Below are 230,686 nucleotides of genomic sequence, written 5' to 3' on the forward strand. Positions count from 1 at the left end.
AGGCTGGGTAGATGAAGCTTTGTGGCAATTAGAACAAACCCGTAAAATACGCGTATTTACTCGCCATTACATGATTGCCAGCTTACTGTGTCAATCTGAGCAACTCATAGCTACGCTACCCCGTCGTCAAGCAAAGCTATTAACCAGTCACACTAATTTAGTGATTAGCCCAGTACCATTTCAAGTCGTCCCTATAGAAGTAAAAATGATATGGAGCCCGTTATTACACCACACACCAGCGCATCAATGGCTTAGACGTGGGTTATTAGCGTTCGCAAATACAGTGGTTGATAGGTAACACATTAAAATATTGATTAAATCAATATCAATTATTGAAAACAACAATTTCATTAATATTATACTTAGCGCTACAGTGAAGTTAAGCCAACAAACTAAGAGTAATAATTATGCAAACATCAGCAAGCTTCACACACCAAGACGGGTTATTCATTGATGCAAATTTACATCACTTCATTGAACAACAATTATGCCCAAATACGCCGCTTGAGACGGGTCACGTTTACCAGTCACTTGCCACATTAGTTGATGAATTCGGCTGTAAATGTCGTAAAAATAAACATCAAGAAAACGATACTCTTGACGTAAACACTTTATTGAGTGCCTATCAACGTAAAAGCCACCCTCATTGCCATGTTGATGCACAAACAACTGAAGCCGTATTAGATGAATACTGCTGTCAAGTACCTGCCATTATTGTAGTTGCGTTAATGGACACGCTCAGTGGCACTGTATGTGACGAGCCAAGTGCACATGAGCTTTATCACAGAGCAGCAGAGCTAACAGAGCGTCCATGTGTTCATCGTCAAGCAGCCACTAACGCTTCAGCAGCTTAACAATGCAGTCGTTTAAAAGTGCTCGATAACCTTACTAGCAAATTGTTTGCAGCTTAAGGTTGTCGAGTTATGATTTGAATGAGCCAAATCAAAAGTTACCTGCCCACTGGCAAATGTAGTTTCTAAGGCGTTTTCGATTAAACATGCCGCTTCAACCCATCCCATATACTTAAGCATTAACACTGAACTTAATATGCTACTGCTCGGGTTTGCCTTATCTTGACCAGCTATTCGCTCGAACGTGCCATGTGTCGGCTCAAAAAAAGCCACCTCTGTATTTAAATTGGCGGCAGGCATAATCCCTACCCCCCCAACCTGTGCACTGAGCATATCGGCTAAAAAGTCACCATTTTGATTTGTAGTAGCCACCACATCAAATTGCGCAGGATCCATCAAGCATTGCTGCAACATATTATCGGCAATCACTTCTTTAATAATCAAGGGGGGTAAATTGGTTCGTTGTATTTCAAGCCAACGCCCATTTTCATGTTCTTTGGCATTATATTCTTGTTTTGCGAGCGCAAAGCCCCAGCGTTTAAACGCCCCATCGGTAAATTTAAGAACATTACCTTTGTGCACTAACGTAAGTGACTCTCTCTCATTTTTAAGGGAATAATTAATGGCAAAGCGTATTAATCGCTCTGACCCTTCTTTAGATATATTTTTAATCCCTATACCACACTCTTGAGCGAAACGAAGACGGGTTACGCCCATTTCTTCACACAAAAAATCGAGCACTTTTTCACTTTCAACACTCCCCGCCTGCCATTCAATTCCTGAATAAACATCTTCACTACTATCGCGCAACACGGTAATGTTAGTGGTAAAGGGGTTTTTTAATGGCGAGGGTAAAGCACTAAAGCCTTTTATAGTACGCATATTAACAAATAAATCCATTTCATGGCGAAGCGCAACATTAAGAGAGCGAAACCCGCCACCTAAAGGTGTGGTTAGCGGCCCTTTTATAGCAATTTTGCATTCACGTACCGCATTTATGGTTTCTTGAGGGAACCAGTCGCCATCATAAAGCTTGGCCGCTTGTTCACCATTATACACCTGCATCCAATGTATCTTACGTTCCTTGCCATAACAATGCTCTATGGCAGCATCCACTACTTGACGCATTACTGGCATCACATCTAAACCAACCCCATCACCGTCAATATAGGCAATAATAGGTTGTTCGGGTATATGCCACTGTCCTTGATCATCAATGTGAATATTGTCGCCATTGTCTGGCACCTTAATATGTTGATACTGCATACGTCCTCCTACAAGAGAATATATTTAAGCATGCATAACCCTACTTGTCTTCATAACAAAGCGTATAGCGGTTATTCAACGATAAAATGTAAAATTTAAGGTGCTTTTTTAACGGTTAAAATAACGTCAATCGCATTGAGTAGAGCCTCAACTTGTTGTATGTCGAAAGCGTCAGGTGAAGACTTTAAGTTTGTTTCAAAATCAACAGCCTGTTTATACAACGCTTTGCATTCAAACATTCCAGCCGTTCCTTTGATCATATGCACGCTGCGTGCAAAACCCGTTATATCACCCTGCTTAAATTGAGACACTAACGTGTCTTTTTGTTTATTTAACCCTTTAATATATTCCTGCTTGAGTAGTGCAAACTCCTCATCGGGTAGCTTAATGTTCTCGCATATATCAATATCAAGATAACTTGCAATTTTACTACTAAAACAGCTTCTATCTATAGGTTTGGCAATATGATCAGTAAAACCTTGTTTTAAATAGCGATCAATTTCATGCTTCATCGTGTTAGCAGTGAGCGCCACAATGGGTGTTGTTACCCCTGTTGCTTGTATAATCTTAATTGCTTGCTCACCATCCATAATTGGCATTTGAATATCTAATAAAATTAAGTCGAAGCTTTCATCCATCGCTGCTTGCGCTGCATCTCGACCATTTTCAACAGCGACAACGGTTAACCCCATCCGCTCTAAAATTCGCTTAATAAGCTGACGATTTTCTGGATGGTCTTCAGCCACAAGTACTCTACCCACTAAATTTCGCTGACTATTATTTAAAAATAGCTCTTTGGTTTGTGGTTTACGTATATCGTCAAATGCGTTAACCCATTGCGTATGTTCGGTTGTATTTAACTCCATAGTAAAGCAAAACTCGCTACCCCTACCTACCACAGAAAATACAGTAATATCGCCATTTAGTTTATTTGCTAAGCTTTTTGATATATTTAAGCCAAGTCCAGTACCACCGTATTTACGAGAAATTGACGAGTCAGCTTGGTGAAAGGGAGTAAATAGGTCTTTTTGCTCGCTTTCGGTCATACCAATACCGGTGTCTTCAACTTTAATTATTAGTTGCTTTTGATTGCAACTCACCGTCAGCATTATGTAGCCCTGGGTAGTAAATTTAAGTGCATTGGTTGCTAAATTTAATAATATTTGCCTAAGTCGAGTTGGATCTGAGACTATCCAATCTGGTAATGGAAATTGATAATCAACTTTGAATTTTAAGCCTTTATCGCGGATTTGCTTTCCTAGTAATGATTCAATTTCAGCAATAGTGGCAAACAAATCCGTTTCAACTAATTCTATCTCTAAACGGTTAGCCTCAATTTTCGACATATCCAAAATATCGTTAATTAGCCCAAGTACATGACGACTGTTTTGCAAAATCACCCTGATCCCATGATTTCTTTCATGAGGCTGTATATCACCTAAAATTATCCCATCAGCATAACCAATAATGGATGTCATTGGGGTGCGGATCTCATGGCTCATGTTAGCTAAAAATCGACTTTTAGCTTCACTTGCATCACGAAGCTCTTCCGCCAATTGTTGTAACTCTTGGGTACGCAGTTCGACCTTGTGTTCCAAATTTTTAGTCAGTTCAACATTCTGATGATGCAAAATACTGAATTTATTTGCGACAGCAAAAGCAAGTAATACTGCATCGAGCGCTGTGCCAATAAGTCCAAGTAAATAGAGATCCATTTTTATTGGCTCAATAAGTCCTAGATTAGTTAAATTGCCAACCATATTAGGAATGGCCATAGCCAAATAGGCGAGAACAAAATAGCGAGCTGGTTTAAAGCCACTGATCCAGCTTCGTATACCAACAACCATACCTAGAGATAAAGTTGCCCCTGTTACTAAAGTGGCCCAAATAAAGCCAAAACCAGGCCAAACCATTGCAAAAGGTGCGCCTGCGGTGGCAACAATGCCTAAGTAGATTGATAATCGAGATAACTTAGGAGACGTGTCTTTTAATTTAAGTAAGCTGTTAAAAAATAAAATATTTGTGATTGGAATTAAAGTAAAACCTAACCAATGAAAATGGGCATTGTAAAAACCAAAAATTTGATCCGGTATATGAAAAAACTGACTCCAAGCCAACACCCAGCATGCTGTGAACATGGCGTAGTACAAATGGGTTTTATCTCTATCACCCAAGTAAATAAGAAAATTGTATAAACCTAACGCAATACCAACCCCAAAGCACAGCAACATAATCATGTTGTCTGAGGTTTTTCTTACAAAAAAATCGTCATAAGATGAAAGCACTAATTTTGGTGGAGTATAAAAATATTCACTTTGAAATTTTGCAATTAATACGTAAGAACGATTAGGCGTCAGCTTAACTTTATTCCCATAGTGAAATGCAAACTCATTTGGGTAACCCCCCCCAGTGACATACTGCTTTATTGGTTCATCAAAGTTCGATATATCATAAATCCGGGTTTCGATTTTTGAAAGTAACGTGTTATACGGATAGAGCACCAGTTCATCTAAATCTGTTTTATTTTCAAGTGCTATGACAAACCAAAAACTACCACCAAAAAACGATGTTCTTGATTGTGGTTGTTTATCTTCAAGCCACATTTCTATTTCACTGTGGTTACGGGGAAAAGTACCACTCGTTACCTGAAATACATGACCCTGACCGAGCAAATCAGTATCTTGTTGTTTTAAAGTATAAACAATAGGAGCGAGTGTATCTGCCGGCGCTAAATTGCTAAAGCACAAAAATACACAATATAAAAATAGCTTTAGAACTGCCTTCATTGGCATACTTCGCACCTTAATTTAAAGACTAAAATTAAAACTGATAACTAACATCTAAACCAAAACGCCTGCCTTCACCTTTAAAGTCTTCAAGCATGCCAAGGAAAGAGCTTAAATCAAATTTTAAGTGGCTATATTGCGTACCAAATAGGTTTTTTCCCCAAATAGCAATCGCCCAGTTATCATGTTGATACTGTATGTTTGCGTTAAAAATACTATAGCCATCTTGCATAGCATAAGGGTTTTGATTCTGATCAAAATAATAGTCGGATTGATAATCAACTAATAATTGCGTTGTTAGTGGGTGATTCGCCAACTCAAGCGTGTATTCAATGCCTGCACTGAGGTTCCATTTTGAGGTAAATGGCAAGCGATTATCAGTTAATGCGTTACCTAAAGGATCAACATATTCTTCAAACTCTGCATGGGGTATATAACCCATAGCAAACTTAACATTCAAATCATCGGTCAGCCAATACTCAAAATCAGCCTCTAGGCCATATATAGTCGAATCTGCCACATTTTCTAATAATTGAATAGGCGGGCTCTGATCAGATACTGAAGGCTGATTCATAAACACCTGTTGGTCATTATAATCATAATAAAATGCAGCCCAATTAAATCGCATGCCCAACTGTGGCCACCAAGACTTTGAGCCAATTTCATGTGAGTTCAATCGTTCTTTTTGATAATCAGCAAGCTGTGCTTGTTCAACCGATGATAAAAACCCACCGTTATAGCCTCCGCTTTTTGCGCCATTAGCAAATCGATAATAGCCATAGGTCGCATCATCCAGCTTAACGTTCACAGCCAACTGACCAGAAATGCCATTATCTGATTGCTCTCCCTGAACACGATAAAATGGCACCTTAACTCCGGTTAAATCGTTAGGGTCTAAAATAATATTAAGCTGGGATGTTGAGTCGTAATCTAAAGACTCATAAGAATAACGAAGCCCAGCGGTAATTAGCCAATCTTGGTTTAATTGATAGTCAAGTTGGGTAAACGCTGCAATGCTCTTTGTTTTTATCCTATTATCATAGAAAAAAGTAGCGGTTAAATCTGTCTCTAAAATGCCTCGATAATCTCGTAAAATATCATTTACATTGTCTTGAATAATAGACTCATCAGCATAATAAATTCCCGTTGTAAGAAAATGCTCTGCGAGCTGAGATTGCAACCGAAACTCTTGCGTTACTAAATCAGTATTTAAACCTAAATTGCCTTCACATAACCGTGCTGGAGAGCCATCACAGTTAAAGGCATGATCACGCTTTAACTTGTTATAGCTAGTTAGTGAAATAAGCTCATTGTGTGTATCCAATTGCCAATTAACATGGGCACTCCCTCCCTTACCATCGGTTTTATGTGGCGAATTATTATTAACGCTTACTGTATAAAAATCATCACTGCCATCATTAAATCCAAAGTTATCAAAACAGGTGGTTGAACCTGCTTGTGCTGGCGAGCATCGCTCTCCTGTTAATGGGTTTGCAATAACCCCAATACTGCCAACAGGCTGAACTATGCCATCCCAATCAGAAATATGCCCTTTTATCAACAACTGGACAGTGTCAAAGTCAGCTAAAAAAGATACTCGACCATTTGTTTGCCGCATGCCCGCTGTTGGTGAATCAGCAAAAATATTGTTTGTAGAATAATCATAATTTTGATGGTTTAGCGCAACACGAACGGCTGTGTTTTCTCCAATAGCTGAATTAAACATAGCATCAACACTGGTTGCATTATTATTAGCAACACCTGTACTTAAATAACCACTTTGTTCAAACTCAGGGCGTTTAGAGCGGATTAAAATAGCCCCACCAGTGGAATTACGACCAAATAAAGTTCCTTGAGGGCCGCGCAAAATGTCAATCTGCTCAATATCAAACAAGTTAACAATTTGGTTACTGGCAGAGCCCACGGCTATTTCATCAACATACATAGCCACCGGCGATGTATTAGCTGTATTGTAATCAACTAATCCAACACCACGAATATTAACCGCTGGCGGTGTACCTTCCGCTGCGTTTTGGCTAATTTTTAAATTAGGGGCAAATACAGATAACTCTGTTGAGTCTTTAACCTGTTGCGCTTTGAGATCATCCCCTGTTACTGTGCTAACAGAAATGCCGACTTCTTCAATTTTTTGCGCTCTTTTTTGCGCATAAACCTCAATGATTTCCATATTAGGCTGATCATCACTTTTACCCTCTACAACAACTTTCGCCTGCAGTGGTAGTAAAAAACCTGGTAAGCATACCAACCATATATTTTTATTCAGAAGCTTGCCTTTATTTTTCATTTCACGTGACCTTTACGCTAAATAAATGTAAACAACATGTTTAACTATATACTAATCAACCGATTAAAGCTGTGCTAGAAGGGTATTTTAATTTTTGATAACTGCAAATGCATTTTCGCCACTAATGTGTTGTGGGTAACCCACCATTGCTCTGGCTGTTTGCATACCCGCCATAACAGCCGCTTCAACACAACCGGCATTAACACCCGTTTTAATCCAGTCTCCGGTAATAAAAAGGTTTGTAAATTTTGTTTCATCTGTCGCCAGTCGATACTTACTTGAACCAGCAACTGACAAAACATAACGCTCACTTGGGTCAACGTTTACTCGCCAGTATTGAGCATTTAATCGTTCATCCCCTGATGACGATATTTCATATAATACAGACCAATCAAACTCATTATTTTGATATGCAAGCGGCCATAAAGACTGCATGTTTTTTTCTAGTATTGCTTCTAGGTTTACCTTTACTTGCGATTTAACCTGTAGAGGAAATTGATGTTCACTTTTTGGTGGATAGTGCTCACAAGGAAAAACACTGCAAAAATAAGCAATGTTTTTAGGAGGACAATCAGTAGGCCATTGCTCTTTGTCGACTAAATTCATCATTGCCGCCCACGTATCAAATGGTTCGCTAAAGCCACTTAGAATTGGGCCTTCTTTACTCTTTGGAATATATTGCCAGCCTAATTGCTCGTCTGTTTTATTAAGCCATAGTTGGGCAGCTTGGGTTGCCACCGTTTTGACTTGCTTTGCTTGTGCTGCAAATTTAGTATCCCACGCTAATAATGAAGGGCATACGTGCTCAAGTGACGCCACAGATACACCCAACACAATTCTGTCAAAATCTTCTTTGTAGTTTAATTTTTTTATTGGCAGTGGCTGCCCAAAATGGTTTTCGTATTGAGACGGCCAGTCTGACCAAAAAGATTCTAAGTTAATATCATGCTTCTTTAATAGTGCGGCTTGTTCACTATTAATTTGCGCATAAAGTGGTTCACTTGGCCAACAAGGTAGTTTTTTAACATTAACCAGTGGTTTATACTCTGCGTCTGAGAGCAAAGAAACTTGTTGCTGAAGCTCAATGCTCTCGACAAAACTCTCTCCTTGCTCACTTAGGCTGGGAGTCAGGTTTTGCAATTGATGAAAATACTCAAACTTAACCCCTCTTTTTTTAAGTAATTCGTACAAGGGAGCAAAGATGACATCGCCCATCCCCGCTTGCATTTTCCACATGACCCCTCCGCGGTAACACAGCGCGATGCGTAACATAGCCAGTGATGCGACACCAGCCTCAACATTGGGCTTACTTAGGTCACCCGCAGGGTACGCAAACACCAAATCATAAAACCCTCGTATGGGCGCCGAATTAGCACTGTATTGCTCGTTTGCCCCATTTCTTATAAGCCATTGCCTAAAATCAAATTTATTTATAACATCAAACCCATCTCGATATACTTTGTCTTTTACCAAACCAACTAGCATTGCAATAGCAAGGTCTGCGCAAATATATAATCGTCTAAGCTGCGCATTATTGTCTAACAACTCAATCATTTCGCTATTAAGCCAGCGCTTTAGTTTTCTAACTATATACCAAATAACAAGGCCATCTTTTTTCTCATGTACTTGGGGGTTTAATGTATTGTCGGCGTGTGCAAACTTATTTAACGTATTAATTAGTAAGCTTGGAGTAGAAGCAACTTCACTCGAATATTGTTTTATATCATCAGCAAATTGTTGCCAAGCATCTTCGGTATCATCAACCAAATCTGTTATTTGTTGGTGCAAATGCCGTAATAAAGATTGATCTCGTGATTTTTTTGTACTTAGTTGTATATTTTTGTTGGCTTTTTTTGCTGCTGACTGTAAATCAAATATCCACTTTTTTAGCCAAGCTATGGTCATTTTAATAAAATCCCATGGCGTTATATCTAAACTTCCATCAGCAGGGTTCCCAGGAAGTAATGGGAAATCAATTGGCCATGTTTGCCATTGGTCATCAATATATTCTTCTAAGGCTATAAAGCTATGCGGTTTTAATGCTTGCTGCCATGTAGATAAAGGTGAATCGGCTGGCCGTTGTAATTTAGTGTAAACCGTTTCTATTGTTTTAAAGCTATTTACATAAGCACCAAACCATACATGTAAGCCATGCTCTTCAATACGCTGCCCGCTGGCCGCATTACGACCACTAGCCCCTTTACCACCTAAGCGCCAACCTTGCTGGTATACAGTGATAGCTCGATGCTGTTGCCAGTCACTTTGCTCAGTCAAATACAATGCAGCAGTCATTGCTGATACACCGCCACCAATTATCACGATTTTTTCTTGGTTCATGGGAAATCCTTCTAAGCAATTTAAATTTTAGTTGCGGCTAACTGGTCAAAGTCCATTTGCACATAAAAAGGTAAATGCAACGCTTGACTACCTAACTTTAGACCAAACATGTCGGCAAGTGGGAAACTGTCTAATTTATTGAGGTGTAAAGTAAACTCTGGCTTTAAAAATTTAAAATGGTGTATTTTTTTAATCTCAGAGGGTGAGTGCATTACGCTTTGGTATACCGCTGAATCACCGCTGCCATCAGGAAATTGTTTTAACAATATTTGATCCATTTGTGGATTAACAAAGCCACTCAATAGCTGCTTTAATAATGAAAAATCAATACCTAAATGTTTGCGAGAAAACAAATTTGCTACTTGCTCGCCAAAGTCATCAATAATAGAGAAGAAATCGCTATCTTTGTGTTTAGAGTTCATAGTAATTGAAAATAACTCATGCGTTTGTAGCTTAGATTCAGGAGAAAAATATTCGAAGCACTCTAAAGATATTGAAAAATTCGATAGCTCCGATACACAGCTGGGCATGGTGTAGTCACACAAATACTTATTATAGCCCCATGTTTCGCGACCATTAATAAGTGCATAAATGTTGTTAACACAGATAAAAGCTGGATACCAATATAAGTAGGTTATATCTTCATCCTCAACCTTAGCGACAGGCAACCAAATGATAATATCTGTTTCTTGCATCCAACCATGCTGATCGAATGGCGAGGTCATTGAGGCTATTTTTTCAATATCTGTAAATGTAATAAGTGCAAACTCGCCAAGTATTTTAAAATAAATATTACCCTCACCCCCTATGTTTAACGTTGAATCAATGTACTTTTGTGCTTTCTTAGATTCTATTTCAGCAAAAAAACCATACATATTCGCATTGTGCATACGACAAGGCGGCTTTGCTATTGGATTAGATAAAAAATGTTGATATGGCGCAGATAGTGAACTCATTTGACCCCCCTCAGTTAAAAACTGAGTATAGTCAGATATATTTGAGTCTGTTGATCTTTACGAATTAATATTTATGGCTATACGTGAATTGCTCTCGATTCAAAGTATTTTAATAAATTGCTTGCAAAGAAAAATATTGTGGCGTAAGATCGATGCTTGGCTATAAAAAGCCCTAGCGGTTAACCTCTTTACCCTGATCCAGTAAGCCCCGCAAAACGTATATTCAAAAGCTAAGTTATTGTACGGCGAGAACCCCTATTAATACCTTGATGATTTATTTTAATATCATCGTAAAAGTGTCATAAAGATCGTCAACACTGTAATGAAGCTAAACACAATTAGATTATTTATCATCTGTAATGTGCTTTAAGAAAAAGCCCAGAATAAATAACAAAAATAAAGTGAGTTTTATTATGTCATACAAATATAACGGATCTATGATCCAAATAGCACATCCAGTGCAATCAATTTCGGTTAACAAACATCGTGTAATCTTCAGCGATACACAAGGTTTGAAAAATGCATTGTTTCAAAAAGCAAGTGATGCACGTCAATTTGTAAAATGGCTGAAAGCCAGTTAATTATCATTTATAAGTGTTTAACTTATAAATAAATTAAAATGCCAGCTTTATGCTGGCATTTTACTTTTTGGTGTATTACTGACTACACTTAAATCCATGTTTATTTATTTGTTGTGGTGAAAATGCGGTTTTCGTGGATAATACTGTTCGTCTGTGTATTTTTAAGCACAAAGTGTGATGCCAGAACAATAAAATGGATAACGCATGACTTTGCGCCCTATTATATTTTGAGCGGTCCGGATAAATCTCAGGGCCGTGATGAAAGTATTATTTCGCTATTAGAGCAACAACTTCCGCATATTAACTTTGAACGTATCATTATTCCCTCTGGTAAAGTTATTCAGGAACTCGCTAACCTGCAATCAAATGCATGCGCATTATCACTTTATAAAAACAAATATCGCGAAGAACGTGTTTATTTCACGCATCAAAGCTCTACAGCTGGTCTTTCTCCATCTATTGCCATGCATCAAAAGCTGAGCATTTCGCTAGGTATTGAAAGCAGTAAATCAGTGTCGTTAACTAATTTATTAGTAAATAAAAAGCTCACCTTGGGTGTATCGATGAATCGCTCATACGGCAGTGAAATTGATAAAATAATTAATACCACACCTAATACAAATATTGTCATTAGACCTACTCGCGATACCCTCAGTACATTAACCTATATGCTTAACTTAGAGCGAATTGATATTTTATTAGGCTACCCCAGTGAGCATTATTATTTAGCAAAAACGATGGGGTTTAGTGACAATTTAACGCAGCGCATGCTGACTGAGGCACCAAAAATTAGTTACGGTTACATTGGCTGTACTAAAAACGAGCAAGGCGCAGAAGATATTGCCACACTCAATCAGCAACTCAAACTAATTAAGCAAACTGAAGACTATAAACAAGTATTAACTCGGTGGTTACCAAGTCACTTAAAATCAAAATTAGAAGCGCATTTACAATAAAAAAGCTAAGCGTGATAACGCTTAGCTTTAACTATAAAACGGTATTATTGACGAATACCTTCAATAAATAAACCAATATCAACGTGCGTTGACGCTGGGCCTAAATCGTAATCAATACCGTAATCGGCTAGTTTTAAGCTGGTTTCACCTTCAAAACCAACACGGTAACCACCCCATGGATCTTTACCTTCACCAATCTTATCAATTTCAAAACTAATTGCTTTAGTAATACCATGAAGGGTAAACTCACCGGTTACTGTGGCTTCTTCACCGTCTTGATCAAACTTAATTGCTGTACTTTTAAAGCTAGCCTGTGGGTATTTGCTTACATTTAAAAAGTCACCACCGCGTAAGTGTTTATCTCGTTCAGCATGGTTTGAATCTAGGCTTGCTGTGTCGATATTTACACTAATTTGAGATGCGTTTGGATTTTTAGCGTCGTAGTTAAACTGCCCATCAAAGGTGTTAAAACGCCCGTGCAACCAGCTGTAACCTAAATGTTTAATTTTAAAATTAACAAAGGCATGTGCTCCTTTGGTATCAATAACATAGTCTGCAGCACTAGCATGGGTAGCTGTCATAAACATCGCTGCTGATAACGCTGAAGTTAATAGTAACTTTTTCATTTTAAGCTTCCTTTTGTAATTTGATCATTCTAATTAATGTTTTATCTTTATCTATAAAGTGGTGTTTTAACACACCTAAAATATGCAGCACCACAAACCCGATCAATAAGCATGCGCTGTAATAATGGATCTGCCCTGCTATATCTGCCTGAGAATCAAAGGTAAAGTCGATGGCTTTAACATAAAACAAGCCAAACACTTCGATTGGTCGCCCATCAGCAGTAGAAATTAAATACCCAGACACCATAATAATCACTAAAAACAGATACATTAAAATATGTGCGGTTTGGGCCAGCTGGTTTAATTGAGTGTTAGTCCCAATAGGGCTAGGTTTTACATTAAATCGACGCCATAACAGTCTAAAAACAAATACAGCCGCTAAACTCAGCCCTATGCTTTTATGCAAATCTAATGAGCCTTTATACCAGCTATCATAGTAAGTTAACTCAACCATGTATAAGCCTAAACCAAACAAACCAAAGACAGTCAACGCCATTAACCAGTGTAAAAATATAGCCATCAGGCCATAACCGGTTTTTGAGTTTTTAAACATTGCTTATCGCCAATCTCTAATCTAGTAATAACACTACGATATAATGGATGAGTGGCGATTAAAATAGCATATGCAAACACTTATCGTGCGTATACGCACAGTAAAGTCTATTAATTTAGTATAATTGCAAAAAACTTTATGGGAGGTTAACTTTCGGCAGGCTCATTAAGAGATACATATATTTGGCTATCAGACTCAACTTGTAAGCAAGCAATTAAGCCCTCTTTGATTAGTTCTAACATGGCAATAAAACTAACAACTACTCCACTGCGGCCCTCTTCAAAGGTAAACAGTTGGGTAAACGCAACAGGTGCTTTTGCTTGGGATAGTGTCTGTAAAATTAAACTCATACGTTCACGAGTTGACAGGGTTTCTGCACTAATTAAATGATGCTCAAATGTTTTAGCACGCGCCATTACGTCGCTTAGCGCTAACAATAGATCTTTGATTGCCAGTTCAGGTAAGGGTTGGTTTTTTTCTTCTAACTCTGGGAAAGTTGCATTGGCGATAAATATATCGCGACCAACGCGGGGCAAAGAATCGATATTTTCGGCCGCTTTTTTAAATTGTTCGTACTCTTGTAGACGTTTTATAAGTTCGGCGCGGGGATCTTCCTCTTCTTCTAATTCCTCATGCACTGGCAGTAACAACCGCGACTTAATCTGCGCCAGCAATGCTGCCATTACGAGATATTCGCCGGCGAGTTCTAACTGAAACTCACTCATCATTTCTACATATTTTACATACTGCTCAGTAATGCTAAATATAGATAATTCGAGAACATCTAACTTGTGCTTTTTAATTAAATAAAGCAACAGATCTAACGGACCTTCAAAGGTTTCTAAAATAACTTCAAGCGCATCAGGCGGAATATATAAATCTTCAGGCTTTTCAACAACGGCTTTCCCATGCAAAAATGCCAGTGGCAGCTTTTGCTGCACTGGCATATCTGTAGGTATTAACGAAACCGTGTCAGGCTGTTTCATTGCTATTCAAATGGAGCCGTATCGCCGCAGCCTACACGTAAAATTTGAATATCGTCCTCTGATAAATCAATTACCGTGGTTGCTTGCTCTGTGAGGTATCCGCCATGAATAATTAAATCGACATGCTTATCTAGACGATCCAAAATGTCATCGGGGTCCGCTTGCGTGTATTCATCACCCGGTAAAATAAGTGAGCATGACATTAATGGCTCACCCAATTCCGCAAGTAACGCACAAGCAATTGGGTGTTCAATAACACGAATGCCTATGGTTTTTTTCTTATCGTTTAATAAGCGTTTAGGTACTTCTTTTGTGCCTTTAAAAATAAACGTATAAGGCCCTGGGGTATTATTTTTGATCAGCCTGAACATTTGGTTATCTACCCGAGCATAAGTAGAAAGCTCAGATAAATCGCGGCACACTAAAGTAAAATTATGGTGTTTTTCAATACCACGAATACGCTCTATGCGCTCTTTTGCTTGTTTGTTACCTAAATTACAGCCAATCGCATATCCCGAATCTGTTGGGTACACAACTACGCCGCCCTGTTTAATAATATCAACAGCTTGAGAAATTAGTCTAGGCTGTGGGTTATCCGGATGTATATGAAATAATTGACTCATAATGCAACTCCTTCGTGCTTTTCCCATGTTTGCCAAACCCCTTGGCAATCTTTAGGTAAGTATAAATTTTTTCCAAGTTCTAAATAACTAGTCGGAAAATGAAAATCAGAGCCTTGAGAGCAAAGCAGGTCGTATTCTTGACTCAACAAGCCTAGAAACTGACGCTCACTCGGGGCCTGTTGCGGTTGGGCAACTTCCATTGCATCACCGCCCACCGATTTAAACTCTACGAGTAGTTTACGCAACCACTTATTCGACATTTTGTAGCTACTTGGGTGCGCCAAAACAGCCACCCCACCGGCGGAATGAATCGCTGAAATTGCCGTTTGCATATCACACCAGTTACTCGGTACGTAACCGGTTTTTCCTCGCCCTAAGTACTTTTTAAATACCCCAGGAAAGTTTTTAGCCACACCTCGCTCAATTAAAGCTCTGGCAAAGTGAGCGCGAGTAATTTGCGCATTTTCAGCCAGATCGCGGGCTTGTTGATAAATACCCTCAAAGCCATTTTTAGTTAATCGATGGCCTATTTCAATTGCACGGGTTTCGCGCTTTTGCTGTTGCTCGCTAAGTAATGTATGCAAAGTGCGATCATTGGTATCAATGTTAAGCCCAACAATATGTATTTCAAAACTCTCCCATTTGGTTGATATTTCAACCCCATTAATCAGTTTAAGCGGCAAGTTTTCACGTTTGATAAAAGCCTGCGCAGGCTCAATTGCGGCCACAGTATCGTGATCGGTAATGGCAAATACATCAATGTTTTTATCGACTGCTCGCGCTAATAGTTCCTCAACGGTTAAATGTCCGTCTGAGTGTGTTGTATGGCTATGTAAGTCGTATTTTATCAAATGAAAACTACTTTAATTAATGGTTTAAGGGTGTTTCACACAGTATAACAAGTTTTTTAACGAAATTGTTTTAAATAAACACTTGACACAAAAGCAGTTGATACGTTTTACTGTAGCCACTTTTAGACATTAAAGAATAAATAACAATGAAAAATACAATTCAAAACATCATCTGGTGGTGGCACTCTTAAAACAAAGGGTGATGAATTGTCGTGTCTAAACAAAAAATTCTAACCCGCTACCATGCGGGTTTTTTTATCACTAAATTTTGCAATACAAGATTAACAGGAATTAAAAACATGAATAACGTAAACACTCTTACACATCATTGGTGGTGGCGCCTGGCATAGCGGGACGGTAATGGTCTATCTATAATTTAGACATCGTTATTCAAACCCCGCACTGCTTAGCATTGCGGGGTTTTATTTTTTTAGGGGATGAGGTTTGATTTTTAGTCATATAACAACAACACCAGGTGAAGTGACCAGCATAACGCAAGTACGAGACTACATAAGTAGCCCACTTGCCTTGTATGCGGCACTTGATAAACCTAACTCACTATTGCTTGAATCTGCAGAAATAGATTCAAAAGATAGCGTAAAAAGCTTAATACTGGTTGATTGTGCATTGCGTATTGTTTGCCAAGGCAACCAAGTGAGCATCAGTGCACAATCAAACAACGGCCAACAACTACTTAACTATTTGCAGGCTAATGTACAAAACTGCGCTTCACAGTTAACCGATACCACACTCACACTTGAGTATCACCCAGTCGATGACACCATTGACCAGGCTAGCAAACTGATTGCAGATAACGCTTTTAGTGCACTACGCACGTGTTTAAATAGTATTAGAAGCACCACTGACAATCCGTTCTCAGTGTTTTTAGGCGGCGTATTTGCCTACGACATGGTGGCTAACTTTGAACAACTATCCGATGTGCCTGACGGTGAAAACACCTGCCCAGACTACGTATTTTATTTAGCCGAAACACTGGTTGTTATTGATCACCAAAAACAAACAACCGAGTTAATTGGTAATGTGTTTAATGGCCCAGATGTTCACGCTAATTGTTTTGAAGTGGGCAAACAATTAGAGCGCCTTAATACATTGTGCGACCACGCCGCAGACTTTAGTGCCCCAAGCCAAACAGGTGACTGCCCTGTAAATGTTGATATTAGTGATGAGCAATATTGTCAACAAGTGATAAAACTTAAGCAACACATAGTTGATGGCGATATTTTTCAAGTGGTGCCCTCTCGTACTTTCTCATTGCCGTGCCCTGACTCATTACATGCTTATAGCCAGCTTAAAAAGCAAAACCCAAGCCCCTACATGTTTTACATGCGTGATGAAGATTTCTCATTATTTGGCGCTTCTCCAGAGTCTGCGCTTAAGTATGAGGTTAAGTCTCAACAAGTTGAGGTTTATCCGATTGCAGGTACTCGTCCACGGGGTAAGTTTGCAACTGGACAAATTAATCCCGATTTAGATAGCCGTATTGAACTTGAGCTCAGAAACGATCAAAAAGAACGTGCCGAGCACTTAATGCTGGTTGATTTAGCACGTAACGACGTTGCTCGTATAAGCGTGCCTGGTACACGCCATGCCAAAGAGCTATTAAAAGTAGACCGCTATTCACAAGTAATGCACTTGGTATCACGTGTAGTAGGAAAATTAAAACCCGAATTAGATGCTCTGCATGCTTATCAAGCCTGTATGAACATGGGTACCTTAGTGGGTGCCCCCAAAGTACGTGCGGCAGAATTAGTACGCAAAACTGAAGGCAAACGTCGCGGTAGCTATGGTGGCGCAGTTGGCTATTTAACCGGTGACGGTGCCATGGACAGCTGTATTGTTATTCGTGCCGCCTTTGTTAAAAATAATATTGCGTATGTGCAAGCCGGTGCTGGGGTTGTATTTGATTCAGATCCAATGTCAGAGGCAAACGAAACGCGCGCTAAAGCCCAAGCGGTGATCACCGCGATTAAATCGACGTATAAGGCAGTATAAAATGAGTGAAGCACACCCTATTAAAATTTACTTTTTAGATAACTTTGACTCATTTAGCTACAACCTTGTTGATGAGCTAACAATGCTAGGTGCTGAGTTAGTAGTTTACCGAAACAACATTAGCGCAGAGATCATATTCGAAAAAATGCAGGCAGAGCGTGGACAAGTACTGCTGGTATTATCACCAGGCCCTGGTGCGCCTAGCGATGCAGGCTGCCTTATGGAGTTAATTAACCTGTGTAAGGGCCAATTTCCAATGCTAGGTATTTGTTTAGGCCAACAAGCGCTAACACAAAGCTATGGCGGAGTAATCGGTCACGCTGGTGAAACCGTACATGGTAAGTCATCAATTATTGAGTTAGACGATCACCCGGTGTTTAACGGGATGGGTAGCACTATACCAGTGGCGCGTTATCACTCATTAATGGCCACAAAAGTGCCTGATAACTTAGCGGTTATTGCCAAATACCAAGATATTCCAATGGCTATTTATCATCATCAAGACAATGCACTGGGCTATCAATTCCACCCAGAGTCAATTTTAACGCCCAACGGCGCAATGCTACTACAGCAAAGCGTTGCTTATTTAACACGTGCCAAATAAAAGGAACATTATGACTAATCAATTACACAGCCCGCTTAATGTTCAACACGCCATTGAGCACATCATCACAAAGCAGTCACTTAGTTACGTGCAAACAAAATCGCTATTTGATCAAATTATGCAAGGCAATATGAACGATATTGAACTCTCTGCGCTGCTTATTGGCCTTAAAATGAAAGGTGAAGTAAGCGATGAGATTGCCGGTGCAGCCGCTTCAATGCGTGAAAATGCCGTTGCCTTTACCACTAATAAAACGCTACTTGCTGATAGCTGTGGCACCGGTGGCGATGGTTCAAACACTATAAATATTAGTACCACGGCCGCGATTGTGGCGGCCGCGGCAGGTATTAATATGGTAAAACATGGAAATCGAAGCGTGTCGAGTAATTCTGGGTCTGCTGACTTGCTCAAAGCACTGGGGATCAATATCGATATGACCCCAGAGGTCGCTGCTCGTTGTTTAGAGAGCACAAATTTTACCTTTTTATTTGCACCGCACTACCACAGCGGGGTGCGCCATGCGATGAACGTGCGTACCAGTTTAAAAACCCGAACCATTTTTAATATTCTTGGGCCACTGGCTAATCCAGCAGCTCCTGAGGTGCAATTACTCGGCGTGTACGATGAGTCTTTATGTATGCCAATGGCACAAACGCTTAATACTCTAGGCACTAAACGCGCTATGATAGTGCACGGCTCTGGTACTGACGAAATTGCCTTACATGGCCCAACACAGGTTGTAGAGCTTAATAATGGTAAAATTACTCAGTACACACTCAGTCCAAGTGATTTTGACCTTGCAAACTATTCACTTGAACAATTAGCCGGTGAAGGCCCACAATACAATGCAAACGCCAGTCTTGCTATTTTACAAGGTAAAGGCACTGAGGCACACAACGCCGCAATTGTTGTTAATGTGGCCGCATTGCTGTACTTAACCGGCCAAGCAGAGTCGTTAAAACAAGGTGCGCAAATAACAAACTCTTTATTACGTTCAGGCAAGGCCATGGACACATTAAATGCAATTATTGAGGTAAGTCATGGCTAATGTATTAGACAAAATTATTGCCGATAAAAAAATAGAACTAATCGAGCGTAAGGCTGCACGGCCACTAGAGAGCTTTAAACACCAAGCCAAACCGACTGAGCGTAGTTTTTACAAAGCACTGGCAGCACCTGGTACGCAGTTTATTTTAGAATGCAAAAAAGCGTCGCCCTCTAAGGGGTTGATTCGTCAGCCTTTTGATTTAACAGAAATCACCCAAGCGTATAAGCAATATGCCACTTGTATGAGTGTGTTAACTGACGAAAAGTACTTTCAAGGCAGTTTTGATTACCTTGAATTTGTGCGCAGCCAAGTAGAACAGCCGCTTATTTGTAAAGACTTTTTTATTGATGAGTACCAAGTTTATATGGCACGTCTTTATGGCGGCGACGCTATTTTACTTATGCTATCTGTGCTTGACGATCAGCAATACAAAACACTGCATGAAGTGGCCGACTCATTAAATATGTCAGTATTAACTGAGGTAAGTAACGAAGAAGAAGTTCACCGTGCGCTGGCACTAAATGCACAAATAATTGGGATTAATAATCGAGATTTGCGTGATTTAAGCACCGACTTAGCCACTACAGAACGACTACGTAAACTTATTCCTGAAAATAAAGTGGTTATTTCTGAGTCAGGTATTTACACCCATCAAGATGTAAAACGCTTAGCCCCTTTATGTAATGGCTTTTTAATTGGCAGCTCATTAATGGCTGAAGCTGATCTAATACAAGCATGTCGTCGCGTTATATTAGGCGAGAACAAAGTGTGTGGCTTAACTCGCAATCAAGATGCTATTGCAGCCTATAGCAATGGCGCTGTGTATGGCGGGTTGATTTTTTACCCTAAATCCCCCCGCTTTGTTGATTTAGATTGTGCTAAAGAAATCAGTCAAAGTGCGCCTTTAAAATTTGTTGGCGTATTTGTTAATGCTGCTATACCTGATGTGGCTGAACACGCTAAACAACTTAAATTATCAGCCGTTCAATTACATGGCCAAGAAGATGAACAATACATTGCGTCATTACGTAGTGAATTACCACGTAATTGCCAAATTTGGAAAGCGCAGGCAATAAAAGATGTTTTACCACAACCCGTAGCAGGCGCAGATCGCCATTTATACGACACCCACAGTGATTCACACGCGGGTGGCACAGGTAAAACATTTGATTGGTCGGTACTGCGTGATGCGACCACCCCCTTTATGCTTGCTGGCGGCTTAAACCCAGACAATATTAGCGATGCCCTCTATCACGGAGCTTTAGGACTTGATTTAAATTCAGGTGTAGAGCAGTCTCCTGGTAAAAAGTGCGCAAAAAAATTAAATCATGCTTTTTCAAGCATCAGAAACTATTGAGGTTAAAATGCAAAATCCAGCTTATTTTGGCGAGTTTGGCGGAATGTTTGTTCCCGAGTTACTCGTACCTGCGCTAAAGCAGTTAGAAAGCGAATTTAACAAAGCGCAAAAAGATCCTGATTTTCAAGCTGAATTTACACAGCTTTTAAACGAGTATGCAGGTCGCCCTACGCCGCTTACGTTAACTCGCAACTTAGTTAAAAACCCTAAAGTTAAGCTTTACTTAAAGCGTGAAGATTTACTCCACGGTGGTGCACACAAAACTAATCAGGTGTTGGGTCAAGCATTACTGACTAAACGCATGGGAAAAAAAGAAGTTATAGCAGAAACCGGTGCAGGCCAACACGGTGTAGCCACCGCACTTGCGTGTGCATTACTTGGCTTAAAATGTCGTATTTACATGGGTGCAAAAGACGTTGAACGCCAACAGCCTAATGTATTTAGAATGAAACTTATGGGCGCTGAAGTTATTTCGGTTACAGCAGGTTCGGGCACATTAAAAGATGCGGTTAACGAAGCTCTGCGTGATTGGTCAGCAAACTATCAAGAGGCACATTACTTACTAGGTACGGCTGCGGGTCCTCATCCTTTTCCAACAATTGTACGTGAGTATCAAAAAATTATTGGCGAGGAAGCTAAACAGCAAATTCTTAAAGCGGAAGGTCGACTACCTGATGCGGTTTTAGCTTGTGTAGGTGGTGGCTCCAATGCCATTGGTATGTTTACTGATTTTATTGACGAGCCGGGTGTTAAATTAATTGGTGTAGAACCAGCAGGTAAAGGCCTTGATACCCACGAGCACGGCGCAACCATCTGCAAAGGCACTAAAGGTATTTTACACGGCACTTATACCTACATTATGCAAAATGACGATGGCCAAATTGAAGAGTCTTACTCTGTATCGGCGGGATTAGATTACCCTGCTGTAGGGCCACAACATGCATTTTTACACGAAACTGGTCGAGCTCAATATGTAGGCATTAGCGATACCGAAGCTCTTGATGCGTTTCAAGCACTGGCAAAACACGAAGGTATTATTCCGGCACTAGAATCAAGTCATGCCATTGCATATGCACTTAAATATGCGGAAGAGTTGCAAGAAGAAAGCATTTTAGTGGTTAATTTAAGTGGCCGTGGCGATAAAGATTTAGCCCACGTACACAAGGTATTATCAGAGGAAGGTCAATTATGAGCCAAGTAAAAACTGACCGTTACGGACAAATGTTTGCAGCACTAAAAGAGCAAAACCAAGGCGCGTTTGTACCATTTGTTACTATTGGCGATCCGGGGAAATCGCAAAGCATTGAAATTATTAAAAGCTTAATCGATGGCGGCGCAGATGGACTAGAGCTAGGTATTCCGTTTTCAGATCCGATTGCCGACGGCCCTGTTATTCAAAAGGCCAATATTCGTGCTTTAGATGAGCACATTAATACACAAGATTGTTTTGATATTATTAAAGAAATACGCCAGTACAATGCCGACATCCCAATTGGTTTATTACTGTATTCAAACTTAATCTTTAAACGTGGCTTAGAAAAGTTTTACACTGATGCAAAAGCAGTAGGCGTTGACTCTATTTTAGTGGCTGATGTGCCATTACACGAGTCTAAAATGTTTAGAAAAGCCGCCATGGCAAACGGTATTGACCCGATATTTATCGCTACGCCGAACGCCAGTGACGATACGTTGCGTGAGTGCGCATCGTACGGTCGCGGTTACACTTACTTACTGTCTCGTGCAGGGGTAACAGGCACCGATACTAAAGCACAAATGCCTGCAACACACGTGGTTTCGCGCTTACAAGAGTACCACAGTGCGCCTGCGTTATTAGGCTTTGGTATTTCAACACCTGATGATGTAAAAGCCGCGCTTAAAGCCGGTGCTGCGGGTGCTATTTCAGGCTCTGCAGTAGTAAAAATCATTGAAGCAAACCTAAATGATTTAAATGCAATGACCACACAATTAAAAACATTTGTAAGTGAGATGAAAGCCGCAACAGCGCTTTAATCAACGGTGTTTTTAATCACTAAAAAAGGGCATGTAACATGCCCTTTTTTATTTAAACTACAAACTTAATGCGCTTGATGCTTACCCTCAAGAATCTCTTCTATAAACTTAGCATTAAACGCGTCTAAATCTGAAGGGCTGCGACTAGTCACTAAGCCTTGATCAACACACACCTCTTGGTCGACCCAGTTAGCACCGGCATTAATTAAATCACTTTTAATACTCGGATATGAAGTGACCTTTTTGTCTCTGAGCTTGTTAATCTCCGCGAGTAACCACGGCGCATGGCAAATAGCGGCAACGGGTTTGTTTTTCTTTGCTCCAAAAAAACCATCTGCAAATGCCTTAGCATCCGAGTCTTGGCGTAAGCTATCGGGATTAAACAAGCCACCAGGCAGTAAAAGCGCATCGTAATCACCGGCATTTGCATTGGCTGCTAATTTATCAACAGCAACTTTTTCACCCCACTTGTCTTCATCCCATGCGGTGATCTGCCCTTCTTTAATAGAAACAACTTCAATATCGGCGCCCGCTTCAAGTAAAGCAGCCTGTGGCGAGAGTAACTCGCTTTGCTCAAATCCATCGGTGGCTAAAATGGCAATTTTCTTACCTTGTAAACGATTACTGTTATGTAAGTTACTCATTAAATACTCCTTATTTCATTCAATACATAACTGTATTTGCATATCACATACCAAATATAACACGCTGAATATAATAAGGTTTTATAAATATGAATAAACAAGTAATGTAAATTATTTACACTGATTGCAGATACTACAGGCAAAAGTAATAAAGCAAAGAGCCTGTAAGCTAAATAGTGGCTTTTGGGGAAGAAGCGAACTTACAGGCACTAAAGTTTTAAATTAAAGGCGCTCTTTTAACGCTTTTGCTGGTTTAAATACGGCTTTATTAGCCCCTTGTATTTCAATCGCTGCACCAGTTTGTGGATTACGACCAGTACGCGCTGGGTAGTAACTAAGTGCAAAAGTACCAAAGCCTGAAATTTGTACCTGATCGCCTTCAGACAGCGACTTTGTAATCACTTTTTGTAAGCTGGTTAACGCAGCTTGTGCGTCTTTTTTTGTTAATTCACTCGCATCCGCAATAGCTGCAACCAATTCTGCTTTATTCATTTTTTGCTCCTAAATACACGCCTAGGCTTAAACCTATTAACGTGGCAATACAATGATGTAAAAATAAAAGCAGGCAGGCTAAGGGTTGCAAGGGGGTAAGTCAACCTTAACCGGAAGCCAAGTGCCTTAGTAAGACTCATTGGGTTTAAATATAATCAGCTTGACTGTTTTATAGTCATAAAGATGACTTAATCGTTTGCTAAGGTGAAATAAAAATCACCGTGAGCAAACGTGAACGCTAATCAATACCGCTGGTTTGAATTTACCTTTATCTTTATCATTCTGCCTTTAATTGGCTTTAATATTCGCCAATATTTATCTAACTGGCTTATTCCAGCACTGATCATCCTCATGAGTGTGTGCTGTATGTTGTTATTAAACGACAGCCACTTTAAACGTTTTAGATTAACTAGCTTGGGGCAGTTTTCTGCTGTGAAGCGCCGCATGTTTAGTTTTTTCTTTATTGGCGCATTATTTTCGGGGGTATTTTACAACTTACTTTACCAAGGACACTGGTTTACTTTACCTCGTGAAAATCTCACCGACTGGCTAATGCTATTAATGCTCTACCCTTTATTGTCGGTGATCCCACAAGAATTAATATTTAGAACCTACTTTTTTCATCGTTATAAGCGCATTATGCCCAGTAAATGGCTACGCATTATTATAAGTGCGAGTGTATTTGCACTGGCACATATTGTTTACGCTAATTGGGTTGCAGTAAGTTTAGCATTTATAGGCGGATTACTATTTGCATATACCTACGCACAAAGCCGCTCAACCTTTGCCTGTGTTCTTGAGCACAGCTTATGGGGCATATGGATGTTTACCCTAGGGATGGGTGACTATTTAGACTCTGGTGCACTGAATTAACAAGCAGCAATAAAAAAGCCGCGACAGGCGCGGCTTATTTAGATTTAGTTTAAATTAAAAACCAAAAATACTGATATCAAAAAACTTCGTTGCAACGGTATTTACAAAAATGATTAATAATATCGCTGGAATAAAGGTTTGCAGTGAAAAGTTAACGTACTTTTCCATAAAGCTATTAGCATAATTAGGAGAGCCTTGTCTTAGCTCTTCGCTTAAGCGAACTTTTTTCCATTTATACATTACAAACAAACACACCATTAAACCATTTAAAGGCAATATTGTGTCGTAAAATACGTCATAAACAACATCAAAAAAGCTCTTATTACCACTACCGTAGCTAGTAAAAGTAGTTAGGCTGTCAATCATACCAAACGACATAATACACAAAATAGTTAATATACCGGTTGATAAAGTGAGTATGCCCAGCGCTTTTTTACGGCTAATGCCTTTACGATCGCTTAGTGTTGCTGTTGGTACTTCAACAATAGATACCAGTGATGTGATAGCAGCAAAAAATACTAATAAGAAGAAAATAAATGCCACGGCTGATGCGCCAAAGTAACCAATATCATTTTGTAGCGCTAATAAAATTTTTGGAAGGTAGACAAAAATCATTGAAACTGACGAGTCAGATAACTTAGCCGGATCGGTATTTGGGTCAAAGCTAAAAATAGCCGGTAACACCATTAAGCCTGCTACAAACGCAACCAGTGAGTCGGTAATAGCGACCATTTTAGCACTGCCTACAATGTCATCTTTTTTCGAGATATAAGATGCATAGGTAATTAAAATACCCATACCTAACGACAATGAGAAAAACGCTTGGCTCAATGCACCGTTAAGCACGCTGGCATTCATTTTACTAAAATCAGGAATAATGTAGTACTTAACACCGGCCATGGCGTTATCAAGAGTGAGTACGTAACCCACCAATATAATAAGCATGACAAATAAAGCTGGCATTAAAAATTTAGCTGCTTTTTCAATGCCGTCTTTTACGCCACCGACCAAAATTAGGTTAACAATAACTACTACCAGCGCCATATAACCAAACACGGTATAGCTATTTATAAACTCACCAAAGTGTCCAGGGTTTGCCAGCATATCTAAATTACCCAGCGCGGTTTGGCTCAAGTAACCAAAAATCCACACCGTGATCACCATATAAAAAACAGCAATCATAAATGGCGTTAATACCGCTAAAAAGCCAGCAAATTTCCATTTTTTGTCGTTATTAGCTAATTTTTTGTATGCACCTAGCGGGTCTTTTTGTGCATGACGACCCATGGCCATTTCAGCCATCATTACGGGTAAACAAATGAATGCGACAAACAAAGCATAGACGAGCAAAAATGCACCACCGCCATTCTTAGTCGCAGAAACTGGAAAGCCTACTAAGTTACCAATACCTACAGCAGAGCCTGCCGCTGCCAATATAAATCCTAAGCGGGAGCTAAAGTGCTCTCTATTTTCACTCATGTAATAACCTTGTTATTATTTATCTTATCCAAGGGACTCTACCAGTGTTACGCAACGCTTTTCAAGCAATTACCGTGTAAAAAAACATTCTTGCTGTAAACATCGCCATAAACACTTTTAATTCACCATTTATCAACGCTATGCTAGTATGCAGTTAATTAAATTTAACAAGTTTTGAGAGTATTTATATGTTGTATATGATTTATTCAACAGACGTCCAAAATAGTTTAGAGCACCGTAAAGCGGCTCGCCCAGCTCATTTAGCGCGCTTACAAATCCTAAAAGACGAAGGCCGACTATTAACCGCAGGTCCACTTCCGGCCATTGATAGTGAAGACCCTCAAGATTCAGGCTTTACGGGTTCTTTAGTGATTGCTCAATTTAATTCTTTAGAAGACGCCAGAGAATGGGCGGCAGATGATCCTTATGTTGCCGGTGGCGTATATGAAAACTCTATTGTTAAACCATTTAAAAAAGTGTTCCCTGCTTAATTAAACTATGACCACCCTGTTTAACTGCAACCAGCAATTCAGGGTTTGTTCACTCATTTTTAATTAAACTTTGCTTACTAAAAACTTAAATACGCCGCAAGGTATTAAAGTTTTAATGGCTTAGTTTTTAAGCTAGGCAGGTCTGTTCTAGGAGTTCCGTAATGCGTGTATTATTAATACTCAATTTAATCGCGGTAGTGTGTTTGGCTAATTTTGCCCACGCAAACAATACCAAAAGCAAAACCGATAAAGTTGAGGTAAGTAAAAAAAAAGCAGTAATACTTGCAAAACAAACTACAGACGGTACAACGTTAAAGATCTCTGAAGAAACACTTTTTTTTACTGTACGAATTTTAAAAGCTGACGGCCACGTCGTCGATTTGAAAATAAACAAGAAAACTGGCGAAGTGAAAAAGGATTAACCAATGCGAATTTTAGTAATAGAAGATGATTTACATTTGGCAGACAACCTGCGCAATGCATTAGAAAAAGAGCGTTACAGTGTTGATTTATGTCACGACGGTGAAGCGGGCCTTTTTCACATCACTGAATACCCTTTAGATATGGCTGTAGTTGATTTAGGCCTACCTAAAATAGACGGTATTGAGCTAATAAATAAAGCACGCGCCCAAGGGGTGACTATTCCTATCTTGATTTTAACCGCGCGCGATCGCTGGCAAGACAAAGTAGAAGGCCTAGATGCCGGTGCTGACGACTACCTAACTAAGCCATTTCATGTGGAAGAACTGATTGCTCGCTGTAATGCGCTTATTCGTCGCAGTGCTGGTAAAGCAAACCCAGAAATGACAGCAGGCCCTATTAAAATTCATACACGTTCACAACAAGTATGGGTAAACGATAAAGAGCTGAGCTTAACTGCGTATGAGTACAAAGTACTCGAATACTTAATGGTTAACCCACAAAAAGTAATTTCAAAGTCTGAGCTTACAGAGCATATTTACGACCAAGACTTTGACCTTGATTCGAACGTAATTGAAGTGTTTGTACTACGTTTGCGTAAAAAACTCGACCCAGATGGCGTGCTTAACCCAGTGGAAACACTGCGTGGGCGTGGCTACAGGCTTAAAAGCCAGTGGTAACACCGCAAATTTCGTTAAAAATAAGGCAAGGATTTATCCTTGTCTTTGTTTTGTTAGTCGCTCTACCTATTTTGTTTTACTCCATAGGTAAGGCGTATTATGCGTCACTTGTTGATGCCACCGAAAAAAATCTCGAAGCACACCTGTATTCACTTATTTCCGAAGTTGATTTTACCGAGCGTGGCATTATTATGCCCAGCTCTATTTTAACCCCCGAACTCAACAACCTAAACTCAGACACCTACGCCATGATTTACCGTGACGACATGCCTATTTGGCATTCTGAGTCGGCGGTTAACGTTAACTTTGTTCCCCAATATATAGAACCCAAAGCAGGCGCTGCCGATTTCAGACGTGTGGTGTATAACAACACCACCTACTGGCAATTAAGTTTAACGGTAATACTTAATAATATTGACCAATCAGAGCAAGCACGCTTTATTTTATTAAAACGTAACGATGCCCTACTGCGTTTAATGGATGGCTTTAAGCAAACCTTAGTCGATTGGATGTTTATTATGGGGATTGCCATTGCAGGGTTAATGGCCATTGGTTTTATTTGGAGTGCACGACCTCTGCAACGTCTAGATAAAGAAATAAAAGCCATTGAATCAGGCGATATTCAAGAAATTAAAGGCTTATACCCCGTTGAACTGCAAACCATTAAAGCCGACCTAAATTTACTATTAGAGTCGCAGCAACGCCAAAAAGAGCGATACCGCGCCTCTCTTAGCGATTTAGCCCATGCACTTAAAACGCCGTTAGCTGTTTTAAAATCAAGCCCATTAGCTAACGATGCTGATGCACAAGAACAACTAGACAGAATTAATGTGATGATCGAGCACCAATTAAAACGTGCAGCCACAGGTGCTTCCGATACATGGAAAAAGCAAACCCCTATCAAGCCGGTTATCGATTCTATCTTAAGTGCAATGAGTAAAGTATACCGAGATAAAGACATTATATTTAATTGCCAAGTGAGCGATAAAGATTATTTTTTAGGTGATAAAACCGATTTAATGGAGTTATTAGGCAACTTAATAGATAATGCCTGCAAAGCCTGCCGCTCCCAAGTCAGTATTAATGTTTCACAAGATAGAACGCTCAGTATAAGCATTTGTGATGACGGCCCAGGCATTAAGCCAGATAAACGTGAATCATTGTTACAACGCGGTACGCGCCTTGATACCTACGAAAGCGGACACGGTGTTGGAATGGCTATTGTATCTGACTTAGTTAAGTCGTATCACGGGCTGTTAACTATATCTCAGTCGCAACGTTTAGGCGGTGCAGAATTTATTCTCGAGTTTAATTATCATGAAAAAAAATAACTACATCCTTTGTTTTAGCTTAAGCCTTTTATTGTTTTGGACACAGCAAAGTATGGCTGCTGAGCAACAATGTACATTGCAAAGCAACGCCCTGCCAGAGCAAATTAAAGATTACACACAATGTTTAGATGCCAAATTAAATAAAGTGCAACAGCAACAAGACAGTTGGATCCAAAAGCGCACTTTTGAACTGGCCGAATTAGAAAGTGAAACTGGTAATACCATCATTTTATCACTGTTTAAACAAAGTATTAACGCCAAAGATAAGTACATACAAAAAAGCTGCCAGTGGCGTTATATGTTAAAACAACCTAATTCACTGGAAGCTGTAGTAACTTATAAAGAGTGTGAAATAGCAATGATAGAGCAATTCATTCAGCAGCTTAAAATGGGGCTTTAACCAACTCTTAATTAAACATTATTTGTTGTTTCTTGTTAATTTCGTGGTTAGTATTTTGGGAAGTGCAGCCTTAAAGGCTGCATTTTTGTAGTTATATACTTTGTAATGTGATTACTCTGACCACACCGCAAATTCATTTCCATTTGAGTCGCTAAAGTGAAATCGTCTACCACCTGGAAATGAAAATGTAGGCTTAATTATTTTGCCTCCAGCTTCCTCAATTTTATTTTGAGTCGCTTCAAGGGCATTACTATATAACACAATTAACGGGCTTCCGTTTTTAGTAGCAACAACCAAGTCAGATTTAAAGAAACCACCATCAACACCTTGCCCTGTAAAACTACAATATTCTGAGCCATAATCCTCAAATGACCAGCCAAACACGTCACTAAAAAAGGCCTTAGTAGCTTCAATATTTTGTGCAGGAATCTCAATATAGTTAATTTTATTATTTTGAGTCATTTTAGTTTTTACCCTTATTCTTGTTTATATTATTTGCGACTTGGACTAGTAATATACAAAGGTAGAAGCAATGCTCGATAATCATAAGCAAACTTCAGGTATTTGAATTGCACTACTCAACCTGTGCTTTTTCCCACCATGGTTTGGAAAAATCAACTTTATCCTCTGGAATAACCATTGGGTGTTTTCTCAAATAATACGCCCAGAAAGCTTTTTCATATTTTGGGTTATAAATTTTAAAATTCCCTTGGGCTTTATACTCTTCTAGAAGTTTACGATAGGCACCTACAGGTTCATGAGGGTTTCCTTGTTGGAAAATAACTGTGCCTCCATACGTTTCATAAAGATACTTACTAATTTTGTAAGTTTTAACGACGTCTCTATTTGCTCTAAATGAAGCTTCTTTCATTTCAGAAGTTAATATATCTGCCGATAAATCAGGATAAGAGCGCTTATATCTTTTAAAAAAGCACAATAACCATAAACTTATTTTTCATAATCTACTTCCATGCTTGGTAATACATGCTTAAGATAAAAAAGTGCTTTTCATTTTTATCTGCTTAAAGCTTTTGTTAGCCATCAACTGAAAAGTACTAATGTTAATAGGGAGATAATCGAATACGCCTCATTTAAGTTAATATCTCGAAATTTAAATAAATCGGTAAATAATCGATTCCATATATTTCGAAAAATTTCTGCAAAAACTAGCATCATTGTTATAAGCATTACAAATAACAACAGTGATTTAAACAACGAAGATTCAAAGAACAAATCAATGAAAATAGTGTTCGATTCGGAGTATGGCTCATAATAGATTAACTCGTGCACAGTTATCACTAGCAGTGCCACAAATGTTGCTACTGCGTTAAATGTTGTTGTGATTTCCTTCTTCATAAACCTTCCTTTGTTTAGTATGACTGACAATTTGATAGTCCGTAACTCGCGTATATTTATGCCAGCGCAGCTTTAGCTAATTTATTGTATAGTTTTAACAAATTAGCTAACATATTACTATCATTAAGTTTTTATTATTTTAAAGCATAATTAATTAGCACTCTGTTTCCGCTTGGCTCATTTTCCTGAATATGAGTGAACATTAAAGCTTACTCACTTAGCCCATAAAACGTTTTGACAAATTTGCATAAAAACCACAAACTACCTACCAGTAGATTGACTTAGCTAAAGTGATTTTAAAATGCGTAAACCTGTGGTTATTATTGGTGGTGGCTTAGCGGGCTTATATGCTGCTTACAACCTTAAAAAACGTGATATTCCGTTTTTATTATTAGAGGCCAAAGCCAGTTTAGGTGGCAGAATTGCGTCTCATTATTTACCGACTAGTAACACCATTAGCCACGATTTAGGCCCTACCTGGATATTTCCGCAACAGCCTAATATTCAACAATTAGTTGCTGCTTTAAACATCCCCGTGTTTGAACAATACACCCAAGGCGATGTGTTGTATCAAGCATCGCATACTGCCCCTGCACAGCAAATTGCAGGGGCTGGCGAAATGCAGTTATTTAGAATACAAAACGGTATGAGCAAGCTTATCAATTTGCTTTATCAGCAGCTTGAGCCAAACACCGTTAAATTAGAGCACGCTGTTAGCGAAGTAAAAACGCTCTCCGATGGCTGGTATATAAGCGCTAATTACCAAGGGAGTACGCAACACTATACTTGCGATCAGTTACTATTGGCGTTACCGCCTAGAATGATCAGCCAACATTTAACCCCGCATTTATGGGCTGATAATGGTTTAGCACAGCGTTTAGCGTCGGTGCCTACGTGGATGGCAGGCCAAGCAAAGTTTATTGCCACTTTTGAGCACGCTTTTTGGCGAGATAGAAATTTATCGGGACAATGTTTTAGCCGTGTAGGCCCATTGGTAGAAGTTCATGATGCGTCAGCCAGTGAGCATTCTTACCCTGCTCTGTTTGGCTTTATTGGCGTGCCTTACTTGCAGCGCAGTAAAGTGACCAGAGAACAATTAACCCAAGCTTGCCTTGATCAGCTCAGCTATTTTTACGGTGAGCAAGCCTATACAGCGAAAAAGCTGCATTATAAAGGATTGGGCTGAGGATGAATTTGTTGCCAACAGAGATGACCAAATAGGTGTATCGCAGCATCCTGAATTCAATTTTTCAGGGCTTAGCGAGCAGCTTAAACAGTTAAAAGTGCATTTTGTGGGGAGTGAATTTGCACAGCATGAGGCAGGCTATTTAGAGGGGGCTATAAACGCTGTAGATAGCGCCTTAGCTAATTTAATGAATCCTTAGCTTTTTAAAAGGCGTGCAATGTAGGCACGCCTTTATAAGGTATCAGTCTTCTGATTTGATAACGGTTTCTTCACCTGTGCCAAGCATAGTAGCTAACCAACGCCCTTCATCACTGGCTTCAAGTGCTATTTTTACAATCATGGTTAACGGCACTGATAGCAGCATACCCACAGAGCCTAATAACCAGCCCCAAAATATTAATGATAAGAACACCACCAAGGTAGAAAGCCCGAGGCCTTTACCCATGTATTTTGGCTCTACAATATTCCCCATAACGGTATTAATAGTTAAATAACCCGCGCCGACGAGCCCTGCCACTAATGGACCTTGCGTAATAAGCGCCAGTAACAGTGCTGGCACAGCCGCAATGATTGAACCAATGTTAGGAATGTAATTAAGCATAAATGCCAATACGCCCCATAGTACAAAATAATCAACATCGAGTATCCACAGGTAAAAACCAGCAATTACACCGGTAGCTAAACTCACTAAGGTTTTAATGGCTAAATAAGAGTTAATAGAGTCTAAAAAACGGTCAATTTGCTTAATTTTGCTGTCGGGATCGTCCAGTGCTAAATGAATTTTTTTGCCAAGTATCGGCCCTTCAAACAGCATAAAAACAACTGTTAAAATAATTAAAAACATATTGGCCATTACGCTACCTAAACCCGTTAGCATATTGGTGGCAACATCAACCATTTTGCCAGGATCAAACATAGACAAAATTTGTTCTTTATTAATTAAAATATTGTATTGTGAGGCTACATCAACCAACCATACAAATTCTTCTTTTAATTGTGCTTTATATTCAGGTAATTGTTTTGAAAAATCGTTAACCGACTGCCCTACTAAACCGCCTAAGCTAACCCCTAAGCCCATAATAATAAGCACCACAAGCACTACCGCTATGCCTTTTGGAATACGGTAACGAGCAAAAAAATTAATGAGTGGGCTACAAATTATGGCTATAAATGCTGCCAAAATAAACGGAATAACAATAGCGCTTGCGGCTTTAATACCCGCCAGCACAATGACCAAAGCGGCAAAAATTATTAAGCTTTTATTTACCCCAGTTAAACTTGCCAATACTATTATCCTATTACTGTTATTTGGCTTTAGTGTAAGGCAAAAGCTAATAGAATGAAATGTTTAAGGGTCTGTTGGACTTTCAAGATTAGATTTGCAGCCGTCTTTTTGGTATTAAGGCAAGACAGAGCCTATGTGGTGTGGTTGTTCCCCATAAATAGGCGATAACGTAGCATTAATGCCAAACAGGCGCTGCCCAAAGGGTTCTGCCTAGGGGCAATTAACTCTTTGTTGCTCGGTTTTGACTTAGCCCACTAGGTTACAAACCTCCCGCCGCGATTAAATTGCCCCTAGTTTGAACAAATATTAATCCGCAAAGACCAACAGACCCTAGGTGATCATAAAAATTATTGGTACGTATAAGTTTGCAAATCGTTGAGCTGGAGAGTATAAATTTTAAACATCCTGCTTTTTTTATAATTTCGGAGTTGCAATGCATATATTTTTTACTGGCGCCACAGGCTTAATTGGTAGGCACCTTTGCCCTTTCTTGTTGCACCACCACGATGTTACTGTACTGAGCAGAAACCCAACCAAAGCAAAAGTATTGTTAGGGCACCAGGTTAACGCTATTGATAGCCTTGAAGATGTTGATTTTAATACCGTTGACGTGGTTATTAACTTAGCCGGTGAACCTATTGTAAATAAACGTTGGAGTAATAAACAAAAAGCAGTCATTCGCGATAGCCGAATCATTGTTACGCAAGCGATTAGTGATGCTATTAAGCAGTGCCATACCCCGCCACATACTTTTATATCTGGCAGTGCAATTGGTTATTATGGTCGACAAGGCGACACTCTGGTTGATGAAAACAATACAGAGCCTCATGATGAATTTAGCCACCAACTGTGCAAAGATTGGGAGCAAGCAGCTTTAAAGGCTGAGTCTGACGAAACTCGAGTGTGCTTATTACGTACCGGTATTGTATTGGCTAAAAAAGGCGGCGCGCTTGGTAAAATGTTACCAGCATTTAAGCTTTGCGTAGGTGGTCCAATTGGCAATGGTGAGCAAGGTATGTCGTGGATCCATATAGATGATATGGTTCAGCTCATTTTATTTTTAATTCGCAATAAACAAATATCTGGTGCTATCAACGCTACAGCCCCTGAGCCGGTAAGTAACAAGCAGTTTAGTAAATCATTAGGAAAAGCATTATCTCGCCCTGCGTTTATGCCTATGCCTGCTGGGGTGCTTAATATATTAATGGGTGAAATGGCCGACTTACTTACTACCGGCCAGTATGTGGTACCTAAAAAAGCATTAGACCATAACTATCGTTTTCACTTTACTAAAATTGACGCTGCATTAGAAAGTTTAGTCTAGCTACTGGCCTTAACGGGTTAAGTTTGTAGTAGGGGGTAAAGTTAATACTTTTTACCCTCTTGCTATTTTTGTGTTACTACCTAATACTTATAGCTGTATAAACGCCTTCAATTAGCTAAAAGAGCCCCTTAAACATGCTTCATTTACCTACATTAATTAGCCTCTGTTTTATTCTTAACTTGTTTATTGCTGTGTTCTTTTTTTCTGTTTATAGATACAAAAAACAACCTTGCTATTTATTTTTTGCGACCGCCTGTTGCTCGTTTATTACCGCAATTGCACTAATTGGTTTAAGAGATTTTATTGAGTTTCCATTATTAACCCATTTTTTTGCTTACGTTTTTATTATTTTAAGCCCATTACTCATTATTTTAGGGTTAATACCACAAAGCCAAGCGCCCGCGATAAAATTAACGCCTTTATACTATGCAAGCGCCATGTGCTGCACGCTTTTACTTGCAGTGTACCTTATTGATGCAGGGCAAATTATTACCAGTATTATTGCTTCTGTATTATTTAGCTACGCTGCGTATTTAATGATTAAAACTCCAAGTGTTGCTGTAGTCCAACAACGCTTACTCGTTGCCTGTTTTGCAATACACAGTGTGGTGATGCTGTTGCAAGTTGTACTCCTTGTTTTGCTCTATTCAAGCCAAATAAGTCAAGCCAGCTTAGCTTTTGGATTACAGTTGTTATTGGTAACGCATTTATTTTTAACTACCGCTACTGCGCTAATTTTACCGTTTATTAAGTTTGCTAATGCTGAGTCTAAACTAATAAATTTAGCGAATCACGATCCTTTAACACAGCTTTTAAACAGGCGTGGATTTTTCCGTTTATGTAAAAAAATAACTAAAACCGCGCCTCTTAACAGCAGAGTATCGTTGATCATGCTCGATATTGACCTGTTTAAACAAGTGAACGACCAATACGGCCATGAAACTGGCGATGAAGCGATAAAGTGGATTGCACAACATATTAACGAATTGTTTTTTGAGCTTGGAGTTACTGCTCGGATTGGCGGAGAAGAGTTTGCTATTTTTCTTAATCAACAGAACTTAGCGCAAGCTAGGCTGTTAGCTCAAAAGCTTTGTAGTAGCATTAATGAATACCCGTTTTATTTTAATGGTAATAGCATTGCACTGTCTGTAAGTGCTGGGGTAAGTAGCATGTTAGTGCGCGAACTAAATATGCAAGAACTGTTGTTGCAAGCCGATAAACGGCTTTATCTTGCTAAAGAAACAGGCCGAAATAGAGTGGTCACCCACGATGAAAAAAGCTTGTTAGCAAAAGCCCCCTCTGCCATCATTTAATTTAGTCATAAAAAAACGACATCATAGTTGATGCCGCTTTTATACGTTTACCATTTTTATGGTTACTTACTGATCCAAGGCGTTACTTTAACAACCTCGTTAATATCAGCTAATATGGTTGTGTTATCTTCCCAGCTATCGGTTACTTCAAAATAACACACTGACTTTTCGCATGTTATAAGCTCATCATCAAATTGCTTTGGAGTTTTAAAGGTAACAACCACGCCTTTTTGTTCAGGCAATAAAAACCACATTAGTTTGCTAACAAAAAAGCCAGATAGGTCTGTTAATAGCTCTTCAAGCTCATTATTAATAACTAATAACGATTGCTTTGATAACGCCAGTCCATCTAGTTCATTAGCTTCTATTTGTAACTTTAACTGACAGTCGTGAACCGGATTTTTTGGCTGAACTACAATCACCGCTTTATCGGTATCTAGCTGTTTATCGAACGGTAATAGCAATTGCGCTTTGTCGGTATAATTAAGCGGGTACTCATTTTTTTCAGTTAAAATAGTACCACTCTTAATACTACATACTTCGTTAGTACCAATATCGCTAATATAAAAGTTTACGCGGGCGTACTGAAAGTCCCCTTTGTTTACCACTTTTAAACGGTCGTAAAAACCGTCGTACGACATTACAAACTCTTTAGCAACCGCACTACTAGCGGCTATTGCAAAAAAGCTGGCTGTAACTAATTTTAATACCATTTTATTCATTAAAGTACGCTCGGTTTTGATTTATCATTGTATTTAATTCTTCAATGTACGCTTCACCACGTTCAGAGTAAGACATTAAACCATACGTTAATTTAGTCGCTAAAATAGGTTTTTGTTGTGCGCGTAAGTCTTCGCGTATAGTACGTAACTCTTTGTAAGCATTGTGGGTATTAATATTTTTAAAATAAGAGCTTACTGCTGCACGTACCGATTTAAATGCAGCCACTTCATGCTCGGCTTCACTATTACGTCTTCTTGGCACCATGCCACAGCCTTTTTTGTAGCACCATTGGCCAAAAAAGTTTAAGCCAATTCGTGCAAAACGCGAAGTACCCCATGCAGACTCATTGGCTGCCTGCATTAAGGCCATTTCTTTAGGAATGATGTCTACGCGGCGCAGTGCTTGGCTTAAAGTAATGGTATCTAAGGTTTCAGATAATCCGTACGACTTAAGTATTTTTTTAATATCACCCGTTTGTTTTTTACTGAGCGGTTCACTGTGCTCTATCATCATGCGTGCAATTTCAAGGTTTGCACGTTGTTGTAAAATCTTTTTGTTTTCGGCTTCTACATGAGGCTTAATAAAGTTAAAAAACGCATGTTTTTTCTCTTTCACATCAGTGAATTCTGAGAACTTTGGCAACTTAACGTTGTGCAATGGTTTTTCTTTCTTCTTCTGTTTTTTAATATCGTTAGTGCTGGTTTGCTCGTCTGATACTAGTTCATCAGCATCAATAAACGGAAGGGTCAACGCCCAAATAACAACGGCGGCTAACAACAACTGAAAAATAGTTTTTAACATGTATTATCTCAATTTAACTCTAAGTTATGTATGGTGTAGTCACATACATACGAAACATCATTATACCTAAGCCACTTTATAAACGCGAATACTGAACAACCGAATAAAATTCATACACCTATTGCTTACAATTTATAATATACTAAGTGCTAAAGCCGAAGACGAATTGATAGGTTGAGACATGGATAAACAGTGGCAAAATAGAATAATTGAACAATATAAGCACCGCCCTAACGATAACCGCTCTCCTTGGCAAATAGACCGCTCACGAATCATTCATGCTGCTGCATTTAGGCGTCTTCAAGCTAAAACCCAAATAATGGGTATTGGCTTAAACGACTTTTACCGTACACGCCTTACCCATTCATTAGAAGTCTCGCAAATAGGCACCGGCATATTACGCCATTTAAAGGCCCAACATCCAAGCTTTGAACATTTTCCATCTACTGGATTGCTCGAAACCCTATGTTTAGCGCACGATATAGGTCATCCACCGTTTGGGCATGGTGGCGAAATTGCACTTAACTATATGATGCGTGATCATGGTGGTTTTGAGGGTAACGCACAAACACTGCGCATTGTGGCAAAGCTAGAGCCCTATAGTAACGGCTACGGCATGAACTTAACTAGACGCACCTTGTTAGGATTTATTAAGTACCCAGCTTTTATTGATAACCTTTGGCATAACATCCCACAAGAAACTAAACAGCGTGCGTTTATAAAAGCCGATGACTGGCGACCAGCCAAAGGTATTTACAATGACGATGCCGCGATATTTAATTGGATTATTGAGCCTCTTAGCGCAAGTGATAAAGCGTTATTATCTAGCCAAGAACACGCAGATGCTTACCGCGCTAAAACCCGTTATAAATCACTCGACAGTGCCATTATGGAACTGGCTGATGACATTGCTTATGCCGTTCACGATCTTGAGGATGCAATAGCTACCGATGTTCTTAGTTTAGACGATTGGCTAACCCATGCATTGCCGCATTTACAAGCACTTGACTATGACTGGTTAAACACTTTGCTGGAGTCACTCTCCAAGCGGTTATTTTCAAAGTATGAACATGAGCGAAAAGACGCCATAGGCGAACTGGTGAATACCTTTATTATTCATATTCATTTAGATACCCAAAACGATGAATTTGAGTGCCCTATTTTAAAGCACACCGCAAAATTAGATCAGCAATACGAAAATGTGCTACAGATCCTCAAACACTTTGTATTTCAGCGTTTAATACGCGACCCGCAAATGCAGCAAATAGAATTTAAAGGGCAAAATCTACTCATAGAATTATTTACTGCGTTTGCCAGTGATCCGCTGCGCTTATTACCCGAAACCACGCAAGCACTGTACCTTGAAGCTGAGAAACATAATCAAGGCATGCGTATTATTTGTGACTATTTAAGCGGTATGAGCGACGAATACGCTTATAAAACCTATCAACGGTTGTTCTCTCCTATACAATAAGTTAGCTAATCTGAACTCAGGTTAGTCAACATAAAAAGCCGAGTCACACACGTAACTCGGCTTTTCGTTAGTTTATAAAATCACACTACAGTGATTTAATACCCATGTTGTAAAGCGTAAAACCGTACATGTCGGCATAAAGGTCAATAATTTTACTGGTTGGTGTACCTGCACCATGGCCTGCATTGGTTTCAATACGGATAAGCGTTGGGTTAGTACCTGCTTGATTCGCTTGAAGTTCAGCTGCAAATTTGAATGAATGCGACGGTACAACGCGGTCATCATGATCGCCTGTAGTGATCATAGTCGCCGGATATTCAACCCCTGCTTTTACGTTATGAATTGGCGAGTAACCTTTTAAGTAATCAAACATTTCTTTACTTTGGTCGCTAGTACCGTAATCGTATGCCCAACCAGCGCCAGCTGTAAATGTATGATAACGAAGCATATCCAATACGCCTACCGCAGGTAACGCAACTTGAAACAAGTCAGGTCGCTGAGTCATTACAGCACCCACTAATAACCCACCGTTTGAACCACCACGCAGTGCTAAGCGTTTTTTAGAGGTGTATTTTTTATCTTGTAAGTATTCAGCTGCAGCAATAAAGTCGTCAAATACGTTTTGCTTTTGCAATTGTGTACCTGCTTTATGCCACTCTTTACCGTATTCACCACCACCACGAATATTAGCAACTGCGTATACGCCGCCTTGCTCAAGCCAAGCCGCTGTTGTAGGGCTAAAGCGAGGTGTTAAGCTTATATTAAAGCCACCATAGCCATATAAAATAGTTGGGTTGCTGCCATCTAATTTAATATCACTTTTATAAGTGATAATCATCGGTACTTTAGTGCCATCTTTAGAGGTATAAAATACTTGCTCAGAGGTATAGTTATCGCTATTAAAATCTATCCCTGACTTACGGTATACTTTTGACTCACCGCTTTGCGCGTCAAAGCTGTAAGTCGTGCCTGGCGTTTTGTAGTTAGTAAACGAGTAATAGAGCGTAGTTTGCTCTTTTTTACCGCCAAAACCACTCGCTGTACCAACACCTGGTAAGCTAATTTCGCGGATCAATTCGCCTTTATTGTTGTACTGCTTCACTTTTGAAATAGCATCAACCATGTAGTTGGCAAAAAACGTATTTCCGCCAAGCGTTACATTAAGTACATTTTCAGTCTCTGGGATAAAATCTTGCCAATTTTCAGGCTCTGGATTGCTTGCATCAACCGTCACTACTTTTTTATTTGGTGCATTTAAGTTAGTAACCAAAAATAGCTTGCTGCCTTCGTTATCAATTACGCTGGTATCAGAGTCGGTATTACCCACTACGGTCACAAATTCGCTATCTGGCTTGGTTAAATCTTTAATAAATAACTTATTACCAGAGGTCGATACGCTGGCACTAATAAACAAGTAACGACCATCTTTGGTTGCTTTAGCGCCCACATAGCGGTGTTTTTGTTCTGCTGTATCGCCAAATACTAAAGTATCTTCGCCTTGATCTTGGCCTAACTTATGGTAATACACTTTATGTTGATCAGTTTTTGCAGAAAGCTCACTGCCCTCTGGCTTATCGTAGCTTGAATAGTAAAAACCGTCATTTGCTAGCCAGCTAACGCCACTAAATTTAACATCAACTAGTGCTTGTTCTACCTGCTCTTTGGTTTCAGTGTCTATAACAATGATTTTACGCCAATCACTACCACCTTCTGAAATTTGGTACGCTAACAATGAACCATCTTCTGAAAATGATAAACCCGACATTGAAGTGGTGCCATCTTCACTAAAAGTATTAGGATCTAAGAACACTTCAGCTTCACCGCCGTCTTTGCTGCGGTATAAAACGTACTGGTTTTGCAGGCCATCATTTTTATAAAAATAAGTATAATCACCTTCAGTAAACGGGGCGCTGATTTTTTCGTAGTTCATGAGTTTTTCAAGGCGCTGTTTGAGTGTGTCTCTGTAAGGCACTTGCTCTAAATACGAAAAGGTAAGCTTGTTTTGAGTTTTAACCCATTGAGCCGTTTCATCACTCATATCATCTTCTAACCAGCGATACGGATCAGCCACGGTTTCACCAAAGTAAGTGTCAACCACAGTGCCTTTTTTAGTTTCAGGGTAATCTAGTGAGTTAACTGCTTTCATAGCTGTTTTTACTTCATTTTGAGTGGTGTTTTCTGCAGGTTGTGAACAACCCGCAAGTGCGATTACAACCGCACAGGTCAGTGTTTTTTTAAGCATTGCTTTATCATTATTTTATCTATAGTGAACCTAACCTATTAACTTTTACTGCTTTTGTCTATTGAGATGCGGTAAACGTCATTTATCGCTGTTAACCTACGCTAAATTGCGCTTAAATAAACGAACGACTTTTAAGCACTCGCAGGTTGAGTAATGACAGAAACTAAATCCTTTTCTAGCTTTAAACGCTTTTACCCTTTCTATTTAAAAGAGCATCGGAATAAAACCTGTCGCAGACTGCATTTTATTGGCAGTAGTTTAGTGTTGTTACTAGTCGGCTATGCGCTTATTAGCTCGCAATTCGTATTGTTATGGTTATTACCGGTGATTGGTTATGGCTTTGCATGGGTTGGGCATTTCTTTTTTGAAAAAAACCGCCCCGCCACATTTAAGCACCCGTTTTACAGTTTATTGGGTGATTGGGTCATGTTTAAAGATATGTTGATTGGCAGAATTAAATGGTAAATGGCTACTTACGCCTCGGTATTATAAACACCTCACCTTACTTGCTGTAAATAAATTGTAGATTGAATGTAATTCAATTGACCTCGATTATAAAAATAGTCTAATTTGGCAACAGTAATTTCAATTAGTTCATTATTCTAACAAACACTATATTGAAACCACCTGAAGAGCATCGAATGAGGGAAATTAGTTATGCAAATTACACCGCTATTTACAGCAAAAAAGACCATCACTTTAAGTATCGCCGCTGCACTTGTAGGCTCATGGACGGCTAACGCTGCTGAGCAAGAGACTCAGGCGCAAGAAAACATTGAACAAATTAGTGTAATTGGCTCTCGCCGACTAGGCCGCACAGTTGAAGATAGCCCTGTTCCTATTGATATTATTAGTAATGATGCCTTAAAAAGTTCGGGGCAAACAGAAACCAATGCACTATTAAGTACGTTATTACCAAGTTTTAATTTCCCCCAACCATCAATTACCGATGGCAGCGATCATGTACGCCCCGCTCAACTGCGTGGCTTAGCCCCTGATCACACCCTAGTGCTCGTAAATGGTAAACGTCGCCACAGTAACGCGCTACTTAATTTAAACGGCTCAACGGGTCGAGGCTCGTCATCGGTTGATTTAAACGCCATACCTGCAAACGCGATTGAACGTATTGAAGTATTACGCGACGGCGCCGCAGCTCAATATGGCTCAGACGCTATTGCCGGGGTGATTAATATCGTCCTTAAAAGCAATAGCAGTGGCGGTAGTTTGGGTGCCGTATATGGTGCAAATATTACCGATATGGACGGTGTCGCGCAGTTACAATCGGTTTCTGAGGACGCAAATGGTGACTTAGCTTTTACTGAGGGCAGCGACCGCTCGCTTACCGACGGCCAAACCTTAACTCTGCAAGGTAATATGGGGTTTGAATTAGGCGATAACGGCTTTTTGAGTATTTCTAGTGAATATCGCGATCGCAGCTCTACCAACCGCTCTGATTACGACCAACGCGAAAACTACGCTCGTTTACCTGATGGCTCTCTCGACCCACGCGAATTCACATGGGATCGTTACAACCATAACTTTGGTAACGGCACTGTTGAAGACTTTGCGCTGTTTTACAACGCAGGTTATCAGCTAACTAACGATGCTGAGCTCTACTCGTTTGGCTCTTACAGCAAGCGTGAAGGCGAAGGCGGTGGTTTTTATCGTCGCGCCCAAGACAGCCGTAACGTTACAGAAATATACCCTGATGGCTTTTTGCCGGTGATCACCTCAGACATTGATGACTTTTCATTGGCTTTAGGAGTGAAAGGCTTTGCTAATGAATGGAACTACGATGCTTCTGCTGTATATGGCCAAGATGCCTTTAACTTTGGTGTTATTAATAGTTTAAACACTTCATATGGGCCAAGTAGCCAAACCAGTTTTGATGCCGGCACGCTAACTTACGATCAGCTGACTATTAATCTTGATTTTAGCCGTGAGATTGATGCTGACTTTTTAGCCAGCGGAATTAACGTGGCAGTGGGCGCTGAGTATCGCCGCGAAGGGTATGAAATTCAAGCAGGTGAAGAAGCCTCTTATGCGCGTGGTAATTTTGGCCCAGGTGGTGCCGTGACCGATCCGGTTAATGGCCCATTCGGCTCTGCAGGTTCACAAGTGTTCCCGGGGTTCACACCTGAATCTGCGGGTGATAACAGCCGCCACAATGTTAGCCTTTACGTTGACTTAGAAGCCTTTATTACAGATAACTGGAATGTTGCCGTAGCCGCCCGTTACGAAGACTACTCTGATTTTGGCGACACGCTTAATGGTAAAATTGCCACTCGCTATACACTTACAGAAGACTTAGCACTGCGTGGCTCTGTATCAACTGGGTTTAGAGCACCATCTCTACAACAGCAATACTTTACCTCGGTAGCGACTGTATTTGTGGATGGCGAACCAACACAGACAGGTACCTTTGCGCCAAGCAGCGATGTTGCCGTTGCATTGGGTTCACCGGGTTTAGACGCAGAAGAAGCTACTAACTATGGGGTAGGCTTTACGTGGTCAACCGACTTCAACTTCAGCTTATCGGTGGATTACTACCAAATATTAATTGATGACCGTATTGTGTTATCAAATAACCTATCAGGCGCAGGCGTTGCAAGCTTACTTGAGGGCACAGGCGCTAACCAAGGGCGATTTTTCTTAAACGCGATCGATAGCAAAACCCGTGGCGTTGACGTCGTCGCTTCTTATAATTTAATCACCGACAATTACGGTGATGTAGCGTTTAATTTAGGTTACAACTACGGTAAAAACCAAGTCACCGACATTATTGACCCACCAGCACAATTACAAAGTGTCGGGGTTGAGCAAGATAATTTGTTCTCGGGTAACGAGCTACGTCGTTTTGAAGTGAGCACGCCGCGCAATAAATACAACCTTAGCGCAACATGGACACTTAACGAATGGCGCACCACACTTCGCAGTACTCGTTATGGTGAAACACAAGACCCGTCTGAAAATCCAGAGCGTAACGAAGTGTTAGAACCTAAATGGATCACCGATTTAGATGTTGCCTATGCACTTAATAATAACCTTACTCTGAGCTTAGGCGCTAATAATGTGTTTGATGTATACCCAGATCCAACTCGAGAGCTGGTGAGCGATGTAACCACTTTCTCTCGCTTGTTCTCGTACTCGGGCTTTTCACCATTTGGTTTTAATGGCCGTTATGTATACGGCAAAATTGAAATGAAATTTTAAGCTGTAGCTTAAACCAAAAAGCCACACTAAATAGTGTGGCTTTTTAATAGATTAGGGTCTGTTGATCTTTCAAGGTTAAATTTGCAGCAGTCTGTTTGGTATTTAGGCAAGGCAGAGCCTATGTGGTGTGGTTATTCCCCATAAATAGGCGATAACGCAGCATCAATGCCAAACAGGCGCTGCCCGAAGGGTTCTGCCTAGGGACGATTTACTCTTTGTTGCTCGGTTTTTACTTAGCCCACTAGGTTACAAACCTCGCGCCGCGATTAAACCGCCCCTAGTTTGAACAAATTTTAATCCGCAAAGGTCAACAGACCCTAGAACCCGATTAGATTTTAGTTAACCAACCGTGTTTGTCTTCGCTCTTGCCCCATTGAATATCGTTCAATGCTTGACGTAAGCGTGCCGTTGTTGGCCCTGGTTCACCGTTACCTACTTTGTATTCTTTATCGTTATGGATAAACGTACCTACTGGAGTCAATACTGCCGCAGTGCCTGAAAGTGCTGCCTCAGTACCTGGCTTTGCTGCACGCTCTAAAAGCTCAGTGACTGTAAAATTGCGCTCGCTAACCGTCATACCTAAATCTTTAGCTATGGTTAAAATACTATTACGGGTTACACCGTGTAAAAATGTGCTGTCGAGTGCTTTAGTAATGATTTCATTGCCATCAATTAAAATAAAGTTTGCGGCACCGGTTTCTTGTACATCGCCGCCTGGGCAAAATAAAATTTGGTCGGCTTTATATTTAGTGCGTGCTGCTGAAATTGGCCCTAGTGCGCTGGCATAGTTACCACCGCTTTTAATCATACCCATGTGCGGGGCACAGCGCATACCATCTTCTTCAAGTAAAACACGTAACGCAGTTGCACCACCTGAAAAATAATCACCCACTGGCGATAATAACGTATAAAGCAATGAACTCATTGACGGTGCAGCCGCTTTACCAATGGCAGCTTCTGTACCAATGTGGGTTGGGCGAATATACATAGAACCAGGAGGAAGCGGCGTTTCATCGGCGTATTCACGAACAATATCGATGATCATTGTTTTTAGCATTTCGCCATCAACAGCAGGTAAACTCAGCAATTCAGAACTTTGCTGCATACGCGCAATATTAGCGTCCATTCTAAAAATATTAACCGAGCCATCTTCGTGACGAAAGGCTTTTAAGCCTTCAAAACATGTACTTGAATAATGAAGAACGTGTGCACCTGCATGCAACTCAAGCTTATCGCAAGGAACAATTGAGCTTTCGCCCCACTGATTGTCAGAAAACTTAGCTTGAATCATCTGCGGCATAAACACAGTACCAAATGCTGCCATTTTTATTCTCTCTTGTGTGGTCTATTTTTCTCCATTGTATGACAACCAGCTACTATTTAACCATAGCAAAACGAGCTGTTTTTAAATTAATTAGAAGAATTTTTTGCATGTACTGATGATTATTTAATCAACAAAGCACTTACCAACCTTTTAATGCAATAATCAGCTAACATTTTATAGTTAGCTGATTAATTAATGCGTACATTATGATGGCGGCTATTTTATTAGCCTCTATTTAAACGAATAACGTAATATACGCTTTAATACTGAGGTGTATTGCTGAAAAAATCCGCCAGTATTATAAGCAATCCCCTGCTTTTGTAATGCGGCTTGCACTTTAGGCGCAATTTCTTGATAACGCGACGACGGCATATCAGGAAATAAATGATGCTCTATTTGAAAGCTTAAATGCCCAGTTAAAATATGAAACCAACGCGCCCCTTTAATGTTTGACGAACCCAGCGCTTGGCGATAATACCACTGCCCTTGGCTTTCGTTTTTGCAGTCTTGCTCATAAAAGGTATGGGTTTGCTCGGTAAAATGACCACAAAAAATAATGGTTGAGGTCCATAGGTTACGAATTAAGTTTGCCAAAAAATTACCGCTTAATACCCATAAAAACAGTGGTCCCGCCAAAACTGGAAATAACACATAGTCTTTAATTAGTTGGCGCGCCCCTTTACTAAAAAAGCGCTTTTTTAAAGTGCTATGCGCTACAGCGCCTTTACGGTTTGGTTTCTTTTTACCTATAAAGACTCGCTCGCCTGCGAGCTCATGATACGACACGCCCCACTGAAACAGCACGCTTAAATTTAAATAGGTAATAAACTGCCATGTATTTTTTAGCCGCCATTTAAAGTCATTGCTCAACCTTAATAAGCCATAACCAAAGTCACGATCTTTTCCGATAATGTTAGTGTAAGTATGATGTTCAAAGTTATGAACGCGGTTCCAGCTTTGGCCATCGCAGGCTATATCCCACTCGTAGCTTTTAGAGTTAAGTTGTTTGTCGTTCATCCAATCGTATTGACCATGCATTACGTTGTGGCCAATTTCCATGTTGTCGAGAATTTTAGCCAAACCAAGTAATAAAACACCCGCTACCCACAATAATGGCTGTACAAAACCAAGCATAAATAAAATCCGTCCGCCTATTTCGCAAAACCGCTGCTTACGCACAATAGAACGAATATAGTTTGCATCCTTTTGCCCAACTGTAGCTAATGTCGACATTTTAATTTCATCTAAATCATCGGCTAACTGTTGATAATTTATAGTTGTCATAGCTGTAACTCCAAATCGCTAACGGCTTGGCTCACGCACAGTTGAATTAACTGCTCGCCAGTATCTGATAATTGATTAGTTTTTAAATTACGCACCACTCCCGACTTTTTAATGCACTGGCATTGATGGCAAATACCAATGCCGCAACCACGCTGCACAGGGAGTTTTTTTGCTTCAAACTGGTTTAATAGCACCTCATTACTAGTCACTACATGCGTGTCTTTATTTATTATTACTGAAAAATGATTGTCGTCAGTCAATTTAGGCATGGATAGAGCAAACGATTCTTGGTAATAGGTTAAATTAAGTAGACGAGTAAAATCTGCAACTTCTTGCATAAAGCCAGCAGGACCACAGCAATATATATCAGGATTATCGTCCGTATTTATATGAGTAGTTAAATATGGGCTTCGATCCCGTGTAAGCATTACGTAAGAAAAATGATTATATTGCTGTGTCAGCATTTTTAACTCATTAGTGCATTGATGCTCACCTGCTTTAGCAAAGTAAATTAATTTTATCTGATGCTCAGTATTACTTAGCTGCTGATCAAGCATTGCAAGCATAGGCGTGATTCCCGAACCACCAGCAATAAACGTGCTGGGTTTGTGCCAGCTTTTAAATACAAAGTCGCCACTTGGTAAAGAAATATTACACCATGGCTGCACCGCTAATGCATTTTGCAATTGGCTTGTAAAATGACCTTGCTGATCTGTTTTTACTAATAAACGAAGTAAACCTGTCGCCTTAAATTGTGCGGGGCTGCATGCCAAAGTAAACACTCGAGTAAGCAAACGTCCATTAGCTTCCACCGTTAAGCTAATGTGTTGACCAGCAATATGTATAGGCCACTTTTTACTTGGTTTAAGTGAAATACTTAAAAATTGCCCGCTTAGCGCTTGAACATCAACAACCTTGGCTCGAAAAAGGTCAGCGCGCCACCCAGGTTTAAACACTTGCATTATCGGCTCAATATAAGCTGCAAAGCTTTGATGGTGTAAAAACCATTTTGAAAATTGATCTAATACCGGAGTTAACATGGTTATAAATTCTCTATTTAAATCGACTACCCATTAGTTTCTGCTGGGCTTTATATTTGAGCATACACGTGTAAGCCCAAACTTCAGCGCACAAGTGTACGCTCGAATTTTTAAATTTCAACCCCATTAGAGTAATTATTCAATTTTTCTAGAGCGATATTTAAAGGTTAACAACGCTCAAGTACCCAATGGACAACGATTAAATTGCGTGCACTTGTACTTATCCCAAATACTTAACACCATGATAAATAGCGTGCTAAGGTAGTTAAAATTTAGTTAATTTTGGAAGCCATTATGAACAAAGTAACAACGCGTAAAAAATTTTCTACACTTGCCAAAATCAGTTGTGCATTTGCACTTTCGGGGCTCACCAGCCTCAGTACTTATGCAGTTGATTTTAAAGAATTGGATAAATTAGCGCTTAATGTAAAACCGGTAACTGTTGCCCAAGGAATTTCAATTCCGTGGGCTATTGAGGCTCTGCCAAACGGTGACTTATTAATAACCGAGCGCAGCGGTATCCTTTATTTACTTCGTAATAACTCCACCAGCTTAACTAAAATCACTGGGCTACCAAAAATAGATGCCAACGGCCAAGGCGGGCTTCTTGATTTAGAGCTACACCCTGATTTTGCTAATAATCAATGGCTATATATTACTTATTCAAGCAGTGAAGGCGATGGCGCAGGTAGTAACACCGCACTTATGCGTGCAAAGCTAAGTAACGATCACAGCCAACTACTTGAGTCACAACAATTATACAAAGGTGAGCATAACTCTAAAAAAGGTCAGCATTACGGCAGCCGTATTGTGTTTGATAACCAAAACTATGTGTATTTTTCGATTGGCGACCGCGGCTCGCGAGATATTAATCCACAAGATTTAGGCCGTGATGGCGGTAAAATTTATCGTTTACACGACGATGGTAAAATTCCATCCGACAACCCCTTCGTAAACCAAAAAGGTGCAAAACCAGCGGTTTGGTCTTATGGGCATCGTAACCCACAAGGTATGTGGTTCGATGGTGACAATAGTGTATTTTGGGCACACGAACACGGCCCCCGTGGTGGCGATGAGCTTAATATGATTAAACCTAAAACTAACTACGGCTGGCCCGTGGTGAGTTACGGTATTAACTACAGCGGCACCTCGTTTACCGATTTAACAGAAAAACCGGGCATGCAAGCGCCCATATTACAGTGGACACCGTCTATCGCTCCTTCAGACATGTTGCTAGTAAAAGGTGATAAATACCCTGAACTTAAAGGTAAATTTTTACTCGCTTCAATGAAATACGCCTTTGTTAGCGTATTAGAAATAGTAGATGGCAAGGTCGTTAAACAAAGTAAATTACTTGAAGGTATTGGCCGTATTCGCAGCCTAGCCCAAGGTGATGATGGTACTATTTACCTTGGATTAGATGGCCAGGGCATTGTGCGACTAGGTCCTAAGTAGTCATTTAATACATCTAATTACAGTAACAGCAAACTTTTTGCAGCTTAACTGCGTACTGTTACTGTAATTAGCTAATAAACAACGAGGGTGTTGATGTTTTCATTTTTAAAGCCAGATCCAATCAAAAAATTGCGTAAAGAGTACGATGCAAAATTAGAGCAAGGCATGCAAGCACAAAGAAAAGGCGATATTAAAAGCTATGCGATGTTAACTGACGAGGCTGAAAAAATCTGGAATGAAATAGAAGCACTCGAAGCAAAAAAAGCCAAGTAAACATATAGCCTACCAATTCAAACCAATCCCGCGTTAAAAACGCGGGGTTTTAATACTTACAAACATCCTTTTTTAAATTCACTTAAGCCCAACCAGATAATTCCCCAACTTAACCTCCATCGTAACCAGCTTTTAATTGAGCACAGCTCATTATACTCATAGCATTATTGCCTTCTCTTACTTATGCTCATAACCTACCTAAAAACTCGCATAAACAATTATTTACATTAACGTTAATTAGTGGAATTATTAATCTAGTCCAAAAGAGTTGATGCATTGTTTGAAGTAGCAGAATATCAAAGCGCTGATGATTTTGTGAGTGCGAGGAAAGCATTTTTAGTAAAGTGTGTAATTAAGCCATAAAGCATCAAAAATTTACTGGAAAAAATGCAATATAATGAAAAAATTATAATTAAATCAAGGAATACAGATGTACACAGGTAGTTGTTTATGCGGCTCAATCAACTTTTCAATTAATGGTAAAGTTACTGATATTATTCATTGTCATTGTTCGCTTTGTCGTAAGGCCAGTGGCAGTGCTTTTGCTACTAATGGATTTATTAATGTCAGCGATCTGACATTAACTGACTACAACGGCACACTTACTTTTTACCAAAGTAGTGAAGGTAAACGTAAGTACTTTTGTAAAACCTGCGGTGCTCCAATTTATAGTGCTAACGCTCAATCTCCTCAAAGATATCGCCTTCGATTAGGCGCGTTGACCTGCGATATAACAGAGCGACCCATATCGCATAATTTCATCACCTCAAAAGCTAATTGGGAAGACTTAGATGCTCAGCTTCCTCGTTATGAGGGACATGAGCCAGGGCGAGAGTAAATCCATATAAATTTATCTATTTTTTTGAAGTGGGAGTTTGAATGAATCTGAATCAAGTAACTTTGCCAGTCAAAGATATGAATGAAGCGGTGAGTTTTTATCGCACACTTGGCTTTACCCAAATCGTTGATACACCTCATTATGCACGTTTTAGTTGCCCTGAAGGTGATTCTACATTTTCATTGTCTTTAGAAAGTGAATTTTTTGAAAATCATTCTGTAATTTATTTTGAGAACGATGACCTTGAACAATTGTGCCAGCAGTTAATCAAAAAAGGGATCGTATTCGAACAGCAACCCACAGAGCAAAGATATCTATGGAAGGAAGCGGTTTTAAAAGACCCTTCAGGAAATAAAATTAAGCTCTACAAAGCTGGAGAAAATCGATTAAACCCACCTTGGAAGGTACAAAAACAGCCATAAAGCTGAACACGAACCAGCATTGCGCTAAACAGCTAAATGCTGGCGTTTAAGTACTGTACTTAGTTATTTATATTCCACCTTAGCGGTTAAGCGATTAAATAATCCTGGGAAAAACCGTTTTATAAACGGTGCCCAACCACTTAACCCTTGGCCTATTACAACTTCGTCTTTTTTATTGTAGATTGCGGTGAGCATTTTTGATGCGGCTACATTTACGTTCATACCATTTTCTATTGAAGGCTCAGATTTGTTTTGCGCTTCCCCTTGCTCGTTTAATGAGTTATGGGCAATCGCCGTTTTAATTGAGCCAGGGCAAATAGTTAAACAATGTATATTGTGCTCTGCCACTTCGGCGCGTAAGCAATCCATAAAGCCTACTACAGCGTATTTACTGCCTGAATATCCGGTTCTGAACTTAGATCCTACTTTGCCTGCCACGCTACTAATAGCCACTACTGAACCGCTTTTACGTGCCACCATTGAAGGTAGTACCGCTTTAGTGAGTGCAATTAAGCCAAAGTAATTTACTTCCATAAGTTGCCGGTACACTTTAAAGTCGTTTTCTAAAAATAAGCTACGTTGTGATACACCGCCGTTATTAATTAAAATATCAATGGGGCCTAAGCTATCTATTTGCGCCGATACATCCTGCAGTAGGGTTTCGGGCTTTGATAAATCAAGCGGGATAACGCGGTGCCCCTCGCCTTTTAACTCGCCTTTTACTTGGTTGAGTTTATCGATATTTCGCGCTGATAAAATAACCTTTGCACCTTGCTCTGCAAATTGTTTTGCAAGTTCTTCACCAATACCTGATGATGCGCCGGTGATCCAGACTGTTTTATTATTATAATCCATGGTTTACCTTATATTCTTTGACTGGTTATGCTTTAGTTGGACCCGCTATTTCATTCACTTGCTGTTCTAAGTTTTTGTAAAAGCCCATTAAAAATAGTAGCTCAACAGTGACATACAAAGGGCCAATAATTAAGCCTACTAAATCATCAACAAAAGCGGGCTTTTTACCTTCAAAATAATGACCAATAAACTGTAATATCCAGCCAAACACGAATACCCCAACTCCAATTACCAACCAAGGTATTAATGCCATTGCGGCAATTGGCTGGGCAGCTACCAGTAACAAAGTGAAAATAATTCCCATGATCAAACCAAGCGAAAAGCTCAACATAAAATAGTAAACCACAGAGGCTAATACAAAAATTTGCGCGCCATCAATGCTAAAATTAGCAATAGGAATTTCAATTCGGGCGAGTAAGCATAAAGCGGCAAACACAATGAGTGGAATACCAAAAAAATGGGTTAATACATTTCGTTTAGAGCGATGGTACAAACCATACTGGCCGAGCTGTTGTTCAAGGGTTTTCATGACGGCGTTCCTATTGTTATTTTTATAAGCAAAGTTCACCTTATAAAAAATGACACATAATAACAACTGATAACGATAGTTAATCTGTAAAAATGGTGAGCAGCACCTTATGCGTTATAGCTATAAATTAGGTAAGGTCATCGTTAATAATTAACATGATCAGCACCAGGAGGTTTACATGCTTTAAAAAACACGCGCCGTTGGCCTATTACTCGCTTTAGCTGAGATAATTAATGGCAATATTAGAGTAAGGATTTTACATCGATTTTACGCTCTAAAACGCGCTAAAACACTCAGCTTACTTTTGGGCACTGCGATTATTTATGCCATTACTTGGCTGACCTTGCCATGGGTTAACCCTATTTCGTACTTAGATTGTTTAAATGTGGGTTTTGTTTGGCTAACAATAATGCTTAGTTTAGATATTGTTGTGGGCAGATATTTATTTAAGTATAAGTTGCACAAAATACTTGATGATTTTAACCTTTTTAGAGGTAACTTACTGAGTATGGGCATGCTATTACTTTTTATAAGCCCCTGTTTGGTTTTTTGGTTACAGATGAAAGTTATGGTTTAGAGCACTCCTCTAATAGCGAAGCGTCTCTTCGCCCTCTTTGTGCATAATTGACTAAACCCTATTTGAACACAGTGAAGCGAATGAGGAGTAAATGAGAAGCCATAAAAAGTTATCGTGTAGTACACTCCTCTAAAAGCGCAGCGCCTCTTTGCCCTCTTTGTGCATAATTCACTAAACCCTATTTGAACACAGAGAAGCGAATGAGGAGTAAATGAGAAGCCATAAAAAGTTATCGTGTAGTACACTCCTCTAAAAGCGCAGCGCCTCTTTGCCCTCTTTGTGCATAATTCACTAAACCCTATTTGAACACAGAGAAGCGAATGAGGAGTAAATGAGAAGCCATAAAAAGTTATCGTGTAGTACACTCCTCTAAAAGCGCAGCGCCTCTTTGCCCTCTTTGTGCATAATTCATTAAACCCTATTTGAACACAGAGAAGCGAATGAGGAGTAAATGAGAAGCCATATAAGTTTTGGTTTAATTTACTTCTCTAAAAGCGTAGCGCCTCTTCACCCTCTTTGTGCGTTAATCACTTAAAACCTGCTTAAAGACAGGAGTCAATAACCTTTCAACATGCCGTTATCTAAGCTAATGCGGTTACTAGCTTGCCTTTTTCATGTGTTGGTTGCATTGCCATTCGCTCCGTGCCTTTTTCGAATTCTTGCTCTAACATTTTTTGTAATTCAGCAATCTGCTCTTTTATGGCATCTACATCAACCCCTTCCTCTCCTAGTTCTTCTGCCAAGGCTTCTATTGCTGCTTTTAACTCAGCTATAGTTTCTTTATCGACACCTAAACGTTGATAAATTAATGCCTCTTGGGCATTTTCTAAAAAGCTTTTGTCTTCTGGTTTAGCGATAAAATTAGGGGTTGCTTGGTTTTCAGCGGTACTGGTTGTTGCCGCAGCGGCAGATGTTGGCAGAGCGTCACTCGTTTTTGCCACTTTGTTAACGAGATTATTGTAACTACTATATTGATTTTTAAAGGTTATTGAAGTCATTGGCTCAAATCCATTTTTGCTTTAATCGTTATATTCTTTAGCTGAAATAACTTAAGCAACTTTGATACCAGTTAATATTTGATTGTCTCTAAGGCTTATTTTTATTTCAAATTAAGCCCGCTTAACTCATTTCGCACCCACTTCTCATCTAAATACAGCTCTAAGTGTTGCTCAGCAAACTTTAAAAAGCTGCGTGCAGCGTGTGATATATGTCGGTCTGTACGCACCACAAAATACCAATGGCTAGCTAAAGTGGTGTCGGTAACATTAAGCACTTTAAAACTATTATCACCTTTAGGCAGCACATGCTGAGAAAGCACCGCAATCCCCATACCTGAAGCTACCGCCACTCTAATGGCTTCATTACTGGCCATTTGCACACTGTCACTTAATACCAACCCTCTACTTTGCAGCTCGCTTTCAAATAACATGCGAGTGGCGGAGCCTGTTTCACGCAATAAAAAACGATACGGAACTAAATCAGCCAGTTTAAGTGCGGTTTTATCGGCTAATGGATGATTTAGTGGCACTATAAACACTAAAGGGTTATGTAGAAACCTAGCAGCCTGGGCATGCTCTAAAGATGGCGGGTGACTAAATACATAAATATCGTCTTCTCCGCGTTCAAAGCGTGCTAAAACGGCTGAACGATTACCTATTTCAAGTGGTAGCTCTACATGCGGATGTTCATTACTGTATGGGCCTAACAATTTAGGTAAAATATATTGGGCAGTATTAACCATAGCAATTTTACATCGTCCACGTTCACCCCCTTTTAGCTCCGCTAAGTAATCTTGGTAATCTTCAAAATGACCAAAAACCTGTTGGCAAGTCCTAAATAAGGCCATACCAGCTTCGGTTATTTGCAACTTTTGTTGCTGCATAATTATTAACGGTTCATCTACCGCTTCTTGTAAGCGTTTAATTTGTAAAGAAACCGTAGGCTGAGTCAAATGAAGCCTCCGTGCGGTTTCGCTTATAGAGCCGGTTTTTACTACACTCATAAATACTTCAAGAAGTCGGAAGGAAAGTTGTCTTATATTCATACACACCTCATAGGTTTTTATCTATAGGATGTTAGCATTCATTTTATTATTTACTATATAAAGATTTGCCTATAATAGCGCCGCTTAACAAATTAAATTAGTAATAAAGAGGAGAACAGCGTGCCTGATATTGTAGTAATGTTTTTTATTTTAGGATTAGCAGCGGGTATCCTTCGCTCTGATTTAGCTATCCCCAAAGCGACGTATGACACTCTCAGCTTACTACTCATGCTTACCATAGGTCTAAAAGGTGGCATGGTTCTGCATGGCAATTTAAGTTGGCAATTACTCCCAGAAATGGCCTCGGTTATGTTACTTGGTGGGCTTATTCCACTCACTTTATACCCTATTTTAAAACACGTTGTTAAGCTAAGCGTAGCGAATAGCGCCAGCATTGCTGCCCACTATGGTTCGGTTAGTGCTGGTACATTTGCGGTAGCATTAGCGTATGCCGAATCGGCTAAATTAGAAGTGGGCGCAGAAGTTACCTTGTACCTAGTTATGCTTGAGTTACCAGCAATTATTGTAGGTTTACTGTTGTATCGTAAGCTCGACAAAGCACACAGCGAAAACACCAACTTATCGTTAAAAGCACTGTGGCACGAAACGCTTACCAATAAGAGTGTGATTTTGCTCGTTGGCGGTGTAATTATCGGTATGATGTATGGCACCCAACAGGGTAGCCAAGTTACGAGTTTACTTACCAGTAGCTTTAAAGTAGTGCTGGCGCTATTTTTACTCGAAATGGGCTTGGTTGCTGCACAAACGCTTCGCCCTTTTCCTTGGCAGCAATGGAAACTGGCTTCCTTCGCCATTATTACGCCGTTATTTTTAGGCACCATTGGCGTTATGGTTGGCACCTTGCTAAATTTAGAATTAGGTTCAGTGGTTATTCTGGGGAGCTTAGTGGCGAGTGCTTCTTACATTGCCGCACCTGCTGCTATAAAAGCCGCTATTCCCAAAGCGGACATTGGTCTTGCCATGCTTAGCTCGTTAGGTGTCACCTTTCCATTTAATGTTATTGTTGGGATTGGTTTGTATCATCAACTTGCCGTTGCCATAAGTTAAATATAACGTATTAAAAAAGCCCAAAGTGGGCTTCTTTAATACGTATGAACCACATAATTGGGCACTCTGACGCTTACTTGAGCAACAGTATCAAGCAGTTTTTGTAACACCTTTAAAGACCGCTTTATTTTTTAACTCAAATACTTCGATTTTATGCTCGTTTATAAGTTCATCAACAAAGCAGCTGGGGTTGTTATCATCAGTTATTATGTAGACCTTATGTTTAGCGCGAGTAAGCGCTACATAAAATAAGCGACGCTCTTCACTATGTGCGAAATTATCTTTTGCGGGTAATAATACCTCTAAAATTTGAGGCATTGGCTTAGTGCTCGGGAATCCAAACGCTCCGCCATTCATTGCTAATATAATGACATAATCGGCTTCTTTGCCTTTTGAGCCATGAAACGTATCACACTCAATATGCAATGCTGAAAACTCTTGCTGTAAAGCACTTATATCGGCTTGTGAAGGTAACTGAAATCGAAACCGTGCAAGTAAATACACAGTAACAGGCTTGCCTGAATGACCCTTAATCCCCTGTAGTAAATACTTAATTGCGCCATTATTTAGCTCCGCTATTTTGGTGTTTTTAGCTGAGCCACTTTTCAATGTTTTTAGCACGCTAACGGCGGGCTTAGTTACCTTTGCAACTGAGTGAATGTCTTTAGCTAACTGCGCTGGGTTTTTCATAATAAAACCTGCGGCAACCTCGCCAATTTTATTATTAAAGCGAAAGGTCCTATCTAATAGAGTTTGTGTTGTAAAACCAAAATGTGCGGCAAACTCGGTAGTAAGTCGCATATCTGCACCACTAAAACGGTAAATAGCTTGCCAATCGTCCCCTACTGCAAACAGTGAACTATTAGACTTACTATCGCGCAGTGCTTTTACAAGTGTAGCTCGCAGCGGTGATATATCTTGAAATTCATCTACCATGATATAACGCCAAGGCGATGTAAACTTTTTAGTGTTTACATAATCGAGGGCTTTAATAATCATATCGTCGAAGTCTATTTCGCCCTGCGTGCGTAAATAATGGTTATAGTTGGCTAACAACGGCTTTAATAATTTCCAGGCTTGCTGTATCTGTTTTGAATCGCTCTCAAGTGTTATATTTGCGGTTTTATACACGCTGATTAATTGGCTAAACACAGTCGCTAATTTAGTTAAATGACCGCTAGTTTTTATTTCTTTTAAAAGCGCAATATGATTAGGCTTTGCAGCACTAAATTTAAATTCGCCTTTAACGTCATTAAGAGTGTTATTTATATAATTTACCAGTGCTTTAGCATATTGTGGTTTAGCATTGGCAAGCGATTCAAAACATCCTTCAACCCATTTTATTTTAGCTTTTTCGTTTTCAGCAAGTTTAGATATTTTAGGTCGCTTGCCCTCAACCTCGCTAATAATAGTCAAGCCGACGCTGTGAAACGTGGCCGCTTTAATGGACTCAGTGCCCAGCTTTTGTTTAATTCGTTCATCCATTTCGCAAGCAGCTTGCTTACCATAGGCGAGTAATAAAATATCGTTGTAATTAGCTTGTTCACTGTTAACCAAGTAGCCCGCTCTGGCCACCAACACACTGGTTTTTCCTGTTCCTGCCCCTGCTAGCACTAAGTTATTGTCGTCATCTATTATACAAGCTCGGCGTTGTTGCTCTGTGAGTGGATTTGCTTCAACACAATTAAAAAAATCGTTATAGCGCTCTAATTGAGACTGGGTATATTTATGCTGAAAAAAACGAGTGAGTGCATCACTCCACTGGCTGTATTGTTCAAGCAATTTTATTTGTGTGCTTACTGGTGTTAAAACATCGCTGCTTTTTATCCAAGGTAGCCAACGTTTACATTGCTCATCTACCTGTTTTTTTATATCAGTCACATATGATTGGCGCAAAAACTGAGTGTGAGCAAAGTGGTTTATTTTACTTAACATCTCGTTGAGCACTGCAATATTGCTTTTAACCCATAGCATATCGGTATGCGCTTTAAATGCCCTATTGCTGCCATAGGCTCTCATCCAAATACGATAATGCTTAGAGTCTGTATTAAAGCGCAGTGTTTGCCCAAGCACACCATACTCATAGCTAATGGGCGACGTTAAATCACACCAACTCAATGAGGTTATTTGTGTTTTATTGCTGATCACTAAACCTTGTTGGTTTATATCGACAAAGCGATGCGGGGTAAAGATACGGCCAAATATACTAGGCTGAATTGAATTCATTAACAGCAGAATTCCTTTATAAAAATGAACCAATTAGCCGTATTTTAAGCGAATATGCCGTACAAGGATAATAAAACCAATAAAAAATAACAGTAATGTTATACGGACTTGCAGCGTATAAAAAACACCCAATTAATTTACCCAACTGCTTGGCATAAGTCCCACTATATGACTAACATTTACTCTAGATACAGTAAGATAACAAGGATTGAAACATGCGAATAAATTCAATTAGAACTAAAGTCATTTTACCAATCGCTTTTTTAGCACTGATCCTTGCAGGCTTGCTAGTTGCCATAGCTTCGATTACTTACATACAAGACAACGCTATGAAAAGGCAAACAGAAACCTTTTTTGAAGCTGTTACTGTTATTCTCAATGCCGACAGAGACATATATCAAGCACGTATTGCACTCGAAAATTTACTCAGCGCAACTGGCGATAGTGAGACGAATAAAACAGAGTTTTTAGAAAACGCAGAGCAAGTAAAGGATCGCTTTAACAAATACTTAATCTATTTAAAAGATGAAGAAGCGTTACTCGCAAAGCATGATTCATTTTCCAGCTTTATGCCTTTGTATAATGAATGGGTCAATCATAGTAAAACACTCATTAATACCAATCACTCGCAAGGTAAAATGCAAAGTGATTTAAATAAATCTGAACCTGAATTTATAAAAATACGCGAAATGATGGATCAGGCAGGCGAAGAGCTTCGCGCTTATACTAATGAACAACAGCAAGATAAAGTGGGGGCTGAGCGTTTAGGGCGTTATGTAGAAGCCATTTCAGAGGTACTAAATGCCGATAGAGATATATACCAAGCCCGGCTTGCAAAACAAAAAATAGTAAACCAGCATGGTGATTTAGAACAAAATCAAAAATTATTTGAAGAAAACGCAGCCCAAGTTATACGTCGCTTTAATAGTTATCGTAGCTATTTAATTGACGAGCCTCAGCTAACACAAAAATATGCCAACTTCGATCAGCTTTATCAGCAATGGTATGAGCAAAGTAAAACCTTGATTTACTCAACTCCTGCAAAGCAAGTCGCTTTAATTGATAATAATTTAGCAAAAGCTGATAAAAGCTTTAACGAATTAAGAAATATACTTGATGTTGCGGGCGAAGAGGCACGCACACATGCCAGAGCGGTAAAACAAGACGTACAACATAGCATTCAACTTTTTGAAAAAATTGTTTTTATTGTGATTATTATTGCCTTTATTGTCGCTTTAGGTGTGGGCTATTACATTCCGAAAAAGCTAACCGATAATATCAATAATATTACCCTTCGTATTAAAGAAATAGCCGCTGGCGATGGCGATTTAACCCAGCGTATTAACACTACATCACACGACGAATTAGCTGATTTAAGCAATGAATTTGATAACTTCTTGAGCCATTTACAAACAATAATAAAAAATATTCAGCAGCAATCAAGCCAACTTGGTGCAGTAACGGGTGATTTAAATGATGTATCTGATACCGCGATGGAAGTAACCCAAAAACTTGCTAATGCCTCTGAGTCAATAGTTAGTGCGGGCCATGAGATGGACATGGCCAATCAACAAATGGCAGATCTTGCAAAAAATACTGCGCAGGAAGCCGATATATCTAGCGAGCAGGTTAAGCAAGGTGTTCAAGCTATTGATGTGTCAGGCAAAGCGATTGAAGATTTAGCTAACGATATTGAGTCAGCATTAGCGAATTCGGTTGAACTAGAAAGTAGCTCTACAGATATAACCTCTGTTCTTGAAGTGATACGTAATATTGCAGAGCAAACAAACTTATTAGCTTTAAATGCAGCGATTGAAGCCGCTAGAGCCGGCGAGCAAGGCCGTGGATTTGCTGTAGTAGCTGATGAGGTAAGAACGCTTGCCACACGAACTCAACAAAGCACAGACGAAATTGATACCATGATCCAACGCTTAAATGACAACGTTAAAGCGTCGTCTGATTCGATTAAAAATAGCCAAACTAATGCCAATACCACTTTAACCAACTTTGACTCAGTAATTACCATTTTTAATAGCCTGACTCACGCATTTGAAAAAGTACAGCAAATGTCGACTGAAACCGCACAAGCTACACAAGAGCAGTCACATGTGGCTAACGAAATAAATCGAAATTTAGTGTCATTAAAAGAGCAATCTGCACAAATGAAACAAATTTCCACGCAAACCACGCAACAATCTAAAAATGTATCGGCCTTATATGAGCAAATGAAATCGCAAGTGGAAAGCTTTAAAGTATGAGCAAGTAACAATTATAAAGTTAAGCGCACGTAAATTGCGCTTAACTTTTGCTATCGATAATAATCAATTCACACTCAGTGTTTGCTGTTAAGGTGATGGTTTTAGTCTGTGTAACTTCTGCGCCGTCACCCTTATTCATGCTAACTGAGGCTGACTCATCATTAATACTAAACTCCCCTGCCGATGCCAATACGTAGGCTTGATGATCAATCGGCTGTGTTATTGACGTGCCTTTTGCCAGCTTACCACCGTAAATACGCGCCTGCTGATTAATAAAAAGTGCACTATCGGCATCTTTTGGATAACCCGAAACCAGTAAGCTAAGGGTGCTTGTGGCTTGTGTAGGAAACTTCTTGCTTTCCCAGCGCGGCTCAACATTATGTTGATTACTCTGAATCCAAATTTGATAAAACGTTAGTGGTTCATCTGTTAGGTTATATTCTGAGTGGGTAATGCCGGTGCCTGCACTCATTACCTGCACCTCACCTTGCTCGGTGATCCCCTTGTTGCCCATACTATCTTGGTGAGTAATGGCACCACTGCGGATAAAACTAATAATTTCCATATTTCTATGCGGGTGCGCACCAAACCCCATACCTGGGGCTACCCAGTCATCATTAACTACACGCAAAGTGCCAAACCCCATACGCGCAGGATTATAGTAATTCGCAAAACTAAAGTGGTGCTTTGACTTAAGCCAACCATGATCAGCATGTCCTAAGCTATTTTTTGGGTAATGGGTAAGCATATTTTTTCCTATACGTTATCTCTGCGTCATTTAGTATTGACGGTCTCGATCATGGGCTGCGTCAAAGGTGTGTTTAGCACCTAAAGGCACAATTTGCGTTGGGTTAATGGTTACGTGACTTACGTAGTAATGCACCTTTGTGTATTCTAAATCGACCGTTTCCTTTATCCCAGGTACTTGGTAAAGCTCATTAATGTAGTTACTAAGATGATGAAACTCAGTTAACTTTTCTCGATTACACTTAAAGTGCCCGTGATACACAGCATCAAAGCGGATAAGTGTGGTAAATAATCGCCAATCGGCTTCAGTGAGTGTATCGCCCACTAAGTAACGCTGTTTTGCTAATCGAGCTTCTAACCAATCTAAGCTATCAAACAAGGCTGTGTAAGCTTCGTTGTAAGCTTCTTGAGTTGTAGCAAAACCGGCTTTATACACCCCATTATTAATGGTGTTATAGACACGGTTATTCACTGTTTCTATTTCTTCACGTAGCGCATCTGGATAATAATCGTCGTTGTTACCAGTAAGCTCATTAAACGCACTATTAAACATGCGAATTATTTCTATTGATTCGTTGTTTACAATAGTCTGCGTTTTTTTATCCCATAAAATAGGTACGGTAACACGCCCTTCATAGCTAGGGTCGGCTTTTAAATACAATTGATAAGCGTAATCTAAGTTATAAAGTGGATCGCCCTGCTCGCCAAATTCCCAACCGTTTTCCATCATGGGTGCTTCAACAATACTCATAGAAATAATGTCTTCGAGCTGCTTTAATTTACGAAATATAATGGTGCGGTGCGCCCAAGGGCAAGCCAAGGATACATATAAATGATAGCGACCTGCTTCTGGTTTAAATTTACTGTTTTGCGCTGATGAAATCGTATCTCTAAACCGGCTATCTTGGCGTACAAATTTACCGTCGCTTTTTTCGGTGTCGTACCATTTATCGACCCATTCACCGTTAACAAGTAACCCCATGTCCGTCTCCTTAGTTTATAGAATGTGCCTACCTTACGCAGGTTGGCAGCTTAAAGTTTAATCACTTATGTGATCCGCTTATTAATTTAATTTGTTATGAATTTTTCCATCAACAGATAGCTTTCCAGCTCCTTGGATCAGTAAAGCTAAGGTAATAGCTAACAGCGATAACGCAAATTCATAACCGTTGTTGCTCATAAATAAACCGTTATCTATGTGCGTGGTAAAAATAGCAACCACCATAGTGATAGCCAGTACAAAACTCGCAGGACGCACCAGCAAACCAACGATGAGTAGTAACCCACCAAAAAATTCGGCGCCACCGGCCATTAATGCCATTAAATAGCCCGGTGCTAAGCCAATCGACTCCATCCATTGCCCTGTGCCTTCCAAGCCATAGCCGCCAAACCACGCAAACAGTTTTTGTGCACCATGAGCACTAAACACTAATCCCGCAATAAGCCTTAATGGTAATGTTGCAAAAGACTGTTCAGTTTTTGTGATGGCGGCTGTAATATTTTTAATCGTCATAGTTTTAACCTGTATTGTTCCAATTGAGTATGCAGCTATTGTATAAGTTGAATTAAAATTAAATAACTCCTATTATTTGCTCTATATGTTCAAATATTTTGAACAGTTGATATTTGGTATGATAATGAATACACCTCCTATAAGCATAGAAGCTTTATTGGTATTAGACGCCATTGAGCATCGTGGCAGTTACGCAGCCGCTGCAGAGCAACTTAATAAAGTACCCTCAGCCTTGTCGTATATTGTTAATAAACTTGAAGAGCAATTAAATGTAACCTTGTTTCAACGTCAAGGTCGGAGAGCGGTTTTGACCCCCGCAGGTAAACATTTACTAAGCGAGGGGCGTAAGGTACTCAATGCTATAAATAATTTATCTGAGCAAACACAAACCATAGCTAATGGCTGGGAGCCACGGATACGTATTGCCTATGACTCTATTTTTGACATAAGTGACGTATTCAAAAATCTACAGCTATTTTTAAATGAGCATAAAAATATCGAGATAGACATTAAAGAGGAAGTACTTAATGGCACTTGGGAGGCTTTAATTGAGGATGACGTTGACTTAGTGATTGGCGCACCGGCCCCTGTACCTAATCAAAAGGGGATCAGAGCGGTAAAAATAGCTGATATTCAAAATGTTCTGGTGGTTCACCCTAGCCACCCGTTAGCGCTACTAAAAACCCCCATTGAGCCCAGCGAACTCGGTCAATACACCACGGTTATAGTGCATGACTCAGCAAAGCAAGGTATTCCGTGGTCAGCTAACTTAATCGAAGGTAATCAACGTTTTTATGTAAATTCTGTAAGCCAAAAAATGACCGCTATTTTATCCGCTATTGGCATTGGTTATTTACCTGAGAACCTTATTGCTGAGTATGTTAAAGCTAACAAACTGCATGTTGTGGAGCTTACCGAACCACGTCCACCTCAAGACTTATACCTTGCATGGAAAATAACTAACAAAGGTAAAGGGCTAAAACAGTTGACCCAAATTATGCTAAATAATCCTAACTAGTGTTTAACCCTAAAAACGCAAAAGCCCATGCTAAAACAGCATGGGCTTTTTGAATCGGTAATAGATATTACAGTGCGAGGTCTTGCTTAGCGCGCGTTAAGTTGTGCGACACTAACTCGTTACCAGACATTTGTTGTGCTTCGTAAAAGTCTGATAATGCAGCTGTTTCATTTTTAGCCATTAAACGTCCTACACCACGGTTACTTAAAGCAAATGACGTAAGCTCACGTACTTTAAAGCGAGGGCCAGTGCTTTGTTGTAATAAAGTAATTGCTTTTGAGCAGATTTCTTCAGCTTGGCTATAATTTTTTGATTTTACATTTAATGCACAATCGTTAAATGCAACTTCGAATTCTTGAGGGGCTGTTTTAGCCTCTTCAATAACCATTAACTTATAATCACTTTGATCAGCCATTACAGCAGCTGAGCAAGTTAATAAAGAGCCAAGAGCGATGGTTTTGATAAGTGAGCGTTTCATGATTAATTTCCTATTTGGTTAGTCGTGCTTGTTGCCGACAACTAAACTTTAGAGTGTTTACTTAATCCCGACAAACGATTAAAAACAAACCAATAAGTGAAAAAAACTAACCTATAGACTTTAAGCTGCTAAAAACGTCTAACAGTTCAAAAAATCAATCACCTCTTCTTGCACATCAATATAATCGTCTTCTGACATATTTAATGTTGCTAAAACTTGTTTTTCTATGTCATCCCAATCTTTAGTGGTGTCACCGCGTAAAACACTATTAACCAAATTTTCAGACATTTTTAAAACGCTGTAACACAATTGTTGATTACTTCCAGTTATATCACTTAGCATACTCAAATCGTGATGACGTAAAATAAGCTGGCAAATATCTACAGGTAAATGCCAGCTGGTCGCTAAATAGTAACCCACAGTGGCATGATTAGTTCCATATAAGCGCTCTTCTATATCTATTAAGCTTTCTTTATGGGTATTATTTGAAGTATGTAAAGCACTCACGTAATTATCGAATTTAATTGCCATCGGCACAATGCCACAATCATGAAATAAACCCAGCGTATACAAGTACTCAACGGGAACATTGTTTTTTATACGTTGCCCAATAATCATATTTACATCAGCAATTTCTGATGCGGTATCCCAAAAACGCTCCAAACTAATGCAACATTCTTTTTGGGCGAACATTTGCTTTAGCTTTAAGCTAGGTACTAAAGCTTCAATGCCATTCCACCCTAAAAACATAATAGCCTGTTTAATATTTGACACACTACGAACTAAGCCATAAGCAGGTGAATTAACTATCTTTAGAATAGCTGATGCAATAGCAACATCTTTAGCGATGATTTCTGCGGCGTCTGAGAGCGAGGGCTCCTGTGCAGATGCTAATATTTCAAGATCATTTAAGATTTGTGGTTTTGGTGGGATAACAAAGTTTTTGTTTACATCAGATAACACCTGCTCATTAACTACAATCATCGATGTCTAGCCTCCAGCTAAGCTATATGGATTATTTATTTTATTCCATTTGAACTTTTATACTAGAAGTTGATTAAAGATTTATCAATTTGTAGGTGCTAAATAGGTAGAGCAAAAATATTTTTTTAAACAACATAAGCACACGCCAATGTCTAGGCGTGTGCTTTGAATATTGATTTAGAAGTAATAGCCAATATTAATGTTGAAGCGACGCTCAGTTTCGCTGCTATCGCCCGCTAATGAACCACCAACAAATGGCATATTTTTACCATGAACTAAGTCAAAGTAAGTAAATAAACCACCAGCAGCTACCGAGAAACCGGTTACGTTCATCCACGTATCTCTGCTGTTGTCTGATTTGTCGTAAATTGCACTATAGTCGTTGTAAAACTGTAAGTTTGTTACCGCGCCCCATTGTACCGGTACACTGTATGCTACGTTTGCACTCGACATTGTTGCCTCTGCCGCCATGCTGTCGTAAAACGAGTAAGCGCCCACAGCAATACGGTTTACGTTATCAATATCGTAGTTATATTCACCGTGTTGAAGTTGTAAGTTCCAAGGGCCCATATTACTGTTTAAATGTAATGCCCACGCGTTGTAGTCACCTGCGCGGTCAACACCGTCATGCAAGCCACCAGCAAGTGCCGACACACCTATTTCAGTTTTACCACCTTCATGTTCTAGGTGGTAGCCGTAACGGCCTGAGAACGTATTATACTCGCCTATAGCATTAGTAGGCTCAGCATAAACACCATCTCCAGCTTCTCTAAAGCCAACAATGTCGTAAGAATAGCGATCGCTGCGGTTATCTACATAACCATCAACACCACCTAATTCATCATTTTTGAAAAAACCCAAATCAAGCTGCCAGTTATCAGCAATATTACGCTTAAATAACACCCCTAAATCGTGGTCGTCTTCAAGGCCAACATAATAGTTAGTGCTGAAAAAGTAGTTATGTGAGTTGTATGGCCAGTTACCAAAAGGAACCTTGGTAATACCTGCTTGAACTTGCCAATCATCAGCAAAATCGTAAGCTGCATAAGCGTATTTAACAGCGGTCATATAATCAAAAAAGCGAATTTCAGCGTTTAACTTTACATCACCAACGTCGCCTGAGAAATTTAAGCGAAAAATATCAAAGTCAAAATCGCCGCCGCGATTTTTATTATCGTCATCATACGAAGTATGGCTGTAGTTGGTTCGAACAGCACCGCCAATTTTAATTCCCTGAGGCTTGTGTTCATGTTTAGCTACTTTAACTTCAGCTATATCTTCTTTCTCTTCAATGGTGCGCTCGATTGATTTTTCACTTTTTTGCTCTGCTTTTGCAAGTTGCTTTTGCAGCATTTCCACTTGTTTTTGTAAGCTGCTTAATTGCTGCTTAACTTTATCAAGATCTGTATCTGCATGTGCCTGATGTGAAAAAACAACCATAGCCACTGCCAGTGCTAAAGGTTTCATAGGTGTCATAATTTGTCCTTGCTTGCCTTGTTGATATTATTAACTCGAACTTGGTCAGCGTGAGCTAAGTACCTGCTTGATTTTACATGTTGTTTTACAATGATAACGTATTTTTACAACTCTTCAATTACACTTTATGATTTTGCGCAACACACCAGCAACACACAAACTACTTTTAAGCAGGATAAGTATGACAATTGCTCATCACTTTTATAAATGAAAGCAGTAGCTTGCAAAATTAAAGCTTAAAAAAGCAGAGTCATCACGCACCTATTTTAATGTGTTATTATTTGAAAAATCATATTTAAATCAGCCAGTTTACTGCTGCACATATAAATTAAGGCTCTGAAAAATGAAAAATAACGATACCTTTAACACGATTGCTACGTTAATTTTTAAGCATCTTTATAATAACTTTCCAACTCCAAGCCAGTTAGATCCTGAACAATTAATTAGCGATGCCTCAGATCATCAAGGTGAGCAAATAAAAGGAACTATCGCGTTTCTTCTTCATGAGGAATATATATTTTCAACGCCTAGCGCCGCTTTTTTGCTAACAGAAAAAGGCTTTAGCCACGCTTTGTGCCCTAAATTTTAAACTCACCGTTTAAAAAGCGATACCACAAAAAAAGCCCTAGCAATTAAAGCTAGGGCTTGATAATGATTTTTAAAGGTTATTTTTTCTCTTTTTCTAAACGCTTTTTAAGACTCAATGCCGCATCTGCAGCCAACAAACGCATAAATTCAGAGCCGTTGTTTTGTTCGCCTTGACCCGCACCTATAACAATTTCAGGCACTAAGCGGCTGTTACCTAGGCTATTAAATAAAGCAGTTTGAATTTTAACTTCCGCTTTAAGTGTTTCATCAAAAACATATTTAGGATCAAGTGCTGCTGACTTTGCGCGTAAACGTGCTTCAGCTAATACATCCATGCCTAATGCCTCTAAGCGTTGCTGTTTTAAGATTTCTTCTTGCTCTTTTGCAAGCTCAGCCTTTACTGCAACACGCTGTTGTGCAGAAATAATTGCATTGGCTTTTATTCGCTCTGCATCAATTTGCTCTTTAATTTTTAGCTTTTCAGACTCAGCTCTTTGCTTTGCAATCGCTTGTTCGCCTAATGCAACTTCTGTACGTGCTTGTTGCTCTGCCTTTTTAAGGTTTTGTCTTGCAAGGGCTTCATCTGCTGCAGCTTGCTTTTGCGCCTCTAAGCGCGCATTTACCTTATTTTCGTAATCAATATCAATAATACTCGCATCAACCACCGTTATACCGTAAGAGCCTAAAATAGGTGCATTACGCAGCGGCTTTCCTTCAGCATCTTTCTTTATATTAATCGTAACGCGTTGTTGCTTACTTAAATTGCTTAAATCGTCAGACTTGTCACGCTCGCCAGTACTAATAATTTGCTCAGTAACAAAAATGCCATTAGTTAGTTGATCAGAAAAATCTTGGCTTAATTGACCATTACCACCTGAATAATGTTGCTCAACCGACATCATACGTGCAGACGCTTTTACATTTTCTGTAGTGGCACGCATTAAAAGGTTAGAGATGAGAGTCTCTTGGGAACCAAATTCTTCATGAATTTTTAATAATCCACGTAAAGCACCCGACTCACTTGCAGGTACATTACCTGGTAATCTAAAACGTGATACTCCTCTGGCGCCACCAGTTGTCGTATCCAAAAATCGAATAGGAATGAGTGGTACAATGGCACTGGCTGTTGCACTGCTATCACCGGTAAAGTTAATCGAGATAACTTTTTTATAGGCTGATGTGGTGCCAAATGCTTTTAAGTAAGGACCAGCTTGGTTTATTACCGTTAAATTACCAGTAAAAGCTGATTGGTGAACAAGCCGTTCATCGGCTTCATTCCATGAAATAACCTGCGATGTTAATGTTGCAATCACTGCTAACACCACAACAACTGACGTTAATAAAATTACATTACGACGGCCAAAACGTGCCATAAATGATGTATTTTTTGCCTCTGCGACGGCTTGTTGCTCGCTATCCATTTTTAGTACTCTCCATGTTTAATTTCTTTTTAACAAAATAAGTAATTTCTTGTTCGCTTAAGTGCGCACAAAAGCTACCCGATCGATGCAAATCTATAAATGTTGCAAGGATCTCTTGTTTGCCTTTAATTGTTTTTTCCTGGTTTTCTTGGGTTTGGTTTTTCTCGCTAAGTTGAGCAATAAGATCATCAATGATGGTGTCTTTATCAAATAACACATTATATTCTTTTGACTTTCTTACTCGGCTCTTACGTACATTGCTGTAAATCACATAAAGCGCCACACACAAAATAATAACAAGCGTACTTAACCCAATAATATAAAAAATCATAACGTCTGCTTATATTAATTGAATAATTAACCCTAACAACAAATGTAACGGTTAAATCACAAATGTTAAGCCGATAATTTTACAGAATAACGCCCCAAATAACAGAATTAATACTTGGCTCTTGTATATTTTTGTAAAAATTAAAATAGAAAAGTTTAATATCTGAAGTCTCAACATCAACAATGTTACTTTTAATGAGTGTGGGTGACAGCCGCTTAGAGTCAACGGTAAACATATTCTGCTCAAACTTTTATATTGAATATTAAGCCATTTATCCTTTTTAAAATAAGCTGATTTCAAAGTGAAAAATGCAATAATTTCCGAGTAAAGTTAAAAATATTTTAATTTTTTCTGGCGAAGATCAAAATGCGGCCTACCCTTAGTATGTGAATTAGGTACTGATTATTTGCTCAAAATTAAATCATATGGGCATGCAGTTGATCATTTACGTTACATCAAACCACTTGTTAGTGAAAAAGGATATAAAGATGAAAAAATGTAAATACGCAGCATTGCTCGCTTCAGCTATCTATGCACAATACAGTTTTGCTGCAATCGATGAGCTCACTATTTTACAACACACTCAAGAAGCAAAAAAAACCACAATTGCCAAACACGCTAATACCCATGTAAATCTTTCTAGGCAATTTACAATCGAAACAACACAAGGTCCTGTAATTACTCAAACTGTATCGCACCCTAATGCTGATTATATAAAGCTACATTTTAGCCAAGTAGATCTAAATGGTGACGCAAAGTTAATCGTTAGAAGCGAAGACAACTCAGAGCGATATGAATATAGTAGGAATAATATGGACGCTGCAACAATCGATAGCTTAAACGGAGATGATGGTGTGCATTCATTTTCTTCTATGTCGGTTTCAAATGACAGCGTTATCATTGAATATTACCCTGATCCAAAAAACAGTAAGCAGCAACACCAGTTTGGTGTTATTGATAGCTATTTTTACGGCACTGAAAGTGCCAATATAAATATCAATGAACAAAATAAACCTGCCCCTTTGTCTACCTGCGGTATTAATGAGCGCAAAGATGTGCAGTGTTGGGCTAATTCCAACCCAACAGAGTTTGACCGCAGCCGCCCCGTAGCACGCCTAGTAATTGGTGGCCGCAGCTTATGTACCGGTTGGCGCGTTGGCAGCGATAATAAATTATTTACCAATAACCACTGTATAGAGACTGCATCTGAGCTTGCCTCTACAGAAGTGTGGTTTAACTACCAAAATAAAAGTTGTAATGGGACAACCAGAGAAACCACTGTAAAAGTAACAGGTAAAGAGTTTTTTAAAACTGATTACACGTTAGATTACACCCTATTTAGTGTTAATGACTTTGCCAATATTGAACAGTTTGGTTACTTAGGGCTTGATGTGCGAAACGCACAGCAAAGTGAACGTATTTATATTCCGCAACATGGTTCAGGTAATCCTAAGGAGCTGTCGATTGAATCTGATCAAGACACCAATGGTTTGTGCCAAGTTAATGCCCCCTCAACGAATGGGCGTGGAAGTAATACTGATATTGGATACTATTGTGACACTATAGGCGGCTCTTCTGGTTCTCCTGTTGTTGCAGCATCAAGTAATCGTGTTATTGCACTTCATCATTTAGGCGGATGCTACAATAAAGGCGCCAAAATAAGTAAGATTTGGCCCCAAGTCGCAACTTACTTTAATAACACAGTGCCTGTTGGCGATAACGACGGTAATACACCACTGCCACCTACCGCACGTTTTGAATACAGCTGTGAGCAATTACAGTGTAATTTTGATGCAACAAGCTCCAGCTCAGCAGGTACTATCAATAGCTATAGTTGGAACTTTGGCGATAATCAAACCGATACAGGTGCAACTGTAGTGCATAATTTTGTATCTGAGGGTGATTACGACGTCTCTGTTACGGTGCAAGATAGTAACAATAATACAAACACGCTAACCCAAACGATTAGTGTTTCAAATGGCTCACCAACAGAAGTTGAATTAACTAAAGGGCAAGCATTAACAGGCCAAAGTGCAGCATTAAATCAAGAGACTATTTACTATATTGATGTACCTGCAAATAGCACTAACATCTCAATCGACATAACGGGTGGTTCAGGTGATGCAGACCTCTATGTTAAAAAGAGTAGAGTGCCAAGCACAAATAATTACGACTGCCGCCCATTTAGAAATGGTAACAATGAAAGCTGTAATATAAGTCAAGGAGAAGGTCGTTTTTACATTATGCTTAAAGCGTATAACAGCTATCAAAACGTAACTATCGTGGCTAATTATGAAAATAGCGCACCACCTACAGATAATGACACTCGCGTATTAACGTCTCGTGCTTATGGATTTCCAGATTTTTGGCAGCGCTATAGTTATGTAGTACCTACAGGCGCAACCACTGTAAACATAAAAACATTGGGTGGCGAGGGAAATACTAACCTCTATGTTCGAGCGGATGCAGCGGTAACAAAAACACAATATGATTGCTTATCGAACAACAAAGACAACAATGAAAGTTGTATCTTAGAAGTGAGTTCAGGCCAGACATTACAAATCGGCTTGTTAGGTGTCACTAATTACGATTGGGTTAAGCTTGTTGCAACTGCAAAATAAATAATATCATTCCCCTAAAAAAGCACTGTAGTGAACCTGCAGTGCTTTTTATTTGGTTTTAATATACTCTTTTAATGCAGGCGTAATAAACATCACAATAAATAAAAAATACCACCTATTACAAAAAGAACTCATAGTTAGTCGTTATTAAAAAACATAATCCGATCTCGCTATTGAGTGCGTGATAATAGCTTCAAAACTTGTTTAACTACCATTTCTGGCTCATCATTTTGTGGATAGTGGTAACTTTTACTGGTTAGCACTATCTCACCTTGAGGAAAAGCATTAGCCCAGTTTGAATGCAGTTCTCCCCACATTTCACGCCCTTTTTCAGTAAAAAATAACACCGATGGATTTTCATATTTTTTAACTGAGGCAATAACCGTCACGGGAATATCTGCTATTTGTGGATAATCGGGCAGAGGTCGCTTCGACCAAAAGTCTAAATACTGATTCGACATGCCGCTTTTCATATCATCACGTTTTATAGCGGCAATTTCTTTTTCAGCGCGCGGTAAATCAATCTTACGCATAATATCAACATCATGCTCTGAGGCGGGTTCAATTAACATTAACGCTTTAATGTTATTGGGGTAGCTTGCTGCAAATACCCTTGCGATATAAGCACCATAAGAATGCGCCATATAAACTACCGGTTCATCAATTTTTAGCGCTTTGAGTAATAATAAAGCCTCAGCAGCATACTCTTCTGAGCTATAGTTTTTCTTTATTTGCGCTGAGCCGCCATTGCCAATTCGAGAATAGCGAATTACTTTTGCATGCTTGGTAAGCGAGTTATAAATGGGATCCCAATCACTAAGCCCTGCAGAGCCACCCGCCTCGAGTAAAATAGTGTGTTTGCCACTACCCGCCATTTCATATTCAATATCAAAGCCATTTACTTTAACTTTAGCAAGCTCAGCAAACACAGCGGTTGAGGTGATTAATACCCAAAATAGAATCGTTTTTATTATTAGTTTCATATTGTTAAAATAGATTAGTAGTTAGTTTAAGTTTATAACATTATAAATAGAGCGAAAAAACCTTAATGGATGAATTAATCATTCTACTCTTTTTGGAGTTTTTCACCTGACATCTTATACAGCCATGTAACCGTTTATGGAAAAAGGTTGGTAGACTATGGGTTATAAAGTCGCGCCCTGGTACTTTGAATTTGTGATAGTAGGCATTGCCGTTTCAACAATTGGGCTAATGCGATTGTTTAGAGCATTTTGGGGTGTCGGGATAAAAAGAAAGCGCTAGTTAGGAGCTAGAGCTTTTACTTTATAGTTCATGGCATATAGATATTTTTAGCTATTAACTAGAATCCTATATTTAACTAAATCGACATGACTATATAGATTTTTGACACCTTTACCCTCTTCAATGAATCCTACTTCATCGAGGTGTATGCCTGCTGTATTACCTTCTATTACGCGCCCTTTAGCAACCAATACATCATTCTTCATTAGAGATATGATTTTATTATTAAGTTCACCATTCTTATATTCCATTACATTTTCCTTTTTTGATTGAAGATGCAACATATCAGATTAGTCGACATTATAAAAAATAAGATACTTACGTAACCTTAGAAACTTGCGCTGTGCTAATAAGAAGTATGACACCTAATAATAGTTATTTGTTATGCACAAAATGACAGTGTATTTTATTAACGATTAGTGGTTATTATAGCGCGGGTTACTTGTCCAAATTGCGAAGCTAAAGCAACAATTACGTCACGCAAAAAGCAAAGCGCCCATGTGGTTAATTTATATTGCTCGTGTACTAACACTAAAGAGTGCGGGGCTACGTTCCGTATTACCCAATCGTTTGATCACTTCTTAAACCCGCCTTGTAAAACCACTGCGCAATTAGCAGCATCGCTTATTAAAAACCTACCGCGTGAAGAACAATTAGAATTAATTGGTCTATAAACTAAATTCCACACCTGATTACCGTTCAAAATTTCCAATTTTTCAAGTATGTATAAAAAAATAGCAATCAATGATGATTAAAAAAGCAACTAGATTTATTTTTTAAAAGCGTAAATTTAATCTTTCCTTAGTTGATTTTCATTATTATAAATGCTAACCAACAGTATCAGGTTAATACCTACTAACACAAATACGATATCCCAAAGTTATCCACAATGAGAGCGTTTTCTGTCCCTTGCAAAAGATCCTTAATCACATTATCTTGGTGTTGAAGCTGAGATTATCACTACATCTTGTGGTGTTCTTCAGTGGAGGGACTAACACCATACGCCAATATGGTGTTAGTAAAGTCACTTGCTGAGATTCCAGCAAACGCTTATTTGTACGAAAACAGCGTAACGTATTCTGAAATTATCGGCAAGTTAGTTTTATATTTTTTGGAGGGTAAAAAGTTGAAATTCAGCTTATCCTTAGAAATTTCGGAACGAGCAATTATTAATGTTACACACCTAATAATTGCAATCTGTAGCTTGCTAGCAATGTAATTATAAAGGGCTAAAGAAATTTAGCCCTTTATGTTTTCCTTATCTTTATATGATCTTTTCTCTGGAACTGGTGGTTTTTTTAGGTTTAACAACTGAGTTATACACCCGGTTGCGGCGTTTAACGTTTGTGTTTTTTCTTTTAGGTCGGGTACCTTTTTAGCTAACCACTTTGCTGCAATATCTGCCATTGTGGGTAAGCCCTTGGCATTGTTTCGCATGAGTTTAAGTTCTAGGCGTGGGTCTTTATCTTGGCTTAACCAATTTTGAAATAATGGGATATAGTCTTGCACTTCTTTAATGCTAAGCCTCGGATAACGCCCTAGCGTAATAATTACCTGTTTACCACCTACACGACAACGGTAGTGCTAAGTGATAGTCCCCTTAGCAGATACCCTTACACTTAAACTATCTCTATGCGATAATACACACGGTGTTTGATTTTTGCCTAGCAGCTTTATTATTTTCGTTTAACTGGTTGCCATTTAATTTTTTATACACAGTTAGCAAAAAATTTATACGCGAATTTATACACACCATGCAAATATTAAAGTGCTTTCTAAAATAGACAATAAATAACAAAAGCAAATAAAACCCACGAATATATAGGGCTTAAAGAAAGAATGAGCGAACCAACATACTACGAAAACCAAGCAACAATCTATTGGCACGACTACGAAACTTGGGGAGCAAGCCCGCAAAAGGATAAGCCGAGTCAGTTTGCCGGTGTACGCACCGATCTTGATTTAAATATTATTGGCGAGCCGCTTATTGAGTACTGTAAGCCACAAGCGGATTATTTACCGCATCCTGAAGCGTGTTTAATTACCGGTATTACCCCACAAGTGGCGATGCAAAAAGGCTTAGTTGAGGCTGAATTTATTGCTAAAATTCATGCAGAATTTAGCGTACCCAATACCTGTGTAGCTGGTTATAACAGTATTCGCTTTGATGATGAAGTAAGCCGATATAGCTTTTATCGTAACTTTTACGACCCGTACGAGCGTGAATATAAAAACAATAACAGCCGTTGGGATATCATAGATTTAGTGCGTGCCTGCTATGCGCTGCGCCCTGAGGGTATTGAATGGCCATTAAAAGAAGATGGCAGCCCTAGCTTTAAGCTTGAGCATTTAACCGTCGCTAATGGTATTGAACATGCCGCTGCGCACGACGCACTAAGTGATGTAACGGCCACCATTGCACTGGCAAAGCTAATTAAAGAGAAGCAGCCTAAACTGTACCAATTCTTTTTTAGTCTTCGCGGTAAAAAAGCACTCGCTGAAATGGTTGATGTGTTTAATATGACCCCATTAGTGCACACCTCGTCTCGTATTCCAGCAACACAAGGTTGTACCACTTGGGTAGCACCTATGAGTTTTCACCCGGTAAATAAAAACGCGGTTATTTGTTTTGATTTAACCCAAAACCCACAGGTATTACTTGATTTAAATGTAGAGCAATTACGCAAGCGTTTATACACCAAACGTATAGATTTAGCAGAGGGTGATTTACCGGTAGGTTTAAAATTAGTGCATTTAAACAAGTGCCCTATTTTAGCACCTGCTAAAACGCTACTGCCTGAAAACGCTGCTCGCTTGGGTATTGACCGTGAACAATGCTTGGCTAATTTAGCCATTTTAAAAGCCAATACCGAGCTACGTGATAAAGTCACTGAGGTATTTAATGAGCAAGGCGATTACAGCGCGACCACGAACGTAGATTACTTATTATATGATGGCTTTACTAGCCATGCTGATAAAGCTAAATTTGCGATTATTCGTGATGCAAAACCTGAAGACTTGGCAAGTTTAAAGCTTGAATTTGAAGATCCTAAATTTAATACTTTGTTGTTTAGATACCGCGCCCGTAACTGGCCACAAACGCTAAACCAACAAGAGCTTGATCAATGGCGTCAATATTGTCAAAGCAAGTTAATGCATGGCGAAGATCAACCCTCAATCAGCGCACAAGATTTTATGATCACCCTTGAAAACCTAGCGCACGAGCATGATGACAGCGAAAAAAATCTTACAATTTTAAAAGCCTTATACAATTACGCGCAAAGCATGTAATTTGCTTTAGTGTATATAACCCATGAAAAACGCGACCCTTTAGCAAAAAGTGTCGCGTTTTTTGTTACTAGGTAAAAAACCAAAAAACTATCCCAACAAGAGAGGTAAATGAGAAAACATAAAACCAACATTCTTTTTTTAGGTGTATCACTTTCTCTAAAAGCGCAGCGCCTCTTAGCCTCTTTGTGAACAGTTTACTTTTACCAATTACATTACTTTTTATGTAGTGCTTCAATACGCGCTAATAAGCTTGAGGTATCGTATCGACCGCCACCAAGAGCCTGCACATCGGCGTAGTATTGATCGACCGTTGCAGTCATTGGCAGCGTTGCACCATTATTTTTAGCTTCATCAAGGGCAATGCCTAAATCTTTACGCATCCAATCTACAGCAAAACCAAACTCGTACTCGCCTGCCCACATTGTTTTGTAGCGGTTTTCCATTTGCCACGAACCAGCTGCGCCTTTAGAAATGGTTTCTATTACTTTTTCGCCATCAAGCCCTGCTTGTTTAGCAAAATGTAAGCCCTCAGCTAATCCTTGCACTACACCTGCAATACAAATTTGGTTAACCATTTTACATAATTGCCCTGAGCCCGCTTCGCCTAAAAGCTGACTAAAACGGCTAAATGCACTCATGATAGGTTGTGCTTTAGCAAATACCGCTTCGTTACCACCCGCCATTACGGTTAATACCCCATTTTCAGCGCCAGCTTGACCGCCCGATACTGGCGCATCAATAAAGTCGATATGCTGTAAAGCTGCTTTTGCCGCTACTTCACGTGCCACTTCTGCTGAGGTAGTTGTGTGGTCAATTAAAATTGTGTTTTCGTGCATACCTGCTAGCACACCGTCATTGCCGTATACTACTGAACGTAAATCGTCGTCATTACCTACACACATAAATACCATATCGGCATCGCTTGCTGCCTCACGCGGAGTAGGTGCAAAGCTGCCGTCAAAATCTTCGACCCATTTTTGTGCTTTAGCCACCGTGCGGTTATAAACACATACGTTGTGCCCTGCTTTTGCTAAATGCCCTGCCATTGGGTAACCCATTACGCCTAAACCTATAAATGCAATTTTAACTGACATAAAAATGACCTATTTAACTGATAACTTAGAAACATAAGCTCGATTATGTCAATCGGCCGCTAAAAAAGCGAATGAAAGTCTTTTAAAATTTCCCGCATAAGGAAATTAGGTAGGTAACCTATGGATAGCATTTATCAATTTAACGCACAACTTTGTAATAACAGTGATTTTCCTTTGAGCCAGTTAAAAGGAAAAACGGTTCTTATTGTAAATACAGCAAGCAAATGTCATTTTTCGGCGCAATTATGTGCGCTTGAAAAGCTATACCAACAATACAAAAGCGATGGGTTTACTATTTTAGCCTTTCCATGCAATCAGTTTGATAAAAACGAACCATTAGAGGGCATGGCAATAAAAGACTACTATCAAAAACACTTTGCAATTAATTTTGAAGTCTTTGATAAGGTTATGGTGAATGGCCCAGATACACACCCCTTGTTTAGTTATTTAAAATCACATACGCGTGGAATTGCACAAAACCGTGCCATAAAGTGGAACTTCACTAAGTTTTTAATTAATGCTCAAGGACAACTAATTGCGCGCTATGCGCCGCGCACTAAACCAGAGTCATTACACAGCGTAATAACAAGCAGTTTAGGGTCAACGCAGATTATAAAAACAGCAAACACTCGTTTTGGTTAGGCATCTATAATAAAAATGGTTTATGGTAGATGTAACTAGGCTTGGTTTTCACTTAGCCCACTAAGTTAGTAGGATAGTAATAAATGAAAATTGCTTTTTTTAGTGCTCAAAAATACGAGCGGCCTTTTTTTGAACAAAGCTTAACTGGCTTTTCTAACATCGCTATTACCTATTTTGAGCAAAGTTTATCGGCGCACACTGCGGTTTTAGCTAAAGAATTTGATGCGGTATGCGTATTTGTAAACGATTCGGTAGATAAAGCGGTTATTGAGCAACTGGCTATATTTGGGGTTAACACCATTTTACTGCGCTGTGCGGGTTTTAATAATGTAGATTTAGCCGCTGCTAAACAGCATGGTATGCGTGTTCTGCGCGTTCCGGCTTACAGCCCTGAGGCAGTCGCAGAGCATTGTATTGCACTTATGCTTACGCTTAGCCGTAAAACCCATAAAGCTTATAACCGCGTACGTGAAGACAATTTTGACTTAAACGGCTTACTTGGATTTAACTTACATAATAAAACGGTGGGTATTATTGGCTGCGGTAAAATTGGCCAAGCATTGTGTAATATATTAACCGGTTTCGGCGCTCACATTTTAGTGTGCGATCCTAATGCACAAGCTGGTAATTACACAATTACTGATTTAAACACCTTGCTTACACAAAGCGATATCATTTCTTTGCATTGCCCGTTAAACGAGCACACCCATCATTTAATTGACGATGACGCATTTGCAGCGATGAAAACAGGAGTTATGCTAATAAACACCTCGCGCGGTGCATTGGTTAATAGTAAAGCGTGTATTAAGGCACTTAAATCACAAAAACTAGGTTATTTAGGGCTTGATGTGTACGAGCAAGAATCAGAGCTGTTTTTTAAAAACCACAGCGACGATATAAACCAAGACGATATTTTCTCTCGCTTGGTAAGCTTTAAAAATGTATTGATCACCGGCCATCAAGGCTTTTTTACTCAAGAAGCGCTTACAGAAATTGCCAATATCACCTTACAAAATGCATTTGAGGTTACTCAAGGAAATAGCTTAACAAACGAAGTGCTATAGCGCGGCTAAACAAAAAGCAAAAAAGCGAACAAAATATAGTGTTCGCTTTTTTTGTTATCAATAACACATGAGTTGTTGTATTCTAGCCAAACGCAACGTTTGCAAATACTAAGGTCATTAGCACTGGGCAGACAAAACGAATGTACTGAGCAAACCAATAATGTGCACCAGAACTTGCTTGATGAAGCTTATTACCACGCTGCCATAACCAGCCCACTGTAATAAAATAAAACAGTCCCATCAACGGGAGTTGGTATTGGGTAAATACCATAATAACCAAACCAAATAGCCAATCAAAATTAACAATAATAGTACTGGCACAAACAAATACAATGGCGCTAACGGCCCATGTAGCTTTGGTTCTATCAACACGGTGGTTTTCTACTAAAAAAGCCACCGGAATTTCAGTCGATGAAATGGTTGATGTAACTGAAGCAATCGACATCAACACAAAAAATAGTAAGCCAACCAATAAACCAATTTCACCCATGGTGCCAAATAACTCAGGTAATATGGCAAAAATAAGCTGCCCTTCACCAATTAGCTTGCCGTTGCTAAATACTTCAACGCCATTGAACTGCGCCACATATATAGCCGGTATAATTAATAGTCCAGCTAAAAATGCCACGCTGGTGTCGAGTAACGCAACACTTGCAGTCAATTTTGGTAAGTTAGCACCGGGCTTTAAATAAGAGCCATAAATCATCATACAGCCCACACCCAGTGATAATGAGAAAAACGCTTGCCCCATTGCGGCAATAATTAAATCGGGGTCGAGTATTTTACTAAAGTCAGGCACTAAATAGGCCGCAAACCCTTCGCTGGCACCCTCTAAGGTAGCAATGTAAGCAATTAGGCCAACGAGTAAAACAAGTAATAATGGCATTAAACGGCGCGACCAGGTTTCAATTCCTGATTTAACACCTTTTAAAATAATGCTAGCGGTTAAAATAAGCATCAGCGGCGTAAATATAAAATTACGTAGCATAGAGTCGCTATGTAAAAACTCACTCAAGCTCTGCACACCTAAAAAGGTGGTTATAGGCTCTATGGCGTAAGAAAGCATCCAACCTGCCACTATTGAATAAAAGCTTAACATGACAATTGCGCCAGCTAAGCCTATATAACCTGCAGCAGCGCCTACTTTAGGCGCATGGTCTTGCCATGCTTGGCCTAAGGCTTTAACCGGATTAGCTTGGGCTTTGTAGCCTAAATACAGCTCGGTGTATAACGCGGGAAGCGCTAGCAAAAAAATAACAATAAAGTACACCAATAAAAATGCGCCGCCACCATGATTAGCAGCCTGTGTAGGAAAACCCCATATATTGCCTAAACCTACCGCAGCACCGGCTGCTGCCAATACAAAACCAAGTCGACTTTGAAAACCATCACGCACTTGTGTCATACACCTACAAATCTGTTATTATTTTATCGAATGTGAATTAAACCATATTTAAGGGCGACTGAGTAATAAAAATGTACTTAGCGCGCATAACAGCAAACAACCGCTCACAAACTATCCAGCTTATAACGATAACTATGTAATCGGTATTCACTTTTAACGAGCAATAATGAGTTCAGCTTACTTCGACAATCAGTTATTACAAACCCCGCTTGCTGAGAATAATAACCACACCATTTTATTATTTGATGCCAGCCAATTGCAGGTTGATGAGCTAACACTTACACAGTTTTTAAGCCCATTTGAATTAAGTGTCATCGCGCGTCGTAAAACGCCCCAAGCAAAGCAAGAATATGTAGCAACGCGGCTGTTACTAAAATATTTAGTCAAAAGTGTATTACCTAGCAGCAGTAATATAACGCTTGATAAAATCAGCTCTGAATTTAATCAACAAACCAGTAAGCTTGAGCTAAATATAAATAACAACCAGGTGTATAGTTGCTGTGTGTCACACTCTCATGGTTTGGTAGGCGTGGCGCTAAATATTGATCATTCGCTATTTGGTTTTGATATAGAAAAAATCAGTTTAAAACGGCCATTTGAAAAACTCGCAAAGCACTTTTATGATGCTGCAGAAGTGGCTCTTATAACTAAGCAACCATGCACAGCTTCTAAAGCGGCGACATTTTTTAGACTTTGGACTTTAAAAGAGGCGTTAGCAAAAGCAACCAGCCGCCCTATTGCCCAGCTATTAAGCCCCAATGTATTTTGTGAGCTTGGCAACTCGCAATTAAGTGCAACTAGTACCGCATTAACAAATGATGTAAACGAGCAGTTTGATATTAGCGTTGTGGCAAAAAAAAGCACCGACTGGCAGTGCTCATTTATCTCATTTGCAGCGTTAAGCAGCAAGCTCGCCTTCAAGTAGTCGGCTATGAATAGCTTGGACCACAGCATCAGACTCACTTTGCTCGACTAAAAAGCACAGGTTGTGTTTACTCGCACCATGGCAAATAAGACGAATGTTAAATTCGCTCAACACCTGCATTAAATTCATTTCGTGCTGACGCAATACAATTTCAGACCCAATAAGTGCTACTAGGGTTAAATTGTTCTCAACCGATACATGGCAAAACTCAGCGAGTTTATCTAAGCATTCTTGATCTAGCTCTGGGCGTGATGCATTAGGCGCGTTATCAAGGGTAATAGCTACACTAATTTCAGAGGTAGTAACCAAGTCTACCGAAATATTACATTCACTTAAAATAGTAAAAATACGCGCTAAAAAACCACTCGCTAATAGCATTTCAGGGCTTTTAAGGGTTAATAATATTTGATTTTTACGTTGCGTGACCGCACGAATACCAGGTAGCTGAGATTTTTCTCGTTCAATCCAAGTGCCACCACGCTCTGGCTCTGTGCTTGAGCCAACAAACACATTTATATGGCTGCGACTGGCTGGCAAAATTGTAGCCGGATGCAGCACTTTAGCGCCAAAAGTGGCCATTTCTGCCGCTTCATCAAAGCTTAAACGCGCAATAGGTGTGGCTTTTACACACAAACGCGGATCGGTGCTAAAAATACCCACTACGTCGGTCCAAATATGCACACTTTTAGCGTTAATTGCTTCAGCTAACAAGGCGGCACTGTAATCAGAGCCACCGCGACCTAGTGTGGTAGTTACATTGTTTTCATCGCTGCCAATAAAGCCCTGAGTAACAATTACATTGTTCTCTAGTAAAGGAATTAAATGCTCTTTAGCTGCAAGCGCTGTGGCGGCTACATTAGGCGTGGCTTTACCAAATTGGCTATCGGTTTTAAGCACCTGGCGAACATCAAAACGCTGCGAATTTAAGCCCTTTAAGCGCAATACTTGAGTAAATAAATACGACGATAAACGCTCGCCAAAGCTGAGTAACTCATCGTGTTGCTTCTCTGTTGTCAGTATTTGATGTGCCAGTGTTTGGAAGTCATCGAGGGTGTTATTAAAACCAAGCGCTAAATCATCATCTAGGGTCAGATCAGTTAAAATTGCCTGCTGAATAGCAAGTACACCGTCAACATGCTGTTGACGTTCAGCGGCATCAATATCGGCTTTGCAAAGTGCCACCAAGTGATTAGTTACACCGGCGCTGGCGCTCACTGCAACAATTCGAACGCTGTTATCGTTTACAATGATTTCGCTACAACGGCTCATCGCCTCAAAGTTAGCAACGCTGGTGCCACCAAATTTGGCAACAATGTAATCTGATTTTGTGCACTGTGAACTTTGTGGCACTGATTGGGTAGTCATTTCGTCTCCTTTCGCGGCATCCAAACCGCAATAAAACAAGAAGAACTTGGCAGGAAATAAAGATAAGAAAAATCTACTGCCAGAAGCTCTCCACCTAAATTGGTGACAGTTTTGAGGATTCAGCCCCATAAACCGAAAAACAATGGTAACGACCCATTATTTTCCTCGGCGAGTACTTCCCTCCTTAATGGTCGCAGGCTGTCGTTGCCTCACATTAAGTACCTAAGTATCGCACCTCTTCTGAATGTATTATTAACCTGTGGCTAATAAAACAAAACCGCACTAAGAGTGCGGCTTTGAAAGTTATCGTTTAGACGTCTAGCTGTCAAGTCGTTTTATTATAAAATCAAATAAAACTACCCATAAAGTAAGAGCCAGCATAACCAAAGGTGTAACACACTAACAAATACAACGACAAACGAAGGTAACTTGCAAAAGTAAGTTCTTTAACCTTACTCATAGCAATAATACCAGCCGCCGAACCAATGATCAGCATTGAACCACCCACACCGGTTGCATACGTAAACGACAACCAATGCTGTTGACTCATTACAATGTCGGCTTTTAGTAACGCAGCCGTTAGTGGCACGTTATCAACACCGGCCGATAAAATACCCATTAAGTAGTTAGCGTACTCTGGCGCCATCACTGTATACAGGTTTGTAAATTGGCTTAGCACGCCCACTTCTTTTAATGCGCCAACAAGTAATAACACACCTACGAAAAACAGTAAGGTGTCGTACTCTATGTCACGTATAAAGTCGATCATATCTTTATTGATGTCTTTTTTGCGCATTAAAAATTGCGCGACTAAAAACATAATAGACAGGCCGAGTAAAAAGGTAAGTAACGGCGGCACACTATATAAAACACTTAAAGTAAGGGTAGAAATAACGGTAGTGAAGAAAATGACAGCGATAGTAATGTCGGTTTTTTCAATGCGTTTAAATTTAGTCTTTTTAAACTCTAACTGCTTGTTCATACCAATTGATAACAAGGTAGCCAGTAATAATACGCTTAATAATGCAGGCACAATTAACAATAATAAGTGACTAATAGTCACTTTACCATCAAGGAAAATCATTAACGTGGTTACATCACCTGTGATAAGTGAAACACCACCGGAGTTCACTGCAAATACAATTAAGGTGGCGTACTTAACTAGTTTTTTGGCTTCAAGCTTTAATGACATGATAACAGCCAAGGAGATCAGTGTAGCTGTTACATTGTCGGAGATAGACGAAAATACAAATGCAAAACACCCTACCAAAAACATTAGCTTTCGTTCACTAATACTGGTTGGCATTATCCGGTTCACAACATTTTCAATAAGTCCCTTGGAGTTTAAATAGGCAACAAAGGTCATTGCGGCCATTAAAAACAGCCATAAGGAAGCAATTTCTAAAATATTGTGGTCAAGGAGGGTTTGAATCGTTTCAGGGCTTTGCCCATTAAGAGGAAAAATAAAGGAGATAATCCAACAAAGTGTACCAAAAAATAATGTCGTTTTGGCTTTGTTTACGTGAATCACATCCTCAATAACGATAAGCAAGAATGCAATCGCTATCAGCGTCAGGATAATCGAGGAAACCATGATATTAAACAACCTTCGGGTTTAAGTAAAAATTGAAACCATGTAAAAAATAGAGGTACACACTCTATGTGCCTATATTCGGCGCGGATACTATCACTAAGCGAGTGTAAAAACTATTATTAAATCGTCGCAAAAACGAATACCATATAAGTTCAAGAAATATAAAATAACGAATACTAGGATGTTGTAACGCCTTATGATCCCAGCTAAAAAGCTACTTAATACCCTCACTGAGCATTGGGGTGTATTAGAGCTATTATTTAAACGCTTTAAAATGGCCGACTTTAGTATTAAAGATTTACAAAATGCCATAAAACAAAAGCAACCGACGTGGAATAATGAGCGTATTTATAAAGAAACCAATCGGTTATTAAATCAAGAAATCATTATTCCCTTGGCTAAATCGTCACAACTAGAAATTAACCGTGCCATTGCGGACTTTGCTACCTTTTTACTTCAAGAAGAACATTTAGGCTTAGCACAAGAAATTAGTGTATTGGTTGATGATTTAGCTCGCTTAGGTAACCGGCTATCTAATGCCGGTGAAATGGAAGATTTTGATGATTTACGTCGCTTTAGCCGCATTATGGATGATCGGGTTCGTAAAATAATTAAGCTGTTTTTACATAACGAAAACGCCATTTTAAATATTGTTGAGCAAGCCAAATCAAATAACGCGGTGCAATCGCTGCAAAAGCGCTACAAAGCCGTCATAGAAGCGTTTGATGAATATATAGAACCCATGCTAGAAATGGTCGATATTAGAGGCGACTTTCATGCCTGTTTTACTCTAATTGAGCAACAAATTAGCACCCAAATAGAACATATTGAACGCTCAGGCAAGGCGTACAGTGATAAACGTATGCTTGAGCAATTACGTACTCGTATTCTCGAAATGCATCTAGTTGGCCGGACAAGCTTACGTAAAAGTGCCGATATGCTAATGCCACTGCGTGAAGAGTTGCGCCGTAATAACCTTATTACCCGCCAAGCGGCAAAAGTATTAGGGCTAATTCGTAAAAACGGGGTGGATAATATGCTCAGCGCCGTGCAACCCCATTTTGTAAGCGATGCGCAAAAGTATTCATTGGGTCAACAGCGTCATATTGTTGCCTATATGGCAAGCTTAGCTGAGTTTGAACACCACGAATATCAGCTACCAGAACAAAATGATGTGCCCGCGTTTGTCACGCCAAACATTCCTGACTATCACGATGTAAAAGCGCAATTTACCAAACGCTTTAAAAAGCAGCGTAAAAAACCACAGCCTTTGCTGCAATTTTTAGATGAAAGCTATCCTGAGCTTGAAGCCGATGAAATGCTGTTTTTGTATCAAAAGTTGGTAAGCGATAGCACCCTAGAAATTAGCCAAAGCGATAAAAAAGCCCGCGTTAACATTGCAGGCCAGCACTTTAATTTATATCCCTTTAATTCAGAGCCTCAGGCTGATAAAGCCGAGCACGAGTAATCACCATGACCCATATAAACTTAGATGAGCTTTCTCACTTACAAGCCATTAATAAAAAATTAGTCGCCGGTTACCACATTTGCGAACAAGACACCGTAATGTGGCAAGAGCTTGACCAACAAATAGACGCTTATACTGCCTTATTTACAGCACTAGGCCACGAGTTAAAACACGATAGCCGTGGTTTTTATTATTTTGCCAGCGATGAAAGCACCCCAAACATGGGTAAGATTTCCCGCGCTGTAGCGCTCACTATTTACATTTTAATAGAGCATTTTGCCAATACAGGTAAAGACCCAATGCGCGCATTATTTGACGAGCCAAACGATTTAGAGCTCATGCAAACCTTGGTGCAACTTAATAAACATTTATTTGATCAGCTTGAGATATTTTCGGGTTCTGACTTACGAAAAGATGTGTATTTACGCATGGTACGTTTAGGCCTTGCCCGCGAAGTAGAAGGTGGCTTTATGTTGCAAGCCCCTATTCACCGCTATATTGATGCCTTAATGGAAGTAAACGAAGAGACCTTTATTAGTGAGGACGAGCAATGAAAAATTTATACGGACTGAGTAAACTCGCCCTACTAAATACCGCAGGCTATGCAAAATGTGTGATCCCACTGGATAAAAGTAGCTCGATTTGTGCCCCTAACAACACAGGTAAAAGCTCAGTAATTAATGCACTGCAATTTCCGCTAATTAACGATTTACGCCTAACCGAGTGGGATGGCCACGATTTAGATGAAACCCGTAAGTTTTATTTTTCATCAGATCAATCGTACATTTTATTGCAAGCCGATTTGCCCCATGGCTCAGTCGTCATTGGCGTAGCCGGCTTAGGTAAAATTGCCGGTTATGCACACCAATACTTTTGCTATCAAGGTAAGCTTGATTTAGCCCAGTACACCCAAGGCAATACCATTATTAAGTTTACCAAGCTGTTTAATCACTTAAAGCAGCAAGGTTACAACCCAATAGAGCTTAAAGCACAAGAGTTAAACGCCCTACTGACAGGCGGAGCAACGCAATTTGACGGTGAGATCAATTTAAAAATGATCCCCCTTAACAACGTTCAAGACTCTGCAATATACAAAGAAATATTTCGTCGTATTCTTAATTTACATAAATTAGGCGCAAACGACGTTAAGCGCTTTATGCTCCGTGTGTTTGAACGCCATATGTCAAATTCTAAGGTCGACTTTTACGAGGTTTGGCGCCGTTCGTTTGATAAAGTAAACCGCGCAAAACGTGAATTAAAAGCCCTTGAGTCAATGCAAGAGCCCATAGCCGCCCTTGAATCTATGCTTGAAAACCAAACCGTTCTTAAAGGTAAACTGGCCGCTTATGCACCAAAAATTGACCAAGCACTGATTGATTTTGATGCTTACCAAGAAGAGCAACTAAGCGAGCTCAACATCGCCCTTGAAGACATTGAGCACGAAAAGCACGAGTTCGAACAAAAGCAAGGGCTATACGTGCAACAATCGCGCGATATAGAGCGCAAGCAAACTCAAATTGAACAATGGTTTTTAGATTTCAACGCCCTTAAAAGTGAATTTGAGCTGGTTAATAAAGCCACTATCAAAAGCAACCTAACGCAGTTAAAAAATGACTACGAGTCGTTGTCACACTCTATTACGAGTGCTCAAGGGCAAAGTCTGCACACCCTTGATTACCGTATTGGTGAAACACAAAAACAAATTAAGAGCTTAAAGTTACAACTTAAAAACTTAGAATTTAATTTATTCACCCGTATGCGTGAAGACTTATCACTTAAAGAAGTAGAAGAAATATCGCGGCTATTGAACCCCGATCTTCTCTCCTTTGCCACCACCAGTAATGGCGATATAACCATTGATGACGAAGACGCCTTTGGTGAATTTTTATCACAGCTGAGCGAAAATGTTAAAGGCGGTATACTCACCCTACCTGGTGCCAGTATTAAACTTAAAAAGCTCTCACCAGTACAAATGCAAAGCGGCGAAAATAAAGAGCAACTGAGCGCTCAGTTAACCGCGCTTGAGCAATCATTAAAAGAGTTTAAACAACAGCGCGAAGTGGCCGCCAATGTTGCTGATAAACAAAAAGAAAAAGACGCGCTATACGAGGAGCTTATGAGTGCAGAAAGTGCACTTAAACGCTTAGAGCAATTTGAAGTGATGCAACAGTCAGTTGACGCCCAAGCAATGCTAAAAGAGCAGCTTTTAGCCGAGCGCGAACAAGTTGACGATTACCTACAAGATATTCAAAAAAACAGTGGCTCAATTGCTGATAGACGCTCGTTAATCAAATCAAAACAAGCGCAAATTAATCGTCAAACAGAGCGCTTACGCCAAGTTAAAACTGAGCGTATTGACCACACTTTAGATTTATACAGTGGTAAAGTAACGCCTTACATGATTGATATAAAAATCGATTTTGATAATTTAAGCGATTTAATTCATCACTTTAATAAGGACTGCCAAGAGCTACGTAATTTCGATATAAATGTACGTAATACCTATATGCATATTTATAATGCCGGTATCACTAAGTTTGATAACGAAAACGATGAGTTTAGTAAATATCAAAAGCTTATTAGCGCGTTTCATAACATTGATAACGAGCGCGATGCAGTTGAGCGCCAAGGTCGCGTTGCCCTCACCGAAGTAGCCGCTACAATTAAAGGACTGCGCGAAGATTTAGACCGCTTACGCCGTGAAATGAATAGCTTTAATAAAGGCATTAGCCAGCACCGCATCTCAAACCTGCAAGCGTTTAAAATTAATATTATCCCGCGCAAAATGTTGGTAGATAGTATTGATACCATTATCAGTACCTCTAACCAATTTGAACAAGGCGATACCCTAGATTTACTCAGCCAAGAACCTTATAGCGAGAGCGCGGTAAACGAGGCAAAAGATCATTTAATTAAACTCGCCTCAGACAAAGCAGGTCTGACCCTCACCGATTTGTTTGATATTCGTTTTGAAGTGGTTAACCGTGCAGGTGAAACCGAGCACTTTGAAAAGATAGACTCGGCTGGCTCAAATGGTACACGTATCACCATTAAGCTATTATGTGGCATGTTGTTTATTCGTTATTTATTAAGCGATCAGGAACAAAACTTATACCGTATACCTATTTATATAGATGAAGCGGCTGATATCGACCCGCAAAATCAAAAGGCAATTATAGAAACTGCCCTGAGCTTTGGCTTTGTGCCAATATTTGCCTCGGTTAAACCGCAAATAAGTTGTGATTATATTGTGCCAATTCGTTCAGTAAAAGACGGCGCACAAAACTGGGTAGATGAAAAAGATTGGATTGAGGTTGAACATAAATCACCTCAGCTAGACTAAGAATTAATTGGCTATTCATCTTAGCCAGTTACACTTATTTTATAGATTTTAAATTACCCTCGCCCATGGTAGTTTAAACAAACGCACTTTATTGGAGCAAACGGAATGAAACACATATTTATTGTCGCAGCACTGGCATTACTAACCGCCTGTACACAAACGCCCGATTGGGATTACGATAAATCAGCAAACTTTAGTAACTACAAAACGTTTGCTTGGGTAGAAAACGCGAGTCTAACCAAAGACACGAATAACTACCAAATCAGTGGGCTTATGGAAAAACGCGTTCGCAATGCGGTAAACAACCAACTAAGCCAACAATTAGGTATGCAATTGGTTGATGTAGCGCAAGCTGATGTACTTGTTAATTACCATGCAAGTGTAGATAAAGAGCTTGAAGTTGACAGCTTTAACGTAGGCTACGGTGCGCGTTGGGGTTACTGGGGCACAGGCTTTAACCACGATGTAAGCGCACGCGAATATGAAGTAGGCACATTAGTTATCGATATTATTGATCGTGAGTCAAACCAATTAATTTGGCGTGGTGCTAAAGATGGTCGTTTAAAGAAAAAACAAACCCCATCACAACGTGAAGCCGCTATTAAGGAAACGGTTGCCAATATTTTAAGTAACTTTCCGCCTAAAGCGCAGCAATAAACTTTAATTGATATTTAAAAGCCCGCATGTTTGCGGGCTTTTTTATGGCTTAAAGACTGTTTACCTATAAAGTAATAAGTTACACATTAACAAGGTGATAGCTCAATGCTATAGTAATCATGTTACAAGGATAAAGCTTAATCAATAAGACGTTTAGTAAACGTTGTGTTTAAAGTTGTGAGATAAATTAAAGGATTAAAATGAAAGAAACGTGCCCAAATTGTAAAAGTAATTTTGCAGCTAAAGATATAAAAAATATTAACAAAAATAGTATTTTTATTGAAAAACAATGCCCTTCTTGTCAAACATGGTTTTGTTCGAATAAAACACTCACGATTATAAAAATTATTGGTATTTTTTTATTGTTAATAACCAGCCTATTAAATATCTTCAATATTAAAAGCCAATACAGTCTAATGTTTTCAAGCATTGGCTTGGTAGGAATACTGGTAGCAATCATTATTACTTTTTTTGGCCAAAATGAAGCAATCAAAAAATAAGAAACCAAAAGTAAAATATGTAGATATCAGTAATACGAGAATGCTATTGAATCAAATCTCATTCTCTTTAGTCTTTTGGGCTTTGGGGTTATTACTTATAATAATCGCAGGAAAATCTATATACGACGGTTATGTTCATACACCAACAGATTATCGAGTGGAGTCTGAGGTTTATTTTTTCTCGACCTCTCCATTTGCTTATCTTTTTAACCTTCTTTTTTACTTAGGAACTGGGATCTACTTTTTAGCTGTGCCCTACCTTTCTAGAGATAAGTTTCCTCGAAAAAAGAAAAAGCCTAATAAATCTAAAAAAAAAGCATAAACGAGGTAACAGCTAATTTTAGCTTTATTAGTTACCAGTCTTTTTTATTCAAATACTCCCCAATGAAGTTGTTATTTATACTTGTGTAATAAATCAAGTGGGATATGGCAATAATCATCAGGGTGATTGGTTAAACGGTCTTGATGCTCAGGATCGCTAGGGACATAATTAGTCAATGGCGCTACTTGTACCGCTATTTTTTCAGCATCATCACGCTGGCTAATATAGTCTTTGGCGATGTTTAAATGATTGCTGTCTTGGCTAAAAATGGCGGTGCGGTATTTTTCGCCTACATCGTCACCTTGTTTATTGATACTGTATGGGTCAATAATCTCAAAAAAATAGCCAATTAATTCATTTAAGGTTACTTCTTGGGCATCAAAGGTTATTTTCACGCATTCGGCATAGCCATCGTATTCACCTTGTGTTGTGTTACTCGTGCCGTTGGCACGCCCCGCCTCAGTAGTCACTACTCCAGGTAAATACCTCATAAACTCTTGCACGCCCCATAAGCAACCACCAGCAAAATAAAGTGTGTGCTGATTTAATGAATGACTCGATTGTTGTGTTTGCATAATAAAGTGACCAATGTAAATAATTTATAGGTTGCAGAGTTACTATTTTGTAACGCTAGGTTTGATTATCAAATGCAGTTTTTTATCATTAATGTACAATAGCGCCCAAAATCACCCTAGCTTAGTGAGCTTACCTTATCATGTGATAAAAATGATAAGGTATTTAATTTTTAGCGTCATTGCATAAAATGAGAATAATGATATGAATCGTGCCCCGCACCTTATAATACCGGCCGTACTAGCCAGTATTTCAACTGTTGCTTATGCAGAGCAGAGTAAAGAAACAGCAACCATAGAAAAAATAACAATTGAAGCGTCACCCACTGCCAATACCTTACCAGTAGGCACTTTTGATTCACCTATTTCAAATTTAGAATACGACCCGCGTGTTGACTTGCAATCACGCAATATGGCTGAAGCACAAGCTGATGTAACGATACGCGGTGGTATTTTTGAAAATACCGGCTTTAGAGTCGGTAGTGCAACCCTACTTGACCCGCAGTCTGGTCACTACTTTGCAGAAATTCCTATTGCACCACAAATGCTAACGGGTGCCAGCGTATTAACCGGAGCCGATAACGCACTTTATGGCATGAATAGCTCTGTGGGTACTGTGTCGTTTGCTTGGAAACCAATAACAACCGGTGGCAGTGTCTCTTTGGGCGCAGGCTCAAATGACTTTAACTTACAAACAATTCATGCAGGTTTGAGTTCTCCACTTGAAGCAAACGCTAATTGGCATATTGGTTTTGAAGGTGAATATTCGCACTCACAAAGTGATGGTTCAATTGATTTTGGCGACCATGATTTTACCCGTACTTCTGGCAGAGTGCAGTTAACTGGGAGCGATTCACAAACTGATTTATTTTACGGCTTACAAGAAAAGTTTTTTGGTTGGCCAAACCTTTATACCCCATTTGGTGTCAATGAAACCGAAGACTTAGAAACTCAATTATGGATGCTCAACCATAAACAAGCCTATGCTACCAACAGTGAATTTGAAGTATCCGCTTATTACCGCGAGCATAACGATCATTATGTTTATTCAAGAGAAAACCCAAGCGCGTTCCAAGCATTTCATGAAACACAAGTAAAATCATTGGCTATTTCAGGTCGTCATGCGCAAACAAAGTCAGTTGCGGTTAATTACTCGGCGCAATATATAGAAGATAGTATTGACTCCACCACCCTTGAAAATAACTTTACTTCACGTAACTACTTTAAGATTAGTTTATTACCAGAATACAAAACATCCCTTGCAAGTGATCAGCAACTAACTGTACGTTTAGGGGCTACATTTGATAACACCAGTCGTGATGATTCCGAGCTATCGCTAATTGGTGATGTTAGTTTCAATACCCAAAATAACGATGGCACTGAGCGAACATTGTATTTATCGTATGCCGAGGCAAGCCAAGTAGCAGGCTACACCGCCATTGGTGGCAGTGAATCAGGTGGTTTGTTTAGAAGTAACGCTAACCTTGAGCGTGAAACCACCAAAAGCTTAGAGCTGGGCTTATTGCTTGAGCAACAAAGCTGGCAACTCAATTCAGCGCTTTTTTATCGTAAAGATAACAACCTAACCGATTGGACATTTAACTTTGATTCAAGCTCTGCACGATTTGCACAGCCTGTTGATATTGATACTACAGGCCTTGAGTTTTTAGCCACTAAACAATTTGATAACGCAGAAATTATTGCCAGCTATGCGTACTTACATAAAACAGAAACCTACGGCGCTGAAAATATTGACGCTAGCTTTTATGCCTTAAATTTTCCTGATCATCGTGTAACACTCGGTGCGATTTGGAACCCAATGGATATATTAGAGTTTCGTGTAGATAATGAGTGGCGTAAACAGCATAACAATGCGCTGCGCCGTTCAGGCGACGAAGCGCTATTTACTCAGCTGACGGTAAAAATAACTCCGCCAGCTGTGCCTAACTTCTTTATTAGTCTTGCGGCTGATAACTTGTGGGATGAGTCGTTTGAAGAAATTCCAGGTACGCCAGGGCGCGGCGAGCAATATACACTAAGTGCCACGTATAGCTGGTAACTTTATCGCTCAGCGAGGGCTTACTCCACGCTGAGCTTATCTTTTAAGTTAAAATAAGACACAGACCAGTAGAAAGCTGAATTAGAAATTTCATTTCGCAGCCCTCCCTAAGTACTCTAAAAGCGCAGAATCCCCTCCTCTGTGTACATGCATAATTGAAATAGTATGAGCAAAGAGAAGTGAATGAGAAATCACTAGTAACTAAGCCAAATAACTTTATGTCTAAGTCACTCACTCTTAAAGCGCAGCGCCTCTTCGCCCTCTTTGTGCATTTATAATTAAAAAATTATGAACTGAGAGAATTAAATGAGAAATAAATGAGGTAACACTAGCGACAATGTAAAGTAGATACGTAATTTTCTTCTCTGAGTATGGGTTTTAGAAACACAAAGTAAGTGTCTACACTTTTCAAACGTATTAATTGTAAATATATGTGTATTTAATACAATAAATTAGGTTAATTGCTCTAATTCGGTAATTAACGTTAATGCTTGCTCATTGGTTGTCCCGCATACATCTAACGTGGCACTAAAGTCACTGCACACTTTTGGGCGCGACTCATCACCAAATAGCTTGCATAAATTACGTTCATCCAGCTGAATACAACGTTCTCCGGCCTTTTTACCGTTTGGCATACCTGGAATTGGCGAGCTAATACTCGGCGCAATACAACATGCTCCACAGCCTAAACGGCACGCCATTGATTGTGTTTTCATTCTAACCTCAGTAATAAATTTCAATTGTTTTGTTGCTGCTTTGTACATAAATAGCGTGTTTCGTTCTATTTGTAACCGCTTTGTGCAATGACTTGTTACATCTTCAAACACACTGTAAACACTTTATTGCGTATCATTAGCCCATCAGCACAATTTATGAAGGAATGCCCTGTGGCGACTAAAAAACAAATAATACTTCCGATCGCGGTCCTTGTTGGTGGCATTGGCCTCGCAGCAGGCTTTTCTGCAATGAAAAAGCCACCAGAAGAAAAGCCCCCCCAAGACATGCGCCCTTTGGTTGCAGCACAACCAGTCCACCTTGATGCAATTACCCTCGATGTAAAATCGTACGGTATTGTGCAACCAAAAGACCGCACTGAATTGATTGCTCAGGTGAGTGGCCAAGTTATTTCAGTTGCAGGACAATTTGTTGAAGGTGCCTTTGTAAAGCAAGGCGACATTTTAGCACGAATTGATCCAAATGATTATGAAGCTGATTTAATTGAAGCAGAGGCAGGCCTTGCCCAAGCAAGCTCAGCACTCGAAATTGAACGCGCACAAGCGCATGTTGCTAAAGCCGAATGGGAACGCATTAAAGCAGACTCAAGCGATGTTACTGCATCAGCACTGTATTTACGTAAACCGCAATTAGCAGAAAAAATGGCGCGATATCGCTCAGCCCAAGCAAGTGTAAAACGTGCTAAACGTAATTTAGAACGCACATATATTAAAGCTCCCTACGATGCGATTATAAACGAGCGCAGCATTAGTTTAGGCTCTGTAGTTAATCCTGGTAATAGCTTTGGCTCTCTTAGTTCAACTGAGGTCGCCGAGGTGCGTTTACCTGTTGCCGATAAAGAGCTGCAATACCTTAATAATAGTGGCATAGGCGCAACAGTTGAATTTAATGCACAATACGCAGGTAAAGAAACTACATGGCAGGCTAAAGTGGTACGAAGTGAAGGTGTGATTGATCAAAAAAGCCGAATGAGTTATTTGGTTGCCCAACTTCAAACCCCATATGAAGGGGTTCAGCCACTTCGTTTTGGCTCATATATAAACGCTACAATTGAAGGTCGCGCCGTTAATGGCGCTATTGTTGTTCCTCATCATCTGGTTAAAAATAATAAAATTGCAGTGTTAAACGATGATTTAACTTTGTCATTTAAAACACTCAATATTATTCGCGAACAAGATGGCATGGTCATCGCAAATCAAGGCTTAGCAGAGGGAGAACAACTGATAACTTCTGCTCTTGAATACCCTAGCGAAGGAATGGCAGTAAAAATTGAAGACACTGTGACCAAACCAGACGTTACTCAACTTGCATTAAAAGGAGAGTAAACGATGACCACAACTGATGAAAAAGGGTTAATTGCGTGGTTTGCGCGTAACCCCGTTGCAGCTAACCTAATCATGATTTTTATCTTGATTGGTGGGTTGTTAACCGCGCTAACCATTCGTAAGCAAGCATTCCCTCAATTTGAAAGTAACTGGGTAAGTATTCAAGCTGTTTACCCTGGTGCCGCACCACAAGAAGTGGAAGAAGGCATTACTATAAAAATTGAAGAAAACCTTGAAGGAACCGAAGGTATAAAGCGTTTAATCACTTATTCTAATCGAGGCTATGCACAAGCCTGGGTTGAGATTGAAGAAAAATATGACGCCAAAGAAGCGCTAGATGAAATAAAAGCGCAAGTAGATTCAATTAATACGTTTCCTGCGGGTATGGAACGCCCTGTTGTTCAGCGTGAAAAATTTCAGCAAGAAGTAATGATACTCGCGCTTTATGGTGATATGAGTTATTACCAATTAAAAGAACTTGGCAATGATATTAAAGATGAATTGCAAAACCTTCCTCATGTAAACCTAGTTGATTTTTACAGTGGCTTAGACTACGAAATTGGTATTGAAATTAGCCCTGATAAACTTCGCGAATATGGACTCACATTTAGAGATGTATCTAATGCGGTACAAAGCTTTTCTACTAATATGTCGGCGGGGCAAATTCGCTCTGATACTGGCTACATTTCGATGCGTGTCGAAAAGCAAGCCTATCGTGGCGGTGAATTTGAAAAATTACCGCTAATTACATTACCAGACGGTGCTCAAATTAAATTAGGCGATGTAGCCACCATTAATGATGGCTTTGAAGAAGGCTTACTATATTCTAAATACAACGGCAAAAATTCACTGTCGTTTGAAATTGATGCCTCAAAAGATCAAGACATTACCGTTGTTGCTAAAGTCCTTAAAAAGTACCTAGCAGACAAAGCAAATCAACTTCCTGCAGGCGTTAAGTTATCACCCATCGTTGATTTAACATACTACCTTGAAGGTCGCCTCGACATGATGGTCGATAATATGGTGTGGGGCGGTATTTTAGTTATGCTGGTATTAGCGCTGTTTTTACCACTTAGATTAGCGTTTTGGGTAATGATGGGCCTCCCAGTGTCTTTCTTAGGGGCATTCTTATTTATGCCTATCGGCTTTTTAGACATTACTATTAATATGGTGTCTTTGTTTGCCTTTATTATTGTTTTAGGGATTGTGGTTGATGATGCCATTGTTGTAGGTGAGTCGGCCAGTGCTGAAATTGAAAAACATGGGCACTCACTTAACAACGTTATTCGTGGTGTAAAACGTGTAGCCATGCCAGCAACCTTTGGTGTACTAACCACTATTGCTGCATTTTTACCTCAAGCAATGGCTTCAGGGCCGAGCGCTGCGTTTTCGAAAGCAATTGGTGTAGTGATTATTTTATGCTTAATTTTTTCACTGATTGAATCAAAACTAATTTTACCTGCACACATCGCAGCAATGAACCCGCGTAAGCCTAATCCTAAAAACCCATTACATAAATTACGTAATGCAGTTGATAGTGGCTTAAAGCATTTTGTTGAACATTATTACACTCCATTTATCGGTCGTTGTATCCATTATCGCTATACCGTGATTATTGGCTTTTTATGTATTTTAATTGTCAGTGCAGGACTCTTTGCCGGTGGAATGGTTAAATTTGTACCAAATCCTAAAATTCCGCATGATTTTCCGCGTATATCGCTAGAAATGAACCTTGCCTCTTCTGAGCAAGCCACGCTTGAAACAGCGCGTAAAATAGAAAATGTATTACTGAGCGTCGATAAAGAACTAGAGCAGCAGTATGGCCAATCTATGATCCGTGATTTGTCTGTTAGTCTGCGTGGTCGTACTAATGCGAGTATTATGGCCATTTTAGTAGAGCCTCACTTACGCCCAATCGATACCTTTGAGCTAAGCACTATGTGGCGTGAAAAAATGCCACCGCTACCGGGGCTTAAAACACTCACCATTCAAGATAGTATTTTTGGTGGTGGTCGTGATGATGGCGACGTTAGCTTTAGACTCGAAGGAAAAAATGCCGACGAGTTAAAAGAGGTATCTAGCAAACTAAAAGCTAAGTTACAAAGTATGGAAGGTGTAGGTGATGTAAATGACTCACTGCAAAGTGCCACCGACGAAGTGCAACTTGATTTAAAACCACTTGCTTACAGTATGGGCTTAACCCTTGCTGATGTGGCCTCTCAAGTAAGCTTTAGCTATTACGGCCTTGAAGCACAGCGTATTCTGCGTGAAGGTGAAGAAATCAAAGTAATGATTCGTTACCCGCAAAGCGAGCGTAACTCAATAAGCAACATTCAAGATACGCGTATTATCACTCCTGCGGGCGCTGAAGTTTCTTTGAGTGAAATAGCTATAGTCAAGCTAGTTGACGGCGTAAGCAGTATCAGACGTGAAAACTCAAATCGTACTGTTAATGTGTGGGCTGCGGTTAATAGTGACGAAGTAGAGCCATTTGCCATTGCACAAGAAATTCGTGATGTTTACTTACCGGCACTGCTTAAAAACTACCCTGGTGTAAAAAGTAATGTTGCTGGGCGTATTCAAGAAGAGATGGAAAGTGCTAATGAACAACTACGTGATTTTGCAATCTCATTAATGATTATTTTTGCGCTACTGGCCATCCCGCTTCGCTCATATTCTCAGCCACTGATCATTATGTCGGTGATCCCATTTGGTGTTGTGGGTGCTATGTTCGGTCATATGGCTTTAGGTATGACCATGAGCGGGCTATCAATGTTCGGCATTATCGCTGTAGCCGGTATAGTGGTTAATGATTCGCTTGTTATGGTGGATTTTGTAAACAAAGCCCGTGCAGAAGGTGTGGCAATAAAAGAAGCGGTAATGCAAGCCGGAGCGCGTCGCTTTAGAGCCATATTACTAACCTCAGTCACTACTTTTATTGGCGTAATGCCGATTATTATGGAAACCAGTTTACAAGCAAAAATTGTAATACCTATGGCAGTATCACTCGCCTTTGGTGTGCTGTTTGCCACAGTAATTACGCTTATTCTTATACCGTGTCAGTACGTTGCGCTTGAAGATACAAAACGCATAATTCGAAAGTGGCGCGGTAAAGACCCTATTGTCGATGGCCAACCAGCAACGACCAATAGTTAATTCAGTAAAATCCCAACCAAAAAAGCTCGGCATAATTATGCCGAGCTTTTTATTTATAAATTAAACTGCTCGTTTTTTATGCCTTTTACGTTATGGTATTAAATAATCATAATAAAATAAGGCACTACTATGACCTCCCCTCAGTCTGAACACATTCCTCAAGAAGCATTTGATTGGTATGACGAATACGCTCATGGTTTAATTGATAGACGCACGTTTATGAAAAAACTCGGTGGCTTAGCCGCATTGGGCTTTTCAATGACAGTACTTACAGGTGCATTATTACCTAATTACGCTCAAGCTGAGCAGGTCTCATTTAACGACGATGACATAAAAGCCACTTACCAAGAATTTGATTCGCCTGATGGTCATGGTTCGGGTAAAGGCTATTTAGTGGTTCCAAAAAATACACAAGGCAAGCTACCTGTTGTATTAGTAGTACACGAGAATCGCGGCTTAAATCCGTATGTAAAAGATGTTGCAAGGCGACTGGCTAAAGCCGGCTTTATTGCCTTTGCCCCTGATGCGTTGCACCCACTGGGTGGCTACCCAGGCAACGACGATGAAGGTCGAGCCATGCAACGTACCCTTGAGCACTAAAATACAAAATGATTTTGTAGCCGCTGCTCACTTTTTAAAAGCACAGCCAAATAGTAATGGTAAATTAGGCGCGGTTGGTTTTTGTTTTGGTGGCTATATTGTTAATTATTTAGGCTCAGTAGACAGTAACTTATTGAGCGCGGGCGTGCCCTTTTATGGCACACCTGCAAGTGAAAGCTTACACAAAAATATAAAAGCGCCGTTAATGATTCAATTAGGTGAACTTGATAAACGGGTTAACGCTACATGGCCTGAGTATGAGCAAAGCTTAAATGCTAACAATGTTGAGTTCATCATGCATAAGTATGAAGGTGCAAACCATGGTTTCCACAATGACTCAACTGGCCGTTACGATGAAAAGAGTGCCGAACTTGCTTGGCAGCGAACCTTGGCGTTTTTTAAAAACTATTTAAGTTAACGTTACTAAACGTGTATTTGTTACTCGTTAATTAATATGCGTTTATCAACAATCCCCTGCTTTACTAGCTGATTCAATAAGTGAGCGGTTTTTTCTCTGCACACATCACGCAATAGTCGTACAGCGGGAGTAATCGATTGCCTGCTTGGGCAAATGAGCCACAGCTCACCACAGGTATGCTGGTAATTATTCATCACAGTAACAACGCGTTTATTTAATAAGTCATCGGCAATATCTAACGCTGATTTAACCGCTAAACCTTTACCTGCAACACACCAACGCCTAACTAAATCGCCATCATTTGAGGCACGTTTGCCCTGCATTTTTACTTTGTATTTTTTCCCGCCGTCGGTAAATTCCCACACATTATTGATAATATCTTGCAGCTGGTAAAATAATCCGTGATGCTGCGCTAAATCATCTGGGTGCTCTGGCTCACCATATTTAGCTAAATAGGTAGGTGTAGCACAAAGTAGTCGCGGTACGTTGCAAATTTTAAATCCATATACACTGCTATCACTGGGTGAGCCATAACGTAGTGCTATATCAACCGAATCACGAAAAAAATCAATATTGCTATCGCTAATGTGCGTACGCAAGCTCACACTTGGGTACTTATCCATGATTTCATCAATCCAAGGGATCACTAAGTTGCGCCCTAAATCAGATGAGGTAGCTACCCGTAACTCCCCTTCAATGGCATCATGTTCTCCTTTAAGGTTTTGCCTTGCCGTTTCAAGCACGGCCAGAGCTTGTTCGCATTGGGGAATGTATCGCTCCCCTGCACTAGATAAACGCAAATGCCGAGTGGTTCTAATAAATAATTCACAGCCAAGTGCCAACTCTACACGCTTAATAGCAGCACTGGCCGTTGCTGTGCGCATATCTAACTTGGCTGCTGCTAGCGTAATGCTTCGACACTCCGCTACTTTTAAAATCAGTTTTAAGTCATCAACCTGCATATTATCTATTTTTATTTGATAATGATTCAATAATTATGCTGTTTATTTTAAATAAAGCAAATTGTATTATGCTGCTCATACACTCAATGAACACTATTTATCAGCCCTTTTTTATTATGGAGAGACTATGACTCACCCTATTATTCGCGATCTTGAAAGCCGCCACACCGCTAAACGTTATGATGCTACAAAGCGCATTTCTCAAGACGATTTAGCGGTATTGTATGATGCTATGCGTCTTTCTCCTTCGTCTATTAATTCACAGCCTTGGAAATTTATTGTGATTGAATCTGATGCCGCAAAAGAGCGTATGCACAGTACCTTTGCTAATAAGTTTCAATTTAATCAGCCACACATTAAAGCGGCGTCACACATTATTTTATTTGCTCATAATCCACAATACACACGTGAAAATTATGGCCAAGTGATTGATGCTGATATAAAAAATGGCCGAACTCAAAAAGAAAACCGCGAGCAAGCTTTTGGCGCCTTTGCGTTTGTGGATTTAAATACCGATGAGCAGGGTAATAATGCCGCCTGGACTAAAGCACAAACCTACATTGCTTTAGGCAATACTATGCATGCAGCAGCACGCTTAGGGATTGATACCACACCGATGGAAGGCGTTGATGCACAACTGATTGGCGAAGAGTTCGCAAGCGAATTAGACGGCTACATCTGTGATGTCGCACTTGCGCTGGGCTACCATGACGCAGAAGAAGACTACAATGCTAAGCTGCCAAAATCACGTTTAAGCAAAGAACAAATTATTCAGGTTTTATAAGTCATAACTGCTCACTTTAAATAGTAAGTGAGCAGTTTATTATTACTAGGCTAGTTTTGTAACCACAGATGCACTGAGCACTTTGCCTTGTTCAACATCTGCGGTAACAGTGCATAATGCACCATTAACTAAGTTTAAATTAGGAGGAATGTGGCCAATATCAGCATCAATGATCACCGGAAATAAACACCCACCAAAAGCGGCATTTAAGCCTTGGCGATAATCAAACCCTGGGTCTTGCCCTTGTAAGGTCACATGACGACCAATAATCACCCCATTTATATCATCAAACATGCCCGCTAATTTAAGTGACAATAAAAATCGTGCAACGGTCGCTGGCGTGAGCTCTGCGCTTTCTAAATAAAGTACAATACCTTGCGAGGCATTGTGCTTTTTAAACTCATGCAGAGCTAAAAAAGGCGAATCAAGTAACAGCCCAACCGTATCAAGACACCCACCAAACAACCGCCCTGACATTTCAATACTGCGCTTATCGGTGTAATTTAAACATTGCCATTGGGTGGGAACGCTGTGATCAAATAATGCATTCGGGTTTTGTGCGTAATCAGGCTTGCTATGTTGATGGTAAGTCGAGGGGGCTTGCTCAAACTCACTGCTAGCCTCATAGCTTAGGCTTTCAAAAATTTGTAAACAATACGGGTCTTTTTCATCAGGGTGTAATTGAATTAAATTAGCGCTATGCAGTGTTGCCCAATTACATTTTGCTGTCAGTGCACAAGCAATCGTACTGACATCTGAATAGCCCACTAACCATTTAGGTTTAGCGTTTTTAATTGCGCTAAAATCAAGCAGAGGCAATATTTCCATTGCCAGCTCTCCGCCCATTGGCGGCATGATCGCATCTATTTCATCATCTAATAAAAAGTCCATTAATTGCTTGGCATGCTGCTTAGCTGTAACTTGAGTTCGCGGCTCGTTTTGACGTAAAAACTCCCCCTCAACAATCTGATAACCTCGATGTTTTAAGCCATTAATGACAATATCTAACCGTGGATGATATTTTGATTTGATCCCCGCTGATAAAGAACACACGGCGATTTTAGATCCCACTGTTAAAGGTGCCGGATACAGTATATTTGCCATATTATTTCCTTATTGAAGAATAGGTTACTACCATAACAACATAGCCTACATTTACAAACAATGAATAATATTCAACCGATTCTAAACCAAATATAAAAACCAAGCATAAAAAAACCAGTGCTTATTACTAAGCACTGGTTTTTATAAAACGTTAAAGTGAGTTAACTAATTAAATATACTCAACCTCAATGATTTCGTACTCTACATCACCTTTTGGCGTTTTGATAATCACAGCGTCATCCGCTTGTTTACCAATTAAGCCGCGAGCAATTGGTGAATTAACAGAAATTAAATTACTTTTAATATCTGCTTCATCATCGCCAACAATCTGATATTTAACTTCAGCGTCGGTTTCAACATTAACGATGGTTACTGTAGTACCAAAAATCACTTTACCTGTATTAGGCATCTTTGTTACGTCAATCATCTGCATGTTTGAAAGTTTTGCTTCAATTTCTTGAATACGGCCTTCACAAAAACCCTGTTGCTCACGCGCAGCGTGATACTCAGCATTTTCTTTTAAGTCACCGTGTTCACGTGCATCAGCAATATCAGATACAATTTTTGGACGGGTAACAGTTTTTAATTCGTTAAGCTCATCGCGCAATAATTTTGCGCCACGAACTGTCATTGGAATTGATTGCATACTTTTCTCACTTAATCCCAAGGCCGTGGTTACGGCCTTGGCACATTTCCTTAGTTCAATCGCAGGTGTAGTTCTTGAACAGACGTCACTTTACTGCGGTCATCTGCTTGGTTAGCAGTACAGTTAGCAAATGCCGCATTCAATGTCGTAGTATAATTGGTTTTGTGTTGCAATGCACCACGACGTAACACCTTCGAATCTTCAATCGCTTGGCGACCTTCGGTGGTATTAACGATATAGCTATACTCGCCATTTTTGATTCTATCAAGAATGTGCGGACGACCTTCGTATACTTTATTTACACGGCGAACCGTAATTCCAGCATCTTCAAGTGCAGCAGCTGTTCCACCTGTTGCATCTAGCTCAAAACCAAGTTCTGTCATGGTTTTAGCTAGTTCTACAATACGTGGCTTATCGCTATTACGTACAGATAGTAACGCGCGACCACCACGTGGTAAAGTGTTGCTTGCACCTAATTGTGCTTTTGCAAACGCTTCGGCGAAAGTATCACCAACACCCATTACTTCACCCGTTGAGCGCATTTCAGGTCCACGGATAGGATCCACACCTTGGAACTTAGCAAATGGCAATACCACTTCTTTTACGCTGTAGTAAGGTGGAATCACTTCTTTAGTAATGCCTTGGCTTGCTAAAGATTGACCCGCCATACAACGTGCCGCTACTTTTGCAAGTGCTACACCCGTTGCTTTAGATACAAATGGAACTGTACGTGCTGCACGTGGGTTTACTTCGATTAGATACACTTTGCCATCTTTAACCGCAAACTGTGTATTCATCAAACCAACTACGCCAAGTTCAAGTGCCATATCAGTTACTTGCTTACGCATCACATCTTGCACTTCTTGCGTTAGCGAGTGAGCTGGTAATGAACATGCTGAGTCACCAGAGTGAACGCCCGCTTGTTCAATATGCTCCATGATACCGCCAATAATCACTTGCTCGCCGTCGCAAATTGCGTCAACGTCAACTTCTATCGCGTTATCTAAGAAACGGTCTAGTAATACTGGCGCTTCATTTGATGCAGATACCGCTTCGGTCATGTAACGACGTAAGTCTTGCTCATCGTATACAATTTCCATCGCACGACCACCTAATACGTACGAAGGACGCACTACCAGTGGGAAACCAATTTCAACTGATTTAAGTAGTGCTTCTTCAGTAGAGGTAACCGTCGCATTTTCTGGTTGCAGTAAGTCTAAACGCTCAACAAGTTGTTGGAAACGCTCACGGTCTTCTGCACGGTCAATGGCATCAGGTGAAGTACCAATTACAGGCACGCCGTTAGCTTCAAGCTCACGCGCTAGTTTAAGTGGTGTTTGACCACCGTACTGCACGATAACGCCTTTTGGCTTTTCAACACGTACAATTTCTAGTACGTCTTCAAGCGTAATTGGCTCAAAGTATAAACGATCAGATGTGTCGTAATCGGTAGAAACCGTTTCAGGGTTACAGTTAACCATGATGGTCTCGTAGCCGTCTTCGCGAAGCGCAAGGGCTGCGTGTACACAACAGTAATCAAATTCAATACCTTGGCCGATACGGTTAGGACCGCCACCAATTACCATGATTTTATCACGGTCAGATGCGTTAGCTTCACATTCTTCATCGTAAGATGAGTACATGTAAGCAGTGTCTGAGCTAAATTCTGCGGCGCACGTATCAACGCGTTTGTATACAGGTACAATATTGAGTTGATGGCGCTTTTTACGAATTTCAGCTTCTGACACACCAGCAATTTCTGCAATACGCGGATCAGCAAACCCTTTGCGTTTAAGTTTACGCAAGAAGTCTGCATTTAAGCCGGCCATACCGACTTCTGAAATTTTAGCTTCATCTTTTAGGATGTCTTCAATTTGTACTAAGTACCAAGGGTCAATCTTAGTCAATTCGAACACATCTTCAACGCTCATTCCATGGCGCATCGCATCGGCAATGTACCAAATACGCTCTGCACCAGGCTCACGTAATTCACGAATGATTTTTTCTTTTGCTTTCGGGTCGTCAAGCGCCACAATTGGGTTAAAGCCCGTTGCGCCTACTTCTAAACCACGTAATGCTTTTTGTAATGACTCTTGTTGGTTACGACCAATCGCCATTACTTCGCCTACTGATTTCATTTGCGTTGTTAAACGGTCGTTTGCACCGGCAAATTTTTCAAAGTTAAAGCGAGGAATTTTTGTTACAACATAATCGATTGAAGGCTCAAACGATGCTGGGGTTTTACCGCCAGTAATATCATTCTGTAACTCGTCTAACGTGTAACCTACAGCAAGCTTAGCTGCGATTTTAGCAATCGGGAAGCCTGTTGCTTTAGATGCAAGCGCTGATGAACGTGATACACGCGGGTTCATCTCGATGATAACCATACGGCCATCAACTGGATTTACACCAAATTGTACGTTTGAACCGCCGGTTTCAACACCAATTTCACGCAATACGGCCATAGAGGCATTACGCATAATTTGGTATTCTTTGTCGGTTAATGTTTGTGCTGGTGCAACCGTGATTGAGTCACCTGTGTGCACACCCATTGGGTCAAAGTTTTCAATAGAACAGACGATAATACAGTTGTCTTTTTTGTCACGAACAACTTCCATTTCGTATTCTTTCCAACCAATTAACGATTCATCAATTAATAACTCGCTGGTTGGTGAAAGGTCTAAACCGCGCTCACAAATTTCTTCAAACTCTTCCATGTTGTAAGCCACACCGCCACCGGTGCCGCCCATTGTGAAAGAAGGACGAATAATACACGGTAAGCCGATTCGGGTCATGGTATCGCGCGCTTCATCCATTGAATGGGCAATTTCAGCACGTGGACATTCAAGGCCGATGTTACGCATAGCAACATCAAAACGCTCACGGTTTTCTGCTTTATCGATTGCATCGGCTGTTGCGCCAATAAGCTCAACGCCATGCTTTGCCAATACACCGTGCTTATCTAAATCAAGCGCACAGTTTAATGCCGTTTGACCACCCATTGTAGGCAGTACAGCATCTGGCTTTTCTTTTTCAATAATTTTTTCTACCACTTCCCAGTGAATTGGTTCGATGTATGTTGCATCGGCCATTTCTGGATCAGTCATGATAGTGGCTGGGTTTGAGTTAACTAATATAACTCTATAGCCTTCTTCTCTTAGTGCTTTACACGCTTGAGCACCAGAGTAGTCAAATTCACAAGCTTGACCAATTACAATTGGGCCTGCGCCTAAGATAAGAATGCTTTTTATATCGGTACGTTTTGGCATTATTACTCCGGTTAAATTAGTGGTTACGCGCTTGCATCAAGTCGATGAAGTGGTCAAATAATGGGGCTGCATCGTGCGGACCAGGACTTGCTTCAGGATGACCTTGGAAGCTAAACGCTGGTTTATCTGTACGGTGAATACCTTGTAATGTACCGTCAAATAACGATTTGTGCGTAGCACGTAAGTTATCTGGTAATGTGGCTTCATCTGCAGCAAAACCGTGGTTTTGTGCAGTGATCATTACAACATCGCGGTCAAGATCTTTAACTGGGTGGTTACCACCATGGTGGCCAAACTTCATTTTTACTGTTTTAGCACCTGAGGCAAGTGCTAGTAGTTGATGCCCTAAACAAATACCAAAAATTGGCGTGTCGGTTTCTAAAAAGGTTTTAATTGCATCAATGGCATAAGTACATGGCTCAGGATCGCCAGGGCCGTTTGATAAGAAAATACCATCTGGGTTTAAGGCTAGTACGTCAGCGGCAGAGGTTTGTGCTGGGACAACGGTCAGTTTACAACCACGATCAACAAGCATACGTAAAATGTTACGTTTAACACCGAAGTCGTAGGCAACAACATGAAACTTTTCATCATCAGCGTGTAAGGTTTTAAACCCCTCGCCTAATGTCCAGCTTGATTCGCGCCACTCAAAATTTTCCTTGGTTGAGACAACTTTTGCTAAATCCATACCTTTTAAGCCTGGGAAGGCTTGCGCGGCTTCGAGCGCTTTTTTCTCGTCTAGTTCGTCACCAGCAACAATACAGCCATTTTGTGCGCCTTTGTCACGCAAAATACGGGTTAGTTTTCTGGTGTCGATGTCCGCAATACCTAAAATATTACGTTCTTTTAAGTAATCATCTAACGATTGCTCGTTACGAAAATTACTTGCTAGCAGTGGCAAATCACGGATCACTAGGCCTTTAGCCCAAATGTGACTCGCTTCTTCGTCTTCGCTGTTGGTACCCGTATTACCGATATGTGGGTACGTCAAAGTTACGATTTGTTCCGCGTACGATGGATCAGTCAAAATTTCTTGATAACCAGTCATAGACGTATTGAATACTACTTCACCGACTGACATGCCGTCAGCGCCGATTGCAGTACCGCGAAACACTGTGCCGTCTTCTAGGACTAACAGAGCGGATTTAGTCAAGTTAAACCTCCTAACAGTAAAAAACGGGAGTAAACAAATTGCTTAACACCCCGCCAATACCCAAATAATTGGTCAAAACCTGATTTCTGTGAGCTTAAATTGTTTTACGCAGTCTTAAATGATGCCGATGTAAACCACTAAACCTTCATTCATTTTTCTTGCCTAAAACTCTTTTTATTCCCACACAAACCCCGGTTTTGCTAACCATATGAGTATAATTGGAAACACGCATTTAGTAATTTTTGGCAAATTGGCTGTATTCTACATGAAGTTGGCTTTTAGGTCTAACGCTAATTAGTAAATTGTAATAAATAAGTGGTTATACCAAAAAACCACCTCAAAGCGTTAAAAAAGGAACTTAACTACTTTAAATCTAGCACATCTTGCATATCATAAAGTCCTGCAGGTTTATTTTTCAACCACTGCGCAGCTCTTATAGCACCTAGCGCGAAGGTCATTCGCGAACTTGCTTTATGGGTTAATTCAAGTCTTTCGCCCATTGTAGCGAAGTAGGCTGTGTGTTCACCTACTATATCGCCGCCTCTTAGCACCGAATAGCCAATTTCATTTTGTGATTTGGCCTGCTCTATGTTGTTACGATCATAAACAGCAACCTCATCATGATCCCACCCTTTAGCCTGTGCAATCGACTCGCCAATAGCTAATGCTGTACCCGATGGCGCATCGATTTTATGGCGATGATGCGCTTCAAAAATTTCAATATCTAAATCATCGCCTAATTTTGTCGCTGCTGTTTGCACTAAGTTAAGCAGTAAATTTACGCCCACGCTATAATTACGCGCAAATACGATCGGGATATGTTTAGCGGCATCGGTTAATAGAGCCATATCATCATGAGTTAAGCCAGTGGTGCCAATTACCATAGGTGTTTTTTTCTCAACAGCTGTTTTTAAGTGATTTCTCATGCCTTGTGGAAGGGTAAAGTCTATAAGCACATCTACATTTTCAACCTGCTGTTCACTGCTAAAGTGAATGCCTTTAGCCGCTGCACTATTAAGTTGATTAACCGATAGACCGACTAACTCAGACTCACTGCGTACATAGGCCGCCGCTAATTGTGAATTTTTATTGATTGTTGCTGCTTCTAAAAGTGCCAGGCCCATACGGCCATTCGCACCAAACACACCTACTCGATTCATCTTTTTACAACCTATGTATTTTTTAGTTAGCTAGATTTTATCTAAAACTCATGTAATAGTCAGGAAAGCTTATAAAAAAGCTTCGATTATTTTAGGGTCTGTTGACCTTTGCGGATTAAAATTTGTTTAAACTAGGAGCGGTTTAATCGTGGCGCGAGGTTTGTAACCTAGTGGGCTATGTAAAAACCGAGCAACAAAGAGTAAATCGCTCCTAGGCAGAACCCTTCGGGCAGCGCCTGTTTGGCATTGATGCTGCGTTATCGCCTATTTATGGGGAATAACCACACCACATAGGCTCTGCCTTGCCTAAATACCAAACAGACTGCTGCAAATTTAACCTTGAAAGATCAACAGACCCTCATAATAATAACAGATAGTCTTTGCATTTAGCCATCTATACATTTAAACTTCTTTTTTGCGCCGATTTGGTCTTTGGCTTGCGGGCGCTGTTGAGTTACTTATCTGGTTAGATAGTAAAACAAACAACTAAATTCAGCTAAAAGAGGGATGCTTTGGCTGTTAAGTATATCAATCGGTTTCGATTGCTATGAATAATTAATGAGGATTATGATGCAGCCATCATTTGATAAAAATAAAGCAAGATTTTCTTTGCTACCCCTACTCACCTTTGTTGCTATTTTTTTAGGCTCAGGCTTATATTTGCAATCTCAAGGGGTTGATTATGCATTTTATCAACTCCCAGCACCGGTCGCTATTTTACCTGCGATTGTTTTAGCCTTTATCTTAAACAAAGCCAGTATTAATCAGAGTGTAGAAACCTTTATTAAAGGCGTGGGTAATAACAATATTATTACCATGTGCCTTATCTATTTATTAGCAGGTGCTTTTTCTGCGGTTGCAGGGGCAACCGGTGGCGTTGACGCGGTTGTTAATGCTGGTCTCTCTCTTATTCCCCCTTCATTACTTCTGCCTGGTTTGTTTTTAATTGCAGCGGTTATCTCTACTGCGATGGGCACGTCAATGGGAACTATCGGTGCTATTGGCCCAATTGCTTATGCAGTATCAATGAAAACAGGGATTGATCCCGCATTAATGGCCGGTACCATTGTATCTGGCGCCATGTTTGGTGATAACCTATCAATAATTTCCGACACTACGATTGCAGCTACCCGCACGCAAGGCTGTGAAATGAAAGATAAGTTTAAAGAAAATCTTAAAATTGCTGTTCCGGCCGCTATCCTTACTATTGCATTACTATTGTTTTTAACGCCTGCAGCACAAGTAGTTGATACCAAAGACTACGATATTTTATTAGTACTTCCTTATGCCTTTATTTTAGTACTGGCAGTAATGGGCTTTAATGTATTTGTAGTACTGTTAAGCGGTATTGTTTTCGCCGCATTGATGGGCTTTACTGGAAGCTATGAAGGCGCCAGCTTTGTAAAAGATGTTTACCAAGGTTTTAGCGACATGCAGGAAATATTTTTGCTCTCTATGTTTATTGGTGGCCTCTCTGAGTTTATTCGTATTAATGGCGGCCTCGACTACATCGCGCAAAAAATTCAAGCAATCACTAAGGTCATTGCAAAATGGCATCGCAAGGTAGCGGATCAGTTAGGGATAGCTGCATTAGTGCTAACCAGCAATATGTGTATTGCTAACAACACAGTGTCTATTATTGTGACTGGCCCTATTGCTAAAAAGCTAGCTGACGATGGCGAAATTAGTGGTAAACGTTCTGCCAGTTTATTAGATATTTTTGCCTGTGTTACCCAAGGGTCTTTACCTTACGGCGCACAAGCACTTCTGCTTGGTGCTACATTTAAAATTAGCCCGTGGGAAGTATCAACCTCATCTTACTACTGCTTTATTTTAGCTTTTACCGCTATTGCGGTTATTTGTTTACGTCGTAATAAAGCTTAAATCTTCTTTAAACAGTGTATTAGCCACATGCTAGTACACTGTTTATGACAATAAATAATTAACAAATTAACCGTCTTTGCTATAATGTGGTATTCAGCGTGTCACATAAAATATGGTTATGAAAATTAAAAACTTACTTCCTCTCGTTGCACTTAGTGCGTGTGCCTTAAGTTCAACAGCTACTGCTGCTAATTGGAGCAGTACTGCGCTTCATATTAACAACGGTAATCATAAAAACCCGTTCACTGAACAAAAATCAAGCACCACGGTTTATTCATTGCAACATGCTTCAGGCCATGACTATGGGGATAACTTTTTCTTTATTGATTACAGCACTGATGGCAATGACGATAACTACCAAGATCAAGACTTTTACTTTGAAGGTTATTCTACGCTTAGCTTATCGGCCGTTATGGACGAAAAAGTAGCGTCAGGTGCGCTCGTTGATGTTGGCCTAACCATGGGTATTAATGCCGCAGGCGATGCTAAAGTTGTTAAATACTTACCGGGTGTAAAATTAAGCTGGGATGTACCTGGTTTTAATTTCTTCTCAACCCTTGTGACTGCCTACATTGATGATAGTGAAGGTGTTGCGAAAGGCGGTGCGCCAATTGAAACCAACAGCTGGATGTTTGACGTTGCTTTTGAATATCCATTTATGATTGGCTCACAAAAATTTAGTGTTAAGGGTCATGCGGAATATATTGCTGAGCGTGAAGATGAGTTTGGTAATGACGTACGCGCTTGGTTTTTAGCTCAACCTATTATTGTATGGGATATGGGGCATGCGCTAGAAATGAAAGAAAACACCTTACTGTTAGGTATGGAGTGGCAGTACTGGCATAACAAACTTGGTACAGATGTTACAGAGTCAGTTCCACAAGTACACATAGAGTGGACTTTTTAATAATTAAATACTTAACTATTAAAAAATAAAACCTGTCATTAGACAGGTTTTTTTATGGTTGATTACAACTTACACTGCGGATTTTTACCTTGTGCTTTAGCTGTTTTTTGCTCACTAAGCGCTTTACTCATTTGCGATTGTAAATTTGCAATACGGCTTGTTGGTGCTGGGTGAGTTGATAAAAACTCTGGCGTTGCCCCACTGCCCGCTTGACTCATATTTTGCCAGAGCGTAACAGACTCTTTAGGGTTGAAACCTGCTTGCGCCATTAAATCTAAACCAATAACGTCAGCTTCTGTCTCATGTGAACGACTAAACGGTAAAACCACACCATATTGAGCGCCAAGACCAAGCCCTTGCATAATTTCATTGCGGTATTGCACGTTACCCATTTCAAGCGCCGCACTGCCCACTTTCATTCCGGTTTGTAAAATAGAGCTTTGTGAAACACGTTCATTTGAGTGCTCTGCAATCACATGACCGACTTCATGACCTAAAACAGTTGCAAGCTGATCTTGATTTGTAGCAATTTTTAATAATCCAGTGTGCACGCCAATATAACCACCTGGCAATGCAAAAGCGTTTGCAGATTCATCTTCAAAGACCACCACTTCCCAATTTTGAGATGCATAATCTGTAGGAAGCACGGCTACTACTTTGTCAGCAATACAATTGACGTAACTGTTAACTTTTGGGTCTTTATTTACCGGCTGCGTTTTTTTCATTTGGGCAAAACTCGCAGTGCCCATTTGACTCATTTGTTGATCTGAGTAAAGCGCAATCTGTGTGCGTCCAGTTGGTGATGTTTTACAACCTACTAATACTGCACTGGCAAGTACTGCCAAAACCAATTTCTTCATTATAATGCCCTAAAAAAGTTTGTTACTGAGTATAGAATACCAAACGCAGTGTTAGTTTAAAATCTTTGCTTTTTGCGATTAAACAATTAAGTTAGCAGGCAAACTAAGTTTATCCAACGCCATTGCCCTGCTATACTGCCCAACCTATATTCGTTGTTTTGAGTTTTTAAATGAGCGCTTCGGCTTCTTCTTTTAATACCCGTATTTTATTGCCTTTATTAGCCAGTATTGTAGCAATCACGCCTTTAGCCATTGATATGTATTTACCGGCTATGCTGGTAATTGCCAACGATCTCAATACTAGCATGCCAAATGTTCAAATCTCGTTGAGTATCTATTTAGCAGGTTATGCATTGGGCATGTTATTTTTTGGCCCCATAGCCGATCAAATTGGCAGGCGTAAACTGGCACGAATAGGGCTCAGTTTATTTGGCTTGAGTTCACTCGCTTTAGCATTTACCACTGAAGTGCATACTTTTTGGCTGTTAAGAGCAGTACAGGCATTTACAGGGGCGGCAGCTACGGTTGTGGTTCCAGGGATTATTAGACACATATATCAAAAAAATACTGCTAAGGGTATGTCGTACGTGTCTATGATTATGATGATAGCGCCTTTACTTGCCCCCTCTATCGGCTCAGTTATTTTAGGCTTTTCGCTTTGGTCGACTATTTTTATTGTTTTAGCGGCTTATAGCTTTGTAATTTTACTTTTTGTGCAGCGTTATTTAATCGATATCCCGATATTTAAAAATGATCGAAAAGGGTTATCGCTATTCTTTTCGAGTTACAAAGTGGTATTAAGCAACCCGCACGCCCGCGCTGATATTTTAAGCTCGATGTTTGTGTCGTTTGGCTTTTTTTGCTTTTTAACCTCGGTTCCATATATTTACCTCGACTTTTTTAAAGTATCGGAACAATTGTTTGGCCTGCTATTCGCTTTTAATGTAATGGCGCTGATGTTTGGTAACTTTTTAAATACTCGCGTAGTGCCACGTATTGGCTCACGAAAAATGCTTTATTACGGGCTAATGTGTGGTTTTTTATCTGGCACAGCATTACTCAGCTTTAGTGTGTTGCATTTATCGCTTTACTTTATTGTTGCGGCTATTGCCCCGTTAATGATGAGCTTAGGCATAATAGCAAGTAATGCAGATTCATTAATTTTGATGAAGTTTGAACAAAATACCGGAACTGCTACGGCGGTTATCGGCACCTTGCGTTTTGGTAGTGGCGCATTAGTAGGCCCTATATTAGCGGTAATGCATGCACAAAGTGCGGTTCCATTTTCTAGTTTAATGTTTAGTGCGGTGGTACTGACAATACTGGTGCAGTTAATACATTATTTGAAAGACAAAAAATATGCCTCATAATGAGGCATTTTTAAATTGTATACTTAATTAAGCGTCAGCGGCTTTAGATACCATGACCATTGCAGGGCGTAATAAACGACCGTTTAATGTGTAGCCTTTTTGCATTACTGCTAAAACAGTATTTGGGGTTACATCGTTGCTTGGTTGGATTGACATTGCTTGATGAAAGTCTGGGTTAAACTGCTCACCTTGAGGGTTTACAATTTCAACACCAAATTTAGCTACCGCGTCGTTAAAGCTTTTCACTGTCATATCAATGCCTTCAAGTAAAGGCTTAAGCGTTTCATTTTCTTTATCAGAAAACTCAATAGCACGCTCTAAGTTATCTATAACAGGGAGTAATTCATTAGCAAACTTTTCTAGTGCAAATTTGTGTGCTTTTTCTACATCTTGTGCAGCGCGACGACGCATATTGTCCACATCTGCAGCAGCGCGAACTACGCTATCTTTTTGATCTGCAATAGTTTGCTTTGCAGTTTCAAGCTCGGCATATAACATAGCAATTTCTGCTTCAGGGCTTTGCTCTTGCTCGGCATGTTGCTCAGCTGCTTCAACTGCCGCCTCAACATCGGCTTCGATTTGCGTCACTTCTTCGTTCAGTTCTACTTCTTGCTCTGGGTTTTGTGTCTGCTCAGACATAAAATATACGCTCCAATTCTTTACAACTGCGGTAATTATGGGGATTGAATAAAAAGATTCAAGAGCTCAATGGCTCTAATAATTTAAATTCTTGGATTATTTTCTCTAATTGCGCTGATTTTGGACAAATAACACAAAAGCGACTCTGATATTCTTGATTTTGAAAATACGGCACACTAATCACAATGAGTTCATCGCAGCTACTGAACGGTAAGTTTTCAGTATTGAGAATAGAGACCCCATTTTTAAAAGCGAGTTTATCTTCAACAAAATTTAAAAATGATACACCAATATTAAGGCTTTGCTCACAATCTATTTTTTTATAAAGGTAGTTTTCGCCAACAACGATACTGTTATCTGAGCCTAATTTTTGGCTTAGCTCACGGGTCCATTGAGTTAAAGAGTCATGACAATTACGCGGAGCCGTATTGGCCATTGCCTGCATTCGGTAGAGGCCTTCAATTAAAGATTGTTGACTAAAAACCGTATTGAGCCAAGTAGCAAATTCATAGCGTTGGCTATCGCTAGGGTCATTAGGCTTATTAATACAAATATTGTGGCTCTGCCCTGCTCTATCTAAGAGTAAAATAAGCCAGTTGTTTGCATCAAAGTCGAGCACTTCTACCCTAAATACCTGCTGTGTTCTAACCTGCGGTAGCCCCACACAACAGCATACTTGGTAACGTTGACTCAAGCCATGCGCTAGCTCAACCAATTGTGCCTGCTCAGGTTGCCAATAATTAGCAATATCATTGAGCGTAAAAAACTCATCAAACCAATAGTCAAACCCATCATTGGTTGGCACTCGGCCAGCCGATGTATGTGGTGAATACAACAAGCCTATTTTTTCAAGGCGCGCCATCGCGTTACGCACAGTGGCAGAGCATACCGCCATACCTTTTTGCTTTGCAATTTTTGTTGACGGCACAGGTAAGCCATCGCCATTACAGTACATACTCATAACAGCGGCAAATATTTGCTGATCTCGTGGGTTTAGTTTCATGTTATCTACATCTTTATGCATAGCTGTTATATCGGGGCTAAGTATTATTATTTCAAGTATAAAAAATACAATAAATCTAAATTTTACAGTGAATTAATTAAATCCGCTGGTTATTACTAAGATCTGTGTTTTCAAACACTTCTGTTTTAGGTTACTCTACAAATATTAGAACTCTCAGTGTATTTATTATGGACTCTCCCTTTAACACTATCGGCTTGATTGGTAAGCCAAATCATCCTAATGCTGCCGCTACTTTACAACGATTACATACGTTTTTATTAGCTTTAGGCTTTGAGGTGATTGTTGAAAAACGTACAGGGAGTCAACTTAGTGATGTACCGAGTGACAAACTCGTAAAGCTCGTTGATTTAGGCGAGCGTGCCGACTTGGCGATTGTGGTTGGAGGCGATGGCAACATGCTGGGTGCTGCACGGGTACTTGCTCGCTTTGATATAGCCGTAATTGGTGTAAATAGAGGTAATTTAGGCTTTTTAACTGATTTGAATCCAGAAGGGTTTGAGGGTAGCTTAGAACAGGTACTCAGCGGTGATTACATTGAAGAAAAACGTTTTTTATTAGAAGTTGAAGTGTATCGTCATAACGAACTTAAAAGCGCTAATTCTGCAGTAAACGAAGCAGTGCTTCATGCTGATAAAGTAGCACATATGATTGAGTTTGAAGCCTTTATAAACGATGACTTTGTATTTTCTCAACGCTCCGATGGTTTGATTGTGTCGACTCCAACAGGCTCAACGGCATACTCTTTATCGGGCGGTGGGCCTATTTTAACACCAGAGCTTAATGCAATGTCACTGGTTCCGATGTTTCCACATACTTTATCAAGTCGCCCTTTAGTGGTGGATGCTGATAATGAAGTGCGTTTAAAGCTTAGTTTAGAAAATACTGATAGCTTACAAGTAAGCTGTGACAGCCATGTTGTACTCGCCGTATTACCGGGTGATGAGGTAGTTATACGTAAAGCTGACAAAAAATTACGCTTAATCCACCCAAAAAATTATTCTTATTATAATGTGCTACGTAAAAAGCTTAATTGGGGTAGTCGTCTATACTAGTTTGAACGAATTTTAATCTGAAAAAATCATTAGCCCCTAATTTTATTGCCAAAGATGCAACTTTAGCGCAAAATATTGGACTAGAAATTTTAAATATCATCAGGAAAAAGTAGTAATGAATTATGTAGTATTTCTTGCTTTATTATTATTAATTACCCTACTTGGCAGTTACATGCTAATTGAGAGTAATCGAAAAAAAACCATTGAAGCAAAGAAAAAGCTGTTTAACGAGCGCGTAGCAAGTACTCAATCACGTTTAAAAATAAAACTAAACGAGTTACTTGATGCAAAAGTAATCAGTGCTAAGCACCTTCCTAGAATTCAAGCCGTTGTTAGTAACTTTTTTGTGGTACAGCCTCACACCGATGAAAATTTAGTTAAGTTGGAATCGTTATGTAACCAACTTATTAATATACTTAATGAAGAACTTATAAAAACCTATAAAAGTAACAATAGCCAAGCATTTGCCGACAGCACTCAATATTTTATAGCAGAGTTGCCAGCTCAAGGTATTTTATACAATAAAAATTTTTACCAAGAAGTCCTTCCTACGTTAATCTTAAAGTTGAAAACTGAAGAAAACATACAACCAGTTGATAATATTGATCTTAACGATGAAACCCTCCCTATTGATGAAGAAAAAAAAACACTAATTGAGCCCAGCCTTGCTTAAAATATAGAAATTTAATTTGCAATAAACCAAAACACTGTATAAATTAACAGTTAATTCACTGGATGGATGAACAGTATGTTAATTGGTTTAGAAATTAAAAATTTTGCAATTGTAAGTAATTTAAGCACTGAATGGCATTCGGGCATGACCGCTATTACCGGTGAAACGGGTGCGGGTAAATCAATCGCTATTGATGCGTTATCACTGTGCCTTGGAGAAAGAGCAGAAGCATCTGCTGTGCGCCCGGGCACTGATAAAGCCGAGGTAAGTGCGCAATTTGATTTAAGCAATTTGCCACACGCCCATGCATTTCTAGAAGAGAACATGCTTAATAATGACGATAACGAATGTCTACTTCGTAGAGTTGTTTGCAAGAATGGCCGCAGCAAAAGCTACATTAATGGTAGCCCTGTCACCGCTGCACAGCTAAAAGAGCTAGGCCAATATTTAATTTCTATACATGGTCAACATGCACACCAGCATCTATTAAAAGCAGAGCATCAATTACAGCTACTGGATGCTTACGCCGGGCACCAAAATCTAGTTAATGCTGTAAGCCAACGCTATAAACGTTATGCTGATTTACAAAAAGAATTTAAACAACTAGAACATCAACAGCAACAACAAGCTGCGCAGAAACAGTTATTAGAATACCAAGTAGCTGAACTTGATGAATTTGCCTTGCAAACAGGTGAATTTGAACAAATAGAAGCAGAGCATTATAAGCTCAGTAATAGCCAAACTATTTTGCAATCTTGTCAGCGCGAGCTACAACACTTATACGAAAGTGATGAGCAAAATGCGTGCTCTCTTATACAACATAGCGCGCAACAATTTAATGAACTTGCACATTATGATGAAACCCTGGCCAATGTAGCAGCATTACTGACAGAAGCGGCGGTTCAAGTTGAAGAAGCAAGCAGAGAAATACGCAATTATACTGAACAAGCTGACTTAGATCCTACTCGCTTAACGGAAGTAGAAAACAGGCTCAGCGGCGCTATGGATTTAGCAAGAAAACACCATATAAAGCCACAAGAGCTCGTTGAGTTTCATCAAAATGTAACACAAGAGCTAGACTCTATAAGCAGTAATAGTTCGCGCCTCGAACAGCTTGAAGGTGAAATTACAGCAGCTCTTGAAGATTATCAAACGGCTAGTGAGGAATTAAGTGCTAGCCGTCATCAATACGCTAATACACTTAATGGCTTGATCAGCGAAAGCATGGCTAATTTATCTATGGAAAATGGCGTTTTTGAAATAGCCCTTACAGCACATACCGATCGCTCTCCAAACAGCTTAGGTTTTGATAATGTATCGTTTTTAGTATCAACAAACCCAGGGCAACCATTGCAACCTTTAGCAAAAGTAGCCTCTGGTGGTGAGCTATCACGCATTAGTTTGGCTATTCAGGTTATTATTGCCCAAAAAGTCACGACTCCTACGCTTATATTTGATGAAGTTGATGTCGGTATTTCTGGCCCAACGGCTGCTGCCGTTGGTAAACTGCTGCGCCAATTAGGTAAATCGACACAAGTAATTTGTGTAACTCATTTACCGCAAGTGGCCAGTAGTGCTCATCAGCAATTTTTTGTTGCCAAAGAAATCGCTAATGGTGAAACATTTACGCATATGCTGGCATTGAATAAAGATGGCAGGGTTAATGAAATTGCGCGCTTGCTGGGTGGTGATAACATTAGCAAAACAGCTAAAGCAAATGCGAAAGAGCTTATAAAAGCGCACGGATAAAATTATACATTTATAGTGCGTTACCTTGATACGGTGAGGATACCTTGATGCAAACAACGGTCATTTATTTTGGCTTAGCAATTAACTGGCTACTACTTATAGTTAGTGTACTTTTAGCCATGTTTAGCAAGTTTAAACATACACAATTTAAACAAGGCTTATATCGTTTTTTAAATATGGCATTGATTGTACATATTGTTATTGCTGTTATGTTAGTTTTTAGCAGCACAACTATTAGTGGCTTAATAACACTTAGTTGGTTGGTTATTAGCCTACAGCTTGTTTGTAACATTATCTGCTATAAAAGTGTGAAACGTCGACAAGCCAGAGTGAAATCGAGCCTTGATCACTTCTCGATGGATTAACTAACATAGCGTTTAAAAATGCCCGCAACCTGTGTATTGCGGGCATTTTTATTTGTAAAACTGAGGGAATAAAAAAGCAAACCCGAAGGTTTGCTTTTGACTCCATTCTAACAAAAGAATTATTTACACTTTTAAATAATCCATAATGCCTTCTGCAGCATTACGCCCCTCAAATATAGCAGTAACCACTAAGTCTGAACCACGAACAATATCACCACCAGCAAATATTTTAGGGTTGGTAGTTTGATGAGTAAATTCACCTTGTTCAGGTGCATTAATACCGCCCCAGTGGTTAATTTCTACATCGTACTGTTCTAACCAGTCCATTTTATGAGGCTTAAAGCCAAATGCCATAATCACTTGTGTAGCTTCAATAATGTGCTCTGATCCGGGTACTTCCTCAGCGCGACGACGGCCATTTTCATCTGCCTCGCCAAGCTGAGTTTTTACCATTTTAACGCCGGCTACAGCACCTTTGTCATCAAGTACAATCCCTTTAGGCTGAACGTTATAAGTAAAAATTACGCCCTCTTCTTTTGCATTTTTTACTTCGCGTTTTGAACCAGGCATGTTCTCTTCATCACGACGATAAGCACACGTTACTTTTAACGCGTTATGACGAATGGAGGTACGCACACAGTCCATTGCTGTATCACCACCACCTAGTACCACTACTTTTTGGTTTGCCATATCAATGCAAGCTTGTTTAGACTCATCGTAACCCATAACACGATTAGTGTTACCAATTAAGAATGGCAGGGCATCATGCACACCCGGAGCATCTTCGTTTTCAAGCCCCGCACGCATACTCTGATAAGTCCCCACTCCCAAAAATACGGCGTCATACTCATTAAGTATTTCATCCATGCTAATGTCTTTACCCACTTCAACATTAAGCTTAAATTCAACACCCATTTCAGTAAATATTTCGCGACGTTTTTGCATGACTTCTTTTTCTAATTTAAAAGAAGGTATACCAAAAGTTAACAGTCCACCAATTTCTGGGTGACGGTCAAAGACCACAGGCTTAACGCCGTTGCGTACTAAAATATCAGCACAGCCTAACCCTGCGGGTCCTGCGCCGATAATGGCAACTTTTTTATCAGTCCATGTCACATAGGACATGTCTGGCTTCCAGCCCATTTTGAACGCGGTATCGGTGATGTACTTTTCAATATTACCAATTGTTACCGCACCAAATTCTTCATCTAATGTACATGAGCCTTCACATAAGCGATCTTGCGGGCATACTCGACCACACACTTCAGGCAAACTGTTAGTACGGTGCGAAAGCTCAGCCGCCTCTAAAATGCGCCCTGTACGGATCAGTTTTAACCATTGTGGAATATAGTTATGTACTGGACATTTCCACTCACAATAAGGATTACCGCAATCAAGACAACGATCTGCCTGTGAATTAACCTGATTTTCTGAAAAGGGTTCATAAATTTCTACGAACGATTTTTTACGTGACGAGATTGGTTTTTTGCGTGGGTCTACACGCTGCACGTCTATAAATTGATATACATTTTCGCTCATACTGCCCCCTTATTGCGCCTGAACACGAAGTTCGGCGCTACTGCGAGCACGATGCCCGAGTAAACTTTTTACGTCACTTGATTTAGGTTTTACTAATTTGAACATCGGTAAATAAAGTTCAAAATTAGCTAAAATAGTTTCTGCTCTACATGAGCCTGTTAGTTCTAAATGATCAGCAATTAAGCCGCGTAAATGCTCTTGATGTGAACTCAAATCATCTAAAGTAACCACTTCAACCAACTCTGGGTTAATGCGTTTCTCAAAATCACCTCGTTCATCTAAAATATAAGCAAAACCACCGGTCATACCTGCACCAAAGTTAACCCCTACATTACCAAGTACACATACCACACCACCGGTCATATATTCACAACCATTATCACCAACACCTTCAACAACAGCTTGCACACCCGAATTACGCACAGCAAAACGCTCACCAGCACATCCGGCTGCAAACAATTTACCGCCAGTGGCACCATATAAACAGGTATTACCTACGATGGTTGCTTTGTGACTTTCAAATGACGAACCCAGTGGTGGGCGAACGACTAGCTTACCGCCCGCCATTCCTTTACCAACGTAATCGTTGGCATCACCAACTAAAGTCATTTCAAGGCCGCCAGCGTTCCATACCCCGAATGACTGGCCAGCGGTACCATGAAGCTCAATCACTACGGGATCTGCTGCCATACCTTGATTACCGTGCTTATCAGCAATATAACCAGAAAGCATTGCGCCAACAGATCTATCGGTATTACATATACGGCTCACTAATGAAATGCCGCTTGAGTTATCAATTGCCTCTTGTGCCTTGCCGAGTAAGCTCTCATTTAACTCACCTAAATAGTGCGAGCTATTTGGTGTACTGCAAAACAATGTTTCACCCGTAGGGTTGTTTGGCTGAGCGATAACCGCTGATAAATCTATTTTTTGCTGCTTGGCTGTTTTGCCTTCAATGGCTTCGAGTAAATCTAAGCGACCAATCAAATCGGTTAGGTTTGCAACACCTAAACTTGCCATAATTTCACGCGCTTCTTGAGCTATAAACTTAAAGTAGTTCATCGCCATTTCTGGTAAGCCATGATAGTGCTTTTGACGCAATGTATCGTCTTGAGTTGCTACACCGGTAGCACAGTTATTTAAGTGACAAATTCGTAAGTATTTACAGCCTAACGCCACCATAGGCCCGGTACCAAAACCAAAACTTTCAGCGCCTAAAATGGCTGCTTTGATGATATCAAGCCCGGTTTTTAACCCCCCATCTGTTTGCAGGCGAATACGATGACGAAGGCCATTTTCGACAAGTGCTTGTTGCGTTTCTGCAAGGCCAAGCTCCCATGGGCTGCCTGCATATTTAACCGAGGTTAAGGGACTTGCACCTGTGCCACCATCGTAGCCTGAGATAGTAATTAGATCGGCATACGCTTTTGCAACACCGGTTGCAATTGTTCCTACGCCCGGTTCAGACACCAGTTTTACCGAAATCAGTGCCTTTGGATTTACTTGCTTTAAATCAAAAATAAGCTGGGCTAAATCTTCAATAGAGTAAATATCGTGATGCGGCGGCGGTGAAATTAGTGTCACGCCTGGTACAGAGTAACGAAGCTTAGCAATATAAGGCGTTACTTTTTCACCCGGTAACTGCCCGCCTTCTCCTGGCTTAGCGCCTTGAGCCACTTTTATTTGAATGACATCCGCACTGCGTAAATAATGAGGTGTTACACCAAATCGACCTGAGGCCACTTGTTTAATCCGTGAATTTTTTTCTGTACCGTAACGAAGTTTATCTTCGCCACCTTCGCCAGAATTTGAGCAACCACCTAAACGATTCATGGCAATGGCTAGTGCTTCATGCGCCTCTGGTGATAATGCACCAATACTCATCGCTGCAGAATCAAAACGTTTATAAAGCTCAGTGGCAGGCTCTACCTCATCAATGCTTATACCCTTTTCTGGCAGTTTTAAAGCCAACATATCGCGCAAAGTCGCGACTGGACGGTGATTAACTAGCTTTGCGTATTCGCTGTAATCACTGTACTGACCGCTTCGTACTGCTTTTTGTAACGTTTGAATCACATCAGGGTTGTAAGCATGATACTCGCCGCCGTGTACGTACTTAAATAAGCCACCATGGCTTAGTAATTTACGTTTACTAAGCGCTAGTTTGTGCAAGCTTTGCTGATCGTCATCAAAGTCGCTAAAACACGCCCCTTTTATGCGACTTGCAACGCCCTTAAAACACATCTCAACAATCGCGTCAGATAGACCAACCGCTTCAAACAACATCGAACAACGATATGAAGCCACGGTGCTAATACCCATTTTCGACATGATTTTGTACAAGCCTTTATTAATTGCTTGACGATAAGCCAGTGTCACTTCGCAGTATGACTTATTAATTACCTTGCTATCGCTCATGGCCACAAGTGACTCATACGCTAAATACGGGTAGATTGCGGTTGCACCGAAGCCAAGTAGAACAGCAAATTGATGCGCGTCACGAACGCTACCGGTTTCAATAATGATGTTAGACTCACAGCGTAAGTTATTATCTACCAAGCGTTTTTGTACCGCACCCACCGCCATAGCTGCAGGAATAGGTAATTGATTGTCATCAAAGTTACGATCCGTTAATACCAGCATAATGCAGCCTGATGCTGCTTTTTCTTGTGCTTCATCACAAACACGCTTAACGGCGTTTTCAAGTCCTTCTTCTATGGTGTAAGTAATGTCAATCTTACAGTAACTGTAGTGTGCTTCATCGGCATTGAGTAGCTGCTGCATGTCAGCATACATTAAAATAGGGGTATCAAATTGCAGGCGTTTAGCATGCCCTGTCGTTTCATTAAATACGTTTTGTTCACTGCCAATACACGTTGCCAACGACATTACATGGTTTTCACGTAACGGATCGATTGGCGGATTAGTCACTTGGGCAAACTTCTGGCGGAAATAATCGTAAAGTGAACGATGCCCTTCGCTTAGGACGGCAAACGGCGTATCGTCACCCATTGAACCGGTAGCTTCTTGACCATTTTCACCCATAACACGAATAACACTGTCTAGCTCTTCATTAGTATAGCCAAACATCTTTTGATATTTGGCTAGAGTTGCATCATCGAATGAGCGATTACCTGCATCTTGCTCAGTCAGTGCTTCAAAAGGTGTTAAGCGTTTAACGTTTTCTTCTAACCACGATTTATAAGGGTGGCGTGATTTTAAATCTTGGTCAATTTCATCTGAATGCCAAATTTTTCCGAGTTTGGTATCAATAACCAGTAGCTCGCCTGGGCCAACACGTCCTTTTTCTACCACCTCATCAGCGGTGTAATCCCAAATTCCCACCTCAGAAGCTAAAGTAATAAAGCCATCTTGAGTAATAATATAACGCGCAGGGCGCAGACCATTACGGTCTAGGTTACAGGCTGCAAAGCGCCCATCAGACATAACGATGCCTGCAGGGCCATCCCACGGTTCCATATGCATAGAGTTAAAATCATAGAACGCACGTAAGTCGTCATCCATAGCTCGATTTTTTTGCCATGCTGGCGGCACTAGCATGCGCATCGCACGGAATAAATCCATACCACCAGCTAAAAATAGCTCCAGCATATTATCGAGGCTAGATGAGTCAGACCCTGTCTCATTAACAAACGGCGCTGCGCTTTGTAAATCAGGAATAAGTGGCGAAGCAAATTTATAAGAACGGGCACGTGCCCATTGGCGGTTACCTTCAATAGTATTAATTTCACCATTATGTGCTAAATAACGAAATGGTTGCGCTAAAGGCCAGCGAGGCTGTGTGTTTGTAGAGAAGCGTTGATGAAAAACACAAATAGCACTGGTCATGCGAATATCCGCAAGATCAAGGTAAAAATTAGGCAAGTCAGCAGGCATCATTAAGCCTTTATATATTGTGACTAACCCAGATAAGCTCGCAATATAAAATGATTCATCGTCCATTAGACGCTTTTCTGCACGACGACGTGCAACATACAAGCGGCGTTCTAAATCTTTAGAACGCCAACCTTCTGGCGCACTAATAAAAATTTGTTCAAAACCTGGCAATTGTTTTAGAGCAATAGGTCCTAACATTGATGGATCAGTTGGAACCACACGCCAGCCCAAAATATTTAGCGTTTCTTTTTCTAGTTCTTCGCTTAAAACATCTTTGGCTGCTTGTGCTAGTACCGGATCAGCATTGAGGAAAATCATCCCAACGGCGTAATTTTTACCTAAATGCCAATTATTCTCGGCAGCAATAGCCCGAAAGAAGCTGTCTGGTTTTTGTAATAACAAGCCACAACCATCACCCGTTTTACCATCAGCAGAAATACCACCGCGGTGCTGCATGCGATCTAAACCGGTGATCGCCGTACGAATGAGTCGGTGACTCGCTTGGTTATTAACTTGGGCTATTAAGCCAAAGCCACAATTATCTTTTTCTAGTTTTGAGTCATATAACATGGACCCCTCCCCTTGCTGCGCTGTTAACGTGGATGAACGGCTCGACGATTTGCTAACAGACGAACAAAATTAGCGTTATTCCACCCTTGAGTCAATATTTTTATGAATACATATTCATTATATTGAATATATTTCAACTTAATTAAAAATCATAAAATAATGCCACCCATTAACATTTGCATAGATATCGAATCGAAAAATAGATTGACACCGGTGTTATTTTTAAAAACTTGTAAACAAAAAGCATGTGCGACTAGCAGTTTACGTAAACGTAAGGTGAGCCCAAAATGAATAACTATTCATTATGGGCTATTTCCTCTTTTGTGCTGTATTAGTAATTCATCTGAACACGACATTTAATTACAGCGGCTTCTATTAGCGCATAGTTTATTCAATAGATTTAAACGCTCCCCTCATGTTATGCATTAATTAACAACTTGCTTTGCTTTACGTTGAGATAACCTCATCCCATAGACAAATCAAAAAAGTGCCCGCAGCGGACACTTTTTATGTCCGCGGACATGTAAAACAACAAGGGTAAAGTTAAAAACCGAATAAATTCAATAAGATAAAAAATGGCATGCTATTCGAATACAGCATAACTATATAAATTTTGAGGATGTTCGAATGTTTACTATTGGCTTATTTTTAATTTCACCAATTATTCTATTTATTGCCTCGCTAATGATTACTGTGTTTGAAAAACACTAAGAGAATGAATAATGATTAAAGACACTAGCGGGCAAGACACGCAAATCTCACGACCTATAAATTTTAAAAAATACATCAGGCTGTTTATATTTATTGTGGGCCTAGTTGCTCTATGTGTATATGCACTATTAAATGCTGATCAAGAAGGTACTATCTCGGTTGATAGAGTAAGCCTACAAATAGCCACGGTGGTGCGCCAATCGCTAATACGCGATGTTGCAGCCAGCGGTAAAATTGTGGCCGCCAGAGCACCAAAAGTTTACAGCCCTGAACGAGGCTTTGTTTCATTGAAGGTTAATGCTGGTGACTCAGTAAAACTGCATGATGTAATAGCCATGGTTGATAGTCCTGAGCTCACAAACGAATTAAAGCAGCAACAGTCTGTTTTAGCTCGTCTTGAGGGCGAGCTACAACGTAAACACCTTGAGGCACGCCGCCAATCATTAAGCTTAAATAAAGCACTTGATCTAGCACAAGTAGAGTTAAACGCTGCCGATAGAGAAAATCGCAGAGCGGCCTTATCAATGCAAAAAAATGTGATCAGTCAAATTGATCACGAAAAAGCCATTGATGAGCTTGCCCGTGCAAAACTCTCTTATAAACATGCAGAGCAAGAAGTTGAATTGTCCAAAGATACACTTGCTTTTGAACTACAGGCCGCTAAACGAGATGTCACTCGTCAACAACTGATTGTCGATGATCTACTTCGTAAAGTTAATAACTTAACAATTAAAGCCACTGTGTCAGGGATTGTAGGTAACTTACTAGTTCAACAAAGAGAAGCGGTAACACAAAGCCAACCATTAATGACTTTAGTTGATTTGAGTAATTTTGAAGCAGAGCTACAAGTCCCTGAAAGTTATGCAAATGAGCTTGGTTTAGGTATGGACGTAGAGATAACAATGGGCGCTAGCAAAGTGATGGGCGCCCTCTCTGCCATTTCACCAGAAGTAAATAATAGAGAAGTCACAACGCGTGTACGTTTTGACAAAGACATGACGGGTATCAGACAAAACCAACGATTAACAGCCCGTATTTTATTAGAAAATCGTGACGATGTTTTACAAGTTAAGCGTGGGGCATTTTTACAACAAGGCGGTACACAGGTTTATAAAATTACCGGTGATACAGCTCAGCTCATTGATATTTCAATTGGTGCAACCAGCATTGATGCGGTTGAGTTAATTTCAGGGGTTCAAGCTGGCGATGAATTGATTATTTCAAGCTATAACAGTTTCAAACACACACACACATTATTACTTCGCTAACAATCGCGTAGAACCAAACAACAAAAGGAAAAAGCATGTTAAAGATGAATAATATAAGTAAAGTATATCAAACAGAAATGGTTCAAACCCATGCATTACGTGATTTTAATCTACACGTTGATGAAGGCGAATTTATTGCTGTTACAGGCCCTAGCGGGTCAGGAAAAACGACCTTTTTAAATATAGCTGGAATGTTAGAACCCTTCTCTGCAGGTGAATATTTACTTGATGGAATTGATGTAGGTAAGTTAAACGATAACCAGCGCGCAGATTGTCGAAATCAAAAAATAGGCTTTATCTTCCAAGGGTTCAATTTAATACCTGACTTAAACTTATATGAAAATATTGAAGTACCGCTACGTTATAGAGGTATTAAAGCCGCAGAGCGTAAACGTCGCATTGAAAAATGTTTAGAACAAGTTGGTCTTGCCTCTCGGGCAAAACATTTGCCACAGCAACTCTCTGGCGGACAGCAACAACGAGTGGCCATAGCACGCGCGCTTGCTGGCGAGCCACGATTTTTATTAGCCGATGAACCTACCGGTAATCTCGACAGCCTTATGGCTCGTCAAGTAATGGAGCTGCTTGAACAAATCAATCGCGATGGCGCAACCATTGTCATGGTCACCCATGATGCAGAACTTGCTCGGCGTGCCCCTCGAAACATTCAAGTTGTCGACGGTCAACTTGCTGATTTCACCTTGTACCAAGGTGCACAAAACCTTAAAAATGTTGCTGGAGCGTAAGCCATGCTATTACATTACCTAGATTTAAGTTGGCGTAGCTTTAAGCGCACTCCTCTGGTGAGTTTCTTAATGGTGCTGGCGATTGCCATTGGGATTGGTGTAACCATGACCAGTTTAAGCGTTTATCATATGATGTCGGCAGACCCTATCCCACATAAGAGCAGTCAATTGTATAACGTACAATTACAAACCATGGATGAAGGTCACACGTGGTGGACGGGTGACGATATCCCCATGCAATTGACTTATCAAGATGCCGTAAATTTACATAATGCGCCTACTCCAGATAAAAAAGTGGCCATGATGCGCACTGGCTTCTCGGTGTATTTAGACTCAGATAAAGTTAAGCCGTTTACTGGTGAAGCACGCATGACCACACCCGATTTTTTTAGCATGTTTGATGTGCCATTTATTTATGGCGGTGTGTGGAGTGTACAACAAGAGCAATCTGCAGCCCCTGTTTTGGTGATTTCAAAAGAGCTGAACGATAAGTTGTTTGCGGGTGAAAACTCCATCGGCAAACTAGTCTATTTGGATGACGATAGCTACCAAATTGTCGGTGTTATTGATGACTGGCCCCTCAACCTTAAATATTACGATTTAAATAACGGCGCTTTTGATAAAATAGCAGACCTATTTTTACCCTTTAGTTTAATTAAAGCAAAAGAGCTCACCAGCTGGGGCAATAGCAATGGCTGGAAACATGAAAATATAAATACCTATGCCGATAGATTGCAATCGGAAATAGTGTGGATCCAATTTTGGGCTCAGCTTGATACACCAGAGCAAAAAACCGCTTACGGTGATTACCTCACCTCTTACATTGAAGAGCAAAAAAAACGTGGCCGCTTCACGCGAGAGAAACCTGAATATAGCCTACGTGATGTAAACCAATGGATGGAATACAACAATGTCGTTAGTGAAGATAACAAAATACTGGTTAGTTTAAGCTTTATGTTTTTAGCGGTGTGTTTAGCTAATATTTTAGGATTATTACTAGCAAAGTTTTTACGCCGTGCTCCAGAAGTCGGCGTGCGTCGAGCACTCGGGGCAAGTAAGCGACAAGTCTTTCTACAGCATTTAGTAGAAGTAGCCATGCTTGGTTTTATCGGCGGGTTGCTCGGTATTGTACTTGCACAAATTGGCCTTCTCGGGGTAAGGCAAAGTTACGAATATTACAAAAACATAGCCACGATGGATTTAGCCATGTTATTAAGTGCCCCAGTTATCGCAATAACTACTTGCATTATTGCTGGGCTTTACCCTGCTTGGCTAGTGTGTAAAACCAACCCTGCCATTTACCTGAAGAGCCAATGAGGAGCTAATCATGTTAGAAATAAAACCGATATTTCATGCCCTTTGCCGCTCAAAGGTAGGCGCAATATTACTTTTAATTCAAATTGCAATTACGACAGCCATTGTCAGCAATGCGGCGTTTATCATTCAAGATAGAATCGCTTTTTTAAACCAAGAAACCGGCTATCCAGAGCAAGACTTGTTTAAGTTCAATGTGATGACCTTTGGGAAAGACGTTGATGCTAGCCAGCAGTTTGAACTAGATGAAGCCATGTTAAGAGCCCTACCAGGGGTTGAGAGTGCAGCGCAAAGTAGCAGTATTCCGTTATCTGGTAGTGGCAGCGCTTCCGGCTTTAATTTAAAACCTGCACCACAAGAAAGCAAAAATGTGCGCACTGCTTACTTTTTTATTGATGAGCACGGCCTAGACACATATGGCGTAAAATTAATTGCTGGGCGTAATTTTACTGAGGCTGAAGTACTCATTACAAATTCACCGACAGATAGAACAACTAATGTCACTGTCGTTACTGAGGCGTTAGCCAATGAGCTTTTCCCTGAGGGCAATGGCCTTGGTAAGACCGTTTATTTTGGTGACTTACCCCTACAAATTATTGGGATCACAGCGCCAATGAAAGGCCCTTGGCTAAAAGATAGTCACCCCAATAATGTCGCGCTTATTCCGTATATTCAAGGCAAAACTTACGCACAATTTGCTGTAAGAACAAAGCCAGGACAACGCGCAGCTGTAATGAAACAAATCGAAAATGCGATGCTAAATAATTATAGCAAGCGGGTGATCAACAATATTAAAGGTCTTGATGAACTTAAAGATCAATATATGGCTGCAGATAAACTTATGATGCGTATGTTAATTGTGCTCATAACCATACTGGTATTGGTAACCGCACTGGGCATTTTTGGTTTGACGCTATTTAATATAAACAAACGTACCAAGCAAATTGGAACCCGTCGTGCTTTAGGCGCTCGTAAATCTGCAATTGTTAATTATTTTTTAGTTGAAAATGCGCTGATTTGCATTGCTGGCTTATTTTTAGGTGCTATTTCAGCACTTTTACTCGGTCAGTTATTAATGCAACATTTTTCAATAGCGGCATTACCATCAAGTTATATTGCTGTCACGGCAGTCATGGTGTTTACAATGAGTCTTTTGGCTGTATTTGGCCCAGCTAAACGCGCGGCAAATATTTCGCCGAGTATCGCAACCCGAACCATATAGCACAGCTCCCAACCTATGCTACACTGGCTAAACGCGGTGTAGCATTTTCAATATTTAAATAATAATAAACAGCGATTAAATTAACATGGAAAAAATACTTATCGTTGATGATAATCCTGCAATTTTAGATGCTTTGTCATTATTGCTAGAGATTCACGACTATAAAGTGGTTACTGCAAATAGCCCATTTGAAGCTATTCAAATTGTGCAATACCAGCGTATTGCACTTGTACTTCAAGATATGAACTTTAGTAACGACACAACTTCAGGAGAAGAGGGAAAGTTACTCTTTTATCAACTTAGAGAGCTAAATCCCCATCTGCCCATTATTCTGATCACTGCATGGACTGAGCTTGAAACAGCCGTTGAACTTGTCAAAGCCGGTGCGGCTGATTATTTACCAAAACCATGGGATGATGCCAAGCTTCTTACCTGTGTTAATAACCTAATTGAACTAGGAAAGACAAAAAAACAAAATCAAACCTTATTGCGCCACCAGCAAGAGCGTGAGGCATCTATAGAAAATGCTAATTTAGTAGGTTTAATTTATCGCAGTACGGCGATGGAGCAATTAGTTAAAATGGCATTACAAGTCGCCAAATCTGATGTCTCTGTATTAATAACAGGCCCAAATGGCAGTGGTAAAGAGCGCATAGCACAAATTATTCAAGCAAACTCACCTCGCCAAAATGCTGCGTTTATTACGGTCAATGCAGGTGCCCTTCCCCATCAACTAATAGAAGCAGAATTATTTGGTGCAGAAGCAGGTGCTTTTACAGGGATCACAAAACAAAGGATTGGTCGATTTGAAGCGGCTGATGGTGGCACATTATTTTTAGATGAAATAGGTAATCTCCCTTTATCAGGACAAATGAAGCTCCTACGGATTTTACAAACGGGAGAATTCGAGCGCTTAGGTTCAACCCAGACCCGAAAAGTTAATGTCCGTGTAATATCAGCGACCAATGAAAACCTAACAGATGCAATCAGCAAAGGGCTGTTTAGAGAAGACTTATACTACCGCTTAAATGTAATTGAACTTAACCTGCCAAGTCTTAATCAGCGACCGGATGACATACTTCCTCTTATTCATCATTTTTTAGTAGAACGTGAGCTGGACTTACAATGCGAAAACCTACTTTTAGCCCATTCATGGCCCGGTAATGTTCGTGAACTTGAAAATGCATGTAAACGTGTCAGTGTGCTCAAACCCAGCGGTGAGATAAGCATCGACGACTTTGGTTTAACTCCTATTACGCCTCAAACACACACTCAAAAAGTAGAGCCTAACAAACAACAAATTGAGGATGCCATGCGTTTACATAAAGGGGTGATTGCCAAAGTAGCACGTGAGTTTGGCCTCAGCCGACAAGCACTCTACCGTCGTCTTGATAAGTTTGAGATTGCCTACTGATGAAAAAATCAAGATACCGCTTCTCTTTAACTTCTAAAGTGATTTTAGTATGTGTATTTTCCTCTGTGATCCCTGTTTTTATCTGTTGTTGGCTGCTGGGTGTTGACGCTATAAAAACAACAGTAAGTGTCATTTTCACAGCCGCGCTAAGTAGCTTATTGGCTCATCGACTCAGCGGTAAACTGGTCCAAGGTATTACTTCATTAGAAACTGGCTTATTAAATTTTAAAGATGGGGAACTATCGACTTTACTGGCCTATAACCATAATGATGAATTAGGTCATTTGTGCCAGCTTTACAACAAAACTGCAAAGCAATTAAGACAAGAAAAACAATGGGTTTACCAACGAGAGTTGATGCTTGATAAGGTATTACAAAACGCCCCTCAAGCTGTATTATTGGTAAATGACAATGATTTTATTGTTTATAGTAACCATAGTGCGAGAGATTTTTTTAATGCAAGTACAGCCCTAGAAGGCGAAAAAATATCACCATTATTGTCTAAAGCCCCACAGCAAATAATTAATGCCGTTAATAAAGGCGTAGATGGTTTATTTATTCTCGATAAAGCAGAACAAGAACCGCAAACATGGCATCTTTCAATGGGTCGCTTATTGCTTAACAACCAACACCACAGGTTGTTTGTATTTAAACAATTGACCCGCGAATTGAGCCGCCAAGAAGTTGAAGTTTGGAAAAAGGTTATTAGGATCATTAGCCATGAACTCAATAACTCACTAGGTCCAATGTCATCCATGTTACATAGTGCACAGCTGTTAACGCAAAAAGTGGATGAACCTCGTTTACAACGCGTTTTCACTACCATTGAAGAGCGAATAAAGCATTTAAACGAGTTCGTTCAAGGCTATGGAAAGTTTGCTAAACTACCACCACCTAAAATAACAACGGTTGATTGGCATTCATTACTCGATCAATTACAAAGCCAATGGCAATTTAATTTCGACCTTCAAAAAGATATCATCACACGAGCCGATCAAACCCAAATAGAACAATTGCTCATTAACCTGTTGAAAAACGCACATGAATCAGAGTCGCTAGCAGAGCATATTAGTTTAAAAATAACACAAGATAACCTCGGCACTCATATTAATGTGAGCGATCAAGGAAAAGGCATGAGTGAAACGGTTATGGCCAGTGCTCTCATCCCTTTTTATTCTACCAAGGCAGCTGGAAGTGGATTAGGGTTGGCACTGTGTCGAGAAATTGTTGAAGCCCATCATGGGCAAATTAGCCTGCATAATCGTGAAATCGGCGGGATCAGTGTTTTTGTAAGTTTACCCTGATAACTGCTTATTTAAGAATGAAAACTTGTCCAATTTATGGGCGATTAAATCGCGCTCTGAAGTTTGCGGCTTTGTAAGCTACGAAAAAACGAGTAACTTGTCTATAGATATAAAAAAAGCTGCAAATTGCAGCTTTTTTTTACCTAAACACTTATTCAGCGTCTGCAGGTTTATGCTTTGCAGCTGTTTCAGTGATCAGTGGTTGTAATTCACCACGTTGAAACATTTCAATGATAATGTCACAGCCACCAATTAACTCACCTTCAACCCAAAGTTGTGGGAAAGTAGGCCAGTTAGCATACGCAGGAAGCTCTGCACGAATGTCTGGATTAAGTAAAATATCTACATAAGCAAACGGTTCACCACACGACATTAACGCTTGTGATGCTTGTGAAGAAAAACCACAATTAGGCAGTTTTGGTGATCCTTTCATGTATAAGATGATTGGGTTTTCAGCAATTTGCTGTTTAATTTTATCGATGGTTTCCATTTACAACCTCAAAATGACGATAGCGAACACATTAGGCCTTGAAAAAGTTTCACTGTGGCCTCAGATATATAGATTAAAATAGGCAATTAAAGCCTCAATCTTAATTAGCTTTAGCAAGAGCATTGCTGTTTGCTAAAACTTGAGTAAAATACTCAACAATTATAGTAACACTATATTCCTGTTTGGTATAGATAAGTGCCCTGTTTGCGCAGGCATTACGTATTACTAAATAGACTATCAACCAAAAGAAGATGGAGATAAAAAATGGCATTTGAACTACCGTCACTACCGTATGCAATTGATGCACTTGAGCCACATATTTCACAAGAAACGCTAGAGTTTCACCATGGTAAACACCACAACACTTATGTGACTAAACTTAACGGTTTAATCCCAGGCACTGAGTTTGAAGGTAAGTCACTTGAAGAAATCGTATGTTCTTCAGAAGGCGGTGTATTTAATAACGCTGCTCAAATCTGGAACCACACTTTCTACTGGAACAGCCTATCTCCAAATGGCGGTGGCGCTCCAACAGGTGCAATTGCTGATGCAATTAACGCGAAATGGGGCTCATTTGACGCATTTAAAGACGCGTTAAACGACAAAGCAGTAAATAACTTTGGTTCAAGCTGGACTTGGTTAGTTAAACTAGCTGATGGTTCACTAGACATCGTTAATACATCTAACGCTGCTACACCACTAACAGATGCAGGTGTTACTCCAATCCTAACTGTGGATTTATGGGAACACGCATACTACATTGATTACCGTAACGTGCGTCCAGATTACCTTAAAGGTTTCTGGTCACTAGTTAACTGGGAATTCGCGAACGCTAACTTCGCATAATTAGTTTAATATTAGTTTTAAAAAGACGCTTAGGCGTCTTTTTTTATGCCCGCTACTTTATTTGATTATGGTTGTACGTAGGTTGTTTTATAAAAGCGCATCTTGATCATTTTTCATATAAATTTTTAATTTTATTGCACAAAAAATGAAATTCGTGACTAGACTTTAAATAGTGAATACATCTTCAAAGTAGGTTTCGGAGGTCATTATGACTATTTTTGATCACTACCAAGCACGTTATGAATCAACACAAGAAGAAGAGTACAGTGTTGCTGAATTCCTCGAAATTTGTAAAACCGATAAGTCTGCTTATGCCAGTGCACCTGAAAGGTTACTGATGGCCATTGGCGAGCCTAAAATGGTAGATACTGCTACCGATACTCGCCTAAGTCGCTTATTTTCAAATCGTGTTGTTGCACGTTACCCAGCATTTGCTGACTTTTATGGCATGGAAGACGCTATTGAACAAATTGTGTCTTATCTAAAACATGCAGCACAAGGCTTAGAGGAGTGTAAACAAGTACTTTATTTACTCGGCCCTGTGGGTGGTGGTAAGTCATCAATTGCCGAAAAATTAAAGTATTTAATGCAACAAGTGCCTATCTACTCCATTAAAGGCTCACCAGTTAATGACCATCCGCTGGCATTATTTGACCCCATTGAAGATGCAAACCTGCTCGAAAAAGAATATGGAATTAAGTCACGCTACCTTAAAACAGTGATGTCGCCATGGGCCGCAAAACGCTTACAAGAATTTAATGGTGATATTAGCCAATTTAGAGTGGTTAAACGCTTCCCATCAATTTTAAATCAAGTAGCGATTGCTAAAACAGAGCCCGGCGATGAAAACAACCAAGATATTTCGGCTCTTGTAGGTAAAGTAGATATCCGCCAGCTTGAACACTTTGCGCAAAATGATCCTGATGCGTACGCTTATTCAGGCGCATTATGTTTAGCTAACCAAGGCTTAATGGAGTTTGTGGAAATGTTCAAAGCACCGATAAAAGTGCTACACCCGCTTTTAACAGCCACACAAGAAGGCAACTATAACGGCACAGAAGGCATAAGCGCCCTGCCATTTAACGGTATGATACTCGCCCACTCCAACGAGTCAGAATGGCAAACCTTTAAAAACAATAAAAACAACGAAGCTTTTTTAGACCGTGTTTATATTGTTAAAGTCCCCTATTGCTTAAGAGTGACCGAAGAAATTAAAATTTACGATAAGCTGATTGAACACAGTGAGCTTTATAATGCTCCATGTGCGCCAGGAACACTTAAAATTTTAGCTCAATTTACCACTCTCTCGCGCTTAAAAGAGCCAGAAAACTCTAGCATTTACTCTAAAATGCGGGTCTACGATGGTGAAACACTCAAAGATACCGATCCAAAAGCTAAGTCATACCAAGAATATCGTGATTACGCTGGTGTCGATGAGGGCATGAACGGTCTTTCAACTCGTTTTGCGTTTAAAATTTTATCTCGCGTATTCAACTTTGATACCACCGAAGTGGCCGCCAACCCAGTACATTTGTTTTATGTACTTGAGCAACAAATTGAACGAGAACAATTTAGTGCCGAGGTTGAAGAGCGTTATTTAAGCTTTTTAAAAGGCTATTTAATTCCACAATATGTTGAGTTTATAGGTAAAGAGCTGCAAACCGCCTATCTAGAATCGTACTCGGAATACGGACAAAATATTTTTGACCGCTACGTTATTTATGCTGATTTTTGGATTCAAGATCAAGAATATCGCGACCCTGATACAGGGCAATTGTTTGACCGTGATGCGCTTAATGCTGAGCTCGAAAAAATTGAGAAACCGGCAGGTATTTCAAATCCTAAAGATTTCAGAAATGAAATTGTTAACTTTGTACTACGTGCTCGCGCTCACAATAATGGCAAGAATCCGCTATGGACGAGTTATGAGAAACTACGCACTGTTATTGAGAAAAAAATGTTCTCAAACACCGAAGACTTACTCCCTGTCATTTCATTCAATGCTAAAACATCGGCTGAGGATCAGCAAAAGCATGAGGACTTTGTTAACCGTATGGTTGAAAAAGGCTACACGAAAAAACAAGTGCGTTTGCTATCTGAGTGGTATTTACGGGTTAGAAAATCGCAATAACCTTCATAATTGCAGTTTTTAGGAGGTCATTATGGCGCATTTTATCGACAGGCGTTTAAATGGCAAAAACAAAAGCACAGTTAACCGCCAGCGTTTTATTAGGCGTTATAAAAAGCAGATAAAAGAAGCGGTGTCTGATGCGATAAATAAACGCAGCGTCACCGACTCTAGCTCTGGAGAGAGTATATCTATTCCACAGCGTGATATTAGTGAACCTACTTTTCATCAAGGTAGAGGCGGTAATAGAGAGCAAATACATCCAGGGAACGATCAGTTCTCTACTGGTGATAAAATTGAGCGACCTAAAGGTGGACAAGGCGGTGGCGCGGGCGAAGGTAAAGCGAGTGATTCTGGCGAAGGCCAAGATGATTTTGTTTTCTCAATTTCTAAAGACGAATATCTTGATTTGTTATTTGAAGATTTAGAACTCCCTAATTTACAAGAAAACCAGCTCGATAAGCTCGTACAAATGAAAACCCATCGCGCTGGGTTTTGCAGCGACGGTATGCCCAGTAATATTGACGTAGTGCGCTCATTACAAGGCTCTTTAGCTCGTAGAATTGCAATGACCGCAGGAAAAAAGCGCCGCCTTAGTGAACTTGAGGGTCAACTCGCGCTACTGCTTGAACAACCACACTGCGACAAAGCCGCTGTGACATTGTTGCAACAAGAAATCGACATTCTAAAGCAGCAAATTAAATCGGTACCCTTTATTGATAACTACGATTTGCGTTTTCGTAACTACAATAAACAACCGCACCCAACCAGCAAAGCAGTAATGTTTTGTATAATGGATGTATCCGGTTCAATGGATCAAGCCACCAAAGACATGGCAAAACGCTTTTATATTTTGCTTTATCAGTTTTTAACTCGCAGCTATAAAGACATTGAGGTTGTGTATATTCGTCATCATACTCAAGCTAAAGAAGTTGATGAACAAGAGTTTTTTTACTCCCAAGAAACGGGCGGTACTATCGTTTCAAGTGCGCTTAAGCTGATGAATGAAATAATAGCAGAGCGCTATAATGCTGATGAATGGAATATATACGCAGCACAAGCCTCTGATGGTGATAACTGGGCAGATGATACCCCGCAATGTGGGCATATTTTACGTAACAAACTGTTAAGCGCAGTGCGATATTTTGCCTATATAGAAATTACTACCCGCGCCCACCAAAGTTTATGGCGCGAGTACCAAAGCATAAGCCAAACTCACAGTAATTTTGCCATCCAACATATTCAAGGTGTTGAAGACATTTACCCTATATTTAGGGAGCTATTTAAAAAAGGCCGTCAACAGCAAGGGGCTGCATAGCCAAAGCGAGGTAGCAATATGAATAACGAGCGAATCAGTGATGGGCCCGATTGGACCTTTGAGTTACTTCAGCAATATCAAGATGAAATTGCACGTGTTGCTGAGCATTATAAACTAGACACATACCCTAACCAAATTGAAGTGATCACTGCTGAGCAAATGATGGATGCTTACTCCAGTGTAGGCATGCCTATTGGCTATACTCACTGGTCTTACGGTAAAAAGTTTATCCAAACAGAACAAAATTATAAACGAGGTCAAATGGGCCTTGCATATGAAATTGTGATTAACTCCAATCCATGTATAGCTTATTTAATGGAAGAAAATACGCTGCCGATGCAGGCATTGGTTATGGCACATGCGTGTTACGGGCATAACTCTTTTTTTAAGGGGAATTATTTATTTAAAACATGGACTGATGCCGGTTCTATAATTGACTATTTATTGTTTGCTAAAAATTATATTAGCCGCTGTGAAGAGAAATACGGTATTTCTGAAGTAGAAAGCATACTCGACTCTTGCCATGCGTTAATGAGTTATGGTGTTGACAGGTATAAACGTCCGCAGCGTATTTCGTTATTTGAAGAACAAAAACGCCAGCAAGAACGGGCTGAGTACTTACAATCACAAGTTAATGAACTATGGCGTACCATTCCCTCTCAGCAGCAAGAATCGAAAAAGCCTGAGCGCCACTTTCCGCAAGAGCCGCAGGAAAACATTCTGTATTTTATTGAAAAAAATGCTCCTTTACTTGAGCCATGGCAACGAGAAATCGTGCGTATTGTGCGAAAAATATCGCAGTACTTTTATCCGCAAAAACAAACACAGGTTATGAATGAAGGTTGGGCCACTTTTTGGCACTACACTATTTTGAACCACTTATATGATGAGGGAAAACTAACCGACTCATTTATGTTAGAGTTTTTACAAAGCCATACAAATGTTGTGTATCAACCCCCTTATAATAGCGATTATTACTCAGGTATTAACCCCTATGCGCTGGGTTTTAATATGATGGTAGATATACGCCGAATTTGTGAAAACCCGACAGAAGAAGATAAACGCTGGTTTCCTGAACATGCTGGTAGTGACTGGCTTGAAACTCTTCACTTTGCAATGCAAAACTTTAAAGATGAAAGTTTTATTAGCCAATTTTTATCACCTAAACTAATTAGAGACTTTAAATTGTTCACTATCGTCGACCACACCAGCAACCCACATTTAGAAATAGGCGCTATTCATGACGATAATGGCTACAAAGCGGTTAGAGAGGCACTTTCTGCACAATATAACCTTAGTAATCATGAACCTAACATACAAGTTTACGATGTAGACTTACGTGGCGATCGCTCATTAACCTTGCGATATATTCCTCACAACGCCATTCCACTGGCCAACTCCCATGAGGAGGTATTAAAACACCTTTACAGACTATGGGGCTTTAGGGTAAAACTTGAACAGGAGTCAAATTCTGGTGATATTTCAACCATTGGTCAATGCCCAATGGATGATTCACGCCATACAACAGAGTAAAAAAATGCAGAGCGAACCGATTGTGAGTTTTATGTAAGTTACACTGTCTATATTTCTCCAATATTAAGAGATTTAGGCTTGGTTTTTTCTAAGGAACAGCTCGTTAATGCGTTTGAGAAACGACCACAATAGCAGCAGGCCCTTATAACTGATAATAACTTACGCGATAAGCTTCATATTAAAGCGGGGGTTACCCGAGGAGGTGATCTCAAGCTTAGCGGCTAAGATTAATGCTGATTTAGTGATTATAGGCTCTGTAGGAAATATAGGGATTAAAGCTAAGCTCATTGGTAATACTGCAGAAAAAATAATGCGTTTGTTCAACGTTGATTTAGTTATTTTAACTCCCAATTAAAAAATGATGCTTACGCATCATTTTTTATATCAGCATATACCGACACTTTATTTCGACCGGTTTCTTTTGAATGGTAAAGTGCTTTATCGGCAGCTTCAATCCAACGCTCATGATCTTTAAATTCGTTGTCAAAGCAGGCAATACCCACACTAATGGCCATATGCATAGTGTGCTCTTTGTATTTCGCTGGTGAGGTTTCGATTAATTGGCGTAAGCGCTCAGCAAATACGATAGCCCCTTGTTTATCGGTATCTAATAAAGTAACAACAAACTCTTCACCGCCGTATCGCCCAGCAATATCAGTTTCACGCAATGCAGTTTTAAGTAAACTCGCTATATGACGAAGAGCTTCATCTCCCGCACTATGACCAAAGTCATCGTTTACCTTTTTAAAGTGGTCGATATCAAAAATTAATAACGAGCAACAACCTTCACTACGCTTAGTGCGTAAAAATTCTTGATGTAGTAAATGCTCCCAATGTCCTCGGTTTGCAAGCTGGGTAAGGCTGTCAGTTTGGCTTACTTGCTCTAATTTTTTGTTTAACTCTTCAAGCTCTTTTTTGTTAACTGCAATATCTGTTACATCGTAGATAATAATACAAATATGCTCAACTTCGCCTCGTACATTCGTAAGTGGAATAAACGTGGCGTTTTGATACATATAATCAGCTTTACCTGTTATCGGCCGATAATTTTTAAAACGAAAAATATACGGCTGCTGTTCCCAGATAGTAAATGAGCGATTTTTTAATACAAACACTGACTCAGCTTTACTTCTAAACCATTTTTCATCTATGGCTGGGAATAGATCAAACAAGTCTTTATCTTTTACTGCACTAGGTAATAACCCAGAATGGTTTTCCATAAAACCATTCCAAACGCACACCTTGTAGTCTCTATCAAGCACCACAAGGCCTACATCAACAGTATTGAACATGTCCATTAACCAATGGATTTCATTTAAATCTAAATCAGCTGGCATAAATATTTAATCTTCCAGTAGATAAGCAACTTTATATTTCAAAGTTTTAAGTGAATCTTCAGTAAAGAGCAACATTAAATCACAACTAATATCATGATTTTCAATACCGTAACTAATTTCTATGGCAAGTGTTCGTTGCCAACGCGACTTATTAGACTGAACAAGTTCAGAAACATCACGATGCTGGCCCAATACAATGGGGTGGCCTTGACTAAAGGTCATATCGAGCTGTTTGGACAAGCCTGTTAATATAGCGCCAATTAAGATGTTACTCACATCCATTAGCAACTCTAACTCCACCTTGTCGTTTAATTCACCTTCGTAATTCATTAGTGAGGCTATTTCTTTAAAACTAGAATCATTTAAAAGTAATAACGCCTCACCAGATACCCCGCCGCCTATAAAGCCTTGGCAAATACCTGATGTAGTGTCATTGGTATCAACAGAGCTTAAGGCCATGTTAAGCTCACTGACTTCTAAAACATTAACATTAGGAATGGGTAACTTAACAAATACATTAAGCAGTCTTGCGAGTAGATCCCCAGCTTGGCCCATAGCGACATTAGTCAACTCTTGATATATATCACGAACATCAGGGTCAACTTGTTCACCTAAAGAATGAGATAAGCGTTCACGCAGTGCTCTATCTCGTATACCATGGTGTTCTATAATGGCAGCGAGCTTTTCGGGGGAACATGGTTTTTGAATAAAATCGATGGCGCCAAGCTCAAGTACACGCTGATGTGCGCTAGGTTGAATATCGCCCGATACCACCACAGTAAGTACGTCTAGCCCCTGATCTTTCATTGCTGCCAGTACGCCATAACCGTCCATCTCTGGCATATTTAAATCAAGAAAAAGAATTTCAGGTTGGGCTTTGGTTATTTGTTTTATGCAGTCTACACCGTCACATGCAAATTCAATTTTAATATCCCAATCATCGGGCAAGGAGCGAGCTAACTGGCGTCGTGCTAATTTTGAATCATCACATATTAAAACCGATGTTGACATACAATCTCACTATTTTAAAACGGGGTGCAATTTTAAGCGTTTAGAACAAGCCACAGGTACATAAAAAAACAATACCTATTTCCTATACGTATATAGTAATCAATGTATCGCCTATTTACAATTTTAGGCAAAAATAAAGCTATGGATTATTCTGCTTGGTAACTTATCTACATTATAATACACTCACAATTATTACGTTAATTTAAAAGGAAAAAATTCCATGCGTCGTACATTAGCTTTTGCATTAAGCCTATTTTGCTGTGCAAGTTTTGCCGCAGATTTACCCGAAAACAAACTCGATGCAGGAAGAGTAACCGCACAAGGTAAGCCAGTGACCTTATTAGGGAAAGGCCTTACTGTCGGTGAAGATGCCCCTAATTTTAAAGTAGTTGATGAGCGTTTCACTGCAGTTACATTAGAAAACTATAAAGGCCAAGCTGTATTAATTAGTGTTGTACCGAGCTTAGATACCGGTATTTGTAGCTTACAAACTAAGCACTTTAATGAAAAAGTCGCCCAACAATTTCCAGGCGTGGCCATGCTCACCATTAGTGCCGATTTACCGTTTGCGCAAAAACGTTTTTGCAAGGCCGAAAATATCGATAAAGTGACGACGCTTTCTGATTCTGTATGGCGTGATTTTGGCCAAAAGTATGGCTTAATAATTAAAGATATGGGCTTACTTACCCGCGCGGTATTTATTTTAGATAAAAGCCATAAAGTTATTTATAAGCAATTAGTTAGTAGTTTATCAACTGAGCCTGAATACGATAGCGTTATTGAAAAGCTTAAAACGCTTTAAGGGTCGAATTTCAAATAATAAAAAACCGCTATAAAGCGGTTTTTTTAATTATGCTTTTAGTTTTAGCTACAAGTTAACCTAAAAGCTCAGCTAGTTGCTTGCTTACTGCTTCAACCGCTTGTGTACCGTCTAGTTTATGGTACTGCGTGTTACCCGCTTTCGCTTCTGCTTGGTAGTAGTCAACCAATGGCATTGTTTGCTCATGGTAAATGCCTAAGCGCTTACGAACTGTCTCTTCGGTATCATCTGCACGAATAATAAGTTCTTCACCTGTTTCGTTGTCTTTACCTTCCTCTTTTGGTGGATTGTAAACAACATGGTAAACGCGACCAGAACCTGGATGAACACGACGTCCGCCCATACGCTCAACAATAACTTCATCAGCAACATCAAATTCAATAACGTGATCAACCACTACGCCATTTTCTTTCATAGCATCTGCTTGTGGAATTGTACGTGGGAAACCATCGAGTAAGAAGCCTTTCTCACAATCTGGTTTTGCAATACGCTCTTTAACAAGGCCAATAATAATATCGTCTGAAATAAGCTGACCTGCGTCCATTACTTTTTTTGCTTCTAGGCCAAGTGGTGTGCCCTCTTTAATTGCAGCTCGTAGCATATCACCGGTAGAAATTTGTGGAATACCGTATCTATCCATTAAAAACTGAGCTTGAGTACCTTTACCTGCACCCGGTGCGCCCAAAAGAATAATGCGCATATCATTGTCCCCTAATATGAGAGTTTATTTTAAAGTCTGAATTCTTCCATAAGCGCTGCAGATACTCAAGTAACTTATACTAATTGTCTATACAGCAGCGCATAAAAAAGGGAACAAACGTTCCCTTTTGACTCAATCATTGATTTTTAATACTTATTTGCTTAAATCAAGCATAAGTTTATTTAAGCGAGTTACAAATCCAGTCGGATCTTTAAGCGTACCGCGCTCTGCAAGTAAGGCTTGGTCTAGTAGTACATGTGACCACTGTGCAAACTTATCTTCGTCTTGCTCATCATTTAAGTGCTTAACCAGTTGGTGCTCTGGGTTTAATTCAAACACAGGCTTAGCCTCTGGAACAGCTTGACCTACTGACTCCATTAGCTTTTGCATTTGCGAGCTCATGTCGTTGTCATCGCTCACTACACACGCTGGTGAGTCAGTTAAGCGGTGAGTGAAGCGTACATCTTTAACATCATCACCTAATGAAGTTTTAATGCGCTCAACTAAACCTGCAACTTCTTTTTCAGACTCTTCTTGTGCTTTTTTAGTTTCTTCGTCATCTAATTTACCTAAGTCTAAATCACCACGGGTAATTGACTGAAATTGCTTTTCGCCAAATTCCGTTAAATGGCTCATCATCCACTCATCAACACGGTCACTTAGTAGTAAAACTTCAATGCCTTTTTTGCGGAAAATTTCTAAATGCGGTGAGTTTTTAGCTGCAATAAATGAGTCAGCAACAACATAGTAAATTTTATCTTGGCTGTCTTTCATACGCTCAATGTATTGTTCAAGCGATACATCTTGAGTGTCTGAATCGGTATGCGTTGAAGCAAAACGTAATAGCTTAGCAATGCTCTCTTTGTTAGCCGCATCTTCTGCTGGGCCTTCTTTCATTACTTGACCAAATTCATTCCAAAACGTTTGGTAATCATCGGCTTTGTTTTTCGCCATACGCTCAAGCATTTTAATAATACGCGACGTACACCCCTTGCGGATAGCTTGGGTCACTTTGTTATCTTGAAGTATTTCACGCGATACGTTTAGTGGTAAATCATTTGAATCTAATAAACCTTTAACGAAACGCAGGTAGCTTGGCATAAACTGTTCAGCGTCATCCATAATAAACACGCGTTGAACATAAAGTTTTAAACCACTTTGGCGCTCACGGTTCCATAAATCAAAGGGTGCTTTTTTAGGAATGTATAACAAACTGGTGTATTCAGTTTTACCTTCAACTTTATTGTGTCCCCAGCTAAGCGGATCTTCCCAGTCGTGGCTTACATGCTTATAAAACTCTTTGTATTCGTCCTCAGAGATTTCTGATTTGTCACGTGTCCACAATGCTGTTGCACGGTTAATGCTTTCCCATTCACCAGGAACAGCTGGAATTTTTTCACCATCTTCACCTTCAGACTCAGGTACTTCTGCCTTGTACATCTGTACTGGTGTAGAAATATGATCAGAGTATTTAGTTACGATACTGCGAAGACGCCACTCATCTGCATATTCACTTTCTTCTTCACGAAGATGTAAAATAATGTCTGTACCACGGCCTTCTTTTTCGATTTCTTGTAGCGTGTACTCGCCTTCACCTTTTGACTGCCATTCAACCGCTGTAGTCTCTCCTGCTTTACGAGTACGAACAGTCACTTCATCAGCAACAATAAATGCTGAGTAAAAACCAACACCAAATTGACCAATAAGCTGTGAGTCTTTACTTTGATCACCAGTTAAGTTTTTGAAAAATTCAGCCGTACCCGACTTAGCAATTGTGCCTAATGAGCTGATCACTTCATCACGCCTCATACCAATACCATTATCAGAAATGGTCACTGTGTTAGCGTCTTTATCTGCGCTTATACGTACGCGTAAATCTGCATCACCTTGATAAAGGTCACCGTTTGAAAGGGCTAAAAAGCGTAGTTTATCGGCTGCGTCAGATGCATTTGATACAAGCTCGCGTAAAAAGATTTCTTTATTTGAATAAAGCGAGTGAATCATTAAGTTTAATAGTTGTTTTACTTCTGTTTGAAAGCCTAATGTTTCTTTTTGTGCTGCAGTCATTTATGTATCTCCAATTTGCAAAGTGTCTGCGTTATGCACTTAATATGGGGGGAGGTGTCAGAACTTCAAGGGAAAAAAGTAAAAAAAGCTGCCAGCAAAAAACAACAATATTATAAAAAACAATATCTGTTCAAAATGGGCTAGCACAGTGTAAATGCATCGGCTTTTGAGTGCTTGGATGATGAAAGTATATATCGCTGGCATGTAACTGCAAACGCGACGCCATCTGCTCACTCTGTTCACTTTTATACAAATCGCAGCCTAAAATAGGATGCCCAATTGCATGACTATGAATACGTAATTGATGCGTTCGACCAGTAACGGGGGTAAATTGCACTAACGTCTTTATTGGTTGAATAAAACGCTTAAGTACTGTGTAGTGTGTTAAGGCCGCTTTGCCTGTGGTGTTACATAACTTAACACGAGGAAAATAGAGTTTGTCTTTAGCAATCGGGTAATTTATTTGTCCGTGGTTATCGCACACTTTTCCTTGTAACATAGCGACATAGCGTTTGCTTATGGTGTGACTTTGAAATTGTTGATTGAGGTTTTTTGCCGAGTCACTATTGAGTGCCACCAGCATAATCCCTGAGGTACCAAAATCTAATCGATGAGGTAACTTTGCTTCTGCAAAGGCAGCTGTTTTACCCTGTTGACCATTGACTAAGCGATAATGAACGGAATCCCAATTTAGTGGGTTTTTACCCGACAAACTCAATAAACCGCTAGGTTTATTGATCACTAAAAGCGCCTCATCTTGATAAATAATTTTTATGTGTTCATGGCAAACAGGTGCGATAAAGTCATCAACAATCACATTAGCACTTTGGGTTATTGCAGCCATACCATCCTTAAACTTTTGTTTATATTGCAATTAAAGCCAACAAAAAAGCCTACAGCATGTATGTAGGCTTTTAAAGTAAGTTCAAATAGTTAAGCTTAAAATAAACTATTCATGGCTGACTAAGCGCCTACCGCTAAATGCATGCATAAGCGTCATTCCATCGACTAAATCAAGCTCACCACCAACAGGAATACCATGAGCAATACGCGATGCACCCACATTGTTTTTGTGGCAAAGCTGAGCAATATAATGCGCCGTTGTTTCGCCTTCAACCGAAGGATTTGTGGCCAAAATGACTTCATTAATACCGCCTTGCGCGAGCTTTTGCTCGAGTACATCAAGGCCAATTTCTTTAGGCCCTATGCCATCAATCGGTGATAAATGCCCCATTAATACAAAGTAAAGCCCTTTGTATTGACCTGTTTGCTCAATGGCCAGTACATCCGTTGGCGATTCAACAACACATAAAATACCACTGTCTTGGCGTTTAGTGCTTAAGCAAATATCACACTGCGCCTGCTCGGTAAATGTGCGGCACGATTGGCAATGACCTACAGCGCTCATTGCTTTAGTCAAGGCATTACCAAGTTGAGCACCGCCTTTACGGTCGCGCTCTAATAAATGAAATGCAATACGCTGGGCAGACTTCGGGCCAATACCTGGCTGACAACGAAGTGCTTCTATCAGCGATGTTAAACTATCTGAAAGTTGCATAGTTGCTTAGAACGGCATTTTCATACCAGGTGGTAACTGCATACCGCCTGTCACTTTACCCATGCGTTCTTGCGTTTCATCGGCAACACGGCGCACAGCATCGTTACATGCTGCAGCTAATAAATCTTCAATCATGTCTTTGTCGTCTTCCATTAAGCTTTCATCAAGCTCAACACGGCGCACGTTGTGGTTACCAAGCATGGTTACTTTAACTAAACCGGCACCAGCTTCACCAACGACTTCCATTGTTGCGATTTCTTCTTGGGCTTTTTGCATGCGCTCTTGCATTTGCTGCGCTTGCTTCATCATGTTACCCATTCCACCTTTAAACATAATCGTCTCTCTTTCTTTTAATACATTAACTGGAGTATAAATAAGGGCACTGGTCGTTAATTACAATGCCTGAATACTGTTTTCGTCAATTTCAGCGCTAAATAGCTGTTGAAATTGTACTATATTTTCATCGCTGGTGATCACATCAATCGCTTGCTGGTGACGACCTGCATCAATTTTTTGTTGAATCAAATAAGGTGAGTCAATCACCCCGCTAGCAAAATCAATATTAAGCTCAACGTTGTGTCCATAAATACTTGATAACGCCACATTTAACTTTTGACGTAACATTGGCGTATCTAAGTGCTTTTGCGATTCATCCACTTCAATATGGAAATGATTGTCTTGTTTGGTAAAAATTGAATGCAATGCAAACTGGCGCATGCGTCCGCCAAGTCCCATACGCTTTATTAAATAGGCCCACTCGTCTTGTTGATGAGCAAATCTAATTTCACTAATTGGGCTTTGAAAATCATCTGGTACGGGAATACTAGGCTCTTGCTCAACAACAGGTGCTGGTTTTTGCGGGTTAATTTGCTCTAATAGCTCCGGTGCTAAATTTTCAGTAATCGTTTGATGCTTTGCTTTAAAGTCAACTTTACTCGCTGGCTTATTTGCTACCTGAGCTCGGCTCCCCTGTGCTGGGAGCTGAGGCTTTTTTTGCAGGTCATCGCTCACCTCATTATCCCATGGCGGTGGCTGCTGCGATACAGTTTGCGCTTCATTGCTCACCGGGCGACTAAATTCGGATTTTGTCGGTACTGGTTTTTCTTCAGTTGGCTTTTCAATAGCGGCACTTGAAAGCTTACCGGCACCCGAAATGTTTCTATCGCGTAAAATACGCGCTATTGCTGACTGTGCTCGCGCTTCTTGCTCACCCATTGATGACGCAGACTGTTCTGCGTTACTAGTGGCATTTGCTAACTCAGGATTAAACCCTTGATCAACAGCGCTACTCATTACATCATCGTATTGTGCGGCAATGGTTTGTTCTACATCACTGTGCTGCATGTAAGCATCATCTTCGCTTTGACGCTGCGCTTGTTCATCACTTATTACGGGGGTATCGACAATTTGAGGCTGACTTTGTACCGAACTTTGCTCAAGTTGTGTTTGGCTATTATCAGGCTGTGAAACCTCAGGCTCAGCGGCTTTTGTTGGCTGCGTTTGAGGTGTATTACTCTGCGCTGGTTTATTTTTATTTAAAATATCACGCAGTGCATTAGCACGCCCAGCACTATTTTGCTCTGGCGCAGCTTGTGAGCTAGGTTCAGGTTGATTGGTTTGCAACTGCGTAGGTTCAAATGCCAATAACCTGAGCATAATCATTTCGAACCCTAAACGAGGCTCAGGTGCCCATTGTAAATCTTTTTTGCCGTTAAGTAATAGCTGGTAATACACTTGCATTTGTTGAGCATGGGTATGCGCTGCAACATGCTCAATGTAATCGGCGTTATTGCTATCAAGCGCTGCTGCTTCAGGGACTAATTGACTCAATTGAATCACATGCGTTAGCGCAATTAAGTCATCAAGCAGCGCAATGTAATTTGGATTTCGGCTAGCGACTTGTGCAACTTCATTCATCAGTGCTGTGCCATCTTGCGCTAATAATGCCGCAAGTAAGCTCTGACTGTAATGGGTGTCCATTAAACCAAGCATGTCTTGTACAGCTTGATTTTTAATATCACCATTTGTTTGAGCAATCGCCTGATCGGTCAGACTTAATGCATCTCGCATACTACCATCGGCCGCTTTGGCAATAATACTTAGCGCATCATTATCGAAGTTAAGCTGCTCATGGGTAAGCACATGCTCAAGCTGTTGCTTAATCTCAGCTTGCGACAATGCGTTCAGATTAAACTGTAAACAGCGAGATAAAATAGTCACTGGTAATTTTTGAGGATCAGTGGTTGCGAGCAAAAATTTCACATGCTCAGGCGGCTCTTCAAGCGTTTTTAATAACGCATTAAAGCTGTGCTTTGACAACATGTGTACTTCATCGATTAGATATACTTTGTAACGTCCGCGCGTTGGCGCATATTGAACGTTATCAAGTATCTCACGCGTATCCTCAACCTTAGTGCGTGAGGCCGCATCTATTTCGAGTAAATCAATGTAGCGCCCTGCCTCTATATCAACACAGCTACTACATTGACCACATGGTGTGGCAGATATACCTTCATCACAATTTAAGCTTTTAGCAAAAATACGGGCAATGGTGGTTTTACCTACACCACGGGTTCCAGTGAATAAATAAGCGTGATGCAGTCTATTTTGAGTCAGCGCGTTTACCAACGCCTGTTTTACATGAGACTGCCCAACCAATTCATGAAAGGTTTGAGGACGCCATTTTCTCGCTAGAACCTGATAACTCATCGATTATTCGCCTTCGAATTCAACCAATTTTAAAATATTGATGCCCATTTTCTCAATGCGTTGCTCACCACCAAGCTCTGGAAGTGATACAACAAAGGCAGCATCTGTGGCGTTTCCGCCTAATTTTGCAACCAACTTGGCTGTTGCTTCAATTGTACCACCGGTCGCCAACAAGTCGTCAACTAACAAGACTTTATCACCGGCTACAATCGCATCAGTATGAAGCTCTAATGTATCTTCGCCATATTCGAGTTGGTAATCTTGGCGAATAACTTCGCGCGGTAATTTACCTGGTTTACGAACAGGGATAAAAGGAATTCCCAAAGCATAAGATAGCGGAGCACCAAAAATAAAGCCACGCGATTCAGTGCCGATAATTTTAGTAAAACCTTGGTCTTTATAAGCGTCAATAAATGCATCTATGGTTGCTTTAAACGCTTCAGGGTTTGCCATTAGGGTTGTTACATCGCGAAACATAATGCCCGCTTTAGGATAATCAGCAATTGTAGTAATGCTGTTTTTGATAATTGCTGGTGTTACTTGAGTCATAATTTTAACTGCTCAATGATTAATATTACAAAGCAGGTGATTATAACCTTAAGTGGTCGTAAATTGCGAGTTTGCGATAATTATAAAGTGTCGGGAGAGGGAAGTGATAAAAATGTAAGGCTGATGAAAAACAACAGCCTTAAAATAAAACCTGATTAAGTTAAGCTGGTGATCCAACCTAAAATGGCATTTAAACACCCTATTCCAGCAAATACGGCTAAGAATGCAAAAAAGTAAGCCGCATTGAACGGGTCTTTAAAGTCTTTATCATCTGACATGGGTACAACCTTTTATTAAGCACAACAAATAAAGGCGCTATAATAGACGATGTGAAATAATCAATAAAGAGCTTAGTCTTGATTTTTTGTCACTATAATTTGCCGCTGTGCCATAGCTGTTAAGGTACTCAGTGCCCCTTGTGTTATTTGCTCAAGATTAAATTGTGGTGCATTTTCACTAACCTGTTGGCAAACCTGCTCAAACGTACTTCCCGCTTCATTTTCAATAATAGACAGTAGCATGGCGGTCATGGCATTTGTGGCCAAAAATTGCACCTCATCACTCTCATCGCGGTAAACAACAAAGAAATACGGCTGCTCTGAAGGCTGTTGAGGTTGAAACTCTTCACTAATATGTTGCACTGGATAGTCGTAGCTTAAGTTACGCGCTGTTTTAGATAAATACAAAGGAGAGTGAGTAAGCTTATTAGCGCTTAGAGGGAGCTCACGGGGGTCAGCCTTCATTACAGACACGTCAAGCTCAATCCATTCATAATGGGCTAGCGCCAGCATAAATATCGGATCAGACTCTCTAGGTACATAGCTTGTCATTAAATAGGTAATAAATTCTTCACCTATATCTAAAAAATAAGGAGATTGGCAATCATGCTCACTAAAAAATTGACGAACCAGTAATAGCCACTGTTGATCACTATAGAGTGTTTTTAAAACTGGAAATGCCGATGAAACAAAGCCATTAATATTATTAAAAAACAGATCTCGGTAAATAGCCATTCGTCTGTCTTCAACATCGGTTGGACACGGCTGCTTATTAGGCTCTCGAATATGGGCCATAAACTCATTTTGCACATCGATAAAACTCATAATAACGACTCTTATAAAACCCTAAAATAGCAAGTACTTATTAAATTCAAACAGCTAAGCACTTTGTGCTGTTGATAACAACTTAAGGTGCTTTGCCTGTAATTGATGGATTATATCCAGCTCTTTGGTTAACACATTAATAGGCGGAATATTAAAATCTCGCTCTAGCAGTGTGGGAAAAACACCATGTGCTTGATATGCGCTATCGAGCAATTGCCAGACAGGGTCGATAACATCAGCACCATGAGTATCAATAATTAGGTCATCAGCTTCATTGTAGTGACCTGCAACATGGCAATAGGCAATTTTATTAGTTGGTAGCCCACTTAAAAACGCTTGTGCATCATAACCATGATTAATCGAGTTCACATAGATATTATTAACATCTAATAGCAGCTGGCAGTCTGCGTCTTCTAAAATAGCATTGGTAAATTCAAGCTCTGATAGCTGCTGACCAGGGGCACCATAATAAGACACATTTTCCAGCACAAGTGGTCGCTCTAATATATCTTGTACCTGCTTAACCCGAGAAACGACATGTTTTATCGCTTCTTCAGTAAAAGGAATTGGCATTAAGTCATACATATGGCCTTTACCTGAGCAATAGCTTAAATGTTCGCTATAAGCTTTAATATCGTGGTTATCAAAGAAAGATTTTAACGACTTTATAAATTCAATATCAAGCGGCTCAGGCGATCCAATAGAAAGTGACAAACCATGACAAACAAAGTGATTATTATTAGTTAACTGTTTAAATTGCTTTTCAAAGCGCCCACCTAGCTTTAACCAGTTCTCTGGAGCCACTTCCATAAACTCAATTTGTTTTGGTATAGCATGCTCAAGCTCATCTAGCATTTCTCTTCGCAAGCCTAAACCGACCATGCCAAAGTTAGGCGTTTGATTTTGAGCCATAATAAAACCTCATATTAAATAAAAAGGGCCTAATGGCCCTCTCGCTTATCTGAAAAAGAAAAGTTTAGTGGCTACCACCACATTTACCTTCGCCGCACTTGCCTTCTTTTTTGGCCTTAGCATCACCACCACATTTACCTTCGCCGCACTTGCCTTCTTTTTTGGCCTTAGCATCACCGCCGCATTTACCTTCGCCGCATTTGCCTTCTTTTTTGGCCTTAGCATCGCCACCACATTTACCTTCGCCGCACTTGCCTTCTTTTTTGGCCTTAGCATCACCGCCGCATTTACCTTCGCCGCACTTGCCTTCTTTTTTCGCTTTAGCGTCGCCGCCACACTTGCCTTCTTTTTTCGCTTTAGCGTCGCCGCCACATTTTCCTTCGCCGCACTTGCCTTCACCAGCGTCTAATTGATAACCAGCTACCATTTGTTGAAACTCAAATGGATTAGCTTGAACATCAGTACTCGCCATACTTGCGCTGCCAACAACCACTGCGCCTAATGTTAATGCAATTGAGTTTTTCTTTATTGTATTCATTTTTAATTACCTTTTAAACTTGTTGAACATCATTATAAAAGTAGACCGGTATTAAACTAAAAACTTTCAAATTTTCTATTTTTTTTGCAAATAAGTTATTTAACTCTCTATGAACGCTAATAAGCGTTTTATGAATTTATGATTTACAGGTAAACTGGCGCTCCTTTTTTAGTAATACATTAATCACACTATGAAACTTATTTTAGCACCCATGGAAGGTGTCGTTGACTTTAAAATGCGGCAACTCCTCACCGACATAGGCGGCTTCGATCTTTGTGTGACCGAATTTATCCGTGTTGTAGATACTTGCCTTCCAGATAAAGTATTCCACCGTTATTGCCCTGAACTTAAAAATGCGGGACTCACTCGTAGCGGTACTCCGGTTCGTATTCAGTTATTAGGCCAAGTAGCCGACGTGTTAGCAGAAAATGCTGTAAAAGCAATTGGCTTAGGCTCTCATGGCGTTGATTTAAACTTTGGTTGCCCCGCAAAAACAGTCAATAAAAGCAAAGGCGGTGCTGTATTACTCAAAGATCCAGAACATATGTACTCGATTATAAAAACGGTAAGGGATGCCGTTGATGATGAGTATGAGGTAAGTGCTAAAATTCGCTTAGGTTTTGATGATGATAGTAATAGCCAAGAAATTGTCGATGCCGTTGTTAGCGCTGGTGCTAACAGCATTGCAATACATGCAAGAACTAAACGCGATGGCTACAATCCACCCGCCTATTGGGAAAAAATTCCCCCTTTGGTCAAAGATAAAAAAATTGCAGTGGTCGCCAATGGCGAAATTTGGCAAATAGAAGATGCTCTTTTATGCCAAAAACGCAGTGGTTGTCGTGATTTGATGATTGGTCGTGGCGCCCTTTCACATCCTGATCTCGCAAGAAAAATTAAAGCGCAAGTTAATAACGAAAGCTACAACGAGCTCACTTGGGAGAATATTTTACACCATATTATTCATTCATCTATGCACCAAACAGCTAGCAAAGATAATAAATATTTTGCATCTCGAACAAAGCAATGGCTTGGTTATTTAAAACGCCAATATCCACAAGCTGGGCTATTATTTGATGAAATTCGTCGTTTAAAAGCAAAGGATGAGGTAGCCGAAGTATTAAAGAAATATGCGAAAGCGCCACAATTTGATGCAAATCATAACACCTAAACAAATCTAAATAGATAATAGCAGTATCACTACAAATTAACTTAAGGGTTATACTGCTAATGCATCATCAGCAACGACTAAACGATGAAATAGAAAGTGTTAAAGCAACGATATTAGGTTTGTTGTCACAATCAACTCACCCTACACATCAAAACTTGTTCTGCATCCTAACCCAAACATCTAATGAAGAGTGGCTTGATTTAGCAGCTCAACAATTAGGTAATGAGTATAATCCGTTAATTGAACGAATGAACAAGCTTGAAGCAGCAATTAGTCAAATAGATATTGGTCAATATGGCTACTGCTGTGACTGTGAAGAGAAAATATCAGAGCAGCGCTTAGAAAGAGACCCTGCTGCTCAGCGGTGTGATAAGTGCGCTAAGTAGTAGCGCACTTAAGTTTAATTGAGTAATTGCGGTGCAAAACTAAATGATTGCCCTGGATAAAAAATAATATCCTCAACTAATATCCTCGCATCTTCTTCACTAATATTTAAACGTTTTAGTAAATTTAAGCGCGCTTGCGATAATGTCCACGCGTGGTAATGCACCCCAAGATCAGTTTCCATCATCGCTAAATAGAGCCGCTTATTTGCAGCCGTTAATTGCTTATTGTTAGCACGTTGAGGTAATAGCATGTAACCCGTTGACCAATCTAAACCTAATACTTGCGTTTTTTTTAAAAATGTTTCGCTAAGCTGCGATACATCAGAGATACCCACCGTTATTAGCTCGGTTGAGCTTTGCATTGTTTTAAATTTACTATCTATAAGGCTTAGCCACTCAAGCGGCGAAAGTACATCATTTGCAAAATAATTTAGTTTACTTTGGTACCACTGGCTGCCATTTGCAAGACCAGACAACCCAATGCTGCCTCTGGGCTTATACTGCGTTAAGTAATTATTTAATACACTCAGAGACTCATTAAGCTCAATAGGTGTGTCAGTACTATTAATTGCTTGCTGCACATAGTGCTTTAAATAATTATGCTCTATTTTATTAAGCTTTAAGTTACTTTGCTCAGCGGCTTGTAGCTGTGATTTAACAAATATCAGCCACTGCTCAATGTTTTTATACTGAGCATCATTTTTAACTATCGAAAGCATGTTTGATAACACATCAGTGTGTGCAGGCCATGCAAAATAACGCTCTGGAAACCGCTCAGCAATCACCAAATAATTTACTTGATGGGTTTGCGCAGAAGATAACTTCATTTGCATTAGCTGCTGGTAAATAGCGTGGCGACGCGCTAAATATGAATCAGTAAAAGGCAGTTGTTCGTTACTGAGCCCTGTACTGTTTAAGTTCTTTTGTGCACTTAAAGCCGTATTAAGTGATATTAACGCGCTTTGTGCCTCTTCATAAGATGAAAACAAATCAGCTGGCTTTGAGCATGATGCTAAAAGCAAACAAAAGAGCAATGAAATAATAGGCGTTCTGTTCATGTTAATTCCAATAAAAAAAGCCCCAATGGGGCTTTTTAAAAATACTAGAGTACATTAAATATTAAATTTTAACACCGTTGCGAGCGGCTTTATCTTTAATATATGTAGCCCAACCTTTTGCAAATCTACGTGTGGTTGGATCGTCCATAGCTTTAGTAATAGCGGCATGTGCTTGCTTATACTTGCCTTGGTAGTAAAACGCTTCAGCTAGATCTGAATATATAGTACCTTTTTTGTCAGAGCCAAGCTCTAACGCTTTGTTCAAACGAACAACGGCAGCACTAAATTTTTCAGATTGTAGAAGTAATGAACCGGCTTTGCGATAAAGCTCAGCGTCATTATCAAATTTAGCAGCTTCTTCGTAGTACTTAGCAGCCTTCTCTATATCTTTCGAACGATGGTAGTTACTAGCAATCGCACTCATGTTTTGCTTAGTGCGTTTAACTTTTTCTTCTTTAACGGCCTTTTCAAGCGTTACAGCTGCTTTATAAGGAATTTCATTTAAAGAATAGAAATTAGCTAGAACTTTGTATTCAACTTCGTTTTCAAAGTAACCGTTCTTGTAAGCAACTTCCATAGTTGCTAGGCCTTTTTTGTATTCTTCGGTTTGTAAATAATACTTACCTAAGCCTACCCAAGACTTTTTGTCTTCAGGCCATACACGAACGATTTCTTCAGCGACTTTAACCATATTTTGATATTGCTTTTGCTCAAAATAGGCAGCTAATTTAAGTTGATAAGGAGCTTTATTAGGCTCTTTTGCTAACTTAATTGCTTTGTTTGCCGGCTCGAGAACCTCATTAAACTGTTTAAGCTCATAGCTTGCTTGCGCAATACGAGTGTAAACTTTTGGGTCTTCTTCGCCTGTAAAGTCCATCCAATCAGAATATGCTTGCTTTGCGGCATTGTACTGTTCAGTACCTGCATACATGTCACCTAAGGTTTTTAAACCTTGAGCCTGATCGGCAAAGTTTAATACATCTGGTGCAATCGCTGCTTTCATATACTTAATAGCGACTTTGTACTGCTCTTTTTGAGCATACATGCTGCCTAAGTAACGATTAACAGTTGCTTTGTCAAAGTCGTTAGACGGATCTAACTCTTTTAATAAAGCAATTGCACCATCAACATCATCTTCATTATACAAATCAAACGCTTTAATTACTTTTTTACCAGTACGTTCGCCCATGATTTTAGTTTTTGCTTTCTTACGCTCTTCAATTTTCGCGTAATCTGGCGCCGCTAAAACAGGTGCAGTTAATGCTGCACCTGACACAGACATAAGAATTGCAAGTGCAGTTACTTTAGAAAAATTTCTCATTACTCGCCTCCTTAGTTGCCTTGGTTAAGTTTAAAGTCTAGTTGAACTTGTAAACCAACTTGCTTTTGTGGTTTGCCGTCAATGATCTTAGGACGGTATTTCCACTTGCGCAATGCACGTTTAGCTTCACGGTCAAAGATACGTTTTGGATCTGCGTCGATTACATCAACGTCAGTCACACCACCTAACTCATCAATTGTGAATGAAAGTTGAACCCAACCTTCTTTACCATCACGTGCTGCTTGTGTTGGATATTTTGGTTCAATACGAACGATCGGTGTCGCATCACCATCTCGTCCAAATGCACCTGGACCACTCAGTCCACCAGCCGTGCTTCCCACATCGATGCTTGGCATATTAAACGACAAACTCGTACTTGGGTTGCTATTTTCCGGCTGTGGCGGCTGCGGTTTAGGCGGCTGCTTTGGCGGTGGCGGAGGCGGAGGCGGTACACGCTTCCTCTCCTGCACCTTAGATTCAGGCGGATTCGTCATAATTTCGACTATGATCTGCTCTTTTTGTTCCGTATTACGGTCAGCCCCACCAGAGATGAGGTATGCCATGAAGTAGAACAAGCCGAAAGTAACTGCCCCACCTGCAATCAGTGAAAACAGAAAACGAATCATTACTGATCTCCAGCTATTGAAATTCTCAGGTTATCACCTGTCGCTTTAATCTGGTCCATAACTTTAACCACTGTGCCATGTTTTGCTTCTTTGTCAGCTTGCAAAATTACAACATCTGTAGGTTGTTCTGCTAATAAACTTTCAATTTTTGCTGAAACACGTTCAACATCAACTTGCTGTTTATCAATCCAGATTGCACCGTCATTACGAATAGCAATAAAAATATTAGCATTTTTTTGCTTCGTAGCTTGGGCAGCTTTTGGTTTATTGACCTCGATACCAGCCTCTTTAACGAACGATGTAGTTACGATAAAGAAAATAAGCATGATAAATACGATGTCAAGCATTGGCGTCATATCTACCGCTGCTTCTTCTTCTTCACGAAAACGTTGTTTACGTGCCATATTTAATTCTCTCTCTAGTGATGAGGCATACTATCTACAAGTTTGGCTTTCACCATTCTCGCTCTTGCCTCAAGGCGTGAGCTAAAGAATACCCCAGATAGTGCCGCAACCATTCCAGCCATTGTTGGGATTGTTGCCATTGATATGCCTGATGCCATTAAACGTGCATTACCTGTACCTTGGGTTGCCATGGTTTCAAAAACCGCGATCATACCCGTAACAGTGCCAAGTAAGCCTATTAAAGGACATACAGCTACTAATGTTTTAATCAACAACATACGCTGATCTAATTTTTCAGACGCTTCAGAAATCCATGCTTCACGGATTCTGTGTGCGTACCAAGACGTAGTGTCTTGGCGGGCATCCCACTTGGCTACAATATCCTTCGTTAAACGAGGAAATTCAGCAAGTAGGAACCAATAGCGCTCAATCATTAAAACCCACATAAGAAAGAGTGCTATCGCGACCACGTATAAAACCTGGCCGCCTGTGCCAACAAAATCCCTGATAGATTCCCAGATCTCCATCAGGACTAGCATTAGGCTTTCTCCTTCTCCGCGTGAGTCGCGATGATACCCGCGCTTTGCTCATCAAGGATGTGTAATACCGACTTACTACGACCTGCAACAATAGAATGAAGTAGGATAAGTGGTAGAGCTGCAATTAGACCTAGCGCTGTAGTTACAAGTGCTAGAGAGATGTTACCAGCCATGATCTTCGGATCGCCCGTACCGAACAATGTGATTGTTTGGAACGTTAGGATCATACCGATTACCGTACCTAGTAGACCTAGTAATGGTGCGATAGCAGCAAGGATCTTGATGATGTTAATACCCGCTTCGATGCGTGGCGTTTCACGAAGAATCGCTTCATCCAGTTTAAGCTCAAGGTTTTCAACATCTTGGTTTTTGTTGTCAGAGTACACTTTAAGAATACGACCCAGTGGGTTATTTGTATTCGGTGTAGACAAGTTCTTAAGCTGACCTTTGATCTTAGAAGTAGTAAGCGCTAAATCAACGAAACGTACTAAGAAGATTAAAAGACCTACAACAAGTAATACTGTGATGATGTAACCAACTTCAGCACCTTGCTCGTAGTACTCCATAAGAGACTTTTTCTGAGTGTTAATACGTAAAATTGCACCACGTGTAGGATCCACGTACACGCCAGCATAGTTATCAGCTGAAGTACCTTCTAAATCAGAAATACCTTTAAGGATATAGCTGTCAGGTTGCTTACCTAGAGGCTGAATAGATTTAGTCTCTGGTGAGTAGATTAAGTATCCGTCGTCTGTAACTAAGTTGAAGTTACCGATACGTGTTACTTTTTTCATAGACGGGTTACCGTCAAGACCAGCAACTTCAGTTTCAAACGTTGAAACTTTTGCTGATTCAGTCATTTCTGTTTGAAGTGAAATCCAAAGTTCTTCTAGTTCACGAACAGTTGGAAGTTCTTTAGCTGCTGCTAATGAACGAAGTACTTCAGCACGACCTGGTTTTTCAGCACTTACTAAAGATGCTTCAATTGAACCAATCGCGTCAGCTGCTGCACGACGAACAACACCAAACATTTCACCTAACGTACCTTGAGCGTTTTGAAGAGCTTGCTCTTTTTCCGCTAGAGTATTTTCGTTTTGTGCATATTCTTTGCTAAGACGATCACCACGTGCTTTTTCAGCAGCTAGTTGGCTTTTCGCTTTGTTAAGTAACGCTTGCTTATCAGCACGATCTGACAAGAACTCTTGTTCACGTTGCTTATTGATTTTTCCTTCAGAGATACGCTCTTGCTTTACTTGCTCAAGAATTTTATCTAAAGCGTCAGTATTTGCATGTGCATTAAGCGCGGTACCGGCAGAAACAGACAGTACTGCTGCAACAGCAAAACCTTTAAATAGTTTCTTCATTATTGATTACTCCGCGCCAAAAATTGGTAGTTTAACAAGTTCTAGTGTCGCTTGCTTACGTGCCATACGGATCACTTCTTTAACAGGTTTTAGGTATTCTTCACCTAATTCTTTCCACTGTTTAGTGTTGTTATCCCACACCCAAGCGTGTTTTAGATCGAATGATTGCGCTACGTAAGTAATACGACCTAAACGACCGATATCTACGTTAATGCTACGACCATCAACATCTAAAGTACCTTGAGAAGCAGTTACAGCTGAGCTGTATGCTGTTTCAACAGTGTACGCTTCAAGAACCTGACGGAACTTTTCAGACGTTGTTACAGATGCAGATGCCATGATCTCACGTAATCTTTCAACGCGTCCAAGACGAGTTTCAAGGTTAAATGGAACGTCCGCTTTGATGAATTGCTCAAGCGTATCGATCATGCGATACATCAAAGGCACAACGTTTTGTTTAGTGTTATCGATAGTCGCGATTTGACGATCGAACGATGCGATAGACGCGTTTTGGTCTGCGACCAAACGTGCTACGTGATCGTTGTACACTTTCATAAGTTCAGTCTCATCAACGATGCTACGGTACTCAGCGATTAGCTCCTGAGTTTGACCATATACATTGTCAATTTTAGTTTGAGACTTAACCGCAGCCTTTTGAATTGTTTGACCTGCTTTTTGCACGTCATTCAAAGGATCTGCAATCACATTGCTGCTTGCAAATGCAAAAGCGCCAACCAACGCAGTTGCTACAAGACTCTTTCTGATTTTAACAGACATAGTTCCCAACCAATTAAGTAATGTTACTTTTATAATTTAATTATCAACCCGCTAAGGGGAAGACAACCCTGATATCTTTTAATAGATATCAACTTACCAATAATGCTAAATGCATCATGTCATGTCAACTTCATGTTTAGCATAACCTATAAATAAATCAGCTTGTTTGTAAGATATTTACTGGGCTTGAACAAAAAAATTAACATTATTATAACTAACGTGATAAACACAATTTCTGCAAGCCCTGATATAGTAAGAATAACGATAACCACCACTGTTAATGTAAACAAAAATATAACATTTAAAATTAACTTAATCGTTGCTGAAAAAAAATTAAAAATAAGCTAATTTTCTGTCCCGAATATTCATTTCGAAGGTTTTTTAACGCTTTTTACACAAAAAATACAGCTAATCGTTATTATTAGGTTATTCATCGCATAATAATAATGACGTGCAGATTTAATAAAAAGCAATACAAAGGAGGGGAAGGTGATTACAAAAAATCATTTTTATTAACACCTGTGTTTTTTATCTTTATTAGCCTAAAGGCCTTATCCATTTTTAATATTTTTCCAAGCCCCAACCTCAACCTTAAGCAGTTATATCATCTCTGAAGGATTAGAGTCAGATAGACTAATCGTAAGATTAAATAAAGAATCTTTAATGCCCGATAGAATATTTAAATCATCAAGGTTTAAATTAATTAGATAGATAGATAGATAGATAGATAGATAGATAGATAGATAGATAGATAGATAGAAGTTTGACTGAAGAAAGATATAAAAAGGAATGGTTTAGAAAGTTCAAAAAGTTTTGCACATTTTAATGAATTATGGTGAAACAGGTTAGTGCTTCACCACGATGAACTTAGGTTCACATAATAAATTATGCTACTTCTACGTTCTCAGCTTCTGGGCCTTTTTGACCTTGCTTGATGCTGAAAGTCACTGCTTGACCTTCGCTAAGAGTGCGAAAACCAGAACCAGTGATTGCGCTGAAATGTACAAACACGTCAGGACCATTTTCTTGTTCAATGAAACCAAAGCCTTTAGCTTCGTTGAAAAATTTTACTTTACCAGTAACCGACATACTAAATTTTCCTGTAAGTCAATAATTAAAATTCAGCCATATTATTATGGCAATATCCTCCCTGAGTCAATGCCCAAAAAACTGGAGGTGATAGTACAGGAAGAAGTAATAACCAAACCGGTAACCTTAAACGCAGCACAATACCGTAATTCAATACGCAAAAACTCAAAGCCAATTAAGGTTAACACATTAATATTTTTTTAGCTCTATTAATTGGGATTTATTTTTGAAGATTCATCGATTTATTACTTTCTTTGTAAGTTTCTAATTTTTAACGGGATAAACAGTTCATAATTTGTGTTTTTTATAAACAGAGTGTATTTTTTTAAAATATTGCCGATCTGCACAGCTTTTTGCTAACTTAAAATAAAAAAACCACCTTAGTTTTAGGTGGTTTTAAATTCTAATTATTTAACTTGCCAGTCAATAACACTATCTGCTTTGATTGGTACAACTTCTGAGTCCCCTAGCGAATAACTTGCTGGCACTGTCCAAGGTGCTTTCTCTAAGGTAATAGTGTCTTTATTACGCGCTAGACCATAAAAATCTGGGCCGAAGTGACTTGCAAAGCCCTCTAACTTATCAAGCGCCCCTGCCTCTTCAAAAGCTTCAGCATAAAGTTCAATAGCTGCGTGCGCAGTATAAGCACCCGCACAGCCACATGCTGCCTCTTTTTTGTCTTTGTAATGCGGGGCTGAATCCGTGCCTAAAAAGAATTTTTTACTACCACTTGTAGCTGCCGCCATGAGCGCTTGTTGATGAATATTACGCTTTAATATAGGTAAGCAATAATAATGTGGGCGTATACCCCCTGCTAGCATATGGTTGCGGTTATATAACAAATGATGAGCAGTAATTGTAGCTGCTACATTAGCCGAAGCATTTTCAACAAACTCTACCGCATCTTTTGTTGTTATATGTTCAAGGACAATTTTAAGCTCAGGAAAATCTGCGACAACGTCGCCTAAAATAGTATCTAAAAACACTTTTTCACGATCGAATATATCAATAGAAGAGTCAGTAACTTCACCATGTACGAGTAAAAGCATGCCAACTTCTTGCATTGCTTTTAATACTGGATAAATATTTTTTACTGATGTTACACCAGAATCTGAGTTAGTTGTTGCGCCCGCTGGGTAGAGTTTAGCTGCAAAAATTTTACCTGTCGCTTTTGCTTTTTTTATTTCATCAGGCGTCGTTTTGTCGGTAAGGTAAAGCACCATTAAAGGTTCAAACTGCCCTTGAGGTTTTGCAGCCATAATTCGCTCTCGATACGATAATGCGGTTTCTGTACACGTTGCTGGCGGAACTAAATTTGGCATAATAATCGCGCGGCCCATATAGCGGCTAATATCACGCACCGTATCTTTTAACTGATCTCCATCACGTAAATGAACATGCCAATCATCGGGTCTAGTAATCGTTAAAGTTGTCATTTTGCTCGTCATCGTAAAGTCCTAATGCTTAAGTTAACTGATCATAGGCATATGGTGATTTCGAGTAAAGGGCTTATTAGAAATAATCCTTAGATACTACATTTAAAGTTAACTTTACACTTCATGATTCTCATTTAACGTTTTATTTTGTAGAAACGTTAATATTAGGTTAACGTATGTACCTTTAATAATTATAAGGCCTCCCAAAGCTGCCTATGTCGAATACTATCGATACCACTAAAGCGCTCGAAACTAAAACGGATCAGTTGAGTATAATCAATCAGTTCTCATCAAGTTTATTGCAACTGAATACGTTAGAAGCGCTTTTTAGTTACGTCACCACACAAGTTGTTAATCGACTTGGGTTTGTAGATTGTGTTATCTACTTAGCAGATGACAGTCAGTCTTTGCTAAATCAAGTAGCTTCTATGGGTATTAAAAACGGGCATATCAGTTATCAATCTGAGCGAAAAATCATTCGCTTTAGCGAAGGCATTACAGGTTATGCAGCATCTACAGGCCAAGCTTTAATAATTGGCGATGTAACTAAAGACAACCGTTACATAGCTGATGAGCGCCCGGCTCAATCAGAAATATGCGTACCCTTGATATACAAAGATCGTGTCCTAGGGGTTATAGATTGTGAGCACCCAATAAAAAATTACTTTACTAGTTCACATTTAGAGATTTTAACCACCGTAGCTCACTTACTAAGTGCAAAAATCAATCAAGTGAATACCGTTAATAGCTTGCAAGACACTGTTATGCAGCTAAACAATGCACAAAAATTAGAAAGCAGCCTATTGCAAATAGCTAATTTAACTTATAAAGCACAAAATTTAGACACCTTCTTTCAATCTTTGCATGCGATTATTGACAGCTTATTGACTGCGAGTAACTTTTTTATTGCGCTGTACGACAAAAAAGAAGACGCGCTCGACTTTGTTTATACTGTTGAAGGCGGTGTACAAACAAATACCCACAAAGTTATTTCAAAAGAGCAACTAAAAGAAACAGCCTCTTACTATTTGCTGATTAATGAACGCCCACTGTTACTCAATAAACAGCAATACTTTGAACATATTGCACAAGGCCATTTTAAGCTAGTAGGTGAACAAGCGGATTCATGGCTAGGCGTGCCTTTTAAAGTTAATGAGCGCATGAGTGGCGTTATTGTCGTGCAAAGCTATGACAATCAACATTATTACAATGAACATGATAGCTCGTTGCTAACCTATGTAAGTCGACAAATAAGCATGGTTATAGATCGGCATTTAGCTCGTCAAGAGCTTGAGCACAAAGCGCTGCACGATGAGCTAACTGGGCTTGCAAACCGGTCGCTATTAATAGAAAGGATGAAGCATGCAATTTTACGCCTAAATCGCGCAAAAAAAGGCACTTTTCATGCCCTGCTCTATCTGGATTTTGACCGCTTTAAAAGTATTAATGATTCATTAGGCCATGAAGTAGGCGATCACTTTTTAATTGCTATATGTAAGCTTATTACTAAAACCGTTCGCAATACCGATACTTTCTCTCGCTTAGGTGGCGATGAGTTTGCTATTTTCATGGAAAATCTTAGTCATCGTGATCAAGTAAACGTTGCCCTGACTCGTATTAAAACGGCACTATCTGAACCCGTTAATATTGATGGCCATTTACTGCAACCGTCCACCAGCATTGGCGTAGCATTTAGTGACAACGTAAATGATGAAGCATTTGTATTATTACAACAATCCGATGCGGCTATGTATGAGGCAAAATCATCAGGACGTGGTCAAGTTAAGTTTTTTAATAATGTGATGCGTAATAAGCTAAAAACGCGTGCAGATCTTGAAAACGACTTACAGCACGGTATTGAGCATAATGAATTTGAACTGTATTTTCAGCCTATATTTACTATTAACAGTAGTGAAGTTATAGGGTTTGAAGCTCTTGTACGTTGGCATCATCCAAAGAAAGGGTTTGTATCACCGAGCGACTTTATTCCAATTGCAGAAAAGACCGGGCAAATTACTAACTTAGACTTGCATTTACTCGACCTCGCAGCGCAACATATTGCTTTGTGGCAACAACAAGGTCATCGCTTTTTACGTGTCACGGTTAATGTATCGTCTCGACACTTTGCCAGCTTAGAGTTTCTAGAGCAGCTCCATGAAATTTATAAAAAATACCAACTACCATTAGGCTCATTGTGTCTTGAAATAACAGAGTCGGGGTTAATTGAAAATTTAGAATTAGCGACGCAAATTATACAGGGATTATCGCCTTTAAAAGTATTGCTTTGCCTAGACGATTTTGGCACTGGCTACTCTGCCTTAGGTTACTTGCATCAACTGCCTATTCATGTGCTAAAAATTGATAAAAGCTTTATTGATAATTTAAAAGCTACTGCTAACCCGTTAATAGATGCTATTTTAACCTTGGCTATTTCTTTAGATCTTATTGTTATAGCCGAGGGAATAGAAACCGCTGAACAACTTACTATTTTACAAAAAACCCAATGTGATTATGGGCAAGGCTTTTTAAAATCAAAACCGGTTACAGCAAAAGAGGCTATTTCACTAATACACACCCCTCTTTAATAGGCTAAGCACAGCTGGAATTTACAATCTCAAGTATTCAGGATTAAACTGACCGCTGTGCTTACTCGCTCTAATACTCTTAAATAATTTAACCCGGTTTGTAAGAGCGTACCAATTAAGCCTTGATGCTAACCTTAACAAAATGTTTTACAACAACACAGTAATTGTTAAACACATAACTTATTCCATAACCAAACTCACCCTACTCTGTTTTTAATTTCTGTTTAACTATTCAACCTAATTTATATAATTCACCGATATAAAAATTCATTACAAATTTTTAGATAATATTAGGGCCTATTGATTTCACAATCATCGACAAGCACCCATTTAACACCTTAATTTAACATGAGCTAAATTCAACAACAAACAAATAACAAAACATCATCTGACTGTGTAAAGTTAATAAATTTAATGTTTGCAGTAAAAAACACACCAAATCTAATTGTTATAGCCATCTAGACGTTGAAACGATTTTTAGATAGGCGTAGTATGTAGTTAATCTAAGCAATACTCACCACAGCCATGAGATTTATTAAAGATGATTGACATTAAACACCTAAAAACTATAGCGACCCTCAAAGAAACGGGATCGTTAGTTAATACAGCCCGCGAGCTATTTTTAACTCAGTCAGCTTTATCGCATCAGATTAAAGATTTAGAAAATAAATTAGATTGCCAGTTGTTCGAACGAAAAACTCAACCAGTCCGATTTACACCTCAAGGTATGTTATTACTTGAATTGGCACACGAAATATTACCTAAGTTAGAAGCAACTAAATGCCGATTAAAGGAAAGTTTAAATCAGCCAATCTCACAACTGCGTCTAAGTGTTGAATGCCATGCATGCTTTCACTGGTTATTGCCTACTATTAAAGAATTTAATAATTTCTGGCCTGACATAAAGATTGATTACGAGCGTGGTTTTAGTTACGACGCCATCCCAGATTTATTAAATGATGAATTAGACCTAGTGCTTACATCAGATGTGCGTGAACCCGACAAACTAGAATACGCCCACCTATTTGACTTTAAACTTAAGCTAATAGTGGCGCCGGATCATGACTTAGCTAAAAAAGCCTACGTAACTGCGCTTGATTTAAAAAACGAAACTATTATTTCTTACCCTATTCCGCGTGAGCGCCAAGATATATTTAAGCATTTTATTCAAAATGCACGTTTTGACGGCACGCTTAAAACAGTTGATCAAGGCTTACTTATATTTCAATTAGTCAGTGCAGGTATGGGGGTAGCGGCCCTACCCGACTGGCTAGTTACCCCTTATGAAAGCCAGGGGTTAATTAAGTCAATTCCATTGGGCGCACTGGGTTTAACCCGCCCGATGTACTTAGCGATGAAAAAAGAGATGAAAGACAATCCAGTTTACCGTCACTTTTTAAACACCTGTAAATTAAATAACGGTCGATAAATCTTAAGCTTATGAGTAACATATTGGTAAATATATTCAACTGTGTTACTCATTATGTTTGAACTTAAAAAAATACTGGGCGGCTTACTTATGCCGTTACCTTTACTGGGCTTGCTTAGTCTGATACTACTTATTTTTGCACTCAAACAACGAAAGCGTGTTATTACCTTATCTTTTTTGAGTCTCGCAACCTTATTACTTGCCAGCACGCCTTGGTTTGCCAACTTATTGATTAAACATAATCAACCTACTTCATTGGCTTTTAATTTCCTTAAGCACCCCAAAATAGACAAAATTGTGGTGCTTGGCTGTGATATAAACCCTAACCCGGCACTCAGCGCTAACAGTCAGCTAGGAAATTGTGCATTAACACGTTTAGTGGAAGGCATTAGGCTCGCAAATATATATCCGCGAGCTCAGCTAATTGTATCGGGTGGGGGTTATGAAAAAATCACCAACAGCGCACTCATGTATAAAACGGCAATTAGCTTGGGTATTAATAAAAATCGTATTGTACAAAATCCAAACGCAATGGACACAGCGCAAGAAGCCGCATTTTTAGCCTCAAAACTTGTCGACTATAATACCGCTTTAGTTACCTCTGTAAGTCATATGCCCAGAGCAATAAATTTATTCAATGCACAAGGTGTCGCAGCAATCCCAGCAGCAACTGACTACCACAACTTTGCCGCTTACCCGCGGTACAAGCAACTCATACCCAACGCAAAAGCATTATTAGTGGTAACTCAATTTGCCCATGAAGTTGTCGGTGATGCATGGATAAAAATACGTCGTACAATAAATCCGGAAGCTCTTTGATTTATTAAATCTTTATTTAGCTAAATATATTATCCCCCTGAAAAACTGCGGTAATTAGTTTATTAACAGGGGGTATTAAAAAATAAAAAACACGATTAGCTATAAACAAGCCTATATTTGTTATTGTTGATGGGTTTTAACCTCTGCAGCCTGGTTCCAAAGACGATACAGTGTGAGCAAGAATACACAAAGAAATAATAAACTGAGGGCTGTTAGGTTCTCAACCCCTAAAGAATCAAAGGTAGCGCCAAAAGTAAAGCCTCCACCAACTAAAACAACGACCCAAACCAGTGCAGAGCATGCGTTTAATAGGCTAAAACGGCGCCAACTAATCGAGGTGAGCCCAATCGGTAGAGCACCAATAGTACGAAGCCCTTTTGGATACCGATATAAAAAAATGTAGGCAGTGCCATAACGATTTGCAAGCTCAGTGGCTCTTTTAAATAACCGACCTAGTCGGTTTGGCTTTTCAAGCCATGTAGTGCCATATGTTCTTGCGAGAGCAAATCGTAATTCATCCCCCAAATATCCGCCCGTAAAAGCTACCAGAGCAACATAACCAACATCAAGTGCACCGGTATGTGCAGCATAGCCTGCAAATAAGGGTAACCACCCACTTTTTAAAGCACAATAACCAAAAAGTAACAAATAAACCAACAACCCATATTGCTGTATTAAATCCAACATGCCTTCCATTTTATACCTTTATGTTGAATTGCCTGGCGGCGAGAAAATAACATTTTAATTTAAACGGGATAATTGCAGCGAAAGATCTGTTATGTACCAATGCAATAGAAGCTTCCTTTGGCTTGATAAAGTAGTTAGTTTTTTTTGAATATTTTAAATAACCTACTCAGGATAAATGATGAGTAGGTTATATTAATGACATTGCTTTTACAGCAAGCGTTTACACTGGGTTATCTATATCAATAAATGTTACGTCAAAACTATATTGCTCTGCGAGAAGCTCTCCCAGCGCTTTAATACCGTATCGCTCAGTGGCATGGTGGCCTGCAGCAAAAAAGTCGATATTTTGTTCACGTGAACTGTGAATAGTTTGCTCTGATGCCTCACCGGTTAAGTAAGCATCTAACCCCTGCTCGGCTGCTAAGTCAATATACCCTTGCCCACCACCAGTGCACAGCGCAATGGTTTCAATTTTATCATTACGCACTAAACTTGTCAGTGGCTCGCGATTGAGTACTTGGCCTATTTTTTTAGCAAATTCGCACCCCGTTATCGGCGTTTTTAACCGTCCTCTCATTGCGACACTGTTGTTAATTGGCTCTAAACCCACCTCAATTTCAATATCCAGTAATTGCGCTAGTTGAGCGTTATTGCCAATTTCAGGGTGAATATCTAATGGCAAATGATAAGCAAATAAATTAATGTCGTTAGCTAAAAGCGCAGCCACACGACGTTTTTTCATGCCAGTAATTGGTTGCGACTCACCTTTCCAAAAATAGCCATGGTGTACCAAAATAGCATCGGCATTTTTTTCAATGGCGGCATCAATAAGTGCTTGGCTTGCTGTAACACCGGTTACTATGGTGCGTATCTCATCTTTACCTTCTACCTGAAGCCCGTTTGGACAAAAATCGTTAATGGTTTCTGGTTTCAATAACGTGTTTAACAGTTGATTAAATTCTCTACGTTGCATACTACTTACCTTACTTTGCACTGAATTTTGTACAAATTTTGGCGGTTATGCGCTAAAAATGAAAGGAAAATCGCAAAAAATTGAAAAACAGTTCTAAAATAGGTATAAATACCTCTTCTTTATCTGTGAAAACAACGTATAGGGTCTCTGATGAGCAAACTAGACAAAACAGAAGTGTTATCTGCCTTTGAAGCTGCATATGAAGCTGCCAACGGTAAAAAACCTGAAATAACAACTAAACCTGGCTGGTACAGCGTTGATGGTGGCAAGAATATGCGCCTAGCTGATGTAGCAGAGCTGACTAAAGAATTAAGCTCTGGAAAGTCTACAAAAAAAGCTGCAGTAAAAGCACCCGCTAAAAAAACTAAAAAAGCTGCTCCTGTAAAAGCACAGAAAAAAGCGCCTTTCACCGTGATCACTGAGAACGAAGAAGGTTACACAGCAGAAGAGCTTTGGATAGTAGAGCTTGCTCGTAAAGATCACGACTGTCGCCTACCGCGCGGTGTAGTGTAATTTACTGAGTGCTCAGTTTAAAAGAAACCGCGTTAAGCGGTTTTTTTTATGCCCGTCACTTGTTATTAACTACATAATAATTAATCTGAGCTCTAGCTGTTTAGATAAATACAGCATAAAAAAAGCGACCGACTAGCCGCTTTTTTATCAGTAAGCCTATACATTATTCAAAAAATAATGGGGCACGTTGTTTTTTACCAACTTCGTTCATCGTTGCTGCGTCGAACAAGCGGCCGTTGATCATGGTGTAATCAATTTTGTCTGAATCGCGGATGTTTTTCAGTGGGTCGCCATCAATAACCATTAAATCTGCCAGTTTACCGACTTCTAATGAGCCTACGTTTTTATCTAAACCTAGGTATTTAGCAGGATCGAGCGTTGATGCTCGAATAGCCTCAAGCGGCGTCATACCACCTTGAGCAAACATCCACATTTCCCAGTGCGCACCTAAACCTTCACGCTGACCATGTGCACCTAAATTAACCAGTACACCTAAATCTTGTAGTTCAGCTGCCACACGTGCATTGTTAAAGTGGTTATAGTGATGATCAGGCGCTTTAACACGACGCATTGAACGTGGTAATAATTGATTTTTTGGCACAAACTTGCTCAATCGAGGATGATTCCACACATCAGTTTTATCGTACCAGTAGTTTTCACCCCAAATACCGCCATAGGCAACCACCAATGTAGGCGTATAACCTACATCACTTTGTGACCACAACTGCTTAATATCATCATAAATATGTTCAACCGGAATGGAATGCTCAATCCCTGTATGCCCATCAACCACCATACTCAAGTTATGTTGTAATAATGAGCCCCCTTCTGGCACTACCATCATTTCAAGTTCACGACCAGCCTCAATCACTTGCTGACGCTGCTCTCTGCGAGGTTGGTTATAAGACTTAACACTAAACGCCCCTACTTTTTTCAAGCGTTCTAAATGAAATTTAGCATCATCTAATGAATCAATATGCGAAGTATAACCAGGCATATTCGCGCCATATAAAATAGTACCAGTAGAAAAAATACGCGGGCCGACAATCATACCGGCTTTTTGCATTTCACTGGCAGTGAATATTTCAGTGGTGTCGTTTGATGGATCGTGGATGGTGGTAACACCTAGCGCAAGGCCTGCAAAGTTTTTCCAGTTTTGTTGTGGGATAATTTCATCGCTTGCTTGTGAGCCATGTGCATGTGCATCAACCATACCAGGCATAATTGTTTTGCCTGTTACATCAACAATCTCAGCATTTTTTGGAATGCTAATATCTGCAGCAGAGCCAATAGCTTTAATATGTTTACCATCGGTAACAATAACGCCATTTTCAATGACTTTTTCGCCGTCCATGGTAATAATTTTTGCGCCAGTTAAGGCAATCATGCCTTCTGGTTCAGCCATTTTTTTGCTAAAACCAATGTTAGTCCCGCTTTTGACTTTAACCCCTTGGTCATCGGCTTTATTAATAGCAAACATTCCCTCTAAACTGGCATGGTATAGCTCAGGGCCAAGTGTCCAATAGAGTTTATTGCTGTTGGCACTCCAGCTAATATTTTCACCAGCACGAACAGATAATTGCTCAATTGGAAATTGGCTGTCTTTAGGCCCAATATTAATGGTCTTACCACGCTCAACAAACGGTGTTACAAACACTTTAAAGCGCTCTGCAAATGCTAAGTACTCACCATCAGGCGATACCCTAAATTCAGTGGCATGCTCTGATTCATAGAGTTTGCGCACTTTTTTACTTTCAAGCTCAACCACACTTAACGTTGGTTTAGGCCATGGGCTCATAATATAAACACGGTCATTGGCACTACCAAACTGCGGTTGATAACCACTTTTAGAAATTAGTTCACTCTTACCGCCTTTAGCACTGACACTGTAAACCCCAGGGTGCAGTGACCATTTAGGATTTAAAATACTGCCACCACTGGCTTTACGATAAACTACAGTTTTGCCATCAGGGCTAAAGGTAGGCTCTACATATTTACCCGGTTCATCGGTAATCGTATCGCCGCGACCACTTCGTGCAGAGACAACGCGCACTGTGCCTTGTTCGTTATCGTCCCACGTGGTGTAGACAATTTTTTTACCATCACGCGAGTACTGTGGAAATAACTCATAATGATCGGTTTGCTTGGTTAAACGTTTGATTTTTCCTGAGTCTAAATCGCGTTTATAAATATGACCCAGTGCTTCAAACAATGCCGTTTCACCATCTGGGCTAATTTGTACATTTCGCAGCATTTTTACATCAAATTCTTCAGTATCGATATTTTGAGTAAAGCGCACCGCTTTTTGAATTTTTTTCGTGGTGTCTATTTTGAATGCAATATCGCTGACAGATTTATCATCGACATTGAGTTTATGAATGGTGCCACCAGCCCAAAATACTAACTCTTCATTATCTGGTGTCCACGCAATTGTTGGGTATACCCCATGAATAGCCCATGTTTCTTGCATATCGCGCTCTAGCTTGTCATATAGCTTGGTATGCTCACCGCTGGTTAAATCGTATAAGTACAAGCTAGTTTGAAAGTCATCACGCTTTACATAGGCAAGTTTTTTACCATCAGGTGACGGAGTTGGTCTGATTGCCCCACCCATACCACTAATAATCGTTTCTATTTCACCGGTTTCACGATCATAGCGCTTAATTTTATAAATACCCGCAACCGAATCTTTTGAGTAATGAAAGGTTTTACCTGGGGTGGCATCATGAGAAAAATAAACATAACGGCCATCAGGTGAAAACATCGGCTCACCTAAATCTTTTTGATCGTTTTCACGTTTAGTCAGTTGTACCCCTTTACCACCCGCTTTGTGATAAAGCCAAACTTCACCCGCGCCCAAAGAACGACTGGCGGTAAAGTGCTTACGTGCAACTAAATAATCGCCATCAGGGCTCCATGCCGGGCTATTAAGTAAACGAAACGTTTCGTCCGTTACTGCAGTTTGATTCTCGCCATTAACGTCCATAACCCAAATATTATCACCGCCCCCCTGATCTGAGGTAAATGCGATATGTTTACCATCTGGGCTAAAACGCGGCTGCATTTGCCATGCGATATCTGAGGTTATTTGAGTGGCTTTACCACCACTCATTGGCATAGTGTAAATATCGCCCAGTAAGTCAAATACTAAGGTTTCTCCATCAGGGCTTATATCTACATTCATCCATGTGCCTTGCTCTACACTAATAGAAGCATCTACAAATTGCCCTTTTGGTGAATCAACTTGCCATTTTTTTTCATCTGTTTGCTCTGCGTGTACTTGACCCAATGCCAATGAAACTGATAACGCAAGCGCTGTTTGCAGCATTTTCTTCATGCTTATCTCACTTATTATTGTTGCTGTGTGTTGCTCTATTACATGATTGCAACAAAAACGCTAGCAAGTTACCAGCGTAATAGGATGAAGTGCATAAAATTAATGCCAAACAATAGGATCAAATTGATAAAAATCTACCAGCAAACGGTAAATTTCAGGGTCATCGCGGCGTAAATCTGCGGGTTTTTCTAAGAACGTTTCGGTGATCACCGCAAAAAATTCTGCCTCATTTGTGGCTCCGTAGCTATGAATAACATGCGGCATGTTATAAGCAACGTGTGTTTTTAACTGCGAAAACGCTCGGCTAAATACCTTGCCCCATTGTTGATAGTGAGTCTGTGATGTAAGTAATGGCGTGCCGGTGGTTTTACCGGTCTCTTGATCAAGTTGATGCGCAAACTCATGAAACACTAAATTATGCCCGTCACTGGGTAAGCGGTTACCCTCAAGCACATCATGCCAGCTCAGCACCAGTGTGCCTCCTGGCCATGACTCACCTTGCCTTACGGTATTATGAAAACTAACAAGTCCTGCGTTATCGCGACTTGATTGAGGCGCATAATAGGCGCTGGGATAGAGTAAAATTTCCTTCACGTTTTTATACAAAGGCCAAGGTTTATTTAGTACCAGCAGGCAAGCATCGGCGGCAATAATGAGTTTCATTGCTTCAGTTAGTTGCAACCCATCACAGCCAACAAAGCGCTTTTCATTTAAAAACCACACAATATGACGAGCCAACTTGGCTCGATCTGCATCAGTCATTTTGTTATAAATTGGCATAGCCCGCAGCAACAGCGCATGCTGTTGTGGGCTTAATGATAAATGACTGTATTTACGGCGCCACAGAGTATTTTGAATATCAGGCCAACGCCAAAAAATAACGACAAACGCAAAAAGTAAGAAAATCAATAATCCGTTTACCATTTAATAGCCCTATAATTATCTATACAGTATTAATTGGTCCATAAAACTAGAATTCAATTATTTAACACTAAATAAAAAGCCACACATCTGTTAGAGCGTGGCCTTTTCTTTAACAAGTGAACTGTTTATTTATATCATTCTAGCGATACAAAGGCTGCCATGCACATGTACGATAGCCATATCGTTCAAAATAGAAACGATTACAGTTGGTGTCATAATTACTTGAGCCAACATCAATGCGATGCTCACTTATATATTTATTATGCAGAGAAACCTGTTGCCCATTATACAATAAAGTAAAGTGGACATGAGGACCTGATGATTGGCCGCCCTCACACAATGCTTGATTATAATTATTTGCATAGCGACCTAACCATGCACCAGGTTGAACATAATCACCACTGCTATATTGAAGGTTTGACATGTGGTAGTAGTTGGTTGAATAGCCACTGGCGTGTGTTACTCGAATATTGCAGGAAGAAAAGCGAGTTACCGTTCCGCCATGCGCAGCTTGAACAAACGGAGTATTAGCGCCCCAGCCACCAGAGCCATTGTTAAAATCAAGTGATGAGTATGGGTAGCCAGAACCTGTATTTGAGTGAGCGCCACCACTGTACCAATAGCCAGACGGCCACGGTAAATTCATTTCAAAACTAGCGGCTAAAAGTTGCTTTTCATTATTTTGATCTACACTATTCAATGAACGTTGCAATTGACTAGTGTTACTAGGAAATACACGGTCAAACGTAGCTAAAAACTCAGTCAAAGTCTGTTGATTATTTTTAGAGTTTGATGCCAGTCTATCGCTATCTGCAAACAGACTTACTAGAGCCGCAGTTGCAGCTGTGCTACTCGTAGTTTGGGTTGCCTGATTGCGTTTTTTTAACTTATCTTGTGACTCTTGCCACTGCTTATATGCATAAAAGCGTTGACTTAATTTCATCACTACGTCTTTTACTTGCGCATCAAAACCATGCTTGTCTGTTATACCAGCTAAAGGGTTCTCAATATCAGCATTTGGGTTTGAAAGTAAGCCACTTTGTTGCTCTATCAGCGCTAAAATTACTTTTGGATTAATACTGGTATAACCTGCCCAGTGTAAAATGAGCTCTTTTTTATCTTCAATTGCTGACGCATGCAAAGAAAAAAAGTTATCCCAATCTTCGTTTAATAATGAGTCATTAAACACAAATTGCGTATCATCAATAGTCAGTAAAGAGTTAAGCTTGAGTGATGCTAAAGCCTGTTTAGTAAACAAAAAGTCATCATGCTTATCGCCTTCTGCTAATACCACGGGTGAGGCCCCTAGAAGACTTGCGAATGTAATATTAATTATCTTGTTTTTCATCTTATATTCCTTAAGTAAAAAGCAAAAAAACCCCTAATGGGTACACAAGGTATAGCACCCAAATTAAAATAAAGTTAATTAATATTACTTATGCTTACATATAATTACTTAATGAATTAACTTAACCTACACAAATAATAAAGAAGTTGAAATTCTCTATATGATAAAAGCTGTCGGAAAAAACGATTTAACGCATTAAAGCAGCTCTTTTTAGGAAGCTATGCACTCAACCCTATTTCGGCCATTGTTTTTTGCCTTGTATAAAGCTTGATCAGCACGAGATAATAACCGATCATAATCATCGACGTTATCTGAGTCAGAAACACCAAAGCTCACGGTTACGCTAAGCCCTTGGGCAATAGACGAAAAGTCTTTATTTTCAATTTCTTTGCGTAATTGTTCACATAATTTCTGTGCTTGCACAGTATTCATGTCAGGAAATACAAATGTGAATTCTTCACCGCCCCAACGAGCCACTTCTTGCTCGCCTTCACAATGCGCTTTAAGAATATTGGCGACTTCACATATAACCTGATCGCCAATCAAATGAGACCAACCATCATTAATGCGTTTAAAGTGGTCAATATCCATAATGGCAATCGCAAGCGGAGTATTACGCGCTTTAAAATCTGTAAAGTTGTCGGCCAGCCAACCATCAAATGCACGGCGATTCGGTAAGTCGGTGAGCTGATCATGGGTAGCTTGATAAGCAAAGGCACTAGCTTGCTCTTGCAGTGCTTGGGTTTGCTTCACCACTCGGCTAGTTAGCTCTTTTTCTACTTGCTTATAGCGATACAAGCGATAACGATATGCACTATATATGACAACCACAAAAATAAAAAACACCACTAGCTTAAAGCTGGTTTTTTGCCAAAAATGCGATTGAATTTCAAAATGAATCACTTTGTCATTTTGCTGCCAATCGGTATTAGGATAGGCAGAACGCACTGCAAATGAATATTTACCCGCGGGTAAATTAGTATATTCAGCTGTTGCAATATGAAAACGATCAACCCATTCATCGTTAAAGCCTTTCATTTTTGTTTGAAAGTTTAATCGCTGCGGCATGATAAAACTTAAGCCCGCATAATGGAACGACAGTCGTGTAACTCCAGGTGGCAAAACAAGTGTGTCACCATCAACAGGCAATAACATGGGTTTACCATCTACAGAAAAACTTTCTACAATAGTTGGTAACGGTATCTCGGTGGCTTCTTTTAATCGTGCGGGTTTAACCGTACTCACCCCTTTTGCGGTGGCAAACCAAATAGTACCATCTGAATGCGCTGTAGCCGAAGGCGTTGACCCTCCATTGGCTTGCGCACTGAGCATGCCATCGCCCTCATCGTATAATTGAAAAGCTAGCGTCTGACTACCTTTTGTAGCTGAATCTAGCAGCTGATTAACCTGCTTATAATTAACTTCAATAATGCCACGGTTACTTGATAGCCAAAGTGAATCTTTAAAGGGCACAATTTGAAAAAGCTTATCAACCGGTAATCCTAACTCCCTCCCTAAAATAGTCATATGGCCATTTGAATGTTGATAACGCAATAAACCTCTATCGGTCGCCATCCAGGTATATTTATCGTCAATATAAAAGCCAAACGCATATTTAGCCAAAAACGCTTCAGGGAACTGAATTGGTTGAAATTTCTCCGTATTGGTATTATAAACTACTACGCCATTGCCAGTTCCTATCCAAATATTTGCCCTCTTATCTTCACTCAAAGCTAGAATAAAGCCACTCGGCAACTCTTTCTCATTAGTAAATTGGTCTAAGCTGCCGTCGGTATTAACTCGCGTTAACCCCATGGCTGAACCTACCCATAAACGATTTTTTGAATCAAAAAGTAACGATCGTACTTCATTACTACCAAGGCCATTATCACGATTTAAGTAAGGTACAAGCTCGTTATTAACCACCTTCAACACACCTGAAGTGTATGTACCGACCCAAACATCACCTTGGCTTTGTTCAAGTAAGCTCAATACTGAATAAGGAGAGCCTTGCTTAGTACCTTTAAGATGGGTAATTTTATTGTTTTGCAGCCGATCTAAGCCTGTACTCCCGCCTATCCATAAACTGCCATCAGAATGTGACAGTACCGTGCGTACATAATCGCTAGATAAGCCTCGCTTTTTTCCCCACGATGAAAACGGGGCTTCTCTTAACCTAAATACACCCGCGTTGGTCCCTACCCAAATACTGTTTTCTCTGTCTTGTAATAACGACAATATGCGGTTTGCAGGTAAGCCATTTTTAGCATCTAATTGCTCTATGCCATCAACACTGAGTCTAAATACCCCTTTATTAATAGTGCCAAACCACAAATCACCATGGTTATCTTCTAATAAACTAGAAATAGACTCTGCATTAAGCTGTGGATGGGGTGACTCAAACACATTGCCATTTAATACTCGCGCACCTCTTTCACTTCCAATAACAAGGCGTCCTTCACGGGTAATCAATAGAGTATATACAGGTGCATCTGGCAAACCATGATGTGGAGTCATCAATGTAGGCGTGTAATTAACTATTTTATACAGCCCATCACTGGTTGCCGCCCATATAATGCCCTGCTTATCTTCAATTATTCTGTAAGCACTGACGTTTTGTATTATTGGGATATCTTGAGTGCTTTTGGCAGGTCGATAAAACACACCATCATTTTCAAGTGCTAACCACAAATCCTCGTTTTTACTCTTAAATACGTGATTAACCATTGCTTGGGCGTTAGGTTGAGTGTCCCATTGTCGGTGCTGATATAAACTAATACCGCCGCGCGCTCCGGCTATGAGTAAGCCGCCATCGGATGTAGGAGTAAGCGCACGTACGCCTGAATCGGGCAAATCAGTAATTTCTGAGCGGGTAAATAGTTTAAATTCTTGACCGTTAAAGCGGGCAAGCCCTTCCCAAGTAGCCACCCATAAATAGCCATCTTGTGTTTGTGCAAGGCTATTAATGCTATTGTGAGGAAGGCCCGAACGGGTATTCCACGTTTCAAAAAAATAATCGCGCAACGGCAGCCGAGTCTGTTGCTGAGCATTAACAGTAAAAATCACCAACAAGAAACATAAAATCACCAAGCGATTCATCAGACACTGCCTTTATAATTATTAGTTTTTATATTTGAGTAAATTCAAGGTGAAAATTTAATTAGAAAACATCACCAACAAATAATAACATAAGATTTACAACTTTTTCATTAAGTATTATCACTCAAACTATCAAATGTATGTTGCAATCGTTGGATGAACTTAGCCACATGTAGTCCATCTAATAACGCATGATGGACATCAATTGATAGTGGCATTTCGCCTGTATCGGGGTTGTATTGACCAAACACAAATTTAGGGATGCCACAGCTTTGGCCCTGGGTAAACGCATGCGAAAAGCTGCTAAAGTTTAACCAAGGTAAAACAGAAACGTGAATTAAATCAGCTTGTCCTTCAGTTGCTGCAAAGGCATCAGAAAACAGCGGGTTTAACCTTGCTTCATGACTAATCGCTTTTGCTTTATTAGCAAACTCATTTAACGAGTTTTGCTGTTTAAAATAACTAAAGCGAAACGAGTCATCATCGGCAAGCTCAACCACACTCGCGCGCGTGGTGTTTAAATAATAAGGTTTTTGATTAACAATACGCAGCATCATCGGCTCATACTCATGACATGCTTTTAATAAGCAATAAACATAACCATGAAAAAAAGCACGATTAGTTTGTTTACACGCGGTATATAACTTTTTAGCACTGAGCTTTACACAAACATTAAAATAAGGCTGAGTGAAGTTTTGAAACAATTCAAAATGTTGTTTGCGCGGCCACTGATCAAAATCAATAGCCCGAAGAGATAAATCGGCAGAAGACATAAAGTATACACAGAGCAAAAGTAAAATTTTACCTCGCTTTGCCTGTATTCGCATTAATTAAAATGATGCTTTGGGTGTAGTTATACCAAAGTCTTATATAGGCATAAAAAAAGGAGCGATAGTCGCTCCTTAGTTGAACTAAATAAAAAACTTAAAGTCCGTTTTCAATAATTTCTTGAGCAAGTTCATCAGCAATTAAATGCGTTGATTTTTGTTCTTTTTCACTACGGGTAAATATTTCGCTTAATGTATCGAAAATTTTCTCTACGTGTTTATTAGACGCCTCTTTACTGTAACCTTCAGGCGCTGTTTCGTAATACACGTTAATAATACCGCCTGCATTTATTACATAATCTGGTGCGTATAAAATACCTTTTTCACGTATAATTTCACCATGGCGTGATTCTGCAAGCTGATTATTTGCACAACCTGCAACAATAGTCGCTTTTAAGCGAGGGATTGTTGTGTCATTAATAGTGGCACCTAACGCACAAGGCGCATATACATCAACATCTAAGTCGTATATTTCATCAATACCAACCGCTGTTGCACCAAAATCGTTGACTACACGCTCAACTGCAGCTTGGTTAATATCAGTAACAAATAATTGTGCACCAGCTTCAGCCAAATGCTTACATAATCCATAAGCTACTGCACCTAATCCTTGCACAGCTACTTTAATGCCTGAAAAATCTTGAATGCCGCGTTGGTGATGAAGTGCTGCTTTCATACCTAAAAATGTGCCGTAAGCTGTAAATGGCGATGGGTTACCACTTTTGCCTTCAAGGCCTAGCACGTAATTTGTTTCTTTGTTCATCAAAGCAACATCATCACAGGTGATGTTTACGTCTTCTGCTGAGTAGTAACTGCCATTTAAACGCTCTAATTGACGACCAAATGCACGGAATAACTGTTCAGACTTGATCTCTTTTGCATTGCCAATAATAACTGACTTACCACCACCAAATGGCAAGCGTGCCACAGCATTTTTATAGGTCATCCCTTTTGATAAGCGCAATACGTCGTAAACTGCATCCTCATCGTTGGAATAATCCCACATTCTACAACCACCTACAGCTGGGCCTAAATTTGTGTTATGTACCGCAATAATAGCCTTTAAACCAGACGCTTTGTCTGAACAAAAAACCACTTGTTCATGGTTATCAAATTCAACTTGATTAAATACAACCACTTTAAATACTCCGAAAATAATGGGCCCTTTTGGGCAAGCACGCTACAAATTGACGAGACTTTATCACTTCAGTTGATGGTTCGCCACACTATGAGTAGATAAACCAAATAAACCGCACTCAATAGAAAAATAAAACGGTTTATCGCGATAAATAAGCATAAAAAATTTAATAATAATTATATTATTAAGTATAAAAGCTAAAAACGTCATCGCGATTAAAGTTTACGCTTACGTGAACGTCACTTTGAATTTATATGTAAACTTAATAGTACATCTTGAAAAAGAACACTACATCATAAAATACAATGGGTTATATAATATCTGTCTGCGCAGTATAAACTGGTCTGAGGTGTTTAAGTATCTGCAAATTTTAAAAATAAAAAAACGAGCACGGGGTGCTCGCTTTTATGATTGCTGTTTATACAGAAAACTTACTTCATTTTACTGTCTAGTTCTTCAATTTTTGCTTTCCAAATTGCAGGACCTTGGGTGTGAGCATTTTCACCTTCGCTGTCAACGGCTACCGTTACTGGCATATCTTCTACTTCAAATTCGTAGATAGCTTCCATACCTAAATCTTCAAAGGCAACAACACGTGCTTTTTTAATTGCTTTAGATACTAGATAAGCCGCACCGCCTACAGCCATTAAATACACTGACTGATGCTTTTTAATAGACTCAACCGTTGCAGGGCCACGTTCAGCTTTACCAATCATTCCCACGATGCCTGTTTTTTCTAACATCATGTCAGTAAATTTGTCCATACGAGTAGCCGTTGTCGGGCCTGCAGGACCTACTGCTTCATCGCCTACTGCATCCACAGGACCAACGTAGTAAATAAACTTGTTATCAAAATCAACACCTTCAGGTAAACCTTCCCCTGAGTTGATCATATCTTGCAGACGCTTATGAGCAGCATCTCGACCCGTTAAAATAGTACCTGAGAGTAAAACGGTTTCACCCATTTTCCATTCTTTAGTGTCTTCTTTAGTCAGGGTATCTAAATTAACACGGCGTGTGCCCTCACCGACTTCGAAAGTCACTTCTGGCCAGTCTTCTAATTTAGGTGCTTTTAAATTCGCAGGGCCTGAACCATCAAGCGTAAAGTGAACGTGGCGCGTAGCAGCACAATTTGGGATCATAACCACTGGCTTTGAAGCCGCGTGAGTTGGCGCCGTTTTAATTTTAATATCAACAACCGTGGTTAAACCGCCAAGACCTTGCGCACCAATACCTAATTTATTCGCACGTTCAAAAATTTCTAAACGCAGCTTTTCTTCTGTTGTTTCTGCGCCGCGCTCAATGAGTTCATGAATATCAACCGGATCCATTAATGATTCTTTCGCCATTACCGCTGCTTTTTCTGCAGTGCCACCAATACCTATGCCTAGCATACCTGGTGGACACCAACCCGCCCCCATTGTTGGTAACGTTTTTTCTACCCACTCGGCCACATCGTCAGATGGGTTTAACATCACCATTTTACTTTTGTTCTCTGAGCCACCACCCTTAGCAGCCACCATCACCTCAACTTTATCGCCTGCAACTAAGTCAATGTGTACAACTGATGGCGTATTATCTTTAGTATTTTTACGTGTTCCCGCAGGGTCGGCAACAATCGATGCACGCAATGGGTTATCTGGATTTAAGTACGCACGACGCGTCCCCTCATCTACCATTTGTTGTACTGTTAAGTCGGTTTTATCCCAATTAACATCCATACCTACTTTTACGAAACAGGTGATGATCCCAGTATCCTGACACAGCGGGCGCTTACCTTCTGCCGACATACGCGAGTTAATTAAGATTTGTGCAATCGCATCTTTAGCGGCTTTGCTTTGCTCTTTGTTATACGCTTTTTCTAGCGCTTGAACAAAATCAAGAGGATGATAAAACGAGATGTATTGCAAGGCATCTTCAATGCTATCAATAAAGTCTTGCTGACGAATTGTACTCATAGTGGTTCCTTAAGTTGTTGTTACGCACGCTGCACGTAAGCGATATCAAACCCGTGACGGTGGTTCGAACTGTTTTCAACCACAGCGCTCACTAAACGCTGCCAAATAAATTTGACTTATGATACCCTCCCAGCCCGTTTCGAGCCAGTTCTTAAAGGGATACTAAATGCTAAACAATAAAAAAAATTGTGTTGAATTAGCCATATCACAAAATTGTATAGAGGTATTTTCGCATTTTGCTCATTTGCCCTACGCCATTTTGCTAGATTCGGGTGATAGCGATCACATTAACAGTCGTTTTGACATAATTGCTATTGAGCCTCAAAGCACTCTGGAAGTTAAAAATAATCTAACCGTTTTTAATAACCAAGCGAGTGCTAAAAGCTGCTTTGAAATAATGAACGATGAATTAGCTAAGCTTGATACAACAAAAGCCGCCCACAATTTACCCTTTAACGGTGGCTGGCTTGGTTATTTTGGTTATGACTTAGGGCGTACCATAGAGCAACTGCCAAGCAGTGCTTTAAACGATATTGATTTACCACAAATGGCCGTTGGACTTTACCTTGATGCACTGATTTACGATAAACAACTGGATACTTGGTTTTATGTTTCGCAGCCCAATGTAAATCGTCTCTGGTTGTATCAGCAATATTTAACGCAACCACCTAAGCACGAAAGCTTTTCGCTTACATCACAGTGGCAGTCAAATATGAGTCAGAGGAGTTATAGCGAAAAGTTTGCAGCGATTGAAGAATACTTAAAAAGTGGTGATTGTTATCAAATTAACCTAGCGCAGCGTTTTAGCGCACATTACCAAGGGTCTCCTTGGGCGGCTTATGTTAAATTAACGCAGGCCAATAAAGCGCCTTTTTCTAGTTTTATAAATCATCCGCAAGGCGCTATTTTATCAATATCACCCGAGCGTTTTATTGCAGTGCACGACAACAAGGTAGAAACAAAACCTATTAAAGGCACGCTACCACGTAAAGCCGATGCTTTAGAAGATGCAAAACAAGCCACACTTCTGGAAAATTCCAGTAAAGACCGCGCTGAAAATGTAATGATAGTAGACCTGCTACGAAATGATTTAGGTAAAGTCGCAAAACCGGGCTCTGTTGTTGTACCTTCTTTATTTGCTATTGAAAGCTTTCCGGCAGTACACCATTTGGTAAGTACAGTTACATCCATCCTTGATGAAGGAAAAACAGCAGTCGATCAACTTGAAGCTGCATTCCCTGGAGGGTCTATTACCGGGGCACCAAAAGTGCGCGCAATGGAAATAATAGAAGAGCTGGAGCCACACAGACGCAGTATTTATTGTGGCTCTATTGGCTATATTAGCGCCTGCGGTAATATGGATACCAGTATTACCATTCGAACTTTAGTTACTCATCATCAGCAAATACATTGTTGGGCTGGCGGTGGCATTGTTGCTGATTCAAAAGTCGAATTGGAATATCAAGAAACATACGATAAAGTAAATAAAATACTCCCTATATTAAATGAAGGTCGCTTTGAATAGTGAAACCATTTCGGCTCGTTTTCAATTAAACCGCAGTTTAGCCGTGGATCAGCTCAAAGATAATAAAAAAAAGCGCGCCAGTGCAGTGATGCTACCTTTGATTGATATAGATAACGAAGCACATGTTTTATTGTGTAAGCGGCCAACCTATTTACATCACCACCCTGGGGAGATTTGTTTACCGGGTGGTAAATTTGAAATTAATGATGTTAACCTGCGCACTACGGCACTGCGTGAATTACATGAGGAGCTAAACATTCCCCCGCATAATGTTCAAGTTTTAGGCCAGCTGCCGGAATACTCTACCCTTACTGGATTTACTATACGTCCTTTTGTGGGCTTAATTAAAAAAGAAACGGTATGGGAGAACGATCATAACGAAGTACAAGCCAGCTTTTTACTCTCTATAAAAGCACTGAACAACGAAGCTAATTGGCAACCAATCCCCTTTGAACGTAATGGAAAAGCCCTAACTTTAAATGGCTTTATCACTCCTCACGGGCTTTTGTGGGGTGCCACAGCCAGCATTATTAAAAACTTTACAAAACAACTCGCCATACCAGTTTAAATCTTTGCTAATAAGGGTTACACACCTGCATTTCCACGTTATTATAGTCGACCGTTCAAAGAACAGCTTAATGCTGAGAAAACTAAGTAGAGACACACATTATGATCAGTGCATTTGACATGTTTAGCATTGGTATTGGCCCCTCATCGTCACATACCGTCGGCCCAATGCGTGCATCACGCTTATTTGTTAATGACCTAGATGAGCAACAACTATTAGCAAATGTAACCGATGTAAAAGTAGAGCTTTACGGCTCACTGGGGCAAACAGGTGTTGGTCATGGTTCGGGAAAAGCAGTGATCCTTGGCCTAGCCGGTTATGACCCTGAAACCATTGATGCCGATTTAGTGGACGATATTTTAGCAAAAATAGAAAATGAGCAGGTTATTTATCTAAACCAAACTCATAAAGCTAAATTCCCTAAACAAGGCGCTATTGTTTTTCATCGTAGAAAAACACTCCCTAAACATTCCAACGCAATGGAAATTATTGCCTATAACAATGGCGAAAAAGTATATAGCAAAGTTTACTACTCTATTGGTGGCGGGTTTATTGTTACAGATGAAGAGTTTGAAAAAGAAAAACAAGCGGCCTTAGATATTCGCGAAGAAAACCCTGCCCCGTTCCCGTTTGGAACGGCTAAAGAATTACTCGAAATGTGTAAAGAGTCGGGTTACAGCGTATCAACGTTAATGATGAAAAACGAAAAAACCTTACGCAGTGAAGAAGCCATAAAAGATGAATTATTTAATATTTGGCAAGTAATGAAAGCCTGTATTGAACGTGGTATGCGTACCGAAGGTATTTTACCTGGTGGTTTGAAAGTAAAACGCCGTGCACCAAGCTTATATTTAAAGCTCAATGTAGAAGTGAGTAACGATCCACTTCGTGCTATGGATTGGGTTGATTTATTCGCATTAGCAGTGAATGAAGAAAATGCAGCAGGCGGTCGTGTGGTTACTGCACCAACAAATGGTGCAGCTGGTATCCTACCAGCCGTATTAATGTACTATCATACTTTTATCAAAGAAGTTGATCGCGACATTGCTACTCGGTATTTATTAACCGCGGCCGCTATTGGTATTTTATACAAAAAAAATGCCTCTATTTCAGGTGCTGAAGTGGGTTGCCAAGGTGAAGTTGGTGTTGCCTGTTCAATGGCTGCTGGTGCGCTGACTGAAATTGTTGGTGGTAACGTGGTACACGTAGAAAATGCCGCTGAAATTGGCATGGAACATAACTTAGGATTGACCTGCGATCCAGTGGGCGGCTTAGTGCAGGTACCTTGTATTGAGCGTAATGCAATGGGCGCTATTAAAGCAATTAATGCTTCTCGTCTTGCTATTCGCGGTAGTGGAGAACAAAAAGTATCGCTTGATAAAGTAATTAAAACCATGCTCGATACCGGTAACGATATGAAAACAAAATACAAAGAAACCGCTCGCGGTGGATTAGCGGTTAACATTATCGAGTGCTAATTAGATAGCATAAAAAAAGCCGCTTAGTTGCAAAACTAAGCGGCTTTTTCATTACTGTTTATGGCGGTTATTTAACTGGCAATTCGATATCAGCAAATAATTTATCAACATCGTCTTGATTACGCAGCAAACTTGCTCGCTCTACTCGCTCTTTGGTTAAATGCGGTGCAAAACGTTCGATAAAGTCATACATGTAGGTACGTAAAAAGCTACCTTTTCTAAAACCAATCTTAGTGGTGCTTGCTTCAAATAAATGGCTAGCATCAATGCACACTAAGTCGCTGTCGTTTACCTGGTCAATTGCCATAGATGCAACCACACCGACACCTAATCCCAGGCGCACATACGTTTTAATAACATCGGCATCGGTGGCGGTAAATACAATATGCGGCTCAAGCCCATAGGCGTTAAATGCTTTATCAAGCTCTGAGCGACCAGTAAAACCAAATACATAAGTGATCAAAGGATACTGCGCTATATCTGCCACCGTTAAGTTATCGACTTTTTTCGCAAGGGGGTGATCTTTAGCAACCACAATACTGCGATTCCAGTGATAACAAGGCAACATAACTAAATCTGAATATAAGTGCAGTGCTTCAGTAGCAATCGCAAAATCTGCATCACCGCGCGCAGCTGCATCCGATATTTGCTGCGGCGTACCTTGGTGCATATGCAGTGACACTGCTGGGTATTTTTGGGTAAAGCCTTGAATTACGCTTGGTAACGCATAACGTGCTTGGGTGTGCGTAGTCGCAATATTAAGTTTACCTTGATCGGGCAGCGTATGTTCATTAGCAACCGCTTTAATGCCCTCAACTTTTGAGAGTATTTCTCGCGATATGTTAATGATTTCTTCGCCAGCACCTGTAACGTGAGTTAAATGTTTACCACTACGGCCAAAAATTTGTACACCTAGTTCATCTTCTAACATACGTACTTGCTTAGAAATACCAGGCTGGGAGGTAAATAAACTCTCAGCGGTAGCTGAAACATTTAATTTATGATTTTGAACTTCTACGATATATCTAAGTTGTTGTAATTTCATGGCTATGTAGTTTCGTTATAATTCACATTGACAGATAAAAGCGCACCCTAATTAATAGGTAACTATATAAAGGCTGATTAAGGTTACACAATGTAACAATTAATTTATTGAAATTTCAGGTTAACACAATAAATAAAGTTGAGATAGCAATGATTATCAGCAAACAAAACATAACACATTAAGATTTAAACGCTTTATGCATGGTGTTTTTTTTAGTTAATCGGCGCAAAGTTTCCCACCTTTTATATATTTAATGTAAGATTAGATAATAAGGTTAAGAATTTGAGAATTATAACATGATCGTTTCCATTATAATTGTATTAATTGTTGCGCTTATCGTCATTGCACTGTGGGTTAGTGCTGTTCAACAACACAAAGAAAAACAAGAAGCTGAACGACGTAAAGAGCTAACAAAACAAAAAGCTATCATTGAAGAAACTGAAGAGGCGTTAATGAATAGCGCAAATATCCCTCTTTCAGAAGCAACTCAGCGAATATTACAACGTCGTATTCATGATGCGCTAAGTAATATGGTGTCTATTTCAAGCGGTGGTAGCGGACTAAAAAACCGCTTAAAAGAAGCAAAAGAGCGACTACAAAATCCGATTCAAGACGGCTCGGATGGTTTTGTTTTGCCAGGTAATGACAAGCAACTGATATCACTAATACAGGGTATAAAAAAGCTCCGTACTATTATCCGTTCTGAGCACAACAAGGGGAAAGTTGACAGCCAAGCGTTTATTGCAGAAGACAAACGCCTTGAGAAGCTACAACTAAGAATCAACATTGAAAGCCAGATAAAACGTGGTCTAGCAGCTCAAACAGCCGGTATGGTTGGCTCTGCTAGGCAGTACTTTGAAAAAGCATCGACGACGCTAAACAGTGTGTCATTTAATGATGATTACATTACTGCAAAACGAGTTGAAGTTGAAGGCTATCTAGAAACAATAAGCACTGAATTAAAGGCATCAAACGCTACATCATTGAAGAAAAAGAACGAACAAGAGCAAGATGATTTAGACGTACTGTTTGCACCGAAAAAGAAATGGTAATTCATTATCTAATAAAAAAGCCCATACAACTGTATGGGCTTTTTTATAACTGAAATTTAGTCACTATATAAATTTACATACCCAAACTAAATCTAGCTATTTAACAAAAGCATTAAGATAAAAATGCAAACTTAATAATAAACAGTGCCGTTAAAATCCAAACACTAATACTTACCTGATCTTTTTTACCACACAGTACTTTAACTGCTGTATAAGAAATAAAACCCAGTGCAATACCGTGTGCAATTGAAAAGGTCAATGGAGTCATTAACAATACAACACTCACTGGAATTGCATCGGTCATATCATCCCAGTTTACAAACTTTAAGTTTTGTAGCATTAGAACAGATACATATAAGATTGCCCCTGCTGTTGCGTATGCTGGTACCATTTGTGCCAAAGGTGCAAAAAACATCATTAATAAAAAGCAGCAACCTACAACTACAGCCGTTAAGCCCGTTCGCCCCCCCACTGATACCCCTGCTACAGATTCTATGTAAGACGTTGTTGTTGAAGTACCTAGCATTGCACCGGCAATGGTTGCAGTGCTGTCAGCGCTTAATGCGCGACCCAAGCGCGGCATATTGCCGTTTTTATCTGCTAGGCCCGCTTTTTGAGTAACCGCTACCAACGTACCTGAGGTATCAAATAAATCAACAAATAGAAACGCAAAAATAACACTCAACATAGACAGTTCAAAAGCAGCACTAAAATCAAGTTGCATAAAAGTTGGCATTATTGAAGGTGGCATTGCAACAACACCATGATATTCAACTAACCCCATCGACACTGCAATCGCGGTAACGAGTAAAATACTAATTAATACACCGCTTTTAAAATCGCGATAAAGTAATGCCGCAATAATAAAAAAACTAAAAATAGCTAATAGCGGACCCGGTGACGTTATATCGCCTAGCTGCACAAGTGTTGCTGGGCTTGATACAATAATACCAGCACTTTTTAGTGCAATAAGCGCTAAAAATGCACCAATACCGGTTGCTATTGCTTGTTTGAGCACCAGGGGGATTGCATTAATAATCCACTCTCGCACCTTAAATAAGCTTAATATTAAAAATATACACCCTGACATAAACACCGCGCCCAGCGCTGCTTGCCAGCTATAGCCCATACCTAACACCACGCCATAGGTAAAAAATGCATTTAATCCCATACCCGGTGCCAATGCCAATGGATAATTGGCCCACAACCCCATAATAAAACACCCTATTGCAGCGGCAATACAGGTTGCAACAAAGGCAGCACCTTGGTCCATGCCTGCTTCTGCAAGCATAGCTGGGTTAACGAATACGATATAAACCATCGTAATAAATGTAGTCATACCGGCAATACATTCACGGCGAACCGAAGAATCATTTGCACGGATTTTGAATAAGGCTTCGAGCATAATAAACTTGTGGTTGTAAAAAGTGGCGAGATTTTAGCATAAAAATAACTTTTTACAGGACATTTTACCTTGCTATATACTAAACTAGCTAAGTGATTAAAATAACAAACGAAGTAGCATGATCAAAACGACACCAAGTGGCCAAGACTTAGAGCAACAATTAGACAACATTCTTTCTTTTGTAACGCAACCAAGCGATGCAAATCCCCCTGCGAGCTCTAAAAACACCGATCAAGACACATTAAATAAAGCTCTTTATTACCTTAAAAATGAACAAGGCGCCTTAGCCGCAAAATGGATGCGTTTAGCAGCAATGGCAGGAAACTATCGTGCACAGTTTTACTTAGGGCTATTTTTCATTAAAGGCCAAGGTGTGCCACAAAGTGTATTTCATGGGGCTGCGTGGCTCAGCTTAGCTAGTAGCCAAGGATATGAGCCAGCAATAGAGGCAATGAGCGATATACGCAAACACATTAGTACCAAACGACTTAAAGACGCCCAGTGTTATGCCGCCAGCTTATATGAACAAATTCATCAGTTACAATTTTCACATTTGATCCCTATAAGTCACGAAAAATAGTTTTACTACCTAGTAACTCATTCCATCTGTAAATTAATTAAGCGTTTTATAAGTTAAATGCAACAACGCTTAATTTTTTAAACTACTGTATACCTCATGCATTTCAAGATTTATTTAGTTATAGATTAAAAAGCTACCGTCAAAAGTATTCATCCCCAAAAATTATAATCTATTGTTATATATGAACTATTTATTTTTAAATAGTTTCATTATCGTGCTCAGCTGAATAACTGTACAAAAAAATAGCAAAAAACACTTGCACCAAACAACTGTATAAACTACTGTATACATGTACTGTATAAAAACCCAGTGAGTGAGACGATTATGTTACAGCCTATTACCGTAAGAACAGTTAAGAGCTACCAACAAGATGACCAATCTGATTGTGTTAACGTTGTACAAATTGAAGATGAGATTTCAGCGACGTTTGAATTATTAAAAGTATTACACCAATACAATAGCTTAAATGCATGGACACTTTTAATTGCGCCAGACCATGTACCTAGTAAAGCGTTACTTGATTCATGTTCAATTGATACCAGTAAATTATTAGTTATACGCCAAAAACATTTAGTTAATATAGAGTATGTTTTAAGTTCTGCACTTCACAATGGAAATTTTGCAGCGGTGATCACCTGGACCGACATAATAAATAATCAGCAACTATCACAGTTATCATTAAACCTGAGCCATACACGCACTAAGCTGTATTGCTTTAGCAAAAAAAGCGCTCAAGCTGAGATTTCACTAACGCAATAAGCTTGGTAAACTAGCGTTTTAATACACAGTACATTTATTATGACCTCTAACGCCCTACTATGTTTTTGTGGCAGTCAGCAACTTTATGCTGATTGCTGTGAACCTTTTCATTTAAAAACCAAACAGCCACAAACACCTGAGCAACTTATGCGTGCTCGCTACAGTGCATATGCGGTTAAAAAAGCGGCTTTTGTTCGTGAAAGTTACGCAAAAGAAAAGCAAGCTGAAAACTCACTATCAGAAATTAAGGACTTTGCAACTAGTTGCCGCTTTATAAACTTAACCGTATTAGATTCTGGTTATAATGATGAAACAGGGTTTGTAAAGTTTAAAGCCCATTACTTTTACCAAGACTTGTATTGCGAGCTGGCTGAGCATTCAAGATTTATTAAAGAAGATGAACAGTGGCGATACCTTGATGGTGAGATCACACCGGTTGCTGATATCAAAGTGAAACGCAATGATACTTGTCCTTGCGGCAGTAATAAAAAGTATAAAAAGTGTCATAGTGTATAAGTAACAACCACAAAAAATGGGCCACTTGGCCCATTTTCAAAAACTACACTAAACGCAACTTAGCGCTTTATTCGTCATCATCTTCATCGAAGTCTTGACGCTGTGCAGGTCTTGCTAAAATCTCTAAGTAGAAAGAGGTTAAACCTTGCTTTTCAATTTCACTGATGTGATTGTTAATTTCAGCAACGTGAACAACTTGGGCTTCTTCAGCCGTGTTACCAAACTTACAATCGAATGCCCAGTAGTCGGCATCAACAGGTAAAGTTTTATTACGTTCTCTTTTCAAATATTTTTTCACTTCATGCTTTGCAGCATCAACCATACGAGGGTATTTGATTTTCTCATGATTCAGCGTGAATGTTTTCTTCATTACGTTCCTAATTACCTTGGTTTAATGATAATGGCATTTAATGTCATACCATTTGCGCCATTATAGCAATTGCATTTAAATTTTGGATGCTTTTTTTATATTAAATCTGTTATTAACATAAAGCACCTATAAAACCACTAATATAAACACGGTTTATTACAATCCAATGGCGCCTAAAAAATAGCATTTAATAAAATTCAATTAGGCACTAAACAAATGTAATGGCTGGTGGAGGGCATCATTTTGTAAATCATCATAAAATGCCACCGCATCCATTTGAGGGTTTGATAGCTCGGTGTTGGTATTTTGAATTCGTCGACGTACCGCTAATTCACAGTTATCAATTACGTTAAGTGGAATGTGGTTTTTATCATCACGAATATTAAATGGCTCAGGTTTTAAGCACTGAGTTAACTTTATCTCACTCATCCCTTCGGCGCTTCCCATTTTTGCTAAAAGTTCCGTGTTATTTTTGCCAATTAACATATTAAAACTCTCAGGCGCCAATGGCTGCTTTGGGCCCGCACCTAAGTGTTTACGCAAGGTCTCTTCATCAGCTTGATAACCACTTGCATCACTTTTAGGTAAGTGAAACTCACTAAAATCGAGCGCATCATGAGATAGCATTGCTAATAAAAGAGCAAATTCACCCCGACGGCTTTCATGCACACTTTTATTGAGTCGTGTTTTTAATTGACTCTCTGTGATTAACAAATCACCAATCTGCATAGACTTTAGCCTATTTAACTAATTAATAAGTATTTATCGGCTAAATTTGAATTTTCTTTAGCTTTTTTCTTTACTTAAATAAGAAGTTTGCTATTATCTGCCGCGTTGCATTGGAGGGGTTCCCGAGCGGCCAAAGGGATCAGACTGTAAATCTGACGGCTCAGCCTTCGCTGGTTCGAATCCAGCTCCCTCCACCACTTTTCTTAGGCTAAGTTAAGTGGGGCCAAATGCAATAAAAATTAGTGTGGAGGGGTTCCCGAGCGGCCAAAGGGATCAGACTGTAAATCTGACGGCTCAGCCTTCGCTGGTTCGAATCCAGCTCCCTCCACCACTTCTCTTTACTACCTCGTTTTATGTTCTAATTATTCAAAAACCCATTGTAAACTCATCCCATGCTTATTTAACCAAGCGCTTGCTTTTTTGTATTCTGAATAAAATAAACCTACACGATGCCAAAATTGTGCACTGTGATTTAAATACTTTAAATGCGCTAACTCATGCACAATCACGTAGTCAATTACCCAGGTGGGTGCGCTTGCAAGGTGTAAATTAAAGGTAAGCTCACGCCTGCGGTTACAACTGCCCCAGCGACGCTTATACAATTGAATACGAATATTACTCGGTAGCTTTTCACCCATCAGCTGACAATAGTAGTTAACTCGCATTTCAATATAGCTTTCTAATTTCTCATGCAAAAACTGCTCTAGCAAACTTTGATACATTTGCGTTCGATGCTTCACACGTGAAGAAAGACTCAGTAACAGTGTTTGGCTTTCATTGTGCTGCTGCCATTGAGTGCGTGCTGCGTTTTCAAATTGCACATTAACAGCTTCATTAAATAATTTAATGCTATTGGTTTTAAGTGGAAACTGTCGTGTATCGGCTTGAATTTGTTGCTTATGTAACTGAGCATCAATCCAGCCCTGTTTACTCAACAGCCATTCGTTAATTTGTGTTTTCGTTACAAAATGGGGCGCATACACAGTAAGTTCTCGTTGTGCGACTTTAATAGCCACTGTTTTTCGCCGACGGCTTCTTCTTAACGTATAATCTAACAATCTAAAGTGCCTATAAGTTATTATAAAATAAAACTTTCTCTATTAGCTTAATAAGTTAATTCGTAGGAGAAAAAACCAGTTAGTAGGTATCGTTTTAATATTGCTCGATACTAAATAGGCTAAACGATGGATCATAAATCTACCCTTGGCTATTTTAACTGTTGAAGTTTTACTAAACAAAGCCGCTAGCTCTCGAGTTGCACTTTTATGACATTATAATCATGAGAAGTGATTTCATGGCTATTACCACTATTGTCTTTAAAATACATAGAAAAAGTCACGCCATGATCAGCCAATATGGTTTTCACTTGATGCTGCTTAAGATGCTTAAGCCAAATAACAAATTGCTCCCCAGTTGCAGCAAAAGCGATTCCTTTACTACGCCCATCGCCTTCAAATAAAGCCAATCGTGTAGTAGCGCTTTCATCTTCAAGTGTTAAAGGACCTTTTCCCTCTTCATTCCAAAAGGCTAACTCCTCTACTACGGTAAAACCAAGCACCTTTTCATACCACTCAATAGCTTGGTTGAGGCTTTGAACATTTAAATGACAATGATCAATTCCCGAAAGTTTAGGTGTCATCGCGTTGTTCACCAATTTCAGACTTAAGCTGAGCTAAAAAGTCGTGCATGTATGCAGTGCGTCTTTGTGCTTCGGCTTTTGCAGAAGGAGTATTCATACTCTGGGCAATATGCAGTAATTTAATAAAAAAATGATCTAGGGTGTACTTTTTATCGTCAGCTTCTCGGTTTAAACAAAATGGATCATCGGGGTTGTATAATAATCGACTAATAGAGCCGCCTACTTTCATACAACGGCTTACGCCAATAGCACCCAAGGCATCCATTCTGTCAGCATCTTGTACAATCTGTGCTTCAACCGTTTTAATAGCAATATTGGCGCTAAAACTATGTGCGGCAATGGCATGGTGAATATCATCAAATAGCGCGTCATCATAGCCAATAGACGCTAAAAAGTTAATCGCTTTATCCGCGGCCATTGTTGATGCCCTTGCTCTATCTGGGTGATTTTTAGCCACTGCAACACAATCATGCAACCAAGCTGCAGGCAATACAATCGCCATATCAGCCTGCTCTGCTATACATAGCTGCACAGCAACACGCACTACCCGTTCAATATGGGTAATATCATGGGCAACATCCGCATGTACTAAGGATGTAATAAAGTCTCTGCATTGCTGATTAAGTTGCTGTAATGAGGGGCTAAGAGCTGAATTGTCCACCGAATTTCCAAAAATCTATTTAAACGAGTTAATAATGGCTACTTTACCGCGATTTATAAGCCCCTTGCAAAACATTCATTGTATGTTGCGCGAGCCTTGACTAAAATACAGCGCTTATTTATTACTACAGAGAAGCCTTATGTCATCTGCCGTTTACCTGCAAGCTGGTCGCGATAAATCATTAAAAAGAAAACACCCTTGGTTATTTTCTAAAGCCATCAAAAAAATTAAAGGTAAACCTGGATTAGGTGACACGGTAACCATACACGACAGTGAGGGTAAATTTTTAGCCACCGCAGCTTACAGTCCTCATTCACAAATACGTGCTCGTGTTTGGAGCTTTGACGAAAAAGAAGTGATTGATCAACATTTTTTTGAGCGTCGTCTTCGCCGTGCTTTAGAAGCTCGCAGCCATGCAATTGAAGAAGGTGGACTTACCGGCTTTAGGTTATGTGCAGCAGAATCAGACTACTTACCCGGTATTACCATAGATAAGTTTGATAATGTAATTGTGTGTCAATTACTAAGCGCAGGCGCAGAACGTCATAAAGGTGAGATTGTTGGTGCTTTAATGGCTATTTTCCCAGGCTCTACTATTTATGAGCGCTCAGATGTAGATGTTCGAACCAAAGAAGGGCTAGAGCCTATTAAGGGCGTACTTTGGGGGAGTGAACCCACTGCACCTGTCATAATTGAAGAAAATGGTTTAAAAATTGAAGTTGATATTCTAGAAGGCCATAAAACTGGTTTTTATTTAGATCAACGAGATAGCCGTGCTGCACTGGAGCGTTTTTCAAAAGATAAAACCGTATTAAATTGCTTTAGTTATACGGGAACGTTTTCTCTTTATGCCCTGCGCGGTGGCTGTAAACATGTAACCAATGTTGATGTTTCACAACCAGCACTTGATACAGCGAAGCGCAATGTTGAGCATAACAACCTTGATTTAAATAAAGTCGACTTTGTAAAACAAGATGTCTTTAAATTATTACGCCAATACCGTGAAGACGGGGTGATGTTTGATACGATCGTTATGGACCCGCCTAAATTTGCCGATAACAAGGCGCAGTTAACTGGGGCGTGTCGCGGTTACAAGGACATCAATATGATTGCGATGCAAATTTTAAAGCCCGGCGGCACTTTGCTAACATTCTCATGCTCTGGTTTAATGGAACAAAACTTGTTTCAAAAAGTAGTCGCAGATGCAGCCCTTGATGCAGGTAAGGATTTACTGATCATGGAGCGCTTAAATCAAGCAGCTGACCACCCTATTGCAGGCAGCTATCCTGAAGGTTTTTACCTTAAAGGGCTTATTTGTAAGGTTTACTAAAAACTAATTAAGTAGTTAGTTAAACTCTACAATTTCAAGCCCTGCGGTTATCGTGCCATCCTCTTCTGTGCTGGCACGTATTACCTTAACGGTGGCTTTTAACGGTGCAATGCTCGGATGTGTTGATGCAATATCAACCGATAAAATTGAGTTAAGCTCTAACAAATCATCGAGTTGTAATGAAAGACCCGTTGCACTTAAATCAAGGCAGGTGCCAGTGTAACTGAGCCCAGCAACAGGCTCTATTGAGGTTAACTTCGCTGGCGTGTTAACCTGCATACGTCTATAGTTTCGCTTATCTTCAGTAAACATAATTCCCTCTACACAATATTATTAATTTTTTCTCGTAGTACAGCGATAGAAAAAGGTTTTACAACGTAAGCATCACACCCTGCGTCAAAGCCAGCTTGTTGTTCAAGCTCCGACTCAAGTCCAGATATCATAACCACCGGAATGTTTTTTGTCTCTGGCGTGTGTTTAAGTATGCGACACGTATCATAACCATCGAGTCCTGGCATACACACATCAAGCAAAATAATATCGGGCGGATTTGCAATCGCAGATGCTAAACAACTTTTACCTGAGTCAGCATAGCTCAAATCAAATATTGATGCTAACCCTGCTTTGAGTATTTCAAAATTGAAATACTCATCATCAACCACTAACAACTGTCGCGCTTTGTGTTTTATTAATGAGGACATAGGTATGTCATTTCCTTCTCAAGTTAGTCCCTCTGTTAACTTACTTAGCTTAATAGAGAATAAAGAGATTATTCAATTTCTTTTATCGCATTTAACACACGTTTTGCTGAAATTGGATAAGGCGTACCTAAGGTTTGTGCGAATAAGGATACGCGTAATTCTTGCTGCATCCAAAAAATAGCCTCAACATCAGTAGGCAATGGCATTCCTTTAGGTGTTTTATTCGTTAGTTTTTTATATTCTTGCGCTACTTTTTCAAGCTCTAACACACATAATCTATCACGATTTGGGTCAACAGGTAGTTTTTCTAGGCGTTTTTGAATCGCTTTTAAATAACGAATTAAATCGCCGAGTTTGTCTGCCCCATGTTGACTGACAAAGCCTTTAAAAATAAGTGATTCTAGCTGAGACTTAATATCCCCATGAGCGGTGATCATGGTTAAATCTACACGCCCTTTCATTTTTTTATGCAGTGCATGCGCAATACTCAGCACTTGCTCAACCTGTGTAGCAATGGCCACAACGGTATCGCCTAACTCGCCGCGAATATGCTCTTTAACCGTTTCAAATGCCTCACTTGTACGAATGTCACCATATTTAACTAATAGGCTGTCAACGCCTGATGCAATGCAGTCATCAATTAAATCGGCAATTTTACCAAAAGGATTAAAGTACAATCCTAATTTAGCTTTGTTTGGTAGGTTTTGCTGCAGGTATTTAATTGGTGATGGCACGTTTAAAAGTACTAAACGACGTAAACCTTGCTGGTGCGCTAATTGCGCTTTTATTTCGTTATCGAATAGCTCTACTGCGGCCGTTGATTTTTTATCCACTAGTGCTGGGTAGGCTTTAATTTCGTATTGACCTTGCTTTTTCACATACGATGTTGGTAACTCACCAAAATCCCACTGGATTAAATCGGTTTTTTCTATGCCTTTGTCGGCCACTTTAGATAAGGTGTCTGTCACTTTGCCTTGAAGCTGCGCTTTAAGCTTAGCTAAATCGAGCCCACGGGCAAGAAGTTGGTCGTTTTCATCACGTACTTCAAACTGCAATCTTAAATGAGGAGCAAGGGCTGTTAAATCCCACGCCTCAGGGTCGACTCGCACGCCAGTCATGCGCAATAACCGATTACTTAGTGAGTCGATTAACGAGCCTTGTAGAGGCTCTATGGCCGCTAAAACCGCGTCGGCATAATTAGGCGCAGGGACAAAGTTACGGCGAAGTGACTTTGGCAATGACTTGATTAACCCACAAATTAGCTCATGACGAAATGCCGGTATATGCCAATCAAAACCACTTTCTTGAACTTGGTTTAATAGCGCAACCGGTATTTGTACAGCAACACCATCAACTGCTTGGCCTGGATCAAAATGATAAGTAAGCGGCAGCATTAAGTTATCTTGTTGCCATGTATCTGGATAATCAAATTCAGTAATGCTACTTGCACCATGCTGCATGAGCTCTTCTCGCGTCATGTGCAGGTAGTGTTTGTCTTGCTGTTTTTGTGTTTTATACCACTTAATAAACGCAGCACGATTATTAATATCGTTCGGTATTTTTTTCTCGTAAAACTCAAATAAGGTTTGTTCATCAACTAAAATATCGCGCCTACGAGATTTGTTCTCGAGCACTTGAATATCTTCAATTAATTCGCGGTTATATTGTAAAAATCCTTCATTGAGCCCCAGCTCTTGTTCAACCAGCGCTGTGCGAATAAATAACTCACGGCTTACTTTTGGGTCAATATTGCTGTAAACACAGCGGCGCTTATTAACAATTAATAAGCCATACAAAGTTTGTTGCTCAAAGGCAATGACCGCACCGGGTTTTTTCTCCCAATGAGGCTCTGTGTAGCTGCGTTTTACTAAATGCTGAGCGAATGGTTCTACCCAGTTCACATCAATTTTGGCATTAATACGAGCATAGAGTTTACTGGTTTCCACCAACTCAGCCGACATCATCCATTTTGGACTCTTTTTAAATAATCCTGAGCCTGGGAAAATATGAAATTGGCTATTACGCGCACCTTTATATAGCTGCTTTTCGTCTTTAAAACCGATGTGACTGAGCATGCCACTTAAAAGTGCTTTGTGAATAAGCTCGCTGTCTGCAACATTAGTGGTGGCTTTCATTTTCATTTCATTGCACACAGTGCTGATTTGATAAACGATATCTTGCCATTCACGAATACGCATATAGGCTAAAAAGTCTTTTTGACATAACTTTCTAAACTGGCTGTTAGTCAGCTCACTTTGCTGCTCTTCTAAATAATTCCACAGGTTTAAAAAGGCGATAAAGTCAGAATCAGGATCGTCAAAGCGACCATGTTTTTCATTTGCGGCTTGGCGTTTTTCTTGTGGTCGCTCGCGGGGATCTTGAATTGAGAGCGCGGCAACAATAACTATCACCTCACGCAATGCACCCAGTTTATGCGCAGTTAACACCATTTTTGCTAAACGCGGGTCAACCGGCAAACGACTTAGCTCCCGCCCAGATTGTGTTAGGCTGGTTTTTTGATGACGCTTAGCCGCTTTTACTGCTTGTAGCTCTTCAAGCAATGTTAAACCATCATTAATATTTCGGCTATCTGGAGCTTGCACAAAAGGAAATTGCGCCATATCACCCAGCCCAAGGGCTAACATTTGCAAAATAACTGATGCTAAATTAGTACGTAATATTTCAGGGTCAGTAAATTCAGGACGCGATAAAAAGTCATCTTCTGAATATAAACGAATACAAATACCCGCTTCAACACGTCCACAACGCCCCATTCGCTGATTAGCACTGGCTTGCGAAATAGGCTCTATAGGTAAACGTTGCACTTTTGTGCGATAACTATAACGACTAATTCGCGCTGTACCCGGGTCAATAACATAACGAATACCAGGTACTGTTAGCGATGTTTCAGCGACGTTGGTAGAGAGTATAATATGGCGGCGCGAATGCGGCGCAAAAATGCGGTTTTGCTCAGCGTTCGATAGCCTTGAATACAAAGGTAATACATCAGTGTGTTTTAAATTACGCTTGCTTAGTGCATCAGCGGTATCGCGTATTTCTCGCTCACCATTCAAAAAGATCAGTATATCGCCAGGACCTTCGGCGCAAAGTTCATCTACCGCATCAAAAATCCCCTGAAGTTGGTCGCCTTCGGCTTCCATATCTTCTTTTTGAATATCACTAATTGGGTTATAGCGTACATCAACTGGAAACGTTCTTCCTGATACTTCAATAATAGGTGCATCATCAAAATGCTTAGAAAAGCGCTCAGGGTCGATAGTTGCTGAGGTAATAATAACTTTTAAATCGGGGCGCTTAGGGAGTAAATTTTTAAGATAACCTAAAATAAAATCAATGTTTAAGCTACGTTCATGCGCTTCATCAATAATAATAGTGTCGTATTGATTTAAAAATCGGTCTTGTTGTATTTCAGCTAATAAAATACCGTCGGTCATCAGTTTGATGTAACTGTTATTAGATACCTGATCGCTAAAACGAATTTTAAAACCGACCTGCTGGCCAAGCTCGCATTGCATTTCTTCTGCGATACGGTTGGCAACACTGCGTGCTGCTAAACGCCTTGGTTGTGTATGGCCAATGTAGCCCTCAACGCCTCGGCCTAGCTCTAAACACATTTTAGGTATTTGTGTGGTTTTGCCTGAGCCAGTTTCACCAGCAATGATCACCACTTGATTATTAGCAATGGCCTCTTTAATGGTGTCTTTTTTTTGACTAACCGGTAACTGCTCAGGGTAAGTAACTTTAGGTAGCCCAGCTAAGCGCTGCTCTCGCAGCGTTTGACTACGACTGATATCAGTCGCAATTTTTTCAAGCGCACTGGTAAGCTTTGCCTCGTCGGTGATTTTTTTAACGCCGTGAAGACGTTTTTTAAAACTGAATTGATCTTTTTTTAAGCACGTTTTTAGCTCGCCAAACAACTGACCTAGGTTTACCACCTGCATACCTTATAAAAATTAGTCAAAGAGCCCCGATTGTAGCAAATTAAATGGCTGGGGTTAATCCTGTAAAGAATATAACAATCAGCGGATTATTATATAAACCACCAGCCACTAACTAATAGTGTTTATTCGTCACTAAAAATACCTACGTAGGTTGCTTGCGTATTCGATTTACTCGCACGATACATGCCTGAAGTATTAAACGGCAGACTAATACTGCCTTTTGTATCAATAATAATAACACCGCCTGTGCCCCCTATCGGTTTAAGCACCTCGTTTATTACTTCATTACCTGCTTGGTCTATGGTTTTACCTTGGTACTTTACTCGCGCACAAATATCACTTGCCACATTATAACGAATAAAATATTCGCCGTGCCCAGTTGCCGAAACCGCACATGAGGCATTTTCAGCAAAAGTGCCTGCGCCAATAACCGGTGCATCGCCAATACGACCAAAACGTTTTGCGGTCATTCCGCCGGTTGACGTGCCCGCCGCTAAATTACCTTGTTTATCCAGTGCCACCGCTCCGACTGTGCCCACTTTATAATTTACTGGTAACGCTTTATGCGCTGCCTGATAATCTTTACTGGTATTTTTGCTCGCCTCGAGTTTCTTTTTGGCTTTTAATAAAGCCTCATAACGATGCTCAGTATCAAATATATTGTTCTCTACTAGGCTCACGCCTTGCTCTTTGGCAAACTCTTCTGCACCTTGACCACTTAACATCACATGCACTGATTTTTCCATTACTAACCGGGCAAGTTTAATTGGACTTTCGATATGTTTAATACCTGACACAGCGCCTGCTTGACGATTGCGACCATCCATTATAGAGGCATCTAATTCGTGACTACCATCATAGGTATATACCGCACCACGCCCGGCATTAAAATAAGGCGATTGTTCAAGTACTTCAATGGCAGTAGTCACTGCATCAAGGCTTTCTCCGCCTTGTTCAAGTACCTTATATCCGGCCTCAACAGCTTCTGCTAATTTATTGCGATAAGCTTGCTCTTGATCTGCCGTAAATTTACTTTTTTCAATCGTGCCTGCACCGCCATGAATCGCAATGGCAAACGGCGTATTTGTGTTTTCACTCAATGCCTGCGTGCTCAACCCCATCAAACTTGTTGCAATGAGCCCTAATAATAGTGATTTTTTCATTGTGTGTTCTTTTATAAATACAGGATTAAAACCAATGTGAATGGTTATGAAGAGTTTTTCAAGTGAACTGAGTTTAATGGCACAAAAAAAGCGCCCTAAGGCGCTTTTTTAATTTCGTTTAAAGTTACGCTTGTTGCGCTTTTAAACGTGCTAAACGTGCTACTTGGTGTGTAGACGTTAAGAAAGAATAGATTGGTGCTAAATAACCGCGCTTACGAAGCTCAAGAAAGTCTGCATCGCTTAGCTCATTTAGTTTCTTCTCATCGATAAGGTAAATACCGTTGATGTCTTTTTTCTCACCTTTAATATCAACTGTTAGCGTTTGTGCTACCAGTAGTTCTTTATCAGCAAGGAATTTAGTGAACGCATCGGTTACTTGAGAAAACTCAATGAACGATACTAACGCTTCTTTACGACGCTTAAGGTAATCAGTTTCTTCACCGTTTTCGAATAATGCATTACCCTCTTCTTCACCAACTAATGAGCTCGCTTCGTCAATTACGATACCAAATTGATCTTGCTCTGGGTGCTTTACTAAACCTAATGGGTAACGCGTTGTTGCCATAGGCGCAAATGATGCTGTCCATTTGTCGCCATCAATAAATAAATTTTCGCCTGGCTCTAGGCCAAACATTGCAACCGCTTGAAAAGTACCTGTTTCGTTATTTTTAACAAAAGACATTGGGAATTCATTGGCGATACGCGCAAACTCATGTGCAACCACTGGCACTAAGTGTTGAGTTTTCATAAATTCGATGTTGATGCCATTTTTAATTTTAGTGTTGGCATGTTTTTCGTTGTGTAAAGGCTGTACTTGTTGCTCCGCCATGTTACTGCTCCGTTATTTTATAAATTTGATTTATTACTGTTAGTGGCCTAAGGCTAATGGTTTTGGTGACAAAAAGGAAGTGAAAATTTTGTGTCATTTTGTACGTTATTAATTAACAAATAAAGAAGGTAATTATTTGTACAATATGTAGTGTAAAAAACACTCTGCTGAGTGTTGTTTTTTGTTTCATAATTATGGACTTTTGTTAGTATATTCAACAATGTTGCGATTAATATCAGTTGAATTAAAATGGAACACTACGAGTTAAACCCCGATTTTAGGGTTGAAATAGTTCATCTTGAAACTGAAAACGAAGATGTGATCATCATCGATAATTTTCTAAAAAGTATTGAACCTGTGGTTAATTTTGCTGCGCATGTAGCGTATTTAGAGCCCGTTGGCAGCGATGGTACTTTATTTCCCGGTAAGCGTGATGTAATGCCTGAACCTTATTACCGTGCTTTTAGGCAGCTATTACTATCTCTTCAAGCACGAGGTGTTTTTAACCGCGAGCATAAAGCACTCTATGTTCATCGTTGCAAATTATCATTAGTTACCCAAAAAGCCTGTGAGCTTAAGTTATTACAACGTATACCTCATATAGATTCGACCGATGATAATACCTTTGCAGCAGTGCATTATATAGCTGGTAAAGAGTCTAACGGCACATCAATTTATCGCTATATTCCTGAAAACCTAATTAAAATAACGCCACGAAACCAACACCTTTTTAGCGATGTAATAGAACAAACCAAAAATAATGAATCAGAACATCAAGGGTATTTAAACAGTAATACCGCCTTATTCGAGCAAGTCATTAATATTAAAGCAAAGCAAAACCGCGTGGTGTTATATAAAAGCAATTTACTTCATTGTGCTAACTTAGATAATGACTATGAATTCACAGGCGATATAAAAAATGGCCGTTTATCAATCTCTTCTTTTTTTAGAATTGACTAGGGTCTGTTGACCTTTGCGGATTAAAATTTGTTCAAACTAGGGACGATTTAATCGCGGCGCGAGGTTTGTAACCTAGTGGGCTCGATAACTGCTCCTGCGTTATTCTACTGGCTTACATCCATGTAAGAATAAGTAAAAGCCGAGCAAAGCTTCCGCGTCCTGCTCACGCCCCTTACCTACATCCATGTAGGCAACAAAGAGTAAATCGCCCCTAGGCAGAACCCTTCGGGCAGCGCCTGTTTGGCATTGATGCTGCGTTATCGCCTATTTATGGGGAATAACCACAACACATAGGCTCTGCCTTGCCTAAATACCAAACAGACTGCTGTAAATTTAACCTTGAAAGATCAACAGACCCTAGACAACAGCCCAATAATCTAAATGTTAGTTTTTAATGGCGCATCAATTTTAATTTTTTTGTAAGCCGAACTGATGTATTTTATTAATAAGCTCTCTGTGTTTTGGCAATTCTGCTAATAACTGTTTTATCCGTTTGTTTTTAAAAGTACATTGCTTATCAGCTAGGGCTGTCACTTGCTCAGTCACAGCTTTTTTGCGAGGTAAAAAATTCATACCATAAAGCACGTAAAGATAATTTTCTAAATCAAATAAATCAAACTTACTGCTGAAGTCTTCTCGCAATGGCGCAAAGCTTTTCCATCGCGCTAAATTACTTGTAAGCTTACTTGAAACCCCTGACGCCTTGCGATTATCCTGCCAAAACAAAGAGTCACTTCTATCTGAAATACAATAATGCATTTTAATAAAATCAAAGGTACTTTCCCAGACATGCGCGACATGCTTATTAAAGTCAGGTGCTATATACTCTATATCTGCCTTATACCGAGGAAAACGCTTTGATAATAAACCTGCTGAGAAATCGGTTATCAAAATAGCTGTCGCCTCAAGAGGCTCTACAAAACCCTGAGATAAACCAATAGCAACACAATTTTTATGCCAAAATAATTCTCTACGTCCTATCTTCATAGGAATTTTACGTGGCTGTAAATCGGTAAATTTATTACCAAGATAATGATGTAACTTTTTTACCGCTTGCTCTTCATCCATGTGTTTAGACGAATAAACAAAACCAACACCACGACGTTTGGTAAGTGCTATATCCCATATCCAGCCAGCTTGGTGCGCTGTGGCAATAGTATAAGGAAGGATTTCATCATCTAATGAGGTGGGTACTTGCAATGTAAGTGCTGTGTCTGTAAGTAATTCATCAGAGCGTTCTATAAAATCAACATTTAATTTTTCACCAATAATGGCAGCGCTAAATCCGGAACAATCAATAATAAAGTCATAAGCTAGATGTTTATTATTGCTATCTATTAAGTGACTAATAAAGCCATCATCGTCAATGGCAATATCTATAATGTCAGCATATAAATGCTTAATAGCAAACGCATCTTGGGCATGCTTCATTAAAAACGCAGCAAATTTTTTAGCATCAAAATGATAGGCGTAACCATTAATTCCGACATACTCTGGAGTAGATATTGTTTTTGGCGCATATTTTTCTTCACAGCAAATTTCTTGCTTAGACACCGCATTGGCATAACGGTTTTGTGATTCACCAGCTAGCCATTGTTGAGTCATTTCTTCGCCAAATATATGTGGATTATCGAATAAATGATGATAGTAATTTTCACCATGCTTCGTTTTATCTAACCAATTTACAAATTTAATAGATTGCTTAAAGGTTACATCACACTCACGAATAAAATCAGTTTCACGAATACCAAACTTTTGAAGCGAATTACGAATTGAAGGCACCGTTCCCTCTCCTACCCCAATGGTGGGAATTGTCGGAGACTCTATCAATGTAATTTCAGTATTTGTTTCTAATAATGAGTGACCTAAATGATTGGCTGCTAACCAACCGGCTGTCCCCCCACCAACAATTGCTATTTTTCTTATCATAGTTAAACCACTTTATTGATTAGCTCATAAAAAAGCCCAGTATTAACTGGGCTTTCATTTTGTCATCTAAACCGAGTTAGAAACGAAGAGCAATACCCACTCTATAGCGTGCTTCACCTTCAAAACTCCACGCTGGATAGCCATTACGAAGCTCAGGTTTAACTTCTGCATCACCTGTTGCTGTACCTACCTGAATACTATCTTCTTCTGTTATATTAACAGCTTCAAACGTTAGGTCTAAGTAGTCAGTTACAGCGTAGTTTGCAGTTAAATCAAGTGTACCGTAGTCTTGGTGTTCACGGTTACCGTAGAAATAAGGTGCTTCACGAACCATATACTCTGAACGCCAGTTATACGCTAAACGAACACTGTAGTTATCAGCTTCATAGTAACCTACCAAATTCACTGTATGTTCAGATGAATCTGAAAATAACTCGATACGGTCTGGGAAGTTTTCTGCAGGTGCTTCTGAGTCAACCCACGTATAATTTGCTTGATAACCAAAGCCACTATCAAAACCATCTTGGATTTGAAGTTCAATACCTTGAATTTCACCACCTGAACCTGTGCCTTTGGTAGCCACTGTCCAGTTATCTACACCTGAATCAGGGTCAACGATCCCAATACTTTGATTAAGGATTTGATCAACTTTGGTAAATGATGAAATATTCTTAATAAAGTAAGTCGCACTTACCATGCCGTCGCCATCAAAGTAGTATTCAACACCTAAGTCTGACTGTGTTGCTTTAAATGGTTCAAGGCCGATATTACCGGTAGAAATAACTTCATTTCCTACAGTGCCATCTTCGTAACCTGATAGTGATGATGCAGCAAACATGTCAGTGTAGTTAGCACGCGAAATAACTTGCGCCGCAGAGAAACGTAAAATAACGTCTTCGGTTAAATCAAATGCAACATTTACACTTGGTAACACTTCATTATAATCTGCTTTCTCTGTGCTTAAACCATTGCCATAACTACCCGTAGCGTCTAGGGCATAGTAATCAGACTCCGCATCGGTTGACACATAGCGAATACCGAAGTTACCACGAATGCCCTCTGCTGAGAAATTAGCCATCGCGTACAAAGAAATATTTTCTTCTTGGATCGTACCGTAACCAGACTTGTATGCAATTGAGGTGTTATCGAAGCTTGTAATTGCTGCATAGCCATCACTGATCATTTGTCCTAAATTAGGCTCTGGTAACACGTAACCAGCACCTGATGTCACTGTACCCGAATAATATCGTGAGGCATCATAAGCTGAAATAGAGTCAACTAAGTTTGCCGTATACGTTTCTTGTTTTACTTCATGATCAGCCCAACGAAAGCCGGTTTTAATTGATGTGATAGCACCAAAATCTACAGGGAAAGTAAAATCAAGCTGTGCATAGGTTTCTTCATCCGTATTTGGCTGCTTTTTGAGTGCCCAGCCCGCAGATGATAATTCACCTTGAAAGTCATCGGGTGTGAAAGATTTATTCGCAACATCAATTTTTATTTCATCGCCAGTTGCATCATAGGTACCCGCGTAATCTGCTGCAGTACCTAACCAAAAACCATAGTTAGCTGTTAAATCTGTACCGCCATCTGATTGCGTGTTACCAATTCGGCCTTCAACCTCAAAACTTTCGCCTACATACTTAAAGTCTAAATCAACAGTTTCTGACGTCATTGAACCCGCACGAGCCCAAGTTTGAGCCCAACCAGGGTTGGCACCGTTACCAGAACGACGATAAAAAGTACATGTACCATCTACATTGACTTGCTCACACGCTGCATCTTTGTCATCTGGAAACATAACAAATAACGACGTATTTGCATTATCTGCCGACAAATCTAGACTCATGATATTTAAACCAATTTCTAACTCATCACTGGGTCTGTATTGGAATGTTGCATTAATAGCTGTACGCTCTCGCTCTTGTTGGAATGTTGAAGGAACAATGTCACCCCAACCAACTAGCGATTCAATACCGTTACGCTGATAATTAGTTTCTGAGAATGCTGCTGACACAAGCGCACCAAAGGTTTCATCATCATTTTTCCAGCTATAAAGGCCAGAAATCTCTGGATCAATCTCTTCTGATATTGAACCGTAATCACCTTTAATGCTTGCAAATACTGTATTTGAATCTAAATCTAATGGTTTGCGCGTATTAACGATAACCGTACCACCAATGCCACCTTCAACAATATCTGCTTGTGATGATTTGTATACTTCGATACTACCAACCATCTCAGGCGGCAATAATGTATAGTTAAAACTACGATCAATGTTTTGTTGATCGTACCAGCCAGTTGAAGCCACAGAATGGCCATTTAGTAATGTACGAGTTAGTTGCGCTGATGCACCGCGGATAGATACTTGTTGACCTTGGCCAAATGCTCTATTTACAGCAACACCAGAAATACGACCTAATGCTTCGCCTACATCGCTGTCAGGAAACTTACCGACATCTTCAGATGATAACGCGTCTACCACAGAATCTGAAAAGCGCTTAGTATTTAATGATGCTTCTAAAGAGCCACGAATACCGCGTACTTCAATAACCTCAACATCATTTTGAACTTTAACTTCATCGGCTGCGAATGCAGCACCAGTAAACCCAGCTCCCACAACTAAGCCGATATTTACTGCTAATAAGCTTTTTTTAAAATTTTTAGCTAACACAGGATTCCCCTCGAATCATTTTATTGGTTTTGTTTATCATTTTGCCTAACCGCCATGACAGCGCTGTCATAGTAGTAACAAACCATACATGCTAAATTACAATTTTGCTACATTTTTCCGCTCTTTTTGTATGAAATTTAACTTAATTATTATTAAGTCATTGATTTTAAATTGATTAATTATTTCATAAAAAAGCAGAGTTCGCCCAAGAATTACTCTCTATACTAGGTATGTAAATAATGACATGTTTATACTTAATGTATTTAAAATAAGAGAGATTGCGAATAGCAGATAAGATTAATGGGTTATATAACTCCGCGCCGAACCAAAATTAACCTACTGTTTTTATTGATAAATATAAGTTTAGTTAGTGACTTTTAAAAATATAAGAGCATTAAAAAGGTACTTAGCTTAAGGGAAATATTTAAACTTCAAATGTTTACAGCACTTTGTTATTAATTGATTAATGACAAAAACATGTCGCAATAAAAAAGGCCAGTAGCAAAAGCAACTGACCTTTCATTAAACCATCAATACAACATGGTTTTAAAGCACCTAGTTTAGACTAAATTAAGGTGCCCAATACACTTCAATGTTGATCTCAGGGTGATTTAGAACTGCACGTAACGGCATATCATTAACATTACCACCCGCTAAAGCTTGCTTATAAACAGCCAGCTTTTCATCGCCACTAATAAGTAATTTAACTACTTTAGACTGTAAAATTGCATTCAGCGTTAAGCTCATTCGTTCGGTAATACTACCTGTTACATCACTCTCAATTGCGTTAATGGCACACACAAGTTGGTTTGAATCTAAGCCGTTTTCCAGCCCTTGAGCATGTGGAAATAACGAAGCAGTATGTCCATCAGGGCCCATCCCTAAAATAGTGACATCAAACGGGCGCTTTAATGCTTGAAACTGCGCTTCACACGAATCAACACCTTGCTCTGCAGTGGCTGCTGCATTTTTCATGCTAATAAAATTAGCGGCTGCACCATGGTTTTGTAGCAAAGTACGCTTAATGAATGCTTCATTACTCTTTTCGTGACTTGCCTCAACCCAACGTTCATCAACCATAGCAACATCAACATGAGCCCAGTTTAAATCAAGGGTTGATAAATGCTTGTACGCAGGTTCAGGTGAAGATCCGCCTGAAACCATTAGCACTGCACGGCCATCAGCTTCAATCCCATTACGTAAGGCCTGCTCTAATGACTGAGATAATTCATCAGTTAAAGCGGCTTTATCGTCAAAAAACTTTTCTACTATTTTTGCCATTACTTATGCCTTATCACCGGTGTTAAACCAAACATGGTTATTCTCTGCTAATAAATCATCAGCGTCTTCAGGACCCCAACTACCCGCTCGGTACAATGAAGGTTTACCCTTCTCTTGCCAACGTTCAATAATTGGATCAATCCACTTCCAAGCTTGGCGTACTTCGTCGCGGTGAATAAATAACGAAGGATTATTAGCGGCTGCATCAAGCATTAAACGTTTATAAGCATCTGAATGGAAACCGTTACTATACGCTTGTGACAATTCAATATTCATCGTTACAGGTTCAAGTTGCATATCTAAGTTATCAAGACGCTTTGACATCAGCGTTAACTGAATGCTTTCTTGTGGCTGTAAGCGAATAATCAAACGGTTTGGTTCAATATTGCCTACGCTGTCTTCATAAACGTTATGTGATACTTTTTTATATTGCACTACAATTTCAGCGCAGCGCTTCGCCATGCGTTTACCGGTTCGCAGATAAAAAGGAACGCCCGCCCAACGCCAGTTATCAATATGCGCACGAATAGCAACGAAAGTTTCGGTTTTACTCGCCCCTTCGTTTAGCTCTTCAAGGTAACCTGGGACTATTTTACCGTTTAAATCACCGGGTACGTACTGACCACGAATAATATTATTATCAACATCTGTATCTTCAAGTGGACGTAATGCTTCTAATACTTTTAATTTTTCATTACGGATGCTGTTAGCGTTTAACTTATGCGGTGACTCCATAGCCACTAAACAAAGTAGTTGTAACAAGTGGTTTTGCACCATGTCACGCAAGGCACCCGCTTTGTCATAAAAACCAGCACGGCTTTCAAGTCCTACTGTTTCTGACAAGCTAATTTGAATATTATCAATCGATTTAGCATCCCACATGTTCTCAAATAATGAATTTGAAAAACGCAGAGCCATTAAGTTTTGAACCGTTTCTTTACCTAAGTAGTGGTCAATACGGAAAATTTGTTCTTCGTTAAAATACTGTGCAATTTTCGCATTAATTACTTCTGCTGACTCACCGCAGTAACCAATTGGTTTTTCTACTACAACACGCGAGTTCGCAGTAATTAGTTTTTTCGTTGATAATATTTCACAACAGGTGCCATAAACAGCAGGTGGAAGAGATAAGTAAAATACTCGTGATTTATCGCTATCATCTTCATCTAGAATTTTTTTCAGTACATCCCAGTTATCATCCGCTTCGGTGACATTGCTCACTACGGGTACTAAAAAGTCTGAGAACGATTTCCAATCTTTTGCGTTATATTCGCCTTCGCTTAAAAATTCTTGTAAAGCTTTGTGTGCTGTATCGATGTATTCATCGCATTTACTTTGTTCGCGCACGGTAGGCAAAATACGTGAGCCTTGTGGTAAGTTACCTTCTTGATATGCTCGATACATTGCAGGAAGTAATTTGCGTAACGCAAGATCACCACCGCCCCCAAAAATTATAATATCAAAAGGATTAAGCATAGTTACTCTCTACGTTTATGCTACCTGCCACTACCGTATTGGTAATCAGTTATAGCGGTTTATTATCTGGATAATGTAGGCCTCAGCACAAAGCCTACTAATGTTGTTCGTATATGCGCGATTAAAATGGGTCTAGGGACACTGTAATTCCTCTCACAAAAATACAGGCCCTAGGACTCCAGCGCTACCCGTTCAAAGGTATTTGGTTACTTATTATGTAATAAGTGAATATGTTACTGCGTACGGTATTGTTTGTAGTACGCCATTAAGCCTTGTGTTGAGCTGTCGTGCTCATTCACCACGTTATCATCGGTTAATTCAGCTTCAATTTTAGATGCTAAGCCTTTACCAAGTTCTACGCCCCACTGATCAAATGAGCATATTTGTAAAATAATACCGTGACAAAAAATCTTGTGCTCATACAGTGCAATTAATCGACCGACCGCTTTTGCATCAATCGTGTCTAATAATATAGACGTTGTTGGGCGGTTTCCTTGGTGAATTTTATGCTTTAGCAGCATTTCAATTTGTGCAGGCGTTTTGCCTTTGGCTGTTAAATCAGCCGTTATCTGCTGTGCATCGACCCCGTTCATTAGTGCTTCGGTTTGTGCAAAAAAGTTCGATAATAAAATATCGTGATGCTTATCTACGTTAACCTGAGGCTTTACAGAGCCAATAAAGTCCGCAGGGACAATTACATTGCCTTGGTGCAAACATTGATAAAACGCATGCTGACCGTTTATCCCTGTCATACCCCAAATGATTGGCACGGTAGTGTATGGCACTGTCTGTCCATCAAAGGTTACATGTTTACCATTACTTTCCATTTCACCTTGTTGCAAATATGCTGGCAACATATGCAGGGCTTGGTCGTATGGCAAAATAGCTTGCGAATCAAACCCTAAAAAGCTGGTATTCCAAACACTGAGTAGCGCCATAATTAAAGGAATATTCTGTTCTAGCGGCGCCGATTTAAAGTGCTCATCAACTTCAAACGCTCCCTCTAAAATGGCCTCAAATGCTTCAAACCCAGCATAAAGTGCAATAGGTAAACCAATGGCACTCCAAAGTGAAAAACGACCGCCAACCCAATCCCACATGGTAAATACGTTTTCGTCACTTATACCAAATGCAGCAGTTTTTTCTAAATTAGTGCTTACTGCAACAAAATGCTTTGCTATAGCGCTGTCATCCTTTGCACTGTCTAAAAACCAATCAACCGCTGTTTTTGAGTTAGTCATGGTTTCTGAGGTAGTAAATGTCTTTGACGAAATTACAAATAACGTGGTTTCAGGATCTACTTTATCTAATACTGACGCAATTTGTACGCCATCTGCGTTTGAAACATAGTGAACGTTCAATGGCTTATCAACCACTGCTTTAAGTGCTTCAGTTGCCGTTTGCGGCCCTAAGTTTGAACCACCAACACCAATGCTAACCACATCTTTTACCGCTTTTCCGGTGTAACCTAGCCATTGACCACTTCGCACTTTTTCAACAAAGGTCTTAATTTTGGCAAGTTCGCTATCGACCGCTTCTGTAATATTTTCGCCGTCAACAATAAGCGGTGTATGAGCGCGATTTCTAAGCGCAGTATGTAAAACCGCACGGTCTTCGGTGATATTAATTTTTTCACCGGTAAACATTTTCTCACGCCATGCTTCAATATCGCATTCTTTCGCTAATGAAATTAATTGACCAAATACGTTTTCATCTATGCGTTGTTTTGAGTAATCAAACAACACACCTGGGATTTGAGTAGAGAATTGAGAAAAACGAGAATCGTCTTGTGCAAATAAAGTTTTCAGATGTGTGTGTGTCATCTTTTGTGCACTATTTTCTAGTGCTTGCCAACTTACTAACTCAGAACGGCTCGCCATGTAAACATCCCCTAATTAATTAATCTATTGATTTTAAGCATTTTATTTTATTTTTTACGACACTGAACAAGCGATTTTTGTAAAAAGCAAAGCCCAACATTATAGCTTAAATGGTCTAAATTGCGTTATTTTTATAAGCTTTGATGCAGATAATAGCGCAATTTTTTGCTTTTGACACCGGTATCATAAAATTAAAAATTGAATTTAACAACTGTTCACCCCCTCTGCACAATGAACATTTTATTAATCTTCGATTAAAGCAGGCAAAAAAAAGACCGACACATGTCGGCCTTTTTCTTTTATTAAACTATTAGCTGGTCAATGCTAAACCACCCGATAAGTTAAAAACGCGGTTATAACCAAGTTCAATTAAGTTTGCCGCCGCAATTTTTGAACGATTTCCACTGCGACACACCAATATGTATTGATTGTTTTTATCTAGTTGCCCTTGGGTGAGTGCATAGGCCATTCGGCTTAAAGGAATATTTAAAGTTTTAGCCTCAGGCACATTAAGCAATCCACTGATATTGTTAGCGCCATGCTCATAAGGCTCTCGGGTATCAATTAAATATACACTGTTATGTGAAAGCATTTCCTTCGCTTGATTAAAACTAAGCTGCGAAGTTTCGACTTTAGGCTTTGCATTAACATAACCACAAAGCGAATTTGCTAATGTGTGTTGTTGTGAGTCTGCTTGTTGTTTTTGCATGGCAAATTCAGTATGGCTGATATCACCTTCAATAAGCGCTTTTAATAAAGGTGTTTGCTGCTTTTGCACAGCCCAATTCATGGCAAAACACTGTTGATAATCATGCCCAGAGCACACCACACTTTGCGGATTAAGCTCTGCAGTTAACTTAGTCAAAGAGTCTGCCATCTGCATCGCATCTCCCCCATCAAGTACTGTATTACCAAGCCCCGCAGGTAAAATTAAATCACCACAAAAACAGTACTGTACATCGCCGTTATTAGCCTTTAATAAATAACTCACGCTATCTTGGCTGTGTCCAGGCGTCGCTAGCTTTTCAAGTACTTGTTCGGTTAGTTGCAATTGTTCACAATTAACAGGCCAGCCTAATTGATCAACTTCACCAGCAACTAAATTTGTTTTGAGTGCGCTGCGCATTAAATCAAGAGCACAGTGACGATCTTGGTGCTCATGCGTGTTTAAAATAGCAGTAATAGTTAAATTTTGTGTATTCACTATTTTTTCAAATCGAGGGATCAGTTCAATAATTGGGTCAATAATAATTGCCTGTTGATCATCAGCTACATACAACCAACTGCAAGCACCTTGGTGTCTAAATTGGGTAAGCCCCAAGGCACATACTTCTTGTGCTACTAAGCTACTATCAGAAATAACCAAACAATTTGCTTGTAACACTGTTTTAAGTGCGCGAATTTGTTCACATGCATAGTCTATTTGCGCCATAGTGGCAGCAGGCCCAAACGATAAACGAATCGCATTTTCACTTTGCCACTGTGACACTCCCATCGCATCAAGTACAAAGCTTTGAGTTGCGCCCGTACTACAGGCTGAGCCACCGCTGACTCTAATACCTGCAGCGTCAAATAAATCAATAACTTCTTTACTGGTTAAATCATTAACTGCAAAGTTTAGTGTTGTGGGCACTGAGCAGGCAAAATCATGATTAAAGGTAATACTTCCAAAGGTGTCAACTAAAGCGCTATGCAGTTTATCGCGATACAAATTAAGTACATCAGCTGATTTAAAAGTATCGTCTTGCTTATCAAGCAGCAAACTAAACAGCTTATTAAGCCCAGCAATACCGGGCAGGTTTTCTGTACCTGAACGCATGCCACTTTCTTGGCCTCCACCAGCTATAAACGGCGTGTATGGGCTTCCTTTACGAATATACAATAATCCGATGCCTTTAGGTGCATAGAGCTTATGTCCTGAAAATGGCGCATAATCAATCGTGGTTTTGCTTAGGTTGAGTTGTTGTTTACCCAGTGCCTGCACACAGTCAACCATCCAAGTCACATCGTTATTACGACTGCGGATCACCTTTTCTATAGCACTTAAATCTTGGTATACACCGGTTTCATTATTAACAGCCATAGTACAAATCATCAGGGCATTATCAATATGCTGAGCAATAAAGTCTAAGTCTAAAATACCGTCTCGGTTAACCGGAATAGCAATAATTTCAGCATTAATTTCAAGCACGGCATTCCAATGTTTTAATGTATTAGGCACCGCTTTATGCTCAGTTGCTCCATACAATAAAACCGGTTTAGATTTTGTGTGCTGTTTGGCATTAATTAAGGTTGATACGATAGCAGTTTGAATACCTTCGGTCGCACCTGAGGTAAATAATATATCGCCCTGTTGCGCACCAATCACGCTGCGCGCTTTTTGCCTCGTTTGTTCTAATAAGTGTTTGGCTTGAATACCGGTTATATGGGGACTTGAGGGATTACCAAAACAAATTTGCATCGCATGGCACACCACCTCTGCAATACAAGGCAATACAGGTGTGGTCGCATTTGCATCAAGATAAACTTGGCTGTTAGGTTCATCTGGCAATAAAAACTCTGACATTAAAAACGCACCTTATTACTAAAAAATATATCTTATTCCCAATAGTACATAGTTTTAATAGGAATGAGTAATAATCTTTAGTAATTAAAGTGCGTTTACTATACTTTTTAGTTACCGAGCTCTTCTGCGAGCTCTTCATGTGTGGATGACCACGCCTTAATCAGCGCTTTTACCAATGATGCTAATGGAATAGCAAAAAATACGCCCCAAAAACCCCACAGCCCACCAAAAAATAGTACGGCGACAATAATAAACACCGGGTTTAAATCAACCGCTTCAGAGAACAATAAAGGGACTAACACATTGCCATCAAGCGCTTGAATAATGCCGTAAATAATTAAAATGGTCCAAAACTGGGTTTCTAAACCAAACTGAAACAGCGCCACCGCCGCCACAGGTATAGTCACCAGCGCAGCACCAACAAATGGAATGAGCACCGAAAAGCCAACTAACACACCAAGCAGCGCCGCATAACGTAAATCCAATACCGTAAAGGCAATAAAGGACACCGAGCCAATAATTAAAATTTCGAATACTTTACCTCGAATATAATTCATTATTTGCTGATTCATTTCATGCCACACTTGCAAAATTAAGCGTCGTTGGCGCGGGATCAGTTTAGCAATGCTGGCACTGAGCTCTACTTTGTCTTTAAGCATAAAAAATACCAGTAGCGGTACTAAAATAAGATAAATTAACCACGCAACAGCATCTTTTAATGAATTGAGCGATGCCGACAGCACCACTTGGCCAAATTCGAGCACTTTGGTTTCTACCGTTACCACAATAGACTGTACTTGCTCTGCACTAATAAGGCTGGGGTATTTAGCTGGTAGGTCGAGTAAAAACGATTTACCTTGCTCTACCATATGCGGGGTTTCTTGCACTAAGTTACTACTTTGCTGCCAAAGTACCGGGCCTATAACCAATATTAAGGTGAGCATAATGCCAATAAATATCAACATAACTATGCTAGTGGCAGTAAAACGCTTTAAGCCAACTCGCTCTAGGTGAACCACGGGCCAATCTAATAAATAAGCAATGATCAGTGCCACTAACACAGGCACAATTAATGGGCCAAAAAAGTACAACATGGCAACCAGTGCCAATAACAAAAAAAGTAAAGTAACTGAATTAGGATCAGAAAACTTTTTTTCATACCATGCTTTTACATATTCAAACACGCAACGGCTCCACTAATAACAACGCTTGTTGTTTATTTAACTTGTAATAATACATTTTTTTTTGCAAATATCGTTCAATATCATCTGTATTTTGCTCGCTTGAGATATTAAAGGTAATTGTTTGATTTAACGATATTGCCTCACGCAACCCTAATTTAAACTGAATAAATTGCTGAGGGCATTTATAAGCGCGCAAATCTAGCTCTAGCATACTCGTTTCACTACCTGTTCACATTAATAATAAGTCCTATACCAAGGCTAATTAAGATTAACCACAGTTAAATTTAACTTTTTCTTAAAACAACCTCTGCAATGGTTTATCCTTATAGCATAGTTAGCTAAAAGGATACGTTAATGCCTAATTCGCATAATAAAGCGCAATTGCCTAGCAATCCAACTCTCAAAGAAATAAATTGGTTTAAAAAGCAAATTAATTGGGGAGAGCTGCCGCATTTTTATCATTTAGTAGCCTCATCGGTAAGTGAGTGTGAAAGCATTTTAGATCACGGGTTTGATAATGCTATAAAGCGTATCATCGACAAACGCAATTGGAACCTAGAGTCCTTGGGTATCGACCCAAACGAGCTTTTTGAGAAAGAGAGTAATAACAAGCCACGAATTTCGTTGCATCAAGTATTTACCGAACGCGGTTTTGAACTACAAGCGTTTCCTTATTCTAATGATACTACCATCGATAGATACGCTCGACATGATGAGTCAATGGAATTTATATTATGGGATCCATTAACCATGAAAACTGTGATTCGCATTAATCAACTACATAAATTCATAGGTTTTTATTTAGAACAAGGCGATGAAGCAGACAAAGCGCTTATATTGCATTCACATAAAGTAGTTCATAAGATTATTGCTTTTTTACAAACTCAATTGAACATTGTTAAGGTTGATGGGGTCACAATAAAGTCGTTTTATCAATTATGTGAAAAGGACAGCCGTTTATATACAGATGATCCAACAAGTGCCCCTGATAAAAAATAAACAAGGAATATAATGCAACTAAAATCCGCCTTTATCACTTTATGCAGTGCAGTGCTTACATTTAGCCTACTAATGAGTGAGCCGTTAAAGGCACAAACAAATCTTCAACTGCCCGACTTAGGCACGTCTGCGCTGCAGGCATTACCACTGGAGAAAGAAAGAGCGATTGGTGAAGTGATGATGATGCAGATCAGAGGGTCTTCACCATTAATTAACGATCCAGTGCTTGATGAGTACCTAACAACCTTAGGCCGAAAATTAGTTGCGAACGCCAATGATGTACGCTTCGGTTTTTCATTTTTTTGGTTAAATAACCCAGAAATTAACGCATTTGCATTTTATGGCGGTCATGTAGGTGTTCACACAGGCTTAATTGCTCAAGCCGATAACGAAAGTCAGTTTGCCTCAGTACTTGGTCATGAAATCGCGCACGTAACACAACGCCACTTAGCAAGGCGTATTCAGCAACAACAAGACAATAGCGGTCTCACCATTGCCGGTATGATAGCCGGTATTTTAGCAACCGTTGTAGCCCCAGATGCAGGCATAGCAATTATTTCAGCCAGCCAAACACAGTCGGCATTTAGCCAACTCACCCATAGCCGCTCTGCCGAACAAGAAGCCGATAGAATTGGCATGCAAACCCTTAGCAATGCAGGATTTGATGCAAGAGCTTCTAGTGAATTTTTAACTAAACTGGCAGCGCAAATTCGTTATAAATATAAACCCCCGGCGTTTTTACTCACTCACCCGCTACCAGAAAGCCGCGTGTCGGATGTACGCTTGCGTGCCGAGCAATATCCAAAACGCCAAATAGGTTCAAGCCTTGATTTTAATTTAGCTAAAAGCCGTGTACTAGCACGCTACGATAACGAGCCAGAAAATGCAGAGGCCTTATTTAGAAAGTTAATGCGCGAAAATACCTATAACAACGTAGCACTACAGTATGGTTTAGCAATTAGCTTAGTTGATCAAAAGAAAACGGATGAAGCGCAGCCTATCCTAGATGAGCTATTGGCAAGTGATCCTAAAAATTTATTTTATATTGATACAAAAACAGATTTGCTAATTGCACAAAAAAAAGCAGCTGAAGCAGTTAGTTATTTAAGTGAGTTAAATAACTACCGGCCAAACAACCAAGTAATTACTTTAAATTTTGCAAACGCCGCGTTGGAAGCTGAGCAATATGAGTTAGCCGAAAATGTACTAAAGTCATTTTTATTAGAGAAGCCAGATCATAGTTTAGGTAAGCAGCTTTTAACCGATGCCTATAAAAAGCAAGAAAAATTAGCCGCGTATCACGAAGCAAACGCCGATGTGTTGTCGCAATATGGCGCATATTTAAAAGCGGCTGACGAAATACAAAAAGCACTTAATTTTGTTGAGCCAACTGAAAATGTGAAACAACAGCGTTTAAAAGCGTTACTCACACAATATCGGTTATTACAAAAAGAGCTTGCAAGGCTTTAAGTATTTGGCGAGTTCACCTAAAATAGCCACAATTTATACTTTGGATTTATTTTTATGTCAGTTACTATTTACCATAATCCGCGCTGTTCAAAATCACGCGAAACACTTAACCTATTACAAAGTAAAAACATTGAACCGAGTGTTGTTGAATACTTAAAAACACCGCTTTCTCATGAGCAAATTAGTACCTTAGTTTCACAACTGGGGCTTAATTCTGCCCGAGATTTAATGCGTACCAAAGAAGAGCAGTACAAAGCCCTTAATTTAAAAGATGAAAATGATGAGTCGGCACTAATTGCTGCCATGGTCGAACATCCAAAATTAATTGAACGCCCCATTGTTGTTAGCAACAACAAAGCAGCCTTGGGTCGCCCGCCTGAAAACGTATTAAGCGTTCTATAATGAGCACAACCATTGTGGTGCTGTACCACTCAAGCCATGGCTCTGTAGAAGCCATGGCGCATGAAATTGCAGAATCGATAGAACAACAAGGCGCAACCGCCTTGCTGCGCACGTTTGTGGCTAAAAACCCGCACGACATTGTGATAAATAAAGACGATTTAGTTGCTTGTGATGGGCTTGCATTTGGCACACCTACCCGCTTTGGCATGATGGCCGCACAGGCAAAGACATTTTGGGAAACCACCAGTGATCTGTGGCTTAAAGGCCAACTTATAGATAAGCCTGCCTGTGTGTTTTCATCATCGAGTAGTATGCATGGGGGAAATGAAGCAACCCTACTTAACTTGTCACTGCCGTTATTGCATCACGGGATGATGTTAATGGGGGTACCTTACGATGTACCAGAACTTCTTGGCACTGAAACTGGAGGCACACCTTACGGCGCTTCCCACGTTGCTGGCAGCAGCAACAGCTCTACCCTAAGTAAAGATGAAATTAAAATATGTCAAAGCGTAGGCAAACGCTTGACGCAAGTAGCGAGTAAACTTAAATGACCCAAAAGAGCGAGTCTGCTAAAAAGCCAGTGACCGTAAAATTTCAGCGCCTAGCCTTATTTGGTTATTTTGGCCTGCTGATTTTAATGCCACTATGGATGTTTGTATTAGCCCCCAGAGAAGGCCACAGTAACGCATTTCTTTTTTTAGTCTATGTACTACCACTGTTATTACCTTTAAAAGGCATACTGCAAGATAAAACCTACACTTATGCGTGGGCTAATTTTATCGTTATGTTTTATTTTATCCATGGCTTTACATTGCTATGGGTTGCTCAAGATGAACTCGTATGGGTATTACTAGAGTTACTTTTCGCCTCGTCTATGTTTATTGGCTGCACTTACTATGCACGCCATAGAGGACAAGAGCTTGGACTTAAGATTCGCAAGCTTAAAGATGAACTTGCTGAAGAAAAAGCAGCGCATGAACACAATAAAAACAACTCATAGCTAGCAGCTCAAAACATAAAAAACGCGCTTTATTAGCGCGTTTTTTTGTAATTAAATAAATGGTTAAACTAACTCGCTTAAAGCAGCTAACCCCACTATGCAAGCTAAACCTAGCTGGGCTATAAGGCTAAAAGCCGATACCACTCTTAATAAAAACAATCCCCAAGGATGTTTAATATGCGGGTACAACGAACAACGCTTTAAATTTGTCGCAAAGAAAAAACACACCACCGCCGTCATGGTCATAAAAAGAGTAAGCTCACTTTTTATAGTGATGTTTTCATCAAAAAAGAAAAACAACTGAAGTGGTAGCAATAACGCCACAACCGCGTGTAATACATGTACCTTTTTAATTCGCTCTAACTGCCCTTCAGGGGATAACTCTTTAATTCCAAAATCACGTTCAAGGCACTTAACTAAATTACTGGCTTTGATACTTACCGCTAAACGATAACAACTTAATCCATCGTTATTACGCGCTCTAAAGTCATAGCCCGCTTTAAGCAGTAAAATCATTAACGATTCATTTTTACTCATTACTGCGTAATGCAGCGCCGTATTACCTTTATTGTCGACGGCTTTTTTATCTTGGTACTGCAGGAGTGTTTCAACTACATTTACATAGCCTTTTTCTGCTGCCCACATAAATGCTGTTTTGTTATCTTCATCGGTTAAAGCACCTGTAGCGCCCTGCTCAATAAAGCGCATCGCCATTGTTTGCTTAGCTTTTTTCTTGTTTAGGTGGGCAAGTAAAGCATTTTCTAACAACACAATAGAATCAACATCAGGCGAAACCTGAGTTAATAAAGTAAAGTAATCTTTGCCTGCAGCTACCTTTTCGCTGGTGAGCTCTGCTAAATAGTCAATGTCTGCAATCGACTGAGGAATATACGCACTTAAGCGTTCTCTAAAGTCGACCTCTTGCCAAATAGATAGGGTGTCTGCTGCCGACAACTTGGCACCCTGTTCTAGGGCATGCTCTATTAGAGTGAAAAAGCGTTTACTAAAAAATAGGCTAATCAATGAAAGCGGCGTTTCAATATTATTTTGTGCCGATACACTTGCGTATTTTTCAAGTCGCTGACACAGCATTAACACAATATTTTCTATGTTGTAGTCATTAGCAAAATAGTGCTCTTTAAGTGCTGCAATATAGACTTGTGCATCCTCATCATATTCACAAATATGCTGAAAGTAACATTCTTCAAACGGCTCTATGGGGGTTAACCAGGTTAAATAATAAATTGGGGGCAAAACCGTGGTGCAAACACCATCATCTTCTTCAGTAGAACGACAGGCAGGCCAAGCTTCTAAAGCATCTAAAATGAAGGCACCGTTTTGTTCAACCAGCCCTTTGACCAGTAACGGGTATTCCTTTGGCCAAATTAGTACATTTTCCATTAAAACAACACAACTCCAGTGTAGCTCGGGTGAGTGGTCAGTTATAACAGTTTTTAGCTGACACCACGCTTAATCAAAGAAGCCGATATTCTAACACAGCTAGGTTGCCAAGCTAGCGTAAACTCGTGCAATATAGGCCAAAATACAAAAGCAACTAACGACATGCGCCATTAGCTGCTTTTACGGTTGGAGCTTTTAATTACAAAGGAACTAACTTTGCTGAAGTTCTGCTGTGACTTGATCTAAACCCACATCAGAAATACGTTGAATGATCTCTTTTTGCTTAGCACTAAGTAACGAAATCCCCTCAGCAACAATATCGTATACTTTCCATTGCTGATCGTTCCCCAAACGAAGTTTAAAGTGTAAATCTATGGTGGGTTTATTAGCTTCAATAATTTGCGTTTTAACTGTGGCAAATTTAGAGTCGCTTGCAGCAGCGTCTTGCTCAAAAATTACATCTTGCCCTGTGTACTTCACAAGCGCACTAGCATAAGTGCCCGTTAAGTAATGCTCTACCGCATCTATAAACGCAACGCCTTGTTCACGGTTAATGCCTTTAATATGTTTACCTAATAATTTAAACGACACAAACTTAATATCAATATGTGGCATCAAACGCTGCTCAACAATTAATGACATCGCTTCTTTGCTGGCATTACCTTGCGCATTTACCTGCCCAATATCGTTAAATAATGATTCGGCTACAGTTTGCAATAATTGTTTAGGTGACGGCTGCGTTTGTGCAGTGAGTGCGCTACTAAAAAAAACAGCAATAACCACTAAAAGCTTTATAAGTTTCATAATAAATGCATAGTTTAAATAATTAAGTTTAGTGTAATCTACGCAAATAACAGGCAACAAAAAAGGCATAAATAAGCAACTTATTAATGCCCAATTAGCACCAATAAAATTAATTAAATAAATTCAATTAGTTAAAAACTTTAGTTAACAAGCCATCTACAAGCGGATTTTTGTCCTCATTGAAAACAGTAATTCACCGCCCTTATCATTTAATTACTATTTAAATTTACCTACCAGTAGGTCGTTATGAAAACCTCATTTGAGATGATTTCAATTATTGTTTTTTGTTTATTTTTACTGCCAACAAATGCAGCCTATGCATCCTCAAGCCATGGCTACGCTGTGGACTTATTAAAAGGCGAAGGTAATGTGACTGGGGTAAAGCTTGCGTATCAATATCATCCCAAGGGTGCACAAAACTTTGTTGGCGATGCCCGTTTTTATCTAGAAAGCAGCCTCAATCTGTGGCATTACCACCATGATCAACAGTCACAATCCAACCTAGTATTCGCTGTTTCACCAGTTGTGCAGTTTCCTGCATTTAGCGTATACAATACGCCATTCTATGTGGAGGCTGGTATTGGCTTTTCCCTACTTGATGAGCACCATTTTGCAGGTAAAAACCTAAGTACTCACTATCAGTTTGAAGATAGAATAGGCCTAGTGGCCGATTTTGGAGAAACCAACGTAGCACTGCGTATTATTCACTATTCAAACGCAGGATTTAAAGCACCTAATCCAGGAATAAACTTTTTAACATTGTCGGTAGCACAACGGTTTTAAACACCCGTAATAAACACTCAAAATGTTGCGGCTTATATTGAAAGCGGTCATAATTACTGCTTAAAAAACAATAAGGTCAACAACATGCAAATTTGGCAAATCGTACTCGTTATCTCGATTGTACTGGCTATTGTTATCGGTAATTTAGCACTGCTGCGTTTAAGTGCAAAAAGCGAGTTTAAAGCCTCTCCCTCTATTATTCATAAAAAAGACATAAAAAAGCCCTGAATATTCAGGGCTTTTTTCGTTTAATTATTACTTAACCAACTAACCAGTGTGCCATTAAGGCAATAACAGGCAATGTAACTAATGTTCTGAGAATGAAAATAACAAACAACTCAAAAATATTAACTGGTATTTTACTTCCTAATAAAAGTGCGCCCACTTCAGACATATAAATAAGTTGCGTCACACTCATGGCTGCAATAATAAAACGTGTTACATCACTTTCAATTGAACCTGCAGCTAAAATAGAAGGAATAAACATATCTGCAAAACCGACCATAATAGTTTGTGCAGCCATTTCAGCTTCTGGTACTTGTAAAAGCTCCAAGAACGGAATAAACGGCATACCTAAATACTGAAATATCGGGGTATATTCAGCAATAATAAGTGCAAATGTACCCACAGCCATGACTACTGGTAATACTGCAAACACCATATCAAATGCATTGTGTATACCTTCTTCTAAGGTGCCCTTCAAGCCTGGCGCTTTTTCTGCTTTAGTTAATGCAACATCAAGTGAATGCTTAAATAATGTTTTGCCTTCAGGAACCAATTCAGCGTTTCCATCGGGCTCTTCACCATCAATAAGCACGTCCTTTTTAAAACGCAGTGGTGGTAAACGCGGAACAATTATCGCAGCCACTACACCGGCTAAACACACGGTTAGGTAGAAAGGTGCAAATAAGTATTCAAGCTTTACTTGGCCAATAACAACTAAACAAAAGGTAATTGATACAGCAGAGAAAGTGGTACCAATAATCGCAGCTTCACGTTGAGTATAATATTTATCTTCATACTGACGCGCAGTCATTAAAATACCTACGCTACCATCACCTAACCATGAAGCAACACAATTAACTGCACTGCGCCCTGGCACCCCAAACAATGGACGCATTACTTTAGTAAGTAAGGTACCCACCAGCTCAAGTAAACCAAAATTAAGTAATAACGGCAGTAATAAGCCCGCTAAAATAAACACCGAAAACAGCACCGGTAATAAATCTTTTAATACTAGCAAGCCAGTATTTTCTGAGGTAATAGCATGCGGTCCAACTTGAAAATAAGTTAAAAGCACAAACGCCATACCAAACAACCGTGTTACTAACCAAATCCAACTCACATTAAACAAATGATTTAATAAGCGAAATTTGGTTAAGCTTTTCGGTTTAAAGACACTAAGCACCAGCGACATTACACCAGTAATACAAATAATGGTAGCTATTAGCCCTAGTGCTATCTCACTGAATGAGGCTTGAATTGCCTTGGCCATTACCGCGATAGGTATCGTCATTATTTCGCCAGACGGTACTGGCGTCATGAACAAAAAAACGCCGATTAAAGAAGGAATTAAAAAAACCAACCATACTTTCAAATCATAACTTTTTTGAACGGATGCTGGGCGTGATGAATCTAACTGAGACATATTTTCAACCTGTAAAAACCACAAAAAGAGCTAAGTGCTCTTTTTGTGGTAAGTATTTATAATTATTAAATTTTAATACCGCGCTTAATTAACGCCGCTTCTAATGCTTGCTGTAAACCATTCATTGTACCTGGTTCAAGCGTTTCGCCTTTGTCATCCATCCACGTAAGACTGGTGCCACCTTGCTTGGTTTTGCTAACCAAAATTTGGTATTGGCCTTCATCAATTGGTAATTCTGTTGGTTCATCGCCCCAAATAGAATCCCATACGCTACTTTCTACTTTGGCGTAATCTGCTGTAATTAAACCTGTCTCTTGGTTTATTTCAACAATGGTGAAAGATAAGCGCTCTAAGAATCCAGAAAAGCGATCGAATACTGTATCGTAGGCTTGCTCAGTAACAAGTGCTGCATTGCCTTTGTTATCAAACCCAAGCTCTAATGAAATTACCCCTTTACGCTTACGCATATCAACTTCAAGTTGACGATAGCGGTAATCAAACTCACTTACTACTTGGTTAAGTGCACGTACTTCTAGCTGCTGTTTTAATAAATCAGTCAAAGGCTTATCGCCTTTAAAATCAATAAGCTCCGCAGTTAAAGACGCTGTACGTTGATGCTCTTTTTCTTCAATAGTAAATTTAAAACGTTCTAAATCAACACTTTCATCATCGCCCCATAACCAGCTTTCCTCTGGCTTAACAATAGCGTACCAATCTGTTTCAAGTGTTCCTTGCATTTTGTTTTGTTGTGTCGCACTAATGTTGTTGTCAGCAAGCACTGCTTGAATCGAGTCCCAAATGAATACATCTAAATCGTCAATGCCATCATTTTTATCAAAATAAATACGTGCTTGTTTATCTGCTTCCTCAACCCAACTGCCTTTAGCAACCGTTAATACTTGCGCCGGCGGACGATAGTTTGTTGCCTCCGGATTATTATCATATTGACCCACATCCATCTTATAAACAGGATCTTGAGCGGGTTGTGATAACGAAGCAGGTGCTTTAACCGGCTCATGGGCGCGGTAGTTACGCTCATTATGGGCATCACTTGTAAATACACTACACCCTGACAAACTTACCAATACACTTACTGCAAGTGCTTTTGGGATCCAATACTGCACAGATAATTCTCCTTAGCATACCCTTAATTGTTTTAACAAATATATGAGTGGGTAATACCGATTTGGTTCAGTGTAAAATCAATATTAACTTTACATTTATAATTTGCTTATCTAACTGCATTAAGCCAACAAGATGACCGACAGACTAAGCTACAAATAGACACATTTTTGCTATGGTACTTTCACAAGCTTGTAAAAACAAGAAACACTGCACTATTAACCGCCTAAAATTAACCGTCGCTGTAGTTTAACGCGGGTTTTGTGTTAAACTTTGCTGCCGTGCAACGCTACGTGTTTATTTTTTGTTGCCAAGTCGGTTGTTATCATCCAAGTAACTTAGGTACTTTAAAACCCATGACTGCATTTTCAAATCATCAAATTGTTTTAACCGCAATTGGCGAAGATAGATCGGGCATCGTTAGTGAGCTTACGCAACTCGTCAGTGATTGCCACTGTAATATTATAGATAGCCGCATTGCTATTTTAGGCAACGAACTTACTTTTATTATGCTACTTAGCGGTGATATGTCAGCCATTAGCCGTATTGAGCACACCCTGCCTACCAAAGGTATGGAGCTTGGCCTGCTTACTATGATGAAACGCACTTCAAGCCATAATCAAAGCGAGTTTTGTGCAGGTTACACCCTAGAATATACTGGCATAGACACCCCTGGCACCTTGAGTAAAGTAACGCGCTTTTTTGCAGACAGTAATATTAATATTTGCTCATTAAAATCAGATACCTACGAAGAAGATACTGAACTTAAAATGCGCTGTGAACTTGAATTTAATATTCCCGTTGACGTTGACATTGACCAATTTAAAATTAGTTTTGAAAACCTTTCGCACGTTTTAAACGTAGATTACATCTTTCGACGTATTCGCTAAGGAGTTTAGCATGAACAAAATTACCCCATTACAAAGTGGCGACACAGCACCGGCTTTTAGCTTACAAAACCAAAATGACGAAACCGTCGTGCTCAACGAGTTATTAAAAGAAAAACAAGTATTGGTATACTTTTACCCTAAAGCGTCAACGCCAGGCTGTACCATACAAGCCGAGAATCTGCGTGACCAACAAGCCGAGCTTGCAAAATTCAACACTCACGTGGTTGGTATAAGCCCAGATCCAATTAAGCGCCTTAAAAACTTTGAAACTAAAAAAGAGCTTAACTTTGACCTACTTTCTGACGAAGATCATGCCATTGCTGAGGCATTTGGCGTGTGGGGATACAAAAAGTTTATGGGCAAAGAATATGATGGTATCCACCGCCTCACTTTCTTAGTCGGTCAAGACGGTAAAATTAAACACTTGTTTGATAAATTTAAAACCAAAGATCATCACCAAGTGGTATTGGATTATTTAGCTGCTGAATAAAGGCTAAAGGCTAAAGGCTAAAGGCTAAAGGCTAAACAAGATAAAATAAAAGCGTTGCTCAAGGGCAACGCTTTTTTGTATTTATCGCTTTAGTACTTTAGCATTCCTGCCGATAGCTAAATTGGTAACGAATAACATTATGGATAATTAACCGTGATACAGCTAAATAAACACTCAGCCTTTGACGTTAAAATTGCAGCAGAAAAAATAAATGTTGCACAACAAACAAAAGAAACAACTAAAAATAAGGACAACGCTGATTATCAATTATCAGACAGAGAGCGTAATAAACTCTCGGGAAAAGAGGCTGAGCAAAACGTTGAAAAAACCACAAATTCAGAAATACCTGAATATATTGCAAAAATGATAGAGCAACTTAAAGAGCTCAAACAGCTGCTTGAAGAACAAAAAGAACAACTCACTCAATTACAAGCTCAATCGGACCAAGAAGACGAGGCTATACAAGCACAAATTGAAGCACAAGCAAACATCGTTTCATCAACACAATCTCAAGTAGTCGCGCTGGTGCAAATGATTAGCCAAGCCATGAAAGATGCAGGTATTACAGACGCTGGCGCACTTGTCAGTGCCATTGTTTGAATTTTCAGAAACAGCGATTCAGCTTCATATAAATTTACTTTATAGTAGCGTTTTTGTGTTTACCTTCGACTTAATATTTCAATAGTAAATACGCCTACCCTAGCGATTAAAAATTACGTTATGCACTAAGTTTTAAGTTTTAAGTTTTAAGCTGTTCAAGAAGATTATTATTGTTGTTGTGACAGTACATTTAAAAGTTAGTAATTTACTTAACCCCTGAAACGTATTTTATTTTTATATTGCACATTAATTTGATTACCTAGTCAGGCACACTAGCCAGTTGAACTCACAGCGAGAACCTGTCATCCAGATGAATCGTCATTAATTTAGTAATAATGAGAGGAAACTTTCCTCTTTTTTACGTGTTTATATAAGCTACAGAAATTATAATATTTATAGCCGGCAATAACTTAAGCTATTTGCTATTAATGCAAGTTCACAAAATAAGGACGTTTTTGCGCTAAAATGGGGAAAGTGTCCTCTGATAAAGCTGTTAGCCAACTAGAGATAATTTGGAGTATCAAGTTAGATACAACCCACATTCAGACCTTGCGAATTTAGCTCAATATCAACTTGATTGCATTGAGACAAAAAATAGTTCTGGTCACTCCAATGGTATTAGTATGGATATGCAAGCATGTTTAATCTCACATGTATTTCTGGCGGAGGTGTTAATAAATATGGCGGGTTTTGGCTTACTCCAAGAAAGCTTCAAAGAAAAGAAACCGTATCATTGGAAACGAAAAATGTTTTCTCGATTTTAAATGTCGAGCATATCGAAGGATTACATGAAGTCCTTGATGCACTTCGTGGTGCAAGAAATAGTTTGGCACATGCAAAGCCCGATAGATATGAATACGATCTGGGTGACAGTGAAGTCGAATTTGCAGTTTTTAAGCGACCTTATAATGAACTCTTGACGATTGAATTTCTTAAGCATGCAAACTCAGCTCTCAATGAGCTTTCGTATGTAATGGGAAATAACGAGGACATAGAGGACTACGGGTTAATTACTTCTGCGGTTGAAGTTGGCTAGCAAATTCTTCAAGAACGATTCGCACGCGTGGCATTTTTACTATGCGTTGGTTTTAGTGGTTAAGGTAGTGTGCGGAAGCATTGGTATAGCAGTGAAAATGCTCTCTTTTGGCGAAGAGGCAAGAAAATTTCAGAGAACGATGTTAAAATTTCTAATGAGTCGTTCAAAAGGACAAAAAACCGATAACTTTTAACGAGGCGTTATATACTTAGGAGACCCAATGTCAGCTATCGCTAATACACCTAAACCTCCATATTTTGCTGTGATTTTCACTTCTACGCGAACTGAAGATGATAATGGCTACGGTGAAACGGCAAATAGGATGGTTGAGCTTGCTGAGCAACAACCTGGTTTTTTAGGCATAGAATCAGCTAGAGAAAATGTTGGTATAACTGTCTCCTACTGGGCAGATCTAGATTCAATTAAAAATTGGAAAGCTAACTCTGAGCACTTAGAAGCTCAAAAAACTGGTCGTAAGTCTTGGTACGATTCATTTAAAGTTCGTATCTCAAAAGTAGAGCGAGATTACGGCCTATAACAAGCGTATCAAATCTGACTCCGCAAGCTGTCGTTTTTGCAAAATACAAAAGGCGAAGAAGTGCGCTAACTCGCTCCACAGTTTATACAGGCGCTATGTTCCTAAAAGAGTTTAAAATTAATGTTTAATAATAAAAAGATGATTGCACTTTTCCTCTTTGTGGGGCTTATTAACACCGATGCATCTTATGCTAGTGGTATAGAAGATCTTCAGCTCATCCAAGTACTAAAAGATGACGTTAACGACTTTGATGGCTTAGGTAACCCTAGGAGTGTTAAGGTTATTTCGGATAATTCAAAGGTTTTTGTTTCTAGTGGAGACGATAATGCTCTCGCTGTTTTTAATTTAGACGAAAATTTTAAGCTAACTTTTAGCCAAGTGTTCAAAAATACCGCCACCAACATAAACGGTTTAGAAGGCGCCTCTGGTGTTACCTATTTTGATCTCGGTAATGAAATAGTCGTTACTGGATTCTATGATGGCGCCTTAACCAAATTCTCTAGAAATAATAATAGTTACCGTTTTAATCAATTTATCAGTGACGGTCTAAGCTATGAAAGAGTGTTTGATAGTAATGTGCCAATAGGCAAACTTGATAGCCTTGGTCTTTTAGGCGCTTGG

At 39.7% G+C, this 230,686-nt stretch carries 203 protein-coding genes, 2 tRNA genes, 2 pseudogenes and 1 riboswitch (2 of these 208 running past the window's edge); of the genes and pseudogenes, 96 read left to right on the plus strand and 111 right to left on the minus strand.

The features are described from left to right. Both FLM47_RS08580 and FLM47_RS08585 read left to right on the plus strand, forming a co-directional pair. Window positions 1-298, plus strand: partial view of a LysR family transcriptional regulator gene (locus FLM47_RS08580; RefSeq protein WP_178956155.1) — the end only. 650 nt of this gene lie to the left of the window's left edge; only the last 298 of its 948 coding nucleotides appear in the window; its start codon lies off the left edge, out of view; it ends in the stop codon at window positions 296-298. Between the two features lie 109 nt (window positions 299-407). Next, complete coding sequence (locus FLM47_RS08585) at window positions 408-854, plus strand: hypothetical protein (RefSeq protein WP_178956156.1); 447 nt, start codon at window positions 408-410, stop codon at window positions 852-854. Between the two features lie 12 nt (window positions 855-866). Here FLM47_RS08585 and icd read toward each other — a convergent pair whose 3' ends face one another. From icd to FLM47_RS08610, 5 genes are all read right to left on the minus strand, one after another. Then, entirely contained in the window at window positions 867-2,117 is a 1,251-nt protein-coding gene (gene icd, locus FLM47_RS08590) for an NADP-dependent isocitrate dehydrogenase (RefSeq protein WP_178956157.1), read from the minus strand. A gap of 95 nt (window positions 2,118-2,212) precedes the next feature. Beyond that, window positions 2,213-4,909 (minus strand): 7TM diverse intracellular signaling domain-containing protein, encoded by a 2,697-nt coding sequence (locus FLM47_RS08595; protein WP_178956158.1) that lies wholly within the window; start codon window positions 4,907-4,909, stop codon window positions 2,213-2,215. Between the two features lie 28 nt (window positions 4,910-4,937). After that, complete coding sequence (locus tag FLM47_RS08600) at window positions 4,938-7,208, minus strand: TonB-dependent receptor (RefSeq protein WP_178956159.1); 2,271 nt, start codon at window positions 7,206-7,208, stop codon at window positions 4,938-4,940. An 87-nt stretch (window positions 7,209-7,295) separates the two neighbouring features. Continuing rightward, window positions 7,296-9,545 (minus strand): NAD(P)-binding protein, encoded by a 2,250-nt coding sequence (locus FLM47_RS08605; protein ID WP_178956160.1) that lies wholly within the window; start codon window positions 9,543-9,545, stop codon window positions 7,296-7,298. A 20-nt stretch (window positions 9,546-9,565) separates the two neighbouring features. Next, window positions 9,566-10,501: an acetoacetate decarboxylase family protein gene (locus FLM47_RS08610; protein WP_178956161.1), complete on the minus strand. Its 936-nt coding sequence runs from the start codon at window positions 10,499-10,501 to the stop codon at window positions 9,566-9,568. A gap of 413 nt (window positions 10,502-10,914) precedes the next feature. Here FLM47_RS08610 and FLM47_RS08615 point away from each other — a divergent pair, with 413 nt between their 5' ends. Continuing rightward, window positions 10,915-11,082 (plus strand): hypothetical protein, encoded by a 168-nt coding sequence (locus FLM47_RS08615; RefSeq protein ID WP_007375427.1) that lies wholly within the window; start codon window positions 10,915-10,917, stop codon window positions 11,080-11,082. A gap of 122 nt (window positions 11,083-11,204) precedes the next feature. Continuing rightward, entirely contained in the window at window positions 11,205-12,038 is an 834-nt protein-coding gene (locus tag FLM47_RS08620; protein WP_178956162.1) for a transporter substrate-binding domain-containing protein, read from the plus strand. A gap of 44 nt (window positions 12,039-12,082) precedes the next feature. On the opposite strand, the gene FLM47_RS08625 is transcribed toward FLM47_RS08620, so the two are convergent. From FLM47_RS08625 to FLM47_RS08645, 5 genes are all read right to left on the minus strand, one after another. Beyond that, a complete protein-coding gene (locus FLM47_RS08625) occupies window positions 12,083-12,664 on the minus strand; it encodes a YceI family protein (protein WP_178956163.1) in 582 nt (193 codons plus the stop codon). Between the two features lies 1 nt (window position 12,665). Further along, on the minus strand, window positions 12,666-13,217 hold the full coding sequence (locus tag FLM47_RS08630; RefSeq protein WP_178956164.1) for a cytochrome b: 552 nt from the start codon (window positions 13,215-13,217) through the stop codon (window positions 12,666-12,668). 146 nt (window positions 13,218-13,363) lie between these two features. Continuing rightward, the gene (locus FLM47_RS08635; RefSeq protein WP_178956165.1) at window positions 13,364-14,203 is read right to left on the minus strand and encodes a ScpA family protein; all 840 of its coding nucleotides are present in this window, start codon (window positions 14,201-14,203) and stop codon (window positions 13,364-13,366) included. A 2-nt stretch (window positions 14,204-14,205) separates the two neighbouring features. Then, window positions 14,206-14,826 carry an L-threonylcarbamoyladenylate synthase gene (locus tag FLM47_RS08640; RefSeq protein WP_010390225.1) on the minus strand — a complete coding sequence of 207 codons (621 nt, stop codon included), beginning with the start codon at window positions 14,824-14,826 and terminating at the stop codon, window positions 14,206-14,208. Next, window positions 14,823-15,677 (minus strand): PHP domain-containing protein, encoded by an 855-nt coding sequence (locus FLM47_RS08645; protein WP_178956166.1) that lies wholly within the window; start codon window positions 15,675-15,677, stop codon window positions 14,823-14,825. The genes FLM47_RS08640 and FLM47_RS08645 overlap by 4 nt, the downstream gene beginning before the upstream one ends. Before the next feature lie 444 nt (window positions 15,678-16,121). Here FLM47_RS08645 and FLM47_RS08650 point away from each other — a divergent pair, with 444 nt between their 5' ends. Genes FLM47_RS08650 through trpA form a run of 6 tightly spaced genes read left to right on the plus strand, consistent with a single transcriptional unit; the run spans window position 16,122 to window position 22,709 of the window. Beyond that, on the plus strand, window positions 16,122-17,690 hold the full coding sequence (locus FLM47_RS08650) for an anthranilate synthase component 1 (protein WP_178956167.1): 1,569 nt from the start codon (window positions 16,122-16,124) through the stop codon (window positions 17,688-17,690). 1 nt (window position 17,691) lies between these two features. Beyond that, entirely contained in the window at window positions 17,692-18,294 is a 603-nt protein-coding gene (locus tag FLM47_RS08655) for an aminodeoxychorismate/anthranilate synthase component II (protein ID WP_178956168.1), read from the plus strand. 10 nt (window positions 18,295-18,304) lie between these two features. Beyond that, window positions 18,305-19,342, plus strand: coding sequence for an anthranilate phosphoribosyltransferase (gene trpD / locus FLM47_RS08660; RefSeq protein WP_178956169.1), 1,038 nt, complete (start codon window positions 18,305-18,307; stop codon window positions 19,340-19,342). After that, window positions 19,335-20,699 carry a bifunctional indole-3-glycerol-phosphate synthase TrpC/phosphoribosylanthranilate isomerase TrpF gene (gene trpCF / locus FLM47_RS08665; RefSeq protein ID WP_138605982.1) on the plus strand — a complete coding sequence of 455 codons (1,365 nt, stop codon included), beginning with the start codon at window positions 19,335-19,337 and terminating at the stop codon, window positions 20,697-20,699. Before trpD ends, trpCF begins: the two co-directional genes overlap by 8 nt. A 7-nt stretch (window positions 20,700-20,706) precedes the next feature. Next, window positions 20,707-21,891 (plus strand): tryptophan synthase subunit beta, encoded by a 1,185-nt coding sequence (gene trpB / locus FLM47_RS08670; protein WP_138605980.1) that lies wholly within the window; start codon window positions 20,707-20,709, stop codon window positions 21,889-21,891. Beyond that, on the plus strand, window positions 21,888-22,709 hold the full coding sequence (gene trpA, locus FLM47_RS08675; protein ID WP_138605979.1) for a tryptophan synthase subunit alpha: 822 nt from the start codon (window positions 21,888-21,890) through the stop codon (window positions 22,707-22,709). Before trpB ends, trpA begins: the two co-directional genes overlap by 4 nt. A 65-nt stretch (window positions 22,710-22,774) precedes the next feature. Here trpA and FLM47_RS08680 read toward each other — a convergent pair whose 3' ends face one another. Then, the gene (locus FLM47_RS08680) at window positions 22,775-23,353 is read right to left on the minus strand and encodes a type 1 glutamine amidotransferase domain-containing protein (RefSeq protein ID WP_138605977.1); all 579 of its coding nucleotides are present in this window, start codon (window positions 23,351-23,353) and stop codon (window positions 22,775-22,777) included. Between the two features lie 222 nt (window positions 23,354-23,575). Continuing rightward, window positions 23,576-23,845 (minus strand): HU family DNA-binding protein, encoded by a 270-nt coding sequence (locus tag FLM47_RS08685; RefSeq protein WP_010390237.1) that lies wholly within the window; start codon window positions 23,843-23,845, stop codon window positions 23,576-23,578. 231 nt (window positions 23,846-24,076) lie between these two features. Between FLM47_RS08685 and FLM47_RS08690 the strand changes: the two genes are divergently transcribed. After that, entirely contained in the window at window positions 24,077-24,718 is a 642-nt protein-coding gene (locus FLM47_RS08690; RefSeq protein WP_138605975.1) for a CPBP family intramembrane glutamic endopeptidase, read from the plus strand. 54 nt (window positions 24,719-24,772) lie between these two features. On the opposite strand, the gene FLM47_RS08695 is transcribed toward FLM47_RS08690, so the two are convergent. Continuing rightward, the gene (locus FLM47_RS08695; RefSeq protein WP_010390240.1) at window positions 24,773-26,197 is read right to left on the minus strand and encodes a sodium-dependent transporter; all 1,425 of its coding nucleotides are present in this window, start codon (window positions 26,195-26,197) and stop codon (window positions 24,773-24,775) included. A gap of 188 nt (window positions 26,198-26,385) precedes the next feature. Here FLM47_RS08695 and FLM47_RS08700 point away from each other — a divergent pair, with 188 nt between their 5' ends. The 5 genes from FLM47_RS08700 to FLM47_RS08720 all read left to right on the plus strand — a co-directional run bounded on the left by FLM47_RS08700 (window position 26,386) and on the right by FLM47_RS08720 (window position 29,519). After that, a complete protein-coding gene (locus FLM47_RS08700) occupies window positions 26,386-26,688 on the plus strand; it encodes a YciI family protein (protein WP_178956170.1) in 303 nt (100 codons plus the stop codon). A gap of 161 nt (window positions 26,689-26,849) precedes the next feature. Next, a complete protein-coding gene (locus FLM47_RS08705) occupies window positions 26,850-27,110 on the plus strand; it encodes a PepSY domain-containing protein (RefSeq protein ID WP_010390245.1) in 261 nt (86 codons plus the stop codon). Window positions 27,111-27,113: 3 nt separating this feature from the next. Further along, complete coding sequence (locus FLM47_RS08710) at window positions 27,114-27,788, plus strand: response regulator transcription factor (RefSeq protein ID WP_010390247.1); 675 nt, start codon at window positions 27,114-27,116, stop codon at window positions 27,786-27,788. After that, window positions 27,782-29,119 (plus strand): ATP-binding protein, encoded by a 1,338-nt coding sequence (locus FLM47_RS08715; protein WP_178956171.1) that lies wholly within the window; start codon window positions 27,782-27,784, stop codon window positions 29,117-29,119. Before FLM47_RS08710 ends, FLM47_RS08715 begins: the two co-directional genes overlap by 7 nt. Then, window positions 29,106-29,519, plus strand: a complete 414-nt coding sequence (locus tag FLM47_RS08720) for a hypothetical protein (protein WP_178956172.1) — start codon at window positions 29,106-29,108, stop codon at window positions 29,517-29,519. Before FLM47_RS08715 ends, FLM47_RS08720 begins: the two co-directional genes overlap by 14 nt. Window positions 29,520-29,630: 111 nt before the next feature. Here the strand turns inward: FLM47_RS08720 and FLM47_RS08725 are convergent, their stop codons facing one another. Together FLM47_RS08725 and FLM47_RS08730 are read right to left on the minus strand one after the other, a co-directional pair. Further along, the gene (locus FLM47_RS08725; protein WP_178956173.1) at window positions 29,631-29,981 is read right to left on the minus strand and encodes a VOC family protein; all 351 of its coding nucleotides are present in this window, start codon (window positions 29,979-29,981) and stop codon (window positions 29,631-29,633) included. Window positions 29,982-30,093: 112 nt separating this feature from the next. Further along, window positions 30,094-30,390, minus strand: coding sequence for a hypothetical protein (locus FLM47_RS08730; RefSeq protein ID WP_178956174.1), 297 nt, complete (start codon window positions 30,388-30,390; stop codon window positions 30,094-30,096). A gap of 786 nt (window positions 30,391-31,176) precedes the next feature. Here FLM47_RS08730 and FLM47_RS08735 point away from each other — a divergent pair. Continuing rightward, window positions 31,177-32,260 (plus strand): annotated as a pseudogene (locus FLM47_RS08735) (flavin monoamine oxidase family protein). A 42-nt stretch (window positions 32,261-32,302) separates the two neighbouring features. Here the strand turns inward: FLM47_RS08735 and FLM47_RS08740 are convergent. Further along, window positions 32,303-33,346 carry an AI-2E family transporter gene (locus FLM47_RS08740; RefSeq protein WP_010390257.1) on the minus strand — a complete coding sequence of 348 codons (1,044 nt, stop codon included), beginning with the start codon at window positions 33,344-33,346 and terminating at the stop codon, window positions 32,303-32,305. A 433-nt stretch (window positions 33,347-33,779) separates the two neighbouring features. Between FLM47_RS08740 and FLM47_RS08745 the strand changes: the two genes are divergently transcribed. Then, window positions 33,780-34,670 carry a TIGR01777 family oxidoreductase gene (locus tag FLM47_RS08745; RefSeq protein ID WP_178956175.1) on the plus strand — a complete coding sequence of 297 codons (891 nt, stop codon included), beginning with the start codon at window positions 33,780-33,782 and terminating at the stop codon, window positions 34,668-34,670. A gap of 134 nt (window positions 34,671-34,804) precedes the next feature. Beyond that, complete coding sequence (locus tag FLM47_RS08750; protein ID WP_178956176.1) at window positions 34,805-35,983, plus strand: GGDEF domain-containing protein; 1,179 nt, start codon at window positions 34,805-34,807, stop codon at window positions 35,981-35,983. A 62-nt stretch (window positions 35,984-36,045) separates the two neighbouring features. On the opposite strand, the gene FLM47_RS08755 is transcribed toward FLM47_RS08750, so the two are convergent. Together FLM47_RS08755 and FLM47_RS08760 are read right to left on the minus strand one after the other, a co-directional pair. Next, window positions 36,046-36,705 (minus strand): DUF2987 domain-containing protein, encoded by a 660-nt coding sequence (locus FLM47_RS08755; protein ID WP_256729707.1) that lies wholly within the window; start codon window positions 36,703-36,705, stop codon window positions 36,046-36,048. Beyond that, entirely contained in the window at window positions 36,698-37,507 is an 810-nt protein-coding gene (locus FLM47_RS08760) for a glucosaminidase domain-containing protein (protein WP_138609487.1), read from the minus strand. Before FLM47_RS08760 ends, FLM47_RS08755 begins: the two co-directional genes overlap by 8 nt. Before the next feature lie 181 nt (window positions 37,508-37,688). Between FLM47_RS08760 and FLM47_RS08765 the strand changes: the two genes are divergently transcribed. Beyond that, a complete protein-coding gene (locus FLM47_RS08765; RefSeq protein ID WP_178956177.1) occupies window positions 37,689-38,981 on the plus strand; it encodes an anti-phage deoxyguanosine triphosphatase in 1,293 nt (430 codons plus the stop codon). 85 nt (window positions 38,982-39,066) lie between these two features. Here FLM47_RS08765 and FLM47_RS08770 read toward each other — a convergent pair whose 3' ends face one another. Then, entirely contained in the window at window positions 39,067-41,223 is a 2,157-nt protein-coding gene (locus tag FLM47_RS08770; protein WP_178956178.1) for a prolyl oligopeptidase family protein, read from the minus strand. A gap of 153 nt (window positions 41,224-41,376) precedes the next feature. On the opposite strand from FLM47_RS08770, the gene FLM47_RS08775 reads away from it, so the two are divergent. Further along, complete coding sequence (locus FLM47_RS08775) at window positions 41,377-41,688, plus strand: DUF962 domain-containing protein (RefSeq protein ID WP_178956179.1); 312 nt, start codon at window positions 41,377-41,379, stop codon at window positions 41,686-41,688. A 192-nt stretch (window positions 41,689-41,880) separates the two neighbouring features. Then, window positions 41,881-44,436 carry a TonB-dependent siderophore receptor gene (locus FLM47_RS08780; RefSeq protein WP_178956180.1) on the plus strand — a complete coding sequence of 852 codons (2,556 nt, stop codon included), beginning with the start codon at window positions 41,881-41,883 and terminating at the stop codon, window positions 44,434-44,436. 328 nt (window positions 44,437-44,764) lie between these two features. Here the strand turns inward: FLM47_RS08780 and FLM47_RS08785 are convergent, their stop codons facing one another. The 3 genes from FLM47_RS08785 to FLM47_RS08795 all read right to left on the minus strand — a co-directional run bounded on the left by FLM47_RS08785 (window position 44,765) and on the right by FLM47_RS08795 (window position 48,084). After that, window positions 44,765-45,766, minus strand: a complete 1,002-nt coding sequence (locus FLM47_RS08785) for a branched-chain amino acid aminotransferase (protein WP_304644689.1) — start codon at window positions 45,764-45,766, stop codon at window positions 44,765-44,767. A 225-nt stretch (window positions 45,767-45,991) separates the two neighbouring features. After that, window positions 45,992-47,044, minus strand: a complete 1,053-nt coding sequence (locus FLM47_RS08790; RefSeq protein WP_178956181.1) for an acyl-CoA desaturase — start codon at window positions 47,042-47,044, stop codon at window positions 45,992-45,994. Next, window positions 47,041-48,084, minus strand: coding sequence for a flavin reductase family protein (locus FLM47_RS08795; protein ID WP_178956182.1), 1,044 nt, complete (start codon window positions 48,082-48,084; stop codon window positions 47,041-47,043). Before FLM47_RS08795 ends, FLM47_RS08790 begins: the two co-directional genes overlap by 4 nt. Before the next feature lie 294 nt (window positions 48,085-48,378). On the opposite strand from FLM47_RS08795, the gene FLM47_RS08800 reads away from it, so the two are divergent. The 4 genes from FLM47_RS08800 to FLM47_RS08815 all read left to right on the plus strand — a co-directional run bounded on the left by FLM47_RS08800 (window position 48,379) and on the right by FLM47_RS08815 (window position 51,072). Beyond that, the gene (locus FLM47_RS08800) at window positions 48,379-49,539 is read left to right on the plus strand and encodes a PQQ-dependent sugar dehydrogenase (protein WP_178956183.1); all 1,161 of its coding nucleotides are present in this window, start codon (window positions 48,379-48,381) and stop codon (window positions 49,537-49,539) included. A gap of 93 nt (window positions 49,540-49,632) precedes the next feature. Next, complete coding sequence (locus FLM47_RS08805) at window positions 49,633-49,812, plus strand: DUF6435 family protein (RefSeq protein ID WP_010390276.1); 180 nt, start codon at window positions 49,633-49,635, stop codon at window positions 49,810-49,812. 430 nt (window positions 49,813-50,242) lie between these two features. Then, window positions 50,243-50,650 (plus strand): GFA family protein, encoded by a 408-nt coding sequence (locus FLM47_RS08810; RefSeq protein WP_178956184.1) that lies wholly within the window; start codon window positions 50,243-50,245, stop codon window positions 50,648-50,650. A gap of 41 nt (window positions 50,651-50,691) precedes the next feature. Further along, on the plus strand, window positions 50,692-51,072 hold the full coding sequence (locus tag FLM47_RS08815) for a VOC family protein (RefSeq protein WP_178956185.1): 381 nt from the start codon (window positions 50,692-50,694) through the stop codon (window positions 51,070-51,072). A 63-nt stretch (window positions 51,073-51,135) separates the two neighbouring features. On the opposite strand, the gene FLM47_RS08820 is transcribed toward FLM47_RS08815, so the two are convergent. The 4 genes from FLM47_RS08820 to FLM47_RS08835 all read right to left on the minus strand — a co-directional run bounded on the left by FLM47_RS08820 (window position 51,136) and on the right by FLM47_RS08835 (window position 55,077). After that, window positions 51,136-51,927, minus strand: a complete 792-nt coding sequence (locus tag FLM47_RS08820) for an SDR family oxidoreductase (RefSeq protein ID WP_178956186.1) — start codon at window positions 51,925-51,927, stop codon at window positions 51,136-51,138. Window positions 51,928-51,952: 25 nt separating this feature from the next. After that, window positions 51,953-52,456 (minus strand): DUF962 domain-containing protein, encoded by a 504-nt coding sequence (locus FLM47_RS08825; protein WP_054201066.1) that lies wholly within the window; start codon window positions 52,454-52,456, stop codon window positions 51,953-51,955. Window positions 52,457-53,614: 1,158 nt separating this feature from the next. Further along, entirely contained in the window at window positions 53,615-54,031 is a 417-nt protein-coding gene (locus FLM47_RS08830; RefSeq protein ID WP_178956187.1) for a hypothetical protein, read from the minus strand. A 101-nt stretch (window positions 54,032-54,132) separates the two neighbouring features. Then, on the minus strand, window positions 54,133-55,077 hold the full coding sequence (locus FLM47_RS08835) for a LysR family transcriptional regulator (RefSeq protein ID WP_178956188.1): 945 nt from the start codon (window positions 55,075-55,077) through the stop codon (window positions 54,133-54,135). Between the two features lie 120 nt (window positions 55,078-55,197). Here FLM47_RS08835 and FLM47_RS08840 point away from each other — a divergent pair, with 120 nt between their 5' ends. Continuing rightward, on the plus strand, window positions 55,198-56,145 hold the full coding sequence (locus tag FLM47_RS08840) for a sodium-dependent bicarbonate transport family permease (protein ID WP_178956189.1): 948 nt from the start codon (window positions 55,198-55,200) through the stop codon (window positions 56,143-56,145). A 90-nt stretch (window positions 56,146-56,235) separates the two neighbouring features. Here FLM47_RS08840 and helD read toward each other — a convergent pair whose 3' ends face one another. Beyond that, window positions 56,236-58,371 carry a DNA helicase IV gene (gene helD / locus FLM47_RS08845; RefSeq protein ID WP_178956190.1) on the minus strand — a complete coding sequence of 712 codons (2,136 nt, stop codon included), beginning with the start codon at window positions 58,369-58,371 and terminating at the stop codon, window positions 56,236-56,238. A gap of 215 nt (window positions 58,372-58,586) precedes the next feature. Here helD and FLM47_RS08850 point away from each other — a divergent pair, with 215 nt between their 5' ends. Next, complete coding sequence (locus FLM47_RS08850) at window positions 58,587-60,629, plus strand: methyl-accepting chemotaxis protein (RefSeq protein ID WP_178956191.1); 2,043 nt, start codon at window positions 58,587-58,589, stop codon at window positions 60,627-60,629. Between the two features lie 40 nt (window positions 60,630-60,669). Here FLM47_RS08850 and FLM47_RS08855 read toward each other — a convergent pair whose 3' ends face one another. The 3 genes from FLM47_RS08855 to FLM47_RS08865 all read right to left on the minus strand — a co-directional run bounded on the left by FLM47_RS08855 (window position 60,670) and on the right by FLM47_RS08865 (window position 62,889). After that, entirely contained in the window at window positions 60,670-61,377 is a 708-nt protein-coding gene (locus tag FLM47_RS08855) for a pirin family protein (RefSeq protein WP_178956192.1), read from the minus strand. 30 nt (window positions 61,378-61,407) lie between these two features. Then, window positions 61,408-62,358, minus strand: coding sequence for a glutathione S-transferase family protein (locus tag FLM47_RS08860; RefSeq protein ID WP_178956193.1), 951 nt, complete (start codon window positions 62,356-62,358; stop codon window positions 61,408-61,410). A gap of 81 nt (window positions 62,359-62,439) precedes the next feature. Next, window positions 62,440-62,889 (minus strand): DoxX family protein, encoded by a 450-nt coding sequence (locus FLM47_RS08865; protein ID WP_008109247.1) that lies wholly within the window; start codon window positions 62,887-62,889, stop codon window positions 62,440-62,442. 124 nt (window positions 62,890-63,013) lie between these two features. On the opposite strand from FLM47_RS08865, the gene FLM47_RS08870 reads away from it, so the two are divergent. Next, window positions 63,014-63,907 carry a LysR substrate-binding domain-containing protein gene (locus FLM47_RS08870; RefSeq protein WP_178956194.1) on the plus strand — a complete coding sequence of 298 codons (894 nt, stop codon included), beginning with the start codon at window positions 63,014-63,016 and terminating at the stop codon, window positions 63,905-63,907. 67 nt (window positions 63,908-63,974) lie between these two features. Here FLM47_RS08870 and FLM47_RS08875 read toward each other — a convergent pair whose 3' ends face one another. From FLM47_RS08875 to FLM47_RS08885, 3 genes are all read right to left on the minus strand, one after another. Further along, window positions 63,975-64,385 (minus strand): hypothetical protein, encoded by a 411-nt coding sequence (locus tag FLM47_RS08875; RefSeq protein WP_010390302.1) that lies wholly within the window; start codon window positions 64,383-64,385, stop codon window positions 63,975-63,977. 138 nt (window positions 64,386-64,523) lie between these two features. Next, a complete protein-coding gene (locus tag FLM47_RS08880; protein ID WP_178956195.1) occupies window positions 64,524-65,369 on the minus strand; it encodes an HDOD domain-containing protein in 846 nt (281 codons plus the stop codon). 177 nt (window positions 65,370-65,546) lie between these two features. Next, window positions 65,547-66,845, minus strand: coding sequence for a porin (locus FLM47_RS08885; protein ID WP_178956196.1), 1,299 nt, complete (start codon window positions 66,843-66,845; stop codon window positions 65,547-65,549). A 343-nt stretch (window positions 66,846-67,188) separates the two neighbouring features. Here FLM47_RS08885 and FLM47_RS08890 point away from each other — a divergent pair, with 343 nt between their 5' ends. Then, a complete protein-coding gene (locus FLM47_RS08890; RefSeq protein ID WP_054201077.1) occupies window positions 67,189-67,434 on the plus strand; it encodes a hypothetical protein in 246 nt (81 codons plus the stop codon). Window positions 67,435-67,510: 76 nt separating this feature from the next. On the opposite strand, the gene FLM47_RS08895 is transcribed toward FLM47_RS08890, so the two are convergent. Continuing rightward, window positions 67,511-68,854: an SPFH domain-containing protein gene (locus tag FLM47_RS08895; RefSeq protein ID WP_138607424.1), complete on the minus strand. Its 1,344-nt coding sequence runs from the start codon at window positions 68,852-68,854 to the stop codon at window positions 67,511-67,513. Continuing rightward, window positions 68,847-69,185 (minus strand): hypothetical protein, encoded by a 339-nt coding sequence (locus FLM47_RS08900; RefSeq protein ID WP_010390319.1) that lies wholly within the window; start codon window positions 69,183-69,185, stop codon window positions 68,847-68,849. The genes FLM47_RS08895 and FLM47_RS08900 overlap by 8 nt, the downstream gene beginning before the upstream one ends. A gap of 488 nt (window positions 69,186-69,673) precedes the next feature. Here FLM47_RS08900 and FLM47_RS08905 point away from each other — a divergent pair, with 488 nt between their 5' ends. After that, a complete protein-coding gene (locus FLM47_RS08905; RefSeq protein WP_178956197.1) occupies window positions 69,674-71,806 on the plus strand; it encodes a pre-peptidase C-terminal domain-containing protein in 2,133 nt (710 codons plus the stop codon). A gap of 170 nt (window positions 71,807-71,976) precedes the next feature. Here the strand turns inward: FLM47_RS08905 and FLM47_RS08910 are convergent, their stop codons facing one another. Both FLM47_RS08910 and FLM47_RS08915 read right to left on the minus strand, forming a co-directional pair. After that, window positions 71,977-72,789, minus strand: a complete 813-nt coding sequence (locus FLM47_RS08910) for an alpha/beta fold hydrolase (RefSeq protein ID WP_178956198.1) — start codon at window positions 72,787-72,789, stop codon at window positions 71,977-71,979. Window positions 72,790-73,116: 327 nt separating this feature from the next. Next, a complete protein-coding gene (locus FLM47_RS08915) occupies window positions 73,117-73,320 on the minus strand; it encodes a hypothetical protein (protein ID WP_138764970.1) in 204 nt (67 codons plus the stop codon). 168 nt (window positions 73,321-73,488) lie between these two features. On the opposite strand from FLM47_RS08915, the gene FLM47_RS08920 reads away from it, so the two are divergent. Then, a complete protein-coding gene (locus tag FLM47_RS08920; protein WP_256872082.1) occupies window positions 73,489-73,743 on the plus strand; it encodes an ogr/Delta-like zinc finger family protein in 255 nt (84 codons plus the stop codon). A gap of 565 nt (window positions 73,744-74,308) precedes the next feature. Here the strand turns inward: FLM47_RS08920 and FLM47_RS18860 are convergent. Beyond that, entirely contained in the window at window positions 74,309-74,476 is a 168-nt protein-coding gene (locus FLM47_RS18860; RefSeq protein ID WP_249365171.1) for a hypothetical protein, read from the minus strand. A gap of 432 nt (window positions 74,477-74,908) precedes the next feature. Here FLM47_RS18860 and sbcB point away from each other — a divergent pair, with 432 nt between their 5' ends. Further along, window positions 74,909-76,360, plus strand: a complete 1,452-nt coding sequence (gene sbcB, locus FLM47_RS08930; protein WP_178956199.1) for an exodeoxyribonuclease I — start codon at window positions 74,909-74,911, stop codon at window positions 76,358-76,360. 212 nt (window positions 76,361-76,572) lie between these two features. Here the strand turns inward: sbcB and FLM47_RS08935 are convergent, their stop codons facing one another. After that, on the minus strand, window positions 76,573-77,454 hold the full coding sequence (locus FLM47_RS08935) for an NAD(P)-dependent oxidoreductase (RefSeq protein WP_178956200.1): 882 nt from the start codon (window positions 77,452-77,454) through the stop codon (window positions 76,573-76,575). A 120-nt stretch (window positions 77,455-77,574) separates the two neighbouring features. Here FLM47_RS08935 and FLM47_RS08940 point away from each other — a divergent pair, with 120 nt between their 5' ends. Then, window positions 77,575-78,096: a glutathione peroxidase gene (locus FLM47_RS08940; protein WP_178956201.1), complete on the plus strand. Its 522-nt coding sequence runs from the start codon at window positions 77,575-77,577 to the stop codon at window positions 78,094-78,096. A gap of 83 nt (window positions 78,097-78,179) precedes the next feature. Then, a complete protein-coding gene (locus tag FLM47_RS08945) occupies window positions 78,180-79,160 on the plus strand; it encodes a 2-hydroxyacid dehydrogenase (RefSeq protein WP_178956202.1) in 981 nt (326 codons plus the stop codon). 82 nt (window positions 79,161-79,242) lie between these two features. Here the strand turns inward: FLM47_RS08945 and FLM47_RS08950 are convergent, their stop codons facing one another. Beyond that, window positions 79,243-80,565 carry a sodium-dependent transporter gene (locus FLM47_RS08950; RefSeq protein WP_178956203.1) on the minus strand — a complete coding sequence of 441 codons (1,323 nt, stop codon included), beginning with the start codon at window positions 80,563-80,565 and terminating at the stop codon, window positions 79,243-79,245. A gap of 166 nt (window positions 80,566-80,731) precedes the next feature. On the opposite strand from FLM47_RS08950, the gene FLM47_RS08955 reads away from it, so the two are divergent. Continuing rightward, window positions 80,732-81,490 (plus strand): 4'-phosphopantetheinyl transferase superfamily protein, encoded by a 759-nt coding sequence (locus FLM47_RS08955; RefSeq protein ID WP_178956204.1) that lies wholly within the window; start codon window positions 80,732-80,734, stop codon window positions 81,488-81,490. On the opposite strand, the gene lysC is transcribed toward FLM47_RS08955, so the two are convergent. Beyond that, window positions 81,464-82,855: a lysine-sensitive aspartokinase 3 gene (lysC, locus tag FLM47_RS08960; protein ID WP_178956205.1), complete on the minus strand. Its 1,392-nt coding sequence runs from the start codon at window positions 82,853-82,855 to the stop codon at window positions 81,464-81,466. The two genes, FLM47_RS08955 and lysC, sit on opposite strands and share 27 nt — an antisense overlap. A gap of 75 nt (window positions 82,856-82,930) precedes the next feature. Next, window positions 82,931-83,103: riboswitch (Lysine riboswitch) on the minus strand. Between the two features lie 98 nt (window positions 83,104-83,201). Then, window positions 83,202-84,449: a sodium:proton antiporter NhaD gene (nhaD, locus tag FLM47_RS08965; RefSeq protein WP_109874512.1), complete on the minus strand. Its 1,248-nt coding sequence runs from the start codon at window positions 84,447-84,449 to the stop codon at window positions 83,202-83,204. Between the two features lie 196 nt (window positions 84,450-84,645). Here nhaD and FLM47_RS08970 point away from each other — a divergent pair, with 196 nt between their 5' ends. From FLM47_RS08970 to FLM47_RS08995, 6 genes are all read left to right on the plus strand, one after another. Further along, entirely contained in the window at window positions 84,646-85,917 is a 1,272-nt protein-coding gene (locus FLM47_RS08970; protein ID WP_010388660.1) for a hypothetical protein, read from the plus strand. 5 nt (window positions 85,918-85,922) lie between these two features. Beyond that, window positions 85,923-86,471: a hypothetical protein gene (locus FLM47_RS08975; protein WP_010388659.1), complete on the plus strand. Its 549-nt coding sequence runs from the start codon at window positions 85,923-85,925 to the stop codon at window positions 86,469-86,471. After that, window positions 86,468-89,260, plus strand: a complete 2,793-nt coding sequence (locus tag FLM47_RS08980; protein WP_178956206.1) for an ATPase — start codon at window positions 86,468-86,470, stop codon at window positions 89,258-89,260. The genes FLM47_RS08975 and FLM47_RS08980 overlap by 4 nt, the downstream gene beginning before the upstream one ends. A gap of 105 nt (window positions 89,261-89,365) precedes the next feature. After that, window positions 89,366-89,917 (plus strand): DUF4136 domain-containing protein, encoded by a 552-nt coding sequence (locus FLM47_RS08985; protein WP_008109277.1) that lies wholly within the window; start codon window positions 89,366-89,368, stop codon window positions 89,915-89,917. 200 nt (window positions 89,918-90,117) lie between these two features. Beyond that, complete coding sequence (locus FLM47_RS08990; RefSeq protein ID WP_178956207.1) at window positions 90,118-90,417, plus strand: hypothetical protein; 300 nt, start codon at window positions 90,118-90,120, stop codon at window positions 90,415-90,417. Next, complete coding sequence (locus FLM47_RS08995; protein WP_178956208.1) at window positions 90,398-90,739, plus strand: hypothetical protein; 342 nt, start codon at window positions 90,398-90,400, stop codon at window positions 90,737-90,739. Before FLM47_RS08990 ends, FLM47_RS08995 begins: the two co-directional genes overlap by 20 nt. Window positions 90,740-90,810: 71 nt before the next feature. Here the strand turns inward: FLM47_RS08995 and FLM47_RS09000 are convergent, their stop codons facing one another. Further along, window positions 90,811-91,314: a peptide-methionine (S)-S-oxide reductase gene (locus FLM47_RS09000; protein WP_178956209.1), complete on the minus strand. Its 504-nt coding sequence runs from the start codon at window positions 91,312-91,314 to the stop codon at window positions 90,811-90,813. Window positions 91,315-91,516: 202 nt separating this feature from the next. On the opposite strand from FLM47_RS09000, the gene FLM47_RS09005 reads away from it, so the two are divergent. Further along, window positions 91,517-93,370 carry a TonB-dependent siderophore receptor gene (locus tag FLM47_RS09005; protein WP_178956210.1) on the plus strand — a complete coding sequence of 618 codons (1,854 nt, stop codon included), beginning with the start codon at window positions 91,517-91,519 and terminating at the stop codon, window positions 93,368-93,370. 452 nt (window positions 93,371-93,822) lie between these two features. On the opposite strand, the gene FLM47_RS09010 is transcribed toward FLM47_RS09005, so the two are convergent. Continuing rightward, the gene (locus tag FLM47_RS09010; protein ID WP_041708812.1) at window positions 93,823-94,086 is read right to left on the minus strand and encodes a YkgJ family cysteine cluster protein; all 264 of its coding nucleotides are present in this window, start codon (window positions 94,084-94,086) and stop codon (window positions 93,823-93,825) included. 171 nt (window positions 94,087-94,257) lie between these two features. Here FLM47_RS09010 and FLM47_RS09015 point away from each other — a divergent pair, with 171 nt between their 5' ends. The 3 genes and pseudogenes from FLM47_RS09015 (at window position 94,258) to FLM47_RS09025 (ending at window position 99,604) form a co-directional block, all read left to right on the plus strand. After that, complete coding sequence (locus FLM47_RS09015) at window positions 94,258-95,430, plus strand: efflux RND transporter periplasmic adaptor subunit (RefSeq protein WP_178956211.1); 1,173 nt, start codon at window positions 94,258-94,260, stop codon at window positions 95,428-95,430. 3 nt (window positions 95,431-95,433) lie between these two features. Continuing rightward, window positions 95,434-98,586 (plus strand): efflux RND transporter permease subunit, encoded by a 3,153-nt coding sequence (locus tag FLM47_RS09020; protein WP_178956212.1) that lies wholly within the window; start codon window positions 95,434-95,436, stop codon window positions 98,584-98,586. A 129-nt stretch (window positions 98,587-98,715) separates the two neighbouring features. Then, window positions 98,716-99,604, plus strand: a pseudogene (locus FLM47_RS09025) (dienelactone hydrolase family protein). 20 nt (window positions 99,605-99,624) lie between these two features. Here the strand turns inward: FLM47_RS09025 and FLM47_RS09030 are convergent. Further along, a complete protein-coding gene (locus tag FLM47_RS09030; RefSeq protein ID WP_178956861.1) occupies window positions 99,625-100,566 on the minus strand; it encodes a LysR family transcriptional regulator in 942 nt (313 codons plus the stop codon). Between the two features lie 127 nt (window positions 100,567-100,693). On the opposite strand from FLM47_RS09030, the gene FLM47_RS09035 reads away from it, so the two are divergent. Next, window positions 100,694-101,350: a nitroreductase family protein gene (locus tag FLM47_RS09035; RefSeq protein ID WP_178956213.1), complete on the plus strand. Its 657-nt coding sequence runs from the start codon at window positions 100,694-100,696 to the stop codon at window positions 101,348-101,350. A gap of 45 nt (window positions 101,351-101,395) precedes the next feature. Here the strand turns inward: FLM47_RS09035 and FLM47_RS09040 are convergent, their stop codons facing one another. The 5 genes from FLM47_RS09040 to dapB all read right to left on the minus strand — a co-directional run bounded on the left by FLM47_RS09040 (window position 101,396) and on the right by dapB (window position 108,682). Continuing rightward, a complete protein-coding gene (locus FLM47_RS09040) occupies window positions 101,396-102,454 on the minus strand; it encodes a S66 peptidase family protein (RefSeq protein ID WP_178956214.1) in 1,059 nt (352 codons plus the stop codon). A 169-nt stretch (window positions 102,455-102,623) separates the two neighbouring features. Next, window positions 102,624-103,100 carry a transcription elongation factor GreA gene (gene greA, locus FLM47_RS09045; protein WP_010388635.1) on the minus strand — a complete coding sequence of 159 codons (477 nt, stop codon included), beginning with the start codon at window positions 103,098-103,100 and terminating at the stop codon, window positions 102,624-102,626. Between the two features lie 50 nt (window positions 103,101-103,150). Beyond that, window positions 103,151-106,369 carry a carbamoyl-phosphate synthase large subunit gene (gene carB, locus FLM47_RS09050; RefSeq protein ID WP_178956215.1) on the minus strand — a complete coding sequence of 1,073 codons (3,219 nt, stop codon included), beginning with the start codon at window positions 106,367-106,369 and terminating at the stop codon, window positions 103,151-103,153. Between the two features lie 16 nt (window positions 106,370-106,385). Continuing rightward, a complete protein-coding gene (gene carA / locus FLM47_RS09055) occupies window positions 106,386-107,522 on the minus strand; it encodes a glutamine-hydrolyzing carbamoyl-phosphate synthase small subunit (RefSeq protein ID WP_008113125.1) in 1,137 nt (378 codons plus the stop codon). A gap of 362 nt (window positions 107,523-107,884) precedes the next feature. Then, window positions 107,885-108,682 (minus strand): 4-hydroxy-tetrahydrodipicolinate reductase, encoded by a 798-nt coding sequence (dapB, locus tag FLM47_RS09060; RefSeq protein ID WP_178956216.1) that lies wholly within the window; start codon window positions 108,680-108,682, stop codon window positions 107,885-107,887. A gap of 570 nt (window positions 108,683-109,252) precedes the next feature. On the opposite strand from dapB, the gene FLM47_RS09065 reads away from it, so the two are divergent. Then, window positions 109,253-110,566, plus strand: coding sequence for a Na+/H+ antiporter NhaC family protein (locus FLM47_RS09065; protein WP_178956862.1), 1,314 nt, complete (start codon window positions 109,253-109,255; stop codon window positions 110,564-110,566). Window positions 110,567-110,684: 118 nt separating this feature from the next. Then, on the plus strand, window positions 110,685-111,473 hold the full coding sequence (locus FLM47_RS09070; RefSeq protein WP_055012946.1) for a hypothetical protein: 789 nt from the start codon (window positions 110,685-110,687) through the stop codon (window positions 111,471-111,473). A 62-nt stretch (window positions 111,474-111,535) separates the two neighbouring features. On the opposite strand, the gene FLM47_RS09075 is transcribed toward FLM47_RS09070, so the two are convergent. After that, window positions 111,536-112,333: a M48 family metallopeptidase gene (locus tag FLM47_RS09075; RefSeq protein ID WP_138571377.1), complete on the minus strand. Its 798-nt coding sequence runs from the start codon at window positions 112,331-112,333 to the stop codon at window positions 111,536-111,538. 170 nt (window positions 112,334-112,503) lie between these two features. Between FLM47_RS09075 and FLM47_RS09080 the strand changes: the two genes are divergently transcribed. Continuing rightward, window positions 112,504-113,703 (plus strand): Bcr/CflA family efflux MFS transporter, encoded by a 1,200-nt coding sequence (locus tag FLM47_RS09080; protein WP_178956217.1) that lies wholly within the window; start codon window positions 112,504-112,506, stop codon window positions 113,701-113,703. A 27-nt stretch (window positions 113,704-113,730) separates the two neighbouring features. On the opposite strand, the gene grpE is transcribed toward FLM47_RS09080, so the two are convergent. Both grpE and FLM47_RS09090 read right to left on the minus strand, forming a co-directional pair. Then, window positions 113,731-114,342: a nucleotide exchange factor GrpE gene (grpE, locus tag FLM47_RS09085; RefSeq protein WP_178956218.1), complete on the minus strand. Its 612-nt coding sequence runs from the start codon at window positions 114,340-114,342 to the stop codon at window positions 113,731-113,733. Between the two features lie 58 nt (window positions 114,343-114,400). Further along, entirely contained in the window at window positions 114,401-115,366 is a 966-nt protein-coding gene (locus FLM47_RS09090; RefSeq protein WP_054201107.1) for an HrcA family transcriptional regulator, read from the minus strand. A 167-nt stretch (window positions 115,367-115,533) separates the two neighbouring features. Between FLM47_RS09090 and nadK the strand changes: the two genes are divergently transcribed. The 4 genes from nadK (at window position 115,534) to FLM47_RS09110 (ending at window position 119,205) form a co-directional block, all read left to right on the plus strand. Then, on the plus strand, window positions 115,534-116,418 hold the full coding sequence (gene nadK, locus FLM47_RS09095; protein WP_008464501.1) for an NAD(+) kinase: 885 nt from the start codon (window positions 115,534-115,536) through the stop codon (window positions 116,416-116,418). Window positions 116,419-116,533: 115 nt separating this feature from the next. Beyond that, window positions 116,534-117,091: a hypothetical protein gene (locus tag FLM47_RS09100; protein ID WP_178956219.1), complete on the plus strand. Its 558-nt coding sequence runs from the start codon at window positions 116,534-116,536 to the stop codon at window positions 117,089-117,091. A gap of 75 nt (window positions 117,092-117,166) precedes the next feature. After that, the gene (recN, locus tag FLM47_RS09105) at window positions 117,167-118,840 is read left to right on the plus strand and encodes a DNA repair protein RecN (RefSeq protein WP_178956220.1); all 1,674 of its coding nucleotides are present in this window, start codon (window positions 117,167-117,169) and stop codon (window positions 118,838-118,840) included. 47 nt (window positions 118,841-118,887) lie between these two features. Beyond that, a complete protein-coding gene (locus FLM47_RS09110) occupies window positions 118,888-119,205 on the plus strand; it encodes a hypothetical protein (protein WP_138607357.1) in 318 nt (105 codons plus the stop codon). Between the two features lie 123 nt (window positions 119,206-119,328). Here FLM47_RS09110 and FLM47_RS09115 read toward each other — a convergent pair whose 3' ends face one another. Both FLM47_RS09115 and gltB read right to left on the minus strand, forming a co-directional pair. Further along, window positions 119,329-120,744: an FAD-dependent oxidoreductase gene (locus FLM47_RS09115; protein WP_013465171.1), complete on the minus strand. Its 1,416-nt coding sequence runs from the start codon at window positions 120,742-120,744 to the stop codon at window positions 119,329-119,331. A gap of 9 nt (window positions 120,745-120,753) precedes the next feature. Beyond that, window positions 120,754-125,211, minus strand: coding sequence for a glutamate synthase large subunit (gltB, locus tag FLM47_RS09120; protein WP_178956221.1), 4,458 nt, complete (start codon window positions 125,209-125,211; stop codon window positions 120,754-120,756). A 722-nt stretch (window positions 125,212-125,933) separates the two neighbouring features. Between gltB and FLM47_RS09125 the strand changes: the two genes are divergently transcribed. The 6 genes from FLM47_RS09125 (at window position 125,934) to FLM47_RS09150 (ending at window position 133,190) form a co-directional block, all read left to right on the plus strand. Beyond that, window positions 125,934-127,190 (plus strand): efflux RND transporter periplasmic adaptor subunit, encoded by a 1,257-nt coding sequence (locus tag FLM47_RS09125; protein WP_138607361.1) that lies wholly within the window; start codon window positions 125,934-125,936, stop codon window positions 127,188-127,190. Between the two features lie 35 nt (window positions 127,191-127,225). Next, window positions 127,226-127,936, plus strand: coding sequence for an ABC transporter ATP-binding protein (locus FLM47_RS09130; protein ID WP_013465175.1), 711 nt, complete (start codon window positions 127,226-127,228; stop codon window positions 127,934-127,936). A gap of 3 nt (window positions 127,937-127,939) precedes the next feature. Further along, window positions 127,940-129,253: an ABC transporter permease gene (locus tag FLM47_RS09135; protein ID WP_010388609.1), complete on the plus strand. Its 1,314-nt coding sequence runs from the start codon at window positions 127,940-127,942 to the stop codon at window positions 129,251-129,253. A 10-nt stretch (window positions 129,254-129,263) separates the two neighbouring features. Continuing rightward, on the plus strand, window positions 129,264-130,472 hold the full coding sequence (locus FLM47_RS09140) for an ABC transporter permease (protein ID WP_138607367.1): 1,209 nt from the start codon (window positions 129,264-129,266) through the stop codon (window positions 130,470-130,472). 85 nt (window positions 130,473-130,557) lie between these two features. Next, window positions 130,558-131,886: a sigma-54 dependent transcriptional regulator gene (locus FLM47_RS09145; protein WP_178956222.1), complete on the plus strand. Its 1,329-nt coding sequence runs from the start codon at window positions 130,558-130,560 to the stop codon at window positions 131,884-131,886. Further along, window positions 131,886-133,190 carry a PAS domain-containing sensor histidine kinase gene (locus FLM47_RS09150; RefSeq protein ID WP_178956223.1) on the plus strand — a complete coding sequence of 435 codons (1,305 nt, stop codon included), beginning with the start codon at window positions 131,886-131,888 and terminating at the stop codon, window positions 133,188-133,190. Before FLM47_RS09145 ends, FLM47_RS09150 begins: the two co-directional genes overlap by 1 nt. Before the next feature lie 151 nt (window positions 133,191-133,341). Here FLM47_RS09150 and FLM47_RS09155 read toward each other — a convergent pair whose 3' ends face one another. Next, the gene (locus FLM47_RS09155) at window positions 133,342-133,680 is read right to left on the minus strand and encodes a Grx4 family monothiol glutaredoxin (RefSeq protein WP_008113155.1); all 339 of its coding nucleotides are present in this window, start codon (window positions 133,678-133,680) and stop codon (window positions 133,342-133,344) included. A gap of 264 nt (window positions 133,681-133,944) precedes the next feature. Between FLM47_RS09155 and FLM47_RS09160 the strand changes: the two genes are divergently transcribed. The 5 genes from FLM47_RS09160 (at window position 133,945) to FLM47_RS18865 (ending at window position 139,860) form a co-directional block, all read left to right on the plus strand. Further along, on the plus strand, window positions 133,945-134,526 hold the full coding sequence (locus tag FLM47_RS09160) for a superoxide dismutase (protein ID WP_010388603.1): 582 nt from the start codon (window positions 133,945-133,947) through the stop codon (window positions 134,524-134,526). A 208-nt stretch (window positions 134,527-134,734) separates the two neighbouring features. Next, a complete protein-coding gene (locus tag FLM47_RS09165) occupies window positions 134,735-136,657 on the plus strand; it encodes a PrkA family serine protein kinase (RefSeq protein WP_178956224.1) in 1,923 nt (640 codons plus the stop codon). Between the two features lie 31 nt (window positions 136,658-136,688). After that, on the plus strand, window positions 136,689-137,972 hold the full coding sequence (locus FLM47_RS09170) for a YeaH/YhbH family protein (protein ID WP_178956225.1): 1,284 nt from the start codon (window positions 136,689-136,691) through the stop codon (window positions 137,970-137,972). Between the two features lie 18 nt (window positions 137,973-137,990). Then, the gene (locus FLM47_RS09175) at window positions 137,991-139,505 is read left to right on the plus strand and encodes a SpoVR family protein (RefSeq protein ID WP_138607375.1); all 1,515 of its coding nucleotides are present in this window, start codon (window positions 137,991-137,993) and stop codon (window positions 139,503-139,505) included. Window positions 139,506-139,707: 202 nt separating this feature from the next. Continuing rightward, window positions 139,708-139,860, plus strand: coding sequence for a universal stress protein (locus FLM47_RS18865; protein ID WP_256872085.1), 153 nt, complete (start codon window positions 139,708-139,710; stop codon window positions 139,858-139,860). A gap of 10 nt (window positions 139,861-139,870) precedes the next feature. Here FLM47_RS18865 and FLM47_RS09185 read toward each other — a convergent pair whose 3' ends face one another. After that, on the minus strand, window positions 139,871-140,842 hold the full coding sequence (locus tag FLM47_RS09185) for a diguanylate cyclase (protein WP_010388598.1): 972 nt from the start codon (window positions 140,840-140,842) through the stop codon (window positions 139,871-139,873). A 6-nt stretch (window positions 140,843-140,848) separates the two neighbouring features. After that, window positions 140,849-141,853, minus strand: a complete 1,005-nt coding sequence (locus tag FLM47_RS09190) for a response regulator (protein WP_178956226.1) — start codon at window positions 141,851-141,853, stop codon at window positions 140,849-140,851. A 220-nt stretch (window positions 141,854-142,073) separates the two neighbouring features. Here FLM47_RS09190 and tpx point away from each other — a divergent pair, with 220 nt between their 5' ends. After that, a complete protein-coding gene (tpx, locus tag FLM47_RS09195) occupies window positions 142,074-142,655 on the plus strand; it encodes a thiol peroxidase (protein WP_138607379.1) in 582 nt (193 codons plus the stop codon). A 73-nt stretch (window positions 142,656-142,728) separates the two neighbouring features. Here tpx and adk read toward each other — a convergent pair whose 3' ends face one another. The 11 genes from adk to FLM47_RS09245 all read right to left on the minus strand — a co-directional run bounded on the left by adk (window position 142,729) and on the right by FLM47_RS09245 (window position 152,809). After that, on the minus strand, window positions 142,729-143,373 hold the full coding sequence (adk, locus tag FLM47_RS09200) for an adenylate kinase (RefSeq protein WP_008468042.1): 645 nt from the start codon (window positions 143,371-143,373) through the stop codon (window positions 142,729-142,731). Window positions 143,374-143,526: 153 nt separating this feature from the next. Then, complete coding sequence (gene htpG, locus FLM47_RS09205) at window positions 143,527-145,440, minus strand: molecular chaperone HtpG (protein ID WP_178956227.1); 1,914 nt, start codon at window positions 145,438-145,440, stop codon at window positions 143,527-143,529. A gap of 130 nt (window positions 145,441-145,570) precedes the next feature. Continuing rightward, window positions 145,571-146,284, minus strand: coding sequence for an RluA family pseudouridine synthase (locus tag FLM47_RS09210; protein ID WP_178956228.1), 714 nt, complete (start codon window positions 146,282-146,284; stop codon window positions 145,571-145,573). Window positions 146,285-146,389: 105 nt separating this feature from the next. Then, on the minus strand, window positions 146,390-146,998 hold the full coding sequence (recR, locus tag FLM47_RS09215; protein ID WP_024602877.1) for a recombination mediator RecR: 609 nt from the start codon (window positions 146,996-146,998) through the stop codon (window positions 146,390-146,392). A 6-nt stretch (window positions 146,999-147,004) separates the two neighbouring features. Further along, window positions 147,005-147,331: a YbaB/EbfC family nucleoid-associated protein gene (locus tag FLM47_RS09220; RefSeq protein WP_013465191.1), complete on the minus strand. Its 327-nt coding sequence runs from the start codon at window positions 147,329-147,331 to the stop codon at window positions 147,005-147,007. 60 nt (window positions 147,332-147,391) lie between these two features. Next, window positions 147,392-149,707, minus strand: coding sequence for a DNA polymerase III subunit gamma/tau (dnaX, locus tag FLM47_RS09225; protein ID WP_178956229.1), 2,316 nt, complete (start codon window positions 149,705-149,707; stop codon window positions 147,392-147,394). A gap of 3 nt (window positions 149,708-149,710) precedes the next feature. Further along, a complete protein-coding gene (apt, locus tag FLM47_RS09230; protein ID WP_008109316.1) occupies window positions 149,711-150,256 on the minus strand; it encodes an adenine phosphoribosyltransferase in 546 nt (181 codons plus the stop codon). Between the two features lie 155 nt (window positions 150,257-150,411). Further along, complete coding sequence (locus FLM47_RS18870) at window positions 150,412-150,534, minus strand: hypothetical protein (RefSeq protein ID WP_008109320.1); 123 nt, start codon at window positions 150,532-150,534, stop codon at window positions 150,412-150,414. Between the two features lie 72 nt (window positions 150,535-150,606). After that, the gene (locus tag FLM47_RS09235) at window positions 150,607-151,359 is read right to left on the minus strand and encodes a DUF2063 domain-containing protein (RefSeq protein ID WP_178956230.1); all 753 of its coding nucleotides are present in this window, start codon (window positions 151,357-151,359) and stop codon (window positions 150,607-150,609) included. Between the two features lie 54 nt (window positions 151,360-151,413). Beyond that, window positions 151,414-152,271: a DUF692 domain-containing protein gene (locus FLM47_RS09240; RefSeq protein ID WP_010388581.1), complete on the minus strand. Its 858-nt coding sequence runs from the start codon at window positions 152,269-152,271 to the stop codon at window positions 151,414-151,416. A gap of 64 nt (window positions 152,272-152,335) precedes the next feature. Further along, the gene (locus FLM47_RS09245; protein ID WP_178956231.1) at window positions 152,336-152,809 is read right to left on the minus strand and encodes a hypothetical protein; all 474 of its coding nucleotides are present in this window, start codon (window positions 152,807-152,809) and stop codon (window positions 152,336-152,338) included. A gap of 190 nt (window positions 152,810-152,999) precedes the next feature. On the opposite strand from FLM47_RS09245, the gene FLM47_RS09250 reads away from it, so the two are divergent. After that, window positions 153,000-153,980, plus strand: coding sequence for a tRNA-dihydrouridine synthase (locus tag FLM47_RS09250; RefSeq protein WP_178956232.1), 981 nt, complete (start codon window positions 153,000-153,002; stop codon window positions 153,978-153,980). 59 nt (window positions 153,981-154,039) lie between these two features. Further along, window positions 154,040-154,366 carry a TraR/DksA C4-type zinc finger protein gene (locus tag FLM47_RS09255; protein WP_178956233.1) on the plus strand — a complete coding sequence of 109 codons (327 nt, stop codon included), beginning with the start codon at window positions 154,040-154,042 and terminating at the stop codon, window positions 154,364-154,366. Between the two features lie 14 nt (window positions 154,367-154,380). Here the strand turns inward: FLM47_RS09255 and FLM47_RS09260 are convergent, their stop codons facing one another. The 9 genes from FLM47_RS09260 to pyrC all read right to left on the minus strand — a co-directional run bounded on the left by FLM47_RS09260 (window position 154,381) and on the right by pyrC (window position 162,992). Next, a complete protein-coding gene (locus FLM47_RS09260) occupies window positions 154,381-155,424 on the minus strand; it encodes a hypothetical protein (RefSeq protein WP_178956234.1) in 1,044 nt (347 codons plus the stop codon). A gap of 61 nt (window positions 155,425-155,485) precedes the next feature. After that, a complete protein-coding gene (locus FLM47_RS09265; protein ID WP_138609409.1) occupies window positions 155,486-156,745 on the minus strand; it encodes a tetratricopeptide repeat protein in 1,260 nt (419 codons plus the stop codon). Window positions 156,746-156,756: 11 nt separating this feature from the next. After that, complete coding sequence (locus FLM47_RS09270; protein WP_138609411.1) at window positions 156,757-157,371, minus strand: energy transducer TonB; 615 nt, start codon at window positions 157,369-157,371, stop codon at window positions 156,757-156,759. Beyond that, complete coding sequence (locus tag FLM47_RS09275) at window positions 157,371-157,775, minus strand: biopolymer transporter ExbD (RefSeq protein WP_138609413.1); 405 nt, start codon at window positions 157,773-157,775, stop codon at window positions 157,371-157,373. The genes FLM47_RS09270 and FLM47_RS09275 overlap by 1 nt, the downstream gene beginning before the upstream one ends. Window positions 157,776-157,789: 14 nt before the next feature. After that, entirely contained in the window at window positions 157,790-158,314 is a 525-nt protein-coding gene (locus tag FLM47_RS09280; RefSeq protein WP_004588135.1) for a MotA/TolQ/ExbB proton channel family protein, read from the minus strand. After that, window positions 158,314-159,678 (minus strand): MotA/TolQ/ExbB proton channel family protein, encoded by a 1,365-nt coding sequence (locus FLM47_RS09285; protein WP_010388563.1) that lies wholly within the window; start codon window positions 159,676-159,678, stop codon window positions 158,314-158,316. The genes FLM47_RS09280 and FLM47_RS09285 overlap by 1 nt, the downstream gene beginning before the upstream one ends. Before the next feature lie 6 nt (window positions 159,679-159,684). Then, a complete protein-coding gene (locus tag FLM47_RS09290; protein WP_013465204.1) occupies window positions 159,685-160,455 on the minus strand; it encodes a DUF3450 domain-containing protein in 771 nt (256 codons plus the stop codon). 885 nt (window positions 160,456-161,340) lie between these two features. Further along, complete coding sequence (locus FLM47_RS09295) at window positions 161,341-161,544, minus strand: cold-shock protein (RefSeq protein ID WP_004588138.1); 204 nt, start codon at window positions 161,542-161,544, stop codon at window positions 161,341-161,343. 407 nt (window positions 161,545-161,951) lie between these two features. Further along, complete coding sequence (pyrC, locus tag FLM47_RS09300; RefSeq protein ID WP_178956235.1) at window positions 161,952-162,992, minus strand: dihydroorotase; 1,041 nt, start codon at window positions 162,990-162,992, stop codon at window positions 161,952-161,954. A 203-nt stretch (window positions 162,993-163,195) separates the two neighbouring features. Here pyrC and FLM47_RS09305 point away from each other — a divergent pair, with 203 nt between their 5' ends. The 3 genes from FLM47_RS09305 (at window position 163,196) to FLM47_RS09315 (ending at window position 167,813) form a co-directional block, all read left to right on the plus strand. Next, window positions 163,196-165,565, plus strand: a complete 2,370-nt coding sequence (locus tag FLM47_RS09305; protein WP_178956236.1) for a GGDEF domain-containing protein — start codon at window positions 163,196-163,198, stop codon at window positions 165,563-165,565. 541 nt (window positions 165,566-166,106) lie between these two features. Further along, a complete protein-coding gene (locus tag FLM47_RS09310; RefSeq protein ID WP_138609418.1) occupies window positions 166,107-166,994 on the plus strand; it encodes a LysR family transcriptional regulator in 888 nt (295 codons plus the stop codon). A gap of 54 nt (window positions 166,995-167,048) precedes the next feature. Further along, the gene (locus FLM47_RS09315) at window positions 167,049-167,813 is read left to right on the plus strand and encodes a YdcF family protein (RefSeq protein WP_178956237.1); all 765 of its coding nucleotides are present in this window, start codon (window positions 167,049-167,051) and stop codon (window positions 167,811-167,813) included. Between the two features lie 120 nt (window positions 167,814-167,933). Here FLM47_RS09315 and FLM47_RS09320 read toward each other — a convergent pair whose 3' ends face one another. Together FLM47_RS09320 and FLM47_RS09325 are read right to left on the minus strand one after the other, a co-directional pair. Continuing rightward, complete coding sequence (locus FLM47_RS09320; protein WP_178956238.1) at window positions 167,934-168,509, minus strand: DedA family protein; 576 nt, start codon at window positions 168,507-168,509, stop codon at window positions 167,934-167,936. A gap of 211 nt (window positions 168,510-168,720) precedes the next feature. Beyond that, entirely contained in the window at window positions 168,721-169,473 is a 753-nt protein-coding gene (locus tag FLM47_RS09325) for a Nif3-like dinuclear metal center hexameric protein (RefSeq protein WP_178956239.1), read from the minus strand. 150 nt (window positions 169,474-169,623) lie between these two features. On the opposite strand from FLM47_RS09325, the gene FLM47_RS09330 reads away from it, so the two are divergent. Then, complete coding sequence (locus FLM47_RS09330) at window positions 169,624-169,986, plus strand: hypothetical protein (RefSeq protein ID WP_010388549.1); 363 nt, start codon at window positions 169,624-169,626, stop codon at window positions 169,984-169,986. Between the two features lie 163 nt (window positions 169,987-170,149). Here FLM47_RS09330 and FLM47_RS09335 read toward each other — a convergent pair whose 3' ends face one another. From FLM47_RS09335 to FLM47_RS09365, 7 genes are all read right to left on the minus strand, one after another. Continuing rightward, the gene (locus FLM47_RS09335; protein WP_138622070.1) at window positions 170,150-173,323 is read right to left on the minus strand and encodes an amidohydrolase family protein; all 3,174 of its coding nucleotides are present in this window, start codon (window positions 173,321-173,323) and stop codon (window positions 170,150-170,152) included. Between the two features lie 99 nt (window positions 173,324-173,422). Continuing rightward, a complete protein-coding gene (locus FLM47_RS09340; RefSeq protein WP_010388541.1) occupies window positions 173,423-174,247 on the minus strand; it encodes a M90 family metallopeptidase in 825 nt (274 codons plus the stop codon). Between the two features lie 139 nt (window positions 174,248-174,386). Beyond that, window positions 174,387-175,595 carry a M23 family metallopeptidase gene (locus FLM47_RS09345; protein WP_178956240.1) on the minus strand — a complete coding sequence of 403 codons (1,209 nt, stop codon included), beginning with the start codon at window positions 175,593-175,595 and terminating at the stop codon, window positions 174,387-174,389. A gap of 210 nt (window positions 175,596-175,805) precedes the next feature. Further along, entirely contained in the window at window positions 175,806-178,694 is a 2,889-nt protein-coding gene (locus tag FLM47_RS09350; RefSeq protein ID WP_178956241.1) for a ligand-binding sensor domain-containing diguanylate cyclase, read from the minus strand. Between the two features lie 110 nt (window positions 178,695-178,804). Next, window positions 178,805-179,467, minus strand: a complete 663-nt coding sequence (locus tag FLM47_RS09355; protein ID WP_178956242.1) for a CatA-like O-acetyltransferase — start codon at window positions 179,465-179,467, stop codon at window positions 178,805-178,807. Window positions 179,468-179,618: 151 nt separating this feature from the next. Further along, window positions 179,619-180,659 (minus strand): Glu/Leu/Phe/Val dehydrogenase, encoded by a 1,041-nt coding sequence (locus FLM47_RS09360; RefSeq protein ID WP_178956243.1) that lies wholly within the window; start codon window positions 180,657-180,659, stop codon window positions 179,619-179,621. Window positions 180,660-181,090: 431 nt separating this feature from the next. Next, a complete protein-coding gene (locus FLM47_RS09365) occupies window positions 181,091-182,617 on the minus strand; it encodes a fumarate hydratase (RefSeq protein ID WP_010388533.1) in 1,527 nt (508 codons plus the stop codon). 166 nt (window positions 182,618-182,783) lie between these two features. Here FLM47_RS09365 and pabB point away from each other — a divergent pair, with 166 nt between their 5' ends. From pabB to FLM47_RS09380, 3 genes are all read left to right on the plus strand, one after another. Continuing rightward, window positions 182,784-184,142: an aminodeoxychorismate synthase component I gene (pabB, locus tag FLM47_RS09370; protein ID WP_178956244.1), complete on the plus strand. Its 1,359-nt coding sequence runs from the start codon at window positions 182,784-182,786 to the stop codon at window positions 184,140-184,142. Continuing rightward, window positions 184,135-184,710 carry a CoA pyrophosphatase gene (locus tag FLM47_RS09375; RefSeq protein WP_054201137.1) on the plus strand — a complete coding sequence of 192 codons (576 nt, stop codon included), beginning with the start codon at window positions 184,135-184,137 and terminating at the stop codon, window positions 184,708-184,710. The genes pabB and FLM47_RS09375 overlap by 8 nt, the downstream gene beginning before the upstream one ends. A 101-nt stretch (window positions 184,711-184,811) precedes the next feature. Further along, entirely contained in the window at window positions 184,812-186,188 is a 1,377-nt protein-coding gene (locus FLM47_RS09380; RefSeq protein WP_054201138.1) for an L-serine ammonia-lyase, read from the plus strand. A gap of 67 nt (window positions 186,189-186,255) precedes the next feature. Here FLM47_RS09380 and cysB read toward each other — a convergent pair whose 3' ends face one another. After that, window positions 186,256-187,233, minus strand: a complete 978-nt coding sequence (gene cysB / locus FLM47_RS09385; protein ID WP_054201139.1) for an HTH-type transcriptional regulator CysB — start codon at window positions 187,231-187,233, stop codon at window positions 186,256-186,258. Between the two features lie 296 nt (window positions 187,234-187,529). Here cysB and FLM47_RS09390 point away from each other — a divergent pair, with 296 nt between their 5' ends. Further along, window positions 187,530-188,285 carry a hypothetical protein gene (locus FLM47_RS09390; RefSeq protein WP_075169051.1) on the plus strand — a complete coding sequence of 252 codons (756 nt, stop codon included), beginning with the start codon at window positions 187,530-187,532 and terminating at the stop codon, window positions 188,283-188,285. A gap of 112 nt (window positions 188,286-188,397) precedes the next feature. On the opposite strand, the gene FLM47_RS09395 is transcribed toward FLM47_RS09390, so the two are convergent. Then, window positions 188,398-189,690 (minus strand): NCS2 family permease, encoded by a 1,293-nt coding sequence (locus tag FLM47_RS09395; protein WP_054201141.1) that lies wholly within the window; start codon window positions 189,688-189,690, stop codon window positions 188,398-188,400. 118 nt (window positions 189,691-189,808) lie between these two features. Between FLM47_RS09395 and FLM47_RS09400 the strand changes: the two genes are divergently transcribed. From FLM47_RS09400 to FLM47_RS09410, 3 genes are all read left to right on the plus strand, one after another. Continuing rightward, complete coding sequence (locus FLM47_RS09400) at window positions 189,809-190,270, plus strand: tetratricopeptide repeat protein (RefSeq protein WP_010388519.1); 462 nt, start codon at window positions 189,809-189,811, stop codon at window positions 190,268-190,270. Window positions 190,271-190,594: 324 nt separating this feature from the next. Further along, window positions 190,595-191,029, plus strand: coding sequence for a SulA-like leucine-rich domain-containing protein (locus tag FLM47_RS09405; protein WP_010388516.1), 435 nt, complete (start codon window positions 190,595-190,597; stop codon window positions 191,027-191,029). A 39-nt stretch (window positions 191,030-191,068) separates the two neighbouring features. Next, on the plus strand, window positions 191,069-191,545 hold the full coding sequence (locus FLM47_RS09410; RefSeq protein ID WP_178956245.1) for a YchJ family protein: 477 nt from the start codon (window positions 191,069-191,071) through the stop codon (window positions 191,543-191,545). Between the two features lie 67 nt (window positions 191,546-191,612). Here FLM47_RS09410 and FLM47_RS09415 read toward each other — a convergent pair whose 3' ends face one another. After that, a complete protein-coding gene (locus FLM47_RS09415) occupies window positions 191,613-191,915 on the minus strand; it encodes a DUF6172 family protein (RefSeq protein ID WP_010388513.1) in 303 nt (100 codons plus the stop codon). Window positions 191,916-192,116: 201 nt separating this feature from the next. Further along, the gene (locus tag FLM47_RS09420) at window positions 192,117-192,644 is read right to left on the minus strand and encodes a VC2046/SO_2500 family protein (RefSeq protein ID WP_178956246.1); all 528 of its coding nucleotides are present in this window, start codon (window positions 192,642-192,644) and stop codon (window positions 192,117-192,119) included. A 112-nt stretch (window positions 192,645-192,756) separates the two neighbouring features. Here FLM47_RS09420 and FLM47_RS09425 point away from each other — a divergent pair. Then, window positions 192,757-192,841 (plus strand) — tRNA-Tyr (locus FLM47_RS09425). 49 nt (window positions 192,842-192,890) lie between these two features. Further along, window positions 192,891-192,975, plus strand: a tRNA-Tyr gene (locus tag FLM47_RS09430). Between the two features lie 31 nt (window positions 192,976-193,006). Here the strand turns inward: FLM47_RS09430 and FLM47_RS09435 are convergent. From FLM47_RS09435 to FLM47_RS09445, 3 genes are all read right to left on the minus strand, one after another. Further along, window positions 193,007-193,702 (minus strand): M48 family metallopeptidase, encoded by a 696-nt coding sequence (locus tag FLM47_RS09435; RefSeq protein WP_178956247.1) that lies wholly within the window; start codon window positions 193,700-193,702, stop codon window positions 193,007-193,009. A 185-nt stretch (window positions 193,703-193,887) separates the two neighbouring features. Beyond that, window positions 193,888-194,283: a VOC family protein gene (locus tag FLM47_RS09440; protein ID WP_178956248.1), complete on the minus strand. Its 396-nt coding sequence runs from the start codon at window positions 194,281-194,283 to the stop codon at window positions 193,888-193,890. Then, on the minus strand, window positions 194,273-194,944 hold the full coding sequence (locus FLM47_RS09445; protein WP_010388506.1) for an HD domain-containing protein: 672 nt from the start codon (window positions 194,942-194,944) through the stop codon (window positions 194,273-194,275). The genes FLM47_RS09440 and FLM47_RS09445 overlap by 11 nt, the downstream gene beginning before the upstream one ends. Window positions 194,945-195,083: 139 nt before the next feature. On the opposite strand from FLM47_RS09445, the gene FLM47_RS09450 reads away from it, so the two are divergent. After that, the gene (locus FLM47_RS09450; RefSeq protein ID WP_024601131.1) at window positions 195,084-196,274 is read left to right on the plus strand and encodes a class I SAM-dependent methyltransferase; all 1,191 of its coding nucleotides are present in this window, start codon (window positions 195,084-195,086) and stop codon (window positions 196,272-196,274) included. A gap of 15 nt (window positions 196,275-196,289) precedes the next feature. On the opposite strand, the gene FLM47_RS09455 is transcribed toward FLM47_RS09450, so the two are convergent. From FLM47_RS09455 to FLM47_RS09475, 5 genes are all read right to left on the minus strand, one after another. After that, on the minus strand, window positions 196,290-196,586 hold the full coding sequence (locus FLM47_RS09455) for a PilZ domain-containing protein (protein WP_010388503.1): 297 nt from the start codon (window positions 196,584-196,586) through the stop codon (window positions 196,290-196,292). A gap of 8 nt (window positions 196,587-196,594) precedes the next feature. Next, window positions 196,595-196,975, minus strand: a complete 381-nt coding sequence (locus tag FLM47_RS09460) for a two-component system response regulator (protein WP_178956249.1) — start codon at window positions 196,973-196,975, stop codon at window positions 196,595-196,597. A gap of 68 nt (window positions 196,976-197,043) precedes the next feature. Beyond that, window positions 197,044-200,931, minus strand: coding sequence for an ATP-dependent RNA helicase HrpA (gene hrpA / locus FLM47_RS09465; RefSeq protein ID WP_178956250.1), 3,888 nt, complete (start codon window positions 200,929-200,931; stop codon window positions 197,044-197,046). 128 nt (window positions 200,932-201,059) lie between these two features. After that, complete coding sequence (locus FLM47_RS09470; RefSeq protein ID WP_109874473.1) at window positions 201,060-202,100, minus strand: isoaspartyl peptidase/L-asparaginase family protein; 1,041 nt, start codon at window positions 202,098-202,100, stop codon at window positions 201,060-201,062. Window positions 202,101-202,224: 124 nt separating this feature from the next. Continuing rightward, complete coding sequence (locus FLM47_RS09475; protein WP_010388497.1) at window positions 202,225-202,929, minus strand: SapC family protein; 705 nt, start codon at window positions 202,927-202,929, stop codon at window positions 202,225-202,227. Window positions 202,930-203,178: 249 nt separating this feature from the next. On the opposite strand from FLM47_RS09475, the gene FLM47_RS09480 reads away from it, so the two are divergent. Then, complete coding sequence (locus FLM47_RS09480; protein WP_178956251.1) at window positions 203,179-203,889, plus strand: DUF6445 family protein; 711 nt, start codon at window positions 203,179-203,181, stop codon at window positions 203,887-203,889. A gap of 408 nt (window positions 203,890-204,297) precedes the next feature. Here FLM47_RS09480 and FLM47_RS09485 read toward each other — a convergent pair whose 3' ends face one another. The 8 genes from FLM47_RS09485 to FLM47_RS09520 form a co-directional block, all read right to left on the minus strand. Continuing rightward, window positions 204,298-205,818 (minus strand): tryptophan halogenase family protein, encoded by a 1,521-nt coding sequence (locus tag FLM47_RS09485; RefSeq protein ID WP_178956252.1) that lies wholly within the window; start codon window positions 205,816-205,818, stop codon window positions 204,298-204,300. Window positions 205,819-205,894: 76 nt separating this feature from the next. Further along, entirely contained in the window at window positions 205,895-208,492 is a 2,598-nt protein-coding gene (locus FLM47_RS09490) for a TonB-dependent receptor (RefSeq protein WP_178956253.1), read from the minus strand. Between the two features lie 570 nt (window positions 208,493-209,062). Beyond that, complete coding sequence (gene pgl / locus FLM47_RS09495; RefSeq protein ID WP_178956254.1) at window positions 209,063-209,773, minus strand: 6-phosphogluconolactonase; 711 nt, start codon at window positions 209,771-209,773, stop codon at window positions 209,063-209,065. A gap of 3 nt (window positions 209,774-209,776) precedes the next feature. Then, a complete protein-coding gene (gene zwf, locus FLM47_RS09500) occupies window positions 209,777-211,249 on the minus strand; it encodes a glucose-6-phosphate dehydrogenase (RefSeq protein ID WP_178956255.1) in 1,473 nt (490 codons plus the stop codon). Between the two features lie 233 nt (window positions 211,250-211,482). Further along, window positions 211,483-213,129 (minus strand): glucose-6-phosphate isomerase, encoded by a 1,647-nt coding sequence (gene pgi, locus FLM47_RS09505; protein WP_178956256.1) that lies wholly within the window; start codon window positions 213,127-213,129, stop codon window positions 211,483-211,485. Between the two features lie 310 nt (window positions 213,130-213,439). Further along, complete coding sequence (locus tag FLM47_RS09510; protein ID WP_178956257.1) at window positions 213,440-215,695, minus strand: aminotransferase class V-fold PLP-dependent enzyme; 2,256 nt, start codon at window positions 215,693-215,695, stop codon at window positions 213,440-213,442. A 107-nt stretch (window positions 215,696-215,802) separates the two neighbouring features. After that, on the minus strand, window positions 215,803-216,879 hold the full coding sequence (locus FLM47_RS09515) for an AI-2E family transporter (RefSeq protein ID WP_178956258.1): 1,077 nt from the start codon (window positions 216,877-216,879) through the stop codon (window positions 215,803-215,805). After that, window positions 216,872-217,090, minus strand: coding sequence for a hypothetical protein (locus FLM47_RS09520; protein WP_178956259.1), 219 nt, complete (start codon window positions 217,088-217,090; stop codon window positions 216,872-216,874). The genes FLM47_RS09515 and FLM47_RS09520 overlap by 8 nt, the downstream gene beginning before the upstream one ends. 143 nt (window positions 217,091-217,233) lie before the next feature. Here FLM47_RS09520 and FLM47_RS09525 point away from each other — a divergent pair, with 143 nt between their 5' ends. From FLM47_RS09525 to FLM47_RS09545, 5 genes are read left to right on the plus strand one after another with little or no spacing between them, the layout of a single operon-like run. Continuing rightward, window positions 217,234-217,878, plus strand: coding sequence for a hypothetical protein (locus FLM47_RS09525; RefSeq protein WP_178956260.1), 645 nt, complete (start codon window positions 217,234-217,236; stop codon window positions 217,876-217,878). 12 nt (window positions 217,879-217,890) lie between these two features. Beyond that, window positions 217,891-219,348 carry a M48 family metalloprotease gene (locus FLM47_RS09530; RefSeq protein WP_178956261.1) on the plus strand — a complete coding sequence of 486 codons (1,458 nt, stop codon included), beginning with the start codon at window positions 217,891-217,893 and terminating at the stop codon, window positions 219,346-219,348. A 54-nt stretch (window positions 219,349-219,402) separates the two neighbouring features. Next, window positions 219,403-219,750 (plus strand): arsenate reductase (glutaredoxin), encoded by a 348-nt coding sequence (gene arsC / locus FLM47_RS09535; protein WP_178956262.1) that lies wholly within the window; start codon window positions 219,403-219,405, stop codon window positions 219,748-219,750. After that, window positions 219,750-220,304, plus strand: a complete 555-nt coding sequence (gene wrbA / locus FLM47_RS09540; RefSeq protein WP_131691238.1) for an NAD(P)H:quinone oxidoreductase — start codon at window positions 219,750-219,752, stop codon at window positions 220,302-220,304. The genes arsC and wrbA overlap by 1 nt, the downstream gene beginning before the upstream one ends. Further along, the gene (locus FLM47_RS09545; RefSeq protein WP_178956263.1) at window positions 220,301-220,753 is read left to right on the plus strand and encodes a DUF2069 domain-containing protein; all 453 of its coding nucleotides are present in this window, start codon (window positions 220,301-220,303) and stop codon (window positions 220,751-220,753) included. Before wrbA ends, FLM47_RS09545 begins: the two co-directional genes overlap by 4 nt. A gap of 63 nt (window positions 220,754-220,816) precedes the next feature. Here the strand turns inward: FLM47_RS09545 and FLM47_RS09550 are convergent, their stop codons facing one another. Next, entirely contained in the window at window positions 220,817-222,154 is a 1,338-nt protein-coding gene (locus FLM47_RS09550; RefSeq protein ID WP_178956264.1) for an ankyrin repeat domain-containing protein, read from the minus strand. A gap of 210 nt (window positions 222,155-222,364) precedes the next feature. Then, window positions 222,365-222,958 carry a phospholipid-binding protein MlaC gene (locus FLM47_RS09555; protein ID WP_138607759.1) on the minus strand — a complete coding sequence of 198 codons (594 nt, stop codon included), beginning with the start codon at window positions 222,956-222,958 and terminating at the stop codon, window positions 222,365-222,367. 246 nt (window positions 222,959-223,204) lie between these two features. On the opposite strand from FLM47_RS09555, the gene FLM47_RS09560 reads away from it, so the two are divergent. Both FLM47_RS09560 and FLM47_RS09565 read left to right on the plus strand, forming a co-directional pair. Then, window positions 223,205-223,741 (plus strand): acyloxyacyl hydrolase, encoded by a 537-nt coding sequence (locus FLM47_RS09560; RefSeq protein ID WP_178956265.1) that lies wholly within the window; start codon window positions 223,205-223,207, stop codon window positions 223,739-223,741. Window positions 223,742-223,825: 84 nt separating this feature from the next. Then, on the plus strand, window positions 223,826-223,969 hold the full coding sequence (locus FLM47_RS09565) for a DUF2897 family protein (RefSeq protein ID WP_178956266.1): 144 nt from the start codon (window positions 223,826-223,828) through the stop codon (window positions 223,967-223,969). Between the two features lie 31 nt (window positions 223,970-224,000). Here FLM47_RS09565 and FLM47_RS09570 read toward each other — a convergent pair whose 3' ends face one another. Both FLM47_RS09570 and bamC read right to left on the minus strand, forming a co-directional pair. Continuing rightward, window positions 224,001-225,389: a YjiH family protein gene (locus FLM47_RS09570; RefSeq protein WP_178956267.1), complete on the minus strand. Its 1,389-nt coding sequence runs from the start codon at window positions 225,387-225,389 to the stop codon at window positions 224,001-224,003. 65 nt (window positions 225,390-225,454) lie between these two features. Continuing rightward, window positions 225,455-226,513 (minus strand): outer membrane protein assembly factor BamC, encoded by a 1,059-nt coding sequence (bamC, locus tag FLM47_RS09575; protein ID WP_138607751.1) that lies wholly within the window; start codon window positions 226,511-226,513, stop codon window positions 225,455-225,457. Window positions 226,514-226,867: 354 nt separating this feature from the next. Here bamC and FLM47_RS09580 point away from each other — a divergent pair, with 354 nt between their 5' ends. The 6 genes from FLM47_RS09580 to FLM47_RS09610 form a co-directional block, all read left to right on the plus strand. Further along, entirely contained in the window at window positions 226,868-227,401 is a 534-nt protein-coding gene (locus FLM47_RS09580) for a glycine cleavage system protein R (RefSeq protein WP_138607749.1), read from the plus strand. Between the two features lie 10 nt (window positions 227,402-227,411). After that, the gene (bcp, locus tag FLM47_RS09585; RefSeq protein WP_178956268.1) at window positions 227,412-227,891 is read left to right on the plus strand and encodes a thioredoxin-dependent thiol peroxidase; all 480 of its coding nucleotides are present in this window, start codon (window positions 227,412-227,414) and stop codon (window positions 227,889-227,891) included. Between the two features lie 153 nt (window positions 227,892-228,044). Beyond that, window positions 228,045-228,491: a hypothetical protein gene (locus FLM47_RS09590; RefSeq protein WP_178956269.1), complete on the plus strand. Its 447-nt coding sequence runs from the start codon at window positions 228,045-228,047 to the stop codon at window positions 228,489-228,491. A gap of 637 nt (window positions 228,492-229,128) precedes the next feature. Next, the gene (locus tag FLM47_RS09595; RefSeq protein WP_218648488.1) at window positions 229,129-229,527 is read left to right on the plus strand and encodes a hypothetical protein; all 399 of its coding nucleotides are present in this window, start codon (window positions 229,129-229,131) and stop codon (window positions 229,525-229,527) included. Window positions 229,528-229,747: 220 nt separating this feature from the next. Then, entirely contained in the window at window positions 229,748-230,065 is a 318-nt protein-coding gene (locus tag FLM47_RS09605) for an antibiotic biosynthesis monooxygenase (RefSeq protein WP_138607744.1), read from the plus strand. Between the two features lie 120 nt (window positions 230,066-230,185). Then, a protein-coding gene (locus FLM47_RS09610; RefSeq protein ID WP_178956270.1) for a beta-propeller fold lactonase family protein crosses the window boundary here: on the plus strand, window positions 230,186-230,686 show its 5' end (the start). It continues 708 nt past the right edge of the window; the window shows 501 of its 1,209 coding nt (coding positions 1-501); its start codon is at window positions 230,186-230,188; its stop codon lies beyond the right edge, outside the window.

Source organism: Pseudoalteromonas sp. Scap06, assembly GCF_013394165.1.
In the GTDB taxonomy this organism is placed as follows: domain Bacteria; phylum Pseudomonadota; class Gammaproteobacteria; order Enterobacterales; family Alteromonadaceae; genus Pseudoalteromonas.

Coding starts and splice junctions, on each gene's coding strand:
- FLM47_RS08585 (WP_178956156.1), top strand. CDS start 408: ATGCAAACATCAGCAAGCTTCACACACCAAGACGGGTTATTCATTGAT.
- icd (WP_178956157.1), bottom strand. CDS start 2,117: ATGCAGTATCAACATATTAAGGTGCCAGACAATGGCGACAATATTCAC.
- FLM47_RS08595 (WP_178956158.1), bottom strand. CDS start 4,909: ATGCCAATGAAGGCAGTTCTAAAGCTATTTTTATATTGTGTATTTTTG.
- FLM47_RS08600 (WP_178956159.1), bottom strand. CDS start 7,208: ATGAAAAATAAAGGCAAGCTTCTGAATAAAAATATATGGTTGGTATGC.
- FLM47_RS08605 (WP_178956160.1), bottom strand. CDS start 9,545: ATGAACCAAGAAAAAATCGTGATAATTGGTGGCGGTGTATCAGCAATG.
- FLM47_RS08610 (WP_178956161.1), bottom strand. CDS start 10,501: ATGAGTTCACTATCTGCGCCATATCAACATTTTTTATCTAATCCAATA.
- FLM47_RS08615 (WP_007375427.1), top strand. CDS start 10,915: ATGTCATACAAATATAACGGATCTATGATCCAAATAGCACATCCAGTG.
- FLM47_RS08620 (WP_178956162.1), top strand. CDS start 11,205: ATGCGGTTTTCGTGGATAATACTGTTCGTCTGTGTATTTTTAAGCACA.
- FLM47_RS08625 (WP_178956163.1), bottom strand. CDS start 12,664: ATGAAAAAGTTACTATTAACTTCAGCGTTATCAGCAGCGATGTTTATG.
- FLM47_RS08630 (WP_178956164.1), bottom strand. CDS start 13,217: ATGTTTAAAAACTCAAAAACCGGTTATGGCCTGATGGCTATATTTTTA.
- FLM47_RS08635 (WP_178956165.1), bottom strand. CDS start 14,203: ATGAAACAGCCTGACACGGTTTCGTTAATACCTACAGATATGCCAGTG.
- FLM47_RS08640 (WP_010390225.1), bottom strand. CDS start 14,826: ATGAGTCAATTATTTCATATACATCCGGATAACCCACAGCCTAGACTA.
- FLM47_RS08655 (WP_178956168.1), top strand. CDS start 17,692: ATGAGTGAAGCACACCCTATTAAAATTTACTTTTTAGATAACTTTGAC.
- trpD (WP_178956169.1), top strand. CDS start 18,305: ATGACTAATCAATTACACAGCCCGCTTAATGTTCAACACGCCATTGAG.
- trpCF (WP_138605982.1), top strand. CDS start 19,335: ATGGCTAATGTATTAGACAAAATTATTGCCGATAAAAAAATAGAACTA.
- trpB (WP_138605980.1), top strand. CDS start 20,707: ATGCAAAATCCAGCTTATTTTGGCGAGTTTGGCGGAATGTTTGTTCCC.
- trpA (WP_138605979.1), top strand. CDS start 21,888: ATGAGCCAAGTAAAAACTGACCGTTACGGACAAATGTTTGCAGCACTA.
- FLM47_RS08680 (WP_138605977.1), bottom strand. CDS start 23,353: ATGAGTAACTTACATAACAGTAATCGTTTACAAGGTAAGAAAATTGCC.
- FLM47_RS08685 (WP_010390237.1), bottom strand. CDS start 23,845: ATGAATAAAGCAGAATTGGTTGCAGCTATTGCGGATGCGAGTGAATTA.
- FLM47_RS08695 (WP_010390240.1), bottom strand. CDS start 26,197: ATGAGTGAAAATAGAGAGCACTTTAGCTCCCGCTTAGGATTTATATTG.
- FLM47_RS08700 (WP_178956170.1), top strand. CDS start 26,386: ATGTTGTATATGATTTATTCAACAGACGTCCAAAATAGTTTAGAGCAC.
- FLM47_RS08705 (WP_010390245.1), top strand. CDS start 26,850: ATGCGTGTATTATTAATACTCAATTTAATCGCGGTAGTGTGTTTGGCT.
- FLM47_RS08710 (WP_010390247.1), top strand. CDS start 27,114: ATGCGAATTTTAGTAATAGAAGATGATTTACATTTGGCAGACAACCTG.
- FLM47_RS08720 (WP_178956172.1), top strand. CDS start 29,106: ATGAAAAAAAATAACTACATCCTTTGTTTTAGCTTAAGCCTTTTATTG.
- FLM47_RS08725 (WP_178956173.1), bottom strand. CDS start 29,981: ATGACTCAAAATAATAAAATTAACTATATTGAGATTCCTGCACAAAAT.
- FLM47_RS08730 (WP_178956174.1), bottom strand. CDS start 30,390: ATGAAAGAAGCTTCATTTAGAGCAAATAGAGACGTCGTTAAAACTTAC.
- FLM47_RS08745 (WP_178956175.1), top strand. CDS start 33,780: ATGCATATATTTTTTACTGGCGCCACAGGCTTAATTGGTAGGCACCTT.
- FLM47_RS08750 (WP_178956176.1), top strand. CDS start 34,805: ATGCTTCATTTACCTACATTAATTAGCCTCTGTTTTATTCTTAACTTG.
- FLM47_RS08755 (WP_256729707.1), bottom strand. CDS start 36,705: ATGAATAAAATGGTATTAAAATTAGTTACAGCCAGCTTTTTTGCAATA.
- FLM47_RS08760 (WP_138609487.1), bottom strand. CDS start 37,507: ATGTTAAAAACTATTTTTCAGTTGTTGTTAGCCGCCGTTGTTATTTGG.
- FLM47_RS08765 (WP_178956177.1), top strand. CDS start 37,689: ATGGATAAACAGTGGCAAAATAGAATAATTGAACAATATAAGCACCGC.
- FLM47_RS08770 (WP_178956178.1), bottom strand. CDS start 41,223: ATGCTTAAAAAAACACTGACCTGTGCGGTTGTAATCGCACTTGCGGGT.
- FLM47_RS08775 (WP_178956179.1), top strand. CDS start 41,377: ATGACAGAAACTAAATCCTTTTCTAGCTTTAAACGCTTTTACCCTTTC.
- FLM47_RS08780 (WP_178956180.1), top strand. CDS start 41,881: ATGCAAATTACACCGCTATTTACAGCAAAAAAGACCATCACTTTAAGT.
- FLM47_RS08790 (WP_178956181.1), bottom strand. CDS start 47,044: ATGACAACTATAAATTATCAACAGTTAGCCGATGATTTAGATGAAATT.
- FLM47_RS08795 (WP_178956182.1), bottom strand. CDS start 48,084: ATGTTAACTCCGGTATTAGATCAATTTTCAAAATGGTTTTTACACCAT.
- FLM47_RS08800 (WP_178956183.1), top strand. CDS start 48,379: ATGAACAAAGTAACAACGCGTAAAAAATTTTCTACACTTGCCAAAATC.
- FLM47_RS08805 (WP_010390276.1), top strand. CDS start 49,633: ATGTTTTCATTTTTAAAGCCAGATCCAATCAAAAAATTGCGTAAAGAG.
- FLM47_RS08810 (WP_178956184.1), top strand. CDS start 50,243: ATGTACACAGGTAGTTGTTTATGCGGCTCAATCAACTTTTCAATTAAT.
- FLM47_RS08815 (WP_178956185.1), top strand. CDS start 50,692: ATGAATCTGAATCAAGTAACTTTGCCAGTCAAAGATATGAATGAAGCG.
- FLM47_RS08820 (WP_178956186.1), bottom strand. CDS start 51,927: ATGGATTATAATAATAAAACAGTCTGGATCACCGGCGCATCATCAGGT.
- FLM47_RS08825 (WP_054201066.1), bottom strand. CDS start 52,456: ATGAAAACCCTTGAACAACAGCTCGGCCAGTATGGTTTGTACCATCGC.
- FLM47_RS08830 (WP_178956187.1), bottom strand. CDS start 54,031: ATGACTTCAATAACCTTTAAAAATCAATATAGTAGTTACAATAATCTC.
- FLM47_RS08835 (WP_178956188.1), bottom strand. CDS start 55,077: ATGAATATAAGACAACTTTCCTTCCGACTTCTTGAAGTATTTATGAGT.
- helD (WP_178956190.1), bottom strand. CDS start 58,371: ATGAATTCAATTCAGCCTAGTATATTTGGCCGTATCTTTACCCCGCAT.
- FLM47_RS08850 (WP_178956191.1), top strand. CDS start 58,587: ATGCGAATAAATTCAATTAGAACTAAAGTCATTTTACCAATCGCTTTT.
- FLM47_RS08855 (WP_178956192.1), bottom strand. CDS start 61,377: ATGCTTACCCATTACCCAAAAAATAGCTTAGGACATGCTGATCATGGT.
- FLM47_RS08860 (WP_178956193.1), bottom strand. CDS start 62,358: ATGGGGTTACTTGTTAACGGTGAATGGGTCGATAAATGGTACGACACC.
- FLM47_RS08865 (WP_008109247.1), bottom strand. CDS start 62,889: ATGACGATTAAAAATATTACAGCCGCCATCACAAAAACTGAACAGTCT.
- FLM47_RS08870 (WP_178956194.1), top strand. CDS start 63,014: ATGAATACACCTCCTATAAGCATAGAAGCTTTATTGGTATTAGACGCC.
- FLM47_RS08875 (WP_010390302.1), bottom strand. CDS start 64,385: ATGAAACGCTCACTTATCAAAACCATCGCTCTTGGCTCTTTATTAACT.
- FLM47_RS08880 (WP_178956195.1), bottom strand. CDS start 65,369: ATGATTGTAGTTAATGAGCAGGTGTTATCTGATGTAAACAAAAACTTT.
- FLM47_RS08885 (WP_178956196.1), bottom strand. CDS start 66,845: ATGACACCTATGAAACCTTTAGCACTGGCAGTGGCTATGGTTGTTTTT.
- FLM47_RS08890 (WP_054201077.1), top strand. CDS start 67,189: ATGAAAAATAACGATACCTTTAACACGATTGCTACGTTAATTTTTAAG.
- FLM47_RS08895 (WP_138607424.1), bottom strand. CDS start 68,854: ATGGATAGCGAGCAACAAGCCGTCGCAGAGGCAAAAAATACATCATTT.
- FLM47_RS08900 (WP_010390319.1), bottom strand. CDS start 69,185: ATGATTTTTTATATTATTGGGTTAAGTACGCTTGTTATTATTTTGTGT.
- FLM47_RS08905 (WP_178956197.1), top strand. CDS start 69,674: ATGAAAAAATGTAAATACGCAGCATTGCTCGCTTCAGCTATCTATGCA.
- FLM47_RS08910 (WP_178956198.1), bottom strand. CDS start 72,789: ATGAAACTAATAATAAAAACGATTCTATTTTGGGTATTAATCACCTCA.
- FLM47_RS08915 (WP_138764970.1), bottom strand. CDS start 73,320: ATGGAATATAAGAATGGTGAACTTAATAATAAAATCATATCTCTAATG.
- FLM47_RS18860 (WP_249365171.1), bottom strand. CDS start 74,476: ATGGCAGATATTGCAGCAAAGTGGTTAGCTAAAAAGGTACCCGACCTA.
- sbcB (WP_178956199.1), top strand. CDS start 74,909: ATGAGCGAACCAACATACTACGAAAACCAAGCAACAATCTATTGGCAC.
- FLM47_RS08935 (WP_178956200.1), bottom strand. CDS start 77,454: ATGTCAGTTAAAATTGCATTTATAGGTTTAGGCGTAATGGGTTACCCA.
- FLM47_RS08940 (WP_178956201.1), top strand. CDS start 77,575: ATGGATAGCATTTATCAATTTAACGCACAACTTTGTAATAACAGTGAT.
- FLM47_RS08945 (WP_178956202.1), top strand. CDS start 78,180: ATGAAAATTGCTTTTTTTAGTGCTCAAAAATACGAGCGGCCTTTTTTT.
- FLM47_RS08950 (WP_178956203.1), bottom strand. CDS start 80,565: ATGACACAAGTGCGTGATGGTTTTCAAAGTCGACTTGGTTTTGTATTG.
- FLM47_RS08955 (WP_178956204.1), top strand. CDS start 80,732: ATGAGTTCAGCTTACTTCGACAATCAGTTATTACAAACCCCGCTTGCT.
- lysC (WP_178956205.1), bottom strand. CDS start 82,855: ATGACTACCCAATCAGTGCCACAAAGTTCACAGTGCACAAAATCAGAT.
- nhaD (WP_109874512.1), bottom strand. CDS start 84,449: ATGGTTTCCTCGATTATCCTGACGCTGATAGCGATTGCATTCTTGCTT.
- FLM47_RS08970 (WP_010388660.1), top strand. CDS start 84,646: ATGATCCCAGCTAAAAAGCTACTTAATACCCTCACTGAGCATTGGGGT.
- FLM47_RS08975 (WP_010388659.1), top strand. CDS start 85,923: ATGACCCATATAAACTTAGATGAGCTTTCTCACTTACAAGCCATTAAT.
- FLM47_RS08980 (WP_178956206.1), top strand. CDS start 86,468: ATGAAAAATTTATACGGACTGAGTAAACTCGCCCTACTAAATACCGCA.
- FLM47_RS08985 (WP_008109277.1), top strand. CDS start 89,366: ATGAAACACATATTTATTGTCGCAGCACTGGCATTACTAACCGCCTGT.
- FLM47_RS08990 (WP_178956207.1), top strand. CDS start 90,118: ATGAAAGAAACGTGCCCAAATTGTAAAAGTAATTTTGCAGCTAAAGAT.
- FLM47_RS08995 (WP_178956208.1), top strand. CDS start 90,398: ATGAAGCAATCAAAAAATAAGAAACCAAAAGTAAAATATGTAGATATC.
- FLM47_RS09000 (WP_178956209.1), bottom strand. CDS start 91,314: ATGCAAACACAACAATCGAGTCATTCATTAAATCAGCACACACTTTAT.
- FLM47_RS09005 (WP_178956210.1), top strand. CDS start 91,517: ATGAATCGTGCCCCGCACCTTATAATACCGGCCGTACTAGCCAGTATT.
- FLM47_RS09010 (WP_041708812.1), bottom strand. CDS start 94,086: ATGAAAACACAATCAATGGCGTGCCGTTTAGGCTGTGGAGCATGTTGT.
- FLM47_RS09020 (WP_178956212.1), top strand. CDS start 95,434: ATGACCACAACTGATGAAAAAGGGTTAATTGCGTGGTTTGCGCGTAAC.
- FLM47_RS09030 (WP_178956861.1), bottom strand. CDS start 100,566: ATGCAGGTTGATGACTTAAAACTGATTTTAAAAGTAGCGGAGTGTCGA.
- FLM47_RS09035 (WP_178956213.1), top strand. CDS start 100,694: ATGACTCACCCTATTATTCGCGATCTTGAAAGCCGCCACACCGCTAAA.
- FLM47_RS09040 (WP_178956214.1), bottom strand. CDS start 102,454: ATGGCAAATATACTGTATCCGGCACCTTTAACAGTGGGATCTAAAATC.
- greA (WP_010388635.1), bottom strand. CDS start 103,100: ATGCAATCAATTCCAATGACAGTTCGTGGCGCAAAATTATTGCGCGAT.
- carB (WP_178956215.1), bottom strand. CDS start 106,369: ATGCCAAAACGTACCGATATAAAAAGCATTCTTATCTTAGGCGCAGGC.
- dapB (WP_178956216.1), bottom strand. CDS start 108,682: ATGAATCGAGTAGGTGTGTTTGGTGCGAATGGCCGTATGGGCCTGGCA.
- FLM47_RS09065 (WP_178956862.1), top strand. CDS start 109,253: ATGCAGCCATCATTTGATAAAAATAAAGCAAGATTTTCTTTGCTACCC.
- FLM47_RS09070 (WP_055012946.1), top strand. CDS start 110,685: ATGAAAATTAAAAACTTACTTCCTCTCGTTGCACTTAGTGCGTGTGCC.
- FLM47_RS09075 (WP_138571377.1), bottom strand. CDS start 112,333: ATGAAGAAATTGGTTTTGGCAGTACTTGCCAGTGCAGTATTAGTAGGT.
- FLM47_RS09080 (WP_178956217.1), top strand. CDS start 112,504: ATGAGCGCTTCGGCTTCTTCTTTTAATACCCGTATTTTATTGCCTTTA.
- grpE (WP_178956218.1), bottom strand. CDS start 114,342: ATGTCTGAGCAGACACAAAACCCAGAGCAAGAAGTAGAACTGAACGAA.
- FLM47_RS09090 (WP_054201107.1), bottom strand. CDS start 115,366: ATGCATAAAGATGTAGATAACATGAAACTAAACCCACGAGATCAGCAA.
- nadK (WP_008464501.1), top strand. CDS start 115,534: ATGGACTCTCCCTTTAACACTATCGGCTTGATTGGTAAGCCAAATCAT.
- FLM47_RS09100 (WP_178956219.1), top strand. CDS start 116,534: ATGAATTATGTAGTATTTCTTGCTTTATTATTATTAATTACCCTACTT.
- recN (WP_178956220.1), top strand. CDS start 117,167: ATGTTAATTGGTTTAGAAATTAAAAATTTTGCAATTGTAAGTAATTTA.
- FLM47_RS09110 (WP_138607357.1), top strand. CDS start 118,888: ATGCAAACAACGGTCATTTATTTTGGCTTAGCAATTAACTGGCTACTA.
- FLM47_RS09115 (WP_013465171.1), bottom strand. CDS start 120,744: ATGAGCGAAAATGTATATCAATTTATAGACGTGCAGCGTGTAGACCCA.
- gltB (WP_178956221.1), bottom strand. CDS start 125,211: ATGTTATATGACTCAAAACTAGAAAAAGATAATTGTGGCTTTGGCTTA.
- FLM47_RS09125 (WP_138607361.1), top strand. CDS start 125,934: ATGATTAAAGACACTAGCGGGCAAGACACGCAAATCTCACGACCTATA.
- FLM47_RS09130 (WP_013465175.1), top strand. CDS start 127,226: ATGTTAAAGATGAATAATATAAGTAAAGTATATCAAACAGAAATGGTT.
- FLM47_RS09135 (WP_010388609.1), top strand. CDS start 127,940: ATGCTATTACATTACCTAGATTTAAGTTGGCGTAGCTTTAAGCGCACT.
- FLM47_RS09140 (WP_138607367.1), top strand. CDS start 129,264: ATGTTAGAAATAAAACCGATATTTCATGCCCTTTGCCGCTCAAAGGTA.
- FLM47_RS09145 (WP_178956222.1), top strand. CDS start 130,558: ATGGAAAAAATACTTATCGTTGATGATAATCCTGCAATTTTAGATGCT.
- FLM47_RS09150 (WP_178956223.1), top strand. CDS start 131,886: ATGAAAAAATCAAGATACCGCTTCTCTTTAACTTCTAAAGTGATTTTA.
- FLM47_RS09155 (WP_008113155.1), bottom strand. CDS start 133,680: ATGGAAACCATCGATAAAATTAAACAGCAAATTGCTGAAAACCCAATC.
- FLM47_RS09160 (WP_010388603.1), top strand. CDS start 133,945: ATGGCATTTGAACTACCGTCACTACCGTATGCAATTGATGCACTTGAG.
- FLM47_RS09165 (WP_178956224.1), top strand. CDS start 134,735: ATGACTATTTTTGATCACTACCAAGCACGTTATGAATCAACACAAGAA.
- FLM47_RS09170 (WP_178956225.1), top strand. CDS start 136,689: ATGGCGCATTTTATCGACAGGCGTTTAAATGGCAAAAACAAAAGCACA.
- FLM47_RS09175 (WP_138607375.1), top strand. CDS start 137,991: ATGAATAACGAGCGAATCAGTGATGGGCCCGATTGGACCTTTGAGTTA.
- FLM47_RS09185 (WP_010388598.1), bottom strand. CDS start 140,842: ATGCCAGCTGATTTAGATTTAAATGAAATCCATTGGTTAATGGACATG.
- FLM47_RS09190 (WP_178956226.1), bottom strand. CDS start 141,853: ATGTCAACATCGGTTTTAATATGTGATGATTCAAAATTAGCACGACGC.
- tpx (WP_138607379.1), top strand. CDS start 142,074: ATGCGTCGTACATTAGCTTTTGCATTAAGCCTATTTTGCTGTGCAAGT.
- adk (WP_008468042.1), bottom strand. CDS start 143,373: ATGCGCATTATTCTTTTGGGCGCACCGGGTGCAGGTAAAGGTACTCAA.
- htpG (WP_178956227.1), bottom strand. CDS start 145,440: ATGACTGCAGCACAAAAAGAAACATTAGGCTTTCAAACAGAAGTAAAA.
- FLM47_RS09210 (WP_178956228.1), bottom strand. CDS start 146,284: ATGGCTGCAATAACCCAAAGTGCTAATGTGATTGTTGATGACTTTATC.
- recR (WP_024602877.1), bottom strand. CDS start 146,998: ATGCAACTTTCAGATAGTTTAACATCGCTGATAGAAGCACTTCGTTGT.
- FLM47_RS09220 (WP_013465191.1), bottom strand. CDS start 147,331: ATGTTTAAAGGTGGAATGGGTAACATGATGAAGCAAGCGCAGCAAATG.
- dnaX (WP_178956229.1), bottom strand. CDS start 149,707: ATGAGTTATCAGGTTCTAGCGAGAAAATGGCGTCCTCAAACCTTTCAT.
- apt (WP_008109316.1), bottom strand. CDS start 150,256: ATGACTCAAGTAACACCAGCAATTATCAAAAACAGCATTACTACAATT.
- FLM47_RS18870 (WP_008109320.1), bottom strand. CDS start 150,534: ATGTCAGATGATAAAGACTTTAAAGACCCGTTCAATGCGGCTTACTTT.
- FLM47_RS09235 (WP_178956230.1), bottom strand. CDS start 151,359: ATGAGTTTTATCGATGTGCAAAATGAGTTTATGGCCCATATTCGAGAG.
- FLM47_RS09240 (WP_010388581.1), bottom strand. CDS start 152,271: ATGGCTCAAAATCAAACGCCTAACTTTGGCATGGTCGGTTTAGGCTTG.
- FLM47_RS09245 (WP_178956231.1), bottom strand. CDS start 152,809: ATGAATACAATAAAGAAAAACTCAATTGCATTAACATTAGGCGCAGTG.
- FLM47_RS09250 (WP_178956232.1), top strand. CDS start 153,000: ATGAAACTTATTTTAGCACCCATGGAAGGTGTCGTTGACTTTAAAATG.
- FLM47_RS09255 (WP_178956233.1), top strand. CDS start 154,040: ATGCATCATCAGCAACGACTAAACGATGAAATAGAAAGTGTTAAAGCA.
- FLM47_RS09260 (WP_178956234.1), bottom strand. CDS start 155,424: ATGAACAGAACGCCTATTATTTCATTGCTCTTTTGTTTGCTTTTAGCA.
- FLM47_RS09265 (WP_138609409.1), bottom strand. CDS start 156,745: ATGAGAAATTTTTCTAAAGTAACTGCACTTGCAATTCTTATGTCTGTG.
- FLM47_RS09270 (WP_138609411.1), bottom strand. CDS start 157,371: ATGATTCGTTTTCTGTTTTCACTGATTGCAGGTGGGGCAGTTACTTTC.
- FLM47_RS09275 (WP_138609413.1), bottom strand. CDS start 157,775: ATGGCACGTAAACAACGTTTTCGTGAAGAAGAAGAAGCAGCGGTAGAT.
- FLM47_RS09280 (WP_004588135.1), bottom strand. CDS start 158,314: ATGCTAGTCCTGATGGAGATCTGGGAATCTATCAGGGATTTTGTTGGC.
- FLM47_RS09285 (WP_010388563.1), bottom strand. CDS start 159,678: ATGAAGAAACTATTTAAAGGTTTTGCTGTTGCAGCAGTACTGTCTGTT.
- FLM47_RS09290 (WP_013465204.1), bottom strand. CDS start 160,455: ATGTCTGTTAAAATCAGAAAGAGTCTTGTAGCAACTGCGTTGGTTGGC.
- FLM47_RS09295 (WP_004588138.1), bottom strand. CDS start 161,544: ATGTCGGTTACTGGTAAAGTAAAATTTTTCAACGAAGCTAAAGGCTTT.
- pyrC (WP_178956235.1), bottom strand. CDS start 162,992: ATGACGAGCAAAATGACAACTTTAACGATTACTAGACCCGATGATTGG.
- FLM47_RS09305 (WP_178956236.1), top strand. CDS start 163,196: ATGTCGAATACTATCGATACCACTAAAGCGCTCGAAACTAAAACGGAT.
- FLM47_RS09310 (WP_138609418.1), top strand. CDS start 166,107: ATGATTGACATTAAACACCTAAAAACTATAGCGACCCTCAAAGAAACG.
- FLM47_RS09315 (WP_178956237.1), top strand. CDS start 167,049: ATGTTTGAACTTAAAAAAATACTGGGCGGCTTACTTATGCCGTTACCT.
- FLM47_RS09320 (WP_178956238.1), bottom strand. CDS start 168,509: ATGGAAGGCATGTTGGATTTAATACAGCAATATGGGTTGTTGGTTTAT.
- FLM47_RS09325 (WP_178956239.1), bottom strand. CDS start 169,473: ATGCAACGTAGAGAATTTAATCAACTGTTAAACACGTTATTGAAACCA.
- FLM47_RS09330 (WP_010388549.1), top strand. CDS start 169,624: ATGAGCAAACTAGACAAAACAGAAGTGTTATCTGCCTTTGAAGCTGCA.
- FLM47_RS09335 (WP_138622070.1), bottom strand. CDS start 173,323: ATGAAGAAAATGCTGCAAACAGCGCTTGCGTTATCAGTTTCATTGGCA.
- FLM47_RS09340 (WP_010388541.1), bottom strand. CDS start 174,247: ATGGTAAACGGATTATTGATTTTCTTACTTTTTGCGTTTGTCGTTATT.
- FLM47_RS09345 (WP_178956240.1), bottom strand. CDS start 175,595: ATGAAAAACAAGATAATTAATATTACATTCGCAAGTCTTCTAGGGGCC.
- FLM47_RS09350 (WP_178956241.1), bottom strand. CDS start 178,694: ATGAATCGCTTGGTGATTTTATGTTTCTTGTTGGTGATTTTTACTGTT.
- FLM47_RS09355 (WP_178956242.1), bottom strand. CDS start 179,467: ATGTCTTCTGCCGATTTATCTCTTCGGGCTATTGATTTTGATCAGTGG.
- FLM47_RS09365 (WP_010388533.1), bottom strand. CDS start 182,617: ATGAGTACAATTCGTCAGCAAGACTTTATTGATAGCATTGAAGATGCC.
- pabB (WP_178956244.1), top strand. CDS start 182,784: ATGCTAAACAATAAAAAAAATTGTGTTGAATTAGCCATATCACAAAAT.
- FLM47_RS09380 (WP_054201138.1), top strand. CDS start 184,812: ATGATCAGTGCATTTGACATGTTTAGCATTGGTATTGGCCCCTCATCG.
- cysB (WP_054201139.1), bottom strand. CDS start 187,233: ATGAAATTACAACAACTTAGATATATCGTAGAAGTTCAAAATCATAAA.
- FLM47_RS09390 (WP_075169051.1), top strand. CDS start 187,530: ATGATCGTTTCCATTATAATTGTATTAATTGTTGCGCTTATCGTCATT.
- FLM47_RS09395 (WP_054201141.1), bottom strand. CDS start 189,690: ATGCTCGAAGCCTTATTCAAAATCCGTGCAAATGATTCTTCGGTTCGC.
- FLM47_RS09400 (WP_010388519.1), top strand. CDS start 189,809: ATGATCAAAACGACACCAAGTGGCCAAGACTTAGAGCAACAATTAGAC.
- FLM47_RS09405 (WP_010388516.1), top strand. CDS start 190,595: ATGTTACAGCCTATTACCGTAAGAACAGTTAAGAGCTACCAACAAGAT.
- FLM47_RS09410 (WP_178956245.1), top strand. CDS start 191,069: ATGACCTCTAACGCCCTACTATGTTTTTGTGGCAGTCAGCAACTTTAT.
- FLM47_RS09415 (WP_010388513.1), bottom strand. CDS start 191,915: ATGAAGAAAACATTCACGCTGAATCATGAGAAAATCAAATACCCTCGT.
- FLM47_RS09420 (WP_178956246.1), bottom strand. CDS start 192,644: ATGCAGATTGGTGATTTGTTAATCACAGAGAGTCAATTAAAAACACGA.
- FLM47_RS09440 (WP_178956248.1), bottom strand. CDS start 194,283: ATGACACCTAAACTTTCGGGAATTGATCATTGTCATTTAAATGTTCAA.
- FLM47_RS09450 (WP_024601131.1), top strand. CDS start 195,084: ATGTCATCTGCCGTTTACCTGCAAGCTGGTCGCGATAAATCATTAAAA.
- FLM47_RS09455 (WP_010388503.1), bottom strand. CDS start 196,586: ATGTTTACTGAAGATAAGCGAAACTATAGACGTATGCAGGTTAACACG.
- FLM47_RS09460 (WP_178956249.1), bottom strand. CDS start 196,975: ATGTCCTCATTAATAAAACACAAAGCGCGACAGTTGTTAGTGGTTGAT.
- FLM47_RS09470 (WP_109874473.1), bottom strand. CDS start 202,100: ATGAAAAAATCACTATTATTAGGGCTCATTGCAACAAGTTTGATGGGG.
- FLM47_RS09475 (WP_010388497.1), bottom strand. CDS start 202,929: ATGGCGGAGCAACAAGTACAGCCTTTACACAACGAAAAACATGCCAAC.
- FLM47_RS09480 (WP_178956251.1), top strand. CDS start 203,179: ATGGAACACTACGAGTTAAACCCCGATTTTAGGGTTGAAATAGTTCAT.
- FLM47_RS09485 (WP_178956252.1), bottom strand. CDS start 205,818: ATGATAAGAAAAATAGCAATTGTTGGTGGGGGGACAGCCGGTTGGTTA.
- pgl (WP_178956254.1), bottom strand. CDS start 209,773: ATGGCAAAAATAGTAGAAAAGTTTTTTGACGATAAAGCCGCTTTAACT.
- zwf (WP_178956255.1), bottom strand. CDS start 211,249: ATGCTTAATCCTTTTGATATTATAATTTTTGGGGGCGGTGGTGATCTT.
- pgi (WP_178956256.1), bottom strand. CDS start 213,129: ATGGCGAGCCGTTCTGAGTTAGTAAGTTGGCAAGCACTAGAAAATAGT.
- FLM47_RS09510 (WP_178956257.1), bottom strand. CDS start 215,695: ATGTCAGAGTTTTTATTGCCAGATGAACCTAACAGCCAAGTTTATCTT.
- FLM47_RS09520 (WP_178956259.1), bottom strand. CDS start 217,090: ATGCTAGAGCTAGATTTGCGCGCTTATAAATGCCCTCAGCAATTTATT.
- FLM47_RS09525 (WP_178956260.1), top strand. CDS start 217,234: ATGCCTAATTCGCATAATAAAGCGCAATTGCCTAGCAATCCAACTCTC.
- FLM47_RS09530 (WP_178956261.1), top strand. CDS start 217,891: ATGCAACTAAAATCCGCCTTTATCACTTTATGCAGTGCAGTGCTTACA.
- arsC (WP_178956262.1), top strand. CDS start 219,403: ATGTCAGTTACTATTTACCATAATCCGCGCTGTTCAAAATCACGCGAA.
- wrbA (WP_131691238.1), top strand. CDS start 219,750: ATGAGCACAACCATTGTGGTGCTGTACCACTCAAGCCATGGCTCTGTA.
- FLM47_RS09545 (WP_178956263.1), top strand. CDS start 220,301: ATGACCCAAAAGAGCGAGTCTGCTAAAAAGCCAGTGACCGTAAAATTT.
- FLM47_RS09550 (WP_178956264.1), bottom strand. CDS start 222,154: ATGGAAAATGTACTAATTTGGCCAAAGGAATACCCGTTACTGGTCAAA.
- FLM47_RS09555 (WP_138607759.1), bottom strand. CDS start 222,958: ATGAAACTTATAAAGCTTTTAGTGGTTATTGCTGTTTTTTTTAGTAGC.
- FLM47_RS09560 (WP_178956265.1), top strand. CDS start 223,205: ATGAAAACCTCATTTGAGATGATTTCAATTATTGTTTTTTGTTTATTT.
- FLM47_RS09565 (WP_178956266.1), top strand. CDS start 223,826: ATGCAAATTTGGCAAATCGTACTCGTTATCTCGATTGTACTGGCTATT.
- FLM47_RS09570 (WP_178956267.1), bottom strand. CDS start 225,389: ATGTCTCAGTTAGATTCATCACGCCCAGCATCCGTTCAAAAAAGTTAT.
- FLM47_RS09580 (WP_138607749.1), top strand. CDS start 226,868: ATGACTGCATTTTCAAATCATCAAATTGTTTTAACCGCAATTGGCGAA.
- bcp (WP_178956268.1), top strand. CDS start 227,412: ATGAACAAAATTACCCCATTACAAAGTGGCGACACAGCACCGGCTTTT.
- FLM47_RS09595 (WP_218648488.1), top strand. CDS start 229,129: ATGTTTAATCTCACATGTATTTCTGGCGGAGGTGTTAATAAATATGGC.
- FLM47_RS09605 (WP_138607744.1), top strand. CDS start 229,748: ATGTCAGCTATCGCTAATACACCTAAACCTCCATATTTTGCTGTGATT.